At 67.2% G+C, this 207,187-nt stretch carries 178 protein-coding genes, 1 tRNA gene, 1 other RNA gene, 2 pseudogenes and 3 riboswitches; of the genes and pseudogenes, 82 read left to right on the top strand and 100 right to left on the bottom strand.

Annotated features, from left to right (window positions below; all coding sequences use genetic code 11):
• Window positions 1-309 precede the first annotated feature (309 nt).
• Entirely contained in the window at window positions 310-939 is a 630-nt protein-coding gene (locus AC3A3Q_RS13470) for an aspartyl/asparaginyl beta-hydroxylase domain-containing protein (protein WP_487586723.1), read from the bottom strand.
• A 2-nt stretch (window positions 940-941) separates the two neighbouring features.
• The gene (locus tag AC3A3Q_RS13465; RefSeq protein WP_487586722.1) at window positions 942-1,565 is read right to left on the bottom strand and encodes a sulfotransferase family 2 domain-containing protein; all 624 of its coding nucleotides are present in this window, start codon (window positions 1,563-1,565) and stop codon (window positions 942-944) included.
• A 144-nt stretch (window positions 1,566-1,709) separates the two neighbouring features.
• On the opposite strand from AC3A3Q_RS13465, the gene trhA reads away from it, so the two are divergent.
• Together trhA and AC3A3Q_RS13455 are read left to right on the top strand one after the other, a co-directional pair.
• On the top strand, window positions 1,710-2,408 hold the full coding sequence (gene trhA / locus AC3A3Q_RS13460) for a PAQR family membrane homeostasis protein TrhA (protein ID WP_200604238.1): 699 nt from the start codon (window positions 1,710-1,712) through the stop codon (window positions 2,406-2,408).
• Window positions 2,409-2,496: 88 nt separating this feature from the next.
• Window positions 2,497-4,476, top strand: a complete 1,980-nt coding sequence (locus AC3A3Q_RS13455; protein WP_487586721.1) for an AsmA family protein — start codon at window positions 2,497-2,499, stop codon at window positions 4,474-4,476.
• 33 nt (window positions 4,477-4,509) lie between these two features.
• Here the strand turns inward: AC3A3Q_RS13455 and AC3A3Q_RS13450 are convergent, their stop codons facing one another.
• From AC3A3Q_RS13450 to mtgA, 3 genes are all read right to left on the bottom strand, one after another.
• The gene (locus AC3A3Q_RS13450; RefSeq protein ID WP_386702661.1) at window positions 4,510-4,938 is read right to left on the bottom strand and encodes a CBS domain-containing protein; all 429 of its coding nucleotides are present in this window, start codon (window positions 4,936-4,938) and stop codon (window positions 4,510-4,512) included.
• Window positions 4,898-5,917: a glycosyltransferase family 2 protein gene (locus AC3A3Q_RS13445; RefSeq protein WP_487586720.1), complete on the bottom strand. Its 1,020-nt coding sequence runs from the start codon at window positions 5,915-5,917 to the stop codon at window positions 4,898-4,900. Before AC3A3Q_RS13445 ends, AC3A3Q_RS13450 begins: the two co-directional genes overlap by 41 nt.
• Before the next feature lie 105 nt (window positions 5,918-6,022).
• Entirely contained in the window at window positions 6,023-6,781 is a 759-nt protein-coding gene (gene mtgA, locus AC3A3Q_RS13440; protein WP_487586719.1) for a monofunctional biosynthetic peptidoglycan transglycosylase, read from the bottom strand.
• 102 nt (window positions 6,782-6,883) lie between these two features.
• Between mtgA and hslO the strand changes: the two genes are divergently transcribed.
• The 6 genes from hslO to AC3A3Q_RS13410 all read left to right on the top strand — a co-directional run bounded on the left by hslO (window position 6,884) and on the right by AC3A3Q_RS13410 (window position 19,522).
• A complete protein-coding gene (hslO, locus tag AC3A3Q_RS13435) occupies window positions 6,884-7,813 on the top strand; it encodes an Hsp33 family molecular chaperone HslO (protein WP_487586733.1) in 930 nt (309 codons plus the stop codon).
• 105 nt (window positions 7,814-7,918) lie between these two features.
• On the top strand, window positions 7,919-8,785 hold the full coding sequence (locus AC3A3Q_RS13430) for an XOO1806 family protein (RefSeq protein WP_487586718.1): 867 nt from the start codon (window positions 7,919-7,921) through the stop codon (window positions 8,783-8,785).
• Window positions 8,786-9,084: 299 nt separating this feature from the next.
• Window positions 9,085-12,078: a TonB-dependent receptor domain-containing protein gene (locus AC3A3Q_RS13425; RefSeq protein WP_487586717.1), complete on the top strand. Its 2,994-nt coding sequence runs from the start codon at window positions 9,085-9,087 to the stop codon at window positions 12,076-12,078.
• 325 nt (window positions 12,079-12,403) lie between these two features.
• A complete protein-coding gene (locus AC3A3Q_RS13420; protein ID WP_487586716.1) occupies window positions 12,404-15,418 on the top strand; it encodes a TonB-dependent receptor domain-containing protein in 3,015 nt (1,004 codons plus the stop codon).
• Between the two features lie 293 nt (window positions 15,419-15,711).
• On the top strand, window positions 15,712-18,726 hold the full coding sequence (locus AC3A3Q_RS13415; RefSeq protein WP_487586715.1) for a TonB-dependent receptor domain-containing protein: 3,015 nt from the start codon (window positions 15,712-15,714) through the stop codon (window positions 18,724-18,726).
• A gap of 136 nt (window positions 18,727-18,862) precedes the next feature.
• Window positions 18,863-19,522 (top strand): TIGR02466 family protein, encoded by a 660-nt coding sequence (locus AC3A3Q_RS13410; RefSeq protein WP_487586714.1) that lies wholly within the window; start codon window positions 18,863-18,865, stop codon window positions 19,520-19,522.
• A 74-nt stretch (window positions 19,523-19,596) separates the two neighbouring features.
• Here the strand turns inward: AC3A3Q_RS13410 and AC3A3Q_RS13405 are convergent, their stop codons facing one another.
• The 8 genes from AC3A3Q_RS13405 to AC3A3Q_RS13370 all read right to left on the bottom strand — a co-directional run bounded on the left by AC3A3Q_RS13405 (window position 19,597) and on the right by AC3A3Q_RS13370 (window position 27,575).
• A complete protein-coding gene (locus AC3A3Q_RS13405) occupies window positions 19,597-20,514 on the bottom strand; it encodes a DUF4097 family beta strand repeat-containing protein (RefSeq protein ID WP_487586713.1) in 918 nt (305 codons plus the stop codon).
• 79 nt (window positions 20,515-20,593) lie between these two features.
• On the bottom strand, window positions 20,594-21,115 hold the full coding sequence (locus AC3A3Q_RS13400; RefSeq protein ID WP_487586712.1) for a hypothetical protein: 522 nt from the start codon (window positions 21,113-21,115) through the stop codon (window positions 20,594-20,596).
• Entirely contained in the window at window positions 21,112-21,708 is a 597-nt protein-coding gene (locus tag AC3A3Q_RS13395) for an RNA polymerase sigma factor (protein WP_158733878.1), read from the bottom strand. Before AC3A3Q_RS13395 ends, AC3A3Q_RS13400 begins: the two co-directional genes overlap by 4 nt.
• Window positions 21,709-21,847: 139 nt before the next feature.
• Window positions 21,848-23,446: a tetratricopeptide repeat-containing sulfotransferase family protein gene (locus tag AC3A3Q_RS13390; RefSeq protein ID WP_487586711.1), complete on the bottom strand. Its 1,599-nt coding sequence runs from the start codon at window positions 23,444-23,446 to the stop codon at window positions 21,848-21,850.
• Complete coding sequence (locus AC3A3Q_RS13385) at window positions 23,443-24,477, bottom strand: hypothetical protein (RefSeq protein WP_487586710.1); 1,035 nt, start codon at window positions 24,475-24,477, stop codon at window positions 23,443-23,445. Before AC3A3Q_RS13385 ends, AC3A3Q_RS13390 begins: the two co-directional genes overlap by 4 nt.
• A gap of 23 nt (window positions 24,478-24,500) precedes the next feature.
• Entirely contained in the window at window positions 24,501-25,085 is a 585-nt protein-coding gene (locus tag AC3A3Q_RS13380; protein WP_487586709.1) for a 2OG-Fe(II) oxygenase, read from the bottom strand.
• A 22-nt stretch (window positions 25,086-25,107) separates the two neighbouring features.
• Window positions 25,108-26,913, bottom strand: a complete 1,806-nt coding sequence (locus AC3A3Q_RS13375; RefSeq protein ID WP_487586708.1) for a phosphoenolpyruvate carboxykinase (GTP) — start codon at window positions 26,911-26,913, stop codon at window positions 25,108-25,110.
• A gap of 32 nt (window positions 26,914-26,945) precedes the next feature.
• A complete protein-coding gene (locus AC3A3Q_RS13370; RefSeq protein WP_386702646.1) occupies window positions 26,946-27,575 on the bottom strand; it encodes a TetR/AcrR family transcriptional regulator in 630 nt (209 codons plus the stop codon).
• A gap of 362 nt (window positions 27,576-27,937) precedes the next feature.
• Between AC3A3Q_RS13370 and AC3A3Q_RS13365 the strand changes: the two genes are divergently transcribed.
• The 4 genes from AC3A3Q_RS13365 to AC3A3Q_RS13350 all read left to right on the top strand — a co-directional run bounded on the left by AC3A3Q_RS13365 (window position 27,938) and on the right by AC3A3Q_RS13350 (window position 32,943).
• Window positions 27,938-30,406: an acyl-CoA dehydrogenase gene (locus AC3A3Q_RS13365; RefSeq protein ID WP_487586707.1), complete on the top strand. Its 2,469-nt coding sequence runs from the start codon at window positions 27,938-27,940 to the stop codon at window positions 30,404-30,406.
• Between the two features lie 69 nt (window positions 30,407-30,475).
• Window positions 30,476-30,952: a hotdog fold domain-containing protein gene (locus tag AC3A3Q_RS13360; protein WP_487586706.1), complete on the top strand. Its 477-nt coding sequence runs from the start codon at window positions 30,476-30,478 to the stop codon at window positions 30,950-30,952.
• Window positions 30,852-31,868, top strand: coding sequence for a helix-turn-helix domain-containing protein (locus AC3A3Q_RS13355; protein ID WP_487586705.1), 1,017 nt, complete (start codon window positions 30,852-30,854; stop codon window positions 31,866-31,868). Before AC3A3Q_RS13360 ends, AC3A3Q_RS13355 begins: the two co-directional genes overlap by 101 nt.
• 25 nt (window positions 31,869-31,893) lie before the next feature.
• A complete protein-coding gene (locus AC3A3Q_RS13350; RefSeq protein ID WP_487586704.1) occupies window positions 31,894-32,943 on the top strand; it encodes a serine hydrolase domain-containing protein in 1,050 nt (349 codons plus the stop codon).
• Here the strand turns inward: AC3A3Q_RS13350 and AC3A3Q_RS13345 are convergent.
• The 5 genes from AC3A3Q_RS13345 to AC3A3Q_RS13325 form a co-directional block, all read right to left on the bottom strand.
• Window positions 32,915-33,361 (bottom strand): thioesterase family protein, encoded by a 447-nt coding sequence (locus AC3A3Q_RS13345; protein ID WP_487586703.1) that lies wholly within the window; start codon window positions 33,359-33,361, stop codon window positions 32,915-32,917. The genes AC3A3Q_RS13350 and AC3A3Q_RS13345 overlap by 29 nt on opposite strands.
• Window positions 33,362-33,393: 32 nt before the next feature.
• Window positions 33,394-34,392, bottom strand: a complete 999-nt coding sequence (locus tag AC3A3Q_RS13340; protein ID WP_487586702.1) for an NADPH:quinone reductase — start codon at window positions 34,390-34,392, stop codon at window positions 33,394-33,396.
• A 137-nt stretch (window positions 34,393-34,529) separates the two neighbouring features.
• Window positions 34,530-34,922: a GFA family protein gene (locus AC3A3Q_RS13335; protein ID WP_487586701.1), complete on the bottom strand. Its 393-nt coding sequence runs from the start codon at window positions 34,920-34,922 to the stop codon at window positions 34,530-34,532.
• 14 nt (window positions 34,923-34,936) lie between these two features.
• Window positions 34,937-35,323 carry a VOC family protein gene (locus AC3A3Q_RS13330; RefSeq protein ID WP_487586700.1) on the bottom strand — a complete coding sequence of 129 codons (387 nt, stop codon included), beginning with the start codon at window positions 35,321-35,323 and terminating at the stop codon, window positions 34,937-34,939.
• 36 nt (window positions 35,324-35,359) lie between these two features.
• Window positions 35,360-36,457, bottom strand: a complete 1,098-nt coding sequence (locus tag AC3A3Q_RS13325) for a Gfo/Idh/MocA family protein (protein ID WP_487586699.1) — start codon at window positions 36,455-36,457, stop codon at window positions 35,360-35,362.
• Between the two features lie 148 nt (window positions 36,458-36,605).
• On the opposite strand from AC3A3Q_RS13325, the gene AC3A3Q_RS13320 reads away from it, so the two are divergent.
• A complete protein-coding gene (locus AC3A3Q_RS13320) occupies window positions 36,606-37,436 on the top strand; it encodes a methyltransferase, TIGR04325 family (protein ID WP_487586698.1) in 831 nt (276 codons plus the stop codon).
• Between the two features lie 106 nt (window positions 37,437-37,542).
• Window positions 37,543-38,793 (top strand): threonine synthase, encoded by a 1,251-nt coding sequence (locus AC3A3Q_RS13315; RefSeq protein WP_487586697.1) that lies wholly within the window; start codon window positions 37,543-37,545, stop codon window positions 38,791-38,793.
• 120 nt (window positions 38,794-38,913) lie between these two features.
• Here the strand turns inward: AC3A3Q_RS13315 and AC3A3Q_RS13310 are convergent, their stop codons facing one another.
• The 6 genes from AC3A3Q_RS13310 to AC3A3Q_RS13285 form a co-directional block, all read right to left on the bottom strand.
• On the bottom strand, window positions 38,914-40,179 hold the full coding sequence (locus AC3A3Q_RS13310) for a M24 family metallopeptidase (RefSeq protein ID WP_487586696.1): 1,266 nt from the start codon (window positions 40,177-40,179) through the stop codon (window positions 38,914-38,916).
• A 59-nt stretch (window positions 40,180-40,238) separates the two neighbouring features.
• A complete protein-coding gene (locus tag AC3A3Q_RS13305) occupies window positions 40,239-40,838 on the bottom strand; it encodes a DUF6151 family protein (protein ID WP_487586695.1) in 600 nt (199 codons plus the stop codon).
• A 75-nt stretch (window positions 40,839-40,913) separates the two neighbouring features.
• Window positions 40,914-42,173: an RNA polymerase sigma factor gene (locus AC3A3Q_RS13300; protein WP_487586694.1), complete on the bottom strand. Its 1,260-nt coding sequence runs from the start codon at window positions 42,171-42,173 to the stop codon at window positions 40,914-40,916.
• Window positions 42,174-42,177: 4 nt separating this feature from the next.
• A complete protein-coding gene (locus AC3A3Q_RS13295; protein ID WP_487586693.1) occupies window positions 42,178-42,531 on the bottom strand; it encodes a YciI family protein in 354 nt (117 codons plus the stop codon).
• A 115-nt stretch (window positions 42,532-42,646) separates the two neighbouring features.
• Window positions 42,647-42,997, bottom strand: a complete 351-nt coding sequence (locus tag AC3A3Q_RS13290; RefSeq protein WP_487586692.1) for a DUF1304 domain-containing protein — start codon at window positions 42,995-42,997, stop codon at window positions 42,647-42,649.
• 50 nt (window positions 42,998-43,047) lie between these two features.
• Complete coding sequence (locus AC3A3Q_RS13285) at window positions 43,048-44,430, bottom strand: NTP/NDP exchange transporter (RefSeq protein WP_487586691.1); 1,383 nt, start codon at window positions 44,428-44,430, stop codon at window positions 43,048-43,050.
• A 212-nt stretch (window positions 44,431-44,642) separates the two neighbouring features.
• Here AC3A3Q_RS13285 and AC3A3Q_RS13280 point away from each other — a divergent pair, with 212 nt between their 5' ends.
• On the top strand, window positions 44,643-46,223 hold the full coding sequence (locus AC3A3Q_RS13280; protein WP_487586690.1) for a GMC family oxidoreductase: 1,581 nt from the start codon (window positions 44,643-44,645) through the stop codon (window positions 46,221-46,223).
• A gap of 193 nt (window positions 46,224-46,416) precedes the next feature.
• Entirely contained in the window at window positions 46,417-47,790 is a 1,374-nt protein-coding gene (locus AC3A3Q_RS13275; RefSeq protein WP_487586689.1) for a serine hydrolase domain-containing protein, read from the top strand.
• A 302-nt stretch (window positions 47,791-48,092) separates the two neighbouring features.
• On the opposite strand, the gene AC3A3Q_RS13270 is transcribed toward AC3A3Q_RS13275, so the two are convergent.
• Window positions 48,093-48,542 carry a hypothetical protein gene (locus AC3A3Q_RS13270; RefSeq protein ID WP_487586688.1) on the bottom strand — a complete coding sequence of 150 codons (450 nt, stop codon included), beginning with the start codon at window positions 48,540-48,542 and terminating at the stop codon, window positions 48,093-48,095.
• Window positions 48,543-49,096: 554 nt separating this feature from the next.
• Here AC3A3Q_RS13270 and AC3A3Q_RS13265 point away from each other — a divergent pair.
• Window positions 49,097-49,531, top strand: a complete 435-nt coding sequence (locus tag AC3A3Q_RS13265) for a hypothetical protein (protein WP_487586687.1) — start codon at window positions 49,097-49,099, stop codon at window positions 49,529-49,531.
• Between the two features lie 228 nt (window positions 49,532-49,759).
• Here the strand turns inward: AC3A3Q_RS13265 and gcvH are convergent, their stop codons facing one another.
• The 6 genes from gcvH to AC3A3Q_RS13235 form a co-directional block, all read right to left on the bottom strand.
• Window positions 49,760-50,155, bottom strand: coding sequence for a glycine cleavage system protein GcvH (gene gcvH / locus AC3A3Q_RS13260; protein ID WP_200604203.1), 396 nt, complete (start codon window positions 50,153-50,155; stop codon window positions 49,760-49,762).
• Between the two features lie 118 nt (window positions 50,156-50,273).
• Window positions 50,274-50,900, bottom strand: a complete 627-nt coding sequence (locus tag AC3A3Q_RS13255; protein WP_487586686.1) for a DsbA family protein — start codon at window positions 50,898-50,900, stop codon at window positions 50,274-50,276.
• A 19-nt stretch (window positions 50,901-50,919) separates the two neighbouring features.
• Window positions 50,920-52,041, bottom strand: coding sequence for a glycine cleavage system aminomethyltransferase GcvT (gene gcvT / locus AC3A3Q_RS13250; protein ID WP_487586685.1), 1,122 nt, complete (start codon window positions 52,039-52,041; stop codon window positions 50,920-50,922).
• A gap of 98 nt (window positions 52,042-52,139) precedes the next feature.
• On the bottom strand, window positions 52,140-52,661 hold the full coding sequence (locus tag AC3A3Q_RS13245; RefSeq protein ID WP_487586684.1) for a hypothetical protein: 522 nt from the start codon (window positions 52,659-52,661) through the stop codon (window positions 52,140-52,142).
• A gap of 7 nt (window positions 52,662-52,668) precedes the next feature.
• The gene (locus AC3A3Q_RS13240; protein WP_487586683.1) at window positions 52,669-53,103 is read right to left on the bottom strand and encodes an NfeD family protein; all 435 of its coding nucleotides are present in this window, start codon (window positions 53,101-53,103) and stop codon (window positions 52,669-52,671) included.
• 20 nt (window positions 53,104-53,123) lie between these two features.
• Window positions 53,124-54,080, bottom strand: coding sequence for an SPFH domain-containing protein (locus AC3A3Q_RS13235; RefSeq protein ID WP_487586682.1), 957 nt, complete (start codon window positions 54,078-54,080; stop codon window positions 53,124-53,126).
• Window positions 54,081-54,191: 111 nt separating this feature from the next.
• Between AC3A3Q_RS13235 and AC3A3Q_RS13230 the strand changes: the two genes are divergently transcribed.
• The 3 genes from AC3A3Q_RS13230 (at window position 54,192) to AC3A3Q_RS13220 (ending at window position 56,990) form a co-directional block, all read left to right on the top strand.
• The gene (locus AC3A3Q_RS13230; RefSeq protein ID WP_487586681.1) at window positions 54,192-54,866 is read left to right on the top strand and encodes an RNA polymerase sigma factor; all 675 of its coding nucleotides are present in this window, start codon (window positions 54,192-54,194) and stop codon (window positions 54,864-54,866) included.
• A 37-nt stretch (window positions 54,867-54,903) separates the two neighbouring features.
• Window positions 54,904-55,755 carry a hypothetical protein gene (locus tag AC3A3Q_RS13225; protein ID WP_487586680.1) on the top strand — a complete coding sequence of 284 codons (852 nt, stop codon included), beginning with the start codon at window positions 54,904-54,906 and terminating at the stop codon, window positions 55,753-55,755.
• Between the two features lie 92 nt (window positions 55,756-55,847).
• Window positions 55,848-56,990, top strand: a complete 1,143-nt coding sequence (locus AC3A3Q_RS13220; RefSeq protein WP_487586679.1) for a PDZ domain-containing protein — start codon at window positions 55,848-55,850, stop codon at window positions 56,988-56,990.
• Window positions 56,991-57,194: 204 nt separating this feature from the next.
• On the opposite strand, the gene AC3A3Q_RS13215 is transcribed toward AC3A3Q_RS13220, so the two are convergent.
• From AC3A3Q_RS13215 to AC3A3Q_RS13200, 4 genes and pseudogenes are all read right to left on the bottom strand, one after another.
• On the bottom strand, window positions 57,195-58,085 hold the full coding sequence (locus tag AC3A3Q_RS13215) for a DUF6607 family protein (protein ID WP_487586732.1): 891 nt from the start codon (window positions 58,083-58,085) through the stop codon (window positions 57,195-57,197).
• 98 nt (window positions 58,086-58,183) lie between these two features.
• Window positions 58,184-60,496, bottom strand: coding sequence for a TonB-dependent hemoglobin/transferrin/lactoferrin family receptor (locus tag AC3A3Q_RS13210; RefSeq protein ID WP_487586731.1), 2,313 nt, complete (start codon window positions 60,494-60,496; stop codon window positions 58,184-58,186).
• 209 nt (window positions 60,497-60,705) lie between these two features.
• A pseudogene (hemP, locus tag AC3A3Q_RS13205) lies at window positions 60,706-60,810 on the bottom strand (hemin uptake protein HemP); the annotation flags it as partial.
• A 201-nt stretch (window positions 60,811-61,011) separates the two neighbouring features.
• The gene (locus AC3A3Q_RS13200) at window positions 61,012-61,980 is read right to left on the bottom strand and encodes an aldo/keto reductase (RefSeq protein WP_487586678.1); all 969 of its coding nucleotides are present in this window, start codon (window positions 61,978-61,980) and stop codon (window positions 61,012-61,014) included.
• A 391-nt stretch (window positions 61,981-62,371) separates the two neighbouring features.
• Here AC3A3Q_RS13200 and AC3A3Q_RS13195 point away from each other — a divergent pair, with 391 nt between their 5' ends.
• The 9 genes from AC3A3Q_RS13195 to AC3A3Q_RS13155 all read left to right on the top strand — a co-directional run bounded on the left by AC3A3Q_RS13195 (window position 62,372) and on the right by AC3A3Q_RS13155 (window position 72,452).
• Window positions 62,372-62,932 (top strand): TMEM165/GDT1 family protein, encoded by a 561-nt coding sequence (locus tag AC3A3Q_RS13195; RefSeq protein ID WP_487586677.1) that lies wholly within the window; start codon window positions 62,372-62,374, stop codon window positions 62,930-62,932.
• 94 nt (window positions 62,933-63,026) lie between these two features.
• On the top strand, window positions 63,027-64,163 hold the full coding sequence (locus AC3A3Q_RS13190) for a GGDEF domain-containing protein (RefSeq protein ID WP_487586676.1): 1,137 nt from the start codon (window positions 63,027-63,029) through the stop codon (window positions 64,161-64,163).
• Between the two features lie 213 nt (window positions 64,164-64,376).
• Window positions 64,377-65,672: a NupC/NupG family nucleoside CNT transporter gene (locus tag AC3A3Q_RS13185; RefSeq protein ID WP_200604191.1), complete on the top strand. Its 1,296-nt coding sequence runs from the start codon at window positions 64,377-64,379 to the stop codon at window positions 65,670-65,672.
• Window positions 65,673-65,685: 13 nt separating this feature from the next.
• The gene (locus AC3A3Q_RS13180; protein ID WP_487586675.1) at window positions 65,686-66,660 is read left to right on the top strand and encodes a ribokinase; all 975 of its coding nucleotides are present in this window, start codon (window positions 65,686-65,688) and stop codon (window positions 66,658-66,660) included.
• A 120-nt stretch (window positions 66,661-66,780) separates the two neighbouring features.
• Window positions 66,781-68,898 (top strand): TonB-dependent receptor, encoded by a 2,118-nt coding sequence (locus tag AC3A3Q_RS13175; RefSeq protein WP_487586674.1) that lies wholly within the window; start codon window positions 66,781-66,783, stop codon window positions 68,896-68,898.
• Window positions 68,899-68,912: 14 nt separating this feature from the next.
• On the top strand, window positions 68,913-69,986 hold the full coding sequence (locus AC3A3Q_RS13170) for a PepSY-associated TM helix domain-containing protein (RefSeq protein ID WP_487586673.1): 1,074 nt from the start codon (window positions 68,913-68,915) through the stop codon (window positions 69,984-69,986).
• A gap of 26 nt (window positions 69,987-70,012) precedes the next feature.
• The gene (dusB, locus tag AC3A3Q_RS13165) at window positions 70,013-71,026 is read left to right on the top strand and encodes a tRNA dihydrouridine synthase DusB (protein ID WP_487586672.1); all 1,014 of its coding nucleotides are present in this window, start codon (window positions 70,013-70,015) and stop codon (window positions 71,024-71,026) included.
• 43 nt (window positions 71,027-71,069) lie between these two features.
• Entirely contained in the window at window positions 71,070-71,903 is an 834-nt protein-coding gene (locus tag AC3A3Q_RS13160; protein ID WP_487586671.1) for a class I SAM-dependent methyltransferase, read from the top strand.
• A gap of 231 nt (window positions 71,904-72,134) precedes the next feature.
• A complete protein-coding gene (locus tag AC3A3Q_RS13155; protein ID WP_487586670.1) occupies window positions 72,135-72,452 on the top strand; it encodes a hypothetical protein in 318 nt (105 codons plus the stop codon).
• Between the two features lie 147 nt (window positions 72,453-72,599).
• On the opposite strand, the gene AC3A3Q_RS13150 is transcribed toward AC3A3Q_RS13155, so the two are convergent.
• The 3 genes from AC3A3Q_RS13150 to olsF form a co-directional block, all read right to left on the bottom strand.
• Window positions 72,600-73,682, bottom strand: coding sequence for a metal-dependent hydrolase (locus AC3A3Q_RS13150; protein WP_487586669.1), 1,083 nt, complete (start codon window positions 73,680-73,682; stop codon window positions 72,600-72,602).
• 84 nt (window positions 73,683-73,766) lie between these two features.
• Window positions 73,767-74,591 (bottom strand): UDP-2,3-diacylglucosamine diphosphatase, encoded by an 825-nt coding sequence (locus AC3A3Q_RS13145; protein WP_487586668.1) that lies wholly within the window; start codon window positions 74,589-74,591, stop codon window positions 73,767-73,769.
• Entirely contained in the window at window positions 74,588-76,354 is a 1,767-nt protein-coding gene (gene olsF, locus AC3A3Q_RS13140; RefSeq protein WP_487586667.1) for a bifunctional ornithine lipid synthase OlsF, read from the bottom strand. Before olsF ends, AC3A3Q_RS13145 begins: the two co-directional genes overlap by 4 nt.
• 227 nt (window positions 76,355-76,581) lie before the next feature.
• Between olsF and metK the strand changes: the two genes are divergently transcribed.
• The 6 genes from metK to AC3A3Q_RS13110 all read left to right on the top strand — a co-directional run bounded on the left by metK (window position 76,582) and on the right by AC3A3Q_RS13110 (window position 83,383).
• Window positions 76,582-77,805, top strand: a complete 1,224-nt coding sequence (gene metK, locus AC3A3Q_RS13135) for a methionine adenosyltransferase (RefSeq protein WP_487586666.1) — start codon at window positions 76,582-76,584, stop codon at window positions 77,803-77,805.
• 619 nt (window positions 77,806-78,424) lie between these two features.
• Window positions 78,425-78,505, top strand: a riboswitch (S-adenosyl-L-homocysteine riboswitch).
• Between the two features lie 42 nt (window positions 78,506-78,547).
• Entirely contained in the window at window positions 78,548-80,008 is a 1,461-nt protein-coding gene (gene ahcY, locus AC3A3Q_RS13130) for an adenosylhomocysteinase (protein ID WP_487586665.1), read from the top strand.
• A 158-nt stretch (window positions 80,009-80,166) separates the two neighbouring features.
• Window positions 80,167-80,988, top strand: coding sequence for a methylenetetrahydrofolate reductase [NAD(P)H] (gene metF / locus AC3A3Q_RS13125; RefSeq protein ID WP_487586664.1), 822 nt, complete (start codon window positions 80,167-80,169; stop codon window positions 80,986-80,988).
• 138 nt (window positions 80,989-81,126) lie between these two features.
• Window positions 81,127-81,705: a hypothetical protein gene (locus AC3A3Q_RS13120; protein ID WP_487586663.1), complete on the top strand. Its 579-nt coding sequence runs from the start codon at window positions 81,127-81,129 to the stop codon at window positions 81,703-81,705.
• A 93-nt stretch (window positions 81,706-81,798) separates the two neighbouring features.
• Window positions 81,799-82,386: a hypothetical protein gene (locus AC3A3Q_RS13115; protein ID WP_487586662.1), complete on the top strand. Its 588-nt coding sequence runs from the start codon at window positions 81,799-81,801 to the stop codon at window positions 82,384-82,386.
• A gap of 85 nt (window positions 82,387-82,471) precedes the next feature.
• The gene (locus AC3A3Q_RS13110; protein ID WP_200604171.1) at window positions 82,472-83,383 is read left to right on the top strand and encodes a branched-chain amino acid transaminase; all 912 of its coding nucleotides are present in this window, start codon (window positions 82,472-82,474) and stop codon (window positions 83,381-83,383) included.
• Between the two features lie 87 nt (window positions 83,384-83,470).
• Here AC3A3Q_RS13110 and AC3A3Q_RS13105 read toward each other — a convergent pair whose 3' ends face one another.
• From AC3A3Q_RS13105 to AC3A3Q_RS13080, 6 genes are all read right to left on the bottom strand, one after another.
• The gene (locus AC3A3Q_RS13105) at window positions 83,471-84,811 is read right to left on the bottom strand and encodes a sensor histidine kinase (protein WP_487586661.1); all 1,341 of its coding nucleotides are present in this window, start codon (window positions 84,809-84,811) and stop codon (window positions 83,471-83,473) included.
• A gap of 4 nt (window positions 84,812-84,815) precedes the next feature.
• A complete protein-coding gene (locus AC3A3Q_RS13100; RefSeq protein ID WP_487586660.1) occupies window positions 84,816-85,496 on the bottom strand; it encodes a response regulator transcription factor in 681 nt (226 codons plus the stop codon).
• Window positions 85,497-85,937: 441 nt separating this feature from the next.
• Window positions 85,938-86,843, bottom strand: a complete 906-nt coding sequence (gene rimK / locus AC3A3Q_RS13095; RefSeq protein WP_200604169.1) for a 30S ribosomal protein S6--L-glutamate ligase — start codon at window positions 86,841-86,843, stop codon at window positions 85,938-85,940.
• A complete protein-coding gene (locus AC3A3Q_RS13090) occupies window positions 86,840-87,352 on the bottom strand; it encodes an ATP-dependent zinc protease family protein (protein WP_487586659.1) in 513 nt (170 codons plus the stop codon). The genes rimK and AC3A3Q_RS13090 overlap by 4 nt, the downstream gene beginning before the upstream one ends.
• A 28-nt stretch (window positions 87,353-87,380) precedes the next feature.
• Window positions 87,381-87,454, bottom strand: a tRNA-Gly gene (locus AC3A3Q_RS13085).
• Between the two features lie 180 nt (window positions 87,455-87,634).
• Complete coding sequence (locus tag AC3A3Q_RS13080; protein WP_487586730.1) at window positions 87,635-89,446, bottom strand: autotransporter outer membrane beta-barrel domain-containing protein; 1,812 nt, start codon at window positions 89,444-89,446, stop codon at window positions 87,635-87,637.
• Between the two features lie 215 nt (window positions 89,447-89,661).
• Between AC3A3Q_RS13080 and thiS the strand changes: the two genes are divergently transcribed.
• The 6 genes from thiS to AC3A3Q_RS13050 all read left to right on the top strand — a co-directional run bounded on the left by thiS (window position 89,662) and on the right by AC3A3Q_RS13050 (window position 94,458).
• A complete protein-coding gene (gene thiS / locus AC3A3Q_RS13075; RefSeq protein WP_487586658.1) occupies window positions 89,662-89,862 on the top strand; it encodes a sulfur carrier protein ThiS in 201 nt (66 codons plus the stop codon).
• A gap of 56 nt (window positions 89,863-89,918) precedes the next feature.
• Window positions 89,919-90,713, top strand: coding sequence for a thiazole synthase (locus tag AC3A3Q_RS13070; protein ID WP_487586657.1), 795 nt, complete (start codon window positions 89,919-89,921; stop codon window positions 90,711-90,713).
• Entirely contained in the window at window positions 90,713-91,453 is a 741-nt protein-coding gene (gene trmB / locus AC3A3Q_RS13065) for a tRNA (guanosine(46)-N7)-methyltransferase TrmB (RefSeq protein WP_487586656.1), read from the top strand. Before AC3A3Q_RS13070 ends, trmB begins: the two co-directional genes overlap by 1 nt.
• Before the next feature lie 35 nt (window positions 91,454-91,488).
• Window positions 91,489-93,327, top strand: a complete 1,839-nt coding sequence (locus AC3A3Q_RS13060) for an SLC13 family permease (RefSeq protein WP_487586655.1) — start codon at window positions 91,489-91,491, stop codon at window positions 93,325-93,327.
• 45 nt (window positions 93,328-93,372) lie between these two features.
• Entirely contained in the window at window positions 93,373-94,209 is an 837-nt protein-coding gene (locus AC3A3Q_RS13055) for a helix-turn-helix transcriptional regulator (protein WP_487586654.1), read from the top strand.
• Window positions 94,210-94,320: 111 nt separating this feature from the next.
• Window positions 94,321-94,458 carry a hypothetical protein gene (locus AC3A3Q_RS13050; protein WP_487586653.1) on the top strand — a complete coding sequence of 46 codons (138 nt, stop codon included), beginning with the start codon at window positions 94,321-94,323 and terminating at the stop codon, window positions 94,456-94,458.
• Window positions 94,459-94,660: 202 nt separating this feature from the next.
• Here AC3A3Q_RS13050 and AC3A3Q_RS13045 read toward each other — a convergent pair whose 3' ends face one another.
• On the bottom strand, window positions 94,661-94,996 hold the full coding sequence (locus AC3A3Q_RS13045; protein WP_487586652.1) for a Rieske (2Fe-2S) protein: 336 nt from the start codon (window positions 94,994-94,996) through the stop codon (window positions 94,661-94,663).
• A 111-nt stretch (window positions 94,997-95,107) separates the two neighbouring features.
• Here AC3A3Q_RS13045 and AC3A3Q_RS13040 point away from each other — a divergent pair, with 111 nt between their 5' ends.
• The 6 genes from AC3A3Q_RS13040 (at window position 95,108) to pip (ending at window position 99,927) form a co-directional block, all read left to right on the top strand.
• Window positions 95,108-95,422 (top strand): hypothetical protein, encoded by a 315-nt coding sequence (locus tag AC3A3Q_RS13040; protein WP_487586651.1) that lies wholly within the window; start codon window positions 95,108-95,110, stop codon window positions 95,420-95,422.
• A 4-nt stretch (window positions 95,423-95,426) separates the two neighbouring features.
• Entirely contained in the window at window positions 95,427-96,161 is a 735-nt protein-coding gene (locus tag AC3A3Q_RS13035) for a fumarylacetoacetate hydrolase family protein (protein WP_487586650.1), read from the top strand.
• Window positions 96,162-96,247: 86 nt separating this feature from the next.
• The gene (gene mscL / locus AC3A3Q_RS13030; RefSeq protein ID WP_487586649.1) at window positions 96,248-96,649 is read left to right on the top strand and encodes a large-conductance mechanosensitive channel protein MscL; all 402 of its coding nucleotides are present in this window, start codon (window positions 96,248-96,250) and stop codon (window positions 96,647-96,649) included.
• A 94-nt stretch (window positions 96,650-96,743) separates the two neighbouring features.
• A complete protein-coding gene (locus AC3A3Q_RS13025) occupies window positions 96,744-98,168 on the top strand; it encodes a M28 family peptidase (protein WP_487586648.1) in 1,425 nt (474 codons plus the stop codon).
• A 309-nt stretch (window positions 98,169-98,477) separates the two neighbouring features.
• The gene (locus AC3A3Q_RS13020) at window positions 98,478-98,867 is read left to right on the top strand and encodes a helix-turn-helix domain-containing protein (RefSeq protein WP_487586647.1); all 390 of its coding nucleotides are present in this window, start codon (window positions 98,478-98,480) and stop codon (window positions 98,865-98,867) included.
• Between the two features lie 79 nt (window positions 98,868-98,946).
• Window positions 98,947-99,927, top strand: coding sequence for a prolyl aminopeptidase (gene pip, locus AC3A3Q_RS13015; RefSeq protein ID WP_487586729.1), 981 nt, complete (start codon window positions 98,947-98,949; stop codon window positions 99,925-99,927).
• Here pip and AC3A3Q_RS13010 read toward each other — a convergent pair.
• On the bottom strand, window positions 99,914-101,020 hold the full coding sequence (locus AC3A3Q_RS13010) for an NAD(P)-dependent alcohol dehydrogenase (protein ID WP_487586646.1): 1,107 nt from the start codon (window positions 101,018-101,020) through the stop codon (window positions 99,914-99,916). The genes pip and AC3A3Q_RS13010 overlap by 14 nt on opposite strands.
• 157 nt (window positions 101,021-101,177) lie before the next feature.
• On the opposite strand from AC3A3Q_RS13010, the gene AC3A3Q_RS13005 reads away from it, so the two are divergent.
• Entirely contained in the window at window positions 101,178-102,407 is a 1,230-nt protein-coding gene (locus AC3A3Q_RS13005) for a serine hydrolase domain-containing protein (protein WP_487586645.1), read from the top strand.
• Between the two features lie 13 nt (window positions 102,408-102,420).
• Here the strand turns inward: AC3A3Q_RS13005 and AC3A3Q_RS13000 are convergent, their stop codons facing one another.
• From AC3A3Q_RS13000 to AC3A3Q_RS12980, 5 genes are all read right to left on the bottom strand, one after another.
• Window positions 102,421-103,533, bottom strand: a complete 1,113-nt coding sequence (locus AC3A3Q_RS13000; RefSeq protein ID WP_487586644.1) for an alpha/beta fold hydrolase — start codon at window positions 103,531-103,533, stop codon at window positions 102,421-102,423.
• Window positions 103,534-103,624: 91 nt separating this feature from the next.
• Window positions 103,625-104,581 carry a TrmH family RNA methyltransferase gene (locus AC3A3Q_RS12995; protein ID WP_487586643.1) on the bottom strand — a complete coding sequence of 319 codons (957 nt, stop codon included), beginning with the start codon at window positions 104,579-104,581 and terminating at the stop codon, window positions 103,625-103,627.
• A complete protein-coding gene (locus AC3A3Q_RS12990; RefSeq protein WP_487586642.1) occupies window positions 104,571-105,152 on the bottom strand; it encodes a GNAT family N-acetyltransferase in 582 nt (193 codons plus the stop codon). The genes AC3A3Q_RS12995 and AC3A3Q_RS12990 overlap by 11 nt, the downstream gene beginning before the upstream one ends.
• 291 nt (window positions 105,153-105,443) lie before the next feature.
• Complete coding sequence (locus AC3A3Q_RS12985; RefSeq protein WP_487586641.1) at window positions 105,444-106,784, bottom strand: OmpA family protein; 1,341 nt, start codon at window positions 106,782-106,784, stop codon at window positions 105,444-105,446.
• Window positions 106,785-107,041: 257 nt separating this feature from the next.
• On the bottom strand, window positions 107,042-107,626 hold the full coding sequence (locus AC3A3Q_RS12980) for a hypothetical protein (protein ID WP_487586640.1): 585 nt from the start codon (window positions 107,624-107,626) through the stop codon (window positions 107,042-107,044).
• 302 nt (window positions 107,627-107,928) lie between these two features.
• Between AC3A3Q_RS12980 and AC3A3Q_RS12975 the strand changes: the two genes are divergently transcribed.
• Window positions 107,929-108,129: a DUF3079 domain-containing protein gene (locus AC3A3Q_RS12975; protein ID WP_487586639.1), complete on the top strand. Its 201-nt coding sequence runs from the start codon at window positions 107,929-107,931 to the stop codon at window positions 108,127-108,129.
• Window positions 108,130-108,209: 80 nt separating this feature from the next.
• Here the strand turns inward: AC3A3Q_RS12975 and AC3A3Q_RS12970 are convergent, their stop codons facing one another.
• Together AC3A3Q_RS12970 and AC3A3Q_RS12965 are read right to left on the bottom strand one after the other, a co-directional pair.
• Window positions 108,210-111,335: an efflux RND transporter permease subunit gene (locus AC3A3Q_RS12970; protein WP_487586638.1), complete on the bottom strand. Its 3,126-nt coding sequence runs from the start codon at window positions 111,333-111,335 to the stop codon at window positions 108,210-108,212.
• Between the two features lie 3 nt (window positions 111,336-111,338).
• On the bottom strand, window positions 111,339-112,439 hold the full coding sequence (locus AC3A3Q_RS12965; RefSeq protein WP_487586637.1) for an efflux RND transporter periplasmic adaptor subunit: 1,101 nt from the start codon (window positions 112,437-112,439) through the stop codon (window positions 111,339-111,341).
• A gap of 286 nt (window positions 112,440-112,725) precedes the next feature.
• Here AC3A3Q_RS12965 and cysK point away from each other — a divergent pair, with 286 nt between their 5' ends.
• Both cysK and AC3A3Q_RS12955 read left to right on the top strand, forming a co-directional pair.
• Complete coding sequence (gene cysK / locus AC3A3Q_RS12960; protein ID WP_487586636.1) at window positions 112,726-113,679, top strand: cysteine synthase A; 954 nt, start codon at window positions 112,726-112,728, stop codon at window positions 113,677-113,679.
• Window positions 113,680-113,833: 154 nt separating this feature from the next.
• Window positions 113,834-114,349, top strand: a complete 516-nt coding sequence (locus AC3A3Q_RS12955) for an O-acetyl-ADP-ribose deacetylase (RefSeq protein ID WP_487586635.1) — start codon at window positions 113,834-113,836, stop codon at window positions 114,347-114,349.
• 73 nt (window positions 114,350-114,422) lie between these two features.
• Here AC3A3Q_RS12955 and AC3A3Q_RS12950 read toward each other — a convergent pair whose 3' ends face one another.
• The 6 genes from AC3A3Q_RS12950 to napE are packed head-to-tail and all read right to left on the bottom strand — an operon-like array spanning window position 114,423 to window position 119,067.
• Entirely contained in the window at window positions 114,423-115,022 is a 600-nt protein-coding gene (locus tag AC3A3Q_RS12950) for a NapC/NirT family cytochrome c (protein WP_487586634.1), read from the bottom strand.
• A complete protein-coding gene (locus AC3A3Q_RS12945; protein WP_487586633.1) occupies window positions 115,022-115,600 on the bottom strand; it encodes a nitrate reductase cytochrome c-type subunit in 579 nt (192 codons plus the stop codon). The genes AC3A3Q_RS12950 and AC3A3Q_RS12945 overlap by 1 nt, the downstream gene beginning before the upstream one ends.
• 12 nt (window positions 115,601-115,612) lie before the next feature.
• Window positions 115,613-118,105 carry a periplasmic nitrate reductase subunit alpha gene (gene napA, locus AC3A3Q_RS12940; RefSeq protein ID WP_487586632.1) on the bottom strand — a complete coding sequence of 831 codons (2,493 nt, stop codon included), beginning with the start codon at window positions 118,103-118,105 and terminating at the stop codon, window positions 115,613-115,615.
• Window positions 118,102-118,410: a chaperone NapD gene (locus tag AC3A3Q_RS12935; RefSeq protein WP_487586631.1), complete on the bottom strand. Its 309-nt coding sequence runs from the start codon at window positions 118,408-118,410 to the stop codon at window positions 118,102-118,104. Before AC3A3Q_RS12935 ends, napA begins: the two co-directional genes overlap by 4 nt.
• Complete coding sequence (gene napF, locus AC3A3Q_RS12930; protein WP_487586630.1) at window positions 118,407-118,904, bottom strand: ferredoxin-type protein NapF; 498 nt, start codon at window positions 118,902-118,904, stop codon at window positions 118,407-118,409. Before napF ends, AC3A3Q_RS12935 begins: the two co-directional genes overlap by 4 nt.
• A gap of 1 nt (window position 118,905) precedes the next feature.
• Window positions 118,906-119,067: a periplasmic nitrate reductase, NapE protein gene (gene napE / locus AC3A3Q_RS12925; protein WP_487583340.1), complete on the bottom strand. Its 162-nt coding sequence runs from the start codon at window positions 119,065-119,067 to the stop codon at window positions 118,906-118,908.
• A 240-nt stretch (window positions 119,068-119,307) separates the two neighbouring features.
• Between napE and AC3A3Q_RS12920 the strand changes: the two genes are divergently transcribed.
• A complete protein-coding gene (locus AC3A3Q_RS12920; RefSeq protein WP_487586629.1) occupies window positions 119,308-120,996 on the top strand; it encodes a M14 family zinc carboxypeptidase in 1,689 nt (562 codons plus the stop codon).
• A gap of 68 nt (window positions 120,997-121,064) precedes the next feature.
• On the opposite strand, the gene AC3A3Q_RS12915 is transcribed toward AC3A3Q_RS12920, so the two are convergent.
• From AC3A3Q_RS12915 to AC3A3Q_RS12885, 7 genes are all read right to left on the bottom strand, one after another.
• Entirely contained in the window at window positions 121,065-122,075 is a 1,011-nt protein-coding gene (locus AC3A3Q_RS12915) for a class I fructose-bisphosphate aldolase (protein WP_487586628.1), read from the bottom strand.
• Between the two features lie 150 nt (window positions 122,076-122,225).
• A complete protein-coding gene (locus AC3A3Q_RS12910; protein ID WP_487586627.1) occupies window positions 122,226-122,933 on the bottom strand; it encodes a hypothetical protein in 708 nt (235 codons plus the stop codon).
• A 166-nt stretch (window positions 122,934-123,099) separates the two neighbouring features.
• Complete coding sequence (gene pyk / locus AC3A3Q_RS12905; RefSeq protein ID WP_487586626.1) at window positions 123,100-124,566, bottom strand: pyruvate kinase; 1,467 nt, start codon at window positions 124,564-124,566, stop codon at window positions 123,100-123,102.
• A 320-nt stretch (window positions 124,567-124,886) separates the two neighbouring features.
• Entirely contained in the window at window positions 124,887-125,528 is a 642-nt protein-coding gene (locus AC3A3Q_RS12900) for an HAD hydrolase-like protein (RefSeq protein WP_487586625.1), read from the bottom strand.
• A gap of 82 nt (window positions 125,529-125,610) precedes the next feature.
• Complete coding sequence (locus AC3A3Q_RS12895; protein ID WP_487586624.1) at window positions 125,611-127,875, bottom strand: tetratricopeptide repeat protein; 2,265 nt, start codon at window positions 127,873-127,875, stop codon at window positions 125,611-125,613.
• The gene (locus AC3A3Q_RS12890; RefSeq protein ID WP_487586623.1) at window positions 127,872-129,908 is read right to left on the bottom strand and encodes a DUF3857 domain-containing transglutaminase family protein; all 2,037 of its coding nucleotides are present in this window, start codon (window positions 129,906-129,908) and stop codon (window positions 127,872-127,874) included. The genes AC3A3Q_RS12895 and AC3A3Q_RS12890 overlap by 4 nt, the downstream gene beginning before the upstream one ends.
• Window positions 129,909-129,974: 66 nt before the next feature.
• Window positions 129,975-131,147 carry a phosphoglycerate kinase gene (locus AC3A3Q_RS12885; RefSeq protein ID WP_487586622.1) on the bottom strand — a complete coding sequence of 391 codons (1,173 nt, stop codon included), beginning with the start codon at window positions 131,145-131,147 and terminating at the stop codon, window positions 129,975-129,977.
• Between the two features lie 161 nt (window positions 131,148-131,308).
• A riboswitch (cobalamin riboswitch) is annotated at window positions 131,309-131,546 on the top strand.
• 326 nt (window positions 131,547-131,872) lie between these two features.
• On the opposite strand from AC3A3Q_RS12885, the gene AC3A3Q_RS12880 reads away from it, so the two are divergent.
• From AC3A3Q_RS12880 to AC3A3Q_RS12860, 5 genes are all read left to right on the top strand, one after another.
• On the top strand, window positions 131,873-134,233 hold the full coding sequence (locus AC3A3Q_RS12880; RefSeq protein ID WP_487586728.1) for a ribonucleoside-diphosphate reductase subunit alpha: 2,361 nt from the start codon (window positions 131,873-131,875) through the stop codon (window positions 134,231-134,233).
• A 233-nt stretch (window positions 134,234-134,466) separates the two neighbouring features.
• On the top strand, window positions 134,467-135,477 hold the full coding sequence (locus AC3A3Q_RS12875; RefSeq protein ID WP_487586621.1) for a ribonucleotide-diphosphate reductase subunit beta: 1,011 nt from the start codon (window positions 134,467-134,469) through the stop codon (window positions 135,475-135,477).
• Window positions 135,464-135,871 (top strand): acyl-CoA thioesterase, encoded by a 408-nt coding sequence (locus AC3A3Q_RS12870; RefSeq protein WP_487586620.1) that lies wholly within the window; start codon window positions 135,464-135,466, stop codon window positions 135,869-135,871. The genes AC3A3Q_RS12875 and AC3A3Q_RS12870 overlap by 14 nt, the downstream gene beginning before the upstream one ends.
• Window positions 135,872-135,946: 75 nt before the next feature.
• A riboswitch (cobalamin riboswitch) is annotated at window positions 135,947-136,125 on the top strand.
• 187 nt (window positions 136,126-136,312) lie between these two features.
• Window positions 136,313-138,589, top strand: a complete 2,277-nt coding sequence (gene metE / locus AC3A3Q_RS12865; protein ID WP_487586619.1) for a 5-methyltetrahydropteroyltriglutamate--homocysteine S-methyltransferase — start codon at window positions 136,313-136,315, stop codon at window positions 138,587-138,589.
• 125 nt (window positions 138,590-138,714) lie between these two features.
• Entirely contained in the window at window positions 138,715-140,226 is a 1,512-nt protein-coding gene (locus tag AC3A3Q_RS12860; RefSeq protein WP_487586618.1) for a glycosyltransferase family 39 protein, read from the top strand.
• Here AC3A3Q_RS12860 and AC3A3Q_RS12855 read toward each other — a convergent pair.
• Window positions 140,223-140,633, bottom strand: a complete 411-nt coding sequence (locus AC3A3Q_RS12855) for a group III truncated hemoglobin (protein WP_487586617.1) — start codon at window positions 140,631-140,633, stop codon at window positions 140,223-140,225. The genes AC3A3Q_RS12860 and AC3A3Q_RS12855 overlap by 4 nt on opposite strands.
• 339 nt (window positions 140,634-140,972) lie before the next feature.
• Window positions 140,973-141,977, bottom strand: a complete 1,005-nt coding sequence (gene gap / locus AC3A3Q_RS12850) for a type I glyceraldehyde-3-phosphate dehydrogenase (protein ID WP_487586616.1) — start codon at window positions 141,975-141,977, stop codon at window positions 140,973-140,975.
• 212 nt (window positions 141,978-142,189) lie between these two features.
• On the opposite strand from gap, the gene AC3A3Q_RS12845 reads away from it, so the two are divergent.
• From AC3A3Q_RS12845 to AC3A3Q_RS12820, 6 genes are all read left to right on the top strand, one after another.
• Window positions 142,190-142,813: an OmpW/AlkL family protein gene (locus tag AC3A3Q_RS12845; protein ID WP_487586615.1), complete on the top strand. Its 624-nt coding sequence runs from the start codon at window positions 142,190-142,192 to the stop codon at window positions 142,811-142,813.
• A gap of 75 nt (window positions 142,814-142,888) precedes the next feature.
• On the top strand, window positions 142,889-143,692 hold the full coding sequence (locus AC3A3Q_RS12840) for a S1/P1 nuclease (RefSeq protein WP_487586614.1): 804 nt from the start codon (window positions 142,889-142,891) through the stop codon (window positions 143,690-143,692).
• A gap of 49 nt (window positions 143,693-143,741) precedes the next feature.
• Window positions 143,742-144,608 carry an MBL fold metallo-hydrolase gene (locus AC3A3Q_RS12835; RefSeq protein WP_487586613.1) on the top strand — a complete coding sequence of 289 codons (867 nt, stop codon included), beginning with the start codon at window positions 143,742-143,744 and terminating at the stop codon, window positions 144,606-144,608.
• On the top strand, window positions 144,608-145,033 hold the full coding sequence (locus AC3A3Q_RS12830; RefSeq protein WP_487586612.1) for a YeeE/YedE family protein: 426 nt from the start codon (window positions 144,608-144,610) through the stop codon (window positions 145,031-145,033). Before AC3A3Q_RS12835 ends, AC3A3Q_RS12830 begins: the two co-directional genes overlap by 1 nt.
• Window positions 145,030-145,443 carry a DUF6691 family protein gene (locus tag AC3A3Q_RS12825; protein ID WP_487586611.1) on the top strand — a complete coding sequence of 138 codons (414 nt, stop codon included), beginning with the start codon at window positions 145,030-145,032 and terminating at the stop codon, window positions 145,441-145,443. Before AC3A3Q_RS12830 ends, AC3A3Q_RS12825 begins: the two co-directional genes overlap by 4 nt.
• A gap of 47 nt (window positions 145,444-145,490) precedes the next feature.
• Window positions 145,491-147,437 (top strand): acetyl-CoA hydrolase/transferase C-terminal domain-containing protein, encoded by a 1,947-nt coding sequence (locus AC3A3Q_RS12820; RefSeq protein ID WP_487586610.1) that lies wholly within the window; start codon window positions 145,491-145,493, stop codon window positions 147,435-147,437.
• 375 nt (window positions 147,438-147,812) lie between these two features.
• On the opposite strand, the gene tkt is transcribed toward AC3A3Q_RS12820, so the two are convergent.
• The 13 genes from tkt to AC3A3Q_RS12755 form a co-directional block, all read right to left on the bottom strand.
• Window positions 147,813-149,804 carry a transketolase gene (gene tkt, locus AC3A3Q_RS12815; protein ID WP_487586727.1) on the bottom strand — a complete coding sequence of 664 codons (1,992 nt, stop codon included), beginning with the start codon at window positions 149,802-149,804 and terminating at the stop codon, window positions 147,813-147,815.
• A 173-nt stretch (window positions 149,805-149,977) separates the two neighbouring features.
• Complete coding sequence (locus AC3A3Q_RS12810) at window positions 149,978-151,294, bottom strand: dicarboxylate/amino acid:cation symporter (protein ID WP_200604120.1); 1,317 nt, start codon at window positions 151,292-151,294, stop codon at window positions 149,978-149,980.
• Window positions 151,295-151,355: 61 nt separating this feature from the next.
• A complete protein-coding gene (locus AC3A3Q_RS12805) occupies window positions 151,356-153,089 on the bottom strand; it encodes a BatD family protein (RefSeq protein WP_487586609.1) in 1,734 nt (577 codons plus the stop codon).
• Window positions 153,086-154,801 carry a VWA domain-containing protein gene (locus tag AC3A3Q_RS12800; protein WP_487586608.1) on the bottom strand — a complete coding sequence of 572 codons (1,716 nt, stop codon included), beginning with the start codon at window positions 154,799-154,801 and terminating at the stop codon, window positions 153,086-153,088. Before AC3A3Q_RS12800 ends, AC3A3Q_RS12805 begins: the two co-directional genes overlap by 4 nt.
• Window positions 154,798-155,826 (bottom strand): vWA domain-containing protein, encoded by a 1,029-nt coding sequence (locus AC3A3Q_RS12795; RefSeq protein WP_487586607.1) that lies wholly within the window; start codon window positions 155,824-155,826, stop codon window positions 154,798-154,800. Before AC3A3Q_RS12795 ends, AC3A3Q_RS12800 begins: the two co-directional genes overlap by 4 nt.
• A complete protein-coding gene (locus tag AC3A3Q_RS12790; protein ID WP_487586606.1) occupies window positions 155,823-156,341 on the bottom strand; it encodes a DUF4381 family protein in 519 nt (172 codons plus the stop codon). The genes AC3A3Q_RS12795 and AC3A3Q_RS12790 overlap by 4 nt, the downstream gene beginning before the upstream one ends.
• Window positions 156,299-157,249: a DUF58 domain-containing protein gene (locus AC3A3Q_RS12785; RefSeq protein WP_487586605.1), complete on the bottom strand. Its 951-nt coding sequence runs from the start codon at window positions 157,247-157,249 to the stop codon at window positions 156,299-156,301. Before AC3A3Q_RS12785 ends, AC3A3Q_RS12790 begins: the two co-directional genes overlap by 43 nt.
• Before the next feature lie 22 nt (window positions 157,250-157,271).
• Window positions 157,272-158,264 carry an AAA family ATPase gene (locus AC3A3Q_RS12780; RefSeq protein ID WP_487586604.1) on the bottom strand — a complete coding sequence of 331 codons (993 nt, stop codon included), beginning with the start codon at window positions 158,262-158,264 and terminating at the stop codon, window positions 157,272-157,274.
• 174 nt (window positions 158,265-158,438) lie between these two features.
• On the bottom strand, window positions 158,439-160,367 hold the full coding sequence (locus tag AC3A3Q_RS12775; protein ID WP_487586603.1) for a type IV pilus secretin PilQ: 1,929 nt from the start codon (window positions 160,365-160,367) through the stop codon (window positions 158,439-158,441).
• A 19-nt stretch (window positions 160,368-160,386) separates the two neighbouring features.
• The gene (locus tag AC3A3Q_RS12770; RefSeq protein ID WP_487586726.1) at window positions 160,387-160,890 is read right to left on the bottom strand and encodes a pilus assembly protein PilP; all 504 of its coding nucleotides are present in this window, start codon (window positions 160,888-160,890) and stop codon (window positions 160,387-160,389) included.
• 46 nt (window positions 160,891-160,936) lie between these two features.
• Window positions 160,937-161,605 (bottom strand): type IV pilus inner membrane component PilO, encoded by a 669-nt coding sequence (locus tag AC3A3Q_RS12765; protein ID WP_487586602.1) that lies wholly within the window; start codon window positions 161,603-161,605, stop codon window positions 160,937-160,939.
• A complete protein-coding gene (locus AC3A3Q_RS12760; protein WP_487586601.1) occupies window positions 161,602-162,387 on the bottom strand; it encodes a PilN domain-containing protein in 786 nt (261 codons plus the stop codon). The genes AC3A3Q_RS12765 and AC3A3Q_RS12760 overlap by 4 nt, the downstream gene beginning before the upstream one ends.
• Complete coding sequence (locus AC3A3Q_RS12755; RefSeq protein ID WP_158734115.1) at window positions 162,387-163,445, bottom strand: pilus assembly protein PilM; 1,059 nt, start codon at window positions 163,443-163,445, stop codon at window positions 162,387-162,389. Before AC3A3Q_RS12755 ends, AC3A3Q_RS12760 begins: the two co-directional genes overlap by 1 nt.
• Before the next feature lie 245 nt (window positions 163,446-163,690).
• On the opposite strand from AC3A3Q_RS12755, the gene AC3A3Q_RS12750 reads away from it, so the two are divergent.
• Window positions 163,691-166,195 carry a penicillin-binding protein 1A gene (locus AC3A3Q_RS12750; protein WP_487586600.1) on the top strand — a complete coding sequence of 835 codons (2,505 nt, stop codon included), beginning with the start codon at window positions 163,691-163,693 and terminating at the stop codon, window positions 166,193-166,195.
• A 231-nt stretch (window positions 166,196-166,426) separates the two neighbouring features.
• Window positions 166,427-167,092, top strand: a complete 666-nt coding sequence (locus AC3A3Q_RS12745) for a hypothetical protein (RefSeq protein WP_487586599.1) — start codon at window positions 166,427-166,429, stop codon at window positions 167,090-167,092.
• An 11-nt stretch (window positions 167,093-167,103) separates the two neighbouring features.
• On the opposite strand, the gene AC3A3Q_RS12740 is transcribed toward AC3A3Q_RS12745, so the two are convergent.
• From AC3A3Q_RS12740 to AC3A3Q_RS12690, 11 genes are all read right to left on the bottom strand, one after another.
• Window positions 167,104-167,700: a hypothetical protein gene (locus tag AC3A3Q_RS12740; RefSeq protein ID WP_487586598.1), complete on the bottom strand. Its 597-nt coding sequence runs from the start codon at window positions 167,698-167,700 to the stop codon at window positions 167,104-167,106.
• A gap of 16 nt (window positions 167,701-167,716) precedes the next feature.
• Window positions 167,717-169,030 (bottom strand): citrate synthase, encoded by a 1,314-nt coding sequence (locus AC3A3Q_RS12735; RefSeq protein ID WP_487586597.1) that lies wholly within the window; start codon window positions 169,028-169,030, stop codon window positions 167,717-167,719.
• Window positions 169,031-169,530: 500 nt separating this feature from the next.
• Window positions 169,531-169,776, bottom strand: coding sequence for a type B 50S ribosomal protein L31 (locus AC3A3Q_RS12730; RefSeq protein ID WP_158734120.1), 246 nt, complete (start codon window positions 169,774-169,776; stop codon window positions 169,531-169,533).
• A gap of 83 nt (window positions 169,777-169,859) precedes the next feature.
• Complete coding sequence (locus AC3A3Q_RS12725) at window positions 169,860-170,795, bottom strand: nucleoside hydrolase (protein ID WP_487586596.1); 936 nt, start codon at window positions 170,793-170,795, stop codon at window positions 169,860-169,862.
• A gap of 37 nt (window positions 170,796-170,832) precedes the next feature.
• Window positions 170,833-171,564: a copper homeostasis protein CutC gene (locus AC3A3Q_RS12720; RefSeq protein ID WP_487586595.1), complete on the bottom strand. Its 732-nt coding sequence runs from the start codon at window positions 171,562-171,564 to the stop codon at window positions 170,833-170,835.
• Complete coding sequence (locus AC3A3Q_RS12715; RefSeq protein WP_487586594.1) at window positions 171,561-172,568, bottom strand: glycosylasparaginase; 1,008 nt, start codon at window positions 172,566-172,568, stop codon at window positions 171,561-171,563. Before AC3A3Q_RS12715 ends, AC3A3Q_RS12720 begins: the two co-directional genes overlap by 4 nt.
• A gap of 83 nt (window positions 172,569-172,651) precedes the next feature.
• Window positions 172,652-173,683: a glucokinase gene (locus AC3A3Q_RS12710; RefSeq protein ID WP_487586593.1), complete on the bottom strand. Its 1,032-nt coding sequence runs from the start codon at window positions 173,681-173,683 to the stop codon at window positions 172,652-172,654.
• 145 nt (window positions 173,684-173,828) lie between these two features.
• A complete protein-coding gene (recG, locus tag AC3A3Q_RS12705; protein ID WP_487586592.1) occupies window positions 173,829-175,949 on the bottom strand; it encodes an ATP-dependent DNA helicase RecG in 2,121 nt (706 codons plus the stop codon).
• Window positions 175,950-176,028: 79 nt separating this feature from the next.
• Complete coding sequence (locus tag AC3A3Q_RS12700; protein ID WP_487586591.1) at window positions 176,029-178,452, bottom strand: TonB-dependent receptor; 2,424 nt, start codon at window positions 178,450-178,452, stop codon at window positions 176,029-176,031.
• Between the two features lie 94 nt (window positions 178,453-178,546).
• Window positions 178,547-179,722 carry an SO2930 family diheme c-type cytochrome gene (locus AC3A3Q_RS12695; protein WP_487586590.1) on the bottom strand — a complete coding sequence of 392 codons (1,176 nt, stop codon included), beginning with the start codon at window positions 179,720-179,722 and terminating at the stop codon, window positions 178,547-178,549.
• Window positions 179,719-180,972 carry a parallel beta-helix domain-containing protein gene (locus AC3A3Q_RS12690; RefSeq protein ID WP_487586589.1) on the bottom strand — a complete coding sequence of 418 codons (1,254 nt, stop codon included), beginning with the start codon at window positions 180,970-180,972 and terminating at the stop codon, window positions 179,719-179,721. Before AC3A3Q_RS12690 ends, AC3A3Q_RS12695 begins: the two co-directional genes overlap by 4 nt.
• 172 nt (window positions 180,973-181,144) lie before the next feature.
• Between AC3A3Q_RS12690 and AC3A3Q_RS12685 the strand changes: the two genes are divergently transcribed.
• Entirely contained in the window at window positions 181,145-182,182 is a 1,038-nt protein-coding gene (locus AC3A3Q_RS12685) for an AraC family transcriptional regulator (protein WP_487586588.1), read from the top strand.
• A 550-nt stretch (window positions 182,183-182,732) separates the two neighbouring features.
• Here the strand turns inward: AC3A3Q_RS12685 and AC3A3Q_RS12680 are convergent.
• The 5 genes from AC3A3Q_RS12680 to AC3A3Q_RS12660 all read right to left on the bottom strand — a co-directional run bounded on the left by AC3A3Q_RS12680 (window position 182,733) and on the right by AC3A3Q_RS12660 (window position 187,611).
• A complete protein-coding gene (locus AC3A3Q_RS12680) occupies window positions 182,733-183,116 on the bottom strand; it encodes a RidA family protein (protein WP_487586587.1) in 384 nt (127 codons plus the stop codon).
• 45 nt (window positions 183,117-183,161) lie between these two features.
• Window positions 183,162-185,348 (bottom strand): RelA/SpoT family protein, encoded by a 2,187-nt coding sequence (locus AC3A3Q_RS12675; protein ID WP_200604098.1) that lies wholly within the window; start codon window positions 185,346-185,348, stop codon window positions 183,162-183,164.
• A 292-nt stretch (window positions 185,349-185,640) separates the two neighbouring features.
• Window positions 185,641-185,940, bottom strand: coding sequence for a DNA-directed RNA polymerase subunit omega (gene rpoZ / locus AC3A3Q_RS12670; RefSeq protein WP_158734183.1), 300 nt, complete (start codon window positions 185,938-185,940; stop codon window positions 185,641-185,643).
• Window positions 185,941-186,119: 179 nt separating this feature from the next.
• A complete protein-coding gene (gene gmk / locus AC3A3Q_RS12665) occupies window positions 186,120-186,737 on the bottom strand; it encodes a guanylate kinase (RefSeq protein WP_487586586.1) in 618 nt (205 codons plus the stop codon).
• Between the two features lie 13 nt (window positions 186,738-186,750).
• Window positions 186,751-187,611, bottom strand: a complete 861-nt coding sequence (locus tag AC3A3Q_RS12660) for a YicC/YloC family endoribonuclease (protein ID WP_487586585.1) — start codon at window positions 187,609-187,611, stop codon at window positions 186,751-186,753.
• Between the two features lie 71 nt (window positions 187,612-187,682).
• Here AC3A3Q_RS12660 and rph point away from each other — a divergent pair, with 71 nt between their 5' ends.
• From rph to AC3A3Q_RS12615, 9 genes and pseudogenes are all read left to right on the top strand, one after another.
• Window positions 187,683-188,456 carry a ribonuclease PH gene (gene rph, locus AC3A3Q_RS12655; protein ID WP_487586584.1) on the top strand — a complete coding sequence of 258 codons (774 nt, stop codon included), beginning with the start codon at window positions 187,683-187,685 and terminating at the stop codon, window positions 188,454-188,456.
• Between the two features lie 16 nt (window positions 188,457-188,472).
• Window positions 188,473-188,862, top strand: a complete 390-nt coding sequence (locus tag AC3A3Q_RS12650; RefSeq protein WP_487586583.1) for a VOC family protein — start codon at window positions 188,473-188,475, stop codon at window positions 188,860-188,862.
• 8 nt (window positions 188,863-188,870) lie between these two features.
• Complete coding sequence (gene rdgB, locus AC3A3Q_RS12645; RefSeq protein ID WP_487586725.1) at window positions 188,871-189,467, top strand: RdgB/HAM1 family non-canonical purine NTP pyrophosphatase; 597 nt, start codon at window positions 188,871-188,873, stop codon at window positions 189,465-189,467.
• Window positions 189,468-189,472: 5 nt separating this feature from the next.
• Window positions 189,473-189,778, top strand: a complete 306-nt coding sequence (locus tag AC3A3Q_RS12640) for an antibiotic biosynthesis monooxygenase family protein (RefSeq protein WP_487586582.1) — start codon at window positions 189,473-189,475, stop codon at window positions 189,776-189,778.
• Between the two features lie 27 nt (window positions 189,779-189,805).
• A pseudogene (gene hemW, locus AC3A3Q_RS12635) lies at window positions 189,806-190,954 on the top strand (radical SAM family heme chaperone HemW); the annotation flags it as partial.
• A gap of 298 nt (window positions 190,955-191,252) precedes the next feature.
• Entirely contained in the window at window positions 191,253-193,514 is a 2,262-nt protein-coding gene (locus AC3A3Q_RS12630) for a DUF1631 domain-containing protein (RefSeq protein WP_487586581.1), read from the top strand.
• 67 nt (window positions 193,515-193,581) lie between these two features.
• The gene (locus AC3A3Q_RS12625; protein WP_200604090.1) at window positions 193,582-193,932 is read left to right on the top strand and encodes a PilZ domain-containing protein; all 351 of its coding nucleotides are present in this window, start codon (window positions 193,582-193,584) and stop codon (window positions 193,930-193,932) included.
• 124 nt (window positions 193,933-194,056) lie between these two features.
• Window positions 194,057-195,379 (top strand): Xaa-Pro dipeptidase, encoded by a 1,323-nt coding sequence (gene pepQ / locus AC3A3Q_RS12620; protein ID WP_487586580.1) that lies wholly within the window; start codon window positions 194,057-194,059, stop codon window positions 195,377-195,379.
• A 113-nt stretch (window positions 195,380-195,492) separates the two neighbouring features.
• The gene (locus AC3A3Q_RS12615; protein ID WP_487586579.1) at window positions 195,493-195,972 is read left to right on the top strand and encodes a hypothetical protein; all 480 of its coding nucleotides are present in this window, start codon (window positions 195,493-195,495) and stop codon (window positions 195,970-195,972) included.
• Between the two features lie 4 nt (window positions 195,973-195,976).
• Here AC3A3Q_RS12615 and AC3A3Q_RS12610 read toward each other — a convergent pair whose 3' ends face one another.
• From AC3A3Q_RS12610 to AC3A3Q_RS12600, 3 genes are all read right to left on the bottom strand, one after another.
• The gene (locus AC3A3Q_RS12610) at window positions 195,977-197,245 is read right to left on the bottom strand and encodes a hypothetical protein (protein ID WP_487586578.1); all 1,269 of its coding nucleotides are present in this window, start codon (window positions 197,243-197,245) and stop codon (window positions 195,977-195,979) included.
• A gap of 72 nt (window positions 197,246-197,317) precedes the next feature.
• Complete coding sequence (locus AC3A3Q_RS12605) at window positions 197,318-198,643, bottom strand: aminopeptidase P N-terminal domain-containing protein (RefSeq protein WP_487586577.1); 1,326 nt, start codon at window positions 198,641-198,643, stop codon at window positions 197,318-197,320.
• A gap of 7 nt (window positions 198,644-198,650) precedes the next feature.
• Complete coding sequence (locus AC3A3Q_RS12600) at window positions 198,651-199,190, bottom strand: UPF0149 family protein (RefSeq protein WP_487586724.1); 540 nt, start codon at window positions 199,188-199,190, stop codon at window positions 198,651-198,653.
• 188 nt (window positions 199,191-199,378) lie between these two features.
• Between AC3A3Q_RS12600 and AC3A3Q_RS12595 the strand changes: the two genes are divergently transcribed.
• The 7 genes from AC3A3Q_RS12595 (at window position 199,379) to rpiA (ending at window position 206,902) form a co-directional block, all read left to right on the top strand.
• Window positions 199,379-203,974 carry an EAL domain-containing protein gene (locus AC3A3Q_RS12595; RefSeq protein WP_487586576.1) on the top strand — a complete coding sequence of 1,532 codons (4,596 nt, stop codon included), beginning with the start codon at window positions 199,379-199,381 and terminating at the stop codon, window positions 203,972-203,974.
• A gap of 122 nt (window positions 203,975-204,096) precedes the next feature.
• Window positions 204,097-204,318 (top strand): TIGR02449 family protein, encoded by a 222-nt coding sequence (locus AC3A3Q_RS12590; protein WP_158734166.1) that lies wholly within the window; start codon window positions 204,097-204,099, stop codon window positions 204,316-204,318.
• Complete coding sequence (locus tag AC3A3Q_RS12585) at window positions 204,315-204,620, top strand: cell division protein ZapA (RefSeq protein WP_158734165.1); 306 nt, start codon at window positions 204,315-204,317, stop codon at window positions 204,618-204,620. The genes AC3A3Q_RS12590 and AC3A3Q_RS12585 overlap by 4 nt, the downstream gene beginning before the upstream one ends.
• A 143-nt stretch (window positions 204,621-204,763) precedes the next feature.
• A non-coding RNA gene (gene ssrS / locus AC3A3Q_RS12580) (6S RNA) lies at window positions 204,764-204,950 on the top strand.
• A 171-nt stretch (window positions 204,951-205,121) separates the two neighbouring features.
• A complete protein-coding gene (locus AC3A3Q_RS12575) occupies window positions 205,122-205,715 on the top strand; it encodes a 5-formyltetrahydrofolate cyclo-ligase (protein ID WP_487586575.1) in 594 nt (197 codons plus the stop codon).
• Window positions 205,712-206,182 (top strand): EVE domain-containing protein, encoded by a 471-nt coding sequence (locus AC3A3Q_RS12570; protein ID WP_487586574.1) that lies wholly within the window; start codon window positions 205,712-205,714, stop codon window positions 206,180-206,182. The genes AC3A3Q_RS12575 and AC3A3Q_RS12570 overlap by 4 nt, the downstream gene beginning before the upstream one ends.
• A 57-nt stretch (window positions 206,183-206,239) precedes the next feature.
• Window positions 206,240-206,902 carry a ribose-5-phosphate isomerase RpiA gene (gene rpiA, locus AC3A3Q_RS12565; protein WP_487586573.1) on the top strand — a complete coding sequence of 221 codons (663 nt, stop codon included), beginning with the start codon at window positions 206,240-206,242 and terminating at the stop codon, window positions 206,900-206,902.
• The last annotated feature ends 285 nt before the right edge of the window (window positions 206,903-207,187 follow it).

The raw sequence follows: 207,187 nt of genomic DNA, 5'->3' as shown, positions 1-207,187 counted from the left end.
AATCCCCTCGAGCACTCCGGTCGTAGGACTGGGTTGTCAGGGAGGCCGTTTCTTCTTGGTTACTTCTTCTTTGGGCCCGCAAAGAAGAAGTGACCCGCCGCTTTAGTGGCGGAAGCTGTTGATGTTGCTTCGGCTAAGGCCAAGAGCAAAGGCAAAGTCAAAATGGATCCCGGCATTCGCCGGGATGACGTGACATTGCTGATGGACTGCGGGCCTGGGTCCCGGCGTTCGCCGGATGACGGTGACAGTACTGAGATAGTACGGGCCAGGATCCCGGCATTCCGGCGCGACGGTGACGAATACCGCGCCTTACTTCCGCGCCGGCAGCTTCCCCACCCAGTCCGGTGCCGGCTGATCCAGATCGAAGTACTCGAAGATCAGATGGATGCGGTCACTGGCACCATTGTTCTCGACCGCATGCACGGCCATGTTGCTGACCTCGACCGCCTCGCCTTCGGCGAAGTGGTAGCCCACGCCATCGATGAAGAACGTCACCTGCTCGCTGGTCAACAACGGCACATGGATCTTGTGCGGCCACTTCGCCGCCGGATTGGCATCGCGGTGCGGCTTGATCACCCCGCCCGGCGCCATCCGCGCCAGCATCACCCTCGGGAATTCGGCACGGGCGTAGCCATACGGCGCCACCGCCTGCGCCATCACCGGCTCCAGCAGCTCGCGCCATTGCGCCCACAGTGGCCGGTCGTAGGACTTGCGCCAGTCCTGGAAATCGCTGACGAAGCGAAACACGATGTGGCGGGTGCGATCGAGCGCTTCGAAGCGGTTGGGCTTGTCGGCGTTCTCGGCATCCCACAATGCATCGGGAATGGCCAGCACCGCTTCGCGCAGGCGGGCGATGTCGACCTGGCCCAGCGCGCGCACCGACGTCGTCTTGCGCGGGTTGGGTTGCACATCCGACGGAGAAACGGCATGCGGCTGCATGGTCAGAACCCGTATCCGAACAGTTCCAGGTCACGCCGGTAATACTCGGCGACGCCGTCGATCAGCGCCTGGTCATAGTAATCCCGGTAGCTGCCGCGGCGCGAGCTGTTGACCTGGCCCAACTGCGCCGAAGGTATGCCGATGCGCTCGCAGATGGCGTCGTACGAAGCCTGCATCTCCTCGACGCGACCGATTTCGTCGGCGAGCAGCTTGCCGTCCGCGCCGGTCACGAACGTGTGCTGCGGCTGGAACAGGATGTGCTGGTCGGGACGCGCCTGGAACAGGATGTAGCGCATGACCTGCTGCGGATTCTTCAGGAAGGCGCCGTCGGCACGCGTCATGAACGCGCAGTAGGAAACGAAACGGTCGAACGGATTACGCACGAAGGCGAACTTGAAATAGCTCGCGAACGCTTCCTCGCCAAGGAACGGCCGGATCTGCTCGAGCGTGATGTGGCCGTGCTTGATCGCCGCCAGCTCCTCGAACGGGAAGCGCTTGTTCACGAACAGGCCGACCTGCTCCAGGTCCTCCTCGCTCATGTGCTCGCGCAGGGCCTGGCGGACCGAATGGGTACCGGTCTTGGGGATCGCGGCGAATACGAAGCGGTGCTGGTGGGAGATGATCATGCGGGACGGTCCGGGCGTTGCCGCATGATAGTGGCAACCACGACCCGCGTGGCCGCGGCCGGGGATCGCCGATTGCGTACCCGGTCACGCCGCGCTCGCCGGCTCCCGAGCATTTGCTCCAACCTGCGCTAGGATGCTGGGGCCATGCCCACTGCACGCTCCGTCGAAGACGGCTCCGCTCCCGCCACGCGTGGCGGCAATTCGCTGCGCGAAGAGTTCTACAGCGCGCTGACCCATGGGCTCGGCGCTACCGCCGCGCTTGCCGGTGGCGCGGTGCTCATCACCCTGGCCGCGCTGTTCGGCGACGGCTGGCAGCTCGCCGGCGCGATCGTCTTCGGCATCAGCCTGCTGCTGCTCTATCTGGCTTCGACGCTCTATCACGCTATCCAGCATCCGGTCGCCAAGGCGCGACTGAAGGTGTTCGACCACTGCGCGATCTACCTGCTGATCGCCGGTACCTACACGCCGTTCACGCTGATCGGCCTGCGCGGTCCGTGGGGCTGGAGCCTGTTCGCCGCGATCTGGGTGCTGGCGCTGGCCGGCGTGGTGTTCAAGCTGTTCTACACGGGCCGGTTCAAGCTGCTGTCGACCGGCATCTACATCGCCATGGGCTGGCTGGTGGTCGTCGCGATCGAGCCGCTGCTGGGCGCGCTGGACGGCTGGACCATCGGCTGGCTGTTCGCCGGCGGCCTGTTCTACACGCTGGGCACCGTGTTCTATCACCGGCCGTCGTTGCCCTATTCGCACGCAATCTGGCACCTGTTCGTGGTCGCCGGCAGCGTCTGCCATTACGTCGCCGTGATGGCGCAGGTCGTCTCGCCCGGCCAGATGATGCCTGGCTGAACTGCTCACGGCCCGACTCACAGGGCATTCACCCCCGCTTGACCAGCCCCCGTCGAAGGTGGGATGAGTCCATGCCGGAGCGAACTGCGTGCCCCCAACGCCCGATCGCAACGACGCGGCCCGCGCCGATGTCGCGCGACCCTGGCCGCTACGCCATCCGCTGTGGACGGCGCTAGCGCTGCTGGTCCTGGCCATCGTGGTGCTTATCGCGATCTGGGACTGGAACTGGTTCCGCGGCCCGATCGAACGCCAGGTGCAGGCCCGCACCGGGCGCGAATTCCATATCCGCGGCAACCTCGATGTCGACCTGTTCCATCGCGAAGGTCGTTGGACTCCGCGCATCAGCGCCGAGTCGGTGAGCTTCGGCAATGCAGCGTGGTCACGACAGCCAGTCATGGCCGATGCGCATCGCGCGCAGATGAGCATCGCCGGGTGGCCGCTGTTGCGCGGCCAGGTGTTGCTGCCGCAGATCACACTCGAACGTCCACGCGTACTGCTGGAAACCAACCCCAAGGGCGGACCCGCCAACTGGGTGTTCGGCGAACCGGGCGAGACCGACATGCAGTTCCGCAGGGTCAACATCGACCAGGGGCAACTGCGCTTCCTCGACCAGCCCAAGCGCACCGACATCCGCATTGGCGTCAGCAGTTACGCGTTACCGGACAATGCCACGTCGTCCGCACCCGTCGCCGTCGTCGGCGGCGGACAGTGGCGCGGCAGTGAATTCCGCCTGCGCGGCAACGCCGCTTCGCCGTTGCTGCTGCGCGATCGCGACGCGCCGTACCGCATCGACGTGCGCGCCTCCGCCGGCGCCACCCATGCCCATGCCCGCGGCACCCTGCTCGATCCGTTGCGCCTGCGCGGCTTCAACCTGCGCATGGCCTTGTCGGGCCGCGACATGGCCGACCTCTACCCGCTGCTCGGCCTGGCCATCCCGCAGACCCCACCGTATTCGCTCGACGGCCAGTTCAGCCGCGAGGCCAACATCTGGCATTACCGAAACTTCACCGGCCGCATCGGCGACAGCGACATGCGTGGCGATGCCAGTGTCGAGACCGGAGGCAAGCGCCCTTACCTGCGCGGTGACCTGCGCTCGAAGCGCCTGGACTTCGATGACCTCGCCGGCTTCGTCGGCGGCTCGCCGCAGGCTGGACGTGGCGAGACGGCCAATCCCGAGCAGCAGGCCAAGGCCGCGGCTCGCGAGGCCAGCACGCGCCTGATTCCCGACAAGCCCTACGAGCTCGACAAGCTGCGCGCGATGGACGCCGACGTGCGCCTGCGCGCATCGCACATCAACGCACCGCGCCTGCCGCTGGACGACATGGACGCGCACCTGTTCCTGGAAGGCGGGCTGCTGCGCATGCAGCCGCTCAACTTCGGCGTGGCCGACGGCGACATCCGTTCCAACATTCGCATGGACGCGCGCACCAACACCATCACCACCCGCGCCGACATCGATGCCGCGGGTCTGAGCCTGGCCAAGCTGCTGCCGGAGGTGAAGCTGGCGCAGAACGCCATCGGCAAGATCGGCGGCAAGATCAACATTGCCGGCACCGGCAATTCGGTCGCGCGCATGCTCGGCAGCAGCGACGGCACGGTGCTGCTCGGCATGGGCCGCGGCAAGATCAGCAACCTGCTGATGGAGATGGCCGGCATCGACCTGGCCGAGATGATCAAGTTCAAGCTGTCCGGCGATCGCCTGATCCCGGTGCGTTGCGGCTTCGCCGATTTCGCCGTCGACGATGGCGTCATGACCGCGCGCTCGTTCGCCTTCGACACCACCGACACCATCCTGCTTGGCTCCGGCACGATCGACCTGGGCAAGGAGCAGCTCGACCTGACCATCCGCCCGCGGCCGAAGGATCGCAGCCTGCTCGCGTTCCGCACGCCATTGAAGGTCGACGGCAGCTTCCGGCAACCGAAGGTGCACCCGGACCTGGTCAAGGTGGGCCTGCGCGGCGCGATCGCGTTGACCCTGGCCACGATCACGCCGCCGGCGGCACTGCTGGCGACGCTGGAAACGGGGCCTGGCGAAGACTCCGGTTGCGGCGGGCGCTACGCGAAGTGACGCGCTCGCACGAGTGCGCTCAGCTGGCGTGGGTCAACTCGCTATGTAGCGTTGCAGCTGGTCGAGTTCGATCTGCTGGTCCTCGATCACGGCCTTGACCAGGTCGCCGATCGAGACCACGCCCAGCACCTCGCCGTTGTGCAGCACCGGCAGGTGGCGGATGCGGCGGTCGGTGACCATCTGCATGCAATGCTCGGCGGTGTCGGTCAGCGAGACCGTGAGCACCTGGCTGGTCATGATCGTGCGCACCGGCGTGTCGGCCGATGAGCGCCCTTGCAGGACGATCTTGCGTGCGTAGTCGCGCTCGGAAAGGATGCCTACCAGGTGCCCGCCTTCGATCACCAGCACCGCACCGATCCGCTTCTCGGCCATCAAGCGGATCGCTTCGATCACCGGCGCGTCCGGGCCGATCGCGAAGATCTCAGGCGCTTTGGCTTCTAGCAGTTGTCGTACGGTGCGCATGGCCGTCTCCTTCCGCAAGCGGGGCTTGCCCCGAGGATACTCCTGCCGCCGGCTGCCAGGTGTCGACGAGATACAGCGGCCGCTGCTTGGATTCGTCGTAGAGGCGGCCCAGGTATTCGCCGATCACGCCCAGGGCAATCAGCTGGACCCCGCCCAGGAACAGGATCACCGACATCATCGTCGGCCAGCCGGCCACCGGGTCGCCCCAGAACAGGGCCTTCAGGATGACCGCGGCGCCGTAGACGAATGCAGTCAGCGCGGTCAGCAGCCCCAGGTAGGTGGCCAGCCGCAGCGGCGCGGTCGAGAAACTGGTGATCCCTTCCAGCGCCAGGTTCCACAACCGCCAGAAGTTGAACTTGCTGTGCCCGGCCGCCCGCGGCGCACGGTGATACGGGATGGCGACGCTGTTGAAGCCGACCCAGCCGAACAATCCCTTCATGAAACGGTGGCGCTCTCGCAGCTGGCGCAATGCCGACAATGACCGCGGCGAGAGCAGGCGGAAGTCGCCGGTGTCGGCGGGGATGGGCGTGCGCGACAGGCGACCGATCACGCGATAGAAGGCGTGGGCGGTGCTGCGCTTGACCCAGCCTTCACCTTCGCGCTCCAGGCGCGTGCCGTGGACGTCGTCATAGCCTTCGCGCCATTTGGCCACGAACTGCGGAATCAGTTCCGGCGGATCCTGGCCGTCGGCGTCTAGGATCAGCGCCCCACCCTCCTCGACCCGGTCCAGTCCTGCCGTGAGCGCCAGCTCCTTGCCGAAGTTGCGCGACAGGCGCAGCACGGCGACGCGCCGGTCGGCGGCTGCGAGCTGCTGCATCACCCGCCAGGTGTCGTCGCTGCTGCCATCGTCGACGTACAGCACCTGCGCCTCGAGGTCGTGCGACAACGGATCAAGCACCGCGGTAATGCGCGGGTGCAGCAGCGGCAGGTTGTCGGCCTCGTTGAAGGCGGCAATGACGATGGTCAGGCGTTCGCTCATGCCGCGAATAGTAGCCCGTCACCCCCGCATTGACCCGTCATGCCCGCGCGGGGCGGGGCAATCCGCGGCCCGGCAGACGACGCCCCACCGAAGACGACAGCAACCCTACTCGAGCCGCTTCAGATACTCGGTGCCGCCGATGTAGCGCATCTGCCGCTGGATCGCCTGCGAACGTCGCTGCACGTACGGTCCCGGCTTGACCACGCTGTAGCGCCGAGGACTCGGCAGCACTGCCGCCATGCGCGCTGCCTCGGACGGCGCCAGCTGGCTGGCATCCTTGCGGAAATAGGTCCGAGCCGCCGCCTGCGCCCCATACACGCCGTCACCGAACTCGGCGATGTTGGCGTAGACCTCGATGATGCGGTGCTTGGGCCACAGCGCCTCGATCAGCAGCGTGTACCAGGCCTCGATGCCCTTGCGCACGTAACTGCGTCCGCTCCACAGGAACAGGTTCTTGGCGGTCTGCTGGCTGATCGTGCTGCCACCGCGTACCTTGCGGCCGCGCGCGTTGTTCTTGCGCGCCTTCTCTATCGCCTTCATGTCGAAGCCGAAATGCTCGGCGAAGTTCTGGTCTTCCGAGGCCACCAGCGCGAGCGGCAGGTTGGGCGATATCTCGTCCAGATCGCGCCAGTCGTAGGCAATGCGGAACGACCACTCGCCCTCGCCCCAGGCCTCCAACTGCCGCGACAGCATGAAGGCACTGAAGGCCGGGTCGACGAAACGCAGTGCCGCCACCTGCGCGACGCTGGCGACCAGCAACAACAGCGGCAAGGCCAACAGCCAGCGCAGCCAGCGACGACGGCGGCGGGCCGGAACGGCCACGGGTTGGGCGGTATTTGCGACGGCCTCGTCGGTCCCGGTCATGCCTTGCACTGCGCGATCTCCATCCCCATCTTCTCTCGTCACCCTTCACACGGTCGCGTGCATTATCCGCCAATGCCACGCGCCGGCCGCACGAGCACGATGATGACCTCAGCCAGCAGCACGCAACCCAGCCCCGCCGGCGACGACCGAGACCAGCTGACCCGATTCCTGATCGAAGGCGCCGGCGTGCGCGGTGTACGCGTACACCTGCAGGACACCTGGCACCAGATCCGCGAGCGCGCCGAGTATCCCCTCGCCGCCGCCGAACTGCTCGGCGAGGCCGCCGCCGCCGCCGCCCTCTTCACCGGCCACGCCAAGGTCGATGGTCGCCTGTCGGTGCAACTGCGCGGTGATGGCGCGCTGCGCACGCTGTTCGCCGAATGCACCGCCGCCGGCACGCTGCGCGGTATCGCCCAGCTCGCCGACGACGGCGAGGTTTCACGGGACCTGACCCAGCTGGGCCCCGATGCGGTACTGGCCATCACCATCGAAAACCCCTCCGTCGACGGCCGCGACCCCACCCGCTACCAGGGCCTGGTCGCGCTCGAGTCGGACTCCCTGGCAGGCGCCTTCGAGGGCTACTTCCGCCAGTCCGAGCAGTTGCCGACCAGGCTGCTGCTGGCAACCGACGAACGGCATGCCGCGGGACTGATGCTGCAGAAGCTTCCGGGGGATGATGGCGATGATGACGGCTGGGCACGCGCCTGCGCCCTCTTCGACACCCTCAGCCCGCGCGAGCTCCTGGACTGGAGCGCCGACGATCTCCTGACCCGTTTGTTCCACGAGGACGGGGTGCAGTTGCTGGCCCGCAAGCCGTTGCGGTTTGCCTGTTCATGTTCACGCGAGCGGGTCGAGGCGATGCTCGTGTCGCTGGGTCCCGACGAAGCCGAGGCCGCCGCGGACGCGGCCGGCGGCGAGGCCAGTATCCGTTGCGAGTTTTGCGGACACAGTTACCGTTTCGATAAACAGGAAATCGCTAGCTTGTTCTCCGTGGCAGCCGCTGAACTGGCAGCCCCGGAGCGGCTCCAGTAGCCGGTCTCAGTTTCATCTGAAATTGTTAAATAAACATAAACGGTCTATAGTCGCGGTCCAAAGGAGAGGGGAACTCCACCGGGTTTACCCGGTCGTAACCAGACCATGTACACGCGCCTGCTTCGACTGCCGATGACCTTGCTGCTCGCCCTGGGCGTGGCTGCGGGCGTTCATGCACAGGGCACGACCAAGCGCGGGACCAGCGATACGACCTATCTCCCGGTCTGGAACCAGACCAGCGGCAAGCTCGAATACCTGCTGCAGCTCGAACCGGCCAGTACGCCGATCGCCGGCGCCCGCTGGCAGGTCGGCAGCAATACGCTCGGCGCCGCATTCGGGCTGGAAGCCGGCGACACGCTGGGACTGGTCTGCGACCGCCAGACCGGCCTTGCCGGCGCGATCGGCAACCTCGCCAACCACTGCATGCTCGCCACCCTCGACGACGATGGCGGGTTTTCCGGCAGCCGCAATGCCACGGTCGGTGCCAGCCTCGCCCGCCCCGGCGGCAAGGTCGGCCTGGCGCTGGGCAGCGGCCGCGATGCCATGCCGGCATGGCTGAGCCCGAACAACAAGGCCAGCAAGGTCGACCAGAACACGCTGACCGTCTACGGCCAGAAGAACATCGGCCGCGAGGCGACCGTGTCCATCGGTGGTACCTGGGCGCGGGCGCGACTGATCCCGGCCGGCGAAGTGCCGGCGCTTGCCGACCGCTGGAGCAGCAAGAGCGTCACCATCGGTGCGGGCCTGGGCAACTTCAGCGCGAATATCGTCGGCCGCGTGGTCGACATCCCGGGCGAACCGGGTCAGTGGGAAGGGCTCGGCGTCGGCCTGACCTGGCGCACCCCCTGGAGCGGCCAGCTCACGGTGGGCGCAGAGAACGTCGTCACCCGCGGCAAGAACCCGTTCGCCCCTGGCAACGACGAAAAGGACGAAGGCACCGTGCCTTACGTCCGCTACGAGCAGGATCTCTGACCTGCCGTCGGGCCGCTGCTACGCGGCCACGGATTTCGTCCCACGTAATCTCACATACGCCTGATCAGGTCGTTTCCGCGACCTGCGTCACTGTCTGCCATGCGTGTCGTTGTCCGTGCCCGCGCCGCGAACATACCGGCGCGTATCTTCACGCAGATCAAACTCATCCTTAACGACACTTTTACTTTCCTTAAGGCGCGGTTAGGATCCGGGTTGACTTTGCCGTTTTTGGTGTCGTTCTTGACGTCATCGGCCCAGTCCTATCGGAAACACCGACCAGCTTGAATGGAGAGAGAGCGATGAATCCCAAGACCACCCCGCTCCGCGACGCGATCGTATTCGCGCTCGCAGTGGGCACCACCGCAGCGGCCGGCACCGGCGTTGCGATGGCGCAGGAAAGCACCACCGAGCAGACCACCACCCTTGATCGCATCGAAGTCACCGGCTCGCGCATCCGCCAGGTCGACATCGAGACCGAGGCACCGGTCCTCACCATCACCCGCGCCGACATCGAAAAGCAGGGCTTCCAGTCGGTTGCCGACATCCTGCAGAACATCTCGGCAGTGGGCGCACCGGCAATCAGCCGCGCAGCTCCGCTGACCGCAGGCGAGAACGTCGGCGGCCAGTTCATCAGCATGCGCAACCTCGGTGCGGCCCGCACCCTGATCCTGGTCAACGGCAAGCGCCTGGGCATCAGCACCAGCGGCCTGCAGGACGTTTCGCTGATCCCGACCGTTGCGGTCGAGCGCATCGAAGTGCTGAAGGACGGCGCCTCGTCGATCTACGGCTCCGACGCCATCGCCGGCGTGGTGAACATCATCACCCGCTCGAACTTCGAAGGCGCCACCGCCAACGCCTACTACGGCCAGTACAGCGAAGGCGACGGTGAGACCACCCGCGCCGACTTCATCATGGGCTTCACCGGTGACCGCGGTTCGCTGACCGCCGCCGTGGAATACCGCAAGGAAGAGGAAGTCTTCGCCAAGGATCGTCCGTACAGCGCGTATCCGCAGAGCGATCGCCACCCGACCCGCAACTGGACCACGGTCAGTCAGTGGGGCGTGATCAACCTGCCGACCGCACAGGGCGGCAACCGCGTCCTCAACCAGGGTGCCGACTGGCGCAACATCGCCAACTACCACGCGCTGAACACCAACACCGGTGCCACCGCTGCCGACACCGCCGGCTCGACCGTCGACAAGAGCAACACCAACCAGCAGACGCACCTGCGCACGCCGCTGGAAAGCCGCTCGCTGTTCGTCAATGGTCTGTTCGACTTCAACGAGTTCGTGCGTTTCCGCGCCGACATGCTGTACACCGATCGCGACGCCGATCGCCAGGTCGCCGGCTATCCGTTCCAGAGCGGCTCTGCCGGCCCGATCCCGGGCGGCTTCACGATGTCGCGCGACAGCTACTACAACCCGGTCGGCAACAAGCACGGCTACGCAAGCCCGCAGGACGTGACCTTCTGGCGTCGTACCTGGGAAGTGCCGCGCGTCGACAGCCCGTCGTCCAACACGTGGCGTTTCTCCACCGCGCTGGAAGGCAGCTTCGACGTCGGTGAGCGCATCTTCGACTGGGACGTCAACTACCTCTACAACAACAACACCGTCCACCAGGAAAACTACGGCAACCTCAACGTCGATCGCGCCAGGCAGGCGACCGGCGCTTCGTTCGTCGATACCAATGGACAGGTTGTTTGCGGCACGCCGGACAATCCGGCCACCACGGCGGTCAACGAGCGCAACGTCATTCCGGGTTGCGTCGCATGGAACCCGTTCATCCCGTTCGGCCGCGTCGGCGACGGTGGCCTCACCGGCAACCAGCCGCTGCAGGACTGGCTGTTCCAGCGCCTGAACTCCAGCGGCGAAACCGAAACCACGGTGTATAGCGCCAACCTCAGCGGTTCGGTTGCCACCCTGCCGGGCGGCGATCTGGGCGTGGCGGTGGGTTACGAAAACCGCAAGGAAAAGGGTCGCTTCATCCCCGACGCGCAGGCGGTGACCGGCAACTCCACCACGCTCGCCGGCGGCCCGACGCAGGGCGGCTACACGGTCGACGAAGTCTATGCCGAGTTGTTCATCCCGGTGCTGGCCGACATCACCATGGCCAAGGAGCTGAGCTTCAGCATCGCCAGCCGTTACTCGGACTACGACACCTTCGGCGACACGGTCAACAGCAAGTTCGGTTTCAAGTGGAAGCCGATCGACTCGCTGCTGTTCCGCGGCACCTACGCTGAAGGTTTCCGCGCACCGACGATCAACGACCTGTTCGGCGGCGGTTCGCAGACCTTCTCGTTCTTCACCGATCCTTGCGACACCAGCTTCGGTGCCTCGGCCACCAACCCGGCCGTCCGCGCCAACTGCGCCCGCGACATCGTCAATGCCAACACCTACCGCCAGCTGCAGCAGGGCTTCGCGGTGGCAGGTTCGGGCAACTCGCAGACGCCGGTGCCGTTCTTCTCCGGTTCCAACGATCAGCTGATCCCGGAAACCTCGGAGTCGAAGACCCTCGGCGTGGTGTGGAGCCCGGAGTTCGTGCAGGGCCTGAACGTCAGCCTGGACTGGTGGAAGATCCGCATCGACGACACGATCGTTGCCGACTCGCCGACGCAGATGCTCAACGACTGCTACATCCAGAACGATCCGACCCGCTGCGTTGCCTTCACGCGTGACGCGACGCGCGGTTTCGTCAACAGCCTCACCTTCACCGGCATCAACGCCGGCTACCGTGAAGCTGAAGGCTACGATCTGGACCTGGGCTACCGCCTGCCGACCGACAGCTTCGGTAACTTCAACCTGTCCTGGCAGACGACCTACACCGTCAACGACGAGATCAAGACCGACACCAACCCGGCGACCCCGCCGCAGCAGCTGGTCGGTTACGCCACCTCGCCTGGCTTCACCGGTACCTTCCGCATCCGCTCCAACGCCAGCCTGGGTTGGGACATGGGTGCCTGGGGCATCACCTGGGGCGCTCGCTACTACTCGGGCCAGAAGGAAACCTGCTTGTCGTTCACGCTGTTCCCGGAAGAGTGCTCGAACCCGGATTTCCGCTTCGGCAATCCGAGCCCGGCACAGGCCCGCGCGATCAACGAACTGGGTTCCAACACCTTCCACGACCTCGAGTTCCGCTGGCAGGCTCCGTGGAATGCGACTGTCGCCCTGGGCGCCAACAACGTGTTCGATCACGTTGGCCCGGTGGTGTACAGCCAGCCGAGCGCGAACGTGTCCTACCAGGGCCAGTTCGACATCGGTCGCTTCATCTACATGAAGTACCAGCAGCGCTTCTGATCTGATCCATCGCAACATGCGGTACCACTGCGGCCCCTCACGGGGCCGCAGTCTTTTGCGCGGTCGGTGGATGAACAGCGCAGGGCCGGGGCAACCCCAGTCCCGGGCCAGCCCCCCCGACCTGACCGGACCGCCCCCCGTAGCGAGCGATCAGGGCTCGACCCCCTATTCAGGGCCTCACGCCCCGGTAACCAGCGGTTAACGCTACTTTCACTTTTCTAAGCGTGGGGTTACGATCGGGTTAAGTCTTGCCGAATTTGGCGTCTTTCTTGACTCCACCGGCCAGGCCCACCCATTGGGAAGTACCGACTGTTTGGAGAGAGAGATGACCCTGAAGACCACCCAGCTCCGCGATGCGATTACCTTCGCACTCGTGGGCACCACTGCTGTCGCCGGTATCGGCGCGGCTAACGCCCAGGAAGGCGAGAAACAGACCACCACCCTTGATCGCATCGAGGTGACGGGTTCGCGCATCAAGCGCGCCGATATCGAAACCTCGCAGCCGATCTTCTCGCTGAGCCGCGACGACATCACAGCGCAGGGCCTGACCTCGGTCGGCGACGTGATCCAGAACATCACCGCCAACGGTTCCACGCTCAACAGCACCTTCAACAACGGCGGCAACGGCGAAACCCGCGTCAACCTGCGCAACCTCGGCTCGGACCGCACCCTGGTGCTGGTCAACGGTCGTCGTTGGGTGGGCGGCACCGGCCTGGGCGGCTCGGTCGACCTCAACACGATCCCGACCGCTGCCGTCGAGCGCATCGAGATCCTGAAGGACGGCGCTTCGACCATCTACGGTTCGGACGCCATCGCCGGCGTCGTCAACGTCATCCTGCGCCAGAACTTCGAGGGCGCTGAAGCCAACGCCTACATCGGCCAGTTCGACAAGGGCGACGGTACGCGTCAGGCCTACGACTTCATCATCGGCACCTCCGGCGATCGCTTCTCGGCGATGCTCGGCTATGGTTACGTGAAGGAAGAGCCGGTCATGGCCGGCGACCGCTACATCTCGAAGGAGCCGACCTACACCACCGGCAACTTCTTCGGCAGCGGCACCAGCCCGAACGGTCGCTTCGCGCTGTGCCCGGGCGGCTACAACCCGTCGACGCACGTGTGCACCGGCGGCCAGACCAACTTCAACGGCGGCGCTGGCACCTGGACCTACGATGGCGCTGGCACCCCGGCCCGTCCGTACGTCCCGGGCGTCGATGCCTACAACTTCGCTCCGGAAAACTACCTGCTGACCCCGCAGGAGCGTCGCTCGGTCTTCGGTAACGCCTCGGTCGACATCACCGACGACGTCCGCTTCAAGACCACGATGACCTACAACGAGCGCGTCTCCGAGCAGCTGCTCGCGGCGATGCCGGTCGTCCTGGGCCTGGCCCCGGGCGCCACCCCGCTCGCCCAGAACGTCTTCATCAGCCGCAACAGCATCTACAACCCGTACGGCGGATCGGCCACGGCCGATCCGAACGACGGCGCAGACGTCTCGCGCATCAACCGTCGCGTCACCGAAACCGGTGGCCGTTCGTTCAACCAGGACGTCCGCACGTTCGCGATGACGGCCGGCTTCGAAGGCACGCTGAACTTCAGCGAGAAGTACTACGACTGGGAAGCCGGTTACTTCCGTGGCCAGAACAAGGCCAACAACACCACCTTCGGCCTGTTCAACCTGATCGCGCTCGGCCAGGCCCTCGGCCCGTCGTTCCGTGACGCAACCGGCACCGCTCGCTGCGGCACCGCCGCCCTGCCGATCGCTGGCTGCGTCCCGCTGAACTTCCTCGGCGGCGTCGGTGGCGTGACCCCGGACATGCTGGACTTCGTGAGCTTCACCGCACACGACGAGTACAGCTACACCCAGACGTCGTACTACGCCAACATCTCCGGCGAAGTGATCGACCTGCCGGGTGGCCCGCTGGGCTTCTCGTTCGGTCTGGAACACCGCACCGAAGAGGGCTACGACTCGCCGGACGCACTGATCAACTCGGGCAACACCACGGGCAACGCCCGTACCGCCACCGCCGGTGGTTACAGCCTGGACGAGGCTTACCTCGAACTGGCCGTGCCGGTGCTGTCGGATGTGCCGTTCGCCAAGCTGCTCGACTTCTCGCTGGCCACGCGCTACTCGGACTACAGCAACTTCGGTGACACGCTCAACAGCAAGTTCGGTTTCCGCTGGAAGCCGATCGAAGACCTGATGGTCCGCGGCAACTGGTCGGAGGGCTTCCGCGCTCCGTCGATCGCCGAGCTGTTCGCTGGCCAGGCTGACTCGTTCCCGACCCTGACCGACCCCTGCAACTCGTCCCAGTTCGGCAACCAGACCACGATCGCCCAGGCACAGTGCCGTGCCGAAGGCGTTCCGGCCGGTGGTTACCGCCAGGACAGCGCGCAGATCCGCATCACCGTCGGCGGCAACCCGGACCTGCTGCCTGAGAAGTCCGAGTCGTACACCTTCGGCTTCGTCTACAGCCCGAGCTACGTTGAAGGCCTCGACGTCTCGCTGGACTGGTGGAAGATCAAGCTGACCGACGCGATCACCACGATCGGCGGCCAGAACATCATCCAGCAGTGCCTTGACTCCGGCGGCACCGGTCCGACCTGCTCGCTGTACACCCGCAACGCGGCCGGCGACATCAACACCCTGCTCAACACCACCACCAACATCGGTGGCACCAAGGTGGAAGGCTACGACCTGACCGTCGGTTACCGTCTGCCGGAAACCGAGTGGGGCAACTTCAGCTTCACCTGGGACACCACCTACCTGGCAAACCAGGAAGATGACATCGACGGTGACGGCATCTTCGGCGAGGACATCCAGCAGGCCCCGGCCATTGGCCAGCCGCTGAATTCCGACGAGAACGGCAACCAGGTCGGCGAGTACTTCGAGAACGACAACAGGTGGCGCATCCGCTCCAACCTGACCGCTCGTTGGGACAAGGCCGACTGGGGCGCGACCTGGAACGTGCGCTTCTACTCGGCGCAGGACGAACCCTGCGATGCCGCCTTCGAAGACTACGGTTTCGGCTACCTGTGCACCGACGCCGACCGCGTTGTTGGTATCCCGAGCGACACCAACAGCAACGGCGTGTGGGACGGTACCGCCGGTGGCGATACGATCGAGACGCGTCGCGGAGCTGAGCACCACATCGGCGCCACCACGTACCACGATGCAAGCGTCTACTGGAACGCACCGTGGAACGCGAAGGTCACGTTGGGTGTCAACAACATCTTCGACAAGAACCCGCCGATCGTGCTCAACGCGTTCGCCAACACGTTCGACCCGCAGTACGAGCTGCCGGGCCAGTTCTTCTACATGCGCTACTCGCAGAAGTTCTGATCGGACGTTTGTCTGAAGAAATACCTCTACGGCTCCGAAAGGGGCCGTAGTTTTTTGTGAGGAGGCTCGCGCGCAACACCGGAATTCTTAACGCGCGCCATGGCTTGGGGCCCTGTACAGCGGGTCGCGGTTGTTCCACAAACGGGACAATCCGCATTCAGAATAATGAAGATTAACAACACTTTAAGTATTGGCGAGACGGGCATACCATCGGCCCCGACCTTGCCGGACTTGGCGTTGGTTTGTGCTCCACCCGGCGGGTTCCCCACCTGAGACCGACTTTGGAGAGAGCGATGACCTTGCACACAACAAAGCTCCGGGACGCCATCAGCGTTTCGCTCGCATTGGGCACCACGACCCTTGCTGCAACGAGTGCAGTACAAGCGCAGGAACCCGAAGGCCAGGAAGCCACCACCCTTGACCGCATCGAAGTAACCGGTTCGCGCATCAAGCGCGCCGACATCGAGACCTCGCAGCCGATCTTCTCGCTCAGTCGCGATGACATCGCCGCACAGGGCCTGACCTCGGTCGGCGACGTGATCCAGAACATCACGGCCAACGGCTCGACACTCAACACCACCTTCAACAACGGCGGCAACGGCGACACCGGCGTGAGCCTGCGCAACCTCGGTGCCAACCGCACCCTGGTGCTGGTCAACGGCCGTCGCTGGGTCGGCGGCGCCAGTGGCACCGGCCTGGGTGGCCAGGTCGACCTGAACTCCATCCCGACTGCGGCAGTGGAGCGCATCGAGGTGCTGAAAGACGGTGCTTCGGCGATCTACGGCTCCGACGCCATCGCTGGCGTCGTCAACGTGATCCTGCGCCAGAACTTCGAAGGCGCCGAGGCCAATGCCTACCTTGGCATGTTCGACAAGGGCGACGGCATGCGCCAGTCGTACGACTTCACGATCGGCACCACCTCCGACCGCTTCGCGGCGATGCTCGGCTTTGGTTATGTCAAGGAAGACCCGGTCATGGCCGGTGACCGCTACATTTCCAAGGAGCCCATCTACACCACGGGCGCGGCACTGGGCGGCAGCTCCACCACGCCCGATGGCAACTTCAGCGTCAACTTCGGCGACTGCTTCACCGCCAGTGGCGCGCCCTCACGCTGCCGTCCCAACGGCACCACCGGCAGCTTCACCTACGCCCCCGGCTCGGGCGATCCGCTGGCCTGGCGTAATTTCACCAGCGACGACATCTACAATTTCGCGCCGGACAACTACCTGATCACGCCGCAGGAACGCCGCTCGGTGTTCGGCAACGCCTCGGTTGAAATCACCGACGACATCCGCTTCAAGACCACCATCACCTACAACGAGCGCCAGTCCGAGCAGCTGCTGGCGGCCATGCCGGTCACGCTCGGCGTGCCGGTTGAAGGCACCAACGCCGGCAACGTCGTCATCAGCGCCGACAGCCTGTACAACCCGTTCGGCACGGACATCGACTGGGTGCAGCGGCGCGTGGTGGAAACCGGCGGCCGTCGGTTCAGCCAGGACGTGCGCACGTTCGCGATGAACGCCGGCTTCGAAGGCACGCTGACCTTCTCCGACAAGTACTACGACTGGGAAGCCGGCTACTTCTACGGACGCAACAAGGCCAACAACACCACCCTGGGCTTGTTCAACGTCATCTCGCTCGGCGCCGCACTCGGCCCATCGATGCTCGACGCGACCGGCAATCCTGTCTGCGTCGGCACGCCGGGGGACCTGAGCACGACCGTTGCCGGTTGCGTTCCCCTGAACCTGCTCGGCGGTCGGGGTTCGGTTACGCAGGACATGCTCGACTACTCGACGTTCACCGCGCACGACGAGTACAGCTACACGCAGAAGACCTACTACGCCAACATTGGCGGTGATCTGTTCGACCTGCCCGGTGGTCCGCTCGGATTCTCCGTCGGCCTTGAACACCGCACCGAGGACGGCTACGACTCCCCGGACGCGCTGATCAATTCCGGCAATACCACCGGCAACGCACGCACCGCGACCAACGGCGGTTACGACGTCGACGAGGCGTACCTGGAGCTGGCGATTCCCGTGCTGGCGGACGTTCCCGGCGCCAAACTGCTGGACTTCAGCGTGGCCACGCGCTACTCGGACTACAGCAACTTCGGTGACACGCTCAACAGCAAGTTCGGTTTCCGCTGGAAGCCGATCGAGGACCTGATGATCCGCGGCAACTGGTCGGAAGGCTTCCGCGCACCGTCCATCGCCGAACTGTTCGCCGGCCAGGCCGACTCGTTCCCGCAGTTGAGCGATCCGTGCAACCAGGCCAACTTCGGCAACCAGACCGCCCCGGCGCAGGCACGATGCATCGCCGAGGGCGTGGCGCCCGGCGGCTATGCGCAGAGCAACACGCAGATCCGCATCACCGTCGGCGGCAACCCCAACCTGCTGCCCGAGAAGGCCGAGTCGACCACGGTCGGCCTGGTGTACAGCCCCAGCTACGTCGAGGGCCTGGACGTCTCGCTTGACTGGTGGAAGATTAAGATCGAGGACGCCATCACCACCATCGGTGGCGCGCAGATCATCCAGCAGTGTATCGATTCGGGCGGTGCGGGCCCGACCTGCGACCTCTACAGCCGCCGCTCCGACGGTGAAATCCTGTCGCTGCTCAACACCACCACCAACATCGGCGGCACCAAGGTCGAAGGCTACGACATGACTGTCAGCTACCGGCTGCCGGAATACTCCTGGGGCAAGATCAGCTTCACCTGGGATACGACCTACCTGTCGGAATTCCTCAACGACTCCGACGGTGACGGCCGCTATGGCGAGGACATCCTGCGCACGCCGGCAATCGGTGCGGCGATGGAGTTCAACGAAGGCGGCAACTTGGTCGGCGAGTACGACGGCCCGAACCTGCTCAACTACTGGCGCATCCGCTCCAACCTGGCCACGCGCTGGGAGCATGGCGACTGGGGCGCGACCTGGAACGTGCGTTACTTCTCGGACCAGACCGAACCCTGCCAGACGTTCGAGGACTACGGCTATGGCTGGCTGTGCACCACGACCGACCGATTCGTCGGCGTGCCCACCGACACCAATGGCAACGGCGTCTGGGACGGCGAGGCCGGCGGCGATTCGATCACCCAGGTGGCTGCCAACGAGCACCACGTCGGTGCCACCACCTACCACGACGTGAGCGTCTACTGGAACGCGCCGTGGAACGCCAAGGTCACGCTCGGCGTCAACAACATCTTCGACAAGAACCCGCCGATCGCGTTCACGGCGTTCGCCAACTCGTTCGATCCGCAGTACGAGATCCCGGGTCAGTTCTTCTACATGCGCTATTCGCAGAAGTTCTGACGGGACCGGTTGCGTCCTACCACCACTACGGCCCCGCGAGGGGCCGTAGTTCTTTCCGGACGCGGGAGGGGTACGCCCGCCCCCGCCAGGCCCCGCGCTACACTTGCCGCGTCCATCCCGCAGCGAACTGCAAGCGATGCCCTACCAGCTCAATCCGCTTTTCGCCGTCCCCTTTGCCCAGGACACGCTGCCAGATGCCGAGGCGATCAACGCCCAGCTCAAGACCTTGCTGCTGTCGCGGGAAGGCGAAGGGGCTCGCTATGCCAATCCGAATCCGTCGCTGAAGCAGCAGCAGGGCGTATTCGAGAGCGATTTCAACCTGTTCGCCTGGCCCGAGGCCTGCGTCCAGCAGCTGCGCCAGTTCTGCTGGGCCACGCTCGGCCGCACCATCGCCGAACTCAACGGCTACAGCGCGCAGGAAATGCAGCGCCTGCAGATCTTCTCGCACACCTGGTTCCATGTGACCCGCAACGGCGGTTTCACGATCCTGCACACGCATCCGATGGCGTCATGGTCGGGCGTGTACTGCGTCGACCCGGGCCAGACGCCCGACGATCGCCCGGAGTCGGGCGTGCTGCGTTTCCATAATCCGCACCACTACAGCAACCTGTTCCTGGATCCGGGCAATGCACGCCTGCGCGAGCCGTACCACCATGGCACCTGGAACGTGCGTTTCCAGCCGGGCCAGCTGGTGCTGTTCCCGTCGTGGCTGCAGCACGAGGTGATGCCGTTCTACGGCAAAGACGAACGCATCACCGTGGCCTTCAACTGCTGGTTCGGGATGAAGGACGCCTGACGGCGGTCGTGCTTCCATGAAGGAAAAGGCCCGGCAATGCCGGGCCTTTTTCGTTTCGACTTTCGCCAGCTTGATCAGTCGAGCTGCAGCGTGGCATCGCCCGAGAACGTTTCGAGGCTGATGTCGCCGTCGCCACTGCCGTAGCGGTGTTCGAAGCTCGCACCCGGGCCGTGCTTGGGACGGATCACCTGGGCGCCCGGGGCGGTCAGGTCGCCGCTGAAACTCTCGCCACGGACATTGGCCGACAGGTCGCGCGGCATCACCAGTTCCAGGTCGCCACTGACCGTGTCGATCGTGATGCGGCCGTTGTTGGCCAGGCCGGTCGAGACGCGGATGTCGCCCGACACCGACGAACCCGACAGTCGCTGCAGGCGGTTCTGCAGCACCGCCACATCGATCCGGCCGGACACCGTTTCGACGTCGACCTCGCCGTTCATGCGACCGCGCAGCGTGAGGTCGCCACTGACCGATTCGGCACGCACGCGGTTGCTGTTGAGGGTCAGCATCAGGTCGCCACTGACGGTGTCGACGCTGGCTTCGGTCGGCGCACCGGCGACGGTGACTTCACCGCTGACGCTGTCGATCGACAGTTCGCGCGAAGCGATGCCTTCGACGGTGACGTCGGCCGAGACCACGTCGATATCGAGGTCGGCGCGCACCGGCACCGTCAGGCGCAGGTCGGTCGGCTCGCTCTTGTCGCCGCCGCCGAACATGCCCATGCCGCTGCGATTGGGGTACTTCACGCGCACCGCCAGGTGCTCGCCGTCGCCCTCGATCTCGAGCTTCTCGACGCCCTGGCCGAGGCTGCCCTCGATCTTGACCTCGGGCCGGTCCCAGGTGCGCACATCGACGCGACCCTTGATGTTTTCGACCTCCACCGTTCCTCGCGGATCCAGCGGCCGGGTCTCATTGATCGGGGTGGCTGCCAGGGCGGAGTTCGCCGCCAGCACGGCCAGGCCGAATGCGAGACATTGGAGTTTGGCGCGGGTCATGGAGTTTCTCCGGAGATCAGGGCAGGACAAGACAGGCAAGGTCAGATTCGGGTTCATCGGTTCTTTGTTGCGATACGAATCAGGCATAAGCCAGCCGCTGTGCAAGTGCCAGTCGGCGTGCGTAGGTACGGCGCAGCTGCTCGAGCAGCAGGCGCGAATCGGGGTTGCGTGCCAGCGCCTGAAGGATCAGTCCGGCGTTGCGGTCCAGGTCTTCGAACACCGGCTGGAGTTCCATCGGCGCCTGGCCGGAGTCGACGACACGCAGGGCCGCCTGGTACTGCAGCGTCATGCCTTCGGCTTCGCGCTGGACCAGCGTGGCCTTGGCCGGCGTGACGACCGGCGAATTGCCGCCGCCCTCGCTCCGCCACAGTCCGACCATGCCGATCGCCAGCGCCAGAGTGGCCGCCATCGACACCGGAGCCAGCCAGCGCGGACGCGCCTTCGCCACCGGTCGCTGCGCCTGCAGGCGAGCGGCGATGCCGGGCCACAGGTCGTTGCCAGGCTGCGCATCGCGACGCATCGCGCGCAGCTGCCAGCGCAGGGCCTCGGGCAGCTCGTCTTCGGGGCCGCGGGTGTTGGGGGTGTTGTCGTTGGTGTTCATGCGTGTCCTCCTAGCCGCTCGCGCAACAAGCCACGCGCGCGGTGCAATTGCGCTTTCGAACTGCCGACCGCCATGCCCAGTTCGGCGGCGATCTCTTCGTGCTTCCATCCTTCCACGTCGTACAGCACGAGGACGGCACGGGCCCTGGGCGGGAGTGTTGCCACCGCACGCTCCAGGTCCATCGTCAGCGCGGTCGTGTGACCGGCCGAGTCGGTACTGCCGAGCAGGTCGAAGACCTCCTCGTCGGAATCGCCATCGTCCTGCGGCCGGCTGCGGCGACTGCGCATCTCCATCAGGGCGGTGTTGACGGCCAGGCGATGCAGCCAGGTCGAGAACGCCGACTCGAAGCGGAACGCCGGCAACGCCTGCCAGGCCCGGACGAAGGCTTCCTGCGTCAGGTCCTCGGCCCGCGCCCCCTGGTTTCCGACCAGGCGGGCGATGACACCGTGGACGCGACCGGCATGGCGCCGATACAGGGACTCGAAGGCCCGCACTTCGCCACGCGCGGCCGCGGCCACCAGGCCACGTTCGTCGGCGCCGTCGTCACTGGCGGCAGGGGCATCGGTCAGAATTTCGGTCACGACGGTCAGCATGGTCCTTGTGATGCGGCGGGCCTGCCTTTGGTTGAAACCCGTCCCGGGTCCCGGTGTAGGAGCGAGCTTGCTCGCGACCAGCTTGCTCGCGACCAGCGTACCCGCCGGGGGCTGAGGCTGGTCGCGAGCAAGCTCGCTCCTACAGGGGCGCCGGGCCGGCGGCGGCGCGGTAGGGCGCCAGCCCTTCGATCAACGCTGCCAGCTTGTCCTCATAAGGGGCCCAGGCCGCACCGCGGTTCTTGATGATGCCGCCGCGCATCTGCGGGCTGCTGGCCGTGGCCACGGCCCCGCCCCCCTCCCGTTCGAGGGTGGTCGCGGCGGCATTCCAGGGCAGTCCGCAGAAATCCAGCACGCCGCGCATCACGCCTTCGGGGTCGGCGACCAGCCGGTCGTAATGGACATCGAGCACGCGGCCGGGCATCACCTCGTGCCAGTGCGCCATCAGGCGGTGGTACTGGCCGTACCACTGCGCCAGCTCGCGCTGGTCGTAGGAGAACGTGTTGACGTCCGAGAACATCGTGCGCAGGTTGGAGAAGCAGGTGTCGAGCGGGTCGCGCACCATGTGCAGGATGCGCGCGTGCGGCAGCGCCCTGGCGATGAAGCCCAGGTTGAGGAAGTTCGACGGCAGCTTCTCTGTCAGCACCGCCCTGCCCTGTGCGCGCCAGGCCGTGTGCTCGTAGAAGCGCTGGCCGACTTGCGCGTAGTCGATGCCGGCCGCGCGCCGCACCAGTTCGGCATCGAGCACGCCCTTGTTGCGGTGGTCACCGAAGTAGCGCATCTGCGAAGTGAACGAATAGGTCTCGCCACCGTCGGCCACGTCCGGGTGACCGGCGAGCAACTGCTCCAGCAGCGTGCTGCCGGAGCGGTGCATGCCGACGATGAAAACCGGCACATACGGCGGTGGCGACGCGCCGGCCTGCGCGCCGGGCGTGACGAAGCCGGCATCGCACAGCTTCATCAGTCCTTCGTACATCCGGCGGGCATCGTCGCGATCGTGCGGCGTCAGCTGGCGCTTGACCCGGCACGCGTGGTCGAGCGCCTGCCACGACTCGTCGTACCGACCCAGGTCGTGCAACTCGTTGTGCATCGCGAACGCCAGGTAGACACGGCTGTCGCTGCCCACCGGGATGCGCGGGATCAATGCCTGCATGCGCTCGACGTGGTTCTTTTCCGCCGTCTGCTTGCGCAGCCGCGACAGCACCCAGTGCGCCTGCGCATAGGTCGGCAGCTGGCCTATGCACAGTTCCAGCTCGCGCTCGGCAGCGTCCATGTCGCCGAAGAACATCTGCACCACGCCACGGAAATAGCGCGTCGGCGGATGCTTCGGATCACGTTGCACCGCCAGGTCGAGCAGCTCCATCGCCAGCGTGTTCTCGCCGATGGTGCTGACCAGCATCGCGATCTCGGTCAGCCACTGCGCCGACTTGCGTTCGCGCCAGCGCGAGTGCTCGACGCATTCGAGCAGCGCCAGCGGTTCGTTGAACATGCGCAGCGCGCGCGCCAGCGTCAGTACCGGCTCGTCGCCGCCGGGACGGCTGGCGAGGGCGCGCATCGCGTACTCGCGCGAGTCGCGATAACGGCCCAGCGACAAGGCCACGCGCGAGGCGCGCAGCATCGCCATGACATGGCCGGGATCGTGGCCGAGCACGCCGTCGTACGCCTTCAGCGCAGCCGCCCATTGGCCCTGGCGGGCGTAGGTCTCGCCTTGTTGCCACAACGAGGCAAGGGTCGCGGTCATGTCCAGTGTTCCACTGCGGTCATCGGCAATTGTGCGGCCAGTGCGGGTTGCAGGAAGCGCGCGGCCCAGCCGCGGGCATGGGCGATCAGATCGGCATGGTGCTCCAGCACCAGCTGCGCTTCGCGCTCACGCTGGTCGGCGCCGTAGGCAACCGACACCGCCTTGGCGTTGCTGCGCGAAACCTCGCCAGCGCGTGCCGCGACTTCGTCCGCGGACGCCGGCAGGCGAAACCAGCGCGAGCAGGCGACCGCTACGTCCACCGGCGCGGCCAGCAATGTTTCGAAATCGAGTACGCGAACGCGGTCGCCGAAACGGCTCGCCAGCGATGTCACCAGATCGCGCTGCGCCGCCCATTGCAGCGCTGCCGCACACAACAGGTCCGGCGGCTGCAACGCCTGCGGCGGCAGCCGCAGGTGCAGCGTCCCGGCCTGCAATGCACGCTCGGCCAAAGCCGGAATCTTGGCCTGGGTGTCGGCGTTCTTCTTCAGGTTGGAGACGAGGAAGTCGTCGAGCGACGACGTCAGCAGCACCGCGCGACTGGCCGGCGTCGCCGCCAGCAGGTCGGGGGCGACATTGAGCGCGGCATGGGTCGCCTTGACCAGCACGCCGCCACCGTCTGTCCACGGCCGCGACAACAGCCGGGCCGACAGTTCGCACAGGTCGCCCAGGTCACGGCCGGCATGCCTTGCATCGCCGAGCCTGCGCAGCAGCAGTGGTTCCTTCAGCGCGACCTGGCGCGCCGGCACGTGCAGCGCGCGCGCCAGCAGGGTCGAACCGCAGAAGGAGGTATGCAGCAGCCACGCCGGTGGCGTCGCCGGCACCGGAAATGCGGAAAGGGCATCGGCCGGCACGGCTTCGACCTGCGCGATCGCCGCGTCCAGGCGCGTGTCCATGAAGGTGGAGCGCTCGAGCGCTTCGGCGTCGATCCGGCCGAAGCTGAAACTGCGCTCCGGGACATTGAGGTCGAGCGGAAACCAGGCTGCGTCGGCCGCGCGTTGCAGGACGGTCGCGTCGGCTGCGAAGGGACTCATCGACGCGATGCCGTCATCTCCGCTCACCTGCCCGCGGCCAGACGCTCGAACTTGATCGCGAACGTGTATCGCGGCGCGTAGCAGACCCGGTTGGGAGGGCGCCCGACATGCTTGATGGCACCGTCGAAGATCACCAGCCGGCCGGGCCTGGGCTGGATCGCGGCGGCGACTTCGTCCTGGGCGTCGAAGAACATCGTCTCGCCGCCCCACTCCAGGTCCCACTTCTCGCACAGGTACCACAGCGCGGTCAGGTCGTGCTGGTCGGGCAGGCAGTCGGTGTGGCTGAAGAGCATGTCGCCGAAGGAGGCGACATTGGTATAGGCGCGATACGGACGGTATCCATGCGTCGAGGTGGTGAAGCCGAGCACGGCACGCCGGGTGATGTCGAAGATCGGCTGCTGCAACAGCGCCTCGAGTTTGACCTCGGTGGCCCAGTGCTTGTGCTCGGCCGTTTCCGGCCGGGCTATTTCGGTGCGAGTGAACGCGGCCTTGGCAAGGCCGCGCACGTATTCGCCGACATTGGGCAGGTGCCCGTCGAACACCCGCAGCGGGCGGCCGTCGATCAGCAGTTCACGACTGGCCGCGAGCGCGGCGGGGTTGTCGGTCATGGAGTCCTCAGCCGGCCAGCTCTCAGCGGGAAAGATCGCGGGCGATGCGCTGCTGCTCGTCCTTCAGTGCCTGCGGCATGCGCGGGCCGTACTCGTCGAGGTACTCGCCGATGCTGGCGAACTCGGCCTGCCAACCGGCATGGTCGAAGCCGAACAGCTTCTCGCGTGCCTCCTCGCCCAGCGTGATGCCGTCGAGGTTGAGGTCGCCTTCCGCCGGCAGGTGGCCGATCGGCGTTTCGACCGAACCGGCCTCGCCCTTCACGCGCTGGATCATCCACTCCAGCACGCGCAGGTTGTCGCCGAAGCCCGGCCACAGGAACTTGCCGTCGTCGCCCTTGCGGAACCAGTTGACGTGGAAGATCTTCGGCAGCTTCGCGCCGGCCTTGTCGAACGACAGCCAGTGGCTGAAGTAGTCGGCGAAGTTGTAGCCACAGAACGGCTTCATCGCCATCGGGTCGCGGCGCATCACGCCGACCGCGCCGGTGGCTGCGGCGGTGGTTTCCGAGCCCATCGCGGCACCGACCAGGACGCCGTGCGCCCAGTCGCGTGCTTCGAACACCAGCGGCACCAGCGAAGCGCGGCGACCGCCGAAGACGATCGCGCTGATCGGCACGCCGGCCGGGTTCTCGGCCTGCTCCGAATAGCTCGGGCACTGCTTGGCCGACACGGTGAAGCGCGAGTTCGGATGTGCGGCCGGACCCTTGGCGGCGTCATACGGATTGCCGCGCCAGTCGGTGACCGGGGTCTGGCCGTTGTCGAGGCCTTCCCACCAGGGCTGGTTGTCGGCGGTGACGCCGACATTGGTGAAGATGGTGTGGTGCTGGATCGAGGCCAGTGCGTTCGGGTTGGACTTGTCCGAGGTGCCCGGTGCGACGCCGAAGAAACCGGCCTCCGGGTTGATCGCGTACAGGCGGCCATCGGCGCCCGGGCGCATCCAGCAGATGTCGTCGCCGACCGTCCACACCTTCCAGCCCTGGGCGCGGTAGCCCTCCGGCGGAATCAGCATGGCCAGGTTGGTCTTGCCGCAGGCCGACGGGAATGCCGCCGCGACGTAATGCGTCTCGCCCTGCGGATTCTCCAGGCCCAGGATCAGCATGTGCTCGGCAAGCCAGCCTTCCGAACGGGCCTGGTGCGAGGCAATGCGCAGGGCATGGCACTTCTTGCCGAGCAGCGCGTTGCCGCCGTAGCCGGAGCCGAACGACTTGATCGTCAGCTCTTCCGGGAAATGCATGATGAAGCGACGTTCCGGATCGAGCTCGCCGATCGAATGCAGGCCGCGCACGAAGGTGCCTTCGCGCTCGATGCGCGCCAGCGCCGGCGCGCCCATGCGCGTCATGATGCGCATGTTGGCGACCACGTACGGGCTGTCGGTGATCTCAACGCCGCAACGCGACAGCGGCGAGTCGATCGGGCCCATGCAGTACGGGATCACGTACATCGTGCGGCCCTGCATGCAGCCTTCGAACAGCGCATCCATCTGCTTGTGGCCGTCGGCGGGCGACATCCAGTGGTTGTTCGGGCCGGCATCTTCCTGCTCGCTCGTGCACACGAAGGTCAGGTGCTCGACGCGTGCGACGTCTTCAGGATGCGAGCGGTGCAGCCAGCTGTCCGGATGGGTCTTCTCGTTGAGCTTGATGAGCGTGCCGTCGGCCTGCATCTGCTTGATCAGCGCGGCATTCTCGGCATCGCTGCCATCGCACCAGACGATCGCGTCGGGCTGGGTCAGTGCGGCGACCTGGGCGACCCAGGCATTGAGTGCGGCCAGCTTGCTGCCTTCGCTCCCCGGCGCAACGGCAGGTTTCGAGACGTCATGGGAAATCGCATTCATTTGCAAACATCCTCCAGCGGGGGGCTGGTCTATCAAGAAGAAGGGATCAGCGTGGCCATCATGTGCTCGACATAGGCCTCGAATTCGTCGTGCTGCATGCGCGCCTGGTGCAGCTGCAGGTTCAGCTGCAGGAAGCCGACGTAGGCGGCGTAAAGCAGGCGGGCGCGATGCTGGGCATCGGTGCGGGCCAGGCCGGCCTGGCGGAACGATGCGGTGAGGTAATCCAGGCGGCGCTCGGACACGCGACCGATCACCGGCTGCACGGCCGGGTGGTCGAGCGCCTTGAGCAGCTCGGAATAGATGACGTGCGACTTGAACTCGTGCGCGACCAGGGTGAACAGCGCACGCAGGCGTTCACGCGGATCGGAGATCGGTTCGAGCTGGCCGAAGACGGTCTCCTGCTCGACCTTCTCCCAGCGCTCCAGCGCCGCCACCAGCAGGGCGTCGCGCGAGGGGAAGTGCCAGTAGAAGCTGCCCTTGGTCACGCCAAGCCGGCGTGCCAGCGGTTCGACCGCTACCGCGGCGACCCCCTGTTCGGCGATCAGGTCGAGCGCGGCCTGGGCCCAGTCGTCTGCGCTGAGACGACCGGTGCGTTCGGTTCCGGAGCCGCCGTTACGGGCCGGGCCGGGGCGATCTTGCTTGGGGTGCGCGGTCGAGCTCATAGGTGACAAGTTTAACCATACGGCACCGGCGGGGACAGTATGTAGCTGTAACGGAACTGGAACGCCGGGGCAGATCGGGAAACACCGTGGTGCCCGCGGGGCCCTGAATACACGACTTCCGGGGCGGAACGGGCGCGTTACGCTGCCTTCCGAGCGGGGTTTGATGGCCTCCGGCCCGCTCCGGGCTGGTCCGGCATCCCGACTCCGCATCCACTTCCTTGACAGCGACGGGCGAACATTACCATACTCGGCCGTATGTTGAGCGTTTGATGCAGTTGCTTGAATGGCCACCGCATCGCCGCCTCGACTCATATGGTCAGCCTGCCTTGTGCAGACTTCGTCATCGCCGCTGGAGCGTTGTCATGAGTATTGCGATTCCTTTCATTGCCTTCCTGCTGGTCGGGGCCATTGCCGCCTATCACCGGCTGCGGTTGCCGGTCTGGGCGGCGCTGACCGCGACGGCGCTGGTGGCCTGCTGGCTGCTGGGCGCCAACGGCACGGCCACGCTGGTTGCCGCTTTCGTCACCGCGCTGATCGCGGTGCCGCTGCTGCTGCCGCAGTTCCGCCTGCCGTTCATCACCAAGCCGCTGCTGGGCTTCTACACCAAGATCCTGCCGCCGCTGTCGGAAACAGAGCGCGTCGCACTGGAAGCCGGCACGGTCGGCTTCGAAGGCGAGTTGTTCTCCGGCAAGCCCGACTGGAACGTGCTGTTGAACCAGGCCAAGCCGACCCTGAGCGCGGACGAGCAGGCCTTCCTCGACGGACCGACCGAAGAGCTGTGCCGGATGATCAACGACTGGGAGATCACCCACGTCCATGCCGACCTGACGCCGCCGGTGTGGGAGTTCATCAAGAAGAACAAGTTCTTCGGCATGATCGTGCCGAAGGAATACGGCGGCCTGGGCTTCTCGGCGCTGGGCAACCACAAGGTCATCCAGAAGCTGGCCTCGATCTCCTCGGTGGTCAGCTCCACCGTCGGCGTGCCCAACTCGCTCGGCCCGGCCGAGCTGCTGCTGCACTACGGCACGCAGGAGCAGAAGGACTACTACCTGCCGCGCCTGGCCGACGGCCGCGAAGTGCCCTGCTTCGGCCTGACCGGTCCGTGGGCCGGTTCCGACGCAACGTCCATCCCCGACTACGGCATCGTCACCACCGGTGAGTGGAACGGCGCGCGCGTGGTCGGCGTCAAGCTGACCTTCGACAAGCGCTACATCACCCTGGCGCCGGTCGCGACGCTCATCGGCCTGGCCTTCCGCATGTACGACCCGGACGGCCTGATCGGCGACCAGAAGGACATCGGCATCACCCTGGCGCTGCTGCCGCGCGACACCGCCGGTGTCGAGATCGGCCGTCGCCACTTCCCGCTCAACTCGCCGTTCCAGAACGGCCCGATCCATGGCCGCGAAGTGTTCATCCCGCTGAGCCAGCTGATCGGCGGCGAAGCCTACGCCGGCAAGGGCTGGCAGATGCTGGTGGAGTGCCTGTCGATCGGCCGCTCGATCACCCTGCCCTCCACCGCCAGCGGCGGCGCCAAGATGGCCGCAGTCGTGACCGGTGCCTACGCGCGCATCCGCAAGCAGTTCGGCCTGTCGGTCGGCCGCTTCGAAGGCGTCGAGGAAGCGCTGGCGCGCATCGCCGGCAATGCCTATGCCGCCAGTGCGCTGGCCGAGGCTTCGGCTGCGGCGGTCGCGCGCGGCGAACTGCCGGCCGTGCCGTCGACGATCTCCAAGTACCACTGCACCGAGATGGGCCGCGAGGCCGCGCAGGACGCGATGGACATCCACGGCGGCAAGGGCATCATCCTCGGACCGAAGAACTACCTCGGCCGTGGCTGGCAGGCCTCGCCGATCGCGATCACGGTGGAGGGCGCCAACATCATGACGCGCTCGCTGATGATCTTCGGCCAGGGCGCGATCCTGTGCCATCCGTGGGTGCTGAAGGAAATGAAGGCGGCCACGCTGCCCGATCCGGACGAGCGCCTGCGCGAGTTCGACAAGAACCTGTTCGGCCACATTGGCTTCGCCATCTCCAACGCCGTGCGCAGCTGGTGGTACGGCGTGGTCAACGCCAGGTTCGGCGCGGCGCCGGGCGACAGCTACACCCGCCGCTACTACCGCAAGCTCAACCGTTACTCGGCGGCGCTGGCGCTGATGGCCGACACCTCGATGCTGCTGCTCGGCGGCAAGCTCAAGTTCAAGGAATCGCTGTCGGGCCGCCTGGGAGACGTGCTCAGCCACCTCTACATCGTCAGCGCGATGCTCAAGCGCTACGAGGACCAGGGCCGCCCGGTGTCCGACCAGCCGTTGCTGGCGTGGTCGGTGCACAACTCCGTGCACAAGATCGAGATCGCGTTCTCGGCGGCGCTGCGCAACTTCCCGATCCGTCCGGTCGGCTGGCTGCTGTGGATGCTGGTGTTCCCGTGGGGCCGTCGCGCACAGGCACCGAGCGATCGCCTGGGCCACAAGACCGCGTCCTTGCTGATGTCGCCGAACGAAGCGCGTGACCGCCTCGCCGCCGGCATCTTCATGACGCCGACGGAGAACAACCCGGCAGGCCGCATCAACAGCTACCTGCAGAAGGCGATCCTGGCCGAGCCGGTGGAGCGCAAGTTCCTCAAGGCGCTCAAGAACAGCGACATCGAGGCGCACGATTTCGCCTCGCAGCTGGACGAAGGCGTGCGCGAAGGCTGGATCACCGCCGACGAGCGCCGCCAGCTCGAAGAGCTGCGCGAGATGACCATCGACACCATCAGCGTCGATGACTTCGACAGCGAGGAGCTGCGTTCGGCCGGTTACCGCGACCTGCAGCACGATAGTCGCGCTGCCGCCTGAGGCGATTGCGGCAATGACAACGGCGGGCATGTCCCGCCGTTTTCGTATCTGACTTCAGGAGCTGGCCCCATGTCCGCACCCATCCTCTCGATGTACCGCCGCATCACCCGCTGGCCGGCCGGCCACTGGTTGTTCTCGCGCGCGGTCTGCTTCAAGGCGCCCTACTTCGCCACCATCGCGCCGCGCTTCGTCGCGCTCGAGCCCGGTCGCTGCGAGGTCCGCATCCGCGACCGCCGCCGTGTCCACAACCACATCGGCACCGTGCATGCGATCGCGTTGTGCAACCTGGCCGAACTCAGCGCCGGCGTCATGACCGACGCGACGATCCCGGCCGGCATGCGCTGGATCCCCAAGGGCATGACCGTCGAATACCTGAAGAAGGCGACGGGCACCCTGCACGGCGTGGCCACGCCGGACATCCCGGTGGTCGAAGCGGCAAGCGGTTATGAGCTGCCGGTCACCGTCCTGGTCAATGACGATGCCGGCGACGTCGTGTTCCGCGCCCGCATCGCGATGTGGGTGTCGCCGCGGCCCAAGTCGGCATAGCGACGCGTTGCCGTGGCATCCTAGGGCTGACCACGGGCAGCCCACGATGCCGACCCCTCCGCGTACCGCCGAACCTGTCGCCAAGATTGGCGTGAAGGGGCTCGCCCTGCGCCAGCAGGCCACGAGCGAGCTGGCGATCGCGTACCTGCGGCCCACCATTCCCGAACACGGGATCCATCGGCACCAGCATGACGACATGCACCTGGTGCTGCTGCTGGGCGGGCACTACGTAAGTGATGCTGCCGGAATGCCCGCGGTCTGCGCGGAACCGGCCCTGGTCCTCAATCCGCCGGGGACGGAGCATCGCGACCGTTTCCGCTCGCGTGATGGTTTGTTCCTCACCTTGACGATGCCCACGTCCGCGTTCACGCGCCTTTGCGATGGCATGGCGATCGGCGACCAGGCGCGTCGTTTGCCGCGACCGTCGCTGTCGCGCGCCATGCGGTTGTTGCAGGAGGTGGCGAACTGGGAGAGCGGCTCATCGCTGGCAATCGAAACAATCTTCGCCGAACTGATGGTGGACGCCGAACTGCGGCCATCCGCGCCGACAACCGCAGACAGGCTCCGGCGCGTCCTGGATCGACTCGAATCGGACAGCGCGTCACCGCCTTCGCTGCAGGAGCTGTCCACCATCGCCGACCTGCATCCGGTCTACCTCGCCCGCGCCTTCCGCAAGCGCCACGGCATTTCGCCCAGCGACTATTTGCGCAAGCGCCGGCTGCACAAGGCCGTTTCGCTGATCGCACGACGCCGCACGCTGGCGGCCGCTGCGTCGGTGCTGGGGTTCGTCGATGAAAGCCACCTGCACCGTTGCTTTGTCGCCGAGTTCGGCATGACGCCCGGCGCGTTCCGGCGCCTGGCGCTCGGGCGCGGTGAGGTTTCGCGGATACAAGATGCCCGTCTGCCGACACGATAGAGTCGCCGCACAGATGGGGACCCCGATGAACCAAACACTCCTTTGCATCACCCTGGCCGTCGTGCCGTTCGCCGCCACCGCGGCCGGCCCTGCCAGGTTCGAACAGGCCCAGCACGCAGTCGAACAAGGCGAATTCAAGGCGATCACCAGCATCCTGGTGGCCCAGGACGGCAAGGTCGTCTATGAGCATTACTTCGACGCAGCCGGTGCCGAAGGTCGCCGCGACACGCGCTCGGCGACCAAGACCGTGGCCGGGATGCTGGCCGGGCTGGCCATCGAGGATGGCCACCTGCCCGGTGTTTCCGCGCGCATCTTCGACGTGCTTCCGCCGGCCCGCCGGCAGCGGATGCAGAATCCGGATCCTCGCAAGGACGCCATCCGCGTCGAGGATCTGATGACCATGTCATCGATCGTCGAGTGCAACGACGAAAACCAGTTCTCCCGCGGCAACGAGGAGCGGATGTACCTGGTCGAGGACTGGGTGCAGTTCTACGCCGACCTCCCGGTGCAGGGCTTCCCTGCCTGGATGCCCAAGCCGGCGGACTCGCCGCATGGCCGCAGCTTCCGCTATTGCACTGCCGGTGTGACCACGCTGGGAGAAGTGATCCAGTCGGCCGTGGGCGAGCCGTTGCAGGCCTACGCGCAACGCCGGCTGTTCGACCCGCTGGGCATCCAGGCGCCCGCCTGGCAGTTCTCGCCACTGGGCCTCGCGCAGGCCGGTGGTGGCATTGGCCTGCGCACGCGCGACCTGTGGAAGCTCGGACAGCTGTACCTGGATGGCGGCCGCATCGGCAAGCGACAGCTGCTGCCCGAGGCGTGGGTTCGCCAGTCGCTGGCGGCGCAGGCGACCGCGCGCGATGACGCCGATTACGGCTACCTGTGGTGGCTGATGAAGATCCCCGTTGGCGACTCGGTGATCACGGCGCCGACGATGGCGGGCACGGGTGGCAACGCCGTGTTCCTGCTTCCCGCCAGGCGCGCGGTCGTGGTGATCACGACTACCAATTACAACGAACGACAACCGCATGCGCTGACGTTCAAGCTGCTCACGCGCGACCTGATTCCGTCGCTGTGACGCAATCGCGCTTGCCAACCAGCTTCGCATCGAAGCGCTCGCGGTCGATCACGAAGCGCTCGTGCTTGCCCTCGGAAATCAGCTCGACACCGTCATGGGCCTTCACGGCGAAGCGCAGCTTGCGTCCTTCGATGGCCAGCAGTTCCACGGTGACCGTCACCGTAAGGCCCGGCGGCGTCGCGGCGGAATGACTGACATCGATATGCGTGCCGACGGTCTGCTCCCGCGGCCAGTCCAGGTGCGGCTTTAGGGCGAGGATGCAGGCCCATTCGAGCAGGCCGACCAGGAACCCGGTGGCGAACACTTCGGGCATGGCGACGAACTCTTCGGATTCGGGATACAGCGCCGGCACCGTCTTGGAGAGCGGGACGGTGAAGGTGTGCACGTACCGGAGGCCGGGGACGAGGGAGTCTTTCATGGTGAACTCCATCAGACAGGTGGCGCGTCAGATCATGGCGTTGCATCGCCTACTGCAAGCAGGACGTTGCCCATCACGCGTCCGGACTCGACCGCTTCGTGTGCCTGTGCGATTTCCTCCAAAGGCAACCGCAGCGCGATGGCATGCTGCAGCGTGCCGGTGGCGGCCCATTCGTGCAGGCGTTCGATGGCCGCGGCACGATCGGCGCCGGACAGGTTGTAGACGATGAAGAACGACAGGCGCACGTTCTTCAGGATCGCCGGCACGAACGGCACCTTGATCTCGCTTGCGCCACTGCCATAGACGACGATGCGCCCTTCCGGCGCGAGCATGGCGAAGTCCTGTTCGGCATTGGCGGCGAAGTCGACCTCGATGATGCAGTCGACGCCGTGGCCGCCGGTTTCCTCGCCGACGCGTGCGACCAGGTCCTCGTTGCGGTAATCGATCACCGCATCCGCGCCAGCCGCTCGCGCCCGCTCTGCCTTCTCGGCGGAACTGACCGAGGCGAGCACCTGGCTTGCACCCGACAGCCGCGCCATCTGCACGGCGTAGTGCCCGACGGCACCCGCGCCACCGGCGACGAGCACGCGTTTGGCGGCGACACCGCCATCGACCATCACCGCATGGCAGGCGGTGAGTGCGGGAATGCCGAAGTTCGCGCCGACGTCCAGCGCGATTGCGTCCGGCAAGGCCACCGCCTGTGCGGACGGCAGCACGATCCATTCGGCGGCCGTTCCGTCGGCGCGGCCCCAGGCCCCGTTCCAGATCCACACGCGCTCGCCCAGGCGCTGGGCCGGCACTCCGTCGCCCAATGCGTCGACGACGCCGGCGCCGTCACTGTGAGGGACGACCCGTGGGTATGGCAGCGTGCTCGATCGCGTACCTGCGCGCGCCTTCACGTCGGAGGGATTGACCCCGGACCAGGCGACGCGGACACGGACCTCACCGGGCCCCGGCTCGGGGCGGTCCTTGTCGATGATGGCAAGCACGTCCCGGGCGGGCCCGGTGCGGGAGTAGGCGGCAGCGCGCATGTCGGATTTCCTGCGGCCTTGGGGGGATAGCCGCAGGCGCAGCGTACGACTGTGTCGACGGCCTCTCCAGTACCACCGCCGGAACACTGCGCGCGTGTCGGTCGCCTTGTAACGGGACCTGGCACCGTGCGTGCCAGCTACTCCTCGAAGCGACCGGTGTCTTCGCGGTCGCGCTCGTAATGTCTCGTTAGCGGGAACGGCGGCAACCAGGATTCGCGACGCACGATCCAGCTCTCGTAGGTCGGCATCAGCTGGTCCGGGGCATCCAGCGACCCCAGGTTCACTTCGACCTCGTCCGAGCTGCGCCCGAAGACGGTCGAACCGCAGCGGGGACAGAAATGACGTCCGGCGTACTCGCGCGTCTCGCCCTCGATCGTCACCGCATCCTCCGGAAAAATCGCGGACGCGTGAAACAGGGCGCCATGATGCTTGCGGCAGTCGAGGCAATGGCAAAGGCCAACCCGGTACGGGCGACCGGATGCCACGATCCTGAGGTCACCGCACAGGCAACCGCCAGTGAACCGGTCCATGCGCGATCTCCTGCTCACTGCCCCGCGGGGGGCTGCCAGAGTTCGATCTTGTTGCCTTCCGGGTCCATGACCCAACCGAACTTCCCGTATTCGGAATCGTCTGTCTTTTCCAGGACGCTGCATCCTTCGTCTCGAAGGGCCTGGAGCAAAGCAGCGAGGTCATCGACGCGGTAGTTGACCATGAAGGTCGACTGGCTCGGTGCGAAGTGTCCGCCATCGGCGGCGCCGATGGACCAGATGGTCGTTCCGCCCGTGGGAGCTCCCGATGCATCGGTCCACGTGAATGCCGCACCGCCCCATTCCTGGACATCGATACCCAGGTGCTGCTGGTACCAGGCGCGCAATGCGACTGGATCCCTGGCGTTGAAGAAGATCCCGCCGATACCTGTCACCCGCTTCATCCGAACCTCCCAGTGCGAACACGTGAATGAAACCGGTCAAGCCAGGGACACCGTCTTTCCCGTGCGCACCGACTCATAGATGGCCTGCATGATGCGCACATCGCGCAGGCCCTCCTCGCCGGGCACCTTGGTGGGCCTGCGTTCGATGATGCATCGCGCGAAGTCGTCCATCTCGGCGGCAAACAGGTCGATCTCGGGAAAGCGGATCTCCTTGCCGTCGCTGCGACGCCCATGGTTGCCGCCGTAGAAGAACGCCGGATCAAGCTCGAACCAGCCGCGTTCGGCGTTGACGCGCAGGTTCTGGATGCGGCCAGCCTTGTAGCTGGTGCTGCAATACGCGACCACGCCGCTGGGGAACCGTGTGGTCCAGACGACGCTCTCGTCGACCTCGGCGAACTTCACCGGGTCGGTCGTGGTCTGCAGCGCGGACACGGCGATCGGCTCCTCGCCCGTCAGATAGCGCGTGGCCTGCAATGCGTAGATGCCGACGTCCATCAGCGCGCCGCCGCCCGCCAGCGCACGCTTGAGGCGCCATTGGTCGGGCACGCCGACGTCGATGGCGAAGCCGGCCTGGACGATGGTGGGCTTGCCGAACACCTCTTCACGCACCAGACGGATGCACTCGAGATGGTGCGGGTCGTACTGGCAGCGGTACGCGGTGCCGAGCAGGCGACCGGCGCTGCGGCAGGCATCGATCATCTGCTGGCAGCGCTCGACCGATATTTCCAGCGGCTTCTCGCAGAACACGTGCTTTCCCGCCTGCGCGGCCTGGATCGTGTGCTGCGCATGCAATGCATTGGGCGTCACGACGTAGACCAGGTCGATGTCGTGGTTGTCGGCCATCCGATCCATCGTGTCGTACGAATAGACGCTGCCGGCTGGAATGCCGTACTTCGCCTTCCATGCCTCGGCCTTGGCCGGCGTGCCGGTGATGATGCCTGCCAGGCGGCAGTGCCGCGTCTTCATCAGCGCCGGCGCGATCTGGTCGGTACTGAGCTTGCCCAGGCCGCAGATCGCGACACCGAGCTTGCCCGACTCCTGCGCGCGGGCACGGGTGGAACTGGTGCTGATGAAGGGGGCCGCCATCGCGGCGGCCGTGGAAGCCAGGAACTGACGACGGGATACCTCGGGCATGGCCGGTCCTCGAACTGGGCACGCGAAAGGTACCTGCGCCGAGGGCTGGCCGCCAGCGGGCTGTCAGCCCATCTGTCGGGTACGCGTCCCATTCCCGGCGCAATCCGCGTTTGATGAATACCAAGGGGGGCAACCGAAGGGGAAAACCATGGAACACGAGTTGACCAACGTGGCCCACAAGCTGCGTCGAATCGCGCGGGAGAGTGCAGAGCTGCCTGGGCTGCGCACGCTGGCCAAGGCGCTCTACAAGTGGATGTACAGCCGCCCAAACCGCAACGGCAACGACTACTACGGAGCCTTCGACTCACGCGCCCAGGCCCTGGCTGCGGCACCGGCGATGCCGACGACATACGACCAGCCCTCTGCCGGCAACATGTACCTGGACCGGCACAAGCGCATCAACTGCAGCGATTACCCGATGGTGTACTGGCTGTCGAAGCTGCTCACCGAGGACCGGCATCGCTTGTTCGACCTGGGCGGCCATATCGGAGTCAGCTACTACGGCTTCCGCAACTACATAACCTATCCGCAGTCGCTGCAATGGCACGTTCACGACGTGCCCGCGGTAGTGGATGCGGGTCGTGCCTGGGCGTCACAGAACGACCCGGATGGCATGCTGAACTTCGCCGACACCCCCGAGGCAGCAAGCGGCCACGATGTGCTGATTTCGTGTGGTGCCCTGCAGTATCTCGAATACACCTTGCCCGAACTGCTGGCGTCGCTGCCCAACCCGCCGGATCACGTACTGGTGAACCGCACGCCCATGCACCCCAAGCGCGGTTACGTCACCCTGCAGAAGATCGGCATCGCCGTACTTCCCTACCGGGTCATGGCCAAGCCGGAATTCGTGGATGCGATGGGAGCACTCGGCTACGAGGTGATGGATCACTGGATGTCGAAGGAGCGGCACCTGGAGGTTCCGTTCGAGCCGGAATGCACGATCGACCACTACTCCGGGTACTACTTCAAGCGCGCCTGAGCCGCCAGCGATAGCCTGTCATCGCCACGATGGGCGCGCCGTCGCGTGGTTGCAATCCAGGCGCGGGGCTGCGACAACGACGGACCTCCGATCGGGTCCGCCGCCCATGTCCTACGTACGCTGCGTTCGCGGTATCGCCTCCGGCGTCGAGTATCCCGCCGACGTACCAATGAACCTCGATCCGGTCGACGGCCGGCCGGTCGAGATGGTGCTAGACCTCGAGCGACTGGCGCGCGAGAAACCGGATGCGGCGTGGTATCACCCGCAGCGTCGCGACCTGTGGCGCTTTGGCGCGTTGATGGCGCTCGATGCCGGCGATCCGGTCGACGCCGCGCATCTCGTCCCGCTCGGCGAAGGCGCGACCCCGCTGCTCGATTACTCGACGCATCCGGTCGCGGCAAAGGCAGGCCTTGCGCTCCAGCTCAAGGACGAAGGCAAGGCGCACCCCGGCCACGGTGCGAACCCGACGCAGAGCTTCAAGGATCGCGGCATGGCGATGGTGGCGGCCCAGGCGCGACGCCTTGGCCTGACCAGGCTCGCGGTGCCGACGCAGGGCAACGCCGGCGATTCGCTCGTGCGTTACGCGCTCGAGGGCGGACTGAGCGTCGTTGTCGCAATGCCGGACGACACGCCGATGCCAATTCTCGGCGGCGTCGCCGCGGCCGCCAAGCGCCATCCCGATCGCGTGATCCTTGAGCTGGTCGGCCCGACCATCCGCGAGGCCGGCGCGTTCCTCAAGGAACGCTACATCCCGAATGGCTGGTTTTCCGTCGCGACATTTCAGGAGCCGGGGTGGCGGATCGAGGGGAAGAAGTCACTCGGCCTTGAACTCGCTGAGCCGGCGCCCGGCGAAACGCGCTGGTCGTTGCCCGATGCGGTGATCTATCCCACCGGAGGCGGTACCGGCGTGCTGGGCATGTGGAAGGCGTGGGACGAGCTCGAGGCACTCGGCATGATCGGTTCGCGACGCCCGCGCATGCTGTGCGTGCAGAGCGCACGAACTGCCCCGCTCGTACGTGCGTTCGACGACGGCGCGGCGGACACGACAATCGTCGAGGCGGGCCAGACCCTCGCCGTGGGTCTCAACGTGCCCGGCGGCGTCGGTCATTTCCGTGTGCTGGACATCATCCGGGCGAGCGGTGGCGCTGCGGTCGCGGTCGATGAAGCCCGGATAGAAACCGAACTCGCAACGGAGTGGCGCCGCACGCACGACTGGATCTCGCCGGAGGGCGCAGCCTGCCTCGCGGCCTTGCCGCAGCTGCTAGACCGTGGCCTCGTCCGGCGTGGTGAGCGCGTGGTCGCGGTCAACACCGGTTCCAGCGAGAAGTACCTGCCGACACTGCGCCACCTGCTATGACGGCACCAGCTTCGAGCCTGTCTGCCCGGCTTTACTCGCTCGACCGAGGGAGAACATCTTCTGCAGATTCGGCAAGTCGGAGCAAATCAAGGCCAGGACGTGGCGCTTGCGTGGAACCGATCAGATCGGCTCGTCGATCGACCTGGCCAGTTCAGTGAAAAGTTTCGGCCCCGTCTCGGTCATGTACCAGCAATCTTCCATCCGGACGCCGAACTCGCCGGGGATATAGAGCCCAGGTTCGTCGGAGAAACACATGCCCGGTGCCAGTGGCGTGGTGTCGCCATGCACGAGGTATGGCGGCTCGTGGCCGTCCAGGCCGATGCCGTGGCCAGTGCGGTGCGAAAGACCGGGCAACCGGTAGCCGGGGCCCCAGCCTTCCTTTTCGTAGTAGGCGCGTACGGCATCGTCGATGGCACCCACTGGCGTGCCCAGCTTGGCGGTCGCCAACGCAAGCTCCTGGCCGCGCTTGACGGTATCCCAGACCTTTCGCTGTTTCGCGGTCGGCTTCCCGATCACCCAGGTTCGCGAAATGTCCGATTGGTAGCCGCGCACGGTGCAACCCACGTCCATCAGGATGACCGAGCCTTCGCGCAGGGTCTGCGGCTGCCTGGAGCCGTGCGGATAAGCGCTGGCCTCGTTCAACAGCACGAGGGCGAAGCCCGGCACGCCGCCCAGTGCCGCCGTGGCGGCATCGGTCATGGCCGCGATCTCGTCGGGGCGCATGCCGGGACGGACGTTGCCATGGACGTGGCGCAGCGCCGCCAAGGTGACGTTGTTGGCGGCTTGCATCAGCGCGAGTTCGGCCGGCGACTTGATCAGGCGCACGGCTTTGACCAGGGCATCGCCGGACACCACCTGATAGGCACCGGCGCTTGCCTCGCGCACGCCGTCGACGATGAAGAGGCGCGTGGTGGATTCGAACGCTATCGGGCCGGAGGTAACACCGCGGTCGCGAAGGGCGCCAACCAGGAGAGTGAACGGGCTCTCGTGCTCATTCCAGGGCCGCACGTCTCCATCCACCGCCAGAGACTCGCGGACCGAGGGAACTTCGAAGGCCGGGGTCACGACGACGATATCGCCACGTGCCGGAATCACTGCGGCAGTCGTGCGCTCCGAGCGATGCCACTGGACCCCGGTGAAGTAATCCAGGCTCGAGCCTGACTCCAGGATCAGGGCACCGATCTTCTGGTCGACCATCAGCCGTTGCAGCTTGGCGATCCGCGCCACGCGCTCCTCGACCGAAATCGGCTTGGCGCCGACAGTCAGCGAGGTCAAACCAGGCACTCCGGCAGGTGCGGCATAGGCAGCCCGGCCGACCATCGAGAGGGCGGCCGACGCGGTGCCGGCGGCGGCTATGGCTGCACTGAGAAAGTCGCGACGACGCATGGAGTCTCCGGACGGTTGCCTGAGGATGCTTCGCAGTATGACGCCGGAACCTGCCTCTCCTACAACGGGGCAACGTCCTGCTCCAGCGCGGTGCGCTGGTCACGGCTGATCACTTCCGGCTCGCGCAACGCACGACCGCTGGCGTCGAAGAATGGCGAGGCGCGCTCGCGCCGCAGACGGGCGCCGATGATGCCGGCGACGATGCGCAATCCGCCTGTGATGAAGACCAGCGGCGTCGCTCGGACCGGTGCCGTGGCCGACTTGTTGCTCAGCACGATACGACCGGCCGGCCCAAACGCCTTGTCCACCGCCTCCGGCGATGCATCGAAGCAGACCGTCACCAGGCCCGCGTAGGGCACCTTGGGATTGCGCGGCGTATTGCCCAGTGGCGTGCGGCAGCACGACGCGTACCAGCGCAGCAGTCCGTTCGGACTGAGGGACATGCACGCAATGTGCTCGGCGCCGGAAGTGAAGCGGACGGCTGCCGGTGCCATCGCGACGATGTCGGTACCGCCGCCGGCATCCAGCACGCCGGGCTGTCCCAGGAAGCGTCCGTAGGCACGGCAATCCTTGCAGTAACAGGTTGCGCGCGTGTAGGCGCGACGGGGATCCATTTCGCCCGCCACCGCTCCGCAGCGGCATCGCAGTTGCATCGTCATGCCTGTGGTCTCCATCAAAGAATCCTTCTCCTTCCGGACCCGGGCGACTCTAGCATTGGCCCCGGCCTCTATCGATCAACCGTCCAGCTCGCGCAGCCTGCGCTCGATGAAGCGCCGTTGCGGTGCCTGCTGCGTCAGTTCCAGCGCCCGCAGGTAGGACGCACGCGCCTGGCCGGTTCGCCCCAGCCGCCGGCACAGATCGGCGTGTGCCGAGTGCGCGAGCGGGTATTGATGCAGGTCGCCACGCGCAAGCAAGGCTTCGATGAGCACCAGACCCTCAGCGGGTCCGTCGCGCATCGCCACCGCGACGGCACGGTTGAGCTCGACCACCGGCGAGGGGTCGGCGCGCAATAGCAGTTCGTAGATCGCGACGATCTGCGCCCAGTCGGTGTGCGCGGCGCTGGTGGCGGCGGCATGAACCGCCGCGATCGAGGCCTGCAGGCTGTACGGGCCAAAGCGACGCGACGCGCGGATCCGCTGCACCAGTGCCAGGCCTTCAGCGATCAACGGGCGGTTCCACAGGCTGCGGTCCTGCTCGTCGAGCAGCACCAGGTCGCCGTCGGCGGTCGCGCGCGCCGGCCGTCGCGATTCGTGCAGCAGCATCAGTGCCAGCAGCCCGAGCGTCTCCGGGTCGGGCAGCAGTTCCACCAGCAAGCGGCCCAGCCGGATCGCCTCGCAGCAAAGGTCATGGCGCGTCAGCGACTCACCCGACGTCGCCGCGTAGCCCTCGTTGAAGACGAGGTAGATCACCTGCAACACGTTGTCGATGCGCTGTGGCAGCTCTTCGCGGGACGGCACCTGGTAGGGGATCCGCGCCTGGCGGATCTTCGACTTCGCGCGGACGATGCGCTGGGCCACCGTCGGCGCGGAAATCAGGAACGCGCGTGCGATCTCCTCCGTGGTCAGGTCGCAGACTTCGCGCAGCGTAAGCGCGACCTGCGCATCGGCGGACAAGGCCGGATGGCAGCAGGTGAAGATCAGGCGCAGACGGTCGTCCTCCACGTCCTCGTCGAGGGCGGCGCCGTCTTCGATGTCGCTGTAGAGCCGGTCTGCGATCTGCGCGAGCGATGCGTCGAAGCGTGAGCGCCTGCGCAGGCTGTCGATCGCCTTGAAGCGTCCGGCCGACACCAGCCAGGCGCGTGGCTGCTCCGGCACGCCCTGCTGCGGCCATTGCTCGATCGCGGCGCGGAACGCATCGTGGAGTGCCTCCTCGGCGAGGTCGAAGTCGCCGAGGAGGCGGATCAGCGTGGCCAGGACGCGACGCGATTCGAGCCGGTAGACCGCGTCCAGCCGCTCGCGGACGGGGTCGCCACTGCGGTCGCCGAGGTCGCTCACGCGTCTACCGCTCGAACTCCATCACCGGTCGCACTTCGACGCTGCCGAAACGCGCCGACGGGATGCGCGCGGCAATCCGGATCGCCTCGTCGAGGTCACGGGCCTCGATCAGGAAGAAGCCTCCCAGCTGCTCCTTGGTCTCCGCGTATGGGCCATCGGTGGTGGAGGTTCGGCCGTGACGGACCCGAACGACCGTCGCGCTGCTGACCGGCAGCAGGGCTTCGCCACCGAGCAGGTGCCCGCTCTGGCCGAGCTCATCGGAAAGGGCGAAGTACTCGCCGAGGATGGCGTCGACCTCGTCCTTGGGCATCGCATCGAACAGCTTCTCGTCGTCGTAGATCAGGCAGGCGTATTTCATGGTCGGCTCCTGTGAGGATTGCGCCGGGGCGCGGCAGGGCGGCCGGTTCGTGCCGCCTTGCCGGATAGTCGTCCCCGGGGGCCGGGATTCGACATCCCGCTCCGGGCGATTCACTTCAGCCCGCGCACACCGCGACGATTGCCGCCAGCGCCGGCATCGCCTGGACGAAGAAGATACGGCGATTCACCGTCGCCGCGCCGTACACGCCGGCCACGACCACGCAGCCAAGGAAGAACAGCGCCACGTCGCTGCGATGCCCGGCGATCGACCACGCCAGGCCGGCGGCAAGGAAGCCGTTGTACAGGCCCTGGTTGGCCGCGAGCACCTTCGACTGTTCGGCCTTCTCGAGCGACTGGCGGAAGACCTTCAGCCCATAGGGCCGGGTCCACAGGAACATCTCCAGCACCAGGAAGCCCAGGTGCAGCAGCGCCACCAGCGCGATCAGTACGACTGCGAGCAGGGACATGCCGCTTCCTCCATGGCGCCAGCGCGCAGCTTACGCCGGCCACCCGGCAATCACGACGGACTCTTATCGTCTGGCAGCGTGCGCTGCTCGCGGATCACCTTCCATGCGCCGAACGTCAGGCCCAGCGCGACGGCCATGCCGGCGACGAACACCAGCCGCGAGCCGAACGCCGACAGCGCCTTGTGCAGCCAGACGAAGGTCAGGTCGCCGCCGCGATACACCACCGTGTCGATCACCGCCTTGGCCTTGTAGCGCGATTCGCGGTCGACGCGGGTGTAGATCGTTTCGCGGCCGGGCTTGGCCAGCGAGAACTCGCCGGCGCGCGTGGCCACCTGCACCATCGCCACCAGCAGCGGCACCGGCGACAGCGCCAGCATCGCGTAGCCACCCAGGATGGCGAACGCCGGGATCAGCAGCGTCGGTCCGACACCATAGCGGCGCAGCAGGAAGCGGGTGAGCAGCAGCTGCACCAGGATGGTCACGGTGTTCACTGCGCCGTCGATGATGGAGTAGTACCGCGTCGCAGCGCGCGCATCGGGGTAGAACGCTTTCACTATGGCCGCCTGCTCGTTGTAGAGCAGCGTGCCGACGCCGACACCGAAGAACACGGTGATCGCCAGCGCGCGCAGCAGCGGCCGCTGCCAGACCAGGCGCAGGCCGGCCACGATCGAACCGCCCATGGCGGACTCGCCGTCGACGCCGCCGCTGAGCTGCTCGCGCCGGATCGCCCACTTGCGCAGTTTCAGGATGCACAGCAGGCATACCACCAGGAAGCCGGCCGACACCAGAAGCAGGTTGGCCACGCCGATCGTGCCTACGAGGCTGGTCGTCAGCAGTGGACCGACCAGCGCGCCGATCGTGCCACCCGCGCCGATGTAGCCGTACAGGCGCTTGGCGTGATCGTTGTCGAACACGTCGGCCATGAAGCTCCAGAACACGGCCACCGCGAACAGGTTGAACACCGCCACCCAGATGAAGAACAACGCGCCGCGCCCCGGCACGTCGTGGTCAAAGGCCCAGTAGAAGCCGAGCAGGCAGGCGATGAAGACCAGGTACACCGCCGGCAGGAATACCCGGCGCGGGAAGCGCGACACCAGCGCGCCATACACCGGCTGCAGCAGCACCATCGTCAGGAACGTGCCGGTGAACAGCACCTGCAGCGTGAAGTCCTTCAGGGCGAAGCCGTGCGCCGCCGCCCAGTCGATGCTGGCCTGCGGGAATACCGTGGCGACGTCGCCGGAGGCACCCATGGCGTCACGGACCGGACGCAGCACGTAATAGCCGCACAGCAGGCAGAAGAAATACAGCAGCGACCACCACAGCGGCGGCGACTCGCGAAGCGCGGCCTGGAAACTTCGCAGATGCCCGCCGCTGCGGCCATCATTGCCCGGGCCGTCGCTGACCGCGCCCTCGCCGTGCCCGCCTGTCGCCATGTTCCGGTTTCCTCGCGGCCGGCCGGCGCGCTGTGGGTTGGGCGGATGATAGGGGAGCGCCCGACAAGGCGTGAAGTCGCCGCGGGAGCGGCCACAGGCGCGGTCGCCGGGTTGCCCCTGCCCCGCACCGTCGGCCGGGAGCATTTGCTCTAATGGCCCCCCTTACGGTCGCTCGGCTGTAGGGCAGTCTCCACGAGCAGGGCGCAGGCAACGTGTTCGATTACATCATCATCGGTGCCGGCTCCGCCGGCTGCGTCCTCGCCAATCGCCTGTCCGCCGATCCCGACGTCCGGGTGCTGCTGGTCGAAGCAGGCCCGCGCGACAGCCATCCCTTCATCCACATGCCCGCCGGCCTGGCCAAGCTGGTCAACAACAAGCGGGTCAACTGGGATTACCACACCGCTGCCGAAGCACAGCTCGACAACCGGGTGCTGTGGTGGCCGCGCGGCAAGGTGCTGGGCGGCTCCAGTTCGATCAATGCGATGTGCTACACGCGCGGCGTCGCCGGCGACTACGAAGAGTGGGCCGAACTCGGCGCCGACGGCTGGGACTGGAACTCGGTGCTGCCCTACTTCCGCCGCAGCGAGCGCAACCAGCGCGGCGCCGACGCGCTGCATGGTGACGAGGGCCCGCTGTACGTGTCCGACCTGCGTTACAGCAGCCCGCTGTCGCAGGCCTTCATCGAGGCAGGCCACCAGGCCGGTTATCCGCTCAACCGCGACTTCAACGGCCCCGCGCAGGCTGGCTTCGGCCTCTACCAGGTGACGCAGAAGAACGGCGCCCGCTGCTCCAGCTCGGTCGCTTACCTCGATCCGATCCGCGAGCGTCGCAACCTGACCATCGTCACCGATGCCCAGGTCAACCGCATCACCTTCGAGCGCGGCCGCGCCAACGGCATCATCTACACGTCGAAGGGCCGGGCTTTCCATCAGCCGGCGGCGCGCGAGGTGCTGCTGTGCGGCGGCGCCATCAACTCGCCGCAGTTGCTGATGCTGTCGGGCATCGGCCCGGCCGCGCAGTTGCGACGCAACGGCATCGACGTCGTTGCCGACGCACCGCAGGTCGGCGAGAACCTGCAGGACCATCTCGACATCTGCACGCTGCAGCACGCCACGCAGCCGGTGACCTACGACCGCCTCAACGACGCCAAGGTCGCCTTCGACTACTACCTGCGCGGCCACAGCGGCGTGGGCAGCAGCAACATCGCCGAGGCTGGCGCGTTCGTGCGCTCGCGCTTCGCTACCGACGACCGTCCGGACATCCAGTTCCACTTCGTTCCGGCGATGCTCGACGACCACGGTCGCCATCGCCTCGATGGCATAGGTTACACCGTGCACGGCTGCTTCCTGCGACCGCGCAGTCGCGGCCGCATCACCCTGGCCAGCGCGCGCGCCGGCGACAAGCCGCGGATCGAGGCCAACTACCTCAGCGATGCCGAAGGCTTCGACATGAAGATGATGGTCGAGTGCGCAAGGCTGTCGCGCGACCTGCTCGCGCAACCGGCATTCGATGCTTATCGCGGCGCGCCGATCTTCCCCGCGCGCAACGATCTCGACGACGCGCAGCTGATGGAATTCATCCGCGCCAAGGCCGAGACCATCTACCACCCGGTCGGCACCTGCCGCATGGGCCACGACGAGGCCTCCGTGGTCGACCCGCAACTGCGCGTGCGCGGCGTCGAGGGCCTGCGCGTGGTCGATGCATCGGTAATGCCGACCCTGATCGGTGGCAACACCAACGCGCCGACGATGATGATCGCCGAGCGTGCCGCCGACTTCATTCGCGGCAGCTGAGGCATACCGGGGCGTTCATTTTGCGCAGTGCCAGCGCGGGCAAAAATCTGAACAGGTGCCAGCAAGGCCCACGAAATGAGATGTCCGGCACTTATCCCAGTCAAATCAGTCCGGTGAGTCCCATAGCTGCCACAACCCCTGAGATCGGAGCTAGAATCGGGCCGGATCGCAGCACGTACAGGCGCTCAGGGCCATGAATACCAATAACAAGAAGCGCTCCCGCGCCCTACCGCGACTCGGCGCCATCGCCCTGCTGCTGCCGCTTACCCTGGGCTCCACCGCACAGACCCCTCTGCACTGGAACCCGCAGCCGAGCGCGCCCAGCGTCGCGGCGCAGGGCAGCGTCTCCGTCACCACCCGCAATGCACAGCTTCCGCCGGCGGCACCGCTCGCAGCCGGATTCGATGTTCGCCAGTTCGAATCGATGGCGCAGCAGCTGGTCGCTGGCCAGCGCGTCCCCGGCCTGGCGATGGCACTGGTGCACAACGGCCAGATCATCAGCGCGCGCGGCTACGGCATCACCGACGTCAGTCACGCCACCGCGGTCGACTCGCATACCGTGTTCCGCCTGGCATCGCTGTCGAAGAGTTTCGCCGGCACGATGACCGGCCTGCTGGTCAATGACGGCTCGCTGCGCTGGGACAGCAAGCTGGTGCGCTACCTGCCGAGCTTCCAGCTCAGCGATGCGTCCGCGTCGCAGCAGCTCACCGTCGCCGACCTGCTCAGCCACCGCGTCGGCCTGACCCACAACGCCTTCGACCGCGACCTCGAGCGCTTCACCGATTACCGCACCCTGACGCAGAAGCTGGCCTACGCGCCGCTCAAGTGCGCACCGGGCACCTGCTACAGCTACCAGAACATTGCCTTCAGCCTGATCGGCGACGTGGTGTTCGCGGCCACCGGCGACTTCTATGCGCAGGAAGTGCAGCGCCGTCTGTTCAAGCCGCTGGGCATGAACGACGCCAGCCTCGGCCTGGAAGGCATCCAGGCCAGCCCGAGCTGGGCGCGTCCGCATGTGCGCGGGCGCGGCGGCTGGGTGTCGACGATGCCCAAGTCGACCTACTACCAGGTGCTGCCGGCCGCCGGCGTCAACGCCAGTGCCAGCGACATGGCGCAGTACCTGCTCGCCCACACCGGACATCGCCCCGACGTACTGCCGGCGCCGCTGCTGGCGACGCTGCACCAGCCGCTGGTCGATACCCCCAGCGAGATGCGCGGCTCCTCCTGGCGCCGCCAGCGTCTTACCTCCGCCGGCTATGCGCTGGGCTGGCGCGTCTACGACTATGGCGGCCATCGCATCGTGTTCCATGGCGGTGCGGTGCAGGGTTACCGCGGCATGATCGCGATGGTGCCCGACCGCGACTTCGGCGTCGCCGTGATGTGGAACAGCGAGAGCTCGCTGCCCTCCGGCCTGGTGCCGACCATCCTCGACCGCGCACTGGGCCTGCCGCAGCAGCAGTGGCTCGACGACGACATCGACGAGACCCTCTACGCGGACGCCGCGCAGCCGGCATCGCCGAACGCACCGGGCAGCCAGGCACAGACGGCCAGCTCCGCTCCGCGTTGATCACCGTCATCCCGGCGCACGCCGGGATCCAGGCTCGCGAAACTTCAGCCCACTCACCGTAATCCCGGCGAAAGCCGGGATCCACGTTGACGTTGCGCGTGTGCGGTGGCGCAGAGCAACAGCAAGGTGGGTCCCGGCCTTCGCCGGGACGACGGAACTGAAAGAGTGACGGCCTGGCTCCCGGCGTGCGCCGGGATGACGGAGTCCGGGTCGGCGAATACTTCCGGATCCCCAAAAAAAAACTCTCCCCCCGCCTGGGCTGCGGGGAGAGAGCTGGATTACGGCAATCGGGACTTTCTTATTTAGATCATCGGTGCCGGGGTGGCCGGCATTGCAGCAGCGACAGACTTCTTGGTCGACTTGCGGCGGGCCGCCTTCTTCTTGGCAACCTTCTTCACGGCCTTCTTGGCGGCCGACTTGCGGGCACCGGCCTTCTTGGCGGCCTTCTTGGCAACCTTCTTGACGGCCTTCTTGACGGCCTTCTTACGGGCGGTCTTCTTGGCTACGGCCTTCTTGGCAACCTTCTTGACGGCCTTCTTGCGGGCGGTCTTCTTGGCTGCTGCCTTCTTGGCGACCTTCTTGACGGCCTTCTTCACTGCCTTCTTGCGGGCAGCGACCTTCTTGACGGCCTTCTTGACGGCCTTCTTCACTGCCTTCTTGCGGGCGGCTACCTTCTTGACAGCCTTCTTGGCTACCTTCTTGGCGGCTTTCTTGGCAGCGGGCTTCTTCTTCGCAGCTTTCTTCATGGCCATGGGATGGCTCCTCGTCAGTGGTTGATCAGAGATTGATCAGTGGTCTTGCAGGTCTATAAAGCCCAGTAGAACTTGCTGAACTAGTCGGGTGCGTCCAGGCCGATGGAGCCGGTCTGTTCGCGCCCGGGCCGCGGGAGTCGGACCCGCGTGCAGCCGCCGACACGCAACGCGCGCCGGTACGGATGAGGCGCCCGCCAGACGGCGGGCAAACAAAAACCCGGACCGCCGAAAGCGAGCCGGGTTGGATGAAACTCGATACCTGCGCCTTTGCGAAAACCCGTTTCGCGAAGGAAACGATCCCTGCTTCCACCGTGTCGACTGCCCGGTCGGAGGTTCGTTTTGTACCGCGAGTTGTTTCTTTGTTCGTACTCACTCGCTTCCGCAGGAGACGTCTGCTGGGCGAAACCTAATCACGCTTTTTCATACTGTCAACACATTGGCCGAATTTTTTTTCAGGCCGGCTTGGCACCCGACCCGGCCAGTCGGCGCCGTCGGCGACACGCCGCGACACGTGCGCTTCGCACGACGATCGCCGGCCTCGCCAAAATGTTTTTATGAAACTGCTTTATTTAAGGGGTTTGCGAAAACAGAAACTGGCGCATGCGCAATCGGCGGCGAACTCGCACGCCTTCGGCATGCCGATCGAAACGCGCTCCGCGGTCGGGCAAACGCCCCCTGTCGGAAGGTGCATCGAGGTGCTCCGGTTTCGCGTCGCACAAGCCGATTTGCGCGAAAGTGCGCGAACTTTTCCGGCGCCCGCCGACCGCACCGAGGCATCGGTCGAAGCAGTTCGGCGTCGTCGACGACGCATCGTTGGCGTTCGCTCGGATGCTTCGACTCGCCCTGTCGCCGATGCCGTCGAGGTGCGAGCGGCATCCCGCGATGTCGGTTCGCGGGAGCGCCGACATGCGTTCGGGATGTCGCAGCGAGTGCGTCGGCGGGCACGTACCGGTGCCTGCGAATCACCTCATCGTCACTTTCCGAACTAGATGGCGAGGCTGCGGCGGACCACGTCGATCACGACTGTCGAAGCACAACGTCCCAGGCTTTCCGCCTTCGCGGGAATGACGCGTGGCTCCGACGGCGCCGGCTCGGGCGCAATCACGACGCCGCGCCCCGAAACGCAAACCGGCCGCACGTGGCGGCCGGTGGCGGGATCGGTCGTGATCGCACGACCGCCTGTTGCTCGCCACCCTGCGGGGTGGCGAGGCGGTGACTCAGTTGTCTTCTTCTTCGAGCAGCTCGGCGTAGTCGTCGGGCGCCAGCAGCTCGTTGAGCTGATCCGGCTCCTCGATGGCGACGGTGAAGATCCAGCCTTCGCCGTAGGCGTCCTCGTTGATGGTCTCGGGCTTGTCGGCCAGCGCCGCGTTCACCGCGGTCACCTTGCCGGTCACCGGCGAGTAGACGTCGGAAGCGGCCTTGACCGACTCCACCACGGCGCAGGCGGTGCCGGCTTCGACGCGGTCACCGACGTTCGGCAGCTCGACATACACCAGGTCGCCGAGCAGGCCCTGTGCGTGGTCGGAGATGCCGATCGTGACTTTGCCGTCGCCTTCGACGCGTGCCCACTCGTGGGACTTCATGAACTTCAGATCGCCGGGAATTTCACTCATGACTGGCCTCGAACTCTACGGGGGCTACTGGGGACGGCGCCTAGTTTACCGACGCGGAAGCAACATGCGAGAGGTGGGAGACGAACGGATCGGCCCGGCCAGAATCGTGCCGAACCGATCATGCCGGATCGACCCGGTAAGGCGCACGCCCGCTGAGCAGCGCATCACGCAGGTCGTCGATGCGGTCCTGCCCCCAGAACGGTTCGCCGTTGAGCACATACCCGGGCAGGCCCGGCAGGTCGGCGGCGATCGCATCGGCGGTGTTGCGCGCATAGATCGCCTCGACGGCGTCTTCCGCCGCCAGCGCCATCACGCGCTGCGCATCGACGCCCTGCGCGGCGAGCAGCCCGGCGACCACGCCCGGGTCGGCCAGGTCCTGGTCGTTCGCCCACAGCGCGCGGAACGCGGCCTCGGCGTAGTCGGAAGGATCGTGACCGGCCTCGACCAGCGCAATCAGGCAGCGGTCGGCCAGGGCGATGTCGACTGGCCAGAACTTCGGCTTGAGGTTCAGCGGCAGGCCGCGGCGCGCACGCCAGCGCTGCAGCTCGACCAGGCGGTAGCGTTGCCGCGCCGGTGCGCGCTTGCCCAGCGGCAGTCCGCCGTTGGCATCGAACAACTCGAAGATCCTGATCGGCCGGTGCACCAGGGTGGCGCGGCATTCGCGCGCCACCTGGCGGATGGCCGCATGCCCGAACCAGGCATACGGCGAGATCAGGCTGTAGTAATAGGTGACCGTCGCGCTCATCGCTGTCCCCGTCGCCGGCTCAGCCGAGCACGCCGTCCTGGGCCTTGCCGTCGCGCACGAACGGGAACTTGACCACGCGCACCGGCACTTCCTTGCCGCGGATGTCGACGCGGACGTTGCCGGCGGTGCCCAGCGGAATTTCGCCGGCCGGCACGCGCGCGAACGCGATCGCCTTGCCCAGCGTCGGCGAGAACGTGCCCGAGAGGATCTCGCCCTCGCCGTTGTCGGTGAGCACCTTCTGGCCGTGGCGCAGCACGCCCTTCTCGTCCATCACCAGGCCGATCATCTGGCGCGGTGCGCCGGCGGCCTTCTGTGCTTCGAGCACGTTGCGGCCGATGAAGTCGCGACCCTCGTCGAGCGCGACGGTCCAGGCCAGCGCGGCTTCATACGGCGAGACGTCGTCGTCCATGTCCTGGCCGTACAGGTTCATGCCTGCTTCCAGGCGCAGCGTGTCGCGCGCGCCCAGGCCTGCCGGTTTCACACCCGCGGCGAGCAGCTCGTTCCAGAAGGCGACGGTCTGGTCTTCCGGCACGACGACCTCGAAGCCGTCCTCGCCGGTGTAACCGGTGCGGGCGACGAACACGTCGGTGCCGCCCTGCGTGCGTGCCTGCGCCGCGGCGAACTTGCCGAGCTTGGCGACGGCGGCGCGGTCTTCCTCGCGCAGCAGGCCGAGCACCTTCTCGCGCGCGGTCGGGCCCTGCACGGCGATCATGCCGAAATCGGGACGCTCGGTGACGGTCACGTCGAATGCCTTGGCCTGCTCGCTGATCCACGCCAGGTCCTTGTCGCGCGTGGCGGCGTTGACCACCAGGCGGAAGAAGTCCTCGTCGCGGAAATAGATGATCAGGTCGTCGATCACGCCGCCGCGCGGGTTGAGCATGCAGGTGTACAGCGCCTTGCCCGGCACCTTGAGCTTGTCGACCGAGTTGGCGACCAGGCGGCGCAGGAACTCGCGCACGCGCGCACCCTTGAGGTCGACCACGGTCATGTGGCTGACGTCGAACATGCCCGCGTCGCTGCGCACGAGGTGGTGCTCCTCGATCTGCGAGCCGTAATGGATCGGCATGTCCCAGCCGCCGAAGTCGACCATCTTGGCGCCGAGGGCGCGGTGGGTGTCGTTGAGGATCGTCTTCTGGGTCATGGCTCGGGGGATCTGTCAGGGGCGAGCCCGCAATTATCTCACCTGCGGACGTGCGCCTGCAGACCATGCTGTGGGGCATGGTTTGCCGGGCCTGCCCCCTACTCGTTGCCGCCTTCGTTGTAGCAGCGCACGCGGCTCGGGGCGACGCGGACGAACTTGCCGGTGGCACGGTCCAGGCGGACCGCCCAGCGCGTGGCCGGGAGCATCTCCAGCTGGGCCGCATGAACGGTGCCGGTGTCGATGATCGCGATCAGCCCGGCGTCGTCGACGCCGTCGCGCTGGCAGGTGGCGATGACCACCAGCTCGTCCCGGCGCAGGATCGGATACGGCACCGCGTCGGTGATCCGCCAGCGCGGCTCGTCACCGAGGCGATCGACGAACTCCGAGGCGAGCAGCTTCAAGGTGCGGTCTTCGGCATCGTCGAGGGTGGAGATGCTGCGCGCGCAGACCTGGCCCGGCTCGCTGCCGGAGCCGACGCAGCTGCCGGTGTTGGATTTCATTCCCTCCGGCCAGGGCGGCACGATCATGCCGACCAGGGCCGGCTCGGCCGCCGACACCGATGCGGCGATCGCTGCAGCTGCAATGAAACACGACATCGCGAGCAGTGCCGATCGACGCATCTCTTCCTCAGCCCGCGGGCTCGACCTGCAGGCTCATGCCGCGACTGGCGGTGATGCGCACGGCCGAGCCTGCGGGCAGGTCGGGGCCGGTCACTTCCCAGTACGCGTCGGCGATCTGCACGCGGCCGCGGCCGTTGACGATCGGCTGCTCGAGCGGCACCACGCGCCCGACCAGGGTCTCGGCGCGGCGGTTGAGGTTGGGCTGGTCGCTGCCGCGCTCACGGCCGCGGAACCAGGTCCGGTAGACCTGGATCGAAGCGAAGCTCAGCACGACGAATGCCGCGACCTGGGCCAGCACCGGAATGTCGGGGATCAGCAGCACCATCGCGAACACGGCCACGGCGGCAAAGCCCAGCCACAGCATGAACGCGCCCGGTGCCAGTGCCTCGGCCGCGAACAGCAGCAGTGCCACCACGGCCCAGATGAAAACGTGCCAGTTCATCGACGCCCCCCACTGCATGTTCAGCCTCCCACGCGCGGCGGCGTCGGCGCGACAGGTGCGCGCACCTGCTGGCGATCGAGTGCCTCCTTGGCCAGTTCGGCGATGCCGGCGAGCGAGCCGATCACGCCGGCCGACTCCATCGGCATCATCACGAACTTCTGGTTCGGCGCCTCGGCCAGTGCCTTGAACGCCTCGATGTACTTCTGCGCGACGAAGTAGTTGATCGCCTGCACGTTGCCCTGCGCGATGGCGGTCGACACCATCTCGGTCGCCTTGGCTTCGGCCTGCGCCAGGCGCTCGCGCGCCTCGGCTTCGCGGAAGGCCGCTTCCTTGTTGCCCTCGGCCTCCAGGATCACCGACTGCTTCTCGCCTTCGGCCTTGAGGATCGCCGCCTGGCGGAAACCCTCGGCCTCGAGGATGTTGGCGCGCTTCTCGCGCTCGGCCTTCATCTGCCGCGCCATCGAATCGACCAGGTCGCGCGGCGGCTGGATGTCCTTGAGCTCAATGCGGTTGACCTTCAGTCCCCACGGATGGGTTGCTGCATCCACCGCGACCAGCACCTTGGTGTTGATCTCGTCGCGCTTGGACAGCGACTCGTCCAGGTCCATCGAACCGATCGCGGTACGGATGTTGGTCATCACCAGGTTGAGGATGGCGATCTCCAGCGTCGCCACTTCATAGGCGGCCTTGGCGGCATCGAGCACCTGGAAATAGACCACGCCGTCGACCTTGACCACGGCGTTGTCCTTGGTGATCACGTCCTGGCTGGGGACGTCCATCACCTGTTCCATCATGTTGATCTTGCGGCCGACGCCGTAGACGATCGGGATCAGGAAGTGCAGTCCGGGGTCCATGGTGTGGGTGTACTTGCCGAAGCGTTCGACCGTCCATTCATATCCCTGCGGCACCATCCGCACGGTCTTGAACAGCACCACCACCCCTGCCAGCAACAGCACTACGGCCAGAATCGATCCCATGCTTTCCCCTCCCTGTCTGTGGGCCGAGTATAGGCCCAGACCACGCAGGCCCAAGGCAAGGCGGCGGCCGCCTGCGACGGTTTCGACGGTCGCCGCATCCAGACCAGTGACATGCCACTGAACCCGATCCCTGACAGTGCACGCGCCAGCGCGCCCGCCCCCTGCCCATCGACCCCGGCGTCGGGTGCGCCGCGCAGCAGTTTCGCCATCGACGTGCCCGACGCGCTGCTGGCGCGGGCGCGGGCCGGCGACCGCTCGGCGTTCGAGCAGATCTACCGCTGGTTCGAGCGGCCGGTGTTCAACCTGGCGTTGCGGATCCTTGGCGGCGCCTACGCCGGCGACCGCGAGGAAGCGGCCGAGGTCCTGCAGGAAACAATGCTCAAGGTCTACGGCAAGCTCGGCGAGTTCCGCGGCAACGGCAGCCCGTTCTGGGGATGGCTTCGGCAGATCGCGGTAAACGAGGCGTTGATGCGGCTGCGCAGCAAGCGCCGCCACGTCCACGACGTGCCGCTGGACGGCGACGACCTGGTGATGGATCCAGGTCCATTGCCGACCGCCGCCGCCGATGCCGCGGCGCTGGGCCGCGCCCTCGCCCAGTTGCCCACCACCACCCGCAGCGTGCTGTGGCTTTACCACGCCGAGGGCTACACCCACGAGGAGATCGCGGCGCTGATGCAGCGCACGGCGAGCTTCTCCAAGTCACAGCTGGCACGCGGCGGCCGCCGCCTGCGTGAGCTGCTCGAACCCGATCAAGCTGGAATGAACCAGGAGAAGGCACATGCCTGATGCCGACCGCCCCCGCGCTCCAATACCGGGCGACCCGATGCCTGGCGAACCGATGCCCGGCAACTGGGCCGAAGCCTTTGCCGCGCTGCCGATCGAATCGCCCGGCAACGATGGCTGGCAGCGACTGACCCGCGCGCTCGATGGCGCCGCGGCGGACGCGACCGCCCGCCCCCATCCTTCGATGCGCCGTCGTCAGCGCTGGCCGATGTGGCTTGCCGCCGCTGCCGCCGTGTCCGCGGTGGCGCTGGTGCCGCTGTTGCGCCGCGAGAATGCACCGGTGTCGACGGGGCCTGCGCAGATCGCCGTTGCAACGTCACCGGCTGCGTCGTCGCCGGCGCCCGCCGCAACGCCGGCAACGACCGATATCGCCACGCCTTCGTCGGGCTCGACCACCTCGCCCCAAGTCGCCGTTGCCAGCACGCAACCGGCGGAGCGCAACGTCGCAAAGCGCAAGCCGACTGCCACGCCGACACGCAAGCCGGCGCCGGTGGCATCACCGCTGCCGGGTCGCAACGACAACGCCATCCGCATCGCCAGCACCGATGCCAGCACGACGACGCCAGACCCGACCGCAGCCGCGCTCGCGAACCGTGCCGCCGAGATCCAGTCGCTGCAGGCCGAGTCGGCGCAGCTGGAAGCACTGGTCGCCCTCGCCCGCGATGCACGCGTGTCCTCGGCCAGCGGTGCGGCGTTGGGTGTCGAACTCGACGAGCGCATCGGCCGCATCGATGCCTCGCTGTCGCAACCGGGCCTGGCCGACAGCGAACGCGCCGTCCTGTGGCAGCAGCGCGTCACCACGATGCGCGCGCTGGCCGAAGTAGAAACCACCCAGCGCTGGCTTGTCAGCCGTGGCGAGCGCTACGACGGTGCCCTGGTCAGCGTCGACTGACTTCCATCCCTTTCATTGCAGGACTTTCAGCCATGACGCCGACCGATTCCATGAGTTCCCGCTCCAGCCAGCGCGCACAGCGACGCGGGACGATGTTCAGACCCACCGTGCTGGCGGCATCCATTGGCCTGCTGTTCGCATTCGTCGCGGCCGCGCAGACGTCCGGCACCAGCGCCGCGGATGCCGCCAAGGCCAAGGAGCTGGCGGCGGCACGCGAAGATCTCAGGCAGGCCGCCAAGCGCGTGGCCGAACTGTCGGGCGGCTATGACGTCGCGCGACAGATGAACCTCGAACGCCGCTTCGAGCAGCGCCCGGTGATCGGCGTGGTGCTCGCGCCGGAAGCCAAGGCCGGCGTGCGCATCGCCGCGGTCACGCCCGACAGCGCGGCTGCCAAGGCCGGGCTGCGCAGCGGTGACCTGCTGACCACCATCAACGGCAAGCCGATCGCCGGCACAGACAGCGACCAGCGCCTGACGGCCGCACGCGCCCAGCTGGGCGACCTGGACACGCAGAAGGCGATCACGCTCGGCTACCAACGAGAGGGCAAGGCCGCGTCGGCGAAGGTCACCCCGCAGATCGGCGATCGCGTGTGGTTGATGCGCGATGGCAACGGCGGCATGTTCGCCGGCCGCGGCGAAGGCATGGACGGCCCGCTGATGTGGACGCCCGACGGCGAGGGCGCGCAGCCGCGGCCGATGCCGCTGCCGTTGATCTCGCCGGAAGTTCGCACCGAGATCATCCGCATGGGGCCGACCGGCGATTGCAAGGGCGAGGACTGCCGCCTTCCGCTGCTGGCCGAGACGTTCCGCTGGAGCGGATTGAACCTGGCTGCCGTCGACGGCCAGCTGGGCCGTTATTTCGGCACCGACCACGGCGTGCTGGTGGTGAGCAATGGTCCCGAGCTCGAAGGCCTGCAGGCTGGTGACGTAATCCAGCGTATCGACGGCAAGGACGTGAAGACGCCGCGCGAAGCAATGGCGGCATTGCGCGACAAACCAGCTGACAGCAAGGTCGGCGTGACCTACCTGCGCGACCGCAAGAGTGCCACTGCGCAGATCACCGTGCCCAGGACTGCGATGCTGCGCCTGCCGCCGGTTCCACCTGCACCGCCTGCGCCTCCGGCACCACCGAAGGCGCCCACTGCGCCGAAGCCGCCGGCGCCGCCACCGGCTCCGCCCGCACCGCCTGTGGCACCCGCGCCGCCGACGCCACCGTCGCTATCGGGCCTGCTGTAAGAAACGATTCGGACGTAGACCGGGCAATGAAATGCCGAAGCGTCGTTCGACGGGCCGGGGACTGATCCGCAGTGGGCCATGGATGGCCCACGCCCCGCATCAGACAGGATGTCTGACTAAGGGGCGGAGCAATCCCCGGCCCGGCGGACGACGCCATTCCGCAGACGCAAGCCAATCAGGCGGACGACGCCGTTCGACGCCGAATCACATCGACGAAGGCTCGACCCACTTCTTGAACACCGCGTCGATCTTCGCGTCACCGACCTTCTTGCCGTCCTCCAGCTGCGAAGCCTGCTCGAACAACGGCATGATCATCGCCATGCCGTCGATCTTCGTCTTCAGGTGCACACCCGGCGCCTTGCCGAGGAAACTGTCCCAACGCGCACGCACCTTGGCCCAATAGCCATTGGTGGCGTCCCAGTACTTGTAGGCCGGAGCGAAGTCGACCTCGGTGGTCTTCTGGTAGTCGTTGAAGCCGAACTCGCGTGCCAGCTCGACCTGCGAACCGTCTGGCTTGCGCAGCACCTTGGTGTTGAACTGCTCGTGGGTCCAGCCCATGGGCGTCAGGGTGTGGCGGTTGATCGCACTGATGGCGTTGTAATCGCTGCGCTTGGTGTACTCGCGACGCGGCAGCGGACGCCAGCTCAGGTCGCTGGTCCACGTGGCCACCCCGTTGTCGTAGGTCCATGCGCCGGTGCCGCAGTAACGCGGCGCGTCGCTGACCTCGTACACGCACTGGGTCCACGCACCGCGCGTCAGCCCGGCCGGAACCGGGCGCACCTGCCAGGTCTGCTCGGCGGTGAACTCGAAGCGCGTGGCCGCTTCAAACGTCCAGTCCTGGCGCCAGTGCTTGGTGACGTGGCCGCTCTTCTCGTCGACCAGGATGTGCTGCAGCACCACCCGGGTCGGCGCGTCCTCGACGACGATCACGACCTCGTTGCCGCCGCTGCGCATCGCCGGGTGGCGCTCGTAGCCAGGTTGCAGCAGCACGGTCTCGTCGAAGGCGAAGTCGACGATGTACTCGCCCTTCATCGCGAGGATCGAGGCGCGGTCGCGCGCGGTGTCGGTTGCGGCCGGCGCGGCGACGGCCTGCATCGGCAACGCGGAGAGGACGGAAAGCAGAAGCAGGTGCGGGCGCATGTTCATGGCTGGCTCTTTTTGAAGTTGAAAGGTGTTTCGCGGCGCTGGCTGCATCACCAGCTCACGCTCAGGCTGACGCCGACGTTGCGGCCCGGGCTGGTGTAGCGGTCGAGCACGGGGCTGGTCGCGGCCTGCTGGCTGGCGATCGTGCCGGCCTCCCAGTACTTCCGGTCGGCCAGGTTGAACACCCCAGCGTTGAACTCGGCGCCAGGCGCGAAGGCCCAGTGGCCAAGCAGGTCGAACACGCCATAACCCGGCGTCTCGAAGCGACCTGCCACCGGCAGTTCGTCGTCGCGGCCAGCAAAGCGGCCGGCCAGTTCGACGCCCCAGGTGTCGCGGTCGTAGGCGATGCCCAGCGATGCGCGCAACGGATCGATCGACTCCAGCGGCGTGCCGGTGTCGCGATCCTCGCCCTTCGACCAGGCCACTGAACCGCGCAGCGACCATCCCGCCAGGCCCTCGGCCAGCGCGCCCAGGTCGACGCCGGCGCGTGCTTCGGCGCCGTAAATCTCGGCGTTGGCGATGTTCTGCGACTGGAAGACGATCAAGCCCTGCGCGTTGGTGCCGGTGTCTCGCAGCGACTCGATGAAGTCGTCGTAGCGGTTGTAGTAGGTGGAGAACTCGGCGAACACGGCTTCATTGGAGAAGCGCACGCCGAACTCGACGCCATCGCTGGTTTCCGGCTTGAGATCCGGATTGGGGATGGCGGTGTAGCCGAACTGCAGGTTGGTGAAGCCCAGGTTGACGTCGTTGTAGGGCGGTGCGCGGAAACCATGCTGGTAGCCACCGAACAGCGACCAGTCCTGGGTGAAATGCCAGACCGCGCCGAGCTTGGGCGACACGCTGGTCTCGGTTATGTCGACCACGCCCAGGCCCGGATTGTCGGCGGCATAGATCGGATCGATGCTGGAGTCGAGATCGAAGTGGTCCACGCGTAGGGCCGGGATCAGGCGGAATTCGCCGTCGGCGAACGAGATCTCGTCCTGCACGTATAGCGCCGCCAGCGTGGTGGTGCTGGTCGGAAAGTCTCGCACCGGGAACACATCGGGCAGGATCGCGTTGCTGACCGCACCGGTGGTCAGGTTGATCGAGCGACCATCGCGCTTCTGCTTGAACTCCGTCCCGGTGTACTCCAATCCGTAGGTCAGGCTGTGTTCGACACTGCCGCTGCTGAAGTCCTTGTGCAGCACGGCCTCCGCACCGACCAGACGCTGGTCGAAGTTGAATTCGCGTTCGCGCCGAGTCGGGTTGGTCACGCGGCCGGTAGCACTGACCGTCTCGCGCAGCTCGAAGGTCTTCTGCGTGGTCTCACTGTCCTGGCGATAGACCTGCCACTGCAGCGAATCGACCAGCGCCGAGTCGATCGAATCGACCTCGTGCGCGAACGAGACACGCGCACGCGTCTGCTTGTCGTCACCGGTCAGCGAGGTGGTGCGGGTGCGTGGCGTGGTCGGCGGCGAGCCCGGCGGCAACGCTGCCAGCACGCGCGAAGTCAGCACGTCTGTATCGACCTGGTCCTCGTTGCCTTCCACGGTCAGCTTGAAGCGCTGGTTCGCGCTCGGTGCGAACACCAGCTTGGTGAGCAGGCTGCGGCCGTCGTAATCCTGCGGGTTGGCTGCCGTGCGGCTGGCGCCACTGCTGCGGTCCTCGCCCATGGTCTCGGTTTCCTGGCCCTGGTGATGGTTCACCGCGACCAGGCCAGACCAGCGATCGCCGCCGAAGGCAGCGGTTGCCGCGCCGAACAATCCATCGTCAGCACCCTCGTAGTCCAGCTTGAAACCAAAGTAGGCGTCCTTGCCCTCCTCCAGATAATCGGAGGGATCCTTGGTTGCGAACGCGACCACGCCGCCCAGTGCATCGGAGCCGTACAGCGCGCTGCCCGGGCCGCGCACCACTTCGACGCGCTTGAGCGTGTCGAGGTCGACGAAGTTGCGGTTGGCAGTGGAGAAGCTGCCGATCGAGAACGCGTCCGGCACGGCGATGCCGTCGGTCTCGATGCGCACGCGATTGCCGCCCAGGCCGCGGATGCGGATGTCGCCCAGGCCGAAGCGGCCGGTGCCGGTGGTGACGGTAATGCCCGGCTCGTAGCGGAACAGGTCCTTGAGGTTGCGCACCAGTTCGCGATCCATCTGTTCGCGGTCGATGGCGGTGACCACGGACGGCACGTCGTCCAGCGCGCGCTCGGTGCGGGTGGCGGTGACGACGATGCGGTCGAACTCGCTGGTGGCGCCGGTTGCGGCGGCGGCGCCGGTGAGCGTCGTGGACGGTTCGGCGCCGCTGTCGGCGGCACGGGCATGGGCAGGTAGCGCCAGCATGAGGGCCATGGCGAGGGTGGACGGAACAAACTTGGTCGAAGCGGGATGCATGGACACGGGCTCGAGTGATTGTCGAGGCGTGCTGGCAGCCGTTCGGACGGCGGGCTTGCGGGCCTTGGAGAGAGACGTTGAGTGGGAGCGGCAGCATCCTTGCCGTACGCCTTCGCGGGCCACCCTCCCCAGGGCGGCAACGCGGATTGCCGACGCGCCCGGGGTTCGGGCGCGTCGATCGGTGATCTGTCGGATTTACCTGACCAGGATCACTTGGTGAGGATCAGCTTGTCGTTGCGCGTGTGGCGCAGGCGATAGACCTCGTCGCCGTGGCGGATCAGCACTTCACGTCCACCGCGCAGCAGGTCGTCGCTCTCGACCAGCGAGGCGGACAGGGTCAGGCCCGGAGCGGCGAGTGCGATCGGCGGGACGAGGGGCGCGGAACGGTCGGAACGTGGCTTCAGCTGCAGCATCGGTTGGCGCAGAGACATGTTCGTGGCTCGGTCGGGGTGACGCGAGTAATGATAATGATTCTCATTACTGCGTCAACACCCGGTGCGGGCCCGCCCACCGTCTCAGCGCACGGCGGCTTCCACGCGTTGCCAGTCGCTTTCCTGCAGGCGCTGCGCCAGCTCCAGCGCATCCAGGTTCTGCAGCAACTGCTCGGGGCGGCTGGCGCCGAGGATGACGCTTGATACATGCGGATTGCGCAGGCACCAGGCGATCGCCAGCGGCGCCGGCGCCACGTCCAGCTCACGGGCGAGTTCGACGAACCGGCGCGCGCGCTCGACCCGCCCTTCGTTCTCGCCCAGCACGCTGCGCTGCAACCAGCCCAGGCCCTCGCGGCCCAGGCGCGCCTCGGTCGGCACGCCGGCGTTGTACTTGCCGGTCAGCACGCCCGATGCCAGCGGCGACCAGGTGGTGGTGCCCAGGCCGACCTCGGCATACAGCGGCGCGTACTCCAGCTCGACGCGCTCGCGGTGCAGCAGGTTGTATTGCGGCTGCTCCATCGTCGGCGCCGCCAGGTGCTGGGCGCGGGCGATCTTGTGCGCCTCGCGGATCTGCGCCGCGGTCCACTCCGACGTCCCCCAGTACAGGACCTTGCCCTGGCTGACCAGCGAATCCATCGCGCGCACCGTCTCATCGATCGGTGTATCCGGATCGGGGCGATGGCAGTAGTAAAGGTCGAGGTAGTCCACGCGCAGGCGCTTGAGCGCGGCGTGGCAGGCATCCGTGACGTGCTTGCGCGACAGGCCCCGCTGCGTCGGCCGCGGCTCGGCGACTGCGCCGAAGAAAACCTTGCTCGACACACAGAAACCATCGCGCGGCAGGCGCAGGTCGGCGATCACGTCGCCCATCACCTTCTCCGCCTCGCCGTTGGCGTAGGTCTCGGCGTTGTCGAAGAAGTTGATGCCGTTGTCCCAGGCAGCGGCGACCAGGTCGCGCGCGGTCGAGCGACCGATCTGCGAACCGAAGGTGAGCCAGGCGCCGAAGGACAGCGCCGACAGTTGCAGGCCGGAGGAACCGAGGCGGCGGTATTGCATGGGGGGCTCCCGGGATGAGTCGTTCAATGACGAGGCGTTCAGTTTAGCGGCCTGCAGTTCGGCGGCCTGCACTTCGGCGACATGTCCTGCCGGCGATTGCCTATGTACAATGCGCGCCATCCCTCCTCCGGGGAGTAGCCCACCGGCGCCGTCATCCACTGACGATCCACCGGGACCTGCGTCAACACACTTGGCCCAACGGCCATGGCGCAGGAGCGGCAGCCAGTCGGCACACGCCGGCGAGCGACCACGGGCAAGACCGAAGGCAGGCGTCACGCGAGCAACTGGCATATGCCGGGTCGGGCCGCGTGGCGTTTGCCTTTCGCGTCCACGCGGAAGCCCGACCTCCGGAGTATCCATGGATCACTTCTTTGCGGGTAACGTCCCCCTGATGACCGCTGCCGTCTCGACCGGCACCGTCGCGCTTGCCGAGATCGGCGACAAGACCCAACTGCTGGCGCTGCTGCTGGCGGCCCGCTTCCGCAAGCCCTGGCCGATCGTCGCCGGCATCCTCGTCGCGACCGTGCTCAACCATGCCCTGGCGGCATGGTTCGGCACCCTGGTCGCGCAGTGGCTCACTCCCGACGTGCTGCGCTGGGTGGTGGCGATCAGCTTCCTCGCGGTGGCCGTGTGGACGCTCAAGCCCGACAAGCTCGACGACGAAGACGGTGCCCTGCCCGCCCGGGGCGCTTTCGTCGCCACCACCATCGCCTTCTTCCTGGCCGAGATCGGCGACAAGACCCAGGTCGCGACCGTGCTGCTGGCCGCCCGCTACCACCCGTTCTGGGAAGTGGTCGCCGGCACGACGCTGGGCATGCTGGTGGCGAACGTGCCGGTGGTACTGCTGGGCAGCCGCCTGGCCGACCGCCTGCCGCTGAAGACCGCCCGCACCGTTGCCGCGATCGTGTTCCTGGCGCTGGCCGCCTGGGTGGGACTGCGCGGAGTGGGCTAGCCGTGAGAGCGGCTTCTGGCCAGCCCCCCTCCGACAGCTGCATGCCGACCCGGGACCCGCGCTATGCTCGGCGCGGGCATCAAGGGGGATACCGATGCACATGACGGGCGGCAGGATCCGCGAGGTCGTAGCTTCTTTGCTGGCGCGACCGGACGAAATCATGCTCGAGATCGGCGCCGGCGGCGAACTGCTGGTGGCGCGCCTGCGCGCGGCCCTCGCAGCGATGTTGCTGCTGTTGCCGCTGGCGAACGCTCTGGGCGGCGGCGGCATCAACGAAACCATGATCGGCCTCGGCGGCGCCCTGGTCGTCAACGTGTTCGCCCATGTCTGGCTGTCGCTGGCGCGCCGGCGGCGCCTGTACCGCTGGCTGCCGTTCGCCTCGTCGGCATTCGACGTCACCGCGACCACGCTGGTGCTGGTCGCGCTGGCCGCCAACCACCTGCCGGCCGGGCTCAACAGCCTGATCGTCTGGTGCGGCTACATCCTGGCGATCCTGCTGACCGCGCTGCGCAGCGACGGCCGCATCGCCCTGTTCGCCGGCGCGCTGGCGATCGGCCAGTACGGGCTGCTGGTGCTGGCGGTGTTCGCCCTGGCGAGCTCGCCGGAGCAACTGCTTTCCAGCGACTACGGCTCCGTGACCCTGGGCAGCCAGGCCCAGCGGCTGGTGCTGCTGATGATGTTCACCCTGATCACCGCCATGGTGGTCTACCGGATGCAGCGCCTGGTCGAGTTGTCGGGCACCGACGGCCTGACGCGCCTGCCCAACCGCACCTGGCTGCTGCACCGGGTGCCGCGCCTGTTCGACAGCGTCCGCCACGACGGCGACAGCCTGACCCTGGCGCTGATCGACCTGGACCACTTCAAGCGCATCAACGACGCCCACGGCCACCATGCCGGCGACCGCGCCCTGCGCCACGTCGTTGCGGTGCTGCGCGAACTGGCCGAGCCGGGCGAGTGGCTGGTGCGGATCGGTGGCGAGGAATTCGTGTTGCTGCTGCGCAAGCCCATCGGCACGGCCTGGGAACGCGTGGACGCGATCCGACGGGCCCTGGGCGAGCGACCGTTCCAGCCCGAACGCGGCGCCGACGCGATGCCGCTGAGCTTCAGTGCCGGCCTGGCGGGGTTTCCGCACGAGGGTTCGGACCTGTCCCGGCTCCTGCGCCGGGCCGACGGCCGCCTGCAGCAGGCGAAGCTGCAGGGGCGGAACAAGGTGGTGGCGCGGGACGGCTGACGCCTCTCCCTGGCCGCCTTCGCGGCCTGTCCCTCTCCCACAAGGGGAGAGGGAGCAATTGCAATCCCGGCGTTGCCCTCTCCCCTTGTGGGAGAGGGACAGGCCGCAGGCCAGGGAGAGGGGGCGCGGGGTAAACTACGCCGCGCCGCCGCTGCGGCGGGCCTATAACTACAACGACGCGCTGCCGGCTGCCGGTTGCATGGGGAGAACTGAGTGGAAGCAATTGCGCGGGTGGCTTTTGGCCTGTTTGGCCTGTCGGTACTGATCGGCATCGCCTGGTTGTTCTCGATCAACAAGCGCCGGGTCGACTGGAAACTCGTCGCCACCGGCGTGACGCTGCAGATCGCATTCGCCGCCGTCGTGCTGCTGATGCCCGGTGGCCGCGAGGCGTTCGACGCCATCGGCCACGGCTTCGTGAAGGTGCTCAGCTTCGTCAACGAAGGCTCGAAGTTCATCTTCGGCAGCCTGATGGACACCTCGACCTACGGTTTCATTTTTGCATTCCAGGTGCTGCCGACGATCATCTTCTTCGCCGCACTGATGGGCGTGCTCTACCACCTGGGCGTGATGCAGGCGATCGTGCGGGCGATGGCCTGGGCGATCACCAAGGTCATGCGCGTGTCGGGCGCGGAAACCACCAGCGTCTGCGCCAGCGTCTTCATCGGCCAGACCGAGGCGCCGCTGACGGTGCGCCCGTACATTCCGAAGATGACCGAGTCGGAGCTGATCACGATGATGATCGGCGGCATGGCCCACATCGCCGGCGGCGTGCTCGCCGCCTACGTCGGCATGCTCGGCGGTGGCGACCCGGAACAGCAGGCGTTCTACGCCAAGCACCTGCTCGCAGCCTCGATCATGGCCGCACCGGCAACGCTGGTGATCGCCAAGATCCTGGTGCCGGAGACCGGCGAGCCGCTGACCCGCGGCACGGTCAAGATGGAAGTGGAAAAGAACACCGCCAACATCATCGATGCCGCCGCCGCCGGTGCCGGCGACGGCCTGCGCCTGGCGCTGAACATCGGCGCGATGCTGCTGGCCTTCATCGCGCTGATCGCGCTGATCAACTGGCCGCTGACCTGGCTGGGCGATGTCACCGGCATTGCCGCGGCGATCGGCAAGCCGACCGACCTGGCGACGATCTTCGGCTACGTACTGGCACCGCTGGCCTGGGTGATCGGCACGCCGTGGGCGGACGCACCGATTGTCGGCAGCCTGATCGGGCAGAAGGTGGTGATCAACGAATTCGTCGCCTACCTGCAGCTGGCAGACATCGTCAACGGCAAGGTCGCCGGCGTCACGCTCAGCGAGCAGGGCCGCCTCGTCGCGACCTACGCGCTGTGCGGCTTCGCCAACTTCAGCTCGATCGCGATCCAGATCGGCGGCATCGGCGGACTGGCACCGGAGCGTCGCCAGGACCTCGCCCGCTTCGGCCTGCGCGCGGTCCTCGGCGGTTCGATCGCGACCTTCATGACCGCGACCATCGCCGGCGTGCTCACCTACTTCAGCTGATCACGACGCCGGCATGAGCGACAGCGCGCGCGTGGTGGTGGTCGGCTCGTTCAACGTCGACCACGTGTGGACGGTGGCGACGCTGCCACGACCCGGCGAAACCCTCGCCGGGCACTACCGCACAGGACCCGGCGGCAAGGGCTTCAACCAGGCCACCGCCGCCGCGCGCGCCGGCGCGAAGACGAGCTTCGTCTGCGCGCTCGGCGACGATCTCGGCGGCCAGCTCGCGCATGCACTGGCCGTGGCCGACGACATCGACCTGCACGACCTGCCCAGCCACGCGCCTACCGGCACCGCTGGCATCTACGTCGATCAAGACGGGCGCAATTCGATCGTGATCGGGCCCGGCGCCAACGCCGAGCTCTCGTCCGATTTCGTCAGCCAGCAGGCCAGCACCATTGCCGTCGCGCGGGTCGTGCTTGCGCAGCTGGAATCGCCGGTGGCGGCCGTCGAGGCCGCGTTCGCCGCGGCGCGCACCGCCGGCGTGATGACCGTGCTGAACCCGGCGCCGGCCGATGCCCAGGCACCGGCGTCACTGTTGTCGCTGGCGGATGTGATCACGCCGAACGAAACCGAGTTCTGCGCGCAGCTCGGTCGGCATACATCCCAACAGGTCGATGCGGCCACGTTGGCCGCGCAGGACGAAGACACCCTGCACGCACTTTGCCGGCGCCTGCTGCCGCACGGCACGGTGGTGATCACCCTCGGCGCGGCAGGCTGTTTCGTCTCTCACGCCGACCTGGACCTGCGCAACGACGCACGCAGCCACTACCGGGTCGCCGCGGCGACGGTGCAGCCGGTCGATACCACCGGTGCCGGCGACGCCTTCAACGGTGCCCTCGCCGCCTCGGTGGCGCGCCGCAGTGATGCCGCGTTCGCCGATCACGTGCATTTCGCCAATCGCTATGCCGGCCTGTCGACCGAGCGCGCCGGTGCGGCCTCGGCGATGCCGCACGAGGCCGACCTGCGGGCGCGTTTCGGCGCCTAGATCGCCCTTCCGGGGCTCGGTGCGAGGCCCCCGCGGGCAAATCCGCCAGACTCGGCCTGTAAAACGCGAATGGTTCGCATTACCATACGCGCCTGACTCGAAGTCCGGATCCCTCTCCCCATGCTCCGTCGACACCACCTGGCCAGCGCCCTGCTGGCTGCACTTGCCATGCCTGTCGCTCATGCCGACGATGCCACCGACATCGACCGCGTCACCGTTTCGGCCAGCACCAGCCGCATTCCCGATTCCGATGCCGCGCTGCCCAACACCATCACCGTCATCGACCAGAAGCAGCTGCAGCAGCAGCTGGCGCTGACCCAGGACATCTCGCAGGTGCTGGCCAACCTGATCCCGTCGTTCTCGCCTTCGCGACAGAAGCTGACCAATGGTGGCGAGACCCTGCGCGGCCGCAAGCCGCTGTACCTGGTCGACGGCGTGCCGCAGTCGACACCGCTGCGCGAAGGCGGCCGTGACGGCCACACCATCGACCCGGCGATGATCGAGCGCATCGAGGTCATCCACGGCGCCAACGCGCTGCAGGGCCTGGGCGCATCGGGCGGCATCATCAACATCATCACCAAGCGCGCCCCGCGCCAGGACGGCGAGACGTTCCAGGACGTCAACATCGCCGCCAGCAGCGCCCTCCCGCACGAGAGCGACAGCACCGGTTACCGCGCCTCGTACGTGCTCGGCACGCGCAGCGGCGCGTTCGACTTCGTCGGCGGTGCGTCCTATGCCAGCGAAGGCCTGTACTACGACGGCGATGGCGATGCGATCGCCGTCAACGACGTCCAGGGCGACCTGATGGACGCGCAGTCGTACAACCTGTTCGCCAAGGGCGGCTGGAACATCAACGAAGAGCAGCGCCTGCAGCTCACCGTCAACCACTACGAGCTGCAGGGCAACAACGACTACGCCACCGTCAACGGCAACATTGCCACCGGCCAGCTTGCGACCTCGATCCGCGGCGAGAAGGAAGGCGATGGTCCGCGCAACCGCTCGACCTCGCTGAACCTGGACTACACCGACAAGGCCATGGCCGGCGGCTACTTCCAGGCGCAGCTGTACTGGGTCGACTTCGAAGCGCTGTACGGCGGCACCGACTGGGGCAACTTCTGGGGCGACGGCCGCGACCTGCACTGGTTCGACCAGTCGCAGAACGTGTCCGAGAAGCTCGGCGGCAAGTTCAGCTGGTCGCGCGGCGATCTGTTCGGCCTGCGCCTGCGCGTGACTACCGGCCTCGACCTGGCCCGCGACACGACCCATCAGGAACTGGTCGTCAGCGGCCTGGACTGGGTGCCCAGGACCACTTACGAATCGGTGTCGCCGTTCGTGCAGGCCGAGTGGTGGGTGGCCGATCGCGTGATGCTCAGCGGCGGCCTGCGCTACGAGCGCGGCAAGCTGAAGGTCGACGACTTCACCACCATCCCGTCCAACAACGGCGGCCAGTTCGTCGAAGGCGGTTCGCCGACGACCAGCGAAGTGCTGCCCAACTTCGGCGCGGTCTGGGAAGTCACCGATGCGCTCAAGCTGTACGCGTCGTATTCGGAAGGCTACAGCGTCGCCGACATCGGACGCGTACTGCGCGGCATCAGCACGCCCGGCCAGCGCGTCGACACGCTGGTCGACCTGTCGCCGGTGATCGCCGACAACCAGGAAATCGGCGTCGACTACGACGACGGCCGCTGGCTCGCCCACCTGGCCATCTACCAGTCCGACTCCGACCTGGGCTCGCGCCTGGCCTTCGACCCGGGCAGCCAGAGCTACAACGTCGTGCGCGAGCGCACCGAGATCGAAGGCATCGAGGCCAACGTCGCCTGGCAGTTCAGCGAGAAGACCCGCATTGGTCTGGGCTACGCGCAGACCGACGGCCGCTACGACAGCAACGGCGACGACCGCGTCGACAGCGACCTGCCCGGCATCAACGTCAGCCCCGACCGCATCACCGCGTTCTGGGACCAGGACTGGACGCCGGGCATCGCCACGCGCCTGCAGGCCAGCCAGTCGCTCGATCGCGAGTTCGACCTGCGCGGTGTCCAGGTCGCCGACTTCGACGGCTACACCACGGTCGACCTGCAAACGCGCTTCCAGCTGCCGCTGGGCCAGCTCAACGTCGGCATCGAGAACATATTTGGCGAGCAGTACGTCACCTACTACTCGCAGAGCACGCCGCGCAATGACACCTACGTTGCCGGCCGTGGTCGCGTGCTGACGCTGAGCTGGGCCAACCGGTTCTGATCGGCGACGCGCAGATGACCGCCTCCACGCCACGACCGTTCTCGCGCCGCCTGCGGGCGGCGCTGTCGTGGCTGCACCTTTGGGTCGGTCTCAGCGTCGGTGTCGTGTTCGCGCTGGTCGCGCTGACCGGCACCGTGCTGGTGTTCCATACCGACCTGTTGCGCCTGCAGCACCCGCAGCTGGCGCAGCATGCCGCGGTCGCCGATGGCCGCGTGCTGGCCGCGCTGATCGAGCGCTGGCAGCCCGAGGGGCTGCGCTCGCTCGACCTGCCGCACGACGACCTGCCGGTCTGGCAGGGCTACTTCGAAGACGGCCACCGCGCCTACTTCGCGCCTGAAGACGGCGCGCTGCTGCTCTACCGCAGCCACGAAGACGACGTGCTGATGTGGCTGCACGACTGGCACACCCACCTGCTCGGCGGCGAGACAGGCGAGGAAGTACTCGGCGTGTTCGGCTGGATCGCGCTGGGCCTGATCCTGACGGGTTTGTACCTGTGGTGGCCGCGGCGCGGGCAATGGCTGGCGCACCTGAAGATGCACTCGGGCCCGCCGGTGCGGCGCTGGCTGAGCTGGCACCGCAGCAGTGGCGCCGTGCTGTTCCCGCTGCTGTTGCTGGCGACGCTGACCGGCGTCGGCATGGTCTACTCGAAGGGATTCCAGGCCGTGCTGGTGGGAGCCTTCGGCGGTGCCACGGTCAAGCCGCCCAAGCTTGCTGGCGAGGGCGCGGTCGATTGGCCGCAGGTCCTTCGCCAGGCCGACGCCGCATTGCCGCGTGCACGGCTGAGCCGCGTCTCGGTGCCCAAGTCCGGCGATGGCGTGGTTTCGTTCCGCGCGCGCGCAGACGGCGAATGGCATCCGGTCGGACGCAGCACGATTTCGATCGCCAAGGCCGGCTCGGGTGTGCTGCAGGTGAATGACGCCACCGCCAACCGGCTGGGCATGCGCATGAGCCAGGCGATCTACCCGCTGCACATCGGTGCCGTGGGCGGCAGCGTGATGAAGTGGGCGACGGCGGTGGTGGGCCTGCTGCCGATGTTCCTGCTGGTCACCGGATTCCTGTTCTGGCGGCGCCGGCGCGGGCATCGCTGACACCCCCTGCCGGTACAATGCCGGCCATGGCGGACACGTCCTTCCATATCGGCCCCTACCAGATCGCGCCCAGGGTCATCCTGGCGCCCATGGCCGGCGTTACCGACAAACCGTTCCGGGTGCTGAGCAAGCGCCTGGGTGCGGGGCTGTGCGTGTCGGAAATGACCACGTCCGACCCGCGCTTCTGGAACACCGCCAAATCGCGCCATCGCATGGACCACGACGGCGAACCCGCGCCGATCAGCGTGCAGATCGCCGGCACCGTGCCGGAGGTGATGGCCGAGGCGGCGCGCTACAACGTCGACCACGGCGCGCAGATCATCGACATCAACATGGGCTGCCCGGCCAAGAAGGTCTGCAATGCCTGGGCCGGTTCGGCGCTGATGCGCGACGAGGCGCTGGTCACGCGCATCCTCGATGCGGTGGTCAACGCCGTCGACGTGCCGGTGACGCTGAAGATCCGCACCGGCTGGGCCGCCGACCAGCGCAATGCGCTGGCGATCGCGAAAGTCGCGCAGAGTGCCGGCATCGCCGCGCTCGCCGTGCACGGCCGCACGCGCGACCAGCAATACACCGGCACCGCCGAGTACGACACGATCGCCGAAGTGAAGGCGGCGCTGTCGATTCCGGTGTTCGCCAACGGCGATGTCGACTCACCGCAGAAGGCCGCCGAGGTGCTCGCGCGCACCGGCTGCGATGCGGTGCTGGTCGGCCGGGCCGCACAGGGCCGGCCGTGGATCTTCCGCGAGATCGCCCATTACCTCGCCAGCGGCGAGCTGCTGCCCGAACCGAGCGTGCAGGAAGTGCGCGATGTACTCATCGGCCACCTGCACCATCTGCACGAGTTCTACGGCGAGGTCTCCGGCGTGCGCATCGCCCGCAAGCACCTGGGCTGGTACGCCAAGGACCGTCCGGAAAACCAGGCGTTCCGCGCCGTGGTCAACCGCGCCGAAACCGCCCAGGCGCAACTGCACCTGACCGGCGAGTACTTCGATGCCCTGATCGCGGGCGTCACCCCGGAGCTCCCGGCCGCCGCCTGACGGTGTGTTCGCAGCGCGGCATGAGCTCCGCATTGGAGGTCACATGAGCGAGTCATCCAGCGCCACCGAGTTTCCGTACCTGCACGGGTTCTCGCAGACCGAGCAGGCACGCCTGATGAAGCAGGCGCGACTGGCCGAATCGACGATCTTCCACGACATCGACTACAGCGGCGCGCGCCGACTGCTTGAGATCGGCAGCGGCGTCGGCGCGCAGACCGAGATCCTGCTGCGGCGGTTCCCGGACCTGCACGCGACCTGCGTCGACCTCAACGAAGCCCAGCTCGGTGCTGCCCGCGCCAACCTCGGCTCGATGTCCTGGCTCGACGGCCGCTACGACCTGCACCTGGCAGATGCCACCAACCTGCCCTTCGAACCGCGCAGCTTCGATGCCGCCTTCCTGTGCTGGGTGCTCGAGCACGTGCCCTCGCCTGCGCGCGTGCTCAATGAAGTGCGACGCGTGCTCGCGCCGGGCGCGCCGGTCTACATCACCGAGGTGATGAACTCCTCGTTCCTGCTCGACCCGTACTCGCCGAACGTGTGGCGATACTGGATGGCATTCAACGACTTCCAGTACGAGAGCGGCGGCGATCCGTTCGTCGGCGCCAAGCTCGGCAACCTGCTTCTCGCAGGCGGATTCCGCGACGTGTCGACCGTGGTCAAGACCTTCTACTTCGACAATCGCGAACCGGCACGACGCAAGACCATGATCGCGTTCTGGGAAGAGCTGCTGTTGTCGGCCGCCGACCAGCTGCTGGCCGCGCAGCGCGTGACGCAGGACGTCGTCGATGGCATGCGTCGCGAGATGCACCAGGTGCAGAACGATCCGAACGCGGTGTTCTTCTATGCCTTCGTGCAGGCGCGCGCGACCGTGTATTGACGCGACGTTCATCGATTACGGATGAAACCAATCGACTGCATGCGTACGCGCATTGCGTGACGATTGTGCTGCAGTTGTGATTGCGACCAGTGGTGCAGGTCGAAAGTCACAGTCCCCTATGGGCGATGCATTCGCCACGTCTTTTGATCGACTCTATGCCATGCCGGGGTGTCCCCTACTGCGGACCCCGCCGTAACGCCCCGGTGGATCGATCCGATCAGGAGGCAACTCATGAAAGCGAAGATTGCGTTTATCGCGCTGGCGCTTGCGGCATCGATGCCGGCGTGGGCGGAGCAGAGCAAGGACCCCATCGGCGACCTGGCACAGGTCACCGGACTGAGTGAGCGCAAGGTCCAGATGATCGTCGGCAACCGCACCGCATTCGCCGAGTATCCCTACACCTACGATCGCGCACTCAAGAAGTTCGTGAATGCCATCGGCGAGGTCAGGTACGAGCAGTTGATGAACGGCGAAGCCGTGGCGATCACCGATGAGGCCGGTCGCGAATACATCGTCCAGGTCAAGCGCGAATTCAACGACGCCCTGTGATCCCATCAACGCGTCCCACTCAATGCATCCCGCGATCGCTTGCGGGAACCGAGGCTGGCACGTCCCGAGGCGGACAACCATGAGGTCATCTTTCACCCAGGGGCCGTGTGCTTGACACGCGGCCCAGGTGGCAGAGCAAGGGATTGCTCAGCGTTTGACCGTGGTTCCCATCGCCGCCCTCACCGCGGGCCGCTCCATCGCTGCGCCGCTGACATCGGACTCGTTCGTCGGCGCACTCCAGATCCGTTGCCACATCGCACTGAGCCTGCGGCTGGCCTCCCAGGGCCACTTCAGCTGCTCGGGCGGTATTTCTTCCCAGCTGCCGCCTTCTCGCCGGGCAACGGCAAAGCGGAAGGTGTAATCCGGTTCGGCGCCCATGCGCAGGTCCGACAGCACCAGCACGCCATCGCGCTCCTGCGCTTTCATGAATCCACGATTGAACCAGTTCAGGCGCTGCACGCTGGGATAGTCGAAGACCTCGGTCAGCGCGTGCACGTCGGAGGGGTATTCGCGCAATCGCATTGGCCCACGATCGGCCACCAGCGAGCGCTCACCTTCGACGAATCCCTCCGGCGTCATTGCCACCACCCGCCACAAGAGGATGTTGAACGGCATCGGCACCGAGAATCGGGGTGCATCTTCGAGGTTGTGCGCGGCCAGCGCGCGCTCGGCTTCCTGCTCGACCTGGTGCTTGGCCCACAGCGCCGCCCCCAGATAGAGCGTGCTCAGCGACAGCCCTGCCAGCAGCGCCGGCTGCACCAGTCGCCGCTCGCGCCAGAACCAGGCGATCACGCAGGCGAGCAGCAACCAGACGGTGTACAGCGGGTCGATGATGAACACGCTCGACCACATCACCGGCCTGAATGGCAGAGGCCACAACAGCTGGGTGCCGTAGACGGTGAATGCATCCAGCAATGGATGCGTGACCAGCGCCAGTGCGATCGCCCAGAACCAGCGGCGCGGCGCCTGCGCGACACGACCGCCGCGACCACGGAACCATGCCCAGATCGCCCAGGCGACGAATGGCAGCACCAGCAGCGAATGGCTAAGGCTGCGGTGCCAGGTCATGCGTTCGACCGGGTCTTGCGTCACCAGGTTGATAGCCAGCGCATCCAGGTCGGGCAACGTGCCCAATGCCGCGCCGGCCAACAATGCGGCACGGCGATGCTGGGGCGGGGCGACGGCGGCTGCGATGGCCGCGCCGAGCACGATCTGGGTCAGTGAGTCCATTACGCGATGCTAGCAGCGGCCGCGCGGGGCGGACGTGCCATCAGGCCCGGTTCCGGTGGCCCGGCAGAGCGATGACCGCTTGCCCTAGGCCGCGCGCGGACGCTCCGAAGCGGACAGCATCCGCGGTTGCACCGCGCACAGCGCCAGCGTCTCGCCCGTATGCGACAGCAGGCGCAGGGTGCCGTCGGGATCCTCGGCCAGGGCGGTCAGGCTTTCGACCCAGTCGCCATCGTTGGCGTACAGGCGTCCGTCGCGCTCGAACAGTGCCGCGCGGTGGATGTGGCCGCAGATCACGCCGTCGAGGCCGCGCCGACGGGCATCGTCGAGCCCGGCCTGGACAAAGCGTTCGATGTAGCGCTCGGCTGCGCCGCTCTGGCGCTTGAGGAACTCCGACAGCGACCAGTAGCGCCGGCCGAAGTGGCGGCGCACGCGGTTGAGCCACTGGTTGCCGGTGAGGATGCGGTAGTAGAGCCAGTCGCCGAAGCGCTCCTGCAGGCCGCCGAAGTGGGTCACGCCGTCGTAGTCGTCACCGTGGGTGACCAGCAGGCGGCGACCATCTGCGGTGACGTGGATCGCACGCCGGCGCACTGTCATGCGCGGCAGTGTCAGTCCGCAGAAGCGGCGGATCGGCCGGTCGTGGTTGCCCGGCACGTACACCAGCTCGGTGCCTGCGCGGCGCAGCGCATGCAGCGCTTCGATGACGCGATTGTGGGCCTGGCCCCAGCTCGGGCGTCGCTGCGCCATCCACCACAGGTCGACGATGTCGCCGACCAGGTACAGCCGGTCGCAGCGAAGTCCGCCCAGGAAGTCGGCGAACTCGGCGGCATGGCAGTGTTTGGAACCCAGATGGACATCGGACACGAAAACCGCGCGGCGGCGCAAAGGCAACGCAGTCGGCTGCTGTGTCATCCACCTGTCTCCGTGATGGCGGGCGTGGCCATGCAGTGGTTGCCGAGGTAGCGCTCGCGCTTCTTCGGTCGCAGCAGTTGCAGGTCGACCTCGATCAGGCCATCGACCGCGTCGCTGAACGCGGGATCGACGCCAAACGCGAGGAAACGCGCACCGCCCGGTTCACACAGGTCGGTGTACTGCTTGTAGAGCATCGGCAGCGTCGCCCCGAGCGCGTCGAGATTGGCCTTGAGCACGCGGAAGGCGGTGGCGGCATCCACGGCATCGAACTGCGGCGGCGCGGCGCGGTAGGCAAACGGTTGCTTCGACACGGCGTCGGCCTGGCCGCAACCGTAGAAGCGTGCGTAGTAGGCGACGATCTGCTCGCGCGCCTGCTCGGGCAGCGCCGCACTGATCGACACCGGGCCGAACAGGTAGCGCACATTGCGGTGCCGGGCCAGGTAGGCACCGATGCCCTGCCACAGGTAGTCGATGCTGCGGCTGCCCCAGTAGTCCGGGGCCACGAAGCTGCGTCCCAGCTCCATGCCCTGGGCGATGCGGGGAATCGCATCGTCGGCATAGCGGAACAGCGAGGCGGTGTAGAGCCCCGCCAGGCCGCGCTCGGCCAGCACGCAGGCGCCTCGGGCCACGCGGTAGGCCCCTGCGATGCGCGAGGCGTCGTCGTCCCACAGCACGATGTGCTCGTACCAGCTGTCGAAGAGGTCGACGTCCAGTCGCTGGCCGGTGCCCTCTCCGACTGCGCGGAAGGTGACCTCGCGCAGCCGTCCGATCTCCTGCAACAGCGACGAGCCGGCCGCCAGGCGTCCGGCCCGGATCTGCTTGCCATCGAGCGTGCGGCCCAGCAGTTCAAGCGACTCGACTCCGGCGCGCACCTGCTCCGGTTCGACCGCGTCGATCACCTCGGCGGGGCGGCCGTGCGCGGCGATATCGGTCGCCAGCTTGACTGCCATGGCGCTCCCGCCGCGACGACGTCCGTTGCCTAGCGAGAAAAGTTCTCGCCGGACCTGGCGCATCAGCCGTTCGGGATCACCATCGGCCGGCAGCGAAAGCGGCGTGCCGATGCGCATGGCGACGCGGTGTGCACGACGGGCGAACATCTCGCGCGCCAGCAGGGCCGTGCCGACCGGCTTGAACAGGGCAGAAGCGCCGTAGAAGAGAGCCGAATTGCGGGCCTCGATCCGTACCGGCAACACCGGCGCGCCGCTGGCGCGGGCAAAGCGCAGGAAGCCGCGGCGCCAGCGCCCGTCGGTGACACCCCGCAGGCCCAGGCGCGCCACTTCCCCGGCCGGAAACACGATCACGCACTGTTCGGCCCGCAGCGCATCGTCGATCGCCTGCAGGCTCTGCGCGCTGGGCCGGCCGCCGAGGATCCGCACCGGCAGCAGCAGGCCCGACAGCGGGTCCAGGGCCGACAGCAGGTCGTTGGCGACGATCCTGACGTCGCGGCGCACGCGTCCGACGACGTCCAACAGCGCCAACGCGTCGACGGCGCCGGAGGGATGGTTGGCGACGATCAGCAGGCGGCCGCTGGCGGGAATGCCGGCCACCTCGGCCGGGTCCGACAGATGGCGAACCTGGAGGTGGTCGAGCGCGGCCTCGACGAAGGCGAAGTTGCGCAGGTGGCCGTTGGCCTGGAGGAACGCCTCGATCTGGTCGAACCGCGACCAGCGGCCCAGCGTGCGCAGCAGCGGTCGGGCGATGGACGCCCGGCGCCCGTTGAACCAGTGCGGAAATCGTTCCTGCAGGCGGCGCTCAAGCGGCATTCGGGCGTCACGGCTCGCCCCGACGGGGCGTCTCGCCGCGCAGCCTGCTGCGGCGGGGCGACAACGACGTGGCGGTTTGGGGTCAATCCCGTGACACCGCCTGGACGGCCGCCGCCGCGGAGAAATTAACCCTCAGCCAACACCTGAATGACGCACAATGCGCCGACCCGGCCAAGGCTGTATCATGCGCGGCCATCCTTTCATCCGAATACGGGGATAAAGCCTCGATGTCCAGCTACCTTTTCACCTCTGAGTCGGTCTCCGAAGGCCATCCGGACAAGATTGCCGACCAGATCTCCGATGCCGTCCTCGATGCCATCCTGGCCCAGGACAAGCGTGCGCGCGTGGCGTGCGAGACGATGGTGAAGACTGGCGCGGCGATCGTCGCCGGCGAGGTCACCACCAATGCGTGGGTCGACATCGAGGCGCTTGCCCGCAAGGTCATCAACGACATCGGCTACAACAATTCCAATGTCGGTTTCGACGGCCACACCTGCGCGATCATCAACATGCTGGGCAAGCAGTCGCCGGACATCGCTGCCGGCGTCGACCGCAAGAAGCCGGAAGAACAGGGCGCTGGCGACCAGGGCCTGATGTTCGGCTACGCCTGCAATGAAGCCCCGGAGTTCATGCCGGCGCCGATCTACTACTCGCACCGCCTGGTCGAGCAGCAGGCCAAGATCCGCAAGAAGAAGAACTCGCCGCTGCCGTGGCTGCGTCCTGACGCGAAGTCGCAGGTCACCCTGCGCTACGACGCCAACCACAACGTGGCTGGCCTCGATGCGGTGGTCCTGTCGACCCAGCACGATCCGGGCATCAAGCAGAAGGACCTGATCGAAGGCGTGTACGAGCACGTCCTCAAGCCGGTGCTGCCGAAGAAGTGGCTCGAGTCGCTGCCGAAGAACAAGATCCACATCAATCCGACCGGCATCTTCGTGATCGGCGGCCCGGTGGGCGACTGCGGCCTGACCGGCCGCAAGATCATCGTCGACAGCTACGGCGGCATGGCCCGCCACGGCGGTGGTGCGTTCTCGGGCAAGGATCCGTCGAAGGTCGATCGTTCGGCTGCGTACGCTGCGCGTTACGTCGCCAAGAACATCGTCGCCGCCGGCCTGGCCGACAAGTGCGAAGTGCAGGTCTCCTACGCCATCGGCGTGGCCGAGCCGACCTCGATCTCGGTCACCACCTTCGGCACCGGCAAGATTCCGGACGAGAAGATCGAGAAGCTGATCCGCAAGCACTTCGACCTGCGCCCGTACGGCATCGTCAAGATGCTCGACCTGATCCACCCGGTCTACCAGGAAACCGCTGCCTACGGCCACTTCGGCCGCAAGCCGCACGAGGTGACCTACGTCGACGGCGCCGGCAAGAAGCACACCGCCACCGCCTTCTCCTGGGAGAAGACGGACAAGGCCGACGACCTGCGCAAGGATTCGGGCCTGAAGAAGTAATCCGCGCCTGAAGCTTTTGGATTGGAGAGCACGGACCGCATTGCGGTCCGTTTTCTTTTGCGTGCGTGGTTAGTGGGTGGAGGAGGTGGGGTGTATTCCGCGAACCTCCGCTTCGCTCCGTTTATTGTTCGCGAAATACACCCCACCCCCTCCTTCCGGAAGCTGTCACTGTTTTATTGACTTGGGCTGTTAGCGAGAGCGCAGTGCGCGCGTGATGAATCTTGCGACGGCCGGACTCGGACTGTGCCGGCCCTGGACGGTGTCCGTGCCCTCGCTCATTCGCACGTCTGCTCGGTGAGCTGGGGCCCGGACGCCCGCGAAAGGAATTGGTGGTTCCAAAACCACTCGCGCCCTTGGCCCCTCTCCCCTTGTGGGAGAGGGGTTGGGGAGAGGGGACCGCCGAAGACCACGCAATGAATTGCCGAAGCGTCGTCCGCCGGGTCGGGGATTGCGGAGCAGCGGGACATGGATGTCCCGCGCCCCGACTAAAGCCAGGATGGCGTCTGGAGGGGCGTAGCAATCCCCGGCCCGGCGGACGACGCCTCGCCGAAGGCAAGGTGGTGAAGCAGCAGTCAGCGAGTTCATCCATCGGCACCCTCAAACAGCTAAAATGGCCCGCCTCGCCGAGGGGCGCTGCAAGTCCGGGCAATCCGGAATCAGGCTCGGCGGGACGCAACACGCACAACGGCGCCCGGTTTGGCAGGTTTCACGCCTGCCCTCACCCAAAAACCGGAGCTTCACAATGAATGCCGTAGCCAAGACCTTCTCCACCGAAGGCGATTACAAGGTCGCCGATATCTCCCTGGCCGACTGGGGCCGCAAGGAGATCGACATCGCCGAGCACGAGATGCCGGGCCTGATGTCCATCCGCAAGAAGTACGCCGCCACCGCGACGCTCAAGGGCGTGCGCGTGACCGGCTCGCTGCACATGACCATCCAGACCGCCGTGCTGATCGAGACCCTGCGTGACCTCGGCGCCGACGTGCGCTGGGCCTCGTGCAACATCTTCTCGACCCAGGACCACGCCGCCGCCGCGATCGCCGCCAGCGGCACCCCGGTGTTCGCCTGGAAGGGCGAATCGCTGGAAGAGTACTGGGACTGCACCCTCGCCGCCCTGACCTTCCCGGGCACCGGCGCCGACAAGTACCTCGGCCCGCAGCTCGTCGTCGACGACGGCGGCGACGTCACCCTGCTGATCCACAAGGGCTATGAGCTCGAGAACGGCAGCGACTGGGTCAACACCGCCTCGGGCAACCACGAAGAACAGGTCATCAAGGACCTGCTCAAGCGCGTCCACGCCGAGCGTCCGGGCTTCTGGCACACCGTCGTGCGCGACTGGAAGGGCGTCTCGGAAGAGACCACCACCGGCGTCCACCGCCTGTACCAGCTGGCCGAAGCCGGCTCGCTGCTGGTGCCGGCGATCAACGTCAACGACTCGGTCACCAAGTCCAAGTTCGACAACCTCTACGGCTGCCGCGAGTCGCTGGCCGACGGCCTCAAGCGCGCGATGGACGTGATGCTGGCCGGCAAGGTTGCCGTGGTCTGCGGTTACGGCGACGTCGGCAAGGGTTCGGCTCACTCCCTGCGTGCCTACGGCGCGCGCGTGGTCGTCACCGAGATCGATCCGATCAATGCCCTGCAGGCGGCGATGGAAGGCTTCGAGGTCAACACCGTCGAGAGCACGCTGGGCCGCGGCGACATCTACGTCACCACCACCGGCAACAAGGACGTGCTGACGCTCGAGCACATGTCGCAGATGAAGGACCAGGCGATCGTCTGCAACATCGGCCACTTCGACAACGAGATCCAGGTCGACAAGCTCAACGCTTCCGGCGCGGTTCGCCTCAACATCAAGCCGCAGGTCGACAAGTACACCTTCAAGCACGCTGATGGAAAGCCGGGCAACTCGATCTTCCTGCTGGCCGAAGGCCGCCTGGTGAACCTGGGCTGCGCCACCGGCCACCCGAGCTTCGTCATGTCCAACTCGTTCTCGAACCAGACCCTGGCACAGATCGACCTGTGGGCCAACAAGGAAAGCTACGAGCCGAAGGTCTACATCCTGCCGAAGAAGCTCGATGAGGAAGTCGCGCGCCTGCACCTTGAGAAGATCGGCGTGAAGCTGACCCGCCTGACCGACGACCAGGCCGCGTACCTGGGCGTGTCGGCCGACGGTCCGTACAAGCCGGAGCACTACCGCTACTGATCGGTCGCTGGTACTGCGATGCAAGGAAGAACGGGCGCTTCGGCGCCCGTTTTTCTTGCGCCCCGTCATTCCCGCGAAGGCGCGAATGACGAGACTACCATTCACTCCATCGCGATAGAGCGATAGACTACCCTCCACCCCAGCCCCGGCGGCCACGCATGACCCCGATCAGCTTCGAGTTCTACCCGCCCAAGACCGACGAGCAGCGCGCGCAGCTGGACAAGACCGCGGCCAGGCTGAAATCGCAGAACCCCGAGTACGTCTCGTGCACGTTCGGCGCCGGCGGCTCGACGCTGAGCTACACCCCGGAGACCGTCGAACGCCTGCACAAGACCCACGGCCTCGACGCCGCCCCGCACCTGTCGTGTGTCGGCGGCACGCGCGCCGAACTTGGCGAGCTGCTCGAGCGCTACAAGGCCATGGGTTGCCATCGCATCGTCGCCCTGCGCGGCGACCTGCCCTCGGGCATGGGCCACACCGGCGATTTCCGCTACGCCACCGAACTGGTCGAGTTCATACGCCGCGAGCACGACGGCTACTTCCACATCGAAGTGGGTTGCTATCCCGAGTGCCATCCGCAGGCCGATGACGCGCATGCAGACCTGCACCACTTCAAGTCCAAGATCGATGCCGGCGCCAATGGCGCGATCACCCAGTATTTCTACAACGCCGATGCGTACTTCCGCTTCGTCGACGATGTGCGCCGCCTCGGCGTCACCGTGCCGATCGTGCCGGGCATCATGCCGATCTCCAATTTCAGCCAGCTGCGCCGTTTCTCCGATGCGTGCGGCGCCGAGATCCCGCGCTGGATCGGCAAGCGCATGCAGGCCTACGGCGACGACGCCGAATCGATCCGCGAGTTCGCCGCCGACCTGGTCGCTTCGATGTGCCAGCGCCTGGTCGCAGGCGGCGCACCGGGCCTGCACTTCTACACGCTCAACCTGTCCAAGCCCACGCTGTCGGTGATCTCGCGGCTGTAGGAGCGAGGTTGCTCGCGAATCGGGCGGTATCGCCGCGGATGTGCTGATCGCGAGCAAGCTCGCTCCTACCCCGGCAACTACACGCCATTGACGCCTGCGGGCGGAGGATGAAACCTCCCGATCCCCCGCGGGCCGAAGATGAACACGCAGCCACGTCGGGTGGCGGCCTGGGTCTGTTTGTGGGTGCTGCTGCTTGCAGCCCCGGCCCACGCCGTCGGCAGCCTCCATCGCTGCCAGGCCCACGACGGCCAAGCCGTCTACACCGACACTGCCTGCGCAGCGCTGGGCGCCGCGCCTGCGCCGATGTCGGCCGAACTGGTCAATCGCCTGACCTTCGATGCGTCGTCGTCGGCCAGCCTGGGCCTGTTGAAGAGCACTCCTCGCAGCGCCATTCCGATCCGCCGCCCGGCCGCCAATGGTTGCGCGCGCAACGTCGGGCAATTGTCGCTGGACCTGATGGGCGCCTTCGCCATGGGCGACGTCAATCGCATCGCCGAAAGCTTCCACTGGCCAGGTCTGCAGCACCAGCAGGCGCAGCTGGTAATGAATCGCCTGCAGCATCTGGCGCGGCAGTCGCTGGTCGACGCCAGCTTCTGGCCGTCGCTGGCCAGCGCCAGCGATGGTGCCGGCGCGATGCAACTGGTCTTCTCCGAACCGCAGCAGGTGCTGGAGCTGGGCGTGGAGCGGTATTCGGGCTGCTATTTCGTCCGCTTCTGAACTGCGGCAAGGCGGCTCGCGGTCACCACCGTTCTTGATCGGACTGCGATGGGCGTATCGTCGCGTTCCTCCTGCCCAAGCTAGTCTGCAACGATGTCGATGTCGAAATGCCTGCTGATGTTCGTGCTGCTTGCCGCGGCGGCATGGCAGCCCGTCGCCGCGCAGGTGCGCAAATGCACGACACCGGAAGGGATGGACATCTTCACCGACCGGCAGTGCCCGGATGTCGGCGCCGTCGAGCAACCGCCCAGGACCGCGCCGGTCGCTGGTTCGCGAGAGCGCGGCGGCGGCTGCGCGCGCAGCCTTCGCGACCTGGTCCAGGAGCTCAACGGCGCCTTTGACGCCCGCGACGCCAATCGCCTTGCCGGCGTCTACAACTGGAACGGGATGTCGGGCAGCGCCGCCTACGCCGCGCTGGAACGGCTCGATGCGATGGTGCAGCGGCCGCTGGTCGGCATCTACCCGGTCATGCCCGCCGAGCCGGCCGAAACGCTGCCGGCGGAAGCCCGTGTCGGTGAGGATGGCGAAGGTTATGGCACCGAACCTGCGCCGCCGCCCCGCCCCAGGCAGGCGCCGGTGGCCCTGCGCGTGGAGCAGACGCTGGCCAACGGCAGCACGCCATCGCGCACCGTGTTCGGCCTGCAGAAGTACTTCGGCTGCTGGTGGATCAAGGGCGGCTGAGGCCCGGCGAGCGGCCACGACGCGACTTGGGCCCGGGGCCCCGGCGCAGGCACAATAGGCGTTTCCCCCTGACGGATGGCCGGCGATGCAATACCCCGAATGGATCTGGCAGAACGGCGTCATCAAGCGCTGGGCTGAAGCCACCACGCACGTGATGGCCCACGTGGTGCATTACGGCTCCTCGGTGTTCGAGGGCATCCGTTGCTACCAGACGCCTTCCGGCCCGGTGATCTTCCGCCTCACCGACCACAACACGCGCCTGTACGCCTCGGCCAAGATCTACGACATGGCGATTCCATATTCGCTGGAACAGATCAACGCCGCCTGCCGCGAAGTGCTCAAGGCCAACGACAACACCACCGACTACCTGCGTCCGGTCGCCTACCGCGGCCTGGGCGGCTTCGGCCTGTCGGCCGACACGCCGACCGACGTCGCCGTGGCGACCTGGAAGATGGGCCAGTACCTGGGCGCCAGCGTGGTCGACCAGGGCATCGATGCCTGCGTGTCGAGCTGGCAGCGCTTCGCACCGAACACCCTTCCGGCGGGTGCCAAGGCCGGCGGCAACTACCTGTCGGGCCAGCTGGTCGCGCGCGAAGCCCGCCGCCTGGGCTTTGGCGAAGGCATTGCGCTGGCCTCGACCGGCCTGCTCTCGGAAGGTGCCGGCGAGAACCTGTTCCTGGTGTTCGATGGTGCCCTGCACACCACGCCGGTCAGCGCCGCGCTGCTCAACGGCATTACCCGCAACACCATCATCACCCTTGCCCGCGACGCAGGCATCGACGTGATCGAACGCGACCTGCCGCGCGAATACCTGTACCTGTGCGACGAACTGTTCATGTGCGGCACCGCCGCCGAGATCACGCCGATCCGTTCGGTCGACGGTCGCCAGGTCGGCAACGGCAAGCCGGGGGCGGTTACGCGCCGGATCCAGGAGCTGTTCTTCGGTCTGTTCGACGGCAAGACGCCGGACAAGTACGGCTGGCTCGAGCCGGTCTGACCAGTAGGAGCGAGCTTGCTCGCGAAAGCCGTTCCGGATAGTTGGGCGTCTTTCGCGAGCAAGCTCGCTCCTGCCCCAGCTCTGGTTTCAGACGTGCGGGAAGACGTCGTCGGCGAACGCCAGCGTGGCGACCACGCCGCGCTGCTCGCCCGGACGCACCTGCACTTCCCAGCCATACAGCGCGCACAGGCGACGCACGATCGAAAGGCCGATGCCGCCGCCCTGCGAGTGCGCGGCATGCGTACCGCGGTAACCGCGTTCGAACAGCTTGGCGGCATCCTCGGCGCTCAGGCCCGGGCCCGAGTCGATTACCGCGACCGACTTCCTGCCCAGCCGCACCACCACTTCGCCTTCGTTGCTGTACTTGACGGCATTGCCGATCAGGTTGCCCAGCGCGACCGAGACGGCTGCTTCGGGAGCGTCCACGATCAGGCCCTGCTCGCCCTCCACGCGCAACTCCAGCGGCTTGCCACCGAGCTGGGCACGATGGGCATCGAGCAACTGCTCCGTGACCCTGGCGACATCGGTGGCGCCATGGCCACGTTCGTTGCGCGACAGCAGCAGCAAGGCACTGATCAGGTCGGTGCACTGCTGCTCGGCGCGCTGGATGCGCAGCAGGCGGTTGCGGGTCTTCTCGTCGACATCCGGTCGCGACAGCAGCAGCTCGACCGCGCCCTTCACAACCGCCAGCGGCGTGCGCAGCTCATGGCTGACGTCGGCGTTGAACTCGCGGTCGCGCTGGACCACTTCGGTCAGGCGCTCGGCGTAGTCGTCGAGCGCCTCGGCGAGCTGGCCGACCTCGTCGTCGGGGAAATGCGAGGCCAGGTTCTCCGACTCCGAACTTCGCCCGGACAGCTTGAGGCGGTTGGCCAGCTCCGAAACCGGGCTCATCACGCGTGATGCCGACCACCAGCCGACCAGCAGCGACAGCACGGTGAACAGGAACACCGACGCCCAGACCGCACGCTGGAACTGGGTTTCGCCGCGCGTGGCCTGCGACATGTCGTAGGCGAGGAAGAACCACGCCTTGGGCGTCTTGCGCACCGCCAGCTTGTAGGAGAAGGGCTTGCCGTCCGGGGCGACGCCGGTCATGCCGTAGATACCGTCGTCGAGCTCGGACCACTCCGGCCAGCTGACGCGCGCTGCGTCGAACTTGTCGGGCGTGTAGACGTAGGCCCTGATCTGCTCCACCGCGAAAGTGGTGTCACCGCCTGCTTCGAACTGGCGCGCGGCCTGATCGATGTTGCGGTTCATCACGTCTTCGATGATCTGGTTCTCGACGCGGTTGCGGGTCCAGTTGGTCGCCCAGGCGAACAGCGCCGTCAGGCCGAAGCCCAGCAGCACGAAGGCAAGGATGATGCGGCTGCGCAGCTGCCGCCGGAAGCGTGTCCTGCGCGTCGGGCGCTGGGGCTCTTCGGCGACCGCCATGGGCTCAACCGTTGTCTGGGGCGGCGATGCGGTAACCGATGCCATGTCGGGTCTGGATCAACGGGACATCAAACGGCTTGTCGACCACCGCGCGCAGGCCATGGATATGCACGCGCAGGCTGTCGGAGTCGGGCAGTTCCTCGCCCCAGACGCGCGTTTCCAGTTCCTGTCGCGTGACCACCGCCGGCGAGGCTTCCATCAGCGCCTGGAGGATCTTCAGCGCGGTCGGGTTGAGCTGCAGCAGCTTGCCCTGGCGGCGGACTTCCAGCGTGTCGAGGTTGTATTCGAGGTCGGCGGTGTTGAGCACGCGCGTCTGCACGCCGCGGCCACGTCGCGACAGCGCATTCAGCCGGACTTCGACCTCCTGCAGCGCGAACGGCTTGATCAGGTAGTCGTCGGCACCGGAGTCGAAGCCGGCGAGCTTGTTCTCGAGGCTGTCGCGTGCGGTCAGCATCAGCACCGGGGTCTGCTTGCGCGCTTCGTTGCGCAGCTTGCGGCAGACCTCCAGGCCGTCCAGGCCCGGCAGGTTCAGATCGAGCACGATGGCGTCGAAGTCGTGGACCACGGCCAGATGCAGGCCGGTGACGCCATCGGCGGCGAAATCCACGGTATGACCGCGGTCCTCGAGAAAGTCGCCGAGATTGGCGGCGATGTCCTGGTTGTCTTCGATGACGAGGATGCGCATGACTGGACCTTCCTGGGTAGTGGGGCTTTCGACCGTCGAACGTCTTTTAAGTTGCAGCGGCGACTACGGCGACCGGGGGCCGCGGTGTCCCTGACTTAACGATCTTAACGATCTTAACGATTCTGCCAGAGCCGTCGTGTGCGCCAGTCACCTGTTGCACACGCCGCGATGCGCGTCGCGCAGACAAACAAAGGCCCAAGCGCGGGGCCACCGCGCCTGGGCCAAAAGGGTATTGCCCCGATTACCGTAACCTGCATCGACCAGGTACTGACTTGGTAGAGCGGCAGTGCTGCGGTACGGACAGGCTACGCCGAATTCGATTAAACGGTCGTTAAAAACGCCCGTTAACTTTTCGTTACGAGAATAGGCGACTTCTGATCGGTGTCGCCAAATTCCGTAAATGTCGGTCTACATGCCGTCATATGATGCCAACTTCCAGAATCAACGCGAGGCGGCCTTTTTCGCGATTCTGCGTTTCAGCCGATCGGCGACGTAGCTGATGATCTCCCCGGCCACGTCCACCCCGCTCGCATCCTCGATGCCTTCCAGGCCTGGCGAGGAGTTCACTTCGAGCACCAGCGGGCCGCGCGCACTGCGAATGAGATCGACACCGGCGACGCCAAGTCCGAGCACGCGTGCGGCGCGAATGGCGACATCCTGTTCGGCTGCGCTGGCGCGCACGCCCTTGGCGGAACCACCGCGATGCAGGTTGGAGCGGAAGTCACCCTTGGGCGCCTGTCGCTTCATCGCCGCAACCACGCGACCACCGACGACGAAGCAGCGCACATCGGCACCGCGTGCCTCCTCGATGAACTCCTGCACCAGGAAGTTGGCGTAGAGACCACGCAGGGCCTCGATCACGCCGCGCGAGGCCGACAGCTTCTCGGTCAGCATCACCCCGGCGCCCTGGGTGCCCTCGTTGAGCTTGATGACGTGCGGCGGCGCGCCGAGCATCGACAGCAGGTCACCGGTGTCGTCGGGGTTGTCGCCGAATACGGTCGTCGGCAGGCCGATGTGCTCGGCCGCCAGCAGCTGGTGGCAGCGCAGCTTGTCGCGGGCACGCAGGATCGCGTCGGAGGAGTTGGGCGTGACCGAGTTCATCAGCTCGAACTGGCGCAGCACCGCCGAGCCGTAGCGCGTCACCGAGGCACCGATCCGGGGAATCACGGCCTGGTAACCGGCGATCGGCCGGCCCTTGTAGTGCATGCTGAATCCGTCGCTGGCGATGCGCATGTAGCAGCGCAGCGGGTCGAGTACGCGCACGCTGTGGTTCTGCTCACGCGCGGCCTCGACCAGGCGCCGGGTCGAGTAAAGCTTGCTGTTGCGCGAGAGGATCGCCAGTTTCATTGCATTGATTTCACGATGGGCACGATCGTGCCCGAAATGGGCAGGCGGCCGTGCAGGAATGAGCGCGCGGGATCGACGGTGAACACCCTCGCCAGCGCGGTACGGCCCAACAGCATCGGAAACAGCATGCCGCGCCGATCCGACAGATTGATTTCAACCACCCGATCCACGCCGGCCAGCGACAGCACCGTGCGGACGAAGACCCGCCGGGTGCAGTGGCCGCCGGAATCGGTGACCTCGCGTTCGTCGTAGATCGGCGCCGTCGCCTCGATGATGCCGCCGCGCTGGCCCGGACTGACCCTGAAGCCGACCCACGGCGCACCGCCATCGGAGAAGCGCCACTGCGAATCCACGTGCAGCGCCGAACTGCGTGCTCCGCTGTCGACCTTTGCACGCAGGCGCGCGATGCCAAGCTCCGGCAAGGAAGCCCACTCGCGCCAACCCAATACGATCTTCGATGCCATCGGGCCTCCGGGGGTGGGCCGCTGAAAGGCAAAAGCGGCGGCCACTTTAAAGCAGGCCGCCGCTGCGAATGTGTGGAGCGGGTGATGGGAATCGAACCCACGCTAGCAGCTTGGGAAGCTGCAGTTCTACCATTGAACTACACCCGCGTGGCGGGAAGTCTATGCCCCGGATACAGCGGGAGTAAAGCTGCCGGGAAAAGCCGCGGGACACGGATCCGGGTCCGGGAAACAACGGTTCCTCCGGCAGGATCTACCGGAGGAACCGCAACTTCTTCACCGCTCGCGCATGTCTTTCAGACACGCGATGACAACCAGTCGGACCAACCGTCAGAACCCGCCGCCGAGGCTGACGAACACGGTCGCGTCGTTGCCGCCCTTCTGGCCCACCGTCACGCTGGTGCCGATGTTGGTCGCCAGACCGAACAGCTCCGTGCGCGCGCCGAACACCAGGGTGCCGTAGTCCTGGTCGTACCGGGTACCGGGGACGGCGAACGCTTCCGTGCCAGGCATCGAACGCAGGCGGGCGAACACTTCGTCGTCGTTGTCCTCGAACTCGTGGTCGTAGGTGAGCTGGGCGTACGGGCTCAGGTGCTCGTTGATGGTGTAGTCGACCTTCCAGCCGACGCTGCCGATCAGCGAGTCGTAGTCACGGTCCATGAAGGTCAGTGCCGTGGCCTCGGTGCTGTTCTCGTCGTAGCCGTCGACTTCGATCGTCTGCGACAGCACCTGCACCACCGGACCGTGCTTGAGCGAACCCTCGCCGAAGTTCCAGCCCGCGGCGAAGCCGGCGCTGAGGTTGGTGCCGTCAGGCGAACCGGTGTGGGTGCGCGAGGTCGGGCCAAGCTTGATGCGGCGCTCGACGTCGTAGGAGACCCAGCTGTAGCTCAGCTGGCCGTTGATCCACGCCGAACCGCTGGTCCAGCCCAGGTAGCCGCCGAGGGTGGCGTCGTCCTGGTCGAACTCGCCGCGGTTGTGGCCCCAGTCCATCTTCTGCTGGCCGTAGCCGGCGAAGCCGCCGTACACGAGGTTGCCGCTGGCCCAGTCGAGGCCGAAGCTCAGCGCCGGGCCCATGCCGTCGTAGTTGTCGCCATCGCCGTAGCGCTGGAAGTCGCCGCGCACGTCGCCCCACCAGCGCATGCCCTCGCCTTCCGGACGCGCGTCGATCTGGGCGGCCACGCGGTCGGCGCGGGCGCGACCAATGACGGCTTCCGAATGCGGCAGCACGGCCAGCTGGCGCGGGCCTTCGAGGATCGAGACGGCGTAGTCACCGAGGATCGCATGCGCCTTCGAGGACGGATGAACGCCATCGGCGAAGGCGTACGCATCCGGTGCATCGGCCGCGGCGTAGGAAGCCGGATTGCAGAACAGCGAGGAGTCGCCGGCCGGTGCCGGCTGGGTGCGGCAAGCCGGGTTGGTGACGTTGCGGATGCCGTAGGGCGCCGGGTTGCTGACGATTTCCTGCAGCAGGTGGAACGTGTCGAGCGGGATCACGCGCAGGTTGGCCGTGGCCAGGCCGTTGAACAAGGCGGTGTTGTAGGCGGTCGCCAGCGCCGTGCCCTGCGCCTGCGCAACCGGTCCACCCGCGCGCGACTGCGGCGTCAGGCCGAGGTCGGGCACGGTCGGCACCAGCACGTAGCGGGCGCCGGCGCTCTCCAGCGCGGCGACATTGCCGACCTGGGCGGTGACCGCTCCACCGATGATCGCTTGGGCCTGTGCCGGCGCCAGGGCTGCGGCGAACAGGTCATTGGCGCCGCCCCAGACGGTGTAAAGGGCGTTGGCGTCGACGCTGCCACCGTTGCGGGTGACGTAGCTGCCGATCTGCGAACTCAGCGACGGGATCGGACCGAATCCGCCGACGATATTGGTGCCGTTGCGGGCGCCGCCGACGGCGTAATTGCTGCCACCCTGGCTGTCGCTGGCGGCGCTCGTGCCGTAGTAGTCGGCCACGTACTCGGCCCAGACCAGGCCCGGGTTGGTGGTGAAGCGGCCCAGCAACGCGCCGGAGGGACCCACGGCCTGCACCAGCGCAGGACGGAAGTGGCCGGAGTCGGTCAGGCTGTCACCGAAGAAGACGGTCTGCGAATACGGCTGGCTCTGGGCGAAGGCCGGTGCGGCTGCCAGCGCCAGTGCGGCGGCCAGCACGGAGCGAACGGGTGTCATCATTGAATCCCCTGGGAAGGCGTCGGAAAGCGTGGGAAAGCAGTGGTTGGATGCGACAGCAAGAGGTCCGCGGAGAACACATACGCCCGCGGATGGACGCATCGAAGCATGCGCGTCGGAGACACTCACGCCGCAGTGCGTCAAAAAGCATGCCGACACTGGCCTGGCGTCGTGGCCGCGGCGACAATAGCACCATGGAAATCCTCTTGAACGGCGAGCCGCGCGCGATCGCGGCCGACACCACCGTGCTGCAACTGCTGCAACTCGAAGGCCTGGGCGAGCGCCGGGTCGCGGTGGAGATCAACAGCGAGATCGTGCCGCGCAGCCTGCATGGCGAACGGGCACTGGCCAACGGCGACCGGGTCGAGATCGTGCACGCGCTGGGCGGCGGCTGAATCGCCCGACCGGGCGCAGCGGCCGGGACGACAGGGGCGACTGCTAAACTAGTGCGATGACCGCCCCGCACCTCAACGACCCCCTCGTCATCGCCGGCAAGCCCTACGCTTCGCGCCTGCTTACCGGTACCGGCAAGTTCACCGACCTCGAGCAGACCCGCCTGGCCACCCAGGCCGCCGGCGCCCAGATCGTCACCGTCGCGATTCGTCGCAGCAACATCGGGCAGAACCCGGGCGAACCCAATCTGCTCGACGTGTTGCCGCCGGATCGCTACACGATCCTGCCCAATACCGCCGGCTGCTACACCGCCGACGACGCCGTGCGCACCTGCCGCCTCGCGCGCGAACTGCTCGATGGCCACAACCTGGTCAAGCTGGAAGTCCTCGGCGACCAGAAGACCCTCTACCCCGACGTCGTGCAGACCCTTGCCGCGGCCGAGATCCTCGTCAAGGACGGCTTCGAGGTCATGGTCTACACCTCCGACGACCCGATCCTGGCCAAGCGCCTGGAGGAAATCGGCTGCGTCGCGGTGATGCCGCTGGCCGCTCCGATTGGTTCCGGCCTGGGCGTGCAGAACAAGTACAACCTGCTCGAGATCGTCGAGAACGCCAAGGTGCCGATCATCGTCGACGCCGGCGTCGGCACCGCCTCGGACGCGGCCATCGCGATGGAGCTGGGTTGCGACGGCGTGCTGATGAACACCGCCATTGCCGGCGCCAAGGACCCGGTGCTGATGGCCCACGCCATGAAGCTCGCGGTCGAGGCCGGCCGCGCCGCATTCAAGGCCGGACGCATTCCGCGCAAGCGCTTTGCCAGTGCCTCCAGCCCGGTCGACGGATTGATCGGCTGATGTCGGACCCCAGCACTCCTGCGCCCAAGGGCAAGACGCCACCCAAGCCGTTCACCGTCGAGGAAGGCCACCGCAAGGTGCGCAGCTTCGTGCTGCGGCAGGGGCGCTTCACCGAGGCGCAGCAGCGTGCGTTCGACCAGCTGTGGCCGCGCTTCGGCCTCGACTACGCCGGGGCGCCGCGCGACTTCGACGGCGCCTTCGGCCGCCAGGCCCGGCGCGTGCTGGAAATCGGCTTCGGCAACGGCGAGGCCCTGCGCTTTGCCGCGCAGAACGACCACGAGCGCGACCTGATCGGGATAGAAGTACACGCCCCCGGCGTCGGCCGCCTGCTCAATGCCCTGGCCGAGGACGGCAGCGACCACGTCCGCCTCTACCACCACGACGCGGTCGAAGTGCTGCACAACGAGATCGCCGACGGATCGCTCGACGAGATCCGCATCTACTTCCCCGACCCCTGGCACAAAAAGCGCCACAACAAGCGCCGACTGGTCCAGCCCGAGTTCGCCCGCCTGCTGGTGTCCAAGCTCGCCGTCGGCGGACGCTTGCACCTTGCCACCGATTGGCAGGACTATGCCGAACAGATGTGGGATGTGCTCGATGCAACGCCCGGCCTGAGCAACCGCGCCGGTGCGCGCGGCAGCGTGGACCGTCCGCAGTGGCGACCGCAGACCCATTTCGAGACCCGCGGCCAGAAGCTTGGCCACGGCGTGTGGGATCTCCTCTACGACCGCGTTCCATAACGCGTTCCAAAAACACGAGTCGCTAACGCCCCGGCATGGATACCGCGCTGACGCTCACCACCGACATGAAGCTCGTGCTCGGGCTGGTGGGCTTCACGATGGTGATGTTCCTGTTCGAGCGCATCCGCGCCGACGTCGTGGCCCTGGTCGTGCTGGTGCTGCTGGGCCTGTCGGGCCTGGTCGAGCCGGACGAACTGTTCAACGGCTTCTCCGGCAACGCGGTGATCAGCATCATCGCAACGATGATCCTGGGCGCCGGCCTCGACCGCACCGGCGCCCTCAACCGCCTCGCCGGCTGGCTGCTGCGGCGCGCACACGGCGTCGAGCACCGGCTGCTGCTGCTGACCAGCGCGGTTGCCGGCATCAACTCCTCGATCATGCAGAACCCGTCGGTGATGGCGCTGTACATGCCCGTCGCCGCGCGCCTGTCCTCGCGCACCGGTCTCACCCTGCCGCGACTGTTGTTGCCGATCGCCTGCGCGATCGTGATGGGCGGTGCGCTGACCATGGTCGGCAACTCGCCGCTGATCCTGCTCAACGACCTGTTGATCGCCGCCAACAGCAACCTGCCCTCCGGCGCGGCCACCATCGAACCGCTGAAGATGTTCGCGCCGCTGCCGATCGGCCTGGCGCTGCTGGCGGCATCGCTGGCCTACTTCCATTTCTTCGGCGACAAGAGCCTGCGCGACGAGGACGGCAAGGGCGCCACGCCGGCACGCACGCAGAGTTACTTCGCCAAGGCGTACGGCATCGATGGTGACGTCTACGAGCTCACCGTCACTGCCGACAGCCCGCTGGTCGGCATGTCGCTGGGCGAGGCCGAGGCGTTGCACAACGCGCCGCTGCTGCTTGCCCTCAAGAGCGACAACGAATCGCGGCTGGCACCGCCGGCGGACACGCGCATCTGGGTCGGCAGCGTGCTTGGCGCGATGGGCCCGCGCCAGCAGGTCAGCGACTTCGCCCAGAACCATTTCCTGCGCCTGTCCTCGCGCCTGAAGAATTTCGGCGACCTGTTCAATCCCAGTCGCGCCGGCATTTCAGAAGCGGTCGTGCCGGCGACCTCGAAGTTCATCGGCAAGAACGGCCGCGACCTGCAACTGCGCAAGCAGATGGGCCTGAGCCTGCTGGCGATCAACCGCGACAAGGCGGTGCTGCGCGAGAACGTACGCGACGTCGCCCTGCGCGCCGGCGACATGCTGGTCTTCCACAGCATCTGGACCGACCTGGCGGTGGCGGCCGAGAGCAAGGACCTGGTGGTGGTCACCGACTACCCCAAGGGCGAGCAGCGTCCGCACAAGTTCAAGATCGCGATGGCGATCTTCGCCATCTCGATGCTGCTGGCGCTGTCCTCGCGACTGCCGGTGTCGATCGCACTGATGACCGGCGTGGCCGGCATGCTGATCGCCGGCGTGCTCAACATCGACGAGGCTTACGCCGCGATCAACTGGAAGACCGTGTTCCTGATGGCCTGCCTGATTCCGCTGGGCTGGGCGATGGACTCCAGCGGCGCGGCGGCGTGGGTGGCCGGACACACCATCGAGCGGTTGCCCACGGGCACGCCGGTGTGGCTGCTGGAAATCCTGGTGGGCATCTTCACGACAGCGTTCTCACTGGTGATCAGCCACGTCGGCGCGACCATCGTGACCGTGCCACTGGCGATCAACCTTGCGCTGGCCGCGGGCGGCAACCCGGTCGCGTTCGCGCTGATCGTGGCGCTGTCGGCGTCGAACAACTTCATGACCGCGTCCAACCCGGTGATCTCGATGATCACCGGCCCGGCCGGATACACCGGCAAGGAGCTGTGGAAGATCGGCGGGCCGCTGTCGCTGATCTACACGGTGGTGATCGTGGCGATGATCAACCTGATGTACTGAGGGAGGTAAGCTGCCCTTCCGGTGGCAGCCCCTGACGCACCCGTCATGTCGGATTTGACCGCACGCGCATTGCTCGACTCCGGCACCGTCGCGGTGAAGGACGTGCTGTGCCGGGGCAGCTGCCGCCACCGCAGCGCCGAGGAGTGCGCGGCGACGACGCACCTGGTGTTCCCCTACCGCGGCTTGTACCTGCGGCACGTCGGCCGTGACCAGTCGGTGGCCGACGCCAACCACGTGCTGTTCTTCAACGCCGGCGAGGCCTACCAGGTCAGCCATCCCGTGGAAGGAGGCGATGCCTGCCTGGTGCTGACGACATCGCCGGAGCTGCTGCGGGAGCTGTCTCCGGCCGCGCTGCTGGGGCGACATGACACTGCGGGCTTCCGCATGCAGGCGCTGCGGATCGATGCACGCGCACAGGTGCTGGTGGCGCTGCTGCGCCACAGCCTGCATCACGGCGTCATCGAGCCGCTGGAAGCCGAAAGCCTGGCGCTGACGCTGATCTGCCGCAGCCTGGGGCCGCGAACCGCGCATGCGACCACGGCCACGCAGGGACGACAACGGTTGGTCGATCGGGTGAAGGTGTTGTTGGCCAGCGATCTTGGCCGGCGCTGGAGCCTGGCGGAAATCGCCGAACAGATCGGTGGCTCGCCGGTGTATCTGACCCAGGCCTTCCAGCAGGTCGAAGGCCTGCCGTTGTATCGCTATCACCTACGCCTGCGCCTGGCGCGCGCGCTCGACCGCGTCGCCGACTGCGAGGACATGTCGGCGCTGGCGATGGACCTGGGTTTCTCCAGCCACAGCCATTTTGCCGCCTCATTCAAGCAGGCCTACGGCCGCACGCCGACCGAGTTCCGCGCCTCGGTACTGGCCAAGAGCGCGTGAACCGCGTCTTCAGCAGATCGCCGGCGCATCGCTAAAGATTCCGACAGCGGCCATGTCGCCACGATGGTCTCCTGCACGTGCCCGGTCGTCGGGCATCAACTGGAGAGCGTCATGAGCGAGAAGACCTGTGCGGTGTGCGACTACCCGCTGGACGGCAATGCGATCAAGGTGACCATCGGCGGGCGCGCCGTCGAAGTGTGCTGCGAGGAGTGCGCGGAGAAGCTGCGCGAGGCAGAAGCTGCCAAGTAAACGATCCTTGCTACCGACATCACGGCGAACGGCGCCTTCACCGTCATCCCGGCGAATGCCGGGATCCAGGCCCACACCCCATCGGCCCCATCACCGTCATCCCGGAGAACACCCGGATCCATTCGGCTCCTGCTTGCGCGTATGCGAAGCAACGTCCCTGGATTCCCGCCTTCGCGGGAATGACGGTGAGGGTGGTTCGTGGCTACGCGCCGCCCTCGAGCCAGACTGCGCCGTCGTGCACCGACACCGCCACCGCGCGCAGCGCTTCACCGCGGCACGGCCCGGCGACGCATTCGCCGGCCCCGAGCTCGAAGCTCGCCCCGTGCGCGGCGCAGACCAGCAGGCCGTCCTTGCTCTTGAGGAACTGGCCCGGCGCCCAGTCCAGACGGCGACCGGCGTGCGGGCAGATGTTGAACCACGCACGCACGTGATCGCCGTCACGGTAAAGGATCAGCGATTCCGCATCGCCGTCGATGACTGCCTCGACCTCGGCGAAAGTCCCGTCCGGCAAGCGTTCCAGTGGCAGAAGGGGTGACATCGGAACGGTTGCCTCGTGCGGAATGCTTAACGAAGTTCTCACACCTTCGCCCAACCCTGGCCCGATACTCGCTTGCCCGGCGTATTGCCGCATTGTGTCACGACGTCCCCGATGTTCGCCCAGACCTTCCGTTTCGACTCCGCCCAATTCCAGCGCGTGCGTTCGGCTTTCGAGCCACGCAAGCCACGTCATCGCCTGCTGCGCTTCGCGGTCGGGGTGGTCGGGCTGGGCCTGCTGCTGGTGCTGGTGATGTTCAGCGTCGTCCTCGGCGCTGCGATGATCGCGGCCGGAATCGTCTACAAGCTGTGGAAGGGGCGCGGCAAGGCTGCCGCCCACGACCCGCGCATCGTCGAAGGCGAGTACCGCGTGGTCGACGCGCAGGTGCTGGAGGCCAGCCGCACCCGTTCCCAGCGCGAAGCCCTGTAGTCCCATGACCGACGTGATCGCGGCCCTGCCGCAACCGCGCGTTCCGGTCCACGGCAGCGCCGATCTCTTCTTCCCGGTCCACCGCATCTATTGTGTCGGCCGCAACTTCGCCGACCACGCCCGCGAGATGGGCGCCGCCGTGCCCGCCTCGGCGGCCGAGCGCGGCAATCCGGTGTTCTTCCTCAAGCCCGCCGACGCCATCGCGCTCGGCACGGACGTGCCCTACCCGCCCGGCACCAGCGACCTGCACCACGAAGTCGAACTGGTGGTGGCGATCGGCCGCGACGCGCCCGCCGGCGTGCTCGATCCGGCCGACGCCGGCGCCCTGGTCTACGGCTACGCCGTCGGCCTGGACCTGACCCGGCGCGACCTGCAGGGCGCGGCCAAGGCCAAGGGCCTGCCGTGGGACACCGGCAAGGCGTTCGACCATGCCGCGCCGATCAGCGCGATCGTTCCGGCCGCGCAGGTCGGCGAACTCGGTCCGCGCAAGCTCACGCTGCAGATCAATGGCGAAACCCGCCAGGCCGGCTCGCTCGCCGACCTGATCTGGACGGTCCCCGAGATCCTGCACGAACTGTCCAAGCTGTACGCGCTGCGCGCAGGCGACCTGGTCTTCATGGGCACGCCCGCCGGGGTGGGCCCGCTGCAACCGGGCGACCGCTTCCATGCCGTACTGGACGGCGTGATCGAGCACTCCGGCCGCATCGTTGCACGGAGCGCTGACATCGCGGCGGTATAGTCGGCCGCTACGGCTTCGGCCACGACCCCTCGAGTGACGAACTCTCGAGTGACGAACCCTCGGGCAACCACGGAGACAGTGCGGCCATGGGAATGATCAGCGAGTTCAAGGAATTCATTTCGCGCGGCAACGTCGTCGACCTCGCGGTCGGCGTGGTGATCGGCGCGGCGTTCGGCAAGATCGTGACCTCGCTGGTCGACGGCATCGTCATGCCGGTGGTGGGCGCCTTCACCAAGGGCGCCAGCGTCACCGACTGGAAGTACGTGCTCAAGCCGGCGCAGCTGGATTCGGCCGGCAAGGAAGTCGCCGCCGAACTGGCCATCAAGTACGGCTTGTTCATCCAGACCATCATCGACTTCCTGCTGATCGCGCTGGTGATCTTCCTGGTGCTCAAGGCCTACAACCGGCTGCGCGCGCCGGCCGCGACGCCGGCGGTGCCGGAAGACGTGCTGCTGCTGCGCGAGATCCGGGACTCGCTGAAGAAATAGCCAAACCGCGCACACCCGCGCGTGACCATAGGCACCCCACCGCAAACCCGCGAATTGATACGCTCGGGGTTTCGACTTCGGGGAGTCCTTGCTGATGCGTGCAACGTTGTCGGTGGCCATCGCCACCCTGCTTTCGGCCGCCATGCTTTCCACCAGCGGCAACGCCGCAGCTGCACAAGCAACCACGCGCATCCCCGACAAGGCCATCGCCACCGCCGCGCAGCTGCGCGAAACCGCGCTGGCCAGCGACCTGGGTTACCGCATCACCGAATCTCTGACCACCGAAGTCGGCCCGCGCCTGGCCGGCAGCGAAGCCGATGCGCGCGCCGTCGCCTGGGCCGTGGCCAAGTTCAAGGAGCTGGGCTTCGACAAGGTCTGGACCGAGCCGGTCACCTTCCCGAAGTGGGAGCGTCGCAGTGAGAGCGCACGCGTGCTCGGCGCCAGTGCGCAGCCGCTGCACCTGACCGCACTGGGCGGCAGCCCGGCCGGCACGGTCGAAGGCGAAGTCGTCCGCTTCGCCGACCTGGCCGCGCTGGAGGCCGCGCCTGCCGGCTCGCTCGCCGGCAAGATCGCCTTCATCGACTACAAGATGGAACGCGCCCGCGATGGCGCCGGCTACGGACCGGGTTCGCGCGTGCGCAGCCGCGGCCCGTCCGCGGCGATCCGCGCCGGCGCCTCGGCTTACCTGATGCGTTCGGCCGGTACCGACTCGCATCGCAATCCGCACACCGGCATCACCCGCTTCGATGATGGCCTGACGCCGATTCCGTCGGCCGCATTGGCCGTGCCGGACGCCGACCAGCTCGCGCGCCTGCTTGCACGCGGCGCAGTCAAGGTTCGCGTCGCGCTCGACTGCGGCTGGGATGGCGAATACACCTCGGCGAATGTCATCGGAGAAATCCGTGGCGCCAGCAAGCCCAACGAAGTGGTGGTGATCGGCGGGCACCTCGATTCGTGGGACCTGGGCACCGGCGCGATCGACGACGGCGCAGGCGTCGGCCTGACGATGGCCGCCGGCAAGCTGATCGGCAACCTCAAGCAGCGACCGGCGCGCACCATCCGCGTGGTCGCCTTCGCCAACGAGGAACAAGGCCTGCACGGTGGCAAGGCGTATGCGAATGCGCACGTCGCCGACCTGCGCAAGCACCAGATCGGCGCCGAGAGCGACTTCGGCGCCGGCCGCATCTACGAGTACTCGAGCTCGGCACCGGAGTACGCCAGGCAGGCCGACGAGCAGATCGCCCAAGCCTTGGCACCGCTCGGCATCGCGCACGCACCCGGCAAGGGCGGTCCCGGCCCGGACATCAGTCCGTTCGCCGAGAAGGGCCTGGCCTGGGCACGCCTGGCGCAGGACGGCACGGACTATTTCGACCTGCACCACACGCCGGACGACACCTTCGACAAGATCGATCCGAAGGCACTGGCGCAGAACGTCGCCGCCTACGCGGTGTTCGCTTACCTGGCGGCGTCGGCGGAAGGCGACTTCGGCAGCGAACCGAAGGCGGAGCCGGGCAAGTAATTGCCGCAAGTGCATCGATCACGGGCGGTGCTTGTGCACCGCCCGTGATGCCGAAGTAATCCGCGCGTCAAACCGACCTACCGTTCGTCGGTTGCAACCCCGGGCCCACGCATTCAGCCGACCGAAGCGAAAGTTCGCCACGTCGTGCTAATGACGCTGCGAACTCGCTGGCGCATGCTCCACGCGTCTTTCCGGACAGGATGAAGCGATCGGAGCCTCTCGATGGGTACTCCAGCGATCGACGCGTCACCACGGGAGCACGCTGCACGCGGCAGGCCGAGGACATCCCGGGTCGCCACGGTTTCGCGGGTGCTCGAACTCATTGACCAGCAACATTGGCCATTGCGCCTGGCGGACCTGTGCCGGGTGACTGGCATCAGCGAGCGCACGCTGCGCACCATCATCAAGGAACAGTTCGACCTCGGTCCGAGCCGTTACCTGCGCCTGCGACGCTTGCAGATGCTGCACGACGCACTCGAACGCGCCAGCCCCTACGACACCACGGTGGCCGCCATCTCCGCGCGCTTCGGATACGCGCACGGCGGCCGCATGGCCTCGGAGTACCACGAGCTGTTCGGCGAGTATCCAAGCCAGACGCTGGGCCATCCGTTCGTGCAGGCGCGCAGCGAGAGCTCCACCTCCGACCTTTTCGCGACCTTGCCCGAAGCCGGGCCCGAACCTGCGCGCGATCAGCATTGACGGCGACGAGTGCGGTGCGGGTGCGAAGCCCGTGCGCGCATGCAAGACTTCGGGGGTGCGTTCAACCAGGACCCCGACCGTGCGCGACCTGTATCCGGAGATCGAGCCCTACCGCAGCTTCCGTCTTGCCGTGGACCCGATCCACGAGCTGCACGTCGAAGAGTGCGGCAATCGCGACGGCATTCCGGTGGTGTTCCTGCACGGCGGCCCCGGCGCGGGCGTCTCGCCCTACCATCGCCGCTTCTTCGATCCGGCCAGGTACAGGATCGTGCTGTTCGACCAGCGCGGCGCGGGCAAGTCGACGCCACACGCGGAGCTGCGCGGCAACACCACCTGGCACCTGGTGGCCGACATCGAAACCATCCGCGAGCACCTGGGCATCGAGCGCTGGGCCGTGTTCGGCGGCTCCTGGGGATCGACGCTGGCGCTGGCCTATGCGCAGTCGCATCCCGAGCGCGTCACCGACCTCATTTTGCGCGGTATCTTCCTGGGTCGTTCGTACGAGCTGCGCTGGTTCAACGAACTCGACGGCGGCGCTTCGCAGATCTTTCCCGAGCGCTGGGCGCATTACCTGGCGCACATTCCGGAACAAGAGCGAGGCGACATGATCGAGGCCTACTGGCGTCGCCTCGACAGCGAGGACGAAGCCACGCGCCTGGCCGCGGCACATGCGTGGGGGCATTGGGAAGGCGGCAGCACGACGCTGCTGCACGACCCGGACGAACCGGGCAATTTCGCCGATCCGCAGGTGGCCCTGGCCGTGGCCCGTGCCGAGGCGCACTACTTCCGCCACGGCATGTTCCTCGAACACGACCAGCTGCTGCGCGACGTCGACCGCATCCGCCATATTCCGGCCACCATCGTGCACGGTCGCTACGACATCATCTGCCCGGTGCGTGCGGCCTGCGACCTCGCCGCAGCGTGGCCGCAGGCGCGGCTGCGGATCGTGCTGGCCGGGCACAGCGCTGCGGATCCTGCGATCGTCGATGCGTTGGTGGAGGCCACCGACGCGCTGGCAACGGCAGCGTCGACGCAGCGCGCGACGATCACGGCACCATGATGATCACCTTGCCGCGGGCGCGACCGGTTTCGAGATAGCGGATCGCGTCGGGCAGTTCCGCCAGCGGATACGTGCGATCGATGACCGGCGTGACCTTGCCCGACGCCATCAGGTCGGCGAGAACGGTCAGGTCCTTCTGGTTGAGCTCGGCCAGCACCATGCCCATCTTCTGCGGCACGAACCACGACGCCACCGCGGCGCCGATCGGATTGATCATCGGTCCGATCCAGCGACCGTCGTCGGGCCCGCCGCCGCCAATCAGCACGTAGTGGCCATCGGGCTTGAGCACGCGCCGGTTCTCGGCAAGGGAACGGTTGCCGACGTTGTCGAGGATCACGTCGTACTTCTGCGTGCCCTGGGTGTAATCGCTGGTCTTGTAGTCGATCACCCGGTCGGCACCGAGCGATTGCACCAGCGCGACATTGCGCGTGCTGCATACGCCGGTGACGTTGGCACCCATCGTCTTTGCGATCTGCACGGCAAACGTGCCGACGCCGCCCGAGGCGCCATTGATCAGCACGCTCTGACCGGCCTTCAGCTTGCCGCCATCACGAAGGCCCTGCAGTGCGGTGATCGCGGCGATCGGCACGCCGGCCGCCTGTTCGAAGCCGAGGTTGGCGGGCTTGGCGACGATCGCGCGGTCCTGCTTGACCACGACGTACTGGGCGAAGGCGCCGGTACGGCCACCGAATACGTCGTCGCCGGGTTTGAAGCGGGTGACGCCCTTTCCCACTGCTTCGACCGTGCCGGAATAGTCGACACCCAACCGGATCACTTCCGGCCGGCGCAGGCCTGTGCCCATGCGCATCAGATAAGGCGTCCCGCGCATGTAGTGCCAGTCGAGCGGGTTGACCGCTGCATTGCGCACGCGCACCAGTACCTCATCGTCGGCCGGAGTCGGCTTCTCGACTTCGCCATAGCGCAGCGTATCGGCGGTGCCGTAGTCGCAATAGGTGACCGCCTTCATCGGATGCACCGGCATCGTCACCGGATCACTGCAGGTGTTGTCCGAACGCCACCAGGCGACCAGGAACGCCAGCATCGCAAGCACCACGACGACAGCGCCGAAGCCTGCCACGCGCTTGAGTTTCATGTTGTCCCCTCCGCACCTGCGTCGCTCCGGTTGCCGGGGCGCTCCAGTGTCAGCGGACGATTGCACCCGAAAAGTTAAGTCGGCGTGACCGATGGCCGGGCCTGGGGCCGCGTGCGTCCGCTATCCTCCGGCGACCGCCTGCGCCACTCGACAACCCATGCCCGCCAAGCCCGACTCCTCCCCGCTTCTTCCCCTGCGCGCACTGGGCCTGTTGTTGCTGCTGGTGTCGTTTGTCGCCGCTGCAGGCGAGAGCGCATCAAGCTACGGCGCATCACCTTACTTCCCGCCCCGCGGCGACTGGCAGCGGATGACCCCGGCCCAGGCCGGCTTCGATCCGCAGCGCCTGCAGCAGGCCATCGCCTTCGCCCAGGCACACGAGGCACCGGAGCCGCGCGACCAGGCGACATCGCTGGCGCAGAGTTTCGGCAGCAAGGAACCGTACTTCGGCGGCCTGATCGGACCAACCGCGGAACGCGCCGGCATCAATGGCCTGATCGTCCATCGCGGGCGCGTGATCGCCGAGTTCGGCGACACGCGAAGTCTCGATATGAGCCACAGCGTCACCAAGACCTTCCTAAGCACCGTGGTCGGGCTGGCCTGGCAGGACGGACGGATTGGCGATACCAACGATCGCGTTGCCGGATACATGCCGCGCGACATCGACCTGTTCGCGTCGGAACACAACGCGCCGATCACCTGGGAGCACCTGCTGCGCCAGACCAGCGACTGGGAGGGCACGCTGTGGGGCAAGCCGGACTGGGCAGACCGGCCGTCCGGTCCGCAGGAGCAATGGCCGCAGCGCGCGCGCCACGCGCCGGGCAGCCATTACATGTACAACGACGTGCGGGTGAACGTGCTCGCGCTGGCAGCGCTGCAGGTGTGGCGCCAGCCGCTGCCGCAGGTACTGCGCGAGCGCGTCATGGACCCGATCGGAGCCAGCAGCCGCTGGCGCTGGCACGGCTACCGCAATTCATGGATCGAACTCGACGGCCAGCAGATGCAGTCGGTTTCCGGCGGCGGCCACTGGGGCGGCGGCATGTTCATCGACAGCTGGGACCTGGCCCGCTTCGGTTACCTGTTCCTGCGCGACGGCCGCTGGCAGGACCGGCAGATCATCTCGCCGCAGTGGATCGCCAAGGCGCGCATGCCGGGCGCGGACAAGGACGACTACGGCTACTGCAACTGGTTCCTCAACACCGGCCGCAAAGCGCTGCCGTCGGCACCGGCCAGCAGCGTCACCTTCCGCGGCAACGGCCAGAACATCGTCTACATCGATCGCGACAACGACCTGCTGATCGTGGTGCGCTGGATCGACCGCGGCGATGCGCTGGACCAGTTCATCGGCAAGGTGCTCGCGGCGCGGCGCGCCACGCCGCAGGCACCCTGACGCCCCGCCGTCGTCAGCGCGGCGGCGCCTCGCCGGTGGCCAGCGGCCGCACGTACTGCAGCAGGCTGGCCAGGGTCTTGCCCGGTTCTTCCCACGGCATCATGTGGGCGGAACGCTCGAACCAGACGCCCTGCTTGTACGGCGCCTTGAGCTGACGCAACCAGGCTTCGGTCGGTTGCGACGGCGTGGTGTAGTCGTGGCGCCCCATGAACATCACCACCGGGATCGGGAACGAACGCACGCCCTTGAAGTCGACCTCGAGGAATTCCGGCAGCAACCGGCCGAGGCTGAAGACGCTGCCCAGGTTGATCGCGCAGCGGTCCATGTCGTTGTAGTCGGGCGACAGGCGCGGACCGCGGTAGTAGTAGTTGGAGTCTTCGCGGAACGCGGTCAGGCCACCGTAGAACTGCGGCCACTTGCGCGCGAGGATGATGCGGTCGCGGGTGATCGGCGTGTTGCCCGGGTACGGCGCGATGGACGCCAGTTCACGCATCGCCTCTTCGTTCTTGTGCGCCTTCGCCTGCTCGACACCATAGTCGTAGCTGATGCGCTCGTTGTCGCGCGTGTTGATGACCTGGCCGATGCCGACGTAGGCGTAAAACAGGTCCGGGCGCTTGAGCGCGGCGCCCATGCCGACGATCGTGCCCCAGCTGTGCCCGACCAGGATCAGCTTGTCCTTGTGGTAACGCTTGCGCAGGTACTCGGCGACCTCGATCGCGTCGTCGACGTAGCGCGGGATGTGGATGCTGTCGCCGATCGACTCCGGCGGCGTGGTCTCGTTGTAGGTCTTGCCGGCACCGCGCTGATCCCAGTTGACGACCGTGAAGTACTCCTCCATCGGCCGCTGGAACTGCCAGGTGGTCGGCGTGATCGGCGCCGCCGGACCGCCGTGGACGAACAGGATCATCGGGTTGTCGCGGTCCTGGCCGCGCACGTTGAGCCACTGTTCGACGCCGCCGATGCGGGTCTTGTAGGACTCCTGCACACCGCTCGGCGCGACGATGTGCTGCATGTCGGCGATGATTTCCCGCGACGGTTCGTAGGACGAACGGTCGGGACATTCCTGCGCCTGCGCGAACAGGCATGCGGCCATCAGGGCCACCAGTGCAAACGATCGCTTGATCATGAACTCTCCTTGGAAAGGCCAGCGGAACGCCGCCGGCCTTGGGCCAAGGGATACGATCAGCGCCGCGAGGGTTGCAATGGTACGGCGCGTGTCAGCTGCGCGCGCGCCAACTCGCCAGCAGAACTGCCGCGGCGGCCCCGACATTGAGGCTCTCGACCGCGCCCGTTCCGGGAATCGACAGGCGCAGGTCACAGGCCGCGGCCAGCTCGCGATCCATGCCCTCGCCTTCCGCGCCGAGCACGTAGATCACTCGCTGCGGCAGCGGTGCCGAGAACAGGTCGCTGCCGCCCTGCACCACCGTGGCGGCCAGGGTGAAGCCGGTGCTGCGCAATTGCGCGATGGTGTTGTCGGTGCGGCCCAGGCGCACCATCGGCACGACCTCGGCGCCACCTTCGGCGACGCGCGCCGCGGCGCCCGACAGTGACAGGGTCGAATGCTTCGGCAACAGGATCGCGCCGACGCCGAAATGCGCGGCCGAGCGCAGGATCGCGCCGAAGTTGTGCGGGTTGCCGACGCCGTCGAGCCAGATCGCGCATTGCGGACCGGCCGGCAGGTCACGCAGCCAGTTCGACAGTCCCAGCGGTTCCTCGCGCAGGACGTCGGCGACGACGCCTTCGTGGTGGGTGCTGGCGGCGAGCTTGTGCAGGTCTTCCTCGTCGACGACGCGGTAGCCGACGCGGTTGGCAACGCACCATTTCAGGATCGGCTGCAGTGCCGGGATGCGCGCCTCGGCCAGGTACAGCTTGCGGATCGCCTGCGGTCGCTTGGCGAAGACGGCGCGCACGGCGTTAAGGCCGTACAGGCGCAGCTCGACGTTGCGACGCTCGCGTGCCGATGGACCCAGCTCGTGATCGCCTTCGTGCGAAGGTTCGGCGGGGCGCGGCGCGTAAGGAGCCCGTGGCGGTCGCGCCTCGCGTTCCGGAGGGGCGTCGCCGCGATCGCGCGGCGGGCGACCCCATGGTCCTGTGCTGGGCCCTCCAGTGCCGGGCTGGCCGGTGGGAGGTTGCCGCGGACCACGCGGCGGCTTGCCCGGCGGATCATGTCGCATCTGTCTGGTTCCTTCTCATTGGCGGGCTCACCTTCGCGAACACGCGCAGGTCATGCACCACGCCGAACTTCACTACGGCGCAACGTTGTGCGCCCTCTTCTTCGAATCCGTTCTTCTGCAGCACGCGCGCCGACGCGGGGTTGCTGTCGAGCACGGTCGCCTGCAGGCGATACAGCTCCAGTTCGCGCATCAGCCATGGTGCGTACAGTGCCACGGCGCGCGTCATGATCCCGCGACCCCACAGGGCCTGGCCGAGCCAGTAGCCCATCTGCGCGGAGTGCCGCCGGTCGGCCTGGCCGGGCACGGCGCCGATGCCGCCGCAGGCGTGGCCGTCGACTTCGATGGCGAAGACGGGGTCGTCCAGGTCGACCACGTCGCCGGCCAGGAAACGCTCGCCGTCCTCGCGCGTGTACGGGTGCGGGAAGCGATCGCTGAGACCGCGGACGATGGAGGGGTCGTCGGCATGCGCCAGCAGGCTTTCGAGGTCGTCGTGGCGCCATGGCCGCAGCACGAAGCTGTCACCGGCCAGGCGCACGTCGCGAAAATCGTGCCGGTGGGGAGGTGCGGACATGCCGCAAGGGTAACGGTTGCGGCGGTCGCGAACCATCACTTGTGCGCTGTTGCGTGTTCGGCGTCGTGGGTCGGTTGTGAGCCTTCGGAACGGCGTCGTCCGCCGGGCCGGGGATTGCTCCGCCCCTTAGTCAGACATCCTGTCTGATGCGGGGCGTGGGCCATCCATGGCCCACTGCGGATCAATCCCCGGCCCGTCGAACGACGCAGCGGCATTTCATTGCCCCGTCTTCGTCTTCAATCCGTCATTCCCGCGAAGGCGGGAACCCAGGGACGTTGCTCTTGGCAACCCTCAGTTCTTCAACGCCGAGAACTCAATGCGCCGGTTCTGCGCGCGACCTTCCTCGGTGGCGTTGTCGGCGATCGGCTTTTCCTGGCCGAATCCGCGCGCCTCGAGCGTGCCGGCGGCCACGCCCAATTCGACCAGCTTGGCCTGCACGGCCTGCGCACGTTGTAGGGAAACGGCCATGTTCATGTTGGCGTCGCCCGAGTTGTCGGTGTGACCACCGATCTCGATGCGCGTCCCCGCGGGTGCGGCCTTGATCGCATCGGCGGCCTTGACCAGCGTTTCCATGCTGTCGCCGGTGATCGCGCTCGAGCCGGTCTCGAAATAGATCGTCGACAGGTTCAGGGCCTTCACCAGGTCGTCGGAGGTGAAGCCTCCCTTGAGCATCGACAACGCCGCCATCGCCTTGTCCCACAGTCCGGAGATCTGCAGGCCGGCGAAATCGGCACGCAGCTTCTGCGACAACGCGAACCGCTGGTCTTCCGGCAGCGCCGAAGTGTCCAGCTGCAGCCTGTCACCTTCGAACCCGAGCTTGACGCCGCTGCGCTTGAGCTCCGGCAGCAGTGCGATCAGCTTGTCCATCCAGCGGGCCGGCGCCGTGGTCGTGTCCACCGTCATGTCGCCGCTGACGTTGTCGGCGCCGAAGGTGGCCCGCAGCGCGTCCATCAAGCGCAACTTCTCCGACTCGCTGGCCAACTGGCCGTTGACTGCGACCTTGCCGTCCAGGTTCTCGATCGCGAAGCGAGGTTTGACCTGTTCGACCGCGGCGGCAGGCGCCGGTGCACGCGTTTCCACTGCTGCGCTGGGCGACGGCTGCTGCGAGTAACCGAGGTACAGCAGCAGCGCGCCGAGAAACGCGCCCAGCAGGAGCAGCCAGAACAGCAGGCCACTGGACCGTTTGCGAGGCGCCGGCGCAGGGTTCAGCACGGTCCGGTCGACCACGCGGATCCCGCCAGCCACCGCCGCCGTGCCTGCCGCGACTCCGCCCCAGCCCCACTGCCCCAGGGTGCCGACGAAATCGCCGATGCCATCCACCAGGCCGCGCAGCGGTTCCGGTACGACCGAGCCTGTGGGCATATGGCCGTGGTGACCGAGCGCGCCAACCACCTCGGGCAGGACCTTCGCCGTCGCTTCCATCGTAGTGGTCTGCGTCAACGCCAGGCGCGAAGCCATGGAGCCGAGCAATGCCGGACCCAGTACGGATTCGAGCTGGTTGCTGCTGATGGGAATCTTGATGTTGTTGCCCAGCCAGGAAGTCACCAGGTGGCCCAGGTTGGCGTTGCGGAATGCCTGGACGAAACCGCCCGCACCGCCACGCTTCTCGTTGAAGATGAGCGCCACCAGCATGCCCACCAACTGCGACGCTTTCTTCCTGTCTCCGATCAGATCGGTTGCTTGTTCAATGATGTTCTCGAACATTGACGGGCCTGGATTGTTCACGGGACCTGGACCACTGTGTTGGATACGGCCATTGTTTTCTGCTCCGTTGAGGTGCGCTGCTGCGCTTTTTTGTTCGTCGCAGGTGCCGGAATGGCGACCTGCGAACATTGCGAAAACTATCGACCTCATACGGCCGAATCCATCCGAATTGCCTCAAGGCAACGCTACGACGCCTTCCTGATGGCCAGCTGTCCGGGAGCGTCCTTGGCAGGGATCACCAGCTGGTCGAAGCGTTTCGATTCCGCCGTCCCGTCAGGCAACGGATTGGCCTGGACGATCGCATAGGAATAGACCTTGCCGTCCATGTGGCCCAGTTCGATCTCGCCCGCGTGGTCGACATCACGCAACGACATCCAGCGCGCCTCGTCGTACACGCGGATCAGGGCCACGTGGTAATGCGACTGCGGCTTCTCGTGCACAGGGTGGAACCGTGCGCCATATGCGCGCTCGGGATTGCCATCGCCCGCCATGACCAGTTTCTCGATGCTGACGTCGCCTTCCTGCCAGAGGTGGGGGATCGTCAATGCCGTACCGAGTTCGTCGAAGACGAACAGCATTTCATCGGTCCTGGGGTTGTAGACCATCCTTCCACCCGGCGCATCGGAACTGCCCGGAGTGCTTGCCAACGGCACCGGCTCCGCCGTCGGGACTGCCGCTTGCGTCGATGCGCGCCCTTCGTCACCACACCCCGCCAACGCCCATACAGCCAGCAACACCGCCGCCGCCTTGCCAAACGATTGCTTGAGCATGACGTCGCGTCAGCCGACCGCGACACAGCGGAGCAACGCGGCGTTCAGGACCTGAGTTTGCTTCTTGCACATTGGAGTCAAATCCACCGATTGGTTTCCGGGTTGCGTCAGCGAACCGGTTGTGGATGTGAAGGTCCCAGAAGCAACGGCACACGTACATAGGACTGATCTGAGCGCCGGCGTGACATTCAGCCAGGCAACCGGTCGGTCGGTCGGGTTTCGCCAAGACCTGATCCAGGTCAAGGCACGTCGAGGTTGCGTCGACTAGATTGATCGCAAGCGTCAACTGAAGCATCGCGTACATGGCGAAGAACTTTCCATTGAATCCCAAGCATCCCGAGCGGATCTGCTGGGGCTGCGATCGCTATTGCGCGACTGATTCGCTGGCTTGCGGCAACGGCTCGGGGCGCACCATGCATCCGGTCGAGACGCAGGGCGAGCAGTGGTACCTGGACTGGGGTATCGAGCCGGCGCCTGGGAGTCCAAAGAACGCCAAGCTCTGATCGGCCCGGCCTGAATGCAGGGCCGATGAGCAAACGGCAACGTCAGACTGGATCCCGGCGTTCGCCGGGATGACGTTGTGTCAGGCGTGACCGCCCACCGACGGGGTTTCCGCTTCCAGCTTCTCCAGCTCCTGCGAAACTGCCTCGGGCGACTTCGTGTACTTGGCCAGCAACACATAGAACGCCGGCACCACGAACAACGACAGCAGGGTCGAGAACGACACGCCGAAGATCACCACGATGCCGATCGTCGCGCGGCTCGCCGAGCCCGGGCCGCCGGCAAGCACCAGCGGCACCGCACCGACCACCGTTGCAATGGACGTCATCAGGATCGGACGCAGGCGGACCGCCGACGCTTCGACGATCGCCTGGTGGATGCTGCGGCCTTCATCGCGCAACTGGTTGGCGAACTCGACGATCAGGATGCCGTTCTTCGCCGCCAGGCCCACCAGCATGACGATGCCGATCTGACTGAACAGATTGAGCGTGCCACCGGTCAATGCCAGGCCGATCAGCGCGCCAAGCACGCCCAGCGGCACCGTCAGCATGATCACGAACGGGTGGATGAAGCTTTCGAACTGCGCTGCCAGCACCAGGTACACGATCAGCAGCGCCAGGGTGAAGGTCAGCAGCACTGCGCCGCCGGCCTTGAGGTACTCGCGCGATTCGCCCTTCCAGTCGATCTGGGCATGGTCGGGCAGTTCTTCCTGCACCGTCTTCTCCAGCCACTGCATGGCTTCGCCCATGCGATAGCCCGGCGTCAGGCCAGCACTGATCGTGATCGCGCGCAGGCGGTTGAAGCGGTTGAGGCTGCCCGGCTCGGCCAGCTCGCGCAGCGTCACCAGGTTCGACAGCGGGATCAACGCACCGTCGCGCGCACGCACCTGGATCGCTTCCAGGTCGGCCGGCGAGGCGCGCAGTTCGCGGTCGGACTGGACGATGACGTCGTACTCCTCGCCGTTCTGCACGAAGGTGGTGACGCGGCGGCTGCCCATCATCGTTTCCAGGGCATGACCGATGTCGGTCACCGGCACGCCAAGATCGGCTGCGCGCTGGCGGTCGATCTCCACGCGCATCTGCGGACGCGTTTCCTTGTAGTCGGAGTCGGTCGAGAAGAAGCCCGGGTTCTGCTCCATCTTCGCCAGCAGCTTGTCGCGCCACTGCGCCAGCTCGGCGTACTCGGGGCCGCCGAGGACGATGTTGATCGGCTGGCCGCGACCGCGCACCAGGCCACCGCTGACCTGCGGCATCGCGCGCACGCCAGGCAGGCCGGCCAGTTCGCCCTGCAGCTGCTTGGCGACGTCGGCGGTGCTGATGTCGCGTTCCTTCCAGTCCTTCAGGAACACAGCGATGCGGCCGGTGTGCATCTCTTCACTGGCGCCGAAGCCGCCGGGCACGCGCGGGTTGTAGCGCTGGATCACGCCATCGTTGCCGGTGTGCGCGGCGACGATCTTCTCGACCTGCTGCACCTGCCCGACCGTGTAGTCGAAACCGGCGCCTTCCGGGCCGAGGATGCTGATCTGGAACGAGCCGCGGTCCTCGGGCGGTGCCAGTTCCGACGGCACCACCTTGAACAGCACCACGCTCACCGCGATCGCCGCGAGCATGATGCCGGCAAAGATCCACGGGCGGTCGACGCTGCCATCGAGGAAGCGGCGATAGCGCTTGCCGATGCCGTCCAAACGCGCATTGACCCAGCGGTTGATCGGGTTGGATTTCTCCTCGCTGTGCGCACGCACCAGCTTGGACGACATCATCGGGGTCAGCGTCAGCGCGACGAAGGCCGACAGCGCCACCGCGCCGGCCAGTGCCACCGACAGCTCGCGGAACAGGCGACCGGTGTTGCCCTCCATGAAGCCGACCGGCAGGAACACCGCGACCAGCACCGCGGTCGTGGCGATCACCGCGAAGGCAACCTGCTTGGTGCCGCGCTTGGCCGCGACCAGGCGCGGCTCGCCCAGGTCGATGCGGCGCTGGATGTTCTCCAGCACCACGATCGCGTCGTCGACCACCAGGCCGATGCACAGCACCAGCGCCAGCAGCGTCAGCAGGTTGATCGAGAAGCCGAACAGGTACAGCGGAATGAACGCGGCGATCAGGCACACCGGCACGGTCACGGCCGGGATGAGCGCGGCGCGGAAACTGCCCAGGAACAGCCAGATCACCAGCAGCACCAGCACGATCGCCTCGACCAGCGTGTGGTAGACGCGCTCGACCGCCGATTCGATGAACACCGTGGTGTCGAAGGCGACGAAGATCTTGGTGCCCTGCGGAAGCGTCTTCTGCACCTGCTCCGCCTCGGCGCGGACGGCGCGGGCGACATCGAGGCTGTTGGCGGTGGAGGTCTTGACGATGCCCAGGCCGATATTCGGCTCGCCGTTGCTGCGGTAGTAGGCGCGGCGCTCGGCCGAGGCCAGCTCGATCCTGGCCACGTCGCCCAGGCGCACGACGTAGCCGTCGGTGCCCTTGGCCAGCGGGATCTGGGCGAAGTCTTCGGGCTTCTGGTAGCTGCGCGCCACGCGCAGGGTGAAGTCGCGGGCGTTGGACTCGATGCGACCGGCGGGAAGCTCGACGTTCTCGGCTTCCAGCGCGTTCTCGACGTCGTTGACGGTGATGCCGCGCGCGGCCAGCGCGTCACGGTCGATCCACACGCGCATCGCGTAGCGCTGCTGGCCGCCGATGCGGACCTGGGCGACGCCGTCGACGGACGAGAGCCGATCGACCACGTAGCGCTCTGCGTAGTCGGACAGCTGCAGCGTGTCCAGCCTGGTCGAGCTCATGTTGAGCCAGAGGATCGGATCGGCGTCGGCCTCGACCTTCTCGATCTGCGGCGGGTCGGCTTCCTCGGGCATGCGGTTGCTGACGCGGCTGACCGCATCGCGCACGTCGTTGGCCGCCGCTTCGATCTCGCGCGACAGGGTGAACTCGATGCTGATCGATGCGCGGCCGTTGATGCTGCGCGACTCGATCGTCTCGATGCCCTCGATGCCGGCCAGCGCGTCCTCGAGGATCTGGGTGATGCGGGTTTCGACCACCGCCGCCGAGGCGCCGGGGTAGTTAACGTCCACTGACACGATCGGCGGATCGATGGCGGGCAGTTCGCGCAGGGTCAGGCGCGAGAACGCCATCACGCCGAGCACGATGAGCAGCAGGCTCATCACCGTGGCGAACACGGGGCGGCGGATCGACAGATCGGACAGGTTCATGGCTCAGCCCCGGTTGGCCGTCGCGGTGCTGCCATCGACATGGGCGCCTGCTTTCTGGTCGGCCTTCAGGTCAGTGATTCGGCTGCCCACGCGCAGCTTGCCGGTGCCGTCGACGACGATGCGGTCGCCGACCTTGAGTCCCTGCGTCACTTCGGCCTTGCCGTCGCGGCGGCTGCCGACCTTGACGTCGGCGCGCTCGACCGAGGAATCGGGCTTGACCCGGTAGACGAAGCTGTCGGTGCCGACCTGCACGATCGAGATTTCCGGCACCAGCAGCGCCTGCCGCTCCGGCCGCACCAGGGTCACCTGCAGCAGCATGCCCGGGCGCAGTTCGCGACCATCGTTGGCGAAGTCGCCGCGTACAGTGATCGCGCGGGTGGCTTCGTCGACGCGCGCATCGATCGTGCTGACCACGCCTTCGAAGCGGCGGCCCGGATAGGCCGTGCTGGTACCGCTGACCTGCTGGCCGACGGCGAGGCTGGCCAGCATCGCTTCCTGCACCGGGAAGTCGACATAGACGCGCGCGGTGTCGTCGAGCGTGGCGATCGGCGTGCCCGGCGTGACCAGCGCGCCCGGGCTGACCTGGCGAATGCCCAGTACGCCGCTGAATGGCGCGCGGATCACGCGGTCGCCGATGTCGGCGCGCATCTGCGCGACGCGGGCGCGGGCGACGTCGCGCGCGGCGCGCTGGGTGTCGAGCGTGGAGCGTGCGATCAACTGCTGCCCGGCCAGCTCGGTCTGGCGCTGGAACAGCTGCTCGGATTCATTTGCCGCTGCTTCGGCCTGGGCCAGGGCGGCCTGCTGCTGGCGGCCGGTCAGGGTGATCAGCGGCGCGCCGGCAATCACTACATCGCCGCTGTTGAAATGCACCTGCTCCACCGTCTCGCTGACCTTGGCGCTGACCGTGATCGACTCGCGTGCCTTGACGTTGCCCAGCGCCATCACGGTGTCGCTCCAGGGCTGCATCGTCACCTGCTGGGTGGTCACCGGGATCGGACGATCGCCGCCGCCGTCGCGCTGCTTGGCGTCATTGCTGCCGCACGCGGCCAGCGCGAAGGCGAAAACCAGCAGGCAGCTGGCTTGGAATCCCGGGGTAAGTCGCATGCGTCTCTCTGAACGTGGGGCAGCGGCGTGCCCAAACCATTGGATTCTAGCTGTCCGGGGTTAACGCCCGCGTAGGCCATTGGTTGACAGCTCACTGTGCACAGCCGGCGCCGCCCGGCCTGCGCCCGGCGAGACGGGGCTCTCAGGTCCCGCCCCGGGGCTCCCGGCGGGCCCGGACTGTGGCAATCTGCGGCGGCGATCACGCTGCCGGCGCCCTCCCGCGGCGCCTGGCCCTCGCCACGCGACGGCCCGCACGACTTCCCACCCCAGCCTGGAGTCGAAAGAAATGATCCACGACAGCATCCTCGACACGATTGGCCGCACACCCGTAGTGCGCCTGCACCGCCTCGCTCCCGACCACGTCACCGTCTACGCCAAGGTGGAAGCCTTCAATCCCGGTGGCTCCGTGAAGGACCGTCTGGCGCTGGCGATCATCCTGGACGCCGAAGCGCGCGGCCAGCTCAAACCGGGCGACACGGTGGTGGAGGCGACCTCGGGCAACACCGGCGTGGCGCTGGCCATGGTCTGCGCCGCGCGCGGCTACAAGTTCGTCGCGACCATGTCGGAAACATTCTCGATGGAGCGCCGCAAGCTGATGCGCGCCTTCGGCGCCAAGGTCATCCTGACCCCGGCCGCCGAACGCGGCAGCGGCATGGTGCGCCGCGCCGAGGAGCTGGCGAAGAAGCACGGTTGGTTCCTCGCGCGCCAGTTCGAGAACGAGGCCAACCCGGCCTACCACCGCCAGACCACCGCGGCCGAGATCCTGCGCGATTTCGCCGGACGCCGGCTCGATCATTTCGTCACCGGCTGGGGCACGGGCGGCACGCTCACCGGCGTGGGCGAGGTGCTCAAGGTCGCTCGCCCGGAAGTGCGCGTGACCACCTGCGAACCGGCCGGCGCTGCGCTGCTGTCGGGCAAGGAATGGCAGCCGCACAAGATCCAGGGCTGGACTCCCGACTTCGTTCCTGCGGTGCTCAACCGCGACGTCGCCGACGCGATCCTGCCGATCGACGACGTGCTCGCGCGTGATACCGCGCGGCGGCTGGCAAGTGAGGAAGGCATCTTCGTCGGCATCTCCGCCGGCGCCACCGCGGCGGCGGCGCTGGAAGTGGCGCGCAATGCCGACAAGGGCTCGGTGATCCTGGCGATGCTGCCCGACACCGGCGAGCGTTACCTGAGCACGTTCCTGTTCGAGGGTGTCAACGAGGGCTCGGACGACGAGTGGCTGGCGGGGTTGTAGCGACGCACGGGCCACACATCACCGGTCGCCCTGTCCCCGTCATTCCCGCGAAGGCGGGAACCCAGTGACTTGCCGGGCGTTCAAGTCGCTGGGTCCCCGCCTTCGCGGGGATGACGAGTTATTGGCGGGGACGACGGACGACCCGGAGATTGCAATGACCATGCACGTGTTCGAAGGCGACATCACGATCCTGGCGGTCGATGCGATCGTCAATGCCGCCAATGAATCGCTGCTAGGTGGCGGCGGCGTCGACGGTGCGATCCATCGCGGCGCCGGCCCCGGCCTGCTCGAGGAGTGCCGCAAGCTGCCGCAGGTGCGCCCCGGTGTTCGCTGCCCGACCGGCGAGGCGCGCATCACCGGCGGCCATCGCCTGCCCGCGCGCCATGTGATCCACACCGTTGGCCCGATCTGGCACGGCGGCGATGCCGGCGAGCCCGCGTTGCTCGCAGCGTGTTATCGCAACAGCCTGGAGCTGGCGTTGCAGCACGGTGTCGAGTCGATCACCTTCCCTGCCATCAGCTGCGGCGTCTACGGCTATCCTCCGGAACAGGCGGTGCCGTTGGCGGTGGCGACAGTGGATGCCTGGCAGGTCGCGCACAGGCAGCCGATCGCGGTGACCTTCGCCTGCTTCGGTGCCGAGATGGCACAACGCTACCGCTCCCTACTGTAGGAGCGAGCTTGCTCGCGAAGCTTGCAGCGGTTCAAACGCATGGGGCTTCGCGAGCAAGCTCGCTCCTGCGGTCTCAGCCCTGCGGCACGCCCGCCATGTCCGGCAGGCGATGCGCCACGCCCTTGTGGCAATCGATGCAGGTCTTCTCGCCCGTGCCCAGCCAGCGCTTGTGGATCTGCGATGCGCGCGACCCCTGGCGGGTCAGGTCCATCGAGTCGTAGTCGTGGCAGTTGCGGCACTCCAGCGAATCGTTGGCCTTCAACCGCGACCACTCGTGCATCGCCAGCTCCAGGCGGTGGTCGAGGAACTTCTCGCGCGTGTTGATGGTGCCAAAGAGCTTTCCCCACACTTCCTTCGATGCCTGCATCTTGCGCGCGATCTTGTCGGTCCACTGATGCGGAACATGGCAGTCCGGGCAGGTCGCGCGCACGCCGGAGCGGTTGCTGTAGTGGATCGTCGACTTGAGTTCCTGGAACACGTTGTCGTGCATCTCGTGGCAACCGGTGCAGAACTTTTCGGTGTTGGTCGCCTCCAGCGCGGTATTGAACCCGCCCCAGAACAGGATGCCGGCGATGAACCCCGCGGCCACCAGGAAACCCAGGCTGTAATGCACGCTGGGCGAGCGCAACGTGCGCAGGTACGGTTTGAGTTGCTCCCACCAGCGCCGGAACATCACGGAGTCCCCTTCGCTTCAGCCGCCGCCAGGACCTTGTCGATGTCCTCGAAGTTGTTGGCCACCAGCACCGGCGCGTCGGTCTGCACCACGTGGCACTGGTTGCAGAAGTACCGGCGCGAGGAAATCGATGCCAGGAACTGGTCGTCGCGATCCATGTAGTGGGTCACGCTGACCGGCGGCGCCTGGAACTTCTCGGCGTTGGCGCGTGCATGACAGAGCATGCAGCGGTTGCTGTTCTTGTCGACCTGGTAGCCGTCGATGGCATGCGGGATGGTCGGTGGTTGCATCGGGTAGGCGCGCTCGCGCTTGCGGTCGACGTTCTCCACCCTCGCCATCGGCAGCGGCGCCGCTTCCTGGGCGACCGGTACGCCACGGCGCAGCGCATCGAGCTGGCGCGCACCGGTGCGACCGATCGCGGACTCCGCGGGCACCGCCGGCGCGGTCGCCGCGACGCGCGCCTCCGACGCGCGCTCGTGCTTGCCGACCATCCGCCCGAACAGCCAGCCGGCGAAGAAGATCAGCGCCATCAACCCGACGGTCATGCCGGCGGCAATCCACAAAGGCTTGTTGCGCATGGCGATGCCCTCCTAGGCGCCCAGTACCTTGACCGCGCACTTCTTGAAGTCGGTCTGCTTGGAGATCGGATCGGTGGCATCGAGCGTGACCTTGTTGATCAGCTGCCCGGCATCGAACCACGGCACGAACACCACGCCCGGCGGCATGCGGTTGCGGCCGCGCGTCTCCACCCGGGTGCGCATCTCGCCGCGGCGAGAAATCACGCGCACGTCGTCACCGCGCTTCAAACCGCGCGCCCTGGCATCGTCTGGATTCATGAAGATCACCGCGGTCGGGAAGCTGCGGTACAGCTCCGGCACGCGCATCGTCATCGAGCCGGAATGCCAGTGCTCGAGCACGCGCCCGGTCACCAGCCACATGTCGTATTCCTTGTCCGGCGATTCGGCGGGCGGCTCGTAGGGCAGCGCCCAGATCACCGCGCGGTTGTCCTTGTTTCCATAGAACTGGTAGCCGGTGCCGGCCTTGACGTAGGGATCGGCGCCTTCGCGGTAGCGCCAGCGCGTCTCCTTGCCATTGACCACCGGCCAGCGCAGGCCGCGCGTGCGGTGGTAGTCGTCGAACGGAGCCAGGTCATGGCCATGGCCACGCCCAAAGGCCGCGTACTCCTCGAACAATCCCTTCTGCACGTAGTAGCCAAAGTGCGTGGACTCGTCGTTGGCGTAGCCCTTCTCGATGTCCTCCAGCGGGTACTTGTCGACGTTGCCATTGCGGTACAGCACGTCGTACAGGGTCTTGCCCTTGAAGGCCGGGTTGGCGGCGAGGATTTCCGCAGGCCAGCATTCGTCGGTGGTGAAGCGCTTGGAGAACTCCATCAACTGCCACAGGTCCGAGCGTGCCTGGGCCGGCGCATTGACCAGCTGGTGCCAGAACTGGGTGCGGCGCTCGGCGTTGCCGTAGGCGCCTTCCTTCTCCACCCACATCGCCGCCGGCAACACCAGGTCGGCGGCCTGCGCGGTCACGGTGGGATAGGCATCGGAGACGACGATGAAGTTGTCCGGATTGCGGTAGCCCGGCCAGCCCTCTTCGCGCAGGTTGGCCGCGGCCTGCATGTTGTTGTTGACCTGCACCCAGTAGGCGTTGAGCTTGCCGTCCTTGAGCGCGCGGTTCTGTTCGACGGCGTGGTAGCCGGGCTTTTCCTTGATGATGCCGTGCGGGATCTTCCAGATCTCTTCGGCGTGCTTGCGGTGTTCGGGATTGGTCACCACCATGTCGGCCGGCAGGCGATGGCTGAAAGTGCCGACTTCGCGCGCGGTGCCGCAGGCCGACGGCTGCCCCGTCAGCGAGAACGGGCTGTTGCCGGGCGTGGCGATCTTGCCGGTCAGCAGGTGCAGGTTGTAGACCATGTTGTTGGCCCAAACGCCACGCGTGTGCTGGTTGAAGCCCATCGTCCAGAACGAGGTGACCTTGATCTTCGGGTCGGCGTAGAGCTCGGCCAGTTTCTGCAGCCAGCCCGCTTCCACGCCGGTCATCTCGACCGTCTTCTCGAGCGTGTACGGCGCCACGAACGCGGCGAACTGGTCGAAGTCGATGACCTTGCCGCCGTTGGCATCCTTGGCGTTCTTCGCCTTGACCTCCAGCGGGTGCTCGGGGCGCAGGCCATAGCCGATGTCGTCGTTGCCCTGCTTGAAGCTTGTGTGCTTGTCGACGAAGTCCTTGTTGACCTTGCCGCTCTTGATGATGTGGTTGGCGATGTAGTTGAGGATGACCAGGTCGGTCTGCGGCTTGAACACGATCGGGATGTCGGCCAGCTCGAAGCTGCGATGCTCGAACGTGGACAGCACGGCGACCTTGACGTTGGGGTTGGTCAGGCGGCGGTCTGTCACCCGCGTCCACAGGATCGGGTGCATCTCGGCCATGTTCGAGCCCCACAGCACGAACGCGTCGGCGTGCTCGAAGTCGTCGTAGCAGCCCATCGGCTCATCCATGCCGAAGGTGCGCATGAAGCCCATCACCGCCGATGCCATGCAATGGCGCGCGTTGGGATCGATGTGGTTGCTGCGGAAGCCGGCCTTCATCAGCTTGTTGGCGGCGTAGCCTTCGAAGATCGTCCACTGGCCCGAACCGAACATGCCAATTCCATCACCGCCCTTGTTCTTGAGCACGCGCTTGAACTGCGCCGCCATGACGTCGAAGGCCTCGTCCCACTCGACCTCGACGAAATCGCCTTCCTTCGCATAGACACCGTTGGTCTTGCGCAGCAGCGGCTTGGTCAGGCGGTCGCTGCCGTACATGATCTTCGACAGGAAGTAGCCCTTGATGCAGTTGATGCCGCGGTTGACCTCGGCATGGACATCGCCGTGCGTGGCGACCACCCGGCCGCTCTTGACGGCGACATTGACGCCGCAGCCGGTGCCGCAGAACCGGCACGGCGCCTTGTCCCACTTCAACGCGGTCAGGTCGCCTTCGGTGACGATGTTGGCGGCGCCGCCCGGCAGTGACATGCCGGCGGCGGCCGCGGCGGTGGTGACCGCGGTATTGCGGATGAACTCGCGACGGGTGGTCATGGCGCGACTCCGGTGACGGTAAGTGTGGGCATGGGCGCGTCGAGCGCATCGCCCGGTTCGGCGTGGTGGTAGACCAGCAGCACGTTGAGGACGCCCGGGACGGCGCGCAGGGCTTCGATGCGATCGAGCAGTCCGTACTGGTCGGCGCATTCGCACAACACGATGCTGCGCGTGCCTTCGCTGCGCGCCAGTTCCATGTCGTCGCTGGCGGCGATCCAGGTCGCGAGTGCAGCGGCCGCCTCGCCCCGGTGCTGGACGACGAAGCTGGCGATGTGGACTTCGTTGGCGCTGGTGTCGCTGCTCATGCCTGCTCCTGCTGCATCAGTGTCAGTGCGTCGACCGGGCACACGCTCACGCAGGCACCACAGCCATTGCAGCGCGCGGGGTCGATGACGGGCGTCGGTACGGACGTCGAAAGGGGGAACGCGATCGCCCGCTCCGGGCAGGCATCGCGACAGCTCGAACAGACCACGCCATGGCGCGGCAGGCAGGCATCGCCGGCACTGGCGAGCGTGCGCCAGGGAACGTCGACAGCGGCGCGATCGAGCGCGCGCGGCTCGCACGCGTCGGCGCAATCGCCGCAGAAAGTGCACTCACCCAGGCGCGGGTCGAACACCGCGTAGCCGGCGGCACCGCGCACGAGCACCTGCTCGGGGCAGCGTTCGACGCAGGCGCCGCAGCCGGTGCAGGCGTCGACGAAGTCGGCTTCGGCCAGCGCCCACGGCGGGCGCAGCGGCGCGCGAGCCTGGCTCCGGCCCAGCAGCAGCGCGCGACGCGAGCGGTCCGGCACGGCGGACATGTCAGTGGCCCGTCGGCGGGCCGGCGAACATCTGCCAGATCCAGACCAGGAAACCGTAGCCGGCGACGATCATCACCGTCAGCAGCGGGAACACGACCGCGGTCAACAGCAGGAAGGCGATGCGTTCGCGCCGCTTGATGACCGCGTGGTCTGGCTGGCCCATGGCTGGCTCCATCACGAAGATCCATTCCGTTCACAGCGAGGATGACGCCCCGCTCCGTCGGCTTCCTTGATCCAACTCAGATCCGGTCAGGAAAGGACGGATTAACGCCGCCGTCATAGGTAACCCACCGCGTGTTAAGGCCTCGTGTTAACGCTCCGTAAAATGACCGCGTGCGTGGGCTTCAGCCGCATTTGCACCGGACCGGCGCACGATCCGGACGTCCGCCATCGGAGCTGGTTGATGCGCCCGGGACTTGCTGCACTGTTGTTATGGTCGGCCGCCGCGAGTGGCGCGGGCGCGGTCGGCGGCGATGACCCGCTGCTGTTCGTCAGCGTCCAGTACGAGAACCGCGCCCAGCTGCAGTACCTGGCAGCCCGCTTCCAGCACGTGAGCGTCGACGAGCGCGCCCGTACCGCCGCGTTCGAGGCGACCTACGACGAGTACCTTGCGCTGCGCAGGGCCGGTGTCGATGCGCGCGTCGACGAAGTCGCAACCGCACGCATGCGCAAAGTGGATGAAGCCCTGCTGCAATCCCGCCAGGTACGCACCGAGGCGATCCCCGGGTTCGCCTGCTACCGCACCGTCGAGGAAACCTACGACACGATGCAGCAGATGGCGCGAGACCGGCCGGATCTTGCGCGGGTCGTGGACATCGGCCCGAGCTGGCTGCGCAGTCGCGATCCGGCGGCGGGTTACCCGATGAAGGTGCTGGTGCTCGGCAACAGCGCCACCGACGCCAGCATCGCCAACAAGCCGAGCATGGTGCTGCTGGGCTCCATCCATGCCCGCGAGTACACGCCGGCGGAGGTGCTGACCCGCTTCGCGCAATGGCTGGTCGACGGATATGGCAACAACGCCGAGGCGACCTGGCTGCTGGACACCTATCGCTTCCATTTCGCCTTGCAAGGCAATCCGGACGGGCGCAAGCGTGCCGAGGCCGGCGCCTCGTGGCGGAAGAACGTCAACACCAGCAACGGTTCGTGCACGGCCAGCAATTACGGCATCGACCTCAACCGCAATTTCCCGTTCCGCTGGAACGGTGCCGCCGGTGGCTCCAGCGGCAATCCGTGCGCGGGCACCTACCGCGGTCCGCAGCAGGGTTCGGAGCCGGAAACGCAGAATCTGCTTCGTTACATCGCCGGTGTCGCCGATGCGAACGGCACCTGGCGCGGCGGTGTCTTCCCGGATCGCCGCGGCGATGCCGCCACGGCCGCGGCACCGCAGGACTATCGCGGTCTGTTCGTCGACCTGCACAGCTACTCGCGCCTGGTGCTGTGGCCGTGGGCGTACTCCTCCACGGCGACGGCTAACGCGACGGCGCTGCGCACGCTCGGCCGTCGCATCGCCTGGCACAACGGCTATGCGCCGAAGCAGTGGGTCGGGCTGTATGTCGCCGACGGAACCAACACCGACACGATGTACGGCCTGCTCGGCGTGCCCAGTTACACGATCGAGATGGGCGTGGCCTTCTTCGAGAGCTGCGCGACATTCGAGTCCACCACGCTGCCGAAGAACCTGGCGGCATTGCGCTATACCGCACGCAACCTGACCGCGCCCTACGTCTATCCGTCCGGGCCCGACACGCTGACCGTGACGGTTTCACCAGCGAGCGTCAGCGCTGGCCAGGCGGTGACCGTGACCGCCACCATCGACGACGGCCGCAGCAACCAGAGCAACGGAGCCGAACCGGTGCACGCGATTCGAGCTGCTTCGGCCTACCTCAACCAGCGTCCGTGGACCGCCGGCGCGACGAGGATCGCGATGCAGCCCGCCGACGGCGCCTGGGACACCAGTCGCGAGAGTGTCCGCGCGGTGGTGAACACGCAGGGCCTGGCGCCGGGCCGCCATGTCGTCTTCGTCCGCGGCAGCGACGCCAGCGGCAGCGTCGGGACGCCGGATGCGGCGTACTTCACGGTCATCGCCGACTAGTCACGTCGGTCCGCCAACAAAAAAGCCGGCACGAGGCCGGCCTTTCTGCTGGTTCCAAGAAGCGACGCTTATGCAGCCTGCTTCCACTGGCCAAGCGCGGCCAGGCCGTTGTCACGAGCGCGCTCGTACACGGTCTGCTGGGCCTTGGCGAAGTTGTTGATCAGGTCCTGCGACCACAGCTTCAGGGCTGCCTGCTGCATGGCGCGACCGTAGGAGAACGACAGCGGCCACGGGTTCGGGCCCATCTGGTTCATGGCGTTGAGGTGCGCGGTGGCGTCCTCGTCGGCCTGGCCACCGGACAGGAACACGATGCCCGGCAGGGTCGCCGGCACGGTCGACTTCAGGCACTGCAGGGTCGCCGCGGCCACGTCCTCGACACTGGCCTTCTCGCCGCTGGTGGTGCCCGGCAGGATCATGGAAGCCTTCAGGATGGTGCCTTCCAGCATCACGTTGTGCTCGTACAGCGAAGCGAACAGCGAACGCAGCGTGACCTCGGTGACCTCGTAGCAGGTCTCGATGTCGTGCGAACCGTCCATGATCACTTCCGGCTCGACCATCGGCACCAGACCCTGCTCCTGGCACAGCGCCGCATAGCGGGCCAGCGCGTGGGCGTTGGAGTCGATGCAGGTGCCCGACGGGATGTCGTCACCGATGTTGATCACCGCGCGCCACTTGGCGAAACGCGCGCCGAGCTTGTAGTACTCCTCCAGGCGCGCACGCAGACCGTCCAGGCCCTCGGTGACGACTTCGCCCGGGAAGCCGGCCAGCGCGTGGGTGCCCTTGTCGACCTTGATGCCCGGGATCATGCCGTTGTCGGACATGTACTTGGCGAACGGAATGCCGCTCTTGGTCGACTGGCGGATGGTCTCGTCGAACAGGATCGCGCCGGAGATGTAGTCGTTCAGCTTGGGCGTGGCCAGCAGCAGCTCGCGGTAAGCGCGGCGATTCTCTTCGGTGTTCTCGATGCCGACGCCTGCGAAGCGCTTGGCAATGGTGCTGGTGGACTCATCGATGGCGATGATGCCCTTGCCCGGGGCCACCATGGCCTGGGCGGTTTCGGCAAGCTGTTCGATGCTCATGAGACGTCCTGCGGGAGCGGTGGGAAGCCCGGCATTATAGCGGCAGCGCAGCATTCCCGCCCGGGGTCGGCCACGGTGAATCAATGACTTGCGCGACCGGCACCCCGGATTTCAATACCAGTTTCAGGCCCCGTTGCAGGCCGCGCCGGGTCACTGCCCGGCGATGGCCTGGCGCAAGGTGTAGTTGGCCGCGTCCCGCGTCTTCAGCAGCTGGCCGTACTCGTCCACGCCGGGCAGGAAATCAGCGGCCGGATCGATGCCGCGCTTGAGTGCCGCGATCTGCGTGTAGCAGTCGGTCAGCGCACCGGAATGCGGGCATCCGAGCAGATGGTAGAACTCGTGGACGGTCGCCTTGTCCGGCGGCGTGAACACCTGGTTGAGCGACACCTGCGTCGCCACGACGAAGCCGCGCGTGTGGGTGGGATCATCGACGCTGCCCAGCACCTCGGGCATCAGCAGGCCCCACAGGAAGTCGCCGGCGTTGCGGTCGACGAAGGCGACCAGACGATCGCACGGCGCTTCCAGTTCGTGCGCGATGACGTCATCGAACAGGCTGCGATGGGCGAAACCCGAACGCGTCCACGGCCGCACCCAGGGCACCACGACGTCGATGCCATACGGCTCGAATTCCGTGTTGACGGCGGCGATGAGCTTCTCGACGCGATCCTCGCTGACGTCGGCCGTGCGCAGCACGCACACGCGCATCTGCACCGGCGGTCCGTAATCGATGGCGAATCGCTCGTGGGTGTGCGTGCCCACGGTCGTGCACGCGCACAACGCGATGCTGGCGGCTATGGTCGAGGCGCCACGCAGCAGGCGCGACGTGCGGCTGGGACCATCGAGTCTGACGGTTGCCACGGCAATTCCCCTGGTGGAGGGATTGCTAGCGCCAACGCGGCCGGATTGATCCGGCGGCCATCACGCCGCCTTCGCACGGTGTGCAGCATTGGTAGGAGCGAGCTTGCTCGCGATCAGCGGCTCAGACGCATGTTCGCGAGCAAGCTCGCTCCTACGGCAGGCGAGACTAGAGCTCGCCCAGGCCTTCGGCGGTGCCGTCCGCACCGACCTGCAACAGGCGCAGCGTGTTGGTCGCGCCGTGCTGCTGCATGTGGTCGCCGCTGGTGAACATGACGCGATCACCGACGCTGAGGCGGTCCTGGTCGTACAGTTCCTTGATCGCGCTGCGCGCGGCATCGCGCGAGCTCAGGCCGCGGCTGTCGAAGGCATAGGCGACGACATCGCGCATCATCGTCATGCGACGACGCGCGCCGTCATGGCGCGACATCGCGAAGATCGGCACCTGCGAGCGGAAGCGCGACAGGAAGCGCGCCGTGCCGCCCGATTCGGTCATGGCGACGATCGCACGCACGCCGATGTGCTCGGACAGGAACATCGCCGCCATCGCGATCGCCTGGTCGGCGCGCTCGAGGTTGCGCGGAGCGGCCTCGAAATCGGTGTCGCGGTTGAACTGGCGCTCGGCGCCAAGGCAGATGCGCGCCATCGCCTCGACCGCCTTCACCGGATAGCGGCCGGCGGCCGATTCCTGCGACAGCATGACCGCGTCGGTGCCGTCGATCACGGCGTTGGCGACGTCGAGCACTTCGGCGCGGGTCGGGATCGGGCTGTCGACCATCGACTGCAGCATCTGCGTGGCGGTGATCACCACGCGGTTACGCTCGAGCGCCTCGCGGATGATCTTCTTCTGCAGGCCTGGCAGTTCGGCATCGCCGATCTCCACGCCCAGGTCGCCGCGGGCGACCATGACCACGTCGCTGGCGTCGACGATCTCGGAAAGATTCTCGATCGCCTCGGCGCGCTCGATCTTCGACACCAGCGCGGCGTCGCAGCCGGCAGCGCGGGCGATGCGGCGCGCCTCGTTCATGTCCTCGGCGTTGCGGCAGAACGACACCGCGATGAAGTCGGCGCCCAGTTCGGCCGCGACCAGGATCAGTTCCTTGTCGCGCTCGGTCAGCGCGCCCAGCGACAGGCCGCCGCCCTGCTTGTTGAGGCCCTTGCGGTCCGACAGCGCGCCGTCGTTGAGGACGGTGGTGATGATGCGCGCGCCCTCGATCGCACCCACGCGCAGCTGCAGCAGGCCATCGTCGAGCAGCAGCACGTCGCCCGGGCGCACGTCGTCGGGCAGGCCGAGGTAGCTCACGCCGACCTCGCGCAGGTTGCCCGCAGGGGCATCGGCGCTGGCGACCAGGTCGAAGCGGTCGCCGGCCTTGAGCAGGACCTTGCCTTCGGCGAAGCGCTCGATGCGGATCTTCGGACCCGGCAGGTCGGCGAGGATGCCGACTTCCACGCCGACACGCTTGGCCGCTTCGCGCACGGCTTCGGCGCGGGCGACCTGCGAGGACGGATCGCCGTGCGAGAAATTGAGTCGGACTACATCGACGCCGGCAGTGAGCAGTGCGTCGAGGACGCCCGGCGGATCAGTGGCCGGGCCGAGGGTGGCGAGGATCTTGGTGCGGCGCTGGGTGGTCGTCATCGAATGCTGCTTCGCCTGGTGCGGATTTGTCGGTGCGGATTCGCTCGAGAGCGAATCCGTTGATTCAGGCGACGCTAGCACAGCTGTGCGGTCATTCGAATTGAATACGCATGCAATCCGCGATGCGGGTCGTCCATACCGCGGGGGATGTGCGGAAGTGGTCTGGAATCACCCCACCAAAAGCAGACCACCCCCTCTCCCTGGCGCTTTGCGCGCCTGTCCCTCTCCCACAAGGGGAGAGGGCAACGCCCGGATTGCGATTGCTCCCTCTCCCCTTGTGGGAGACGGACAGGCCGGCAGAGGGGAAGCGGCGAAGCCGCTCAGGCTGCCACCAGCCCTCGCAACTCACTCGGCGCGGCCGCCAGGTGCAGCGCCCCCGCCTCGCGCAATTCCGCCTCGCCACCAAAGCCCCACAGCACGCCGACATTTCGCATGCCGTGGTGACGCGCGCCTTCGATATCCATGCGCCGGTCGCCGATCATCCAGCACTCGTCGGCGGCAACGTCGAAGCGCCGCAGCGCTTCGGCGATCAGCTGGTCCTTGTGGCTGATGCGGCCGTCCAGGGTCGCACCGACGATGTCGTCGAAAAGGTGCCCGAACGGCAGGTGCGCGGCGATCTTGCGTGCGTGCGGCTCGTTCTTGGCGGTGACCACCGCCAGGCGATGCCCGGCCGCATGCAGCGCCTCGATGGTCTCGCCGATGCCGGCATAGACCTCGTGCTCGGCCCAGCCGTGGCTCTCGAAACGGTCGCGGTAGTGCAGTACCGCCTGCTCGACGTCCTGCGGATCGTCCAGCAGCGGACCAAAGCTGGTGCGCAAGGCCGGGCCGATCCAGCGCCGCAGCTCCGACTGCGGCGGCACCGGCAGGCCCATCTTCACCAGTGCGTACTCGACGCAGCGGGTGATGCCGACGGCTGAGTCGATCAGCGTGCCGTCCATGTCGAAGAATACCGTGGCCTTCATGATGCGCGCGTTTTCCGTCGGGGGAGGTCGGGCCACCATTGGACCCGACGCCCCCTGCCCCGGCAAGGCGGAAATCTGGCGGTTACAGCGACTTCCTGTCTTCCTCGTCGATGTAATGGCGATTGGCCCGGTACAACGCCAGGCGCTCGCGGAAGCTGTCGGCCGTTTCCTTGTAGTCCGGCTGCTTGCTGGCAAGCGCGTCGGCGCGCTGCAACGCCAGCGCCTGCAGTTCCACCGCGCGCTTGAAATCGCCCGCGGCGGCGTGGCAGGCCGCGACCGTGTCGAGTTCGGGCAGATCCAGCAGTTGCGGGTCGTCCATCTTCGCCACCGTCTGCATCCCGCGCTTGGGATCGAAGCTGTCGGGATAGGGCGAGGTGCACGATGCCCACGCCAGTTCGTTGTAGGCCCCGCTCATGCCGGCGTCGGCGCTTTGCTCCCACAGCGTGAATGCCTGCGCGCGCGCCTGCGGCGTCTGGCCGTTGTGGTACAGCCAGCTGCCGTAGGACTTGCTCGCCCAACCCTGCCTGGCCGCGAGCGGCGCCTGCAGCCAGCGCTTGGCCTTCGCTTCGTCGACCTTGCCGAAGTCGCCGTACAGGTAACCCAGGCCCAGTCGCGTCTGTGCGTTGAGGTCGCCCTTTTCCGCCACCGGCAGCAGCCACTGCATCGCCTGCTTCGGGTTCTTCTTCATGCCCAGGCCCCGTGTCGCCATGTCGGCCAGGCTGACCCGGGCACGCGCCGCGTAGTCGCCATCGGCCAGCGACTGGAATATCTCCAGGGCGTTGCTGGCCTTGCCTTCCACGCCGGGACGCTCGGACGCGTAGAGCGCGCCGAGATCGAACAGCGCTTCCACGTCGCCGCCGTAGACCGCCGGCAGCAGCCACTTCTCGGCCAGTGCCCACTGCCCTTCGCGGTTGCGATCCTCGGCCATGTGGCGCAGCGCCCAGGGCTGGCCACCCTGCGCGGCCTCGAACACGTAGCGCTGGCCGCGTTCGGTGTCGCGCGCACCGGTGCCGTACAACAGTTCCCACCCGTACAACGCCTGCGCCTTGACGTGGCCGGCATCGGCGGCCTTCTCGAGCGCCAGCAGGCGCAATTGCGGCTCGCCCTGGCGGTCGTGGTAATCGGCGATCAGGGCGAACCCGGTGCCGTTGCCATTGATCGCCGCGCCGGAGAGAAAAGCGATGTCGCCTGCTTCCAGCTTCGGCTTGGACGGCGACAACACCCTGCGCCGCAATGCTTCATAGCGGGCGAAGCCGTTGCCGTCGGCGGCGGCACGGTCCAGGCGTTTCTGCAGCGCCACAGGCATGTCGGCATCGGCGATCGGATCGTCGTGCAGGCGCATCCACATCCGGGTGAACTCGGCGGTGGCGCCGTAGTTGGGCCAGCGGCGATCGGCGGCCTCGAGCAGGGCCCACGCCGCGGCCTCGTCGCGCTCGACGCCAAAGCCCTGCAAATAGGCGTAGGCCAGCAGCACCATCGGCAATGCCTGCTGGTGCTCCGCGCGCGGCAGCACCGCTTCGACGAAGCCTTCGCCACAGGACGCAGTCGGTTTTGCGCCGCACACTTCGACCCACTCGAATGCAGCGCGCAGGCCGCCTTCACGCGCGACCGGCCGCAATGCGCCCAGCTTCTGATCCAGACCATCGCTGTCGCGCGAATCACGCACGGCCTTGATGTCGCGCGCGGAAAGCTCGGCGTCCCCGCTGGACACCATGCTGACGACCAGGCCATTGCGCAGCACGGTCAGGCCATGGTTGGGTTCGTCGCGGGCGATCTGGTACATCGTGTCGACGAAGTCGAACGTGAGATGGCGCTCGACTTTGGCTTCGGCATCCCAGCCGACGACGACCATCGGGAAATAGCGCTCCGGTCGTGGCCATTCGTACGTCACCGACAGCACCTGCATGCCGCTGGCGTTGACCAGGGCGGTGGCGTCGGCGGCACCGAGCACGCGGATCGGGTGGTTGTAATCGCCGGCCTGCGCCAGGGCATGCCTGGACAGGGCCGCCAGCGCCGTCATCTCGCGCTCGGCCGCGGCGTCATCGGAAACAGACTCCGCGCACAGGTAGGCGACACGCCGGACCAGGATGCTGACGGGGGCGACGGCGATCGCCTTGTTGATGTCATCGCGGTGCTGGACACAAGCGTCGGCATTGACCTGGCTGCCGTCATAGGCAACGGTTTCCATCAGGTCGAACGCGCCAATCGCGGTGTCCAGTTCGCCCTTGGCGAGGAACTGCTGCCAGGCCTGGACCGGATCGAAAGCCGGCGCGGCCGGCGAAGCCGCGGTGGCAGGCAGGCTCAACGCCAGCAGCAAGGATGCGCACAGGGGTAGGCGACGGGTCATGGCGTCTGTGTCTCCGCGATCACCGACTTGAGCAGGGACTTCAGGCGCTGGTCGCGATCCTCGCGCTGTTGCGCCAGCGGCAACTGGAAGCGCAGGCGTGCCGACAGGCTGTCACGCAACTTGCGCAACTCGGCCACATGCGCCGGCACCTGCCCGGCACTGATGTCGGTGGTGAGCACCTTCATGTCGTACGTCAGGTTGATCCTGCCGGCTTCGATCTTCAGGTCGCGCCGATAGGTGAAGCCCGGCGAAGCGTGGCTGGACGACTCGTCCTGGAAGGACGGCTTCCAGCCCTTGGGCACGTCGACATGCATCTCGTGGCGCAGCCTTACCGGCTGGGCGAAGAACAGCGGTCCGTTGCGCGACATCGACGGCGGCAGCGCGCTCGGACGGTCCAGCGCCTCGGCGAAGACATCCAGCGCCTTGCCGCCGTCCTCGCTGTCGAAGGGATTGAGCAGGCGGTAGCGCTCGATCAGGGTCAGGCGGTTGCGATCGAGGTCGTCCTGGACCACGGCCGGCGTGGCCACCTCGACCTCGCCGAAGCGCTGGCGGTAGTAGTCGGAATATCGCCGCGACACTTCCTCGATGCGCTGGCCGGCGAAGGTCCGGCGGACGTTGTCGGCAGTGCGGCCCTGGTAGGTGGTCTCGACGTCGAGCATCACCTCGCGGCCATCGGCAGCGGGAACGAAATGCTCGTTGACCGTCACCTGCACGTCGGCGTTCTTCGGTGCCGCGATCGTCTCCGGCGCGGTGACACCGGCGGCGACGGCAAGCGCCACGCCGTACAGACTCTGGTCGCTGTCGCGCGGATCGCCGCCCTGCGCGGTCAGTGTCGGATCGATCCACAGCACGTCGTCGCCGACCTGCGCGCGCACGATCACGTGGTTGAACACCGACGCGGCCGGCGTGAAGCCGGCGATGGCGCGCCCGCGCGCGGTCGACACCAGCGCCGGTGCGGCGCGGATCCCCATGCGCTCGAGCAGCGTCACCAGCAGGTAGGCCTTGTCCTTGCAGTCGCCGTAGCGGCGCGTCCAGGTGTCGGCGGGCGGCGTGGGACGGTGCGAGTTCTCGCCCATCTCGACACCGAAGTAGCGCACCTGCTCCTGCACGGTGCGCAATGCCACCTTCACCTGCGCATAGGGATCACCGAGCTTGCGCCACTGGCCGATCTTCGCTTCCAGGTCGGCCGGCATGGCGCCGGCCTTGGGATACAGCGGCAGCGCCCAGTTCACCACGTCGCCCCAACTGCGCTTGCGCGCCACCCAGGCAACCGGGAACGGCTGGTACCAGATCGGGTAGTTGTCTTCGTCGACGTAGGCCGGGACGCCGTGACCGACGAACAGCGCCTCGGTGCGGCCATCGACCTGGGCGATCCGCGGCGCCGGCGCATTGTTCTCGCGGTACACGTTGAGCTCGCTGCCGCCGTCGTAGACCGCGCGCAGGCGCGCGTCGAGCACGGGGCTGCGCCAGCCGAAGGTCAGTGCGTCCACCGTGTTGCCGGCCAGCACCGGGTTGCTGCCGGTGATGGTGTAGTTGATGCGGACGACGTCATCGACGCGGACATCGTCGAGCACGATCAGTGCCGTGACCTCGCCGTCTGCCAGGTCCTGTTCGAACTCGCTCTCGCGGCGTGCCAGCGAGATCCGATCCGGCGCCAGTCGGGTCTGCCATTTGCCTGCGCGGCGCAGTTCGACGCGATGGATCGTCAGTTGCTGGTAGCCGGGATTGAACTCGATCTGGAAGCGGCCGGCGTCACCGAGCAACGAGGCGGCCTTGGCCTCGTAGACGTAATCGACGTAGAAATCGTCGTGGCCCTGGCGATGGTCGATCTGCACGTCGTACAGCCAGAAGCGCCACGGCGCCCCGCTGGCGCCGGGCGCACTGGCGTCCCACCGTGCCGGCACGTCGTGGCGCTGCACGAAGGCAGGCGCATCGGCCACCTTGAAGCGGAATTCACCGCGCTGGTACTCGACCTCGCCCGCGCACACCGAACCAGCCAGCAGCCATGCCAGCAACCCCCATGCAATACGCATCCACCGCCCCCTGTTTTCCCCTGCATCGAATACTAATGGAACAGGAGGCGGGTGGAAGGTGGGGGGTCAGCCCCGCGCCTTGAGGGCGGTCACGGCCGGCAGTTCCTTGCCCTCGAGGAACTCGAGGAAGGCGCCGCCGCCGGTGGAGATGTAGGACACATCCTGCTCGATGCCGTACTTGTCGACCGCGGCCAGCGTGTCGCCGCCGCCGGCGATCGAGAACGCCTTGCTGGACGCGATCGCACGCGCGAGGGTTTCGGTGCCCTTGCCGAACGCATCGAATTCGAACACGCCGACCGGGCCGTTCCAGACCACGGTGCCGGCGGCCTTGATCAGCTCGGCGTAGCGCGCCGCGGTGTCCGGGCCGATGTCGAGGATCATGTCGTCGGCGCCGACGGCGTCGACGGCCTTGACCGTGGCCGGTGCATCGGCGGCGAAGGCCGGGGCGACCACGACATCGGTCGGCACCGGGATGTCGGCGCCGCGCGCCTTGGCGTCGGCCATGATCTTCTTCGCGGTGTCGATCAGGTCGTTCTCGACCAGCGACTTGCCGACGCCGTAGCCCATGGCGGCGATGAAGGTGTTGGCGATGCCGCCACCGACGATCAGCTGGTCGACCTTGCTGACCAGCGACGACAGCAGCTCGAGCTTGGTCGAGACCTTGGAGCCGGCGACGATCGCCAGCAGCGGACGTGCCGGGTTGTCGAGCGCCTTGGCCAGCGCGTCGACTTCAGCCATCAGCAGCGGGCCGCCGGCGGCGAGCTTGGCGAAGCGGATCGCGCCGTGCGTGGAGGCCTGCGCGCGGTGGGCGGTGCCGAAGGCGTCCATGACGTAGACGTCGCACAGCGCCGCATACTTCTTCGACAGCGCCTCGTCGTCCTTGCCCTCGCCGACGTTCATGCGGCAGTTCTCCAGCAGCACCAGCTGGCCCGGTGCGACGTCGACGCCGTCGACCCAGTCCTTCACGAGCGGCACGTCGATGCCGAGCAGCTCCGACAGGCGCCTGGCGACCGGCGCCAGCGAGTCTGCCTCGCTCCACACGCCTTCCTTCGGCCGGCCCAGGTGCGAGGTGACCATCACCGCGGCACCCTTTTCCAGCGCCAGCTTCATCGTCGGCACGGCCGCGGTGATGCGCTGTTCGGAGGTGATGCGACCGTCGTCGATCGGCACGTTGAGGTCTTCGCGGATCAGCACGCGCTTGCCGGCGAGGTCGAGGTCGGACATGCGGAGGATGGACATGGGCAGTGGCCTTTAGAGCCCTCCCCTTCAAGGGGAGGGTTGGGTGGGGATGGGTTTGGCGACCACGCATTCTCCCTTCGACATCCCCGCACGGCAAATCCGCACCAGCACTCACTCACAACTTATCCACAACATTTAGCGTTGACGGATCACCCAACCCCCACTATGTTGTGGCCGTCGGTGCCGACCTCGCGGTCGGCTTAAAAGGGAAGTCCGGTGCGGCCACGCTCACGAGCGAGCGGCCAACTCCGGCGCTGCCCCGCAGCGGTAGTGGAAACGAACGCCGTCATGGCACTGGGCACGGGCCTGGGAAGCGACGGTCAGTAGGTGAGGTGCCAGCGGCTTACGCCCGGCCCTCGCGTCCAGAGCCCGAAGACCTGCCGACAGCCGCGCGTTGCACACCGCGCGGTGACCGGCCAGCGAGTCTTCGGAGGGAAGACGGTCGGTGTCGCAGGGTGGCGCCCGTTTTCTCTCGAGAAACGCGCCCGCCACCACAGGCCCGTCTCGGCCTGCGCGACGCCGCAACCGCACGCTTCGGAACCCGCGCCACGTTGCCTTCGAGGGAAGGTCAACGAGCCGTGCGCCCACGCACCGGAGCTACCACCATGACCACCACCACCGACGCGCCTGCCGCGAGCAAGCCTGCCGTCAGTCCCCATGCAGCCGCCACTGCACAGATCGAGTCCGCCGGCTTCACCCTGACCCCGCCGGCCGCCAACCTCACCATGACGGTGACCAAGCGCAATGGCCGCCGCGACCCGGTCGACCTCAACAAGATCGTGCGCGCGGTGACGCGCAACTGCGAAGGCCTGTTCGCCGTCGATCCGATGCGCGTGGCCACCCGCACCATCTCCGGCCTGTACGACGGCGCGACCACGCGCGAGCTCGACGAACTGTCGATCCGCACCGCCGCCCTGCTCACCGCCGAAGAACCCGAATACGGCCGCCTCGCCGCGCGCCTGCTCGCCGGCGTGATCGAGAAGGAAGTCGCCGGCATCGAGATCCATGCGTTCTCGCAGTCGGTGCAGCGTGGCTTCGACCTGGGCCTGATCAACGAGCGCCTGCTGACCTTCGTCCAGGCCAACGCGCGCAAGCTCAACGACGCGATCGACCCGACCCTCAACCAGCGTTTCGATTATTTCGGCCTGCGCACGCTCTACGACCGTTACCTGCTGCGCCACCCGACCGCGCGTACGGTAATAGAAACGCCGCAACAGTTCTTCCTGCGCATCGCCTGCGCACTGAGCGAGGACGTCAGCGACGCGTTGGCGCTGTACCGGCGCATGGCGCAGCTGGACTACATCCCCAGCTCGCCGACGTTGTTCAACTCCGGCACCACGCACGAACAGCTGTCGAGCTGCTTCCTGCTCGACTCGCCGGAAGACTCGCTGGAAAGCATCTACAAGCGTTACATGGACGTGGCCAAGCTGAGCAAGTTCAGCGGCGGCATCGGCCTGAGCTACACCCGCATCCGCTCGCGCGGTTCGCTTATCCGCTCCACCAACGGCCTGAGCAACGGCATCGTGCCGTGGCTGAAGACGCTCGATGCCTCGGTCGCCGCGGTCAACCAGGGCGGCAAGCGCAAGGGCGCGGCCTGCGTGTACCTGGAGCCGTGGCACGCCGACGTCGAGGAGTTCCTGGAACTGCGCGACAACACCGGTGACGAGGCGCGGCGCACGCACAACCTCAACCTGGCCAACTGGATCCCCGACGAGTTCATGCGCCGCGTCGAGGCCGACGGCGACTGGTCGCTGTTCGACCCGGCCAGGGTGCCGCAGCTGACCGACCTGTGGGGCGAAGCCTTCGATCGCGCCTACCACGCCGCCGAAGTGGCCGGCCTGGCGGCGCGCACCGTCAAGGCACGCGAGCTGTACAGCCGCATGGTGCGCACGCTGGCGCAGACCGGCAACGGCTGGATGAACTTCAAGGACAAGTCCAACCGCGCCTGCAACCAGACCCTGCGCGAAGGCAACGTGGTGCACCTGTCGAACCTTTGCACCGAGATCCTGGAAGTCACTTCGCAGGACGAGACCGCGGTGTGCAACCTGGGCTCGATCAACCTGTCGCATCACGTTGAACTCTTCTCCGAAGGCCCGGTGCATGGCGAAGACGGACGCTTCGACTTCGAGAAGCTTGCCGAGACCGTACGCCTTGCCGTGCGCCAGCTCGACCGCGTGATCGACCTGAACTTCTACCCGATCGAGACCGCGCGCCGCGCCAACCTCAAGTGGCGCCCGGTCGGCCTGGGCGTGATGGGCCTGCAGGACGTGTTCTTCAAGCTGCGCATGCCGTTCGACTCCGACCGGGCGCGTGCGCTGTCGAAGCAGATCGCCGAGGCCGTGTACTTCCATGCACTGTCGGCTTCCAACGAGCTGGCGATGGAGCGCGGCCGGCATCCGTCGTTCGCCGACACTCGCGCCTCGCAGGGTGAGCTGCAGTTCGAAGCCTGGGGCGTGGCGCCGTCCGACGCCCACGGCTGGGACAGCCTGCGTGCCCGCATCGCCGAGCACGGCCTGCGCAACTCGCTGCTGATCGCGATCGCGCCGACGGCGACCATCGCCTCGATCGCCGGCTGCTACGAGTGCATCGAGCCGCAGGTGTCGAACCTGTTCAAGCGCGAGACGCTGTCGGGCGACTTCCTCGTCGTCAACCGCTACCTCGCCGAAGAGCTCAAGACGCTCGGCCTGTGGACGCCGGAACTGCGCGACCGCATCAAGATGGCCGAAGGTTCGATCCAGGGCATCACGCAGATTCCAGAGTCGTTGCGCGCGGTCTATCGCACCGCGTGGGAACTGCCGATGCGCTCGCTGATCGACATGGCCGCCGACCGCGGCGCCTTCATCGACCAGAGCCAGTCGCTGAACCTGTTCATCGAGAGCCCGAACATCGGCCAGCTGTCGTCGATGTATATGTACGCGTGGAAGAAGGGCCTGAAGACCACCTACTACCTGCGCTCGCGCCCGGCGACGAAGATCGCCAAGGCCACCGTCAGCGGCGTCGCCGAAGCGGCCAAGCCGGAGTACACGGCGGTGGAAGCGGTCGCGTGCTCGCTGGAAAACCCGGAAAGCTGCGAGGCCTGCCAGTAGCAAGTAATCCGTCATTCCCGCGAAGGCGGGAACCCAGCGCCGTTGCGCTTAACTGCAGCAAAGTCACTGGGTTCCCGCCTTCGCGGGGATGACGATGTCTTCGGCGGTGGCCATTGCCACCGCCCCACAAGAACCTTCCCTTCAGCCGGCGTGCGACGCGCGAACTGCCTCCCTCCCCCCGCGGAACGCAGCGTCGAACGCCTCTGAAGGGCAAGGTCCACCGAGGCAACACCATGTCCGACATACGCCTGCTCGACCCCGGCTTCGACCTCACCCTGCGGCCGATGCGCTACCCGCAGTTCTACGAGATGTACCGCGACGCGATCCGCAACACCTGGACCGTCGAAGAGGTCGACTTCTCGCTCGACGTCAACGACCTCAAGCACAAGCTTGGGCCGGCCGAGCGTCATCTGATCGAGCGTCTGGTGGCGTTCTTCGCCACCGGCGACAGCATCGTCGCCAACAACCTGGTGCTGAACCTCTACCAGCACATCAACGCGCCCGAGGCGCGCATGTACCTGTCGCGGCAGCTGTACGAGGAAGCGCTGCACGTGCAGTTCTACCTGACCCTGCTCGACACCTACCTGCCCGACCCGGTCGCGCGCGCCAAGGCGTTCGATGCCGTGCAGAACATCCCGTCCATTCGTGCCAAGGCCGAGTTCTGCTTCAAGTGGATCGACTCGATCCAGGACATCCGCCGCATCGAGACGACGGAGCAGCGCCGCCAGTTCCTGCTGAACCTGATCTGCTTCGCCTGCTGCATCGAAGGCCTGTTCTTCTTCGCCGCCTTCGCCTACGTCTACTACCTGCGTTCGCGCGGCCTGCTGCACGGCCTGGCCTCGGGCACCAACTGGGTGTTCCGCGACGAGAGCTGCCACATGGCCTTCGCCTTCGAGGTGATCCGCACCGCGCGCAGCGAGCAGCCGGAACTGTTCGACGACGAACTGCAGCGCCAGGTCGTGCAGATGCTGGAGGAAGCGGTGGAGTGCGAAATGCAGTTCGCCCAGGACGTTCTGTCGGGCGGCGTCGCCGGCCTGTCGCCGAAGGACATGCGCCAGTACCTGCAGTACTGCGCCGACCAGCGCCTCGCGCAGTTGGGCATGCCGCGCCATTTCGGCGCGACCAACCCGTTCGCCTTCATGGACCTGCAGGACGTGCAGGAAGTGACCAACTTCTTCGAGCGTCGCGTCTCCGCGTACCAGGTGGGCGTGCAGGGCGAGGTCGCCTTCGATGCCGCGTTCTGAAGCGGCTGCGCCTCCCATCGAAGCGCGCATGACGGAGATAGTGTTCCCCGACCACACCAACCACCTGGGCACGCTGTTCGGCGGCCAGGCGCTGGCGTGGATGGACAAGGCCGCCTTCGTCGCCGCCTCGCGCTATGCGCGCAGCACCGTGGTCACGGCGCGCTCGGAACAGATCGACTTCCACGTCGCCGTGCCCAAGGGCGCGCTGGTCGAGCTGGTCGCACGCGTGGTCGCCACCGGCCGCAGCTCGCTGCAGGTGGAAGTCGACATGCATCGGGAGGACCTGATGACCGGCGACATCCAGCTGGCCACGCGCGGCCGCTTCACCATGGTCGCGCTGGACATGCACGGCCAGCCGACGCCGGTCCCCGCCCTGGTGCCATCGGCCGATTGACGCCTCCTGCCGACGGGGCTAACGTTAGCGCCGTCGTGGTGATCATCGCTTCATAAAGATGGAGCGATGTGACAAGCACCGCCGGGCAACCGGCGGCGCCAGAGGGAATCCGGTACGGACGCCAGTCCAATTCCGGAGCTGCCCCGCAGCGGTATATGGGAACGACCGCCATCCATGCACTGGGCTTTGCCCGGGAAGCGGTGGCCAGTAGGTGGGGACCTCGTGTCCCCGCGCCCACGAGCCCGAAGACCTGCCCCGACCGGAGGGTCCGCCCTCCGTCCGACCCCCGACCGCACGGCTCGCGCCGCGCGGCCGGTTCGCCCGCGGGGGCGAAGGTCGAAGGCTGGTCTTCTTCCGGCGCCGTTCGCGGCGTCGGCGCGTGGCCGTGCCCTCCTTCGTTGCCCTGCGTCATGCATAACGCATCGCAGGTACATCATCACCATGACTCAGGTAACCCACCTCGGCTTCCCGCGCATCGGCGCGCGACGCGAGCTCAAGCAGGCCCTCGAATCGTTCTGGAAAGGCCAGACGACATCGGCGGACCTTCATGCAACCGCACGCGAACTGCGTGCCCGGCACTGGCAGCTGGCACGCGATGCCGGCGTCGATGTCGTCCCGTGCAACGACTTCTCCCTGTACGACCACGTGCTCGACACCGCGGTCCTGTTCGACGCCATCCCGCCATCGCACCGGGACGTGTTCGAGGCGGACCCGCTGGACGGCTACTTCGCCCTTGCCCGCGGCCTGCAGGACGGCCACCACGACCTGCACGCGCTGGAGATGACCAAGTGGTTCGACAGCAACTACCACTACCTCGTGCCGCAGTTCCAGCTCGAGCAGCGTTTCCGCCTTCGCGGCGACAAGCCGCTGGCCGAACTGCTTGAAGCCCGCGCACTTGGACTGGAGGCGCGCCCCGTGCTGCTCGGCCCGGTGTCGTTCCTCAAGCTGGGCAAGCGCGAAGACGGCGGCTGCCCGCTCGAACTGATCGACAAGCTGCTTCCGGCGTACGTGCAACTGCTTGCGCAGTTGAAGGCCGCCGGTGCGTCGTGGGTGCAGATCGACGAACCGTGCCTGGTGCTCGACCTGGGCGAGGCAGACCGCGATGCCTATCGTCGCGCATTCGCCACACTGGCCGCCGCCGACGTTCCGCAGATCCTCCTCGCGACCTACTTCGGCGATCTGGGCGACAACCTCGAACTGGTCGCCGGGCTGCCCGTGGATGCGCTGCACATCGACCTGGCACGTGCGCCGCAACAGCTCGCGCGAGTGCTTGAAGCCTGGCCGGCCGAGCGTTCGCTCAGCCTTGGCGTCGTCGATGGACGCAACGTATGGCGTACCGACCTCTATGCGGCGCTGGCGCTTGCAAGCACGGCTGGTGCGCGCGTGCGATGGCTGGCGCCGTCGTGCTCCCTGCTGCACGTGCCGATCGACCTGGACCTGGAGCGCAAGCTGCAACAACCCCTGCGCGGTGGCATGGCGTTCGCCCGCCAGAAGCTGGAGGAGTTGCGACTGCTCGCCGATGCCCATGCCGGCGAGGCCACTGCCGTGGCAGCGATTGCCAGCGCACAGGTCGCGCGCACGGCACACCGCAACGCTCCGGAACTGAGCAACGCGACAGTACGCGCGCGACTGGCCGGCCTGCTGCCGGCGATGAGCCAGCGCACCACGCCCTACCCGCAGCGCGCGCGCCTGCAACACGAACGCCTCGCGTTGCCACCACTGCCGACCACCACCATCGGTTCGTTCCCGCAGCTGTCGCTGGTGCGCAAGGCACGCGCCGACCACAAGGCCGGCAAGCTCGATGACGCCGGCTACCGCCTGTTCCTCGAGCGCGAGATCGACAACTGCCTGCGCGAGCAGGAAGCGATCGGCCTGGACGTGCTGGTGCACGGCGAGTTCGAACGCAACGACATGGTCGAGTACTTCGGCGAGCAGCTCGACGGCTTTGCCTTCACCTCGCACGGCTGGGTGCAAAGCTACGGCTCGCGCTGCGTGAAGCCGCCGGTGCTGTATGGCGACGTCAGCCGGCCACGCGCGATGACCGTGGAGTGGACCCGCTACGCACAGTCGCGCACGCAGTACCCGGTGAAGGGCATGCTGACCGGGCCGGTGACCATCCTGCAGTGGTCGTTCGTGCGCGACGACCAGCCGCGCGCCGACACCTGCCGGCAGATCGCGCTGGCCCTGCGCGATGAAGTGCTCGAGCTGGAAGCGGCCGGCATCGCCATCATCCAGATCGACGAGCCGGCCTTGCGCGAAGGCCTGCCGTTGCGGCGCGAGGACTGGCCGCACTATCTGGACTGGGCAGTGGAGGCGTTCGGCCTCGCCGCCGCCGCGGTGGCGGACACCACGCAGATCCATACCCACATGTGCTACGCCGAGTTCAACGACATCATCGACGCGGTCGCCGCGCTCGACGCCGACGTGATCTCGATCGAGACCTCGCGCTCGCGGATGGAACTGCTCGATGCCTTCGCCCGGTTCCGCTACCCCAACGGCATCGGTCCGGGCGTGTATGACATCCACGCCCCGCGCGTGCCGTCGCCCGCCGAGATAGGCGAACTGCTGGACAAGGCGTTGCAGGTGATCCCGGCGGCGCAGCTGTGGGTCAACCCGGACTGCGGCCTGAAGACGCGCGGCTGGCCGGAGGTGCGAAAGGCACTGAGCGCGATGGTCCAGGCCACGCGCGAACTGCGCCAGGGGCTGGCCACGGCCTGACGGCCATGGAGCCGCCCGCCCCCATGGGTCGGGCGGCCTCCATTGCGCCATTCCTCCATTGCATCTGGGCCAAACGCAGGACTAAATAGCCGACATCCGGAACGGGAATCGCCGCTGCCATGCCAATGCGCCTGCCCCGCAGCCATGTCGTCTGGCTCGCCGTGATCGCAATCGCGCTGTTCGTCCTACGGCTTTTCAGCAACCAGCATTACGGCTTCCATCGCGACGAACTGGCGCTGCTCGACGATGCGCGCAGTCTTGCCTGGGGCTACGTCGCTTACCCGCCGCTGACGCCGGCGCTGGCGCGGACCTCGCTGGAACTGTTCGGTGATTCGCTCAGCGGCTTCCGGGTATTCGCGGCGCTCGCGCAGAGCATCGCCGCCGTGCTCGCCGGCCTGATCGCGCGCGAGATGGGCGGCACCCGTGCCACGCAGATAGTCGCCGCGCTGTTCACCGCCCTGGCACCGTTCTCGATGGTGGCCGGCGGGCTGATGCAGTACGTCAGCTTCGACTACCTGTGGTGGGTGCTGCTGGCCTGGCTGGTACTGCGGCTGGTCAACAGCGGCGACTCGCGCTGGTGGCTGGCGATCGGCACGGTCATCGGCCTGGGCATGCTGACCAAGTACACCATCGTGTTCTGCGTCGCAGGCATAGTGGTTGCGACCCTGGCGACGCCGCTGCGCGCGCACCTGCGCAGCCGCTGGCTGTGGCTCGGAGTTGCGCTGTCGCTGCTGCTGTTCCTGCCCAATGCCCTGTGGCAATGGCGGCACGACTTCATATCGCTGGATTTCCTGCAGTTCATCCATGCGCGTGACGTGCGCATCGGTCGCACGCGCGACTTCCTCGTCGAGCAGTTGTACGGCAACGCCGGCCTGATGGCGTTGCCGGTCTGGTTTGCCGGCCTGGTGTGGCTGACGTTGGCCAAGGCGGGCCGGCGCTACGCGGTCGTGGCGTGGATGTACCTGGTAGCGCTGCTGCTGTTCGTTCTGGCCCAGGGCCGCTCCTACTACCTGGCCGGTGCCTACCCGATGCTGCTCGCGGCCGGTTGCGTCGCGATCGAACAGTTCCTGCACCGGCAGGGTCCGCTGCGCGCCGGCTACGCGCTCACCGGCACAGCCCTGCTGACCGTGTGGGTGACGGTGATGGCGATAGGCAGCGGACTGATCGGCCTGCAGTTTGCCCCGGTCAACTCGACCGGCTGGCGCATCAGCCGCGCCGCGCATGACAACTTCGCCGAGCAGATCGGCTGGCCGGAGCTGGTGGAGGAAGTCGCACGCATCTACCACGCACTGCCCCCGGCCGAGCGCGCGCACACCGCGGTGTTCACCAACAACTACGGCGAGGCGGGGGCGATCAATCTGTACGGGCCGAAGCTGGGACTGCCGACGGCGATCAGCCCGGTCAATTCGTACTGGTACAAGGGCTATGGCGCGACGCCGCCGCAGACAGTGATCGTGCTTGGCGATTCGCCCGAAGGCATCTCCGATGCGCCGGCCCATTGCGAGTTCGCCGGCCGGGTCCGCAATCGCTACAACGTGCCCAACGAGGAAACGGAAGAACACCCCGACATCTTCATCTGCCGCGACCTGCGCATTCCGTGGCCGCAGGCGTGGCCGAAGATGCAGAAGTTCGGTTAGGTGCTTCCGGCAATGGGTACGCCGAGTGGCAGTGCGCCCTTGCGCTCCTGCAGGCCGAGGCCGTAGCGAAGGCTGTAGCCAATCTTCTCGGCGTGTTCGCGGGCCAGCGCCGCATGCTCCGGTGCAAGCAGTGAGTCCGCGGTCTTCTGCCACAGCGCCAGCCACTGATCGAAATGCTCTGGGCGGATCGGGTGCGGCCGGTGCGCGGCCATGGGCTGGCCGCGATAGCTGCGGGTGCCGAGCAACACCGACGACCAGAACGACGTCAGCAACCGCTTGTGCTCGGGCCAGTCATCGATGGCGGCGTTGAAGACGGGGCCGAGTTCCGGATGGACTCGGACCTGCTCGTAGAAGCGGTCTACGAGGGTTGCGAGTTGCTGCTCGTCGAGCGGTTGGGCGTGGCTCATGGCTCTTCAACTGGGGGTTTTCGGCCTTGAAATCAAGGTGGCCAATGCGGGGGAACAACGTCCATGGGTCCCCGCCTTCGCGGGGATGACGGATTGATGGGCGTCATCGAAGACCATGCAGCCAATTGCCGAAGCGTCGTCCGCCGGGTCGGGGATTGCGCAGCAGTGGGCCATGGATGGCCCACGCCCCGCCTCCGGACAGGATGTCCGGCGAAGGGGCGGAGCAATCCCCGGCCCGGCGGACGACGCCACTCCGCAGACGAAGGCCCAAAAGACAAAGGCCCAAAAGACAAAGGCCGGCAATGTGCCGGCCTTGTCTGTAATGCAGAAGCGCGCGCCTTACTTGGCAGCGACAACCTTGACCATCTCGAGGCACTTGTTCGAGTAGCCCCACTCGTTGTCGTACCAGCTGACCAGCTTGACGAAGGTGCCGTCGAGCGCGATGCCGGCTTCGGCGTCGAAGATCGAGGTACGCACGTCGCCTCGGAAATCGGTCGCCACGACCTTGTCCTCGGTGTAGCCCAGGATGCCCTTGAGCGCGCCTTCCGACTGCGCCTTCATTTCCGCGCAGATCTCGGCATAGGTCGCCGGCTTTTCCAGCTCGACGGTCAGGTCGACCACCGACACGTCCGAGGTCGGCACGCGGAACGCCATGCCGGTGAGCTTCTTGTTGAGCTCCGGGATCACCACGCCGACGGCCTTGGCCGCGCCGGTGCTGGACGGGATGATGTTCTCCAGGATGCCGCGGCCACCGCGCCAGTCCTTGTTGGACGGACCGTCGACAGTCTTCTGCGTGGCGGTGGCAGCGTGCACCGTGGTCATCAGGCCGCGCTTGATGCCCCACTTGTCGTTGACGACCTTGGCGATCGGCGCCAGGCAGTTGGTGGTGCACGAAGCGTTGGAAACGATCGCCTCACCGTTGTACTTGGTGTGGTTCACGCCGTAGACGAACATCGGCGTGTCGTCCTTCGACGGCGCCGACAGCACGACCTTCTTCGCGCCGGCATCGAGATGCTTCTGCGCGGTGGCCTTGTCGAGGAACAGGCCGGTCGACTCGATGACGACATCGGCGCCGACTTCGTCCCACTTCAGGTTGGCCGGATCGCGCTCCTGGGTCAGGCGGATCTTCTTGCCATTGACCAGCAGCGTGTTGCCCTCGACCTTCACCTCGCCCTTGAAGCGGCCATGGACGGAGTCGTAGCTGAGCATGTAGGCCAGGTAGTCCGGCTCCAGCAGGTCATTGATGGCGACGATCTCGATCTCGCCATTGAAATTCTGCACGGCCGAGCGCAGCACGTTGCGCCCGATGCGGCCGAAGCCGTTGATACCAACCTTGATGGTCATAGCTGGAAAACTCCTGCAGCCGCGCCCGGCGCGGCGGATGGACGGGGAACCCCCATTCTAACAGGCCCATCCGCGGGCCCGGGGTCAGAGGGCACGCAGGATTCAGGAGCACCAGCCCCGGGCGACCCGAAAAACGGCCGCTTGATCCGAATCAAGCGCGTCCGCGGCCCCCTGCAGACACTGGAGCCCTCCCACAACGAGGCTCCTCAACCATGCAAAAGCCGCTTCTTTCCTGCGCCGCCGCGCTGATCCTGGGCACCGCCACGCTGCCCGCCCTGGCCCAGACCGCCGGCGACTGGTCCCTGGGCATCGGCATTCACACCGTAGACCCCAAGTCCGACAACGGCCGCCTGGCCGGTGGAACCCTCGACGTCGACGTCGACCGCGACGTCAAGCCAAGCCTGACCTTCGAATACTTCGTGCGCGACAACCTCGGCGTGGAAGTACTCGCGGCCTGGCCGTTCGAGCACGACATCAACATCGCCGGCCTGGGCCGCGTCGGCAGCACCAGACAGCTGCCGCCAACCGTCTCGCTGCAGTACCACTTCAACGGCCAGGGCCGGATCTCGCCGTTCGTCGGCGTGGGCATCAACTACACCGCGTTCCTCAGCGAGGACACCACAGGCGCGCTGGCCGGCAGCAAGCTCAAGCTCGATGACTCCTGGGGCCTGGCGGCGCATGCCGGCGTCGACTTCGCGGCCGGGCAACGCGGCGCGATCCGCATCGATGCGCGCTGGATCGACATCGACAGCGACGTCGCGCTCGATGGCGCCAGGCTGGGCACGGTCTCGATCGATCCGATCGTCTATGGCGCGGCGTACGTCATGAAGTTCTGATCGCGGGGCCGAGTTCCGCAGGGAACACCGCGAGACGCAAAGGCCTGTCATCGAAGGTCGGCTAAAGTGCGCGCCATGATCAGAGCCCTCACCGCCTTCCTGCTTGTCCTCAGCCTCCTGCCCGCCCCCGCTGCCGCGTGGGGCCGGCTCGGCCATCGCCTCGTGGCGTCGCTGGCCTGGGACGGAATGACCCCGGCAGCCCGCGCGGCTGCCGTGCAACTGCTCGAAGGCGAACCCGAGCCGACCCTGGCCGGCATCGCCAGCTGGGCCGACGACCTGCGCGAGAACGATCCCGACCTGGGCAAGCGCACCAGCAAGTGGCACTACGTGAACATCGCCGAGGACGGCTGCGTCTACGAGCAGACGCGCCATTGCCGCAATGGCGACTGCGTGGTCGAGGCGATTCGCGTGCAGACCGCGATCCTCGCCGACACGAAGCGGCCGAAGGCGGAACGCCTGCAGGCACTGAAGTTCGTCGTCCACTTCGTTGGCGACGTCCACCAGCCGCTGCATGCAGGCTACGGCCACGACAAGGGCGGCAACGATTTTCAGGTGAACCTCGACGACCGGGGCAGCAACCTGCATTCGCTGTGGGACAGCGGCATGCTCAAGAACACCGGCCTCGACGAGCCGGCCTACCTGGCGCGACTGCGTGCCCTGCCGGCACCGGCGCTGACGCCCGGCAAGCCGCTGCCGCCGCAGTCCGTGGCCTGGGCCGAGGCGTCCTGTGCAGTCGTCCGGCGCCCGGGTTTCTATCCGGCCCGCGCGAAGATCGGCCCGGACTACCTGCAGGCATGGCGCCCCGTGGCCGAGGCGCAGTTGCGCCTTGCCGGCGCCGAGCTCGCGGCGACCCTCAACGCAGCGCTGGCCCGACGCTAGGGACCGGACCGGCCTAGACTGCCGGCACGGTTCCTCCACGGACAAGACGATGAAACCCCACGTCCAGCCGTTCTTCCACGCCGACAGCAACACCTGGAGCTACGTCGTGCACGAACCCGCCGGGCAGGCCGCGGCGGTGATCGACGCGGTGCTGGATTTCGATGCCAAGGCCGGGCGCACCTCGACGACCTCCGCGCAGCAGCTAGTCGACTACGTGCGCGATCGTGGCCTGCAGGTGCAGTGGATCCTGGAAACGCATGCGCACGCCGACCACCTCAGCGGCGGCCACTGGCTCAGGTCGCAGTGGCCGCAGGCCAGGCTGGCGATCGGTGAAGGCATCCGCACGGTGCAGAAGACCTTTCGTCCGATCTTCAATCTCGGCGAGCACTTCCCGGTCGATGGTTCGCAGTTCGACCATCTGTTCGAAGACGGCGAACTGTTCCGGATCGGCGCGCTCGAGGCACGCGTGACCGCCGTGCCCGGCCACACCTGCGACAGCAGTGCCTACCTGATCGGCGATGCGCTGTTCACCGGCGACTCGCTGTTCATGCCCGATGCCGGGACGGCACGCTGCGATTTCCCCGGCGGAGATGCGCGCACGCTGTTCCGCTCGATACGGCACCTGTTCCACACCTTGCCCGACGACACGCGTGTCTTCGTCTGCCACGACTACGGCCCCGGTGGCCGCGAAGTGGCCTGCGAAACCACGATCGGTGCGCAGAAGCGCGACAACATCCATGTGCGCGAGGGCACGCAGGAAGATGCATTCGTCGCGCTGCGCGAGGCGCGCGATGCGACGCTGGCAATGCCGGCACTGATCCTGCCCGCGGTACAGGCCAACATCCGCGCCGGCGCGTTGCCGCCGCCGGAAGACAACGGCGTGCGCTATCTCAAGATTCCACTCGACCAGATCTGATGCCCACCGCGTTCACTCCTGTTACTGCGCTGATCGGCGGCGCCCTGATCGGGCTGGCCGCGACCTGGCTGCTGCTATCGCTCGGCCGCATCGCCGGCATCAGCGGCATCCTCAACAGCACGGTCGATGGCGACGCCGGACGCGGCTGGCGCGTCGCATTCCTGGTCGGGCTGGTGATCGCCGCAGGCGCGTGGTTCGCCTGGTCCGACGCGCCCGGTCGCAATGGCTTCCCGTTGCCCTGGCTGATCGTCGGAGGCCTGCTGGTGGGCTTTGGTACGCGACTTGGCAACGGCTGCACCAGCGGCCACGGTATCTGCGGACTGGCGCGGCTGTCGAAACGCTCGCTGCTCGCCGTGCTGGTGTTCATGGGAACCGGATTCGCCACGACGTATGTCGTGCGTCATGTGATCGGAGGTGTCGCATGAAGCCGATCGTGCATGGTGCGGTTGCAGGCGCGCTGTTCGGCCTGGGCCTGGCAGTGTCGGGCATGACCGATCCGGACAAGGTGCTCAACTTCCTCGACGTGACAGGCACCTGGGACCCTTCCCTGGCGCTGGTCATGGGCGGCGCACTGGCAGTGGCGTTGCCGGGTTTCGCCTGGGTGCGGTCGCGAGGCCGCACGCTTTCGGGCGATCCATTGCCGGCGCTACCGTCTCCGACGATCGACCGCCGGCTGCTGCTCGGCAGCGCCCTGTTCGGCGTCGGCTGGGGCATCGCGGGTTACTGCCCCGGCCCTGCCCTCGCCAACCTCGCGCACGGCACGCTGGAGGCGGTTGTGTTCGTCGTCGCGCTGCTGGCAGGCTCGCAGCTGGCCCGTCTGGCGGTGCGCAGATGAGGCTTACTCTTGGCAATGCCTACACGCGCAGCGCTTAGGCTGTCGCCATGAACGAACGACCCGCCCCCACGCTGTTCGACTCGCTCGACGCCGCCGTCGAGTTCCTGCTTACCGTCCGCCATGGGCCGCTGCATGTCGGCGCGCCGTTGGGACTGGGCAAGCCGCATCGCCTGCTCAACGCGCTGTATGCGCGCGTCGAAAAGGATCCCTCGCGCCCCCTGCATCTGTACACCGCGCTGTCGCTGGACCCGCCCGGCGGCGGCAGGGGCCTGGAAGCCCGCTTCATCAAGCCGTTCGCGCAACGCCATTTCGGCGACGATTTCCCGCGCCTGGCCTACGTGCAGGCGGCCAAGCGTGACGCCTTGCCGGCGCACATCGAAGTCGAGGAGTTCTACCTGCAGTCCGGTGCGATGCTTGGCTCGACGCAGGTGCAGCGGCGCTACGCCAGCCTCAACTACACCCACGTCGCGCGCGCCCTCGCCGACCGCGGCGTCAACGCCATAGTGCAGAAGGTGGCGCGTTCGGCGGATGGCAGCCGGGTGTCGTTGTCGTGCAACACCGACCTCACCTTCGATGCAGTTGACGCGATCGCTGCGCGCGGCCTTCCGCGCCCGCTGCTGATCGCCGAGGTCGACCCGGAACTGCCCTGGCTTGGCGGCAGCGCGGAAGTCGATGCCGGCTACTTCGACGCGATCGTGCAACCACCCGGTCCCTATCCAAAGCTGTTCGGGCTGCCGCGCCAGCCGGTCAGCGATGTCGACTACGCAATCGGCTTCCACGCCAGCACCCTGGTGCGCGACGGCGGCACGCTGCAGATCGGAATCGGCGCACTGGCCGATGCGTTGTGCCACGCCCTGGTGCTGCGCCATACCGAAAACGCCGCCTATCGCTCGGTGCTGCGTGCTCTTGGTTCGACGCAGGCCGAGGACCCCACGCTGGCCCCATTCGCGCAGGGCCTGTACGGCTGCAGCGAGATGATCAACGAGGGCTTCCGCCGGCTGGTGGAGGTCGGCGTGCTGTCGCGCAAGGTCGTCGACGATCGCGGCTTGATGCAACGCATCGCCGACGGCCAGGCCAGCGCGGACGACCTGGCGCGACTGCAGCACGAAGGCGAGTTCCTGCACGGTGCCTTCTATCTCGGCTCACCTGATTTCTACCAGTGGCTGCGCGATCTCAGCGACGAGGAGCGTCGCGGAATCGGCATGAAGCGCGTCGGCGAGGTCAATGAACTCTACGGCGGCGACGAAGTACTGGAGCGCCTGCAACGTCGCGATGCCCGCTTCTTCAACACCTGCATGATGGCGACCGCGCTGGGCGCGGCGGTGTCGGATGCACTCGAGGACGGCCGCGTCGTCTCCGGCGTCGGCGGCCAGTACAACTTCGTGGCGATGGCGCACGCACTGCCCGACGCACGCTCGGTGCTGCTGCTGCGCGCCAGCCGCGAGTCCGGCGGCGCGACCACGTCCAACATCGTCTGGAACTACGGCCACACCACGATCCCGCGACATCTGCGCGACATCTACATCAGCGAGTACGGCATCGCCGACGTGCGTGGCCGAAGCGACGAAGACTGCATCATGGCGATGGCGGCGATTTGCGACGCGCGCTTCCAGCAACCGCTGCTGGATACGGCACGCAACGCAGGCAAGTTGCGTCGTGATTTCGTCCTGCCAGTACGTGCTGCCGGCAACACCGCGCAATCGTTGCAGGAGAAGCTGCAACCGTATCGCCGCAACGGCAACCTGCCCGATTATCCGCTGGGCAGTGACTTCACCGAGGTCGAACAGCGGCTGGTGAAAGCACTGGGTTGGCTCAAGGCGAACACGGCGACGCGCTCGGGAAAACTGCGCACAATCTTGCACGCACTTCCGGCCCGCGAGACCGACCACGAAGCACTGCAGCGCATGGGCCTGGCCGCGCCTTCCAGCTTCGGCGAGCGGATGGAGGCGCGCCTGTTGAATCTCGCGCTGATGGAAGCCGCGAGCGAGTTTTGAGGGCTGGTAGAGCGACGTCCTTGGATCCCCGCCTTCGCGGGGATGACGGGCAAGAGGCAACGACGCTGGGTCCCCGCCTTCGCGTGGATGACGGGCAGAGGAACAACGTCGCTGGGTCCCGGCCTTCGCGGGGATGACGGGTTGCAGGGTTTTTGCGGCATCACCGACGACAGCGCAACGAAATGCCGGAGCGTCGTCCGCCGGGACGGGGATTGCGCAGCAGTGGGCCATGGATGGCCCACGCCCCGCCTCCGGACAGGATGTCCGGCGAAGGGGCGGAGCAATCCCCGGCCCGGCGGACGACGCCATTCGGAAGCCTAAAAAAGAAGCGGCCGAAGCCGCTTCTTTTCAACACACGCTACACGCAGCGAAAGGTCAACCCAGCGCGCGAGCCGCCTCGACCACCTTCTCCACCGTGAAGCCAAACTCCGGGAACAGCTTTTCCGCCGGAGCCGACGCACCGAAATCGTCGATGCCGATCACCGCACCGTCCAGGCCCACGTACTTGTGCCAGAAGCCCGTCACGCCGGCCTCGATCGCCACGCGCTTGCGGCAATCGCGCGGCAGCACCGACTCGCGGTACTCATCGTCCTGGCGATCGAACACGTTGGTCGACGGCATCGACACCACGCGCACCTTGTCGCCGAGCTGCGCCGCCGCATCCATCGCCAGGCCCACTTCCGAACCGGTCGCGATCAGGATGATTTCCGGCGCGCCATTGGAATCCTTGAGCACGTAACCACCGCGCGCGATGTCGGCCACCTGCTGCTCGTTGCGCTGCTGGTGGGCCAGGTTCTGGCGCGAGAAGACCAGGCAGCTCGGACCATCGCTGCGCAGGATCGCCGCCTTCCAGCAAGCCGCCGACTCGACCGCATCGCACGGACGCCACAGATCGTTGTGCGGGATGTAGCGCAGCGACGCCATGTGCTCGATCGGCTGGTGGGTCGGACCGTCCTCGCCCAGGCCAATGGAGTCATGGGTGTAGACGTGAATGGCGTGCGCGCCCATCAGCGCGCTCATGCGCACCGCATTGCGCGCGTAATCGCTGAACACCAGGAAGGTGGCGTCGTACGGAATGAAGCACTCGTGCAGACCCAGGCCATTGCTGATCGCGGTCATCGCGAACTCGCGCACACCGTAATAGATGTAGTTGGCGTTGGGATCGTCGGTGGCGACCGACTTGCTGCCCTTCCACAGGGTCAGGTTGGAATGCGCCAGGTCGGCCGAACCGCCGATCAGTTCCGGCAGCAACGGCGCGAACGTCTCGATCGCCATCTGCGAAGCCTTGCGCGAAGCGATCACCGGGCCTTCGGCCTGGAGCTTGGCGATGTAGGCATCGGCGGCCTCGACGAAGCCCTCCGGCAGCGCGCCGCTGGCGCGACGGGTCAGCTCGGCGGCCAGTTCCGGGTACTGGCTCTTGTAGGCGGCGAACAACTGGTTCCACTCCGACTCGCGCTGCCCGCCGGTGCTGCGCACGCGCCAGCCGTCGTAGATCGCTTCGGGAATTTCGAACGGACCGTACTCCCAGCCCAGCGCCTGGCGCGTGGCGGCGACTTCGTCCTTGCCCAGCGGCGCACCGTGCGACGATTCCTTGCCAGCCTTGGCGGGCGAACCGTAACCAATGGTGGTGCGGCAGCAGATCAGCGTCGGCTTGTCGGTCGACTTCAGCGCGGTCTCGATGGCGGTCTTGATCTCCGCGGCATCCTGGCCGTTGACGCCACGCACGACGTTCCAGCCGTACGCCTCGAAGCGCGCCGGCGTGTTGTCGGTGAACCAGCCATCGGTGTTGCCGTCGATCGAGATCTTGTTGTCGTCCCAGAACGCGACCAGCTTGTGCAGGCCCCAAGTACCGGCCAGCGATGCGGCCTCGTGCGAGATGCCTTCCATCAGGCAGCCGTCACCCATGAACACCCAGGTGCGGTTGTCGACGATCTTGTGATCGGGCTTGTTGAAGCGCTGTGCCAGCAGCTTCTCGGCGAGCGCCATGCCGACGGCATTGGCGAAGCCCTGGCCGAGCGGACCGGTGGTGGTCTCGATGCCCGGCGTCATGAAGTTTTCCGGATGGCCCGGGGTCTTGGAGTTGAGCTGGCGGAAATTCTTCAGCTCGTCGATCGACAGGTCGTAACCCGACAGGTGCAGCAGCGCGTACTGCAGCATCGAACCGTGGCCGTTGGACAGCACGAAGCGGTCGCGGTTGAACCAGTTCGGGTTGCTCGGGTTATGGCTGAGGTAATCGTTCCACAGCACTTCGGCGATGTCGGCCATGCCCATCGGCATGCCGGGGTGGCCGGAGTTGGCGGCCTGGACGGCGTCGATGGCAAGGAAGCGGATGGCGTTGGCTAGTTCGCGGCGGCTGGGCGTCGTCATGGCGTCGGGGCGGGTCTTCGGCTGCGGGGAGGGGCCCATGCGCGAGACCTGGCGGTTGAAGCCGGGCCGGACGGGCTGGCCATTGTCCCATTGCCGCGCCGCCCTGTCGCCCCGGCTCGCGGCCGGGGGCGGAGTGACCAGGGACGGGCCGCGGCCCGCCCCGGTCGCGGACCTCAGGCCGTGGCCGGCTCGGCCGGCACTTCCGCCGGCTCGCCGCGCGAGACGACGGTGGCGAGCATCAGGTCGCCGGTGACATTCAGCGTGGTCCGGCACATGTCGAGGAAGCGGTCGACGCCCAGGATCAGGCCGATGCCCTCCGGCGGCACGCCGACCATGCCGCAGATCAGCGCCACCACCGGCAGCGAGCCGGCCGGCACGCCGGCGGTGCCGATGCCGCCCAGGATGCAGACGAACATCACCGTGGCCTGCTGCACCAGGGTCAACTCGACCCCGAAGAACTGCGCCAGAAACAGCACCGTGACGCCCTCGAACAGCGCCGTGCCGTTCTGGTTGGCGGTGGCACCCACCGTCAGCACGAAGCGCGACACCCGGCGCGGCAGGCCCAGCTGCTCGTCGGCCACGCGCAAGGCGGTGGGCAGGGTGGCGTTGGACGAGGCGGTGGAGAACGCCATCACCATCGCTTCCTGCACGCCCTTGAAGAACTTCCTGGGCGAGTAGCCGCCGGCGAACTTCAGCACCAGCGAATAGACCACGAACATGTGCAGCGCCAGCGCCAGCACGACCACGCCGACGTAGGCGCCGAGGCTGCCGAGCAGCTCCCAGCCGAACAGCACCGCCAGGTTGAACATGAAGCAGAAGACCGCGTACGGCGCCAGCTTGATGACCATGCCGATCAGCGTCATCGACACCTCGAACAGGCCTTCGATGGCGCGCTGCAGGGTCTCGGTGGCCTTGGTGCGGGTCAGCACCAGGCCGATGCCGAGCATCAGCGCGAAGAACATCACCGCCAGGATGGTGTTGTCGGCGGCGGCCTTGACGATGTTGTCGGGAACGATCGCCATGAGCATGTCCAGGCCCTTGGGCTGGACGTGGGTGCTGCCGACGATGGCGCTGGCGCGCTCGGAGCCTTCGCTGAGCAACTGCTGCGCGCGCACCGGGTCGACACCTGCGCCAGGTTGCAGCCAGTTGACCAGCAGCAGTCCGAGGATGACCGCGATGCCGGAGACGACGACCGTATAGCCCAGGGTGCGCCAGCCAATGCGGCCCAGCGCGCGCACGTCGCCCATCTCGGCGACGCCGATGACCAGCGCAGAGAACAGCAGCGGGATCACCAGCATGAAGATCAGGCGCAGGAACAGCGTGCCGGCGGGCTGGGTCACGTAGGTCGTGAAGGTCTTGACCCAGGCCGTGTCGGCGCCGACGCCGTAATGCACGACCAGGCCCAGCAGCAGGCCGGCGACGAAGCCGATCGCCATCTTCCAGTGCAGCGGCAGCTTGCCCTTGCCGGCGCTGGTGTTCGAATCACTCATCCTGCAACTCCTCGGGGAACCGCGCGAGCTTAGCAAACCGCCCGGCGGCACCCTGCCCCGCTCAACCGCGCAGATGTCCGGAGCGGTCGGGCGCAGGCGGGTACAACGGCGGCAATGGCGAAGGTGCCTCGACCGAACCCTCGCGCCAGCGCGCACCCGATGCGAACGCCCTGCGCAGCTGCTGCCGTGCGGCGACGCCATCTCCGCCACCCCAGCGCGCACGCTGGAGGGCATCCACTGCCGCACGCTGGTCGGAGTCGGACAGGCGTGCGAGCACCTCCTCCAGATCGTGCGCTCGCGGCGTCGCCGCCGCGCACAAGGCCTCGGCCACGTCGCCCAGCGCGCCACGGTCCAGCGCCTGCCTGAGGTTGCCGCCGCTGGCAGCGGGCGCGTCTTCGGCGTCAGTGGCAGCAGCGGCAGCGGCGGCCCGCGCATCGCCACGGTGCAGACCCCAGACCAGGGTGAACAGCCACAGGGCGGCGAACAGCAGTGTTGCCAGGACCCAACCCTTGCTGGCGCCCGGGATCGGGAGCAGCGGCGATTCGGTGCCGGCGGCCGCGATGTCGGCCGGCGCCGGCGTCGCCGCAGTGGAAGGTGCTGCTGCCGGCGTCGCTGGCGCGGCACCTGCCAGCGCCGTCCAGGACAGCGGCGGCAACGTGGCGGTGCGGACCGCCCCGGCGCGCACATCCCACCAGCTCATGCGCATGCCACCCAGCTGGATCCTGCCCGCGCGCGAGGGCACCAGCGAAAAGCGCCGGGTCAGCTTCGCCCGCGGCCTGCCGTCGACAAAACGTTCGTCGGCCTGGACCGGTTCGGCGAACACCTGCACGCCATCCATCGCCGGCAACTGCAACTCCGGCATCTGCACGGCGGTTGCGCCGTCAGCCACCGCTTCCACGACCAGGGTCGCCGCCGCGCCCGCGCGCAATTCCTGGGGCGTGGACTGGTAACGCAACTGCAGGTCCTGCAACGGCAGCCACGGCTGTGGCGCATCGTTGGGCACCGGCCGCACCTGCAGCGAGCGCGGCGCCGCCTGCGCCTGCAGCGCCCCGCGATTGCTGCCGAACAGATCGTCGAAGAATCCGCCGGCGCCGCGACCCTCGAAGCTGGCCGGCGGAATCGTCAGCGTGCCGCTGCGCTCGGGCACCAGCAGGTAGCGGCGCTCGACCACGCTGTAACGGCGACCACCGACGTCGCGCTGGTACTGGGCATCGTCACCGACACGCTGCAGCGAGGCGCCTTCCGGGGCGGGCTGGTCGAGCTGTCCCGACACCAGCGGCGCGGCGGAGTACAGCCGCACCACCCAGCCAACCGACTGCTGCACGTACGGGTCGTCGTCGTCGGCCTGGCTTTCGATGAAGACGTCGTCGCCGGCACGGCCGGTCGCGCGACCACCGTCGGGCGTCACGACCAACGACAAGGGCTGCGTCTGTTCGCTGCCAAGGGCGAGAGCGGGCACGGTCAGCACGCCGTCGCGGCGCGGCCGCAACGCCACTGCATACAGCAGGCGCATGCTGTTGCGGCCGTTGATGCTTTCGAACTCGCGGCGACTGGTGTGGCCACTGACGGTGAAGTCCGCCTGCAGTGGTGCGTAGTCCGGTTCCGACGCCGCCGACGAAGTCGTCTCGATGTTGAGCGTGACCGTTTCGCCGAAGGCGATGCGATCGCGGTCGAGCCAGGCGCGGGTTTGCGCCGATGCCGCCAGGCTCGCGGTCGACAACAGCAGCCAGGCCGCCAGACGCAACAACACGCGCGCTGATGGGGATCGATGTTGCTTGTCGGCGATGGCACTCATTGCGGTCCCTGGCCCTCGGTCAGACGGCGCTCCTGCTCGATGCGGAATTTCTCGCGCAACAGACTGCCCGGATCATCGGGCACGCGCCGCAACCAGGCCTCGTTGGCCAGGCGTTGCTCGCGCTGTTGCGGCGTTTCGTTGGCCTGCCCGGCGCGACGCCGCGCGTCCTGCTGGCCGTCGCGCTGTTGCTGCTGCAACGCGCGTTGCATGCGTTCGCGCTGCGCGGCATCGGCCTCACGCTGGGCCTGGGCGTCGGCGGGCCGGGTCGGCTGCTGCTGCGCCTGCGACTGTTGCGGCGCCTGCTCGGGCTTGCGCTGCTGCTCCTTGCCTTTGCCCGACTGCTGTGACGGATTTCCCTTCTCGTCCTGTGATGGTTGCGACTGACCCGATTGCGAGTCGTTCTTCGATTTTGACGATTGCTGCCGCTTCATCGCAGCCTCGACTGCCCGTTTGTTGGCAATCGCATCGTCCATGCCGGGTTGTTGCTTCAATGCTTCGTCGTAGGCGGCGATCGCCTGCGGGTACTGCCCGGCCTTGGCCAATGCATTGCCGCGGTTGTAATGGGCGTCGGCATCGCGGGCATCGCCGTAGAGTTTCGCGGCCTGGGCGAAATCACCGCGCCGGTAGGCCTGCGATGCCTGCTCCATGCGCGCATGCTCGACCTGGTCGGCGCGACGCCACAGGTCGGCGGCCCGTGCCTGCGAGCCAGGCCACACGAAGCAGAGCGGCAGCAACAGCATCACCGCTCGACGGCGGAACGCGAACAGCGCCAGCAGCAGCAACGGCGGCAGCAGCCAGTAGCCCTGGTCCTGCCAGGCCATGCCTTTGCCGCGGGCAATGGCGGCATCGTCCTGGCGCGGATCGAGGATGCCCAGCGCCCTGAGGTCGTCGTCGCCTTCCGCCAGCGCGGCGTATCTGCCATCGCCGGCGGCCGCGAGCGCGCGCAGCGATCCGGCATCCAGTCGCGCCTGGCCAAAGCTGCCGTCAGTGCGGCGATAGGGCGCTCCGGCAGCGCTGCCGATGCCCAGTGCGAACACGCGATAGCCCTGCCTGGCGGCACGGGCGGCGGCATCGCGCGCGGGCTCGTCGGCCTGCGCGGTGAGCAGGACGATGTCGCCGCGATCGAACCGGGCGCGCTTGAGCAATTGCGCCGACCAGTCGATGGCGCGATCCGCCCGCTGGCCGTCGACCGGCATCACGTCCGGCGCCAGCGCATCGAGGAACAACGCCACGTTGGCAGAGTCCTCGGTCAACGGTGCGACGGTGAAGGCATCGCCGGCGTAGGCGACCAACGCGACCTGACCTCCGGCGCGCTCGCGCAGCAGCGTGGAGATCTTCGCGCGCGCCTGCGCCAGTCGCGACGGTGGCACGTCCGCGGCCGTGGCCGCGCTCGACAGGTCCAGCGCGATCACCAGCGGTGCCCGGCTTTCCCACAACGGTTGTGCGACCTGGCGCCAGCTCGGCCCGGCCAGTGCCAACACCGCGACCGCGTAGACCAGCGCAGCCAGGCCGCTCGCCCAACGCGCACGCGCGTCGCCCCGCTGCGCCAGCAAGTGCGGCAACAGGTGCGCATCGACAGTGTCGTGCCAGACGCTGGCGCGATGTCGCCGCCATCGCCACAGCCACGCCAGCAGCGGCAGTGCCAGCAACGCCCACAACCATTGCGGACGCAGCAGGTGCAGCGCGCCGATGTCGAAAGCGGCGACACTCATGCGAGCCTCCGGCGCGGCCACGCGAAAGCGAGCAACGCGCAGGCGAAAGCGGCCGCCAGCGGCCAGTGGTAGCGCTCGATGCGCGGACGCAGCGCCTGCCCCGGTTGCCGGATCGGTTCGATCCGGTCGATCTCGGCGTAGATGTCGACCAGCTGCGAGGTATCGCGCGCGCGGAAGAAGCGACCACCCGTGGTCTTCGCGATCGCGCGCAGTCCTGCTTCGTCGATTTCGTCGCCGGCGCCCGGCATCGGCATGGGCACGCCGAACAGCGATATCGAACCTTCGCCGCCGAAGGCGATGGTGTGCACGCGCACGCCTTCGGCACGGGCGATTTCCGCGGCCTTGGCCGGGTCGAGAAGGCCGGCGGTGTTGACGCCATCGGTCAGCAGCACCAGCACGCGCTGCTCGGCCGGTCGCGCCTGCAGGCGCTTGACCGCCAGCGCGATGGCATCGCCGATGGCGGTTTCCTGCCCAGCCAGTCCGATGACGCTGTCGTTGAGCTGTTCGCGGACCGAGTCGAGGTCGAGCGTGAGCGGCGTCAGCGCATAGGCACGACGGCCGAACACGATCAGGCCGATGCGATCACCGCCGCGACGATCGAGGAAATCGGCGAGGACGGCCTTGGCGGCGGTGAGGCGATCGACGCTGCGACCGCCCAGGTCCATGTCCGGTTCGCGCATGCTCGCCGACAGGTCCAGCGCCAGCATCAGGTCGCGCGCGGCCTGTGGCGGCTGCACGGCTTCACCGAGCTGTTGCGGCCGTGCCGCGGCCACGCACAGCAGTATCCAGCCCAGCCAGGCCAGTGCACCGGCACTGCCGCCAAATCCGCGACGACCCGCCGCGGCGACACGTTGCAGGCGCTCGCCGTACGGCACCTGCAACGCTGCCGCGGTGCCGCGCGCAGGCGGAAGCAGCCATCGCGCCAGCCACGGCAGCGGCAGCGCGAGCAACCACCACGGCCAGGCGAAGGTATCGAGCACCCAGTGCCATGGAGCGAACAGCGTGGAGATCAGCGCGTCGATCATTTCGCCCCCATCCACTGCAGGAAGCGCACCCGCACCATCGTCCGCAACGCCTGCACGTCTGAGGCAGCGACATCACGCCGGTAACCTCCATCGAGCAGCAGGCGGCCATGACCGCGACTGAATCCGTCACTTGCCGCGGCACCCCGCCGCGACGGCGACTGTGCATCGAGAAACGCCAGCCATTCCTCGCCCTGCAGCCGGTCGGCACCGGCGTCGCGACGGCGCGCGGCACGGCGCAGCAGCTCCGACATCGCCGCAACCTGCGCAGCAGGTGAGCCGGCGGCGTCGACGCTGCGATCGAACAGTTCGGTGATCGCCTGACGTTGTCGGCGGCGTCGCCGCATGACCCAGGCAACGGCCACGATCAGCGCCAGCAGCAGCGCGGCCAGCAGCCACCAGCCCGGCGCCGGCGGCCACCATGGCGGCGCCGGCAGCGAGTGGATGTCGCGCAGGACCAGCGCATTGCCGCCCATCACGCCACCAGCGGCCGGTTGCGGCCGAGCAGCGGCAGCCATGAATCGCTGGCCGCCTGCGTCGACAGCGCCTGGACACGGACGCCGGCGGCGGGAAGCTGCGCCAGCACCTGTTCCATCGGTCGCGCGAACTCGTTGCGCCAGGCCTGGCGCTGCGCGGCCGATGCGAGGTCGAGTTCGACACGAGCGTCGTGGCCTTGCGCGTCGTGGACCTGGAACGGCAAAGGCGATTTCGGCGGCGCGTCTTCGAATGGATCCGTCAACAGCAGCACGATCACCTCATGGTGCTGGGACAGGGCCGGCCAGCGCCGTTGCGCGATGGCCGCGACGCTTTGCGCATCGGCGAGCACCAGCAGTCGCGAACCCGGTCGCAGCAGCCGCTGCGCGTGATCGAGGGCGACATCCAGTCCGGCATCGTCCGGCGGTGGCTGCGCGTACCAGCGCACCAGCGCATCGAGCACACGCAGTGCACCGCGCGGTCCTGCCGCGGGCGCCACCGGTGCCTCGGCGCGGCTGCCGCGCAAGGCGGCGATGCGATCACCGTCGCGCACCCCCGCCCAAGCGGCGATCGCGCCCGCGCGCGCCGCCTGCACCGACTTGAATCGCACGCGCGTGCCGAAGAACAGCGCCGGCGCGGTGTCGGCGACGATCAGGCTGAGTCGTTCGCGCTCGGCCTGGAACAGTTTGGTATGGGCACGACCAGTGCGCGCGGTCAGTCGCCAGTCGATATGGCGTGCGTCGTCGCCGCTGGAGTATTCACGCGACTCGGCGTACTCCATGCCGCGGCCGCGCAGGGGCGACAGTGCGTGCCCGCTCACGCCGAAGCGACCGCGGCGTGCCTGGCCACGCGCTGTCACGACCGAACGCAACGCCACCAGCTCCGCCAGCGATGGCGTCAGGCCATTGCCCACGGCAGCCGGATCTTCATCGCCAGCGCGCATCGAAGTCATCGCATCACTCCGGGCCATCGGCTCAGGGCAAGGGCACCCGCTGCAGCAGTTCGGCCACCAGGCGATCGCCGTCCCAGCCTTCGGCCGTGGCTTCGTAGCTGGGCAGGATGCGGTGGCGCAGCACGTCGGGTGCGACGACACGGACATCGTCGGGGGTCACGAAGTCGCGGCCGGCCAGCCAGGCGTGTGCACGTGCGCAACGCTCCAGCGCGATCGAGCCGCGCGGGCTGGCGCCCCATGCAATGCGCCTTGCCAGTGCCGGGTCGTAACGCGCGGCATCGCGGGAAGCGAGCACCAGTTCGATCAGGTAACGCTCCACCGGCGGTGCCAGGTGCAGCTCGAGCACGGCGGCACGCGCGGCGAAGACATCCGACAGCGGCATGCGCTCGACCACCGGCGCCGGTGCGTGCAGGGCGACGCGTGCGCGCTCGCGGGCCAGGCGCAGGATCTCGGTCTCGGCGGCGATCTCGGGGTAGCCGATGCGCACGTACATCAGGAATCGATCGAGCTGCGCTTCCGGCAACGGGAAGGTGCCTTCCTGCTCGATCGGGTTCTGCGTCGCCATCACCAGGAACAACGCCGGCAGGGCATAGGTCGCGCGACCCACGGTGACCTGGCGTTCGCCCATGGCTTCGAGCAACGCCGACTGGACCTTGGCCGGCGCGCGATTGATCTCGTCGGCGAGCAGGATGGGATGGAAGATCGGCCCGGCCTGGAACTCGAAGCGCCCTTCCTGCGGCCGCCACACTTCGGTGCCGGTCAGGTCGGCCGGCAGCAGGTCCGGGGTGAACTGGACGCGGGCGAACTCGGCGTCCATGCGCGCCGCCAGCGCGCGGATGGCGCTGGTCTTGGCCAGGCCGGGCGCGCCTTCCACCAGCAGGTGACCGTCGGCGAGCAGGGCGATCAGCAGTCGCTCGATCAGCGCCGCCTGGCCGACGATCTCGGCCGAAAGCGCCTCGCGCAGGGCGCGGAAGGCATCGTGCACACGGGGCGGGTCGTCGCTGCGGCGGTCCATGGGGGTCTCGAATGCGGGGCAGGTCCAGTTTGACCGAAGTTCGGCGGCACGGTTCAGCAGCGCCGTCACCCATTCAGCGACAGGTACTCCTGCCCGCCCTTCGACGGTGGGGGCCATGACGCAGAAAGCCCGGCTTTCGCCGGGCTTTCCGTCAAATCGCGAGGACTTGAGAACTTACCGCTGCTCGACCTTGAGCACCTTCGGCGTGACCATGATCAGCAGCTCGGCCTTGTCCTTGTTGCGGCCCTTGCGCTTGAACAGGTTGCCAAGGAAGGGCACGTCGCCCAGGAACGGAACCTTGGAGACGTCGCTGCGATCGCGGAACTCGTAGACACCGCCGACGACCACGGTCTGGCCGTCCTGCACCAGCACGGCGGTGTTGACCTCGCGCTTGGCGATCTGCGGAACCTGGCCGATCGAGGTGTTGGTGAAGCCTTCGACCTCGTCCTTCTTGACGTTCATGTTCAGGAACACGCGGCCGTCGTGGGTGATGGTCGGGGTGACCTTCAGCTCCAGCAGCACGTCCTTGAACTGCACGTTCGGGATCGGAATCGAGTTGCCACCCTGCTGCGGCGAGATCGTCACGTAACCGACTTCCTGGCCCTGGCGGATCACCGCCTCGCGCTGGTTGCTGGTGACGATGCGCGGGTTGGAGATCACTTCACCGCGACCTTCTTCCTGCATCGCCGACAGCTCGACATCGAGCAGGTAACCGGCATTGAGGATCGACAGGGCAAGCGCGCTGGGGTTGGTGACCGAGGAAGCCGGCAGGTTGCTCATCAGCGAGCGGGTGACGTCGAAGGCATTGCTGCCGTTCTGCACCGCATCGGCACGCGAGGCTGCGTTGGCCGCCGAGGCGTCCGTGTTGCCGCCGAAGCCGACCGAGCTGCGATCACCCGGCTTGCCGCTGGCACCGCTGATGCCGAACTTGGCACCCAGGTCTCGGGCGAAGGTGTCGGTGGCGATGACGACGCGAGCCTCGATCAGCACCTGGTCGACCGGACGGTCGATCACGCGGATCAGCTCCTTCATCTGCGTGATCTTCTTCGGGATGTCGCTGATCATCAGCGTGTTGGTGCGCTCGTCGGCGACGATGCGACCACGCGACGAGAGGAAGCCGCTGTCCTGGTTGCTGCCGCCCGAACCGCCGCCGCCGCCGCCGATGCCCTTGGCCTCGGTCAATGCCTTGTAGATCTGGCCGGCGTTGTGATAGTTGATCTGCACATACTCGGTTGCCAGGTCGACGCGGTTGTCGATGGCGATGCGCGCGTCCTCCCTGTCCTGCTCGTACTTGGCAATTTCGGCCTGCGGTGCGATCCACACCACGTTGCCACTGCGACGCTTGTCCAGACCCTTTGCCTGCAGGACGATGTCGAGCGCCTGATCCCACGGAACGTTCATCAGGCGCAGCGTGACGTTGCCGGACACCGTGTCGGCCGCGACCACGTTCAGACCAGACTCCTCGGCGATCAGCTGCAGGACCGTGCGCACCGGCACGTCCTGGAAGTTGAACGTGACCGGGCGGCCGCTGTAGGCGCGACCTGCGGCGGCGGCAGGCTTGCCGTCGACCGTAGCGCCGACGGCGCGGCCGTTGGCCGCTCCGGTGCGCGGCACGATTTCGACGATGTACTCGCGGCCGGTCTGGTAGGCCATCGACTCGAAATTGCCGCTGGTGTTGAGGACCAGCTGCATGCCCTTGCCGCTGGCACGGGCATCGATGCGCTGCACCGGCGTGGCGAAGTCGACCACGTTCAGCGGCTTCTGCAGCGATGCAGGCAGCTGTGCGTTGCCGACGTCGATGACGACGCTGGAACCCTGGTTGCGCAGGTCCGGCGCGGCACCGTCGCCGCTGAACTTCACGACCAGGCGGCCGGAGCCGTCAGTGCCGCGCTTGAAGTCGATGTTGGACACCGCGATGGTGCCCGGCAGCTGCTTGGCCGGGTCGACGCTGGCCGCGGGTGCGACCGTGGCCGGAGTCGTGGCGGGTGCGGCGGCGTGGACGGCGCTGAAGGCGGCAATTGCGCCGACCATCAGACCCACCGACCCGCTGCGCAAGAGCAGCGGGCGACGGGCCGGTCGCATGCGTGTGTTGAAAACGGTCATCGTTGCTATCCCCCAATCCCTATTGATCTTCCAACGCGACCGTGGCCGGGCGTTCCAGCCAACCACCCGCGCCGTCCGGCACCAGTTCCACCAATTCGATATGGTCCTCAAACACGCCGGACACGCGACCGTCGCTCTGCCCCATGTATGCGCCGGCCTGGACCCGGTAGGTCACCTTGTCAGGCGCCATCACCAGCGCCACGACCCCACCGCCCTTGCCCAGCGTACCGACCATGTCGAGGCTGTCGAGCGGGAACTGCTCCAGCGTCTGCTTGCGGCGCGCCGAATCCGGACGCGGACCATTGCCGCCGTCCTCGTCGGTGAACGCCGTGCTGAACGGATCGCGCATGGCGTAGGCGTTGTATTCGAAGGTCTCGAACTGCTGCATCACCGGCAGCGGATCCAGCGGCGGCGCCGGGCGCGCCTTGACCTCGGCAATCCACTTTTCCAGGTTCGGCGACTCACCAGGAGTGCTGGTGATGCCGCGCGAGCAGCCTGCCAGGACCAGCGCGACTGCCAGCATGGTCAGGGCACGCGGTGCTGCATTACGAATGGAGATTGCGCGCATCTCAGGTCCCCCCCTGCTTGCCGGCCGCGGCCGTTTCCTGCTTGGCCACCTCATCCTCGTCGAGGTAGCGGTAGGTCTTGACCGTACCGGCCAGTTCGAGCGGGCTGTTGGGCGTGATCGCGGCGCCGGCTTCCTTGCTGCGTGGCTTCAGCGAGATGTCGTGCATGGTCATGATGACCACGCGCGGCAGCGAGGCCACGCCGCTGACGAAACCGCCGAACTGGTGGTAACTGCCCACCATGCGCAGCGCGATCGGCTTCTCGGCGTAGAACTCCTTGGGCTGTTCGCCACCGGGCTGGAACAACTCGTTGGTGATGCCGGTGGCGAGCGCGGTCTGCGAGATGTCGACGATCAGGTCGGGCATCTCGGTCTTGCTCGGCAACTGGCGCAGCATCTGCTGGAGCTGCTGCTCCATCTGTGCCAGCTGCTGCTTCAGCGGTTCCAGGTTGGCGGCACGGCCCTGCTTGGTTTCGTACTCGGTGCGAAGCTCCACTTCCTGGCGCTCGAGTCCTTCCAGTTCGGTGCGCTTGTCGGCGACGAACAGGTACCAGGCCAGGCCGACGATCAGCAGCGAGACCAGGACGCAGAAGCCCAGCTTGGCCTGCTGCGGCCAGGAGCCGATGTTGTTGAAATCGAGTTCGTTGAGCTTGATGGATTTCTTCTTGCTCATGACGCCGCTCCCTTGGTCGGCGCTGCAGCCGGCGCCGTCGGCGCATTGGCGGGGGTCGCTACCGGCGCGGAGGCCGGAGTGCTTGCCGGTTGTGCGGGGGCCGCGCCCGGTGCCGGTGCAGTCGGCGCCGCGCCTGCCGGCGCGGTGCCGGCGGCGGTGGCATCGGCTGCCTGCGCGATCTGCGAAGCCTGTGCCGCAGGCGCGTCCGGCATGCCGTCGCCGTCCTCGTCCTTGGGCGCGTTCGGGTTGGCCAGCTGGACCTGCAGCGTGAACACGTACGGCAGGCCCTTGTCGGTGCCCTTGGCCTCGATGATCGACAGGTCCGGCTTGGTCATCCAGCCGGAGCCTTCCAGGTTGCGCATGTAGGTACTGACGCGGGCGTTGGACTGCGCGCGGCCTTCAAGCGTCAGGGTCTGGTTGTCCTGCTTGATCGAGGTCAGCACGGCGCCGTCGGGGATCGTGCGCACCAGCGAATCGAACAGGTGCACCATCTGCGAGCGGTTGGCCTGCAGCTCTTCGATCACTTCCTTGCGGGCGAGCAGCTTGGCCTTCTTCTTGTCGAGTTCCTCGATCTCCTTGATCGCCTTGTCGACCTGCGTGATCTGGTCACGCATGTAGGTGTTGCGCTCGTTCTGGCCGTCGATCTGGCCGTTGTAGTAGCTGATGATCACGAACGACAGCAACACCGCGCCCAGCGCCGCCATCGCGAACATCACCGCGAATTCTTTCTGGCGCAGCTTGCGGCGTTCTTCGCGCCACGGGAGGAGGTTGATGCGTGCCATCAGTCGAAGCTCCTCAGGGCGAGGCCACAGGCGATCATCAGCGCCGGCGCATCCTGGGCAAGGGCGTGCGCCTGCACGCGCGGGCCCAGGGTCATGTGGGCGAGCGGGTTGGCGATCGTGGTCGGCACGCCGAGCTGCTCTTCGACCATCTCGGCGATGCCGGCGATCGAGGCGCAGCCACCGGCCAGGACGATCTGGTCGACGCGGTTGAACTCGCTGCCGGCGTAGAAGAACTGCAGCAGGCGGCTGATCTGCTGGACCATCGCCTCCTTGAACGGCTCAAGCACTTCAGCCTCGTAGCTCTCCGGCAGGCCGCCCTGGCGCTTGGCCAGTCCGGCTTCCTCGTAGCTCAGGCCGTAGCGGCGCATCACTTCGTCGGTGAGCTGCTTGCCGCCGAACACCTGTTCGCGGGCGTATAGGCTGCGGCCCTGGCGAAGGACGTTGAGCGTGGTCATGGTCGCGCCGGAATCGACCAGGGCGACCAGGCCGTCGCGCGGCCCGCCGAGCTGGTCTGCGACCAGGGCGAAGGCGTTCTCGAGCGCGAAGGCCTCGACGTCCATCACCTTGGGCGTCAGGCCGCCGATCTCCAGCGCCGAGGCGCGGACTTCGACGTTCTCCGAGCGCGAGGCTGCCAGCAGCACCTGCAGCATGTCCGGGCTGCCCGGCATCGGACCCAGGACCTCGAAGTCGTGGTTGACCTCTTCGATCGGGTACGGGACGTAGTTGACCGCCTCGAGCTCGACCTGCGACTCCAGGTCGTCATCGTCCAGGTCGCCCGGCATCGGGATCACCTTGGTGATGACCGAGGAACCGGCGACCGCGGCGGCGGCATGTTTGGCTCGTGTGCCCGAGCGGGCCACGGCGCGCTTGATCGCTTGTCCCACCGCCTCGACCTCGACGATGTTCTTCTCGACCACGGCATTGGGTGGCAGCGGTTCAACCGCGTAATGCTCGACGCGGTAGCGGTTGCCGGCCCGGGAGAGCTGCAACAGCTTTACGGCAGTCGAACTGATATCCACGCCGACGACTGCCGGCTGGCTTTTTGTGACGATCCCCACGGTATTCTCCCCTTGTCACAGGCGCTTACGTGCGCTTCGTGTGACCCCGCTTTAAATATCGAAGTTTGCGCGGCAAGGCAACTGTTCCGTTCGGAATTGCCTTACTGCGTCACTTTCCGCCCCTTGCACGGCTGGCCAGCCCTGCCCCGTCTGGCCCGTCCGCCCCGCCCTTGCCCCGCTCAAGTGCCTTTCCCCGGCTCATCTATACTCCACGGCCACTACACCCGCAATCGGAACCTGCCTTGATGCCCCGTTTCCGCCGCCTGCTGCGCTGGGCGCTGATCGCGTCCGCCGGCCTGGCCCTGCTTGGCGCCATTGCCCTGGGCACCCTGTACTACCTCGTCGCCCCCAAGCTACCTGACGTCGAGACCCTGCGCACGGTCGAGATGCAGGAACCGATGTACGTCTACGCCCGCGACGGCCGCCTGATGGCCCTGTTCGGCGAGACGCGGCGTTACCCGATCTCCATCCAGGACGTCCCCGATCGCCTCAAGCAGGCCTTCATCTCGATCGAGGACGCGCGGTTCTACAAGCACCACGGCGTCGACTTCAAGGGCATCGGCCGCGCGGTGTGGCTGCTCGCCACGACCGATGCGCGCCGCGTTCCCGGCGGCTCCACGATCACCCAGCAGGTCGCGCGCCAGTTCTTCCTGAGCAACGAGTACAGCTACACGCGCAAGCTCGCCGAGATGCTGCTGGCCATGCGCATGGAGCGTGAGCTGAGCAAGGACGAGATCTTCGAGCTGTACCTCAACAAGAGCTTCTTCGGCAATCGCGCCTACGGTGTCGGCGCTGCCGCGGAGTTCTATTACGGCAAGAAGCTCGGCGAGCTCACGCTCGACGAAATGGCTTCGCTCGCGGGCATTCCGAAGTTCCCGTCCAGCGGCAATCCGCTCAGCAATCCCGAGCGCGCCAAGGAACGTCGCGACTACATCCTGCAACGCATGGCCGACCTGCGTTACGTCAGCCAGGCCGAGGCCGACCAGGCCAAGGCCGCGCCGATGCACGCCACTCCGCATGAGCGTCCGGTCGAGGTCTATGCGCCGTACGTGGCCGAGATGGTCCGCCAGGAAATGGTTGCGCGTTACGGCGCCGAGGCACTGACCCGCGGTTACCACGTCACCACCACCATCGACCCGGTCCTGCAGGTCGCCGCCGACCAGGCCATCCGCGACGGTCTGTCGGTATACGACCGACGCCACGGCTGGCACGGCGTCGAACAGCACTTCGACCTCGCCGCCGGCGAAGATGCGGCCACGCTGCGCAATCGCCTGCGCGGCATTCCCGCGCAGGCCTCGCTGCTTCCCGCAATCGTCACCGGCAGCAGCGGCAGCCAGGTGCAACTGGTGCTGGCCGACGGCACCGAGATCGAGCTGGGAGCCGACCAGGGCTTCGGTGGACGCAGCCCGGCGAGCCTGGTCAAGCGTGGCGACCTGGTGCGCGTGCTGCGCACGGACCCGCCGCCGGCCCCTGCTCCGGCCAAGCCCGGCCAGACCGGACCGATGCCGGCTCCGACCTGGCGCCTCGACCAGATCCCGCAGGCACAGGCGGCACTCGTCTCGCTCGAACCGGGCAACGGCGCACTGCGCGCCCTGTCCGGTGGCTACAGCTTCGCCGGCGCCAAGTTCAACCGCGCCACCCAGGCGCGACGCCAACCGGGCTCGAGCTTCAAGCCGTTCCTGTACGCGGCCTCGTTCGAACGCGGCTTCAATCCGGCCTCGGTGGTGCTCGATGCGCCGGTCGTGTTCAAGGATCGTCGCGGACACATCTGGCGCCCGCAGAACGACAGCGGCAACTTCGCCGGCCCGATGCGCCTGCGCGAGGCGATGGTGCAGTCGCGCAACCTCGTTTCGGTGCGCCTGCTCGACGCCATCGGCGTCGACTACGCGCGCAAGTACATCAGCCACTTCGGATTCGACGAAGCCGAACTGCCGCCGAACCTGTCGATGTCGCTGGGCACTGCCTCGCTGACGCCGATGTCGGTCGCGCGCGGTTTCGCGGCCTTCGCCAACGGCGGTTTCCGCATCACCCCGTGGTTCATCGACGAGGTCAAGGATCGCGAAGGCGCGGTGGTGTTCAAGGAGAAGCCGGCGATCGCCTGCCCTGCCTGCGGCAATCCCGGCGGCGCGAACAGGGCGGTGCAGACCTCCACGGTGGTCGATGGTTTCAACCTCGGTCCGGATGCGGCCCCGGCGGCTGCAACCGAGAGCAAGCCGAAGGACGAGCCGAAGAAGGCCGAGATCGACACGAGCAACCTGGTGCTGGCGCCGCGCGCGATCGACAGCCGCATTGCCTACCAGATCAACTCGATGCTGCGCGACGTTGTCCTGCGCGGCACCGGCACCGCGGCCAAGGTGCTCGAACGCGAGGACGTCGGCGGCAAGACCGGTTCGACCAACGACCACCGCGACGCCTGGTTCTCGGGTTTCGGCGGGCCGTACGTCACCACCGTCTGGGTCGGGCGCGACAACTACAAGTCGCTGGGCTACCGCGAATACGGCGGCAAGGCCGCATTGCCGATCTGGATCGATTACATGCGCGTGGCGCTGAAGGACCAGCCGATCTCGCCCAACGACCCGCCCGAAGGCATGGTCAAGGTGTCGGTGTCGGCCAGTGGCGCACTGGTGCCGGGCGAAGGCGGCGGCATCGTCGAATGGGTCAAGGCCGAAGACCTCGAGCGCATGCAGAGCTACGTCGACTACGGCCCGGCCGAGACGGCGCCGGCCGAGGAAGAGTTCGACATCTTCTGATCGTAAAGACTTCAGCAGGCAGCACACGACGCCGGGTTCGCCCGGCGTCGTCGTTTCCGCGACCGCTCGCCAGAGGGCATTGGTTCATGCTGGGCGGGCAAAATGAACGCCGCAAAGACGCCAGACGCGGTAACTTCCGGGCGCGATGAAACGTGGTAGGTTTCTGCTGCCGGTGCAGTTTCGGCCGCGGCGCAACCAGTCGCCGACGTCGTGCCAGATGCGGAGGTCGAGATGCCACACGCCCGACAGCACGCCACCCTGCACGCACAGACACGCACGCGCGAACGCCGCCATCGCCTCGCCCACGAGGCTGCCCGGCTGATGGCCGAAGGCGGAATCCGCGACTACCACCAGGCCAAGCTCAAGGCCGCCGAGCGCCTGGGCATCTTCGACGACGCCTCGCTGCCGCGTAACCGCGAGATCGAAGAGGCTCTGCGGGAATATCAGCGCCTGTTCCAGCGCGAGAACATCCCGGCATTGCGCCAGCGCCGCGAGTCGGCGTTGCGTGCACTGGAGTTCTTCAAGTCGTTCGAGCCGCGCCTGGTCGGCCCGGTGCTCGACGGCACCGCCGATACGCGCAGCCCTGTGGCATTGCACCTGTACAGCGACGACCCCGATGCACCGCCGCGCTTCCTCGATCAGCACGGCATTCCGGCTGAAGCGCGCAGTCGCCGCCTGCGCCTGGACCGCGAGCGCAGCGACGACTTCCCGGTGTACATCTTCAGCGCTGAGGACATCACCTTCGACCTCACCGTGCTGCCGCTGGACATCCTGCGCCAGGCACCGCTGTCGAACACCGACGAAAAGCCGATGAAGCGCGCCAGCGCCACGCAGCTAAGGCAGTTGCTGGCCGACGACGAGATCCTCGATTACGAGAACGGCGCGCCGCCGTTGTAGCGGCCCGGGAGTTACCACTGCGCGCTGCGCATGCGGGAATTCCCGGTGAACCCGAACACGTTGAGTTCGATCACCACGAAGGCGACCAGCCACAACAGCGCGTCCCAGGTATCCAGCCATGCGGCGTGCGGATCCTCGCCGCCAATGCCCATCGCCGCCCAGGTCAGCATGAAACCCACCAGTGCCAGGTAAAGCAGCAAGGCGACGACACGGCGCAGCCGGTGCAGACGCAGCGCATCCGGCGGAAGGCGAACCTCCAGCTCGAGCAGCGCGATCACGCCCAGCCAGACCACCTCGTTGGCGAAGTCCAGCCAGACCCGCTCCAGCGCATAGCCAACCACCGCGATCACGACGGCGACGGACGCCAGCGCGCGAACACCGTGCAGCACCGGCAGCCACCGGCGTGGCAACGGCCAGCCACCGGTCTCCCACTCGAACAGCAACAGCAACACGAACCACGCCGCCGTATCGATCAGTTCGGTGACGCGCCCATAGAGCGCATACAGCACCACATCACCGGCCAGCAACACATAGACCAGCCATTTGAAAACGACAAAGCCGCGGTGTGGCCGCGGCTTGGTCGTTGCGTCGGCGCGAACGCCGGCCATGTGCGCGAACGAAGACTCAGCGCTTGCCGGCGTCGACGTAGTCGCGCTGCGGCGAACCGATGTAGATCTGGCGCGGACGACCGATCTTGTTTTCCGGATCGTTCTGCTGCTCCAGCCAATGCGCGACCCAGCCAGCAGTGCGGGCGATGGCGAACATCACCGTGAACATCTCCACCGGGATGCCGAGCGCCTTGTAGATGATGCCGGAGTAGAAGTCGACGTTCGGGTAGAGCTTGCGCTGCACGAAGTACTCGTCCTTCAGCGCCGCCTCTTCCAGCTTCATCGCCACTTCCAGCAGCGGATCGTTGACGCCCAGCTCGCCGAGCACCTTGTGGGTCATCTCGCGGATGATCTTGGCGCGCGGATCGAAGTTCTTGTAGACGCGGTGGCCGAAGCCCATCAGGCGGAAGCCCGACTCCTTGTCCTTGGCCTTGGCCACGGCCGAACCGACGTTCTCCGGACGGCCGATCTCCTCGAGCATCTTCAGCACGGCTTCGTTGGCACCACCGTGCGCCGGACCCCACAGCGCGGCGACGCCGGCGGCGACGCACGCGTACGGGTTGGCACCGGTGGAACCGACCAGGCGCACGGTCGAGGTCGAGGCGTTCTGCTCGTGGTCGGCGTGCAGGATGAAGAGCAGGTCCAGGGCCTTGGCGGCGACCGGGCTGAGCTCCAGCGGCTCGCTCGGCACTTCCTTCATCATGTGCAGGAAGCGCGTGGTGTACTCGAGGTTGTTCTTCGGATAGCGCATCGGCCAGCCGATCGAATAACGATGGCAGGCAGCGGCAATCGTCGGCACCTTGGCGATCAGGCGGATCGCGGCCAGGCGGCGCTGTTCCGGATCTTCCAGGTCGAGATCGTTGTGGTAGAAGCTCGCCATCGAGCCGAGCATGCCGACCAGCATCGCCATCGGATGGGCGTCGTGGCGGAAGCCGTACAGGAAGGTGCGGAAGGCCTCGTGCATCATCGTGTGATGCGTGACTTCGTGCTCGAACTTGGCGAACTCGCCCTGGTTCGGCAGCTCACCATTCATCAGCAGGTAGGCGACTTCGAGGAAGCTGGAATGCTCGGCCAGCTGGTCGATCGGGTAGCCGCGGTACAGCAGAACGCCGGCATCGCCATCGATGTAGGTGATCGCCGACTTGCAGCTGGCAGTGGCGGTGAAGCCATTGTCGTAGGTGAAAGCGCCGGTTTCCTTCGGCAGCTTGCCAATGTCGATGCAGGGCTGGCCAAGGACCGGGTGGTGGACCGGCAGGGTTACGGTCTTGTCGCCAGCGGTCAGGGAGACCTGGTCGAACTTGTTGGGACCGGGCTTGTTGGATTCGGACACGACAAAACACTCCTCAAGTCTGCGTGCCTGCCGCAGGGGCAGGCCGGGCACGAGTGGGCCACAAATGGGCACGGGGTCACGGCAGAATTGGGCCGAACCGCGATAGTGAATTATCGCACAACGACCTGGAGCCAAGGCTCGGACTTTGGTCGGCTTGCACCCCGCGATCGCAACGGTGCGTCGCGCCCGCAGGCCGGGGCCGCCCGGGGCGACTTTATCGGCCGACTTTGGCCAGGCCGACCCTCCGCCAATGGCCAGAAACGGCAACGGCCACCTTTCGGCAGCCATTGGGGGAAGTCTCGTGCGCGATGCGGCCGCCAATCGCCCGACCAATCACGCAAGACAGCAACGGCCGCCTTTCGGCAGCCGTTGCGGATATCCTGGTCGTCGCGCTGCGCCTGGTCCGTGCGTGTGGCACGGGCAGATGCGCTACGGCAGATCCCTCGCTTCGCTCGGGATGACCTTTCGGCAAAGCCGTGCCTGAGGCACGGCCCCGAAGATCACTTCTGGGCGTAGCGCTTGCGGAACTTGTCGACGCGACCGCTGGTATCCATGATCTTGTGCTTGCCCGTGTAGAACGGGTGCGAAGCCGAGCTGATGTCGACCTTGATCAGCGGATACTCATTGCCGTCCTCCCACTTGATCGACTCCTTGCTGCCAAGGGTCGAGCGGGTCAGGAACTGGAAGTCGGTGGTCACGTCTTGGAACACGACTTCGCGGTATTCGGGATGGATGCCGGCCTTCATGGCACTCACCAATCTTTAAGCGGGAAAGCGCGGAAGTATAGCGGCCCCGCCCCGCCCGGGCAAGTCCGAAATACGCCCATCGCTCAACCGGCGGCGAGGGCGTCGCGGATCAGGCCTTCCAGGCGGGCCTGGTCGTAGCGCAGCAGGATCCGGGCCCGGTCCGGGCGGCCGCTCTGGCGCTGCCAGTCGACCACGGTCATGCCGCGGGCATGGCCATGACCCAGCTCGATCGCCAGCGGGCGCCGTGCCTCTTCCAGCACCCCGTCCGGTGTCAGGGCGAAGGCCATCGCGTAGGCGTCTGCCGAGTGCCAGTAGTCGCCGCGGCGGTCGGCCGACCATTCGCGCGTCTTCTTCGAGATGCGCTCGTAGAAGCGGGCCCGTTCGGAGTCGGCGCGCAGCCATTGCTCGACCCGCTCGTGATGCAGGCCGTGGGCGATGGTGCCTTCCCAGTCCGCCAGATCGATGTCGGGGAACGCCTCGAAGACGATGTGCGCCGCTTCGGGGTCGAAGTAGATGTTGAACTCGGCAGCGGGCGTGATGTTGCCGTGGCCGGTGACCGAGCCGCCCATCACCACGAAACGGGCCACGCGCCCGGGCAGCGTCGGATCGAGCTTGAGCGCGAGTGCGATGTTGGTCAGCGGACCCAATGCGACCAGCAGCAGCTTGCCGGCATGCTCGTGCGACAGGCGCAGGATCGCCAGCGCGGCATGTTCGGCCTGCACCTGCTGGCGCGCCGGCTCGTAGCCGACGTCGCCGAAACCGTCCTGGCCGTGCACGTAGCCCGCATCCGGCGCCGGGTGCAGCAACGGACCGGCGCAACCGGCGAACACCGGCACGTCGACATTGGCGACCTCGCACAGCTTCAGCGCGTTGGCCACGGTGTGGCGCAGGCCGACGTTGCCGGCGGCGATGGTCAGGCCAACGACGTCATGGCGCGGATCGTTGAAAGCCAGCAGCAGGGCCAGCGCGTCGTCGACGCCCGGGTCGGTGTCGATCAGCAGGGGGATCTTTTCGCTCATGGGCCGATTATGGCCGGGAAGATGACGAGCCTGCACGTCATGCCGCATCAAGCGCCGCACGCAGGACCCGGACACGATCGGCATCGCTTTGCAGCCAGTGCGCATCGAGACCGGCAATGGCCTTGCCGACATGCTGCATGCGCGACGAGCGAATCACTTTCGCCGAAGCATGGAATTCATCCGCGCCGCTACGCGAGACCAGTGCGGCGAGGTTGTGTTCGCTGATGCCCGCGCCCGCCATCACCCGGATGCGCCGACCGGCCTGCCGCACCAGCGCCGCAATCGCGTCGGCGCCCTCAGGCGCGGTCGATTGCGCGCCCGAGGTGAGCACCCGCTCGCATCCCAGGCCGATCACCGCCTCCAGGGCCTGCGCCTGGTCACGCGCGACATCGAAGGCGCGATGAAAAGTAATGCCGATCGTGCCTGCTGCCGCAATCAGCTCGCCGCAGACCGCCTCGTCCACCGAGCCATCGTCGGCGAGCGCGCCAATGACGACCCCGTCGCAACCCAGTCGCACGCACGACTCGATGTCGCGCAGCATGATCTCGCGTTCGAGGGCGTCGTAAAGGAAGTCGCCCGCGCGCGGCCGGATCAGCACGTACAGCGGGATGCGCAGGCGTTCGCGAGCCAGCGCGATCGTGCCGTAGGACGGCGTGCAGCCACCCTCACCGAGGTTCTCGCACAACTCGACGCGATCGGCACCGCCCTCCTGCGCCGCCAGAGCCGAGGTCACGGAATTGGCGGCGATCTCCAGCAACCGGCGGCTCATTTCTGTTCCGTCGTGTAGACCGAGGCCGATTCGTGCAGCTGGTCGTGCGGCCCCTTGTCACCGTCGTGCAGCGCGTAGACGAAGCCCTTGTGCAGAGCGAACGCACCGACCTGACCATCGCGGTTGAGTGCGAGGAAGCACACCTGCAACTGCTTGCTGGCCTCCGGTCGTTTGCGCACGACGCGCTCGATCGCTTCGCGGCAGGCATCGGCCGGCGACCGGCCCTGACGCATCAGTTCTACGACGAGGAAGCTGGCGGCATTGCGCACCATCTCCTCGCCGACGCCCGAGGCGGTGGCTGCGCCGACCTCGTTGTCGACGTACAAACCGGCACCGACGATCGGACTGTCGCCGACCCGGCCGTGCAGCTTCCACGCCATGCCACTGGTGGTGCATGCGCCGGCCAGGCGTCCCTTGGCGTCTAGCGCGAGGATGCCAAGGGTGTCGTGGTTGCTCTTGTCGCCCGGGCGCTGCTGGCGCTCGGCGTTGATCCGCGGCGTGTATTGCGCGGTCTTGAGCCATTCACGCCAGGCCTGGCGTGCCTGGTCGGTCAGCAGCGGCGTCTTCTCGAAGCCCTGGGCGACGGCGAACTGCTGCGCGCCGGCACCGACCAGCATCACGTGCGGCGTCTTCTCCATCACCGCGCGCGCCACCGACACCGGGTGGGCGATGTCCTCCAGCGCGGCGACCGCGCCACAGCGGCCGTCGCCATCCATGATGCTGGCGTCGAGGGTCAGCACGCCGTCGCGATCGGGATTGCCGCAGCGTCCAACGGTCGGATTGCACAGGTCGGCCTCGGCCCAGCGCGCGCCGGCCTCGACCGCATCGAGCGCGCTGCCGCCGTTGCCGAGCACGCGCCATGCGGCCGCGTTGGCGCCGACGCCGAAATCCCAGGTCGAGACGACGCGGGCGCGATTCGTGGTCGCAGCGGCGCCTGCACCGGGCAATGCCAGCGCGCCGGCCGCGAGAAGGGAGGACTGGAGGAACTGGCGACGATTGGTCATGGCGTGGGAGCGAGCTTGCTCGCGATAGGGCGTAACAGTGTGGGAGAGGGCCAATCGCGAGCAAGCTCGCTCCTACGGCGTTTCTAGAACCCCGAATGGCGCTCGTAGTACCAGGCCGCCGCACCCACCAGGCCGAGCTGGCCATGGTCGACCAGCCACACCGGCACGCGCGCCAGCACTTCGCCCAGCACGCCCTTGTTGCGGAAGCGCGCGGCGAACTGGCTGTCGAGCAGGAACGGACGGATCTGCGCCGGTATGCCGCCGGCCAGGTACACCGCATCCGCGCCGAATGTCACGGCAAGGTCACCGGCGAGGCTGCCTAGCAGCGCGCAGAACAACTCCAGGGTCTCCACCGCGCGCGCATCGCTCCCGGCCTGGGCGGCTGCAGCTATTGCTTCGGGGTTGTCCAGCGCCGGCGCGACGCCGTCGAGTTCGCACAGGGCCTGGTAGGTGTTGACCAGCCCGGGACCCGACAGCACCCGCTCGTTGTCGACATGCGGCCAGCGCTTGAGCAGATGACGAACCAGATCGAGTTCGCGGGCGGTACCGGCGGCCAGGGCGGCGTGCCCTGCCTCGCTGGCGAGCACGCGCAACGGGGCGCGCTGCTGGGCGCTGGGCAGGCACAGGGCGGCGCCGAAGCCGGTGCCCGGGCCCAGCACCAGAGTCGGGCCGCTGCCGGCGCTGCTGTTGGAGCTGGTGACCGGGCCGCAGACGCGCGTCATCGTCGCGGCATCGACGTACGACATGGCGCAGGCCACGGCCTCGAAATCGTTGAGCAGGGCCAGGTGGGTGACACCGGCGGCCTCGCGCGTGCTGCGCACCGACACCGGCCACTGCAGGTTGCTGTTGATCAGCGTGTCGCCCTCGAGGCGGCCGGCGATCGCCACCACGGCGTGGGTGCGCTCGGCGGCGAACTCGGTGGCGAAATGGTCGAGGATCGCCGCCAGGCTCGGGTACTCGGCGCAGGCGTAGCGGCGGTACTGCAGCACGTCGACCTTGCCGTCGGCGCCCACCCGGACCAGGCCCAGGCGCGCATGCGTGCCACCGACATCGGCGGCAATGAACGGCTGGGCGCCTTGGCGGACAGCGGACTCTTTTGCGGGATCGGCAATCACGGAATGCGGTGGGACGACCGGGGGTCGGACTGCGCATGATGCCACTGTGGGGGTTAATACCGACCGGCCGGCAGGAGCGAGCTTGCTCGCGATCGGGCGCATCCGGAGGCCGGTCGCGAGCAAGCTCGCTCCTACGCCCTACGCCCTACGCCCCCGCGAACCGCACCGCCCCACCCACCCAGCGCGCGACGATTCGCTGCGCCAGCTCCGGCGACTCGCGCAGCAGGCGCTCACCGATGTCCTGCACCTGCGGCAGCAGGTCGGCATCGCGACCGAGGTCGGCGACGCGGAACTGGGCCAGGCCGGTCTGGCGCGTGCCGAGCAGTTCGCCGGGGCCACGCAGCTCCAGGTCCTTCTCGGCGATGACGAAGCCGTCGTTGGTCTCGCGCATGGTCTCCAGGCGTTGCCGCGCCATCTGCGACAGCGGCGACTGGTACAGCAGCACGCAGCTGGAGGCGGCACTGCCGCGGCCGACGCGGCCGCGCAGCTGGTGCAGCTGGGCCAGGCCCAGGCGCTCGGCGTTCTCGATGATCATCAGCGAGGCATTGGGCACGTCGACGCCGACCTCGATGACGGTGGTCGCCACCAGCAGGTCGATGGCGCCTTCCTTGAAGGCGCGCATCGTCGCCTGCTTCTCGGCTGCTTTCATGCGTCCGTGGACCATGCCCACGCGCAGCTCGGGCAGGCGCCTGGACAGATCCTCGAAGGTCGATTGCGCGGCCTGGGCGATGACTTCATCGCTGTCGTCGATCAGGGTGCAGACCCAGTACGCCTGGCGACCCTCGGCGCAGGCACGGCGGATGCGCTCGACCAGTTCCGGACGGCGCTCTGCGCTCAGCGCCACGGTCTGCACCGGCGTGCGTCCCGGCGGCAGCTCGTCGATCGCCGACACGTCGAGGTCGGCATAGGCGGCCATCGCCAGCGTGCGCGGAATGGGGGTGGCGGTCATGACCAGCTGGTGCGGGACGATCGCGGCGCCATTGCCGTTGCCACCGACGCCCTTGTCGCGCAGCGCCAGGCGCTGGTGCACGCCGAAGCGGTGCTGCTCGTCGACGATGGCCAGGCCGAGGTCGCGGAACGCCACGCCCTCCTGCATCAGCGCATGCGTGCCCACAACCATCTGCGCCTCGCCTGAGGCCACTTCCTCCAGCACCTTGGCGCGGGCACGGCCGGTGACCTTGCCGGCCAGCCAGGCCACGCGTACGCCCAATGGCTCGAGCCAGCCGCGCAGGTTGCCCAGGTGCTGCTCGGCCAGCAGTTCGGTCGGTGCCATCAACGCCGCCTGCTTGCCGGCCTCGACCGCCTGCATCGCCGCCAGCGCCGCGACCACGGTCTTGCCGCTGCCGACGTCGCCCTGGACCAGGCGCAGCATCGGATGCGGCTTGGCGAGGTCGGCGCGGATCTCGTCGAACACGCGCTGCTGCGCGCCGGTCAGCGCGAACGGCAGCGCCTTGCGCAGGCGTCCGGCCAGCGCGGTCTTGCGCAGCACCGGCGCGGCATGGGCCTGCTGGGCGATGCGCTGGCGGCGCAGGCTGAGGTGGTGCGCCAGCAGCTCCTCCAGCGCGAGCCGGCGCTGCGCCGGGTGCCGGCCTGCAATGAGCGCGGCAACGTCCGCATCCTGCGGCGGCCGATGCACGGTCAGCAGCGCCTCGCGCAGCGAAGGCAGCTTGAACCCGTCGCGCAGCTCGCGCGGCAACAGTTCCAGCGACTCCTCGTCGGGAAGCCGATCCAGCGCCAGGCCGATCAGGCGTCGCAGCGACACCGGGCCGATGCCCTCGATCGCCGGATAGACCGGATCGAGGCTGCTGCCCAGTTCGGTGTCGGCTTCCTCGTCGAGCATGCGGTAGCTGGGATGGACGATCTCCAGGCCGTTCTGGCCCGGCCGTGGCGTGCCGTAGCAGCGCACGCGCGCACCCGGCTGGAACTGCGCGACCTGGGCCGCGCGGAAATGGAAGAAGCGCAGCACCAGCGTCGCGCGCGAGTCATCGCCAATGGCGACTCGCAGCGTCGGCCGGTAACGGAAACCGCGCTCGACCGCCTCGACCCGTCCTTCCACCTGCGCCGCCGCGCCAGGGTGCAGCAGGCGGATCGGCGTGAGCGCGGTGCGGTCCTCGTACTGCCGGGGCAGCTGCAGCCACAGGTCCTGCAGCGTGGTCAGGCCACGGGCGGCCAGCTTTTCGGCCACGCGCGGGCCAACGCCGCGCAGGCTACTGATCGGTTGCTGATGATGGAGAGCGACGGCAATCCCGCCCTTGCGTGTCGGCATCCGCCAAGGATGCCCGGATCGCCGCAAAACCTGAACCCCGGCACGATGTGCCGGGGTCGGTGGAGGCCCTGCCTCCCGGTCAGAACTTCGCGCTGACTTCCAGGCCGTACTGGGCAGGCTGGGTCATGCGCGCGCCGACGGTGCCAAGCACGGTCATGCCGTAGGTGCCCAGCGAGTTGACGTACTGGTTGTCGAACACGTTGTTGCCGTACAGCGCCCAACCCCAGTGGCCGCTGGCCGAGGTCCAGCCCAGGCGCACGTCGGTGAGGTTCTGCGCTTCGCCGATGTCGATCGCGCCGGCACCGGTACCGCAACCGAGCAGGCTGGCCGACTCGTCGTTGCTGCGGCATTCGCCGACGTAGGAGTGACGAACCGAGGCACGCATGTCACCGGCATTGCCCATGTGCCACACGTAGTTGGCTCCGGCGGCGAACGACCACGTCGGCGCGCCGCTGGGTTCGCCGGCCAGGTCGACACCCTGCGGATTGATGTACGACTTGTAGGTCGAATCCAGGTACTCGGCGTTGAAGTCGAAGCCCAGACCGTCGGTGGCCTGCCAGCGCACGTCGAAGTCGACGCCGTAGGCTTCCTGGTCGGAGGTGTTGACCACGAAGCGCGGAATCGCCGTGGTCATGTCCAGCGTCACGGCCTGGCGGTTGTCGTAGACGTAGTAGAACGCCGAGACGTTGTAGGCCAGGCGCTGCTCCGGGAACGACTGCTTGATGCCCGTCTCGAAGTTCCAGACGTCCTCGTTCTCGAACTCGCTGCCGATCTGCAACGCGTTGAAACCGCCGGCCTTGTAACCCTTGGCCAGCGAGGCGAAGCCCATCAGGTTCTCGGCGAAGTGGTAATCGGCGACGAAGCGCGGGCTCCAGTCGTCCCACGACTTCCTGGCGCGGTTGAGCACGCCCTTGTTCATCATCGCCGGCGGATCGATGAAGGCGACGTCGAAGATGAACATCTCCTTCGGCAGGCCGATCGCATCGAAGAAGCCGATCGAATCGAGCAGGTTCAGCTGGGCGTCCAGCTGCTGCGCGCTGCGGTGGTCGTTGAACCAGGTGAAGTCCTTTTCGTCGCGCGTATAACGCAGGCCGGCGGTCAGGTTGAGCTTGTCATTGACGTGCCAGGTGGCGTCGCCGAATGCGGCGTAGGCCTTGGTGTCGAGCGTGTTGACGAACTTCTCGTTCCACGGCAGGCCGGTCAGGTCGACCGGAATGCCGAACATGTTGGCGACCTGGGTGATCGGACCGAACAGTCCGCCCGGGGCGAGGCCCATGTTGTTGGCGATCGTGTCGATCGAGTCGGTGAGCGCGTTGACTTCGCTGGTCTGGTCGGCCTCTTCCTGGAAGTAGCTGACGCCGGCGGACCAGTCCACGCGGTCGGTGCTGCCGGTGAACTTGAACTCCTGGTAGAAGTTCTCGTTGCTCTCGGTGTTGGTCGAATCGACGTAGAGGTAGCTGAGGTTGGTGCCGTCTTCCTCGACGCGGTTGAGCGAGTCGTACTGGTGCCAGGCCGAGGTCGAAGTCAGGCTGCCCCAGCCGAAGTTGTGGTCGACGATCATCGTCACGCCGTCGAACGTGCGCGTTTCGGCATTGCCCTGCGCGTCAGTCGCGGTGGCCACCTTCAGCGGATCGAGGAACTGCGTCGGGTCGGCCGGCGCGGTCGGCAGCATCGGCAGTGCCGGGATCGGCACCACGCCGGTGGTGGCCTGTCCGAGCTGGTCCAGGCTCTCGTGGTCCCAGGTGATCCAGGCACGCGTGTCGTCGCCGAACTTCGTCTGGAACGAAGCACGCGTGGCCCAGTTGTTCTCCGGCGCAAGGTCCTCGCCTGTGACCGAATCCTGGATCCAGCCGTCGCTGTGGTTGAAGATGCCGTTGAAGCGGAACGCCGAGTCTTCGCTCACGGCGATGTTCGCCATGCCCTCGAAGTACTGCTTGTTGTCATTGCCCAGGCGCAGCTTGGCGCGCGCGCCGTTCTGGTCTTCGGGGCGGGTGGTGATGATCGCGATCGCGCCGGCCGCGGTGTTGCGGCCGAACAGCGTGCCCTGCGGGCCCTTCAGCACTTCGATGCGCTGCAGGTCGGTGAACGGCAGCAGCACGCCGCCGCCGCGACCGGCGTAGACGCCATCGACGTACACGCCGACCGCCGGATCGGTACCGATGCCGAAGTCGTCGGTGGCGATGCCGCGCAGCTGGAAGCTCGGCTGGGTCGGCTGCAGGCTGTTGATCTGCAGGCCGGGCACGAAGCTGTCGATGTCACCGAGGTCCTCGGCGGCGACGTCCTCGAGCAGCTGCTCGGTGACGACCTGCAGCGCGATCGGCACGTCCTGCAGTTCCTGCTCGCGGCTCTGCGCGGTGACGGTGATCGTGTCCAGCTGCGTGGCGCTGACCGGCGCCGGTGCGTCGGCGGTCTGCGCCATGGCCAGCGGCATCGCCGCGGTGAATGCCAGACCTGACAGTGCGCGGCCCAGACTGATTGCGAGCCTGCTCTTGCGTGGCGACATCGGAACTCCCCTCCCAATGACTTTCTTGTTGTTTTGGTGCCGGCGGTCGAAATGACTGCAACCGCGCGGCCGTGGCTAATTCATTGCTGTTGAATCATCGCGATTGGACCGCGACCTCCTGTTCCGGACCGGTACAACTCCCCAACCATGCGCCGATCCAGTCGCGCATCAGGGCAACGCCTTCCTCGTGCACGGTTCCCCGACCGAGCTCGGGCATCATCGCACCCGGATCGAGGCTGTCCATGCGGTAGACCAGAATCGAATCGTCGGGACGGCCCGGCACGATGTCGAACATGTGGTCGCCCGTGCCCTGCCCGGCCGCAACCGGCGGCTTGCACAGCCCCAGGCGGCGCGATTCGGTGGTGCCTGCATCGAGCCAGAGACCGGACGTGTCGGCCGGGCCCTTGGGGTTGTGGCAGTGGCCGCAGTTGACGTCGAGATAGGCACGCGCACGGTCGCCGAGCGCGGCGGCGGTGTCGTCGAAGCGCGCATTGCGAGGCACGCCGGTCATCGGCAGGCCCTGCAGGCGACCGAGCGAGGCCATGCGCGCAAGCTGGTTGCTGCCCGGATGCCAGGGATCGTCACGATTGAGGTGGCGCGCCTTCGGGCCGATCGGGTGCAGCTCGCGCGTGGTGTTGTTGGTCGAGTGACAGCCGGCGCACTGGTTCTCGTCCGGCACCATGTAGCTGAAGTCCTGCTTGCCGCTGCCGTCGGGCTTTTGCAGCGTCATCGCAATGGAGTCGCCGGCGCGTGCCAGCACCGCTTCGGTCTGCTGCTGGTTCCAGACGTAGGCCATCGCCACCCAGCCCTTCTCGCGATGCACCAGCAGGCGCGTCTCGACCAGGCGGACCTTGGACAGGTCCAGGCCGTCGCGGCTCTCCGCCGGTGTCTCGGCCACGCGCAGTACCGCGTCACCCTCACCCGCACGCGGGTAGTAGAAGGTCTTGCTGATGATCGTGCCGACCGGGAAATCGAAGGCTTCGTAATCCTGGTACGTCGCCTTGGTTCCCGGTGGGAGCCACAGCGTGCGCAGCTTGTGCGCGTAGTCGCTGAACAACGCGCTGTTGAGCGCGTATGGCTCCACGCCCTGGTTAAGGCTCAGGCGGCCGTCGGCGACCGACAGCACGTGCCAGTCGCTGAGGTTTTCCGGTTGACCGGTGGCATGGAACTGCACCGGTTCCTGGCTGCGCTTGCATCCCACCAGCGACATCGCGAACATCATCATGGCCGCGCCGATCACGGCGGCCTTGATCAATCTGCACTGCTTCATGCCGTCGGAACCGCCTTCGTAGCCGTTGCGCCCATGTCGCCCGGCATCGTCACCACCGGCAGCGGCGGCAGCTTGCAGCGCACTGCGTCCGTCACCAGGCTCGGGTTCTTGTACTTGTTCGGGCCGTCGGCGTTGAGCGTTTCGGCGGCGCCGTTGTCGATGCAGACCTGTGCGCCGCCCGCGCGCGCGGTGTTGACGTAACCGTCCCACAGCACGTCCGGCAGGTGGCCGGAAAGGCCGAACATCGCAACGCGCAACGCCTTCAGGTCGAGACCGTCGGGCTTGTCGCCGCCGCCCTTGAAGCGGTTGCCATGGATGGCGATCTCTTCCGGGTACGGATCGAATGCCTTGGCCACGCCCTTCTCGGTCATGTAGCCGGTGGAGAAGTAGCTGGAGATGATCACGTTCGCCGTCTGGTTGTCGGCGATGTCGTTGTCGAAGATCTCGACCTTGTCGTTGGAGTTGATCACCACGCCGGAGCCGGCCGGCACGCTGGCCACGGCCGCGCCCTTGGCGGCGAAGTTGCCGGTGTTGTTGGCAATCACCTTGTTGCGGTAGACGCGGGTGGTATGGCCCGGCTGCGGCAGGTTGGGCATGTTGAACACGAGGATGCCGCCGGTGTTGTCGGTGGCGGTGTTCTCGTAGACGTCGGCGCCGATCGAGTTCTCGATCTCGATGCCGGCGACGTTGCGCTCGGCGCGGTTGCGGCGCACGACCACGTTCTTCGACTGGCCGACGTAGATGCCGGCGTCGGACGCACCGATCACGACCGAGTCCTCGATCAGCACGTTGGTGGTCTGCACCGGGTAGATGCCGTAGGCGCCGTTGGTGGTCTTGGGACCGCCGGTCCATTCCACGCGCACGCCGCGGATGGTGATGTTCTCGCCTTCGTTGACCTTCAGACCGTCGCCCTTGCTGTCCTCGATGGCGAGGTTTTCCAGGGTGAAGTTGCCGGCGTTGACCAGCAGGCCTTCGGCACCGGCCTTCTGGCCCTTGAAGCTGAGGATGGTCTTGTCCATGCCGGCGCCGCGCAGGGTCACGCCGTCGACGCGCAGGCTCAGGCTGCGATCGAAGGAGAAGCGGCCGGCCGGAATCTCGATCACGTCGCCGGCCTTGGCATCGAGCAGGCGGCCGATCAGCACCTTCTGGTAGTTGGCGTCTGCGACCGGGGCTGCGGCCTCCTGCTTCTGGCAGCCAGCCAGGCTGGCCACGCCTACTGCAATCGCGATGCCGAGAGTGATGCGCTTCATATGGTTTGCGTCCGTCCCCGTTACAGACTTGATCCCGGTGGCCCCGGTGGCCTTCCCGGCCCGCATGGCGCAGGGGGAAGAAGTAAAACGCAGTCTGTGACCTTCGGAGGACGCCAGTGGAGGGCAAACCCGGCATACTCTGGGGGGCAAACCGGACAAGCTACGCAAGCGTATGCAACCACTCGACAACGACGACCCGCGCCAGAGCGTGGCAAATATCAAAAGCGGAATCGTCGCCGGCCTGGTCGCCATGGCCGCCGAGTCCGGCATCGGCTGCGAGGCCTGGTTCGCCGGCCTTCGCCTGGGCCCGGCCGAATTCGACGGCGAGACGCCGGTTTACCTGTCCTATCGCCAGACCTGCCAGATCATCCGTCGCGCGGTGCGCAGCCTGCCCATCCGCGGGCCGGGCCTGGTCCTGGGCGAGCGCCAGAACATCGGCCACTTCGGTCTGCTGGGCCTGGCCATGCTGACCGCGCCGCGTTTCGCCGAAGCGTTGCAGCTGGGCGTGCACTACGCGCCGATCACCGGCGCAATGATGGAGCTGGAGCTCGACGTCGATGGCAGCGGCGACCTTGGCATGGTCGCCAGCATGCGCACGCCTGACCCGGAGCTGGAACCGTTCCTGTGCGAGGAACTGTTCGCCAGCTGCCTGATGCTCTGTCGCGGCCTGCTCGGCGCTGAATTCCGGCCGACGGTGCTGGAGCTGGCCTACCCCGCTCCGGACTACGCCGACGACTATGCGCGCGTGTTCGATTGCGAGGTGCGTTTCGATTGTCCGCGCAATCGCGTGGTCATCGACGAACGCTGGCTGGGGACGGCGATGCCGGCAGGCAACGCCGCCAGTGCCCAGCGCGTGCTGGCGCTATGCGACGAACAGATGCCCGCAGGCCAGCCACGCAGCGAGATAGTGGCGGTGGTGGAACGCCTGCTGCTGCAGCGCCTTGCCGACAACCCGCGCCTGGTCGACATCGCCGCGGCGTTGCACCTGACCGAAAGAACGCTGCGCCGCCAGTTGCAGGCGGCGCAAACGAGCTTCAGCGAATTGCACGACCGCGTGCGCAGCGAATCGGCGCGGGCGATGTTGAGCGATCAGAAGCTGAGCATCGCCAACGTCGGCGCGGCGGTGGGCTTCAAGGACGCGCGCGAATTCCGACGCGCGTTCAAGCGCTGGACGGGCGTGGCGCCGCGGGAGATGCGGGCGCAGGGCTGACTGGTTGCTGCGCTTCTGCGCGCTTCTGCGCTTCTGTGCTTCTGACTGCGGAGTGGCGTCGTCCGCCGGGCCGGCATTTCATTGCCCGGTCTTCGATAACGCCCATCAACCCGTCATCCCCGCGAAGGCGGGGACCCAGCGACGTTGCCCTTGGCCCGTCATTCCCGCGAAGGCGGGAACCCAAGGACGTTGCTTCTGCATCTGAAACCACCTCGGCCCTTCGCGGGCGTCCGCGACCAAACTCGCAACCGAGCGAGGGCGCGGACACCGCCCTGTGACGGCACAGCCCGAGTCCGACCCCATCAGCCGTGTCACACGGCCAGCGCACCGACCCCAAACGCGAAGGTCAATGAAACAACCGCAGCTTCCGGAAGGAGGGGGTGGGGTGTATTTCGCGAACAATAAACGGAGCGAAGCGGAGGTTCGCGGAATACACCCCACCTCCTCCACCCACGGAAACCAAGCGCGCAAAAGAAAACGGGCCACATAACGCGACCCGTTGTCCGAATAACGCGACCCGTTGTCCGAGGATTCCAGGCGAGATCCGGGATCAGTCCAGGAACATCACCGCATCCACTTCAAACCCGGCACCACGCGGCAACCCCGACACTTCGATCGTCGAGCGCGCCGGATACGGTGCCTTGAAGAACTCGCTCATCACCGCGTTGACCGTGGCGAAGTTGCCCAGGTCGGTCAGGTACAGGCCGAGACGGACGACATCGGACAGCGAACCGCCGGCGGCTTCGCACACGGCCTTGAGGTTCTCGAACGCACGACGTGCCTGGGTGCTGATGTCACCTTCGACCAGCAGGCCGGTGCCCGGATCGAGCGGGATCTGCCCGGACAGGTAGACGGTGTCGCCGGCGCGCACGGCCTGCGAGTACGGGCCAATGGCGGCCGGGGCCTTGTCGGTGTGGATGATCTGGCGGGACATGGATTGGCTCTCGGGAAGTCAGAAGCCAATGCTAGCAACACACGACTACATCCGCTGCACGCCCAGCACCACGCCCAGCCTGCGCACGCGTCGCATGACGTCCGCCAGGTGGCGACGGCCACTGACCTCGATGGCAAAGCGCATTACCGCCACATTCGCATCGCGGTCGAGGTACTCGACGCGGTCGATGTTCGACTCGGCCTCTGCGATGGCGGCCGCGACCTGCGCCAGCGAGCCGGGCCGGTTGTCGACCTCGATGCGCAGCGCCGCGGCGAAGTCGCCGCTGACCTGGCGGTCCCAGCCGATCGGCACCCAGCGATCGGGCGACTTGCGATAGTCGGCCACGTTCGGGCAGTCGAGCCGGTGCACCACGATTCCCTTGCCGGCGGTGTGGTACCCCATGATCTCGTCACCGGGAATCGGCAGGCAGCAGTTGGCGAAACTGATCACGCCACGCTCGGCGCCGGTGATCAGGATCTTGTCCTGCGACAGCGGCTGCAACGGCAGGTCCTTCGATCGCAACGCCTTGCCCGGCGTCTCGCGCGCCAGCGCCTGCGCCACCTGCTGCGGCATGCGGTTGCCCAGGGCAATGTCGGCCAACAGCGCTTCCAGGCGCGGGTAGCGGAACTCGCCCAGGTAGGCCTCCATGCGCACCGCCGGAACGCGGTCGAGCGAGATGCCCAAGGCTTCCAGCGCGCGGTCGAGCATCCGATGGCCCAGCTGCACCGCGTCCTCGTGTTCGAGCTGCTTGAGCTGTTGGCGGATCGACGTGCGTGCCTTGCCCGAGACGACGAACTCGAGCCACTGCGGCTTCGGCGAGGACGACTTGGCGGTGATGATCTCCACCCGCTGGCCGCTGGCCAGTCGCGTGCGCAGCGGCACCAGCTTGCCGTCGACGCGTGCAGCCACGGCGCGGTTGCCGACGTCGGTGTGCACCGCGTAGGCGAAGTCGAGCGCGGTCGAGTTGCGCGGCAGCGACATGATGTCGCCCTTGGGCGTGAACAGGTAAACCTCGTCCGGGAACAGGTCGACCTTGACGTTCTCGAGGAACTCCAGCGAAGAACCCGTCGATCGTTGCGACTCGACGAGATTGGCGATCCAGCTGTGGGCGCGGCTCTGCGCGCTGCTCGGACCGTCGCCGCCGTGCTTGTAGGACCAGTGCGCGGCGATGCCGCGCTCGGCGATCAGGTCCATCTCCTCGGTGCGGATCTGCACTTCGATCGGCGAGCCGTACGGGCCGAACAGCACCGTGTGCAGCGACTGGTAGCCGTTGGCCTTCGGAATCGCGATGAAGTCGCGGAAGCGCGAGTCCAGCGGCTTGTACGCCGCATGCACCACACCCAGCGCGTGGTAGCAGTCCGGCACCGTGCGCACGACGACGCGGAAGCCGAACACGTCCATCACCTGGGCGAAGGTTTTGTGCTCCGAGCGCATCTTGGTGTAGATGCTCCACGGCGATTTGACGCGACTGACCAGGCGGTGCGGCACCCGTTCCTTGGCCAGTCGCTGCGCCAGCTGTGCTTCGATCTGCACCAGCGATTCGCGGCGCACGACCGGCTGGGTACGCAGGCGTTTTTCGATGACGGCATGCCGCCACGGATGCAGCGCGCGGAAGCCCAGGTCCTGCAGCTCGGCCTTGATCAGGTTCATGCCCAGGCGCTGGGCAATGGGTGCATAGATCTCGAGCGTTTCGCGGGCGATGCGGTGGCGCGCTTCCATGCTCTGCGCGCCGAGGGTGCGCATGTTGTGCAGGCGGTCGGCGAGCTTGATCAGGATCACGCGCAGGTCGCGCGACATCGCCAGCAGCATCTTGCGGAAGCTTTCCGCGGTCGCTTCCTGGCGGTCGCGGAACTGCAGCTTGTCGAGCTTGGTGACGCCGTCGACCAGCTCGGCCACGGTTTCGCCGAACTCGCTGGCCAGGCCGTCGCGGGTCAGCGGCGTGTCCTCGATGGTGTCGTGCAGGATCGCCGCGATCAGGGTTTCGACGTCCAGGCCCTGGTCGGCCAGGACCTTGGCCACCGCAACCGGATGGGTGATGTACGGCTCGCCGGATTTGCGGGTCTGCCCGGCATGCGCGGCGGCGCCGATCGCCCAGGCACGGCGCAGGCTGTGGCGCTGCGGCTCGGGCAGGTACTCGGCTGCGTTTTCCAGTTCACGCACATAGTCCGGCACATCCGCGTCATCGAGGACGATGGCGGGATGCGTGCTGATCGCGGACTCTGCGGGGCTCATGGAGAGAATCTACGCGTGCGGCGGCGCGCTGTGCAATCAGCGGGCGCTCAGGCGTTTCGTAGTTTCTGGACAGGTTTCCCGGATATGGCGGCGAACGCCGGCGATCCAAAGAGCCATGCGTCCGAAAACGGGTCGGGGCGCACATATGCAAACGGCCCCGCCAAGGCGGGGCGCACATATGCAAACGGCCCCGCCAAGGCGGGGCGCACATATGCAAACGGCCCCGCCAAGGCGGGGCCGTGCAGATCGCGGTACCGGTGTGACTGGCCCGCAAACGTGTCTCAGGGGCGGATCAGTCGTCGCCCTTGGACAGGTCGTCGTCGGCAACCACTTCAGCGGCGGCCCATTCCAGCGCCTCGCGCTCCTTGCGCTCGCGCTCGGCCTTCTCGACGGCGTCGATGTAATCGGTGTCGATGCGGCGCGCGGCGATTTCGCGCAGGGCCAGCACGGTCGGCTTGTCGTTGGCTTCGCTGTTGTCCAGCTGCGGATCAACGCCATTGGCCAGCTGGCGGGCGCGCTTGGCGGCCATCATGACGAGTTCGAAGCGGTTATCGACCACTTCCAGGCAATCTTCAACGGTGATGCGGGCCATGGGACTCCTGGCGGCCGGCGGGCCGTCCATACAGGCTTGTAAGGGACCGCAGAGTGTAGTCGCGCCGTCGGGGCGAAGCAAGCGGATCGTTGAAAATCAATCAGTTAGAGTGCCAACGAGCCACCACAACCCGGCTCCCGCCCCTCTCCCGGCGCCCCTGGGGGCCGGGAGGACCAATCTCACTCGTCCGCCAGCAGCGCGGTGATCAGGCGCGAGTGACGCGCCACCTGCTGGTCGCGGCGGACCCGGCTGGCGATGAAGATCGCGCACATCTCGTCGACCGCGGTGTCGAAGTGCTCGTTGACGATGACGAAGTCGAACTCGCCGTAATGCGACATCTCCTCGCGTGCAGCCGCCAGGCGCTGTGCGATCACTTCCTCGCTGTCCTGGCCGCGGCTGCGCATGCGCTCATCCAGTGCCTTGCGCGATGGCGGCAGGATGAACACGCTGACCGCATCGGGCACCTTGGCCCGGACCTGGCGCGCACCCTGCCAGTCGATCTCCAGCAGCACGTCCTTGCCGGCCGCCAGCTGCGGTTCGACCGACTGCCGCGCCGAACCCTTCCAGTCGCCATGCACCAGCGCCGACTCGAAGAAGTCGCCGGCCGCGACCATGCCTTCGAACGCTTCCTTGCTGACGAAGTGGTAGTGCTCGGCGTGGCGCTCGCCCGGTCGCGGCTGGCGCGAGGTGAACGAGATCGACAGGCAGATGTTCGGGTCACGCGCCAGCACCGCATTGACGATGCTGGACTTTCCGGCACCCGACGGTGCCGCGACGATGAAAAGGGTTCCGCGCATCAGTGGGCTCGTGTCATTCGATGTTCTGGATCTGCTCGCGGACCTGGTCGATCAGGACCTTGAGTTCCACTGCCGCGGCCGAGCTGCGCGCGTCGACCGACTTGGAACCCAGCGTGTTGGCCTCGCGGTTGAATTCCTGCAGCAGGAAATCCAGGCGCCGGCCGACGGCTTCCTTGAGCTTGAGCACGCGGCGCGCTTCGCTGACATGCGAATCGAGCCGGTCGAGCTCCTCGTCGACATCGAGCTTCTGCAGCCACATCACCAGTTCCTGCTCAAGCCGGCCGGAGTCGAGCGGCTGGGCAAGATCGGCCATGCGTGCTTCGAGCTTGTTGCGCTGGCCGGTGCGGATGAGCGGCATCAGCGTGCGCACCTCGGCCGCAATCGCGGCGATGCCGTCGACGCGCTCGATGATCACCGCCGAGAGCTTGGAACCCTCGCGCTCGCGCGCACGGATGAACTCGTCGAGCACCTGCTCGAGCAGTTCCAGCGCCTGCGCCTGCAGCGCCGCCGGGTCGGCGGACTGGGTCTGCAGGACGCCGGGGAACTGCAGCAACTGGGTCAGGTCGGTCTGCAGGCGCGGGAAACGAGCCTCCAGGTCCAGCGCCAGCTCGCTCAGTTCACGCAGCCGGCCGGGATTGAGCTGCAATGCGCCGTCACCGTCGGCTGTGCGCAGGCGCAGCGCCAGGTCGATCTTGCCGCGGGCGACCCGGGAAGCGACGCGCTCGCGCAGCGCAGGTTCCAGCGCGCGCAGCTCGTCGGGCAGGCGCACGCCCAGCTCGAGGAAGCGGTGGTTGACCGAGCGCAGCTCGCAGCCGAGCGTGCCCCACGGGGTGACGCGTTCGCCGCTGGCGAAGGCGGTCATGCTGCGGATCATCATCGAATCCAAGGGCTGACAGGGTGCGAATGGTAAACTCGCGCGCCCCAAACACGGTAATCACCCTCCTCATGGCCACGACCGGCACGCCGCAAGCCCCTTCCGCCGGCCAGACCGCGCCGACCGTGGTCCGCCCCAGCGGGCGGGCGCCGGCGCAGATGCGCGAAGTCCGCATCCAGCGCGGCTACACCCGCCACGCCGAGGGTTCGGTCCTGGTCAGCTTCGGTGAGACCCGCGTGCTGTGCACCGCCAGCGTCGACAACAAGGTGCCGGCCTTCCTGCGCGGCAAGGGCGAAGGCTGGGTCACCGCCGAGTACGGCATGCTGCCGCGCGCCACCCATACCCGCAGCGACCGCGAGGCCGCGCGTGGCAAGCAGGGTGGCCGCACCCTCGAGATCCAGCGCCTGATCGGCCGGTCGCTGCGCGCCTGCGTCGACCGCAAGCTGCTCGGCGAGCGCACGATCACCCTCGACTGCGATGTGCTTCAGGCCGATGGCGGTACCCGCACGGCCGCGATCACCGGTGCCTACGTGGCGCTGGTCGACGCCATCCGGTGGTTGCAGTCGCGCCGCGAGATCACTCGCGATCCGGTGTTCGGCGCCGTCGCGGCGGTGTCGGTCGGCATCTACCGCGGTGTTCCGGTACTCGACCTGGACTACGCCGAAGACAGCGACTGCGACACCGACATGAACGTGGTGATGAACGATGGCGGCGGCTTCATCGAGCTGCAGGGCACCGCCGAAGGCCACGCCTTCCGTCGCGAGGAACTCGATGCACTGACGGCACTGGCCGAGGCCGGCATCGCCGAACTGGTGGCGAAGCAGCGCGAGGCGCTGGCCGGTTGAGGACGACGTCCAATCCATGAACCGGACCATCGCCAACGTCACCCTGGTCGTACGCGACTACGACGAAGCCATCGCCTTCTACACCGACGCGCTCGGCTTCGACCTGCTCGATGACATCGACCTGGGCGATGGCAAGCGCTGGGTGCGCGTGGCGCCGCACGGCGCGCAGACCGCACTTCTGCTCGCGCAGGCCAGCGACGACAGCCAGCGCGCGCACGTCGGCAACCAGACCGGCGGCCGAGTCGGCTTCTTCCTGCACACCGACGACTTCCTTCGCGATCACGCCGTGATGCTCGCCCGTGGCGTGAGGTTCCTCGAGGAACCGCGCTTCGAGCCCTATGGCACCGTGGCCGTGTTCGAGGATCTGTACGGCAATCGCTGGGACCTGCTGGAACTGAAAGCATGACCCTGCCGATGAAATGGGTGATCGCCAGCAGCAACGCCGGCAAGTTGCGCGAGTTCCGCGAGTTGCTCGGCGGCAGCGGCATCGAGTTCGTGACCCAGGGCGAGCTTGGCGTCGGCGATGCCGATGAAACCGGCCTGACCTTCGTCGAGAACGCGCTGCTCAAGGCGCGCAAGGCCTCGCGTGAAACCGGCATGCCGGCGCTGGGCGACGACTCGGGCCTGTGCGTGGATGCCCTGGGCGGCGCGCCTGGCCTGTATTCGGCGCGTTATGCCGGTGTCCATGGCAATGCCGACGCCAACATCGACAAGCTGCTCGACGCGCTCCGCGACGTCCCCGACGAGCGGCGCGGCGCCCACTTCTACGCCGTGATCGTGTTGCTGCGCCACGCCGAGGATCCGCAGCCCTTCATCGCCGAAGGCACGTGGTCCGGGCGCATCCTGCACGCGCGTCGCGGCGACGGTGGCTTCGGCTACGACCCGGTGTTCCTCGATCCCGAGCAGGGTCACAGCGCGGCCGAGCTGGACACGGAACTGAAGAACCGCATCAGCCACCGCGGCCGCGCCCTGGCCGCGCTGCGACAACTGCTGGTCGGCGCCACGCGCTGAATGCCATGTTCGTGACTGTCTGGGAATACGAGGTCCGTGCCGGTTCCGAAACGGCATTCGAGGCGCTGTACGGCGAACAGGGGCCGTGGGTGATGCTGTTCCGCGACCACGCCGGCTACCTCGGCACCCAGCTGCTGCATGGTGAGCGCCAGGGCCACTACCTCACCCTCGACCGCTGGCGCAGCGCACAGGACTACACTGCAATGCAGCTGGCGCGCGATCCGCGCTACGCCGCGCTCGATGCACGGGGCGATGCGCTGACGGCGAGCGAGCGCCACGTGGGCACGTTCACGGCGCCCGACGCCGGCTGACCCTCCCTCTTTTACCGAAGAACCGTCTTGTCGCTGACCACGCCGCCGCTGTCGCTGTATGTCCACCTGCCCTGGTGCGTGCGCAAGTGTCCGTATTGCGACTTCAATTCGCACGAGGGCCGTGGCGCGCTGCCGTTCGACACGTATATCGACGCGCTGCTGGCCGACCTCGACCATGACCTGCCGCTGGCCTGGGGCCGCAACGTGCATTCGGTGTTCTTCGGCGGGGGCACGCCGAGCCTGTTCCCGCCCGAGCACATCGACCGTTTCCTGCAGCAGGCCAGCAGCCGCCTGCGCTTCGTCCCGGGCTGCGAGATCACCCTGGAGACCAATCCCGGCACCGCCGAGCACGGCCGCTTCGAGCTGTATCGCCAGGCCGGCGTCAATCGCCTGAGCTTCGGCATCCAGAGCTTCGACGACGGCTGCCTCAAGCGCCTGGGCCGGATCCACGACAGCAACGAGGCCGAGGCGGCAGTGAAGCTGGCCCAGGATGCCGGCTTCGACAACTTCAACCTCGACCTGATGTACGCGCTGCCGCAGCAGACGCTGGCGATGGCCGAGCACGACCTGGAACGCGCCTTCGCCCTGCAGCCCACCCACGTCAGCCACTACCAGCTGACCCTGGAGCCGAACACCGTGTTCGCCGCGCGGCCGCCGCAGGGCATCCCCGACGACGACGCCAGCTGGGACATGCAGGAGCATTGCCAGGCGCTGCTCGCCGCCGCCGGCTATGCCCAGTACGAAGTCAGTGCCTACGCGCGGCCGGGCCGGCAGTGCCTGCACAACCTCAACTACTGGCAGTACGGCGACTACCTGGGCATCGGCGCCGGCGCACACGGCAAGCTGACCCTGGGCGCGGAGCAGACCGTGCTGCGGCGCTGGAAGACCAAGCACCCGACCCAGTACCTGGTCCAGGCCGGACATGCCGGCGCAATCGGCGGCGACGACCGCGTCGAACCGGCACGACGTCCCTTCGAGTACATGCTCAACGCGCTGCGCCTGGTCGAGGGCTTCAGCCTGGCCGCGTTCGAAGCCCGCACCGGCCTGCCGCGCAGCGCGATCGCCGCGCAACTCGATGCTGCAACCGCACAGGGTTGGCTCGAAGTCGATGGCGATCGGGTTCGTCCGACCGAGCTCGGCCGACGCTTCACCAACGATGTGGTCGAGCTGTTCCTTGTCGACGACGGGGCCGGCGAGACCAATGTTGACCCGGCCGGTCCGAACCTGGCGCAACGCGTCATGGTCGACCACGCCAAGTAGCTTGAGCCCACGTACGCAGCCTCAAGCTGGCCGCTGGCGGCCGCCCACGCCGTTACAACAGTTGGTCGCTCCCTGAGGGACCGCTGGGGCGAGAGGCTGGCGGGGCGCGGGGGGACAATGCATGATCGTCCCGATCACAGGGTGCCCCTAAATGTCCGCAACGTTCGAACCTCTTGGTAGTTCGATCCCTCGGCCTACGCTGGCGTCAGCCGCGTTGCCCAAGCGGGTTCGCCGGGTACTGGAGCATCTGTATGCCCTGGTCTCGGACGAAATGGCGCGCCAGCTCGAGCACATGCTCGGCGAGTTCGAGCAGCAGCTGTTCAAGCATGCCGACCAGGCGCGCACGTCGGCGCAGCAGGCGTCCCACCTTGAAACGCTGCGCACCGCGCGGCTCAACCGTTCCGACCTGGTCCCGCACTTCCTGGCACTGCTGGAAGGCGAACTGACCACCGTCCGCGACCCGAACCCGACCACGGAAGCCCCCGCGGCCCTGCCCACCTTCCGCGACCTGCGCCTGGTCGACGACGGCGAAGCCGACGAAGCCAACCTGCTGCGCAGCATCGCCATCCGCCATGAAGCGCGCGCGGGCCTGCCGCTGCTGCTGCTGGGCCAGCGCTTCGGCGTCCTCGGCGGCGCCCCGGCCTTCGACGCCGATCGCCTGCCCGTGGGCCCCTACCACCTGTGCCGGATCCTGGCCGAGGCCACGCAGTCGCTGCAGATCACGCCCGAGGCCCGGTTGCACCTGTACAAGGTGTTCGACCAGCACGTGATGTCGGGCTACGCGCAACTGGTCGAAACGATGAACGCCCTGCTCGCACGCGAGAACGTGCTGCCGAGCCTGTCGTTCGTGCCGGTGCGCGGCCGCGGCAAGGCACAACGCCAGGGGCACGCGCAGGGGCACGGACAAGGACAAGGACAAGGACGAGCGCAGGAAGAAGGGCAAGGCCGGGGGCAACGCGAGGATTCGATGGTGCCGCGTCGCGGCGCCGACGCCAGCAGCCCCCTGTTCGACCCGAACCGTCCGCACACCGCCTGGCCGGGGCAGCCGGTCCCGCGCCATGACGACGACCACGACTCCTACGTTTCGCTGCAGAACCTGCTCAACGGTCGCCGCGAACTGATGGACAAGCTGCGCACCGGTGGCGACACCGGGCCGCAGCGACCGACGCTCTCACCTCACGACGTCTCCAGCGCGCTGGCCGGGCTGCAGTCGATGCCGGCGCACCTGACGCCACCACGCAACCTCAACGACGTCCGCCAGACTCTGCTCGCGCAGGCGCGGCAACAGCGTGGCGAAGCGGCCGCGCTGACGCGCGAGGACGCCGACACGTTCGAACTGCTCGACCAGTTCTACAACGAGATCGGTCGCGAGCTTCGCAACGATGCGGCGGTGTCCTCGCTGCTCAATCGCCTGCAGGTGCCGCTGTTGCGCCTTGCGCTGCAGGACCAGGCATTCTTCGTACGCCAGGAACATCCGGCGCGGCAGCTGCTCAACGCCGTCGCCGAAGCCGGTGCGCACTGGCTGCCGAAGGAAGAAGCCGACCCGGCGCTCAACGAACAGCTGCGCCGCGCGGTCGACCACGTCGTCGAGCATTACGACGGCGACGACGGCGTGTTCGAGTCGGCCAACCAGCAACTGCAGGAACACCTGCGGCTGATGGCGCGCAAGGCCGAAGTGGCCGAGCGGCGCCACGTCGAGGCCGCGCGCGGCAAGGAAAAGCTGGTGCTGGCCAAGCACCAGGCAACCGAAGCGATCAGCCAGGCGCTGAACGAGCAGAAGCTGCCCAAGTTCGTCCATACCCTGCTCACCCAGGCCTGGACCGACGTGCTGACCCTGACGCTGCTGCGCCATGGCGAAGAGTCGGAAGAGTGGCAGCGCCAGCTCGAGGCCACGCGCCAGATCATCGCCGCCAACACGGTCGAGAACCGCGCACCGGCACCGGAGCCGCTGGGCGAGGACATCGAGCAGGCGCTGACCCAGGTCGGTTACCACGTCGACGATGCCGGCGCGATCTCGCGCCAGCTCACCACCGGCCATGCCGCCAACGACGATGCCGCCACCCGCACCGAACTGGCGCTCAAGCTCAAGTCACGCACGCGACTGGGCGAGGACGAAGTCGCACGCCCGCAGGACGTGCAGCCGCGCAACCCGCACGAGCAGGAATGCTGGCAGCACCTGCGCACGCTGCCGTTCGGCACCTGGTTCGAGTTCGACCTCGACGCGCCGGGCGAAGTGATTCGTCGCCGGTTGTCCTGGTTCAGCCCGCTCACCGACAACGCGCTGTTCGTCAACCAGCGTGGCCAGCGCGTCGGCGAGCAGTCGCTAGACAGCCTGGCGCGGCAGATGGCCAGCGGACGCGCGCGCATCGTCACCGTCGAGAAGAGCCGCCTGGTCGATCGCGCCTGGAACGCGGTTGTCAGCGCGCTGAGCAATTTCGTCTCCCATCCGGCCACGCCACAGCAGGCGCCGGCCTGATGGGCCACGACCGCATCGCAGCCAGGCACGCCTCCAAGGGCCACGCCTGCAAGGGGAAGCACCGCGCATGAACGAAGAATTCCGCCGCGCCCGCCGCCGCTCCATCCAGGAGCCGGTACAGGTCGTCGACACGATGACCGACACCGTGATCGGGCAGCTCAGCAATCTGTCCGAAAGCGGCATGCTGCTGATCGCCTCCGCGCCGCTGGTCGACGATGCGCTGTACCAGTTGCGCTTCAACCTGCGCGGCACGCCGCACCAGGCATCGCCCATAGAAGTGGGTGCGCACCTGTTGTGGCAGGACAAGTCCAGCACGCCCGGCCAGACCTGGTCCGGCTTCCGCTTCATCACCATGCTCGAAAGCGAACTGCAGCAGCTGCGCAACTGGCTGGACTCGGGCAACGGCCATCCGGCCTGACAGCCCGCGCATTCATGTGGTGCTCGCCGCACGCGGCGACAAGGGTAACGGGCAAGCGCGGTAACGACGCCAGCCGGACCAATGCGGCAAAATGGTCCGGTCTCCGCCCTTTCGCCGCCTTCGCATGACCACGCTCGCCACGTTGTACCCGCAGCACCTCGCCGAACTGCACCGCCGCACCGAACAGGCCCTGGCCCGTGGCGGCTTCGACCACCTGGTCATCCCCAGCGGCACCTCGCATTACCAGGTGTTCGACGACCGCGACTACCCGTATGCGGTCAATCCGCAATTCAAGGCCTGGCTGCCGCTGACGCGCGCACCGGGCAGCTGGCTGGTGGCCACGCCGGGACAGAAGCCCAAGCTGGTGTTCCTGCAGCCGTTCGACTATTGGCACGTGGTGCCGGCGGCTCCGAGCGGTTACTGGGCAGAGCACTTCGACATCGTCGTGATCCGCAAGCCCGAAGAGGCGCTGCAGCACCTGCCGTCCAACGCGGCGCGCTGCGCGATCCTCGGCGAACCGCAGAGCGCGCTGGGTGCATTCGTGCCCAACAATCCCGCGCCGGTGGTGAACTATCTCGAGTACCACCGCGCCTACAAGACGCCGTACGAGATCGCGATGATGCGCGAGGCCACGCGTCGCGGCGTGCGCGCCCACCGCGCCGCCGAGCGCGCCTTCCGCGCCGGCGCCAGCGAGTTCGGCATCCACCTTGTCTACTGCCAGGCCGCCGGCCAGGACGCAAACGACCTGCCCTACAACAACATCATCGCCCTCAACGAGCATGGCGCGGTGCTGCACTACACCGACCGCGACCTGACCCCGCCCGGGGCACTGCGCAGTTTCCTGATCGATGCCGGCGCCGCGCACCACGGCTATGCCTGCGACATCACGCGCAGCTATGCGCTCGATGCCGGCAGCGAGTTCCAGGCGATGATCGACGCCGTCGACGCCGCGCAACTGAAAATGTGCGACCAGGTCCGCGCCGGCAGCGATTACAAGCAGATCCACGTCGATGCGCACCTGGCGCTGGCGGGGATCCTCAAGGACTTCGGCGTGATCAAGGTGTCGCCGGAAGCGGCGCTCGCCACCGGCGTCAGCAGCGCGTTCTTCCCGCACGGCATCGGCCACGGCATCGGCCTGCAGGTGCACGACGTCGCCGGCTTCGCTGCATCCGACAACGGCGGCACGATCGCCAAACCCGACGGCCATCCCTACTTGCGCCTGACCCGCGTGCTCGAGCCGGGCATGGTGGTGACGATCGAGCCGGGCATCTACTTCATCGACATGCTGCTCGACGAAGTGAAGGCCAACGGTCACGCCGACAGCATCGACTGGGCCCGCGTGGAGGCCTTCAAGCCTTACGGCGGCATCCGCATCGAGGATGACGTCGCCTGCACCGACGGTGCGCCGGCCAACCTCACCCGCGAAGGCTTCGACGAAGCCGCCTGACGCTCGGCGTCCCGCTGCCCTCCCGCCGGCCCTGCCGCCGGGAGGGCGGTTCGATTACCTGCAATTGCCCCGCACGACGTTTGCCTCATCACAGGCCCACGTCGGGAAGCATCATGCTGCGATCGTCATTGCCGGGAATCGTGCTGTCGTGCGCCGCGACGCTTGCCAATGGGCAGGACGTCGTGCCCCAGACGACCGCCGCACCCGCTGCTCCCGCGCCGGAGGCCCCCCTCACCGTCCATGTCTCCGCCTCCGCCGTGGACGCCGTCGGCCGGCAGTTCGTACAAGCCATCAGCGAGCAGCTGCGCCAGTCCACGGACCTGGTGCCGGTCGATGTCGCCAACGGTGCGCGCGTCCGCCTGAAGATCGCCACGCTCGATCCCGACAACGGCGTCGGGCGCCGCACGGTCTACTCGGTGGTGGTGACGGTGCGCCCGATGGACCGCGAACTCGATGTCTACTGGAACAACTACGTCGGCCTGTGCGGGCAGGCGCGCGTGCAGGCGTGCGCGCGCGGCATCGTCGAGGAGGCAGGGGCACCCGCCGCATCATTGCGCACGATCATCGAAACCACCGTTGGCCCAGCCCCGTGAGCATTCACGGCGCTGCCGGCGGCGCGCCGGCTACGCACTCGCGCAGGCGGTAGTCGACGTAACGCTGGTACAACGTCGTGTGCAGGTTGTGCAGCGCCAGCTCGACGCGGAACGGCGTGCGCGGATTGCGGTCGAGCAGGCGCGCTATATGGAAGCCGACCGGCTTCACGCCCTGCTTGTGCACATAAACCTGGAATCCCCGGTAGAACGGATCGTCAAGCAATCGATCGATCCGTTCGAGCGTTTCCTGCGTTGCCGCGGACTGCTCCGCACGCAACGAGGCGTCGCGCTCGAACAGTAGCCGTTCGAAGAATCGTCGCGGCTTGCGCGCCTGGATCGACCGCGCCAGCGACCATACTTGGCGATTGCGCTCGTTGTAGAACTCCAGTCCTCCGTGCTGGCGCAGTGCCTCCGCCGCATCCGCACTGACGTCATAGACGACGAAGTTCTCGGCCTGGTTGTTGAGATCGTCCAGCTTGCTGCGGTCGAACACATGGAAGATGAAGCCCGGAAGCCCCATGAACGCCTGGCGCCCCTGTTGCGAGGCCTGCACGGCGCGCCCGTCACCGGTGAACTCGCCGGCCGAAGATCCGAGCAGGATGCTGCGCGTTTCGTTCAGCCGGTTGAACGTGCCGATGACGATCTCGTCGGCATCGAACTCGGCATCGAAGCCATCCATGCCGTAAAGCTCGGCTTGCGTGGCGTACTGCGCGACCTGCCGACCCAGGCCGCATTCGCCTCGCACCTGCCCCGTGTAGAACGCTTCGATTGCGCGAGAGTTGGCGCCGCTGGGCTGGTAACCACGGCCGAACGTCGCGATCGCCTTCCAGCCGTCATGCGCCGCACCGGTCGGGCCGAATCCGATCCATCCCATCTGCACGGACGAGAAGCGGAAGCCGGGGTTTGCCACGAGCCGATCGACCGCGCGACGCGTTGCAGTACCTAGCGCGAAGGCATAGGCGCAGTGGGTCGCAGGATGGGCCAGCAATGCTTCGTCGAGACGACTCCGGGCAGCGGCGTCGAGATCGCGTGGAGTCCGCACGACGAGGTCCCCGGCTGCAACGGCCTCGGCCAGGCTGGCGCGATCGCAAGGCATGCCCGGGCGGATATCGATCGTGTCGACATCCGCCGCGACGAAACGCCACCCCAGTTCCTGCAACAGCCGTTGCCGGCAGTCTTCCGCACCGGACCCCGCAACCAGCTGCCCGGCGGACAACGCCACGAACAGTCCGGCAAGCACGGATGCCGGACGCAGGCGCCGCTTCGTTTTCATCCGCGTCGATAGCACCTTGCCAGCGTACGGGCCGGCAGTGAAGGGACCATCATTCCCGCGACACCCGAAGCCTCACCCACCCGCCATCAACGCCTCGATCTCATCAGCGCTGCGCGCCAGCTTGCCGGTCAGCACCTGATTGCCATCCTGCGTGACCAGCACATCGTCCTCGGTGCGAATGCCGATGCCGCGCCACTTCGCATCGACCGTGGTGTCGTCGGGCGAGACATACAGGCCCGGTTCGATCGTGAACACCATGCCCGGCTCGAGCAGGCGCGACTCGCCATCAATGCGGTACTCGCCCACGTCGTGCACATCCAGGCCAAGCCAGTGGCCGGTCTTGTGCCGATAGAAGCGCTTGTAGCTGCCGTCGGCCAGGTTCTTCTCGAGCCGGCCCTTGAGCAGGCCGAGCTTGAGCAAGCCTTCGGTCAGTGTCTCCACCGCCGCCACATGCCCTGCCTCGTACGCAATGCCGGCGCGCGCCTGCGCCAGGGACGCCGCCTGCGCAGCGCCCACCAGGTCATGGAGCGCGCGCTGCTCCTTGCTGAAGCGACCACCGATCGGGAAGGTGCGGGTGATGTCGGCGGCATAGCCACGGTATTCGGCGCCGGCATCGACCAGCACCAGGTCACCGTCGCGCGCCTGCGCGTTGTTGGCGCGGTAATGCAGGACGCAGGCATTGCTGCCGGCGCCGACGATGCTGCTGTACGCCGGTTCGGCATCGTGCTGGCGGAACACTCGCTCGAGCTCGGCCTGCAACTGGTATTCGTGCATGCCCGGTCGCACTGCGCGCATCGCCGCCTCGTGCGCGAGCACGCTGATGTCGGCGGCACGCTGCATCAGGCGGATCTCGTCGCGGTCCTTGAACAGGCGCAACTCATCGAGCAGATGGCCCAGTTCGAGGAACTCGTGCGGCGGCTGCGCTCCCTGGCGCACCATCGCGCGCACGCGGTTGAGCCAGCCGATCAGCTTGAGGTCGAATTCCTGGTCGCGGCCGAAGTGGTAATAGACACGCGAACGACCTTCGAGCAGGCCCGGCAGGATGTCGTCGAGGTCGGTGATCGGATAGGCATCGTCCAGGCCGAACGCTTCGACCGCACCTTCCGGACCGAAGCGCGGGCCATCCCAGCTTTCACGCTCGGCATCGCGTTCGCGGCAGAACAGCAGCACCTCGCCGTGCTTGCGGCCGGGCACCAGCACCAGCACCGCCTCCGGCTCCGGGAAGCCGGTGAGGTAGAGCAGGTCGGAGTCCTGGCGATAGGGGTAATGCGTGTCGCGACTGCGGATGCGCTCGAGCGCGGCCGGCAGCACCAGGATCGCGTCGTCGCCGGCCATGCGCATGAGCTGCTTGCGGCGGCGGGCGTAGGCCTTTGCGGGAATCGTGATGGGCTTGGACACAGCTCGATCAGTTCAGGCGTTGCCGGTGCTGCGTCGCCAGCACGCAGTCGCCGTGCAACAGCAGCACCGCGACGCGTACGAACTCCTCGATCTCCACCAGCGCGATCTCGTCTTCCTCGTCGCCGTCGCTCTGCGGTTGCGCGGCTGCTAGCTTGCCCAGGTCGGCCAGTGCTTCCTGGCCTTCGTCGGACAGCTTGATCTTGCCGCCGCCGGCCAGGCCGAAGCCGCCGAGGAACCCGCGGCACCAGTCGAACAGCGCACCGCTGCGCTCGGCCAGCGAAGTGTCGGATGCAGGCAGCAACAGGGCGAAGTCGAAGCTGCGGTCGGCCAGCTGGGCCGCGCTGGCTTCGCGCAGTTCGTCCAGGGCGCCGCCTTCGGCGGGCGTCGGCAGCGCATCGTCGGCCAGCACCTTGGCCGGCCACTCGCGCACCGCCGCGCCACCGCCGGCGAGCCAGCCGCACAGGCCGCCGTGGAGCTCAAAGGGAGAAGCAGCAAGGGCCAGCTGGCGGCTCTCGGCCTCGATGGCGGTCAGATCGGGCAGTTCAATTTCGGGCACGGGACAAGGCTCGGGGGAGTCGCGGCAGTGTAGCAATGCAGGCGCGTCTTGTTGCCAGGCTGAACGCTTGCCTACACTGCGCGCTGCAGTACTCAAACCCATGGGTGTCCGTGCGTCCGCCCTCCCTAGCCTGCTTCCCCGTCCGGATCGCCCGGCACGTCCGTCTTGCCGGACTGGTATTGGCGTTGGCACTGGCGACCGCGCCGGCAGCGGCGGCGACGCGCGACTTCTACTTCTCGCGCCTGGGCAGCGAGCGCGGCCTCACCCAGAACACCGTGACGGCAATGGTCCAGGACCCGCAGGGGTTCGTCTGGGTCGCCACCCAGGGCGGCCTGCACCGTTACGACGGCCAGCGCTACCTGCCCTTCCGGCATAACCCGCGCGATCCCCAGAGCCTGCCGGACAGCAACATCACCGCGCTCGCGCTCGAAGATGGAAAGGCGTTGTGGGTCGGTACGTCTTCGGAATACCTGAGCCGGCTCGACCTGGGCAACGGCAAGATCCGCCGTTACTCCGCGTCGGCGCCCAGCCACCCCCATCGCCAGGTGGTGGCGGTCCTGCCCTACCGCGGACTGCTATGGGTCGGCACCACGGCCGGACTGGAGCGCCTGAATCCGGACAGCGGCACGCGCCAGAGCGTGCTGTCGCTGCAATCGCAGCCCGCCGGCGCCACCAGCCGGCAGACCCTGCTGGCAACCCGCGACGGCATGGCCTGGTATGGCGGTCCGCTCGGACTGCATCGCATCGATCCGGCCGGCACGGTGCAACGCGTGGGCCCGCAGGAGCCGGTGCTGTCGCTGCAGCAGGACCCGTCGGGCCAGTTGTGGGTGGGCCGCACGGATGGCCTCTTCCGGCTGCACAGCAACGGCCGCGACCTGGTGAAGGCCTGGCCGCTCGAAGCGCCGGCGGATCCGGCTGCGACGTCGGTGCGGGCGATCGCGCAGACGCCCGACCACCGGCTGTGGCTGTCGGTCTACGGCTACGGGCTGCGCCGCTTCGATCCGGCCACCGGCAACGACGAGGAAGTGCACGAGGAGCCTCGCATCGAGGCCAGCCTTCCCGACGACGCGGTCAACGCACTGCTGGTCGACCGCGGCGGCATGCTCTGGGTCGGCGGCCAGTTCCGCGGCGTTGCCGTCGCCGATCCGCGCGGCACGCGCTTCCGCTACGTCTTCAATCTCGAGCATTCGCGCCCGCGCAGCCCGGCTGCCGCCGACAGCATCCGCACCATCGCGCAGTCTGACGACGGCGCTCTCTGGCTCGGCACCGACAACACCCGCCTGCTGCGCTACGAACTGGCGGAAGACCGCTTCGAGGATCTCACCCCGCTGCTCGGTGACCAGGCAGCGCCACCGCGCGTGACCGCGTTCGCGCCGGCCACCGCAGGCGAGCTGTGGGTGGCCACCGACGTCGGTCTCTACCTGCTCGACCCGCAACGGCGCCAGGCGCGCCAGCTCGAAGTCGCGGGCATGGAGCGCCAGCCGATGCGCTCGCTGGCGGTGGCGCGCGATCACTCGCTGTGGATTGGCAGCCACGGCAATGGCGCGTTCCACTACGTTCCCGAGAGCGGCAAGGTCACCCACTACCCGTATCGCGAGAACGACCCCGACGGCCTGAGCTTTCCGGTCGTGCACGCGATCGTCGAAGACCGCCATGGCCATGTCTGGATCGGCACCGGCGACGGCCTGGATGTGCTCGATCCCGCGACCGGCAAGGTGCGTCACTTCCGGCATGCCAGCGACGACCCGGCAAGCCTGCCGGGCAATCGCGTGCGCGCCCTGCACGTGGCTCGCAACGGCACGCTCTGGGTAGGCACGCATGCCGGCCTGAGCCGCGTGGTCGAAGCGGCCGACGGCGGCGTCAGTTTTGCCCACCCGCTCACCGGCACGCTCAACAGCGACATGGTGCCGGTTGTCTTCGCGATCGCCGAAGGTCCTGCCGGCCGGCTGTGGCTGAGCACGCAGGCCGGCATCATCAGCTTCGACATGGGCAGCGAGCGCACGCGCAGCTACGGCCTCGCCGATGGCCTGCAGGACCTGGAGTTCCACGGCGGCTCGATGGCGCAACTGGGCGACGGCCGCATCGTCTTCGGCGGCGTGCGCGGCCTGAACCTGTTCGATCCCACGCGCATCGTCGACTCCGCCTACCGCGCGCCGCTCAAGCTGCTCGGTGCCTGGGTCGGCAGCGAGGCGACCGTCGAACCGAGCGCGCTCTGGCAGCAGACCCGCCTCGACCTGCCCGATGCCGCCGGCCTGCTGCGCCTGCGCATCGGCTCGCTCGACTTCGCCCCGGCGGCCGGCATCCGTTACCGCTACCGCATGGACGGGTTCGACAAGGACTGGGTCGACAACGGCAGCGGCCAGGACATCACCTATACGCGACTGCCTGCGGGCAACTACACCTTCCTCGCCCAGGCCACCAACCGCGACGGTGTCTGGAACGAGCAGACGCTCGAGATCCCGGTACGCATCGCGCCACCGCTGTGGCGCCATCCGCTGGTGACCGCCGGCGCGGTGCTGGCGGCACTCGCCCTGGCGCTGGTGCTGGCGTGGCGCCGTCATCGTGATCGCCGCCGCGAGCGTGGCTACTTCGCCCAGATCCGCGAGCGGGACGAACGCCTGAAGCTGGCGCTGTGGGCATCGGGCGAGCAGTTCTGGGACTACGACCTCAACAGCCGCGTGCTGCGCCGCACGCGCGCCGACGACCAGGCCGGACTTACTCCGGACCTGGGCGTGCAGACGCTGGTCGACTCCAATCTGCAGATCCATCCCGAAGACCAGCCGCAGGCGGTCGAACAGCTCAAGCGCCACCTGCGCGGCGACGCTGCTCTGTTCCTGTCCGAACACCGCGTGCGCGAGGACAACAAGTGGGTGTGGATGCGTGCACGCGGACGCGTCGTCGAACGCTCGCCCAACGGTCGCGCCCTGCGCGTGGCCGGCACTGCCCGCGACATCACTGCCAACCGCAGCGCCGAGCGCGATCGCCTGATCGCCGGCCAGGTGCTCAACAGCATGATCGAGGCGGTCGCGGTGTTCGACCGCGAGTTCCAGTTCGTCTCGGTCAATCCCGCTTTCACGCGCATGACCGGGTATGCCGATTCGGAAGTGATCGGGCGCCCGACCCGCCTGCTCGACAGCGACCAGCACGATCCGGCGTTCTACCAGCACGTGCGCAGCGAGTTGCGCCGCAACGGACGCTGGTCCGGCGAGATCTGGCAGCAGCGCAAGAACGGCGATGAATTCCTGTGCTGGTTCCAGGGCAGCGAAGTGCTCGACTCCAGCGGCCAGCACGGCCACTACGTCGCCGTGCTCGGCGACATCACCGACCAGAAGCGCGCCGAACAGGAACTGCGCTACCTGGCCAACTACGACACGCTGACCAGCCTTCCCAACCGCGCGCTGCTGTCGGAGCGCCTGTCGCGCGCGATCGTGCGCGCGCGCCGCCATGGCAGTCGCATTGCGATGCTGTTCCTCGACCTGGACCGCTTCAAGGACATCAACGACTCGCTCGGCCACGCTGCCGGCGACCGCATCCTGCGCGCCGCCGCGATCCGCCTGCAGCAGGCGGTCGGACCGCAGCACACCGTCGCCCGCCTCGGCGGCGACGAGTTCACCGTGTTGCTGGAGAACCTCGAGCACGTCGAGCAGGCCGAGCAGGTCGCGCGCGACGTCCTTGTCGCCTTCGAAACGCCGCTCGACATCGACCAGCGCCACGACGTGGTGATCTCGCCGTCGATCGGCATCAGCCTGTACCCCGACCACGCGCTTGTCCCGACCGACTTGCTGAAGCACGCCGACACGGCGATGTACCAGGCCAAGGCCGCCGGCCGCCGCACGTTCATGCGCTACACCGAGGCGATGGACGTCGAGATCCGCGGTCGCGCGACGATCTCTGCAGCCTTGCGCGGCGTGCTCGACCGCAACGAGCTTCGCCTGGTGTTCCAGCCCAAGCTGTCGCTGGACCACTCGCGCATCACCGGCGTGGAAGCACTGCTGCGCTGGCGCAGTTTCGAACTGGGCGATATTTCTCCTGCGCAGTTCATCCCGCTCGCGGAAGAAAGCGGCCTGATCCTCGACATCGGCGAATGGGCGCTGCGCGAAGCCTGCGGCGTTCTCAAGCGCTGGCGCCACAACGGCCTGGACCAGCTGTCGATGGCGGTCAACGTGTCCTCGCTGCAGCTGCTGCGCGGCAATCTGCCCAAGCAGGTCGCGCGCGCACTGGTCGAAAGCGGCGTGCCGCCGGAGATGCTGCAGCTTGAGCTGACCGAAAGCGTGATCATGGCCAACGCCGGCCAGACCTCGGCCACGCTCGATGCATTGCGCTCACTCGGCGTCGGCCTGGCCATCGACGACTTCGGCACGGGCTACTCGTCGCTGGCCTACCTCAAGCGCCTGCCGATCAACACGCTCAAGATCGACAAGGAATTCATCGGCGACCTCACCCGCGACGCCGACGACGAGGCGATCACCACGACGGTCATCGCCATGGCGCATTCGCTCGGCCTGACGGTGATAGCCGAGGGCGTGGAGACCGAAGCGCAGATGCAGTTCCTGCGCGGTCGCGGCTGCGACGAGATCCAGGGCTACTGGCTGGCGCGACCGCTGGAAGCGGCCGACTGCCTGGCCTTCATCCGTGCCTGGACGCCGCAGTCGATGCCGGGAGGGAGCTTGGCCACCGATGCGGAGCCGGCTGCAAGCGGTCCTGACGGAAGCGGCGCGGTTGGAAGCGGACCTGCGGGGAACGGCTCAGTCGGCAAGGTTGGCTCGCCAGGTTGATCCGGGCGGATCGACCAGGGCGGATCGACCAGGGCGGATTGATCAGGCTAGAGCCCGACCTTCCCACTCCAGACTGAACCGTGGTCCTTGACCGGTCCCCCGGCCCTGCTATCGTGCGCGGCATGGACCAAGCCGAACTTCTTGCCCAACTCAAGTCGCTCTCCGACCGGGTCGAGCAGCTTGCCGAGCGCTCGCGCCGGCTGGGCGAGGAGAACCGCAGCCTTCGCCAACAGCAGGAACAGCTGATGGGCGAACGCTCGGCGCTGCTTGCCAAGAACGAACAGGCGCGCGCCCGCGTCGAGGCGATGATCGCGCGATTGAAGTCCCTGGAGCAGCACACGTGAGCAGTGCAAGCGAACCGGTCAGCATCCGTCTGCTCGATCGCGAGTACACCGTCGGCTGCGAACCCGACGAGCGCGACAGCCTGCTGTCGGCGGCCAAGCTGCTCGATGCCAAGATGCGCGAGATCCGCGGCAACAACCGCATGGCCGCGCTGGATCGCGTCGCCGTGCTGGCCGCACTCAATCTCGCCCACGACCTGCAGCAGTTGCGCAACGAACAATCGAGCCGCGACCGCGAATTTTCGCGCACGTTGACCGACCTGCATCGCCGCCTCGACGACCTGTTCGACCTGCCCGCGCGCTGAGTCGCGGGACTCTCTCTGGGCCGCTTGCGATCCGCATTGCGTGTCCACGCTCTGCAAATCGTGCACACGCGTGCACTGAACCGTTCCATCGCGATGCCGACGAGCGGGCATGCACTTCACAAGCTGCGCGCTATACTTCGCACCGTCCTCTGCTGTGCGCGACAGCGTGCGCAAACATTCGCCTTGTCCCTTATTGACGACACCGGGGGCGCGACGGGGGCCCGGAGTGCAGGTCCGCCTCGTAGCGGGAAGCCCGAAGGCATCCAAGCGTTCCCACTTGAACCCCGGGTTCAAGGTCGTTTCGCAAGCATCGCCATCGGCGGAGGACTACTCATTCAGGGGTGCCGATCTGCGTGATCGCCGCCTCGACCGTTGCCACGCTCCAGACTCCAGGTAGCAACGATCAAACCCAGGACCGGGCGCGACTTCGCGCCCGATCTTTTTTACCCTGTCCCCTCCCGGCGGCTTTCCTGACCGCTGCAGCAAAGGATCGAGCGCCGCATGACGGCTGACCGCGCGGCGCTGCGCCGCGAACTCCGCGACCGCCGCCGCGCCCTGGGCGCTGGCGACCGTATTGCCGCCGCCGAACGCCTGGCCGCGCACCTGCTGGCATTGCCATTCGCGCCGACCTCCGGCTACGTCTCCGGCTACTGGGCCACCGACGGCGAGATCGCCCTGCACGTGTGGCAGCTGCGGCTGCCGCGCGAATGCGTGTACTGCCTGCCGGTGCTGAACGAGGACGGCCGCCTGCGCTTCGCGCCGTGGCGCTCCGGCGACCCGCTGGTCAGCAACCGCCATGGCATCCCCGAACCGGACGTGGCGCCCAGCTCCCTGCTCGATCCGGAGCAGATGAGCCTGGTGGTGACGCCGCTGGTGGGCTTCGACCTGCGCGGCCACCGGCTGGGCATGGGCGGTGGCTGGTACGATCGCAGCTTCGCATTCCGCCACCAGCGCCCGGCCCCGCCGTGGCTGGTTGGCGCGGCGTTCGACACGCAACAGGTCGAAACGCTCGACCGCGCCGACTGGGACGTCGCCCTGGACGCGGTCTGCACCGAATCGACGACCATCGATTGCAGCAGCAGGGCCACCGCATGACCGCACGCCGCCGCTACTGGCTGATGAAGTCCGAACCGGATGCGTTCTCGATCGACGACCTCAAGCGGGTCGGCACCGAGCCGTGGAATGGCGTCCGCAACTACCAGGCGCGCAACTTCATGCGCGACGGCATGCAGGTCGGCGACGGCGTGCTGTTCTACCACTCCAATACCGAAGTTCCCGGAATCGTCGGCACCGCCACGGTGGCCAGCAAGGCCTATCCGGACGAGACCCAGTTCGAGCCCAAATCCGACTACTTCGACCCCAAGAGCACGCGCGAGGAACCGCGCTGGTTCCTGGTCGATGTCGCCTTCGATCGCAAGCTCAAGCGCACGATTTCACTGGACGAGATCAAGAAGCATGCCGACAAGCTGGGCGAGGACTTCGCGCTGATCCGCAAGGGCAACCGGCTTTCGGTGTTCCCGGTGCAGGCGGCGCAGTGGAAGTACCTGCTGTCGCTCGAGTAATCGCCCTGCCTCCCTCCGAGCGCAGCGAGAAAGAATCCAGACCAACGAGTTGAAACCATGAGCGAAGCCAAGCGCCTGGCCGGCGAAAAAGCCATCGAGTACGTCGAGGACGGCATGATCGTCGGCGTCGGCACCGGCTCCACGGTCGCCTTCTTCATCGATGCCCTGGCCCGTATCCAGGACCGCATCAAGGGCGCGGTGTCGAGCTCGGAACAGAGCACGCAGCGCCTGCGTGCGCACGGTATCGAAGTGCTCGATCTCAATGCCACCGGCCCGCTGTCGCTGTACGTCGACGGCGCCGATGAGTGCGATCCGCACAAGCGCCTGATCAAGGGCGGTGGCGCGGCATTGACGCGCGAGAAGATCATCGCCGAGGCCAGCCAGAAGTTCGTCTGCATCGTCGACCCGAGCAAGCGCGTCGACGTGCTGGGCAAGTTCCCGCTGCCGGTCGAAGTGATCCCGATGGCGCGCAGCCTGGTGGCGCGGGAGATCCTGGCGATGACGCGCGGCCAGCCCGTGTGGCGCCAGGACGCCGCCGGCAATGGCGTGGTCACCGACAACGGCAACATCATCCTCGACATCCACGGCCTGGCGATCGTCGATCCGGTCGCGATGGAGCAGGCGATCAACCAGATTCCCGGCGTGGTCAGCGTGGGCCTGTTCGCCCGCCGCCCTGCCGACGTGGTGATCATCGGCGGCGAGCCGCCGACGCTGCTGTAATCGGTCCGGCCCCGGCAGGCATCTCGCCCCGGGGCTCTACCGGCGTTTTCTTGGGCGAACGCGCTCGCCCCAGATAATCCGCGGCAACGCCAGCATTAACTTTCCGGAACCTGACTCCTGTAGGAGCGAGCTTGCTCGCGACCTTAGCGTCTGTGATCCCGGAACCGCCCGATCGCGGGCAAGCGCGCACCTGCGCACCGGTTTCGTGCGCGCAAAAAGAAACCCCCAGCCTGTTGGCTGGGGGTTTCGGGGTAAAGCCCCTGGCGATGACCTACTCTTGCATGG

The organism is Lysobacter sp. Soil_C_59, assembly GCF_057656415.1.
Note: the sequence above shows the minus strand (reverse complement) of the source record. Positions and strands in the feature narration are given on the sequence as shown.

What these genes read in the sequence shown, in the direction of transcription:
- AC3A3Q_RS13470 (WP_487586723.1), bottom strand. Translation starts at nt 939, where the DNA reads ATGCAGCCGCATGCCGTTTCTCCGTCGGATGTGCAACCCAACCCGCGC.
- AC3A3Q_RS13465 (WP_487586722.1), bottom strand. Translation starts at nt 1,565, where the DNA reads ATGATCATCTCCCACCAGCACCGCTTCGTATTCGCCGCGATCCCCAAG.
- trhA (WP_200604238.1), top strand. Translation starts at nt 1,710, where the DNA reads ATGCCCACTGCACGCTCCGTCGAAGACGGCTCCGCTCCCGCCACGCGT.
- AC3A3Q_RS13450 (WP_386702661.1), bottom strand. Translation starts at nt 4,938, where the DNA reads ATGCGCACCGTACGACAACTGCTAGAAGCCAAAGCGCCTGAGATCTTC.
- AC3A3Q_RS13445 (WP_487586720.1), bottom strand. Translation starts at nt 5,917, where the DNA reads ATGAGCGAACGCCTGACCATCGTCATTGCCGCCTTCAACGAGGCCGAC.
- mtgA (WP_487586719.1), bottom strand. Translation starts at nt 6,781, where the DNA reads ATGACCGGGACCGACGAGGCCGTCGCAAATACCGCCCAACCCGTGGCC.
- hslO (WP_487586733.1), top strand. Translation starts at nt 6,884, where the DNA reads ATGACCTCAGCCAGCAGCACGCAACCCAGCCCCGCCGGCGACGACCGA.
- AC3A3Q_RS13430 (WP_487586718.1), top strand. Translation starts at nt 7,919, where the DNA reads ATGTACACGCGCCTGCTTCGACTGCCGATGACCTTGCTGCTCGCCCTG.
- AC3A3Q_RS13425 (WP_487586717.1), top strand. Translation starts at nt 9,085, where the DNA reads ATGAATCCCAAGACCACCCCGCTCCGCGACGCGATCGTATTCGCGCTC.
- AC3A3Q_RS13420 (WP_487586716.1), top strand. Translation starts at nt 12,404, where the DNA reads ATGACCCTGAAGACCACCCAGCTCCGCGATGCGATTACCTTCGCACTC.
- AC3A3Q_RS13415 (WP_487586715.1), top strand. Translation starts at nt 15,712, where the DNA reads ATGACCTTGCACACAACAAAGCTCCGGGACGCCATCAGCGTTTCGCTC.
- AC3A3Q_RS13410 (WP_487586714.1), top strand. Translation starts at nt 18,863, where the DNA reads ATGCCCTACCAGCTCAATCCGCTTTTCGCCGTCCCCTTTGCCCAGGAC.
- AC3A3Q_RS13405 (WP_487586713.1), bottom strand. Translation starts at nt 20,514, where the DNA reads ATGACCCGCGCCAAACTCCAATGTCTCGCATTCGGCCTGGCCGTGCTG.
- AC3A3Q_RS13400 (WP_487586712.1), bottom strand. Translation starts at nt 21,115, where the DNA reads ATGAACACCAACGACAACACCCCCAACACCCGCGGCCCCGAAGACGAG.
- AC3A3Q_RS13395 (WP_158733878.1), bottom strand. Translation starts at nt 21,708, where the DNA reads ATGCTGACCGTCGTGACCGAAATTCTGACCGATGCCCCTGCCGCCAGT.
- AC3A3Q_RS13390 (WP_487586711.1), bottom strand. Translation starts at nt 23,446, where the DNA reads ATGACCGCGACCCTTGCCTCGTTGTGGCAACAAGGCGAGACCTACGCC.
- AC3A3Q_RS13385 (WP_487586710.1), bottom strand. Translation starts at nt 24,477, where the DNA reads ATGAGTCCCTTCGCAGCCGACGCGACCGTCCTGCAACGCGCGGCCGAC.
- AC3A3Q_RS13380 (WP_487586709.1), bottom strand. Translation starts at nt 25,085, where the DNA reads ATGACCGACAACCCCGCCGCGCTCGCGGCCAGTCGTGAACTGCTGATC.
- AC3A3Q_RS13375 (WP_487586708.1), bottom strand. Translation starts at nt 26,913, where the DNA reads ATGAATGCGATTTCCCATGACGTCTCGAAACCTGCCGTTGCGCCGGGG.
- AC3A3Q_RS13370 (WP_386702646.1), bottom strand. Translation starts at nt 27,575, where the DNA reads ATGAGCTCGACCGCGCACCCCAAGCAAGATCGCCCCGGCCCGGCCCGT.
- AC3A3Q_RS13365 (WP_487586707.1), top strand. Translation starts at nt 27,938, where the DNA reads ATGAGTATTGCGATTCCTTTCATTGCCTTCCTGCTGGTCGGGGCCATT.
- AC3A3Q_RS13360 (WP_487586706.1), top strand. Translation starts at nt 30,476, where the DNA reads ATGTCCGCACCCATCCTCTCGATGTACCGCCGCATCACCCGCTGGCCG.
- AC3A3Q_RS13355 (WP_487586705.1), top strand. Translation starts at nt 30,852, where the DNA reads ATGAGCTGCCGGTCACCGTCCTGGTCAATGACGATGCCGGCGACGTCG.
- AC3A3Q_RS13350 (WP_487586704.1), top strand. Translation starts at nt 31,894, where the DNA reads ATGAACCAAACACTCCTTTGCATCACCCTGGCCGTCGTGCCGTTCGCC.
- AC3A3Q_RS13345 (WP_487586703.1), bottom strand. Translation starts at nt 33,361, where the DNA reads ATGAAAGACTCCCTCGTCCCCGGCCTCCGGTACGTGCACACCTTCACC.
- AC3A3Q_RS13340 (WP_487586702.1), bottom strand. Translation starts at nt 34,392, where the DNA reads ATGCGCGCTGCCGCCTACTCCCGCACCGGGCCCGCCCGGGACGTGCTT.
- AC3A3Q_RS13335 (WP_487586701.1), bottom strand. Translation starts at nt 34,922, where the DNA reads ATGGACCGGTTCACTGGCGGTTGCCTGTGCGGTGACCTCAGGATCGTG.
- AC3A3Q_RS13330 (WP_487586700.1), bottom strand. Translation starts at nt 35,323, where the DNA reads ATGAAGCGGGTGACAGGTATCGGCGGGATCTTCTTCAACGCCAGGGAT.
- AC3A3Q_RS13325 (WP_487586699.1), bottom strand. Translation starts at nt 36,457, where the DNA reads ATGCCCGAGGTATCCCGTCGTCAGTTCCTGGCTTCCACGGCCGCCGCG.
- AC3A3Q_RS13320 (WP_487586698.1), top strand. Translation starts at nt 36,606, where the DNA reads ATGGAACACGAGTTGACCAACGTGGCCCACAAGCTGCGTCGAATCGCG.
- AC3A3Q_RS13315 (WP_487586697.1), top strand. Translation starts at nt 37,543, where the DNA reads ATGTCCTACGTACGCTGCGTTCGCGGTATCGCCTCCGGCGTCGAGTAT.
- AC3A3Q_RS13310 (WP_487586696.1), bottom strand. Translation starts at nt 40,179, where the DNA reads ATGCGTCGTCGCGACTTTCTCAGTGCAGCCATAGCCGCCGCCGGCACC.
- AC3A3Q_RS13305 (WP_487586695.1), bottom strand. Translation starts at nt 40,838, where the DNA reads ATGACGATGCAACTGCGATGCCGCTGCGGAGCGGTGGCGGGCGAAATG.
- AC3A3Q_RS13295 (WP_487586693.1), bottom strand. Translation starts at nt 42,531, where the DNA reads ATGAAATACGCCTGCCTGATCTACGACGACGAGAAGCTGTTCGATGCG.
- AC3A3Q_RS13290 (WP_487586692.1), bottom strand. Translation starts at nt 42,997, where the DNA reads ATGTCCCTGCTCGCAGTCGTACTGATCGCGCTGGTGGCGCTGCTGCAC.
- AC3A3Q_RS13285 (WP_487586691.1), bottom strand. Translation starts at nt 44,430, where the DNA reads ATGGCGACAGGCGGGCACGGCGAGGGCGCGGTCAGCGACGGCCCGGGC.
- AC3A3Q_RS13275 (WP_487586689.1), top strand. Translation starts at nt 46,417, where the DNA reads ATGAATACCAATAACAAGAAGCGCTCCCGCGCCCTACCGCGACTCGGC.
- AC3A3Q_RS13270 (WP_487586688.1), bottom strand. Translation starts at nt 48,542, where the DNA reads ATGGCCATGAAGAAAGCTGCGAAGAAGAAGCCCGCTGCCAAGAAAGCC.
- AC3A3Q_RS13265 (WP_487586687.1), top strand. Translation starts at nt 49,097, where the DNA reads ATGAAACTGCTTTATTTAAGGGGTTTGCGAAAACAGAAACTGGCGCAT.
- gcvH (WP_200604203.1), bottom strand. Translation starts at nt 50,155, where the DNA reads ATGAGTGAAATTCCCGGCGATCTGAAGTTCATGAAGTCCCACGAGTGG.
- AC3A3Q_RS13255 (WP_487586686.1), bottom strand. Translation starts at nt 50,900, where the DNA reads ATGAGCGCGACGGTCACCTATTACTACAGCCTGATCTCGCCGTATGCC.
- gcvT (WP_487586685.1), bottom strand. Translation starts at nt 52,041, where the DNA reads ATGACCCAGAAGACGATCCTCAACGACACCCACCGCGCCCTCGGCGCC.
- AC3A3Q_RS13245 (WP_487586684.1), bottom strand. Translation starts at nt 52,661, where the DNA reads ATGCGTCGATCGGCACTGCTCGCGATGTCGTGTTTCATTGCAGCTGCA.
- AC3A3Q_RS13240 (WP_487586683.1), bottom strand. Translation starts at nt 53,103, where the DNA reads ATGAACTGGCACGTTTTCATCTGGGCCGTGGTGGCACTGCTGCTGTTC.
- AC3A3Q_RS13235 (WP_487586682.1), bottom strand. Translation starts at nt 54,080, where the DNA reads ATGGGATCGATTCTGGCCGTAGTGCTGTTGCTGGCAGGGGTGGTGGTG.
- AC3A3Q_RS13230 (WP_487586681.1), top strand. Translation starts at nt 54,192, where the DNA reads ATGCCACTGAACCCGATCCCTGACAGTGCACGCGCCAGCGCGCCCGCC.
- AC3A3Q_RS13225 (WP_487586680.1), top strand. Translation starts at nt 54,904, where the DNA reads ATGCCTGGCGAACCGATGCCCGGCAACTGGGCCGAAGCCTTTGCCGCG.
- AC3A3Q_RS13220 (WP_487586679.1), top strand. Translation starts at nt 55,848, where the DNA reads ATGTTCAGACCCACCGTGCTGGCGGCATCCATTGGCCTGCTGTTCGCA.
- AC3A3Q_RS13215 (WP_487586732.1), bottom strand. Translation starts at nt 58,085, where the DNA reads ATGCAGGCCGTCGCCGCGCCGGCCGCAACCGACACCGCGCGCGACCGC.
- AC3A3Q_RS13210 (WP_487586731.1), bottom strand. Translation starts at nt 60,496, where the DNA reads ATGCATCCCGCTTCGACCAAGTTTGTTCCGTCCACCCTCGCCATGGCC.
- AC3A3Q_RS13200 (WP_487586678.1), bottom strand. Translation starts at nt 61,980, where the DNA reads ATGCAATACCGCCGCCTCGGTTCCTCCGGCCTGCAACTGTCGGCGCTG.
- AC3A3Q_RS13195 (WP_487586677.1), top strand. Translation starts at nt 62,372, where the DNA reads ATGACCGCTGCCGTCTCGACCGGCACCGTCGCGCTTGCCGAGATCGGC.
- AC3A3Q_RS13190 (WP_487586676.1), top strand. Translation starts at nt 63,027, where the DNA reads ATGCACATGACGGGCGGCAGGATCCGCGAGGTCGTAGCTTCTTTGCTG.
- AC3A3Q_RS13180 (WP_487586675.1), top strand. Translation starts at nt 65,686, where the DNA reads ATGAGCGACAGCGCGCGCGTGGTGGTGGTCGGCTCGTTCAACGTCGAC.
- AC3A3Q_RS13175 (WP_487586674.1), top strand. Translation starts at nt 66,781, where the DNA reads ATGCTCCGTCGACACCACCTGGCCAGCGCCCTGCTGGCTGCACTTGCC.
- AC3A3Q_RS13170 (WP_487586673.1), top strand. Translation starts at nt 68,913, where the DNA reads ATGACCGCCTCCACGCCACGACCGTTCTCGCGCCGCCTGCGGGCGGCG.
- dusB (WP_487586672.1), top strand. Translation starts at nt 70,013, where the DNA reads ATGGCGGACACGTCCTTCCATATCGGCCCCTACCAGATCGCGCCCAGG.
- AC3A3Q_RS13160 (WP_487586671.1), top strand. Translation starts at nt 71,070, where the DNA reads ATGAGCGAGTCATCCAGCGCCACCGAGTTTCCGTACCTGCACGGGTTC.
- AC3A3Q_RS13155 (WP_487586670.1), top strand. Translation starts at nt 72,135, where the DNA reads ATGAAAGCGAAGATTGCGTTTATCGCGCTGGCGCTTGCGGCATCGATG.
- AC3A3Q_RS13150 (WP_487586669.1), bottom strand. Translation starts at nt 73,682, where the DNA reads ATGGACTCACTGACCCAGATCGTGCTCGGCGCGGCCATCGCAGCCGCC.
- AC3A3Q_RS13145 (WP_487586668.1), bottom strand. Translation starts at nt 74,591, where the DNA reads ATGACACAGCAGCCGACTGCGTTGCCTTTGCGCCGCCGCGCGGTTTTC.
- olsF (WP_487586667.1), bottom strand. Translation starts at nt 76,354, where the DNA reads ATGCCGCTTGAGCGCCGCCTGCAGGAACGATTTCCGCACTGGTTCAAC.
- metK (WP_487586666.1), top strand. Translation starts at nt 76,582, where the DNA reads ATGTCCAGCTACCTTTTCACCTCTGAGTCGGTCTCCGAAGGCCATCCG.
- ahcY (WP_487586665.1), top strand. Translation starts at nt 78,548, where the DNA reads ATGAATGCCGTAGCCAAGACCTTCTCCACCGAAGGCGATTACAAGGTC.
- metF (WP_487586664.1), top strand. Translation starts at nt 80,167, where the DNA reads ATGACCCCGATCAGCTTCGAGTTCTACCCGCCCAAGACCGACGAGCAG.
- AC3A3Q_RS13120 (WP_487586663.1), top strand. Translation starts at nt 81,127, where the DNA reads ATGAACACGCAGCCACGTCGGGTGGCGGCCTGGGTCTGTTTGTGGGTG.
- AC3A3Q_RS13115 (WP_487586662.1), top strand. Translation starts at nt 81,799, where the DNA reads ATGTCGATGTCGAAATGCCTGCTGATGTTCGTGCTGCTTGCCGCGGCG.
- AC3A3Q_RS13110 (WP_200604171.1), top strand. Translation starts at nt 82,472, where the DNA reads ATGCAATACCCCGAATGGATCTGGCAGAACGGCGTCATCAAGCGCTGG.
- AC3A3Q_RS13105 (WP_487586661.1), bottom strand. Translation starts at nt 84,811, where the DNA reads ATGGCGGTCGCCGAAGAGCCCCAGCGCCCGACGCGCAGGACACGCTTC.
- AC3A3Q_RS13100 (WP_487586660.1), bottom strand. Translation starts at nt 85,496, where the DNA reads ATGCGCATCCTCGTCATCGAAGACAACCAGGACATCGCCGCCAATCTC.
- rimK (WP_200604169.1), bottom strand. Translation starts at nt 86,843, where the DNA reads ATGAAACTGGCGATCCTCTCGCGCAACAGCAAGCTTTACTCGACCCGG.
- thiS (WP_487586658.1), top strand. Translation starts at nt 89,662, where the DNA reads ATGGAAATCCTCTTGAACGGCGAGCCGCGCGCGATCGCGGCCGACACC.
- AC3A3Q_RS13070 (WP_487586657.1), top strand. Translation starts at nt 89,919, where the DNA reads ATGACCGCCCCGCACCTCAACGACCCCCTCGTCATCGCCGGCAAGCCC.
- trmB (WP_487586656.1), top strand. Translation starts at nt 90,713, where the DNA reads ATGTCGGACCCCAGCACTCCTGCGCCCAAGGGCAAGACGCCACCCAAG.
- AC3A3Q_RS13060 (WP_487586655.1), top strand. Translation starts at nt 91,489, where the DNA reads ATGGATACCGCGCTGACGCTCACCACCGACATGAAGCTCGTGCTCGGG.
- AC3A3Q_RS13055 (WP_487586654.1), top strand. Translation starts at nt 93,373, where the DNA reads ATGTCGGATTTGACCGCACGCGCATTGCTCGACTCCGGCACCGTCGCG.
- AC3A3Q_RS13050 (WP_487586653.1), top strand. Translation starts at nt 94,321, where the DNA reads ATGAGCGAGAAGACCTGTGCGGTGTGCGACTACCCGCTGGACGGCAAT.
- AC3A3Q_RS13045 (WP_487586652.1), bottom strand. Translation starts at nt 94,996, where the DNA reads ATGTCACCCCTTCTGCCACTGGAACGCTTGCCGGACGGGACTTTCGCC.
- AC3A3Q_RS13040 (WP_487586651.1), top strand. Translation starts at nt 95,108, where the DNA reads ATGTTCGCCCAGACCTTCCGTTTCGACTCCGCCCAATTCCAGCGCGTG.
- AC3A3Q_RS13035 (WP_487586650.1), top strand. Translation starts at nt 95,427, where the DNA reads ATGACCGACGTGATCGCGGCCCTGCCGCAACCGCGCGTTCCGGTCCAC.
- mscL (WP_487586649.1), top strand. Translation starts at nt 96,248, where the DNA reads ATGGGAATGATCAGCGAGTTCAAGGAATTCATTTCGCGCGGCAACGTC.
- AC3A3Q_RS13025 (WP_487586648.1), top strand. Translation starts at nt 96,744, where the DNA reads ATGCGTGCAACGTTGTCGGTGGCCATCGCCACCCTGCTTTCGGCCGCC.
- AC3A3Q_RS13010 (WP_487586646.1), bottom strand. Translation starts at nt 101,020, where the DNA reads ATGAAACTCAAGCGCGTGGCAGGCTTCGGCGCTGTCGTCGTGGTGCTT.
- AC3A3Q_RS13005 (WP_487586645.1), top strand. Translation starts at nt 101,178, where the DNA reads ATGCCCGCCAAGCCCGACTCCTCCCCGCTTCTTCCCCTGCGCGCACTG.
- AC3A3Q_RS13000 (WP_487586644.1), bottom strand. Translation starts at nt 103,533, where the DNA reads ATGATCAAGCGATCGTTTGCACTGGTGGCCCTGATGGCCGCATGCCTG.
- AC3A3Q_RS12995 (WP_487586643.1), bottom strand. Translation starts at nt 104,581, where the DNA reads ATGCGACATGATCCGCCGGGCAAGCCGCCGCGTGGTCCGCGGCAACCT.
- AC3A3Q_RS12990 (WP_487586642.1), bottom strand. Translation starts at nt 105,152, where the DNA reads ATGTCCGCACCTCCCCACCGGCACGATTTTCGCGACGTGCGCCTGGCC.
- AC3A3Q_RS12985 (WP_487586641.1), bottom strand. Translation starts at nt 106,784, where the DNA reads ATGCTGGTGGCGCTCATCTTCAACGAGAAGCGTGGCGGTGCGGGCGGT.
- AC3A3Q_RS12980 (WP_487586640.1), bottom strand. Translation starts at nt 107,626, where the DNA reads ATGCTCAAGCAATCGTTTGGCAAGGCGGCGGCGGTGTTGCTGGCTGTA.
- AC3A3Q_RS12975 (WP_487586639.1), top strand. Translation starts at nt 107,929, where the DNA reads ATGGCGAAGAACTTTCCATTGAATCCCAAGCATCCCGAGCGGATCTGC.
- AC3A3Q_RS12970 (WP_487586638.1), bottom strand. Translation starts at nt 111,335, where the DNA reads ATGAACCTGTCCGATCTGTCGATCCGCCGCCCCGTGTTCGCCACGGTG.
- AC3A3Q_RS12965 (WP_487586637.1), bottom strand. Translation starts at nt 112,439, where the DNA reads ATGCGACTTACCCCGGGATTCCAAGCCAGCTGCCTGCTGGTTTTCGCC.
- cysK (WP_487586636.1), top strand. Translation starts at nt 112,726, where the DNA reads ATGATCCACGACAGCATCCTCGACACGATTGGCCGCACACCCGTAGTG.
- AC3A3Q_RS12955 (WP_487586635.1), top strand. Translation starts at nt 113,834, where the DNA reads ATGACCATGCACGTGTTCGAAGGCGACATCACGATCCTGGCGGTCGAT.
- AC3A3Q_RS12950 (WP_487586634.1), bottom strand. Translation starts at nt 115,022, where the DNA reads ATGTTCCGGCGCTGGTGGGAGCAACTCAAACCGTACCTGCGCACGTTG.
- AC3A3Q_RS12945 (WP_487586633.1), bottom strand. Translation starts at nt 115,600, where the DNA reads ATGCGCAACAAGCCTTTGTGGATTGCCGCCGGCATGACCGTCGGGTTG.
- napA (WP_487586632.1), bottom strand. Translation starts at nt 118,105, where the DNA reads ATGACCACCCGTCGCGAGTTCATCCGCAATACCGCGGTCACCACCGCC.
- AC3A3Q_RS12935 (WP_487586631.1), bottom strand. Translation starts at nt 118,410, where the DNA reads ATGAGCAGCGACACCAGCGCCAACGAAGTCCACATCGCCAGCTTCGTC.
- napF (WP_487586630.1), bottom strand. Translation starts at nt 118,904, where the DNA reads ATGTCCGCCGTGCCGGACCGCTCGCGTCGCGCGCTGCTGCTGGGCCGG.
- napE (WP_487583340.1), bottom strand. Translation starts at nt 119,067, where the DNA reads ATGGGCCAGCCAGACCACGCGGTCATCAAGCGGCGCGAACGCATCGCC.
- AC3A3Q_RS12920 (WP_487586629.1), top strand. Translation starts at nt 119,308, where the DNA reads ATGCGCCCGGGACTTGCTGCACTGTTGTTATGGTCGGCCGCCGCGAGT.
- AC3A3Q_RS12915 (WP_487586628.1), bottom strand. Translation starts at nt 122,075, where the DNA reads ATGAGCATCGAACAGCTTGCCGAAACCGCCCAGGCCATGGTGGCCCCG.
- pyk (WP_487586626.1), bottom strand. Translation starts at nt 124,566, where the DNA reads ATGACGACCACCCAGCGCCGCACCAAGATCCTCGCCACCCTCGGCCCG.
- AC3A3Q_RS12900 (WP_487586625.1), bottom strand. Translation starts at nt 125,528, where the DNA reads ATGAAGGCCACGGTATTCTTCGACATGGACGGCACGCTGATCGACTCA.
- AC3A3Q_RS12895 (WP_487586624.1), bottom strand. Translation starts at nt 127,875, where the DNA reads ATGACCCGTCGCCTACCCCTGTGCGCATCCTTGCTGCTGGCGTTGAGC.
- AC3A3Q_RS12890 (WP_487586623.1), bottom strand. Translation starts at nt 129,908, where the DNA reads ATGCGTATTGCATGGGGGTTGCTGGCATGGCTGCTGGCTGGTTCGGTG.
- AC3A3Q_RS12885 (WP_487586622.1), bottom strand. Translation starts at nt 131,147, where the DNA reads ATGTCCATCCTCCGCATGTCCGACCTCGACCTCGCCGGCAAGCGCGTG.
- AC3A3Q_RS12880 (WP_487586728.1), top strand. Translation starts at nt 131,873, where the DNA reads ATGACGGTGACCAAGCGCAATGGCCGCCGCGACCCGGTCGACCTCAAC.
- AC3A3Q_RS12875 (WP_487586621.1), top strand. Translation starts at nt 134,467, where the DNA reads ATGTCCGACATACGCCTGCTCGACCCCGGCTTCGACCTCACCCTGCGG.
- AC3A3Q_RS12870 (WP_487586620.1), top strand. Translation starts at nt 135,464, where the DNA reads ATGCCGCGTTCTGAAGCGGCTGCGCCTCCCATCGAAGCGCGCATGACG.
- metE (WP_487586619.1), top strand. Translation starts at nt 136,313, where the DNA reads ATGACTCAGGTAACCCACCTCGGCTTCCCGCGCATCGGCGCGCGACGC.
- AC3A3Q_RS12860 (WP_487586618.1), top strand. Translation starts at nt 138,715, where the DNA reads ATGCGCCTGCCCCGCAGCCATGTCGTCTGGCTCGCCGTGATCGCAATC.
- AC3A3Q_RS12855 (WP_487586617.1), bottom strand. Translation starts at nt 140,633, where the DNA reads ATGAGCCACGCCCAACCGCTCGACGAGCAGCAACTCGCAACCCTCGTA.
- gap (WP_487586616.1), bottom strand. Translation starts at nt 141,977, where the DNA reads ATGACCATCAAGGTTGGTATCAACGGCTTCGGCCGCATCGGGCGCAAC.
- AC3A3Q_RS12845 (WP_487586615.1), top strand. Translation starts at nt 142,190, where the DNA reads ATGCAAAAGCCGCTTCTTTCCTGCGCCGCCGCGCTGATCCTGGGCACC.
- AC3A3Q_RS12840 (WP_487586614.1), top strand. Translation starts at nt 142,889, where the DNA reads ATGATCAGAGCCCTCACCGCCTTCCTGCTTGTCCTCAGCCTCCTGCCC.
- AC3A3Q_RS12835 (WP_487586613.1), top strand. Translation starts at nt 143,742, where the DNA reads ATGAAACCCCACGTCCAGCCGTTCTTCCACGCCGACAGCAACACCTGG.
- AC3A3Q_RS12830 (WP_487586612.1), top strand. Translation starts at nt 144,608, where the DNA reads ATGCCCACCGCGTTCACTCCTGTTACTGCGCTGATCGGCGGCGCCCTG.
- AC3A3Q_RS12825 (WP_487586611.1), top strand. Translation starts at nt 145,030, where the DNA reads ATGAAGCCGATCGTGCATGGTGCGGTTGCAGGCGCGCTGTTCGGCCTG.
- AC3A3Q_RS12820 (WP_487586610.1), top strand. Translation starts at nt 145,491, where the DNA reads ATGAACGAACGACCCGCCCCCACGCTGTTCGACTCGCTCGACGCCGCC.
- tkt (WP_487586727.1), bottom strand. Translation starts at nt 149,804, where the DNA reads ATGACGACGCCCAGCCGCCGCGAACTAGCCAACGCCATCCGCTTCCTT.
- AC3A3Q_RS12810 (WP_200604120.1), bottom strand. Translation starts at nt 151,294, where the DNA reads ATGAGTGATTCGAACACCAGCGCCGGCAAGGGCAAGCTGCCGCTGCAC.
- AC3A3Q_RS12805 (WP_487586609.1), bottom strand. Translation starts at nt 153,089, where the DNA reads ATGAGTGCCATCGCCGACAAGCAACATCGATCCCCATCAGCGCGCGTG.
- AC3A3Q_RS12800 (WP_487586608.1), bottom strand. Translation starts at nt 154,801, where the DNA reads ATGAGTGTCGCCGCTTTCGACATCGGCGCGCTGCACCTGCTGCGTCCG.
- AC3A3Q_RS12795 (WP_487586607.1), bottom strand. Translation starts at nt 155,826, where the DNA reads ATGATCGACGCGCTGATCTCCACGCTGTTCGCTCCATGGCACTGGGTG.
- AC3A3Q_RS12790 (WP_487586606.1), bottom strand. Translation starts at nt 156,341, where the DNA reads ATGGCTGCCGCTGCTCGGCCGCAACCGGCCGCTGGTGGCGTGATGGGC.
- AC3A3Q_RS12785 (WP_487586605.1), bottom strand. Translation starts at nt 157,249, where the DNA reads ATGACTTCGATGCGCGCTGGCGATGAAGATCCGGCTGCCGTGGGCAAT.
- AC3A3Q_RS12780 (WP_487586604.1), bottom strand. Translation starts at nt 158,264, where the DNA reads ATGGACCGCCGCAGCGACGACCCGCCCCGTGTGCACGATGCCTTCCGC.
- AC3A3Q_RS12775 (WP_487586603.1), bottom strand. Translation starts at nt 160,367, where the DNA reads ATGACCGTTTTCAACACACGCATGCGACCGGCCCGTCGCCCGCTGCTC.
- AC3A3Q_RS12770 (WP_487586726.1), bottom strand. Translation starts at nt 160,890, where the DNA reads ATGCTGGCAGTCGCGCTGGTCCTGGCAGGCTGCTCGCGCGGCATCACC.
- AC3A3Q_RS12765 (WP_487586602.1), bottom strand. Translation starts at nt 161,605, where the DNA reads ATGAGCAAGAAGAAATCCATCAAGCTCAACGAACTCGATTTCAACAAC.
- AC3A3Q_RS12760 (WP_487586601.1), bottom strand. Translation starts at nt 162,387, where the DNA reads ATGGCACGCATCAACCTCCTCCCGTGGCGCGAAGAACGCCGCAAGCTG.
- AC3A3Q_RS12750 (WP_487586600.1), top strand. Translation starts at nt 163,691, where the DNA reads ATGCCCCGTTTCCGCCGCCTGCTGCGCTGGGCGCTGATCGCGTCCGCC.
- AC3A3Q_RS12745 (WP_487586599.1), top strand. Translation starts at nt 166,427, where the DNA reads ATGCCACACGCCCGACAGCACGCCACCCTGCACGCACAGACACGCACG.
- AC3A3Q_RS12740 (WP_487586598.1), bottom strand. Translation starts at nt 167,700, where the DNA reads ATGGCCGGCGTTCGCGCCGACGCAACGACCAAGCCGCGGCCACACCGC.
- AC3A3Q_RS12730 (WP_158734120.1), bottom strand. Translation starts at nt 169,776, where the DNA reads ATGAAGGCCGGCATCCATCCCGAATACCGCGAAGTCGTGTTCCAAGAC.
- AC3A3Q_RS12725 (WP_487586596.1), bottom strand. Translation starts at nt 170,795, where the DNA reads ATGAGCGAAAAGATCCCCCTGCTGATCGACACCGACCCGGGCGTCGAC.
- AC3A3Q_RS12720 (WP_487586595.1), bottom strand. Translation starts at nt 171,564, where the DNA reads ATGAGCCGCCGGTTGCTGGAGATCGCCGCCAATTCCGTGACCTCGGCT.
- AC3A3Q_RS12715 (WP_487586594.1), bottom strand. Translation starts at nt 172,568, where the DNA reads ATGACCAATCGTCGCCAGTTCCTCCAGTCCTCCCTTCTCGCGGCCGGC.
- recG (WP_487586592.1), bottom strand. Translation starts at nt 175,949, where the DNA reads ATGCCGACACGCAAGGGCGGGATTGCCGTCGCTCTCCATCATCAGCAA.
- AC3A3Q_RS12700 (WP_487586591.1), bottom strand. Translation starts at nt 178,452, where the DNA reads ATGTCGCCACGCAAGAGCAGGCTCGCAATCAGTCTGGGCCGCGCACTG.
- AC3A3Q_RS12695 (WP_487586590.1), bottom strand. Translation starts at nt 179,722, where the DNA reads ATGAAGCAGTGCAGATTGATCAAGGCCGCCGTGATCGGCGCGGCCATG.
- AC3A3Q_RS12690 (WP_487586589.1), bottom strand. Translation starts at nt 180,972, where the DNA reads ATGAAGCGCATCACTCTCGGCATCGCGATTGCAGTAGGCGTGGCCAGC.
- AC3A3Q_RS12685 (WP_487586588.1), top strand. Translation starts at nt 181,145, where the DNA reads ATGCAACCACTCGACAACGACGACCCGCGCCAGAGCGTGGCAAATATC.
- AC3A3Q_RS12680 (WP_487586587.1), bottom strand. Translation starts at nt 183,116, where the DNA reads ATGTCCCGCCAGATCATCCACACCGACAAGGCCCCGGCCGCCATTGGC.
- AC3A3Q_RS12675 (WP_200604098.1), bottom strand. Translation starts at nt 185,348, where the DNA reads ATGAGCCCCGCAGAGTCCGCGATCAGCACGCATCCCGCCATCGTCCTC.
- rpoZ (WP_158734183.1), bottom strand. Translation starts at nt 185,940, where the DNA reads ATGGCCCGCATCACCGTTGAAGATTGCCTGGAAGTGGTCGATAACCGC.
- gmk (WP_487586586.1), bottom strand. Translation starts at nt 186,737, where the DNA reads ATGCGCGGAACCCTTTTCATCGTCGCGGCACCGTCGGGTGCCGGAAAG.
- AC3A3Q_RS12660 (WP_487586585.1), bottom strand. Translation starts at nt 187,611, where the DNA reads ATGATCCGCAGCATGACCGCCTTCGCCAGCGGCGAACGCGTCACCCCG.
- rph (WP_487586584.1), top strand. Translation starts at nt 187,683, where the DNA reads ATGGCCACGACCGGCACGCCGCAAGCCCCTTCCGCCGGCCAGACCGCG.
- AC3A3Q_RS12650 (WP_487586583.1), top strand. Translation starts at nt 188,473, where the DNA reads ATGAACCGGACCATCGCCAACGTCACCCTGGTCGTACGCGACTACGAC.
- rdgB (WP_487586725.1), top strand. Translation starts at nt 188,871, where the DNA reads ATGAAATGGGTGATCGCCAGCAGCAACGCCGGCAAGTTGCGCGAGTTC.
- AC3A3Q_RS12640 (WP_487586582.1), top strand. Translation starts at nt 189,473, where the DNA reads ATGTTCGTGACTGTCTGGGAATACGAGGTCCGTGCCGGTTCCGAAACG.
- AC3A3Q_RS12625 (WP_200604090.1), top strand. Translation starts at nt 193,582, where the DNA reads ATGAACGAAGAATTCCGCCGCGCCCGCCGCCGCTCCATCCAGGAGCCG.
- pepQ (WP_487586580.1), top strand. Translation starts at nt 194,057, where the DNA reads ATGACCACGCTCGCCACGTTGTACCCGCAGCACCTCGCCGAACTGCAC.
- AC3A3Q_RS12615 (WP_487586579.1), top strand. Translation starts at nt 195,493, where the DNA reads ATGCTGCGATCGTCATTGCCGGGAATCGTGCTGTCGTGCGCCGCGACG.
- AC3A3Q_RS12610 (WP_487586578.1), bottom strand. Translation starts at nt 197,245, where the DNA reads ATGAAAACGAAGCGGCGCCTGCGTCCGGCATCCGTGCTTGCCGGACTG.
- AC3A3Q_RS12590 (WP_158734166.1), top strand. Translation starts at nt 204,097, where the DNA reads ATGGACCAAGCCGAACTTCTTGCCCAACTCAAGTCGCTCTCCGACCGG.
- AC3A3Q_RS12575 (WP_487586575.1), top strand. Translation starts at nt 205,122, where the DNA reads ATGACGGCTGACCGCGCGGCGCTGCGCCGCGAACTCCGCGACCGCCGC.
- AC3A3Q_RS12570 (WP_487586574.1), top strand. Translation starts at nt 205,712, where the DNA reads ATGACCGCACGCCGCCGCTACTGGCTGATGAAGTCCGAACCGGATGCG.
- rpiA (WP_487586573.1), top strand. Translation starts at nt 206,240, where the DNA reads ATGAGCGAAGCCAAGCGCCTGGCCGGCGAAAAAGCCATCGAGTACGTC.